Here is a 218,526-nt window from a genome sequence, read left to right as displayed (position 1 = left end):
GGATGACCGGTGATCTGCAGGAGGCCTCCGCGCAGCTGCGCGAGCTGATCGGCACCTATCCGCGGAACCGGCCGGTGATCCCGGTGGTCGAGCTGATCGCGACGACGGTGAACCCGACGCCGGGCCCGGACGGCATGTACCGCAGCCGGGCGAACGACAGCACCATCCAGCGCTACCTCGACGCCGCGCGGGCGCTCGACGGGCAGCTGCTGCTCAACATCCAGCCGGGGCGCGCGGACTTCCTGCCCGAGGTGAAGGCGTTCGAGCACTGGCTGACCGAGCCGGACGTCGGTGTCGCGCTGGACCCGGAGTGGGCGGTGGAACCGGGCGTCGTGCCGGGCGAGGAGTTCGGCGTGACGACCGGCGAGGAGCTCGACGGTGTGGCCGCTTACCTCGCTTCGCTGGTGGCGCGGCACCGGCTGCCGGCGAAGATCATGGTCTACCACCAGGTGGCGGTCACGGTCGTGCGGGACATCGCCGGGCTGAAGCGGCACAACGGGGTCGCGGTGATCAACGTGGTGGACGGCATCGGCAGCGCCGAGGCGAAGAAAGCCACCTGGGACCAGGTGATGAAGCGCAAGCCGCCGCACGTCAAGGCCGGGTTCAAGCTCTTCTACCAGGAGGACACCCGCGACGGGGAACCGCTGATGACGCCCGAGCAGGTGGTCGGGCTGCAGCCGCAACCGGTCTACGTGGTGTACGAATAGGGCCCCCGAGCGCGGGGCAGTTGGGAGTCCGCACTCGGGGGCCACTCGCCTGCCACAACGCTCCGAGGGGGAGTTCGAGCGCGGGCAAGACGGCGGTGCCGGAGGTGTCGCGCCCACCCTCCGCGCGGGCCTTAACAGTGAATCGAGGCGAAAGCAGGGCGTGTTACTGGCAGGTCTTCAACAATTTCAGGGAATCCAGGAGATGTCGTCGGGGTCGCCGCCGATGAGGGTCTGCCGCGTGTCCTGTGAGCTGGGTCGCATGCTCTGCAACGCTAGCGATTGTTGAACGATCCGTCAACCCGGTTGCTCGATTGTTCAACGATCCTCTATTCTGTGGCGCACCACACCGTTCTCGGAAAGGTGCCAGCGATGACCGCGTCCACCCTCAGCCACCGCGACGTCGAGTTCCTGAAAGCGGTTGCCGACGGCCGCGTGGAACTGACCGCGAGCAGCGAGCCGCACGTGTACGTCGACGGACTCTCCTGCTGCGACCAGTTCGGCGCGCGACTGCTGATCCACGCCGGCCTGGTCCGCCGCGTCCCCGGCACCGGTGCCCGCATCCCCGCCAAACTCACCGACGCCGGCCGCGACGCGATTCGTTAGGCTGCCACCCGCCGCGTCCATTGTGGACGGCTGCGGTACAGCACGGCCACGAACGCGGGCACGCCGATGATCGACGTGACCACGCCGACCGGCACCTCCTGCGGATCGAGCATCGTGCGCGCCAGCGTGTCCACCCACACCAGGAACACCGCGCCGGCCACGGCGGTGACCGGCAGCAGGCGTCCGTGGCCAGGGCCGACCAGCGCACGGGCCGCGTGCGGGAGCACCAGCCCGACGAACCCGACCGCCCCGCAGGCGCTCACCAGCGCGGCCGTCAGCAGCGCGGTGACGCACATCAGCACGATCCGGGTTCGCGTCAGCGCGACCCCGAGCGCCGCGGCGAGGTCCTGGCCGTAGGCGAGCACGTCGAGCGTGCGGGCGTGGCCGAAGCACACCAGCAGCGCGACGACCAGCACCGCCGCACACACGCCGACCTCGGACCACGACGCGCTGCTGAACGAACCGAGCAGCCAGAACAACACGCCCCGCGTCGTTTCCGCGTCCCCGGCCGTCAGCACGACGAACGACGTCAGCGCGGAGAACAGCTGCATCGCCGCGACCCCGGACAGCACCACGCGCTCGGTGGTGCCGCCCAGCGTCTGGCTGAGCAACAGCACGAGCCCGAACGACAGCACCGCCCCGGCGAACGCCCCCGCCGACAACGACACCACTCCCCCGCCGACCCCGAGCACCACGACCAGCACGGCGCCGGTCGACGCGCCCGAGGACACCCCGAGCACGAACGGGTCGGCGAGCGGGTTGCGCAGCAGCGACTGCATGACCGCCCCGCACACCGCCAAACCCGCGCCGCACACGGCGGCCAGCAGGGCGCGCGGGATCCGCAGGTGCCACACGATCCCGTCGCGGACCGGCGAGAGCACCGGCTCGCCGAAGCCGAGGTGGGCCAGGACGGTGGCATACACGTCGCCCACACCGATCCCGGCCGGGCCGATCGTCACCGCGACGGCCACCGACACCACGAGCAGCGCGAGACCCCCGGCGCACAGCGGCAGGACGCGCGCGGTGCGCATCACCTGGCAAACCCGAACCCGCGCAGCGCCGCGGCGACCTGCTCGGCGCCGTCCACGGTGCGCAGCGTCGGGTTCATCGCCTGCCCGGACAACAGCACGTACCGCTTGTTCCGCACCGCGGCCAGGTCGCGGGTCACCGGGTGCGACTCCAGGAACGCGATCTTGGCAGCGGCGTTCTCCGCGGTCTGCGAACGGCGGGTGAGGTCGCCGAGGACGATCACGTCCGGGTCGCGTTCGGCGACCGTCTCCCAGTTGATCTGCGGCCACTCCTCGCGCGTGTCGTCGAAGACGTTGCGGGCGCCCACGGTCGTCGTGATGATGCCGGGCGCGCCGCAGCAACCCGCCAGGTAGGGGGCTTCGGAGTTGGCGAACCAGAACATCAGCCGGGCGTTCGCACCGGCGCCCGCGACCGCCCGCATCCGTTCCTGCAGGCTGGTGACCAGCTGTTCGCCGCGGTCCTCGACGCCGAAGATCCGCGCGAGGTCCCGGATCTCGGTGTAGACGGCGTCCATGGTCAGCGTTTCGGTGCGCGTGCCGTCGCCGCCGCCGCTGGTGTCCTTGGCGCATTCGGTCGGCGACAGGTAGGCGGGCACCCCGAGTTGCTCGAACTGCTCGCGGGTCGCGACGCCGCCCTTGCCGAGGATGGCGCCGAACGAGGCGGCGACGAAGTCCGGCTCGGCGGCGAGCACGGTCTCGAACGACGGGTAGTTCTCGGCGAGCCGGGGCACCTTGGCGTTGTCCGCGGCCAGGTGCGGCAGCACGGGATCGGTCCAGGTGGCGGTGCCTGCCATGCGGTCCGCGAGGCCGAGGGACAGCATGATCTCCGCCGCGCCCTGGTTGAGCGCGACCGCCCGCCGCGGCGGTTCCGGCACGCGGACCTGGTGGCCGCAGTTGTCCACGACCACCGCCGCGGTGGCCCCGGAGGGGGTGGCGCTCGCGCACCCGGTCAGCGCCAGCACGGCGGCGAGCAGTGGGAAGGTCATCGATCGGCGCACAGCGGCCCCTAGCGTCGAGGGCTCATGCGCGGAGCCCGGTCCGGCGGTCTCCCCCGTGGCGGGGGTGCCAGCAGGTCTTCGGACTCGGGGTCGTCCGGGCGGAACGCCTTCCCGGACCGCGTGGTCCAGTGGCCGTTGTCCCGCCCGTCGCCGCTCACCGCTGCGCGTCAGTTCCGGATTCGCACCGGATTCCCTGGCCCCTCGCGGGGCACGACTGGCGCGCTCACGCTAGCACGACGACCTCGTCCCCGGCCCCGACCGTGCCCGGTTCCACAGTGGACCCGTAGACGCCGAGGCACATGTCGTGCTCGCGGGCGATGCGGCGCAGGACGGCCGGGTCGCGCCGGCCGGTGCGCGGATCGACGTTGACGACCACGCAGCGCCGGTCGCGGCGGTCGACCCGGATGCGGGTGGTGCCGATGCGGAGCGTGCGGCCGATCCAGTCCTCCTCGGGCACGTCGGTGTCGATCAGGAGGTTGGGGCGGAAGCGCAGCGGCTCGGCACCGGCGCTGCGGGTGGTGATCAGGGACAACGGCGCGCTGTCGAACGTGCCGCGGTCGAGTTTCTGGACGCGCGCGGCGCCCAGTTCCGCGGCGAGCGCGGGATCGGTGACGTCGTGCAGCCTGCCGTCCGGGGTGCGAACCTGGGACTCGCCGACGACCTGGTGGCGGACGAGGTCGTTGCGCCTGCGGATGGTGAGCCAGGGGAAGCCGTTCGACTCCTGGCCCGGCCGGACGAACGCCCAGCGCCGGTCACCGTCGAGGCCGTGCCAGGAGACGGCGGCCTCGTCCAGTGCTTGCGCGGCCATGGACTTGACGGGGTAGCGGAAGATCGCGGCGAGGTGTCCGACGAGCATCTGCGCCTCCTCGGGTGAGAAGGCGCCCTTGCTGCGGGAGACGGTGCCGAGCGTGGCGGGCCGGGCCCGTCGCAGCGCCTCTCGGCACCGCCCGCGAAGGTAGCACTTCTAGCTCCAGGCCTGCCAGGCCAGCGTGACGGCCAGGCCCATGCCCGCCAGCGCGATCGCGACCCGGAGCGGGGCCGCGGGCAGGCGGCGGACCACCGCGGGTCCCACGAAGGAGCCGGCGACCAGACCGAGGCACAGGGCCGCCGCCGCGGGCCAGAGCACCGAGCCGGTGAACGCGAACACCACGGCGGCCACCAGGTTGGCCGCGCCGGTCACGATGTTCTTCGCCGCGTTCGTCCTGGCCAGCGGCTGCGCCCAGGCGGCGGACAGCAGCGCGAGCATGATCACCCCGGCCGCCGCGCCGAAGTAGCCGCCGTAGATCGCGACCAGGAACGCGCCCGTCGCGGTGCCCGCGGTCAGCCCGCCGTCGCCGCGGCCGGCGCGTTCGGCCAGCCGCGGGGAGAACAGCAGCAGGATCGACGCGCCGCCGATCAGGAACGGGACGATGTAGGCGAACGTGCCTTCCGGGGTGAGCAGCAGCAACGCGCTGCCGGCCGCGCCGCCGACCGCCGTGATCGCGCACAGCCGCAGCAACCGGGCGCGCTGCCCGCGCAACTCGGGTCGCGAACCGGCCGCCGAGCCGACCGTGTTGCCCATCAACGCGACGGTGTTGGTCACGTTCGCGGTGACCGGCGGCACCCCGATCGCCAGCAGCGCCGGGTAGGACACCAGCGAGGCGAGCCCGGCGATCGAACCGGTCAGACCCGCCCCGACACCGGCCACCACGAGGAACAGCAGTTGCCACGGGCCGAGGGTGAGCAGCGGATCAGCGGGCACGTTGCCCCAATTTACCGCAGGAGCAATCGTTTTCCGGGCCCGCGAGACGAACCCCACTCCTCCACTGTGGAGTCAGCGTGCGGTGTCCAGAAGGGATTCCTCCGCCGTCACGGCCGGCGCGCGGTGACCAGCCAGGTGGCCGCGCCGAGCAGCACACCGTCGGGCGTCTCGTGCGGGACGAGCGCCTCGGTCAGCGCGGCGACCGCCCGCTCGACCGTCTCCGCCGGGTAGCGCCCGAAGATCGTCCGCAGCATCGCGCCGCGGCGCAGGAAATCGGCCGCCGCCGCGGCATCGGCGCCGAGCCGGACCGGCGCCCGGACGTCGTCCACGGCGATGCCGGTCAGCCCCGCGCCGGTGAGCAGCTCGCGCAGGTAGCCCGGCTGGGCGAACGAGAACGGGCCGGGGCCGGGCGGGACGGCATCGGCGGTGTCGACGTGCGGGGCGATCGCGTCCAGCGCCAGCACGCGGTGCTCGTTCTCGCGCAGGTCCTGCCAGCACAGGAACGCCAGCCGCCCGCCCGGCCGCAGCGCCCGCGTGACGTTGGTGAAGGCGGCGAGCGGGTCGTCGAAGAACATCACCCCGAACCGGCTGAGCGCGAGGTCGAACGAGCCGGCGCCGAAGTCGTGGACCTGCACGTCAGCCTGCTCGAACCGCACCCCGTCGACCCCGGCGGCGCGCTCCCGCGCCACGGCGAGCATCGGGCCGGACAGGTCCGCGCCGAGGACGGCCGCGCCCCGCCCGGCCGCGAGCAGCGTGGTGGTGCCGCACCCGCAGCCGATGTCGAGGACCCGCTCGCCCGGCTCGATCCGGGCGGCGTCGAGGAGGTGCGGGGTCAGGTGCGCGAGCATCGCGTCGTAGTGCTCGGCGTGGTCGGCCCAGTAGCGGCCGGTGTCGCCGTTCCAGTCGCGTGCCTCGTCCTCGTTGGCCATGCCGTCACGTTAGCCCGGGCGGCCTCGTCCGGTGGGTGAGATGAAAGGAGGCGTGTCAGGTGAACGTCGTGTTGTGGATCTGCCAGGGGCTGCTCGCGGCGCTGTTCCTGGTGTCCGGATCGCTCAAGTCCACCCAGTCGAAGCAGCGGATGCTCGACACCGGCCAGACCGGGGTGGTGTTCTTCCCGCTGCCCGTCATCCGGGCGGTCGCCGCCGCGGAGCTGGCCGCGGTGCTCGGGCTGGTCCTGCCCGGGGCGACCGGCATCGCGCCCGTGCTCACGCCGGCAGCCGCGATCGGGCTCGCCGTCGTGATGACCGGGGCGGCGATCAGCCACGCGAAGCTGGGCGAGTACCGCACGAGCGCGGTCAACCTGCTGGTGCTGGCGGTCTGCGTGTTCGTGGCGGTGGGGCGGCTGGCGGGCTAGGTAACCTGCCCGTATGGCCTACTCGCGCCCCGCCGCGCCGGACGATCTGCGTCCGCTCGAGGTGTTCGGCAACTCGGCGCGCTTCCTCCACGGCGAGGACCACTTCGGCACGCCCGGGTCGGCCCGCGGCTGGCTGGCCGAGCACCAACTGGGCGAGCTGACCCTGGACGAGCGGGATCTGGCGCGGCTGGTCCGGTTCCGCGAGACGCTGCGCGACCACCTGGACGGCGCGGACGTCGCCGCCGAGCTGAACGACTTCGCAGCCTCGACCGTCGCCGGGCCGCGCTGGCCGGGTCCCGCGCTGGCCCCGGCGGGCGAGGGCGTCGACGGCCTCATCGCGCGGCTGCTCGACGTGCTGTTCCGCGCCGAGGTGACCGGCCGCGCGCGGCGGCTGAAGCCGTGCCGCGCGCCGGAGTGCCGGTGGCTGTTCTACGACCGCTCCCCGGCCGGCAACAGCGTCTGGTGCAGCATGGACATCTGCGGGGCGCGGCACAAGATGCGGGCCTACCGGTCCCGCGCCTGATCAGCCCAGCCGCAGCCGCTCCCCCAGCTTCGCGATGTAGGCCGCGACCTGGTCGGCGTCCCGGTCCGGCAGCCCGAACAGCACCTCGGTGACCCCGAGCGACCGCCAGTGCGCGAGCACCTCCGCGTCGGGCCGCCCGGCGAGCGCGACCACCCGCGGCTCGCCCACCCGGCCCGCGTCCTGCCAGATCTTGCGCAGCAGCCGCACCTTGTCGTCCAGCTCGTGGTCCCGGGGCGTGGTCAGCCAGCCGTCGGCGGAGCGCGCGATCCAGGCGAACGTCCGCTCGGTACCGCCCGCGCCGATCACCACCGGCACCTCCCCGGCCGGTTTCGGCCACGCCCAGGACGGGCCGAACCGGACGTGCGCGCCCTCGTAGGCGGCCTCCTCGTCGGTCCACAGCGCCCGCATCGCCTCCAGGTACTCGCGCACCACCGCGCGCCGCTGCCCGGCCGGGACGCCGTGGTCGGTCAGCTCGTCGACGTTCCACCCGAACCCGGCGCCGAGCACGACCCGGCCGCCGGACAGGTGGTCGAGCGAGGCGATCGTCTTGGCCAGGGTGATCGGGTCGTGCTCGGCGGGCAGCGCGACCGCGGTCGACAGAGTGATCCGCGTCGTCACCGAGGCCGCCGTGGCGAGGGCGACCCACGGGTCCAGGGTGCGCAGGTACCGGTCGTCGGGCAGCTCGGCGGTGCCGGTGCCCGGGTGCGCCGCCTCCCGCCGGACCGGGATGTGCGTGTGCTCCGGCACCGCGAACGAGTCGAACCCGGCGTCCTCGGCCGCCTTCGCCGCCGCGGCGGGCGTGATCCCGCGGTCACTGGTGAACAACACGACCCCGAACCGCACGACAGCCTCCCGTCCCCGACGACTAGAACACGTTCTAGTAAAGCACGGCATAGACTCGCGGGACGAGGAAGGGGAAGCGGATGGGGATTGTGACACCCGGGTTCCAGGGCCGGGCGCGGTCGGCGGACGAGAAGCTGCCGCCGGGGCAGTACCTGGTGGAGGACTTCCCCGTCCTCTCCGCCGGGCCGACGCCCCGGGTGCGGCTGGAGAACTGGCGCTTCACGGTCACCACCGAGACCGGGCAGAAGCACGAGTGGACGTGGGCGGACCTCAAGGCGCTGCCGTCGGAGACGCCGACGGTGGACATCCACTGCGTGACGCGGTGGTCGAAGTTCGGCACCAGCTGGCGCGGCGTCTCGCTGGACACCCTGCTGGCGGACGTGGACACGGCCGCCGACTACGTGATGGCCGAATCCCACGGCGGGTACACGACGAACCTGCCGCTGGAGGACCTGCTCGACGGCCAGGCGTGGATCGCCTACGAGTTCGAGGGCGAGGACCTGCCGGCCGAGCACGGCGGCCCGGCCCGGCTGCTGGTGCCGCACCTGTACTTCTGGAAGTCGGCGAAGTGGGTCAAGGGCCTGCGGCTGATGCTGGACGACGACCTGGGGTTCTGGGAGGCCGCGGGCTACCACAGCTACGGCGACCCGTGGCGCGAGCAGCGCTACCAGGGGGACTGACGTGGTCCAGGGCAAGCTGGCGTGGCGGGTGGGACGGCTCGCCGAGGTGCGCGACGAGACGCCCACCGCGCGCACCCTCGTGCTGGACGTGCCCGGCTGGCCGGGGCACCTGGCCGGGCAGCACGTCGACGTCCGGCTCACCGCCGAGGACGGCTACAGCACCACACGCACGTACTCGATCGCCGCGCCGGCCGACGGCGAGCGCGTCGAGATCACCGTGCAGCGGGTGCCCGGTGGCGAGGTGTCGCCGTTCCTGACCGAGGTGTTCGCGCCCGGCGACCGCGTCGAGCTGCGCGGCCCGGTGGGCGGGTGGTTCGTGTGGCGGCCGGCGTCACCCGATCCGGTGCTACTGGTCGCGGGCGGCGCCGGGATCGTGCCGCTGATGGCGATGGTCCGGGCTCGGCGCCAGGCAGGCAGCAGGGCGCCGTTCAAGCTGCTGTACTCGGTGCGCACCCCGGAGGACGTGTACTACGCCGGCGAGCTGCGCCGCCCCGAGGCGGGGCTGGACGTCACGTTCGTCTACTCGCGCAAGGGCCCGGCGGACTGGCCGGGCGAGCCGCACCGGATCGGGGTGGCCGACGTCAACACCGCCGGCTGGCCCGCGGAGTTCGCGCCGCAGTGCTTCGTCTGCGGGCCCACCGGGTTCGTCGAGGCGGTGGCCAACGTGCTCGTCGCGCTCGGCCACGATCCGCGGCGCGTCAAGACCGAACGCTTCGGGCCCAGCGGGAGCTGACATGAGCGAGCCCTTCGAAGACGGCAACGTCCTGGCCGGCCCGGCCGGCGAGATCTTCGCCGTGGACATCACCGCCGCCACGACCCGCTGCGTGGCCTGCGGCCGCGTCGACGCGGTCGCGTCGCTGCGCGTCTACCGGCACGCGCCGGGCCTGGTGGCCCGTTGCGCCGGCTGCGACGCGGTGGTGCTGAAGCTGGTGCGCGGCCCGGACGCGGCGTGGCTGGACCTCACCGGGACGTCCAGCCTGCGGGTGCCGCTGCCCGGAGCCTGATGGGCGCGTGTGCCGGGAGTCGCGGCCGGCTCCCGGCGCACGCTCGCGACCACCGTCAGGACAGCAGCGGCCTGCCCAGCGGCGGGAAGGGTTTGCGGGCTCCCATCGCGGTGAGCCCGACGTTGACGAAGGCGTAGAACCCCAGCGCGGCGAACGCCAGGACCACGTACCCGGAGAACTTGAACAGGGACGCGTCGCCCACGTGCAGCGCCGTCGCGCCCAGTGCCAGCGCGGCCACCACGAGCCCGACGATCAGCGGGTAGACCGCAGGCAACCGCAGGCACGGCACGAGGAGGAACACGAACAGGCAGGCCCAGCAGATGAAGAACATCTCCTGCGTCTGGACCGCCACCTCGGGCCGCAGCCCGAACCAGTTGTGCGTCAGGCCGAGCAGCAACCCGCCCAGGCTCAGCCAGAACCCGCCGAACGTGCCGGTGATGCCCGCGACCATCGTCTGCCCCAGCAGCACCGCCCACACCGTTGAGATGATCAGCCCGACGCCGGTCGCGAAGAGCACGATGGGCACCACCGCGCCGAGCGCGGCCAGCGGGAGCATCACCCCGGTCAGCGCGATGCCCAGTGCCAGGGACCCGACCGCGAAGATCGGCAGGGCCAGGATCAGCGGATCTCCGCCCGCGCCGACCACGACGCTCGCCGGGTGACCGGGAGCTTCGACGATCGCCCGCAGGTCCTGGACGTGGGGAACGGATTCCGGATGGACGTTGGTGCTGTGCGTTGTCTCTGACATGACGTTCCACCTCACGGGCACGGGATCAACCCACCGACGGGCCCATCCCGAGCGACTGCGGCGTAGAGGAATCGGGCGAGGGCTGGTGCAGCCCCTCGTCCAGCGGACCGAACTCGGTCATCAGCGCGGGGCTGCCGCCCCACGGGGTCTGCTCCTCGGCGACCAGCGAGTTGGTCGTGAGCAGCAGCCCGGCCACCGAGGCGCCGTTCTGCAGCGCCGAGCGGCACACCCGCAGGGGATCGATGATCCCCATCTCGATCATGTTGCCGTAGCGGTCGAGCAACGCGTCGAAACCCTCGTCCTGGCCGAGGTCGCGCGTGCGCGCCACCACCTCGTCGGCCGGGTAGCCGGCGTTGGCCGCGATCAGCCGCGCCGGTTCGGCCAGCGCCCGCCGCACGATCTCCGCCCCGGTGGCGTAGTCACCGGCCAGGCCGGTGTCGGCCAGCACCTTCTCGGCGTGCAGCAACGCCGCCCCGCCACCGGCGACGATGCCCTCCGCCATCGCCGCCCTGGTCGCGGACAACGCGTCCTCGACCCGGTGCTGCAACTCCTTCAGCTCGGCCGGAGTGGCCGCGCCGACGTGGATCATCGCGACCTTCCCGGTCAGCGCGCCGATGCGTTCGGTCAGGACGTCCTCGTCCACCCCGAACTGGGCGCGCTCCAGCTCCGCCCGCAGCTGGGTGACGCGGAACTCGACGTCGTCGGCGGACCCCGCCCCGCCGACGATGGTGGTCTTGTTCTCGGTCACCCGCACCTGCCGGGCCCGCCCGAGGTGCTCCAGCGTCATCGTCTCCAGCGTGAACCCGGACTGCCTGGACAGCACCGCGCCCCCGACGACCGCGGCGAGGTCCTCCAGCTTGTGCAGCCGCCGGTCGCCGAAGCCGGGCGCCCGGATCGCGCACGCCTGGAAGGTGCCGTTGACGTGGTTGTGCACGAGCATGCTCAGCGCGGTGCCCTCGACCGTCTCGGCGATCACCACCAGGGGCCGCGGCGCGCGCATCACCTTGTCCAGCAACGGCATCAGCTGCTGCACCTTGGTGATCTTCTCGCTGCACATGAGGATGTAGGGCTCGTCGAGCACCGCCTCCAGCCGCCCGGGGTCGGTGACCAGGTACGGCGAGAGGTAGCCGTTGTCGAACTCGAACCCCTCCACGAAGTCGACGGTCATCCCGATCCGCGGGGCCTCCTCGACGGTGACCACGCCGGTGTCGCCGACGGTGTGCAGCGCCTTCGCGATGACCGCGCCGACCGCGTCGTCGTCGTTGGCCGAGATGGCCGCGACCCGGGCGTAGTCGTGCTCGGTGACCACCGGGTGCGCGACCTTCTCCAGGTGCTCGACGAGACGGCCGACGGCGTGGTCGATGCCGCGCTTGACCAGCACCGGGTTGCCGCCGCGCGCGATCGCCGCCATGCCCTCCCGCACGATGGCCTGGGCGAGCACCGTCGCCGTGGTGGTCCCGTCGCCGACCACGTCGTTGGTCTTGATCGCGGCTTCCTTGACCAGCTGCGCGCCCATGTTCTCGAACTGGTTCTTCAGGTGGATCTCCCGGGCGATGGTGACGCCGTCGTTGGTGACCACCGGCGAACCGGTGATCTTCTCGATGATCACGTTGCGCCCCTTGGGGCCCAGCGTCGACTTCACCGCCTCGGCCAGCTTGTCCACACCGGACAGCAGCAGGTCCCGGGCGTCCGCGCCGAACCGCAGTTCCTTCGCCATCGTTTCGTCACTCCTCCGCTGCGAGTGGTCAGGGGGTGAGGATCGCCCGGCCCCGCACGCGGCCGGCGTCCAGATCGGCCAGCGCGTCGAGTGCCGCGTCCAGCGGGTACTTCTTCGTGTGCAGCGTGACCTTCCCGGCCTGCGCCAGCACCATCAGCTCCACCAGGTCGTTGTAGGTGCCGACCAGGTTGCCGATCACGTTGCGCTCGGTGGAGATGATGTCGATCGTCGGGATGTCGATGTTGCTGCCGTAGCCGATGACGAAGTGCGAGCCGTTGCGCCGGGTCATCGCGAAGGCGTCCTGCTGGGCGCCCTGCTCGGCGACGAAGTCGAGCACGACCTCGGCGCCGTTGCCGCCGGTCAGGTCCAGCACCGCGTCGACCTGCTTGCCGTCGGCCTGCACCGTGTGGTCCGCGCCGAGCTCGGCCGCGAGCTCGAGCGCTTCGGCGTTGCGGTCGACGACCACCACGGTGGCCGCGGTCAGCGCGCGCAGCGACTGGATGCCGATGTGCCCCAGCCCGCCGGCGCCGTTGACGACGCACACCGTGCCCGGGTACAGCTGCGGCACCGCCTTGCGCACCGCGTGGTAGGCGGTTATGCCGGCGTCCGCGAGCGCCGCGACGTCCGCGGGCTGCGTGCTGGGGTCGAGCTTGATGCACGCACGGGCGGAGGTGAGCAGGTACTCGGCCATCCCGCCGTCGGAGTCGATGCCGGGGAAGACCGAGTTCTCGCAGTGCATGTCGTTGCCCGCGCGGCAGGCGTGGCACAGCCCGCAGGTCGGCGTCGGGTGCAGGATCACCGTGTCGCCGACCGCCACGTTGGTCACGCCCGGCCCGATCTCGTGCACCCAGCCCGCGTTCTCGTGCCCGATCGTGTAGGGCAGCGTGACACCGGACTTCTCCGCCCACTGCTCCTCGATGATGTGCAGATCGGTCCGGCACACGCCCGCGCCACCGATCTTCACCACGACGTCGAAGGGCTCCTTGGCCTGCGGCTCCGGAACGTCCTCGATCACCGGCTGCTGGTGGTAGGCGTGCAGCCGCACCGCTTTCATCGTGCGCCCTCCTGTTCTCCGATGTGCGGGTACCGCACGCGCAGCATGTCCCGGCAGACCCCGGAGTTGGCCTCCTGGCCGGCCCGCGTCAGCCGCGCGAATCCCAGGTGCCGCGCCGCGTCCGACGGTGGCACCGCCTCGCCGGTCTCCGGGTCGACAAGCAGCGGGTCACCGTCCCCGCACGGCAGCCCGAGTTCCCGGCGCCTGGCCCGGAGCCGTTCCCGGTCCTGGCTCGCGGGCACCTCGCCCAGCGTCATCCGTGCCAGCCGGTCACCGTCCACTCCGGACTTCATCAGCGCCCGGCAGACCCGGTCGGTGCCGGCCAGCACCGCCTTGCGGACGAACGTGGCCCGCAGCTCGTCCAGCTCGTTCACCGCCTCGCCCGCGAAGGAGGCGACGAACCCCGCCCGCGCCGCGACGCCCCGGTTGATCGCCTCGGCCGCGAAGTGGTCGACCAGGCGCACCTCGACGCTCCGGACGCCGGGCACCGCGGACACGGCGTCGTAGGCGTCGGCGACCATCAGGAACGCGAAGTTCGGCGCGCAGAAGTAGGTCGGCAACCGCAGCTCCACCGCCGCCCGGCCGCCGTCCACCTCGCACCGCGCGACGAACCCGAGATCGGTGAGCGGCTCGTCCAGCTCGGGATCGCGGACCGTGCCGAGCGCGTGCCACACCGCGGCGTGGCACGCGCGGACCTCCTCGATGGCGGTCACGGGTTCGGCACGCCGACGGGCTCGACCACCTTCGGCGCCTCGAGCCGGAGCTCCGCTGGCACGTCGATGTCGTAGAGCCGGGCGGCGTTCAGTCCGAGGATCTTCTTCTTCTGCTCCACCGTCAGCGGCGCGAAGTCGGACAGCTCCTCGTCGGCGGGCATCTGCCAGTCGACGAAGCCTTCGACCTGCCACTTCGGCTCCCAGATCGCGTAGTCGGCGCCGAAGATCAGCTTGTCCTCGCCGAGCCAGAACATCAGCTCGCCCATCACCTTCGCGAAGAACTTCGGCCGGGCGTGCATGAGCCCGCCGACGACGACCGCGAGGCCGGCGTAGACGTTGCGCTCCTGCGTCGCCATGAAGCAGAAGTCCTCGATGCGCGGGAGACCGACGTGCTCGACGATGAAGTTGAGCCCCTGGAAGCTGGTCGATGCGCGGTCCACATCGGACATGTCGAACGCGTCCTTGTCCAGCGGCCAGATCGTCGGGCCCTTGTGCACGTGGATGTTCTTGACGCCCAGCTCCTCGCACTTCTCCAGGTAGCGGAACGCCTCCGGGTCCTTCAGGCTCCAGCCGCGGGAGTCGCCCAGCCACTCGGCGGTGTAGAGCTTGACGCCCTTGCAGCCGTAGCGCTTGACGCGTTCCTCGAAAGCCTTCATGCCCGCGTCGCCCTCCCGCGGGTCGAAGTAGGTGTTGACGAGGAACTTGCCAGGGTGCTTCTCGGCCAGCGCCGCGTCGACTTCGGTCGTGTTGAAGCCGTTCTTGTACCACTGGCGCAGGTTCGTCGGCTGGAAGATCGCGACGTCGACGTGCCCGGCCTCGAACAGGTCGTGCATCATCAGTTCCTCGGAGTACTTCTGGAACCGGTCGATCGGCCAGTGCGTGTCCGCCGGGCCGAGGCCCTGGTAGGCGTGGAAGCATTCGATCCAGCCCTTGGCGTACTCCTCCTGCCCCTCGACCCAGTTCTCCGGGCTGGCGTCCCAGAAGTGGGTGTGCCCGTCGACCACGAAGTACTTCTCGCCGTCCTTTTCGTACATTCTCCTGCCCTCACTCCGTTGTGGTGGTCGGCGTCAGCGGATCGGTTTGAGGTCGAAGTCGAGGTACTCGGCCGCGTCCTCGGGGTTGGCGAACATGATCGTGCGGTCGTCCAGGTGCACCATCCGGCCATAGTGGGTGGACATGCTCTCCTCGAACTCGGCGGAGTTGAACCAGCCCTCCTCCTCGCCGGCGGCCTCGTCGATCTCGCTGTAGACCACGTCCATCCGGTTGCGGGCGTCCACGCGGATCATCGACGGCAGGTGGGTGATCTGCACGTTGTCCTTGGCGCCCATCACCTCGGCCACGATCACGCCGACCTGGTTGTTCATCAAGGTGAAGCCGCACATGTTGGACGCGGTGTTGTCGGACTTGAACGGGCTCTCGGCGCGCACTTGGGTAGTCACTGGGCCAGCTCCTTCGGTGCTTGCAGACGCAGGTCGGACAGGATGCCGCTGAAGCGGCTCTTCACGCGGTCGAGTCCGTCCTCGAAGCGGGACGGTTTGGCGTCGGGCTGCGACCAGAGCGGCTGCAGCGTCCTGGCGGCGCTGATGCAGCGGGGCACCCAGGTGCTCAGCCAGTCCTGCATGATCTTCGTGTTGTGCTCGGCGAACTCGCGATCGTTCACGAGCAGCTCGAACATGGCGCGCGTGTAGCGCAGGTCGCGTTCGGCGTAGTCGTACTCCTCGGCCCCGATGAGGGTCGGGGTCACGAAGTCGCCGTTGGCCGGCGCCGCCTGCTGCACGAGGTTGCTGCGGAACAGCTCCCCGACCAGCGGCTCGAACACGACGTTGGCCGCGAAGACGGCCTCGCACCAGTCGTCGATCGCGGTCAGCTGCTCGGCGACCTCGCGGACACCCTGCCAGGCCGGGTCGTCGTTCCACGTCGCCAGGTGCGCGGTGCCGTCGAAGCCCTCGATCTCCTCGGTGAGGGTGAGGTTGTACAGCGCCAGGTCCTGGGCGGCCCGGATCTTGTGCATGCTGTTGACCGAGATCGCGTTGTTGTGCATGTTCGTCGGGGCGCGCCGGTTGGCGTTGGCGAACAGGTACAGGCCCAGCCCGTGGTCGACGTGCATCCACGCCCCGACGTGCTGCGCCACGAACTGGGTCCAGTTGCGGTTCCACTGGTCGAAGGCGTTCGACTGGCGGGCCGCCTCGACGTTCTGGTTGAGCTGGCGCACCACGTTGGCGTTGTAGCGGTAGAGCGTGAGCTCCCACTCCTCGTTCGGGTCGCGGAACTCGTGCCAGCCCAGCGCGGGCCAGTCGTAGCCCTTGCCGCCCGAGCCCGGCCCGCGTTCCGGCACCGGCCGGTCCGAGCCCCACGCCTTGAGCGCGGTCCATTCGAGCGGGTAGCCGCCGCGCCCGTCGGCGAAGGCGTACAACCAGCCCTGGGACAGGTAGTGCCGCGGGTCGGGCTGCACCTCGACGGTGACGTCCTCGTAGTGGCTCTGCTTGCGCTTGGCCGGGTTGAAGTAGTTGAACCGGCGCGCCCCGGAGTCCGGGAAGACCTTGGCGCCCGCTTCGGCGTCGGTGAAGACGGGCTTGGGCACGCTGCGTTCCTGCGTCGCTGTCATGGGCTTGTTCCTTCACTCGTCGCCGGTGGTGGTGAACTTGTCGTAGAAGATCCGCCGGTCCGCGACCCCGAGCGCGGGCAGCAGTTCCAGGGCCGCCTCGACCATCGGCGGCGGCCCGCACACGTAGGCGTCGGCGCCGGCGAGGTCCGTCTCGTGGCGGCGCACGACGTCGGTGATCAGCCCGGTCTCGCCGTCCCAGTCGTCGTCGCCGGGCTCGGACAGCGCGGGCACGTAGGTGAACGCGGGCAGGGCCTGCTCCAGCCCGTGGAGCTCCGCCTCGAAGCAGAGGTCCTGCTTGCGGCGGGCGCCGTAGTAGAACGTGGTCCGGCGCGCGGCCACCTCGCCGCCGCGGGCGGCCATCGACCGCAGCAACGACAGGATCGGCGCCATGCCCGCCCCGCCGCCGACGAACACCAGTGGCGCGCCGGGCGCGTCCCGCAGGGTGAACACCCCGAACGGCCCGGTCACCTCCAGCCGGTCACCGACCGCGACACCGGAGTCCAGGAACTGCGAGAACAGGCCGCCGGGGTAGATCTTGACCACGAACTCGAGGTGCCCGTCGGTCGGCAGGCCGGCCATGGAGAACGAGCGCGTCTCGTCCGTGCCGGGCACCGCGAAGTCCAGGTACTGGCCGGGGAAGTACTTCAGCGCGGCCGGTTCGACCAGCTTCAGCACGAGGTGGCGCATGTCGTGCGTGACCGGCTCGTTGGCCACGACCTCGGCCACCGCGGTCTGGATCGGCAGTCCGGAGTGGATCATCTCCTCGTCGTAGTTGAGCAGTTCGATGGTCAGGTCCTCGTACGCGTGCGCCCGGCACAGCAGCGTGAACCCTTCCTCCTTCTCGAAATCCGGCAGCGCGAACGTGGAGTACCTTTCGAGCTCCACGTCGTCGCCCTCGAGGATGAACGACTTGCACGAGGCGCACTGCCCCTCCTTGCAGCCGTGCATGAGCATCACGCCCTGCTCGGCGGCGGCCCGGAGGACGGTCTGGTCCTCGTCGACCTCGATCTCGATCCCCACCGGCTCGAAGCGCACCACGTGCTTGTCGCCCATCGACACCCCTTCGTGTCCCGGCGCGCGGGCCCCGGTTCGCCCGGGGCCCGCGGTGCGATCAGTTCGCCGGAGCCGGCCGCCCGGCCGGTCCCTGGCGGTTGTAGTCGGCGATGAAGGCCGACCGCTCGTCGTCGGTCATCTGGTTGAGCAGCACGTTGGGGCTCTGCACCTCCGGCATGCGCCGCAGGTGGTCCAGCGTCCACATCTTCTTCGGGTCGAGGTTCAGGTGCGGCTGCGCGACCATCGTCTTGCCGTCGTCGCGCACGAAACCCATGTCGGAAACGACGTCGGCCCAGTTCCAGCCGTGGTAGAGGGTCTCCCACTCGCGGGAGCCGACCAGCTGGCCCATGTTCGGCGTCTGCCTGCCCTGGTAGACCGGGCGGAACGCTTCCGCGTCGGTCCAGCGGCACGGCTCCGAGCAGTAGGTGCGCCACTGCCCGTCGACCTTGTCGATCACGGTGTCCTCGCGGATGAGGCACGGCACCATGCAGGTCCAGCACCGGTGCGGGTACACGTAGTCGACGTCCTCGGCGACGATCGGGTGGTGCCCGTTCGGCACGGACAGCCGGTTGTAGTTCTCCCACCACTTCCCGTACTTGTCGTACCAGCCGGGGTACTTGTGCTCGAACCACTCGAAGTCCTCGTCGGTCATCGGGTCGATGCGCCAGTAGTTGGCGAGCCACCCGGTGGCGAAGAACTGCGCGACCTCGTGCACGTAGCCCTTGTTCCAGATGCGGTTCCAGGCCTCCTCGATCAGGTCGTGCGGGATGACCAGGCCGTACTTCTCCAGCGGCACGAGGTAGCTGCGGTAGTAGTCGTCGTAGATCCAGCGGCGCCACATCTCGGCGTAGGACTCGCGGTCCTTGCGGCGGTCCTTGGTGCCGTACTCGATGAACGTGCCGATCGCGGCGTCGACCACGGCGTGGTTGTTCCACCACGCGTAGCGCAGGTCGCGTTCGAGCAGCTGGTGGTTGCTTTCGTCGGACAGCGCCATCAGCAGCGTGGCGTAACCGTTGCTGATGTGCCGGGACTCGTCGGACTGCACCGAGTGGAAGACCGTCGGCAGCAGGTAGTCGCCGTTCGCCGCGGCCTCCGCCGGCATGGCCACGAACAGCGTGTTGGTGAACGCGGTCTCGGCGACGATCGTCAGGTAGATGCTCGCCGCGGTGATGGCGTCACCGGTGATGAAGCCTTCCGCGAACTGGCGGCCGATGGTGCCGCAGTAGTCGTTCTGGAAGTTGCGCAGGCTCGAGTTGAAGCCGGCCGGGTCGATGTAGTTGTTCATGTAGAGGCGCTTGAGGTTCTGCTGGATCGTCGAGTGCCGGACCTCGTCGATCATCTGGATCGCCTGGCCGTTGTGCAGCTCGGGGTTCGGCACGGTGCGGAACAGCAGCGGCATCGCGCGCGCCGCCGAGATCTCCGGCAGCGGGATGATGCTCAGGAACAACTTCTGCCACTCCAGCCAGCGCTCCTGGACCTGGCGGAACATGTTGCCGCGGATCGCGCCGTCCTCGGCGCCGTACACGCGGTGGTCCTTCTCCTCCTGCATCGGGAAATAGGACCGCAGGACCTGCTTGAGCGGATCCTTCTTCTTCGCCTTGCGGAACGTGTAGTCCGTCCCGTACTGCGATACCGGCTCGTGGTAGGCCGGTTCCCAGGACAGTTCCTGGATCTTCTGATGGGCTCTCGCCACACTTTGGCGGCTCATGATCACTCCTAGGTGGGCACAAGTCCTACACCGTCTATTGGAGGCCGCGCACCGGCGCGTGCGGGTCTCAATATGAGACAGGCGGTTCAGGTTCGCCGAACACGGATCGGCGCAGCTCGGCGAGGTGGTCGTGCACCGCGGTCTTCTGCCGGGCGTCGCCCTCCGCTTCCGGCGTGATACCGAGGGCGCGCAACAGTTCCGCCGCCGGATCGCCGGGGTGCCCGTCCCCGAAGGTGGGGTGCAGGCCCTGGTCGACGAGGTGGTGGAACACGACGTTCACGACCGTCCACGGGTTGTACGTTTCCTCGGGCATGGACCCATCCCACGCCTGCCCCGGACGGGGGCGTGTCTCAATTTGAGACGCGGTGCGACCGCCGTGGAGGGTTACCTTGTGACCCGGGACACAACGGCGGTGTTCGACTACCCTGTTCGGGGCAGCGGCAGGAGGTCAGGGTGGACCACGACCGGGGCAGCGCGGTGCTCGACGACGTCACGCTGGCGCGCACCCGTTTGCGTTTCCTCACCGCCGAGGCGGTCGAGCCCGGGCAGGTCCGCGAAGCGATCCTCGCGTCCTGGTGGCGCTCCCGCGAGTTCCAGGTGCCCGCCGACCGCATCGACCTGCCCTACACCGGCGACCAGGACCTGGACACCCCGCTGATCCGCGGCGCGCAACCGGTGCTCGAACGGCTCGGCGACCAGCTCGAGGGGCAGCCGATCAGCATGATCCTCACCGACCAGTCCGGGGTCGTGCTCACGCAGCGCACCGGCGACCACGACCTGCACCGGCACCTGCAGCGCGTGGAGCTGGCGCCCGGGTTCAGCTACGGCGAGAGGTTCGTCGGCACCAACGGGATCGGCACCGCGCTCGCCGACGGGCGGCCGACGCAGGTGTTCGGGCACGAGCACTACGCGGAGAACCTGGAGAACCTGGCGTGCGCCGGCGTGCCGATCCAGCACCCGATCTCCGGCAAGACGATCGGCGCCGTCGACCTGACCTGCTGGCGCAAGGACGCAGGCGGGCTGCTCGTCGCGCTCGCCAGGTCGACCGCCGAGCAGATCCGGCAGGCGCTGCTCACCCACAGCACCATGCGCGAACTGGTGCTGTTCCAGACCTACCTGCAGGCCTGCCGTCGCACCACCGGGATCGTGATCGCGTTCAACGACGACGTGGTGATGATGAACGACGCCGCCCGCCAGCTCCTCGACCCGGCCGACCAGTCGCTCGTGCTCGGGCACGCCAAGCAGGCGCTGTCCGCGGCCCGGCGCGCCACCGAGACGATCGTGTTGTCCAGCGGCGGCAAGGTGCGCATGTACTGCCGTCGCGTGGCGGGCGAGCGGACCGGCGAGATCGCCGGCGGCGTGCTGTCGGTGCAGCTCGTCGACACCGACGACGGGGGCGCGGGCGTCACGCTGCCCGCCGTGCCGATGTTCCTGCCCGGCGTGGCCGGGTCGGCGCCGACGTGGTCGCGCAGCTGCCACGCCGTCGACAGCAGCTTCACCAGCGGCGAGTGGCTGGTGCTGGCCGGCGAGCCGGGGGTCGGGAAGCACACGCTGGCGCAGGGCGTGCACCGGCGGCGCAACCCGGCCGGGCGGCTGCACACGCTCGACGCGGCAGAGGCGGGACCGGACTGGGCCGCGGACGTGCGGCACGAGCTGCTCGACGACCCGGTGGACACGCTGGTGATCCGGCACGCCGACCGGCTGGGCGACGAGGACCTGCGTGCGCTGGTCGCCGCGCTGCGGCAGGTGCCGCGGCCGGACGGGCCGTGGGTGGCGCTGACGCTGACGCCGGAGGCCGAGAGCAGCCCGCGGCTGGCGGAGCTGCTCGCGTTCTTCCCGCGGACGGTCGGGGTGCCGTCGCTGCGGCGGCACGTGGAGGACCTGGCCGAGCTGGTGCCGCTGTTCCTCAGCAAGCTGTCACACGGCGGTCAGGTCACGTGCTCACCGGAGGCGATGCACCTGCTGATGCGGGCGTCCTGGCCGGGCAACACGGCGCAGCTGCACCAGGTGCTGCGGGAGATCACCCAGCGGCGCCGCACGGGCACCATCCGCCCGACCGACCTGCCGGCCGAGTACCACACCATCGCGCGCCGCCCACTGAACCGTTTCGAGGCGGTGGAGCGCGACGCGATCGTGCGCAGCCTGGAGGACGCGGGCGGCAACAAGGCCCGCGCGGCACAACTGCTGGGCATCTCCCGCGCGACGATCTACCGCAAGATCCACGAGTACGGAATCGTCACGCCGGTCCACTGACGCGAGTCCCACGCTCACCGCCGCGAGTCCCACGTTCAGCACGCCGAGTTCCACGTTCAGCGTCGTGAGTTCTGCATTCAGCGGGGAGCGTTCGCGGTAAGGAACGTGGACTTTCGCGCGGGAAGGCGGGACTCGCGAGCGGCACCTCGCGCGCGCGAGCGCGCGACTTGCGCCGGGGGAACGCGGACTCGCGGGCGCGAGCGGACACCTGCGGACTCAGCTGGTGGTGCGCAGGGAGCGGGCCCACTCGGCGAGGTCGGTGACCGTCCAATCCGGATTCGGGTGGGCGGGCAGCGGACGGCGGCCGTCGCGGGTGACGAAGGCCGTGCGCATTCCCGCGGCTTGCGCGCCGGCGATGTCCCAGTCGTGCGCGGCGATCATCACCGGCGGCTCGCCGGCGTGTTCGACCAGCGCGTAGGCCGCCGGGGACGGCTTGAGCGCGCCCGCCGACTCGGCCGAGTAGATCGCGTCGAAACCGAGGTCCCCGAGTTGCGCCTCGATCACCGCCTGCGGCGAGTTCCCCAGCGCCACCAGCCGGTGCCCCTGGTCGCGCAGCTCGGCCAGCGCGGGCTCCACATCCGGGTGCGGCGGCAGGGATCGCAGCGTCGCCGCGAGCCGTGGCACGTCCGCCTCGGGGGCGACGGTCCGGGCGCACGCGCCGGCGAGCTGCGCGAAGTCCTGGTACCGGCCACTCGCGGTGACCACCAGCGCGGTGTGGATGAGCAGGTCGAACCACCGCGTGCGGACCTCCGCGCCGCCGAGGACGTCGTCCAGCGGCGCGAGGTCGAGCAGGGTTTCGTTGATGTCGAAGACCATGAGCATGCCGGGCAAGGTACTATCATCTTCGTACCTACGACAAGGGGACGCGATGGACCTCGATCTCGGCACCGTGCTGTCGGCGCTCGCCGACCCGCACCGGCGCGGGGTGGTCGTCGACCTGCTGGACCGGCCGGACGGCGAGCACGCGTGCGCCTCGTTCGACCTGCCGGTCGCCAAGTCGACCCGCACCCACCACTGGCGCGTGCTGCGGCAGGCCGGGCTCATCCACCAGCGGGACGCCGGCAACGGCAGTTTCGTGCGGCTGCGCCGGGACGAGGTCAGCGCGCGGTTCCCCGGCCTCCTGGACTCCATCCGGCAGGCCCACCACGACGAAAGGCGATCCGAGTGACCTCCTCCACCGCCGACCTGGTCGACGAGCACGGCGACAAGCTCCGGGTGTGCGACACGCAGTTCCGCCAGTTCGGCGGGCAGCGGGTGTTCTCCGGCCGGGTCCGGACCGTCTCGTGCTACCAGGACAACGGCCTGGTCAAGCAGGTGCTCGCGACACCGGGCGAGGGCGCGGTGCTGGTGGTCGACGGGCGCGGCTCGCTGCACACCGCGCTCACCGGCGACCTCATCGCAGGCTCGGCGGTGGAGAACGGCTGGGCCGGCCTGGTGATCAACGGGGCGGTGCGGGACAGCGCGGTGCTCGCCGGCCTGCCCATCGGCATCAAGGCGCTGGGCACCAACCCGCGCAAGAGCAGCAAGGCGGGCAACGGCGCGGTCGACGTGCCGGTCGGCTTCGGCGGGATCACCTTCCACCCCGGCGACATGCTCTACGCCGACGACGACGGCATCGTGCTGCTGGAGAGCTGAGCGAGGGGCGGGCCCAACCGGCCCGCCCCGGACTCAACGACCTGCGGAAACCAGCGCCCGCTCGGTGAGCACCCGCGCCAGGTGCTGCCGGTACTCGGCCGTCGCGTGGGCCTCGTCGGCCGGGGAGGTGCCCTCCGCGGCCAGCGCGGCGGCCTCGGCGGCCGAAGCGCCGTCGGCCAGTGCCGCCTCGGTCGCCGAAGCACGCAGCGGGGTGCCGCCCATGTTGATCAAGGACACGGCGCTCCCGGCGACGACGACCCCGACGATCGCCCAGTCGATCGACCGCCGCGTGAACTTCTCGAACCCCCACCCGGCGCCGCCCTGCGCCGGGATCCGCACCTCGGTCAGCAGCTCCTCCGGCGCGAGCGGCGTCTCGAACGGCCCCTGGAAGAACTCGGCCGCCGGAATCCGCCGCTCGCCGTCCGGGCCGCGCGCGACCAGGACCCCGTCCACGGCGAGGACCGCCGCGGGCAGGTCGGCGGCCGGGTCGGCGTGGACCAGCGAGCCGCCGATCGTGCCGCGGTGGCGCACCTGCTGGTCCCCCACCTCGCCCGCGACGTGCGCGAGCAGCGGCGCGTGCTCGGCCAGCACCGGGTCGCGGTGCAGGTCGTGGTAGCGCGACATGGCGCCGATCGCGATCTCGCCGCCCTCGGCCCGCACGTACCGCAGCTCGTCGAGCGGGCCGATGTCGATGACCACCTCGGGCGCGGCGAAGCGCAGTTTCATCAGCGGCAGCAGGGACTGCCCGCCCGCCAGCAGCTTGGCGTCGTCACCGTGCTCGGCGACCGCGGCCAGCGCCTCGTCCACAGAGGACACCCGCCGGTAGGTGAACTGGGCCGGGATCACCGCTGGACCTCCTGCCCGGACGCGTTCATCACCGCGTTGACGATGTTGTGGTAACCCGTGCAGCGGCACAGGTTCCCCTCCAGCCCCGCGCGCACCTCCTGGCGCGTCGGCTTCGGGTTGTGGTCCAGCAGCGATACCGACGCCATGATCATCCCGGGCGTGCAGAACCCGCACTGCAGGCCGTGCTCCTCGCGGAACGCGCGCTGCACCGGGTGCAGGTCGCCGTCCTCGCCGTGCAGGCCTTCCAGCGTGGTGACCGAGTGCCCGTCGGCCTGCGCGGCCAGGACAGTGCACGACTTCACGGACTCACCGTCGAGCAGCACCGTGCACGCGCCGCAGGACGTGGTGTCGCAGCCGATGTTCGTCGCCGTCAGCCCGGCCTGCTCCCGCACGAAGTGGACCAGCAGGGTGCGGTCCTCGACCTCCTCGGAGACCGTCGTGCCGTTGATCTCGATCGAGACCTTCACTTCAGTTCGCCTTCCTCGCGTCGGTGAGAGCCTGCCAGACCCGCAGCGGGGTGGTGGGCATGTCGAGATGACGCACGCCCAGGTGGGACAGCGCGTCGACGACCGCGTTGTGCACCGCGGGGGTCGAGCCGATGGTCGCCGCCTCGCCGATCCCCTTGACGCCAAGCAGGTTCCGCGTCGTCGGGGTCTCGGAGTCGACCAGCTCGAAGTCGGGCAGCTCGGTCGCCGTGATGAACGAGTAGTCCGCCAGGGTTGCTGTGGTCGGGTTGCCGTCGGCGTCGTAGTTCATGACCTCCAGCAGCGCCTGTGCCGCGCCCTGGCCGAGCCCGCCGTGCCGCTGGCCCTGGAAGGCGAGCGGGTTGACGATCGGGCCCGCGTCGTCGCACGCGATGATCCGCTTCAGCTCGACCTTCCCGGTGAGCGTGTCGACCTCGACGACGGCGAGGTGCGCGCCGAACGGGAACGTCGGGGTGCCGTCGCCGAACCACACGTCCGCGGTCAGCTCGGCCTGTTCGGCCAGCTGCGCCCAGGTCACCGAGCCGCTGGCGGGCGCGCCCCGCACCTGGAACGCCCCCTCGGACAGTTCGACGTCGTCCGGGGACGCCTCCAGCCGGTCCGCGGCCAGCGCGCGGGCCTGCTCGATGACCTGGTCGGCGGCCTGGCGCAGGGCGGAACCGCCCAGCTGCAGCGATCGCGACCCGAACGTGCCGATCGCCTTGGGCACCTCGTCGGTGTCGCCGTGCCGGATGGTGATCTTGTCCATCGGGACGCCGAGCTGGTCGGACAGCAGCATGGTCAGCGTGGTGTCCAGGCCCTGGCCGTGCGGCGAGGACCCGGTGTAGGCGGTGACGGAGCCGTCCAGGTTGATCAGCAGTCGCCCGCTCTCGCCGCCCGAGTCGCCGCCGGTGATCTCGACGTAGGCGGCGATGCCGAGCCCGAGCGCCACCGGGTCGCCAGCCTCGCGGCGGCGCGCCTGCTCGGCGCGCAGGTCGGCGTACCCGCCGGCCTCCAGGACCTTGTCCAGCGCCTTGGCGTACTCGCCGGTGTCGTAGGTGGCGCCGGTCGGCGAGGAGTACGGGAACTCCTCCGGCCGGATGAAGTTGACCCGCCGGACCTCGGCCGGGTCCATGCCGATCTCGGTGGCGAACAGGTCCATCGCGCGCTCGATCGCGGCGGTCGCCTCGGGACGGCCCGCGCCCCGGTAGGCCGCGATCGGCGTCGTGTTGGTGACCACGGCCCGGCTGCTCGTCTCCACCTTCGGGAAGTGGTAGACGCCGGTGCCCATCAGCTCGGTGAGCGTCGGCAGGAACATCGTGCGCGGGTAGGCGCCCGCGTCCTGCACGACCTCCAGCCGGAACGCGAGCACCGTGCCGTCGCGGCGGCCGCCGATGGTGACGGTGTTCTGCTGCGCGCGGCCGTGCGTCATCGACACCAGGTTCTCGCTGCGGGTCTCCACCCAGCGGACCGGCCGCCCGGACCGTTTCGACGCCCAGCCGAGCACGACCGCCTCCGGGTCGGAGCCGATCTTCGCGCCGAACCCGCCGCCGACGTCCGGCGTGATGACGCGGACGTCCTTCGACTCGACGCCGAGCCCCTTCGCCACGGTGGACCGCGAGATCTGCGCGTTCTGCGTGGACAGCCACAGCGTCAGGCGGCCGTCCTCGCCCCACGCGCAGGCCGCGCCGCGCACCTCCAGCGGCGCCGGGGCGACGCGCTGGTTCAGGATCGTCTGCGTGACCACGACCTCGCAGTCGTCGAAAGCCTTGTCGTCGAACTCGCCGCCGGTGGTCTGCAGCACGTTCGTGCCCTGGTCCTCGAACAGCACAGTCTCGTCGCTGAGCGCGCTGTCGATGCTCGCGACCACGTCCAGCGGGTCGTAGTCGATGTCCACGAGTTCGGCGGCGTCCGCGAGCTGGTAGCGCTCCTCGGTGAGCACGAGCGCGACGGGCTCACCGACGTAGCGGACCACGCCGTCGGCGAGCCACGGTTCGACGACCGGGCCCGCCTTGTGCGGGGCGAGATCGATGTCGGCGGCCGTGTAGACCGCGACGACGCCGGGCGCCTCCAGCGCGGCCGACGTGTCGATCGAGGCGATGCGGGCGTGCGCGATCGGGCTGCGCACGAACATCGCGTGCACCGCGCCGGTCAGCGCCTCCACCCGTAGATCCTCGACGTAGGTCCCGCCCTGCGTGATCAGCTGCTGGTCCTCGATGCGGACCACCCTGGTGCCGACGATGCTCAAAACTGGCCTCCCACTACGGATACTTCGCGATCATGCCTCCTGGAGCGACGGAAGTCACCCTCGGGTTCGCCCCACGGAAGAAGGCTTTGGCAGGATCTTGGCGAACACGTACGGTTCTGCCACTCGTGCCGCCGGGCCGGCTGGAGCACGCTCCAGGTGTGGGAAAGCTCAGCCGAATCCTCGCCGGGCTACGGGAGTTCGCTGCCACGCAGATCGAGCTCGCCGAGCGCCGCGACCTGGAAAACCGGCCGTGGGAAGAGGAGTTCCTGCACTGGTCCGCGGAGGGCGGACTGCACGGGAACGTGGTGCCACCGCGCGGCCGCCACAGCACCACGCGGAACGGCTGGTGCCCAGGACATTACCGCGCTACCGCAGGTCCGCCAGCGACTCCGCGCGGAACTCCGCGGGGGTGCGGCCCGTCTCGCGCTTGAAGACCTGGCCGAAGTGGGACGCGCCCTTGAACCCCCAGCGCGCGGCGATCGCGGCGACCGGCGTCGCGGCCAGTCGCGGGTCCGCCAGGTCGCGGCGGCAGCCCTCGACGCGGCGGGCGCGGATCCACGACGAAACCGTGAACCCGGTGCCCGCGAACAGGTTGTGCAGGTGCCGGGGCGAGATGTAGTGCGCGGCGGCGACCGCGTTCGGGTCCAGGTCCGGATCGCCCAGGTGCGCGTCGATCCACTCGCGCACCTGCTCCAGCAGCACCTCGCGCCGTCCGGGCAGCAAGCGCGTGCCGTGCAGCATCACGGTCACCAGGTCCATCACCGTGCGCACCGCGCGCGGGCCGTGCGGGCCCAGTGACTCCACGTTCCGGTTGAGGCTGAGCAGCATGCCCCACACCGTCGACGGCAGCCCTGGCTCGCACTCGAAGGCGGTCGCGGTGATCCCGGGCGGCGGCGCGGGCAGGTACCGCTTGGGGAACCGGACGCAGGTGCTGCGGTAGTCGTCGCTGGAGACGATCGTGGCCGGTTTCGCGGAGTCGTAGATGGCGAAGTGCCCCGGCTTCAGGACCGCGATCCGCCCGTCCTGCGCCAGGCGCAGCTGCCCGGACAGCTGCAGGGTCATCACGTAGAAGTCCTGCTCGTCCGGCGAGATCGTGGCCGCGTCGCGGTAGGCGGCGTGGCGCCCGCTCTCCATGTCGACGAAGTTGACGTCGGCGAGCGGGCGGTTGCTGACGACGCCGGCGAACGCGCGCGGGCGCTCGCAGTCGAAGTGGAACCGCAGCACGCTGCGCTCCACCTGGTGCGTCCACGAACCGAACTCGACCTTCGGCCCGGAGGCCGGGGGCGCCACGGCCACCACGTCCGCGAGTGACGTCATCGTCATCCCCACCGGTTGTGCGCGCATTCGACAGCGGTGTGCGCTCGTCGTTCATGACGGGCGCCGTCCGCCGAATCTACCGTTGCGACACCACCGCGGAAAACCTCAGTGTGGAGGCGTTTCATGGCGTTCGTCGAAGGTTCCCACCACGTCACGTTGTCCGTCGCGGGCGCACAGGAGGACGTGGACTTCCACGTCAAGGTGCTGGGCATGCGCCTGATCAAGCGCACCGTGCTGTTCGACGGCTCGCTGCCGATCTACCACCTCTACTACTCCAACGCCGCAGGCGACCCCAGCAGCGTGGTCACCACGTTCCCGTGGGCGCAGGCCGGGTTCTTCGGCAAACGCGGCACGAACCAGGCGCGCGAGGTGCTGCTGTCGGTGCCGCACGATTCGCTGGACTTCTGGCACCGGCGCCTGACCGAGCACGAGGTCGAGGTCGGCAACATCGAGGTGTTCGGGCAGCGGCGGCTGGCATTCCGGCACCCGTCCGGCATCGAGTACGTCTTCGTCGGCAACACCGGTGACGACCGCGTCGGGCACGCCGGCTACGGCGTCCCGCCGGAGTGCGCGATCCACGGCATCCACGGCGTGGGCGTCCACGTCGCGACGCCGGACCGGATGGTCGAGTTCGCCGAGGAATCGTTCTTCTCCCAGGGCCGCCTGGCCGAGGAGGGCGACCGCGCCGCGCTGCAGATCGGCAACGCCAAGTACGGCAACCACCTCGAGCTGACGGTCAACCGCACCGACGACCAGGGCACCTGGGGCTACGGCGCCGGCACCTACCACCACTTCGCGTGGAACGTCGGCAACCTGCGCAACCAGGACGAGGTCAAGTTCGACATCGAAGGCCGCGGCTACACCGACATCTCCGAACTGAAGGACCGCAAGTACTTCAAGAGCGTGTACGTCCGCACGCCCGGCGGCGCGTTGTTCGAGCTGGCCGTGACGCACCCCGAAGGCGGCTGGACGTGCGACGAGTCGCCGAAGGAGCTCGGCACGCGGTTCCAGCTGCCCGAGCAGTTCGAGCACCGCCGCGAGGAGATCCTCGCCCGGCTCGAGCCGATCGAGATCTGAGATGGCCGCACCACATGTGACCGGCGGCCACGAGATCACCGTGCGGCGCGGGCAGTTCTGGATCCCGGGCGAGCGGGTGGCAGCCGGCGGCGTGACCGTGCAGCGGGCGCCGATGTTCGTGCAGTGGGAGGCGCCGCCGCAGGTGACCCGGCCCTACCCGCTGGTGCTGGTGCACGGCGGCGGCGGGCAGGGCACCGACTGGACCGGCACCCCGGACGGGCGGCCGGGCTGGGCGACGCGCTTCGTGGAGGCCGGGTTCGCCGTGTACGTGGTGGACCGCTGCGGCCACGGGCGTTCGCCGTACCACCCGGACGTCGTGGCGCCGATGGGCCCGCCGTTCCCCTACGAGGCGGCGCGGGCGTTGTTCCTGCCCGAGGAGCGGCGCGGCGAGCAGGTCCAGTGGACCTACGGCGAGGCGGAGGTCGACCAGCTGCTGTGCCCGATGGGCCCGCTGCCCGCCGATCTCGCCGAGTCGCAGCGCATGGACGCCGACCGGCTGGGCCGGTTGCTGGACCGCACCGGCCCCGCGGTGCTGGTGACCCACTCCGCGGGCGGTCCGGTCGGATGGCTCGCGGCGGACGCGCGCCCCGATGCGGTGGTCGCGATCGTGGCGGTCGAACCGGTCGGCCCGGCCTTCGCCGAGATCCCCGGGATGGGCTCGCTGGACTGGGGGCTGACCTCGGCGCCGATCACCTACGAACCGCCGGTTTCCGACCCGGCCGAGGTGCGCGAGGGGATGCGGATCCCCGCGCTGGCGGGCAAACCCGTCGTGGTCGTGACCGGTGGCGCGTCGGCGTTCGCGGACTTCGCGCCGCAGGTCGTGGACTTCCTGCGCGACGCGGGCGCCGACGCGGCGCGGCTGCACCTGCCCGACCACGGCGTCAAGGGCAACGGGCACGGACTGATCTTCGAAGCCAATTCCGACGAGACGGTGCGGCCGGTCATCGACTGAATCCGCGGACTGGAGGGGACGGACGCATGAGCCTGCACGTCAGCGACGAGTTCGACGGGTTGATGGCGCGCCTGGACGAGGCCGCGCCGGTGCTCGCCGCGAACGCCGAGAAGGGCGAGGAACTGGGGCGGCTCACCGACGAGGTCGCGCAGGTGCTGCACGAGACGGGCGCGCTGAAGATCGGCATCCCGCGCGACCTTGGCGGGTACGAGTTCTCGCCGCGCCAGGTCATCGAGACGATCGCGAAGATCTCCTACTCGGACGCCTCCGCCGGGTGGTCGTTCATGGCGTTGCAGATGGTCACCGGCACCACGGCCGCCTACCTCGGCGACGAGGCGGCGGCGGAGTTGTTCCCGGACGTGGCCGGCAACCGGTACGCGCTGATGGCGGGGCAGGGCACGCGGCTGGGCGCCGCGCGGCGGGTCGACGGCGGGTACGTGATCAACGGGCAGTGGAGCTTCGCGTCCGGGATCTCGATGGCCACCCACATCCACACCGCGGCGTTGTGCGAGGAGACCGGGCAGGCGCTGATCTTCACGTTCCCCAAGGAGCAGGCGACGCTCGTCGACAACTGGGACGTGATGGGCCTGAAGGCGACCAGCAGCATCGACTACGTGTGCGAGGACGTGTTCGTGCCATCGACGCACGTGTACGAGATCACCACGATGGCGGCGCGCCACGGCGGTGCGATCTACCGGATGGGCCTGGCGAACATGGCCGGCGTGTGTCACACCGGCTGGGCGCTCGGGGTGGGGCGCCGGATGCTCGACGAGATGCGGGCGCTGGCCGCGCGGAAGTCCGGGGCGCCGGGCGCGTCGGTCGACACCGGGCAGTTCCACGCGGAGTACGCGCAGGCAGAGGCCGCGGTGCGCTCGGCGCGGGCGTGGGCGATGGAGGTGTGGGAGGCCAACGAGGCGACCCTGGACGGTGGGTCGCTGCTGACCACGGAGCAGGAGACGCTGACCCGGCTGATGCTGAACAACACGACGTGGTCGGTGCACGCGGCGGGCCAGGCGGTGTACAAGTGGGCGGCCACGGCGGCGCTGCGAAGGGGCGACCTGCAGCGCTTCTTCAGAGACCTCCACGCGGGGACGCAGCACATCACGTCGGGGCCGGTCGTGCTGCAGAACTGCGGCCGCTGGATGGCCGGCCTGGCGCCGGAGGCGCACTGGGAGTTCCTGGAGCTGAAGGGCTGACGCCAGAGGGTGCGCCACGTCGCGGCGCGCTGTCCGGCCGCGACGTGGGCCGGCACGGCGCCCACTCCGGCGAAAAACTCCGGCGGCATGCCCCACCGGGCGGCACCCACGCCTTCCTCGGCACCCGCGGAATGCCCGCTGCACCAGGGACCGCATCACCTTCGGGCGCCTGTGGCCGCTACGGGCAGAACCGGAAGTGCGTGGTCAGGCGACGGTCGTCCACCACGTGGAAGGCCAGCCCGGGCGGCCGCTCGTAGTCGAGCGGTCCGCCCTCCGCCCAGCCGGCGTCCCCGCCCGGTTCCCACGGCAGGGCCAGCGCCGAGACCACCCCGGGCGCCACCACCAGCGGCCGCCCGGCGAAAGTCGTCACCGCGGGCGTGTGCGCGTGCCCGCAGAACAACCCCACCACGTCCGGGTGCCGCGCCACCACCTCCGCCAGCCGGGCCGCTTCGTGCTGCCGGATCTCGTCCAGCAGCGGGTGGTGCAGCACCGACGGCGGGTGGTGGAACGCCACGAACGCCGGCCGCCCCGCCGCCTCCGCCAGCACCTCGTCCAGCCAGGCGATCGTCGAGTCGTCCATCCGCCCCGAGCCGCTTCCCGGGATGCTCGTGTCGCACAGCGCGAACACCGCCCCGGCCGCCTCGCCGACCTGGTTGACCGGCCCGTCCGACGGCTCCTCGCCGAGCAGGACCGAACGGTAGGCGGCCCGCGAATCGTGGTTGCCGGGGCAGTGGAACACCGGGTACGGCAACGTGTCCAGCAGCTTCGCGACCTCGGCGTACTCGGCCGGCTCGCCGTGATCGGCCAGGTCCCCGGTCACCAGCACCGCGTCCACCGGCCGCGGCAGCTCGCGCAGGTGGCCCACCACCCGCGCGGCCCGGTCCGCGTTCCGCGAACCGCCGTCGAGGTGCAGATCGGACAGGTGCGCGAGGACCGTCATGGCCCGACCCTACCGGCTGCGAAAATTCCTCCCGGCCGGATTCAACAACCTGGGGGCCCCGGCGCGTTGAAGGCCCGTCAACCGAAAACCGAAAGGAACACCGGTGCGGGACCGCTTCGACGATTTCGTGGCGCAGCGCCTCGACCGCCTCCTCCGCTACGCCACGGCCCTGACCTGCGACCCCCACCTCGCGCAGGACATCGTGCAGGAGACCCTGCTGCGCGCCCAGCACCGCTGGGCCCGCATCGCCGGGCTGCAGGCGCCCGAGAGCTACGTGCGCAAGATGATCACCAACGAGTTCCTGTCGTGGCGGCGCCGGAAGGCCTCGCGCAACGTCACCGCCGCCCACAGCACGCTCGACGCCATCGGGACGCCCACCGCGGACCCCGCAGAGCACTACGCCGAACGGGACGCCATGCGCGCCCGCATCGCCGCGCTGCCCCGCAAACAGCGCGCCGCGATCGTGCTCCGGTTCTACGAGGACTGCACCGACGCCGAGATCGCCGAGGCGCTCGGCTGCTCGGCGGGCACCGTCCGCAGCCACATCTCCCGCGCCCTGAGCACGCTGCGCGCCGCCGAGGGCGGCCGCCGCCGGGGCCTGCCCGTCACGGAGGCGCTGTCATGACCACCGACCCCACCGAACAGCTCATCCGCTCGGCGCTGCACGCCGAGGCCGACCGCCGCCCCGACCCGCGGGTGGTGCTCGCCGGGCTGCGGCAGGCGCAGCCGCGCCGCAGCCGGACGCCACTCCTGGTCGTCGCGGCCGCGGCGGTCGTCGCGGTGGCCGTCGCGGCAGTCCTGGTGCCGCGGATGCTCCAGCGCAGCGCCCCCGTCGTGGGCACGGCGCCGGCCACCGACCAGACCGTTCTGCTGGCCGGTCTGGACGACCACGACACCACCGACTCGGTCGTGCTCGGCCGCTTCGGACGGGACGGCACCGCCGCGCTCGCCTCGATCCCCCGCGACTCGCTGGTCGACATCCCCGGCTTCGGCCAGGGCAAGCTGAACAGCGCGTACAGCCGCGGCAAGGAAGCCGCCCAGCAGCAGGGCCGCGACGAGAACGCCGCGGCCGAGGCGGGCGCCCGCACGCTCGTCGACACCGTGCAGCAGCTCACCGGGACGCACGTGGACCACTACGCCGTGGTCGGCATGGCGGCGTTCGGCCAGCTCGCCCACGTCCTGCAGGGCGTCCCCGTCTGCCTGCGCGCGGCCACGCACGACTCGCGGGCCGGTGCCTCGTTCCCCGCCGGTGAGCAGGTCCTGGACGAGACGAAGGCGCTGGCCTTCCTCCGGCAGCGCACCGGGCTGCCCAACGGCGATCTCGACCGGATCGCCCGGCTCCAGGCGTACCTGCGCTCGGCCGCGAACGAGGTGATCGGCGGGGGCAGGCTCGCCGACCCGGCCTTCGTGTCCGCGCTGATCAGCACCGTGCAGCGCAACGTGCGCACCGACCCCGGCTGGGACCTGCTGTCCTTCGCCGCGCTGGTGCGGGACACCCGCCCGGCCGACCTGCGGATCGGGACCGTGCCGATCACGGGCTCGGACCTCGACACGCCGTACGGCGCGGTGATCGGTCTCGCCCCCGGGGAAGTCCGCACGTTCGTGGCGGACCTGCCGCACTCGGGCACGTCAGCACCGGATTCCTGCGTGAACTGAACACCGGAATCGCGCGCAAACCGGGTCACGGTCGCTCCCGCGGGGTTAGGCTGGCAACCGCCGACGGGAAGGGGACGCGTCCGATGACCGGACCGCGAGCCGAGAACGCGGCCGCGGGGCCCACCAGCCCCGCGGCCTTCGGCCTGTCGGACACCGTCCGGGTCGCCGCGGTGCTGCGCGCCGAAGCCGAGAACGCCCCCGATTTCACCGCCGCAGCGCGGGCCCTCGTCCGGCGGCTGCGGGACGGGTTCGCCGTCGCGGGACGGCCGATGTCGGCCGAGTTGTACACAGTGGACGAAGGCGGTTCCACGGTGCTCGTCGCGGCGGCCGGGGAGCCGCGAACCGGTGGCGCGCCGGCCGCGGCGCCGGCGGGCGAACGCTTTCCGGTGATCCCGTTGCCCGGCGCGCTGGCGTTCGGCGGGCCGCTCGCCGGGGGCCGCGCGTTCTGGATCGTGCTGCCCTCGTCGGCCGCGCTGCCGGCCGCGACGGCCCGCTCGATCGCGGTGAGTGTCCGCGCCGGGCTGCTGGCGCACGGTCCGGCCGAGGACCGCGCGGAGGCGCTCCGGGACTACGCCGAGCTGCTGGAGCGCACCTCACGGGTGGAGGGCGCGGCGCTGGAGGACGCGGCGGGCCGGGCAGGCGCCAAGGTCGAGCTCGGCGACTCGCTGCAGGCGATCGGGCAGCGGCTGACCGCGCAGCTCGACATCGACACCCTCGTCCAGGACGCCACGGACGCGGCCACGCGCGGCACCGGCGCGGGGTTCGGGGCGTTCTTCTACAACCTGATCGACGAGTTCGGCGAGTCCTACACGCTCTACACGCTGTCCGGGGTTCCCAAGGAGGCTTTCGACGGGTTCCCGATGCCGCGCAACACGGCGGTTTTCGCGCCCACGTTCAACGGCAGCGGGATCGTCCGCAGCGACGACATCACCAAGGACCCGCGCTACGGGCACAACGAGCCGCACCACGGCATGCCGGAGGGGCACCTGCCGGTGCGCAGCTACCTGGCCGTCCCGGTGATCACGCCGATCACGCGAGAGGTGCTGGGCGGGTTCTTCTTCGCCCACCCCGAGCCGGGGCGGTTCACCGCGCGGCACGAGCAGGTGGCGGCCGGGATCGCGAGCTACACCGCGATCGCGCTGGACAACGCGCGGATGTTCGCGCGGCACCGGTCGATGGCGACCGAGCTGGCGCGCAGCATGCTGCCCGTGGTGCCGGAGATCCCCGGCCTGCGGATCGTGTCGCGGTACCTGCCCGCGTCGGCCGGGGCCGAGGTCGGCGGGGACTGGTTCGACGTGATCGAGCTGCCCGGCGGGCGGACGGCGTTCGTGATCGGCGACGTGGTGGGGCGCGGCGTGCCCGCGGCGGCGGTGATGGGTCAGATGCGCACCGCGATCCGGTCGTACGCGCTGCTGGACCTGCCACCGTCCGACGTGCTGCACAACGTGTCCCAGCTGGCGCGGACCACGCCCGGCGCCAAGTTCATCACGTGCCTGTACGCGGTGCACGACCCGATCGACGACTCCCTCACCTACGCCAACGCCGGTCACCTGCCCGCGGTGCTGATCGCGGCCGACGGGTCGACCCGGCAGATCGCGGAGGCCCTGGGCATGCCGCTGGGCGTCGGGGAGCAGTACCCGCAGGAGCAGACGCCGTTCCCGCCCGGGATGCGGCTCGTGCTGTACACCGACGGGCTGGTGGAGAGCCGGGAGCGGGAGCTCGGTGTGGGCATCGACGCGCTGCTGGCGGAGCTCACGTCGCTGCCTCGTGACGGTGACCTTGGCGCGGCGTGCGACGAGCTGATCGGGCGGCTGACCGGCGGCAGGCACGACGACGACGTCGCCCTGCTGTACGTCGAGCACCGGGGCGCGGACCGGCGGGTCGCGTCGATGGCGCTGGTCCCGGAGGTGCCGCTGGACGCCGTGCACAAGTTCGTGGCCGGGCGGATGGCGCGGTGGGGGCTGGCGGAGGTGGCCGACCGCGCGGTGAAGGTCGCCACCGAGCTGGTGACGAACGCGATGCGGCACGCTTCGGCGCCGCTGACGCTGCGCCTGTTCCACGACGGCACGCGGCTGACGGTGGACGTCGCCGACCGCACGGGGGCGCTGCCGCACATCCTCGCGACCGGCGGAATCGAACACGACGGGCTGCGGATGATCGACGCGGCCGCGGCGAGGTGGGGCACGCGCACCACGCCCAACGGCAAGGTCGTGTGGGCGGAGCTCACGACGAGGTGACCCCGGATCCGGGGAACAACAGGTGTGTAAACCGTGCACGGGGGGTAACCCCCGGCCGACGAGGAACACGCCGAGGGGACTTCGATGCACGCCGGAGACCAACGCCTCCACCGACTGGTGACGGCGCGCTCGCGCAACGCGACGACTTTGAGGCACGTCCTCACCCAGTGGGCGAACGCCGTGGAGCTGCCCGACGCCACCACCGACGCAATGGCGCTCGCGGCGTACGAGGCCATGATCAACGTGGTGACCCACGCGTACCCCGCCCAGGCCGAGGGCCCGCTGGAGCTGTCCGCGGAGCTGCGCGGCAACGCGGTGGACGTCACGGTGAGCGACCAGGGGCGGTGGCAGCCGCCCGCCGCGGATCCCGGCCCCCTGCACGGCCGGGGGCTGCCGCTGATCCAGGCGCTGTCCGACCGGGCGGAGATCGCGCCGGGCCCGGAGGGCACGACGGTGCGGATGCGCTGGCCGGTGCCGGCCACGCCGACACGGCTGCGGATGGACGTCGCGCAGGCCCAGTAGCCGCGACTGCCGGTGGAAGCGGCACCGGACACACGAGCCGATCGGGCCCCAGAGCCACGACGTCGAAGCGGCACCGCACACACGAGCCGATCGGGCCCCAGAGCCACGACGTGGAAGCGGCACCGCACACACGAGCCGATCGGGCCCCAGAGCCACGACGTGGAAGCGGCACCGGACACATGGGCCGATTGGGCCCGAGAGCCACGACGGGGCACTTGCGCTGACCCACCCGGTTCGCTTGCGCGATCGAAGTAGGGCGGGCGCGTCAGTGGTGCCGCCCGCGCGGCGCCCTCTCGTTTAGATGTGACGGCCCATGGGCCGACCTGTCCCCCCGGACGGGGTGCCGCTCCGCCGGCGGGGCGGAGCGGCTCGCCGTCACTCGGAGGCTTGTTCCGTCGTCGGGAGGTAGACGCGGAAACGGGTGTCGCCCGGTTCGGACTCGACTCGCAGGTCGCCTCGGTGGCGGTCCACCACGATGCGCCACGAGATGTCCAGCCCGAGGCCCGTGCCCTCCCCCACCGGCTTCGTCGTGAAGAACGGTTCGAAGATCCGCTGCTTGGTCTCCGCCGAGATGCCAGGGCCGGTGTCGCCGATCTCGACCACCACCCGGTCGCCGTCGCGGCTGGTGCGCAGCGTCAGCGTGCCCGTGCCGTCCATGGCGCTGACCGCGTTGTCGATGATGTTCGTCCACACCTGGTTCAGCTCGCCCGCGTAAGCCGGCACCGTCGGCAGCGACCGGTCGTACTCCTTGACGACCTTGACCCCGGTGCCGATCTTGCCCGCCAGCATCACCAGCGTCGAATCCAGCCCGTCGTGCACGTCGATCCACTGGTGCGGCGCGCGGTCCATCTGCGAGTACTGCTTCGCCGCGCCGACCAGCGCCGAAATGCGAGTCGTCGAGTCCTCGATCTCCCCCATCAGCATCTCGGTCTCCAGCGCGTACGCCAGCCACCGCAGGGCGCCGTCCAGCAGGCCGTCGCCGACGGACTCCAGGACGTGGTCGAGACTCTCGGCGGACAGCCCGGCCGCGACGAAGATCGGGGCCAGGTCCCAGCCCTGCTCGATGTCGCGCTCTTCGAGCCAGTCGCCGATCTCGTCCTCGCGGTCGGCCTGCTGCATCGCGGTCAGCGGTGGCGCGTCGGCCACCTGCTTGACCAGCCGTTCCTGCACGTCGAGCAGCAGCTCCAGCAGATCGGGCTCGATGTCCCGCTTCGCCAGTATCGCCAGCTTGTGCCGCATCCCGGCGACCCGTTCACGCAGCGCCGCGGTGGCGCGGACCGCCGCGGCCGCCGGGTTGTTCAGCTCGTGGGTCAGCCCCGCCGACATCTCGCCGAGTGCGAGCAGCCGCCGCCGCTGCCCGATCAGCGCGTCGGTGTTGCGCCAGCCCAGGTACGAACCCTCCAGCAGGTGCGTGGCCATCGGGAACCAGCTGCGGAACTGGTCGGCGAACTCCTTCGCGGGCAACGTCAGGAACATCAGGTCGGTGACCGCGTACACCGAGGCGCCGTAGCGCTGCTGCTGTTGCCCGTAGAAGAACTGCGTCGCCCCGCAGTAGGCGCCGCGCTGGTCGGAGCGGACGGTCTCCACCTCGCTGCCGCCGACCAGCCGCGTCATCCGGAGCGCGCCGGACAGCAGCACGTAGAAGCACGTCGCCGGGTCGCCCTCGCTGATGATCGCGGTGTCCGCGGCGTACTGCTCGAGCTTGGCGTGGTCGAGGATCCAGTCGAGCTGGGCGTCCGACAGATCGGTGAACAGGAACAACTCCCGCAGGAACTCGCGGGTCAGCTGCGTCTCGCTCATCGTGCCTCCAGGTAGCGGTGCACGAGCGAGACGGCCATCGCGCCCTCGCCGACGGCAGAGGCGACGCGCTTGACCGACTGCGAGCGGACGTCGCCGGCCACGAACACACCCGGGATGGACGACTCCAGGTGGTGCGGGTCCCGGTCGAGCGTCCACCCCGGCGGTCGCTTGCCGTCGACCATCAGGTCCGGGCCCGTGCACACGAAACCGTGGTCGTCGCGCAGCACGTCGTCACCCAGCCACTCGGTGCGCGGCGCCGCGCCGATGAACACGAACAGGTGCCCGGTCGGCACCGTCTCGGTGATGCCCTGCTCCTCGTCGCACAGGGTCAGCTCTTCGAGGTGGTCGGTGCCGTGCGCGCGCACCACGGTGGTGCGGGTGCGGACGTGGATGTTGCCGATCGCCTCGATCTGCTCGATGAGGTAGTGCGACATGGACGCCTGCAGCGACGGCCCCCGCACCAGGATCGAGACCTCCTTGGCGTAGCGGGAGAAGAACACGGCGGCCTGCCCGGCGGAGTTGGCGCCGCCGACGATGTAGACGTGCTCGCCCTCGCACTCGGGTGCCTCGGTGGCGGCCGAGCCGTAGAACACGCCGCGGCCGGTCAGCTCGGCCACGCCCTCGGCCTCCAGCGCCCGGTAGGACACGCCGGTGGCGAGCACGACGGCGTGTGCCGCGATCTCGCTGCCGTCCCCGAACCGCACCACCCGCGCCGAACCGCGGGCCTCCAGGCCGGTCACGTCCCGCGCGGTCAGCACCTCCGCGCCGAACTTCTGCGCCTGCCTGCGGGCCCGGTCGGTCAGCTGCGCCCCGGAAACCCCGTCCGGGAAGCCGAGGTAGTTCTCGATCCGGGAGCTCTGCCCGGCCTGCCCGCCGGTCGCCCGGCGCTCGACCAGGACCGTGCGCAGCCCTTCGGAGGCGCCGTAGACGGCCGCGCCGAGCCCGGCCGGGCCGCCGCCGATCACCACCAGGTCGTAGAACTCCGAGGCGGGCCGCGTCGACAACCCGACGGCGTCGGCGATCTGCTCGCCGTCCGGTTTGCGCAGCACGGTCCCGTCCGGGGTGATCAGCACCGGGATGTCGTCGGCGGCGCAGTCCGCCGCTTCGAGCAGGCGGCAGGCCTCCGGCTCCTCGACGGAGTACCAGCGGTAGGGCACGGAGTTGCGGGCCAGGAAGTCGCGCACCTTGTAGGACGGCGAGGACCAGCGGTGCCCGATCACCTTCGTCTCCTCGACCGGCCGGTCGCCGGCCGCGCGCCACGCGTCCACCAGCGCGTCGACCACCGGGTACAGCTTCTCCTCCGGCGGGTCCCACGGCTTGAGGAGGTAGTGGTCGACGTCGACGACGTTGATCGCCTGGATCGCCGCGTCGGTGTCGGCGTAGGCGGTCAGCAGGGCGCGCCGCGCGTACGGGAACAGGTCCATCGCCTGCTCCAGGAAGGTGATGCCGTCCATCTGCGGCATGCGGTAGTCGGCGAGGATGGCCGCGACGGCGTCCCCGCGCAGCTTGATCTCGCGCAGGGCTTCGAGCGCGTCCGCCCCGGAGGCGGCGCGCACGACGCGGTAGTCCTGGCCGTAACGACGGCGGAGGTCACGGGCGACCGACCGGGACACGGCCGGGTCGTCGTCGACGGTCATGAGGATGGGCAGGCTCACGCCGCAAACACTACGGCCTGGCAGCGTTCCAGGATCAGAACTTTCCCGCACGAGGAGACCACATACTGGACCCACCTTGCCGCTCGCGGCCCTCCGCGGTGATCATCGGAGCCCGTCCACGATCGCTGCGGGAGGTCCGCGAAAATGTCCGTCGAGCTGCCCGAACGCGTCCGCGCCCTGCGCTCCGCCGAGGTCCCCGCGGACGGCATCCTGGAGGGTCCGCGGCACCTCTCGCGACTTCACGAAGATGCACAGTCGCGCGAGTACGAGATGTTCACCTCGCGCCCGCTGGGACGCCTGATCGGCGCCGAGATCACCGGCGTGGACCTCAGCAGGCCCCTCACCCCGCGGCTGCGCGACGAGCTGAACCGCGCGCTGCTGGAGTGGAAGGTGCTGTTCTTCCGCGACCAGCGCATCACCCCGGAGCAGCAGCGGGCGTTCGCGCGCAACTGGGGCCCGCTGGAGACCAACCCGTTCCTGCCCGCCGGCGACTCCGGCGAGGTCACCCGTTTCGCGCGCGGCGCGGGGATGCCGGGTTTCGAGAACATCTGGCACGCCGACACCACCTGGCGCCCGGAGCCGGCGCTCGGGTCGGTCCTGCGCCTGGTCGAGGTGCCGCCGCTGGGCGGGGACACGCTGTGGGCCGACATGGCCGCGGCCTACGACAACCTGCCCGCCGGCGTCCGCGAACGGATCGACGGCCTGCGCGCGGTGCACGACTTCGTGCCCGGCTTCGCCCGCTTCGCCGACCACGACCTGCTGGCGCGCTGGCAGGACCGCTTCCCGCCGGTCGAGCATCCGGTCGTACGCGTGCACCCGGAGACCGGGCGGAAGACGCTGTTCGTCAACCAGGCCTTCACCACGCACATCGTCGGCATGGACCGCGCGGAGAGCGATCGCCTGCTGCGGTTGCTGTTCGCGCAGGCGCACGTGCCCGAGTACCAGGTGCGGTTCTCCTGGCGCCCGGACACGGTCGCGTTCTGGGACAACCGCGCGACGCAGCACTACGCCGTCAACGACTACCACCCGCACGCGCGGATCGCGGAGCGCGTCGCGATCGCCGGTGATCGTCCGTTCTGACCGTTAGCCTGGGGCCATGGCGGACCCGAAGAGCACGGTCACCTCGTTCCTGACGGCCCTCGAACGCGACGACGTGGAAGGCGCGCTGAGCTTCGCCGCCCCGGAGGTGGTGTACCAGAACGTCCCGCTGCCCCCGGCGCGCGGCATCGCGGCCGTGGAGAAGCAGCTGCGCCTGCTCAGCCGCTACCACATCGGCTTCGAGGCGCGCGTGCACCACATCGCCGCGGACGGCCCGATCGTGCTGACCGAGCGGACCGACGTGCTGCGCGTCGGGTCCTGGGACACGCGGTTCTGGGTGTGCGGCACGTTCGAGGTGCGCGACGGCCGGATCGTGTTGTGGCGGGACTACTTCGACTGGGCGACCGTGCTCGCCTCGAGCGTGCGCGGCGCCGGGAGGGCCGCCGTGACCGGGGTGTCGACGCTGGTCGCCCGCGCGCGCCTGCGGGACTGACGCCGGTACCACTGCAGGCAGACCACCAGCGCGAGCGCGATTTCGACGGCGTCGCCGCCGTAGTACAGGACCTGTGCCCCGGCGCGGAAGCCGTCCGCGTACAGGGCCTTGGCGAGGATGCCGTGCGCCGCGCCGGCCAGCACGAGCGTCGCCCCGCGCAACGCCGGGCCGTGCCGGCGCGCGGCGGCCACGCCAGGCCCGCAACGCGAGCGTGACCGGCCTGCCGAGCACCAGCAGCAGCGGACCGGCCATGCCGACCACGAGGTGTTGCGCCAGGTGGGCGCTGAACGTGTGCGCCGGGAACGGCAGCGCCACGACGACCGCGAGCGCGCCCACCGTGAACGAGGCGGCGCGCCGCGCACAGGTAACCCACCAGCGCGACGGCCACCGCCAGTGCGATCGGCCAGGTGCCGGTGGTGTGGTCAGGCGCGCGCTCCCGCACCAACAGCGCCACGCCCGCGGCCGGCAACGCCACCGCGATCACGTTCCACGCCCAGTCGCAGGGCACGAGGTCGACGTGGTAGCGGATCTGGTGCAGGGTCAGCAGCTTGTGCTGGATCGTCCCGTCGTAGAGCTGGAACGCGCCTGCCCCGGCGAGGATGCCGCCCATCAGCGCGCGGCCGGACAGCGCCGCACGCCGCCGCAGGCCGGCCACCAGCACCAGGCCGAGCACGGTGGCGAACCAGCCGAACGCGTGGAACAGCCCGTCGGACACCAGCCCGGCGTCCGAAGTGGACTTGTCGTGGAAGTGGTGCCAGTTCAGCCACTGGTGGAACACCGTCTCGTCGGCGAACGCCGCGATCCCGACGCCGATCGCGGCGCCCGGCGCACCTCCGGGCCGCGGCTACCCTGGGGCGCGCGGGTTATGCGTTCAGTGCCGCGTCGAGTTCGGCGAGCAACCGGGCCTTCGGCCGCGCGCCCACCCACTGCGCCACCCGCTCGCCGTCGCGGAACAGCACCAGCGTCGGCAGCGACATCACCTGCAGGTCACGCGCGGTGCGGGGGTTCTCGTCGGAGTTGATCTTGCGGATGGTCAGGTCGCCGGCACGCTCGGCGGCGATCTCGGCGAGCACCGGCGCGATCATGTGGCACGGCGGGCACCACTGCGCCCAGAAATCGACCAGCACGGGCCCGTCGTGGCGCAGCACCTCCGCCTCGAAGGTCTCGTCGGTCACGGCGAGCACGGCGCCGGTGGTGGTGGTCATCGGGACTCCTCGAAGGACGTGGTGACCCGGCACGGGCCCGGGCTCTCGGTCGAGCGCTTCGGTGAGCTTGGCGCGCAGGTCGTCGCGCACGGCCTGCAACCGGTCCAGGCAGGCCTCGACCTCGGCGAGCTTGCGCTCGTACACCTCGATCGAGTCGGCGCACGAGTCCCCGGTCTCGTGGCCCGCCCGCAGGCACTCCACGAACGGCCGGGTGTCGTCGAGGCTGAACCCGACCGCCTGGAGCGTCTGGATCTCGCGGACGAGCCGGAAGTCGTCCTCGCCGTACTCGCGGTAGCCGTTGGCCGCGCGCCGCGCGGACAGCAGCCCCTGTGACTCGTAGAACCGCAGCGCGCGCGTGGTGGTCCCGGCCCGCTGCGCCAGCTCCCCGATTCGCATGTGATCGAGCGTAAAGGTTGCCGCTGACGTCAAGGCAAGGATTCGCGCGCGACCCGCTCCAGGCGCTCCCGGTAGTCCGCCCACCACTGCGCGTCGGCGTCCGGCAGGTTGCCGGTGTCGCGGCGCATCCCGGCGGCGCCGTCGACGAGTTCGCGGATGATGTCCGCGTGCCCGGCGTGGCGGGAGGTCTCGGCGATCATGTGCACGAGGACCCGGTGCAGCGTGACGGGTTCCCGGCCCGGGATGTGCCCGACGGCGTCCAGCGCGAGCGCGCCGATGGTGGCGTCGGCGTGCGCCCAGGCCTGGCGGTAGAGCGCGACGATCTCCGCGGTGGACTCGTCCGCGCGCGCCCACATGTCGGCGTTGGGCTCGTCGTCGGCGAGCCAGGGCAGTTCGCGGCCGAACGGGCGTCCGAAGGTGGCGCCGAAGTACCCGAGCTCGCAGCCGATCAGGTGCTTGACCAGCCCGAGCAGGTTGGTGCCGGTCGGCGTCATGGGGCGGCGCAGGTCGTACTCGGAGAGGCCGTCGAGCTTCCAGAGCATCACCTCGCGCGCCTGCTGGAGGTACCGGTGCAGATCGTCCTTCGGGTCGGTCTCGGTCATGCGGACAGCCTTCCACCGCGGACCGGAAAATGTCGGTGGCGGGTGCGAACATGTGTTCGTGACGAACGAGGGCCCGATCCTGCACGCCGACCTGGACGCGTTCTACGCGTCGGTCGAGCAGCGTGACGACCCGTCGCTGCGCGGGCGGCCGGTGATCGTCGGCGGCGGGGTGGTGCTCGCGGCGAGCTACGAGGCCAAGGCGCGCGGGGTGCGCACGGCGATGGGGTGCGCGCAGGCGCTGCGGCTGTGCCCGGCGGCGGTGGTGGTGCCGCCGCGGATGGCGGCCTACAGCGCGGCGAGCAAGGCGGTGTTCGCGGTGTTCGAGGACACCACGCCGCTGGTGGAAGGGCTCTCGATCGACGAGGCGTTCCTCGACGTCGGCGGGCTGGCCCGGATTTCCGGCACGCCCAGCCGGATCGCGGCCGATCTGCGCCGGGCGGTGGCGGAGCGGGTCGGGCTGCCGATCACGGTCGGGGTGGCGCGCACGAAGTTCCTCGCGAAGGTGGCCAGCGGGGTGGCGAAGCCGGACGGGCTGCTGGTGGTGCCGCACGACCGCGAGCTGGAGTTCCTGCACCCGCTGCCGGTCGAGCGGCTGTGGGGCGTGGGGAAGGTGACGGCGGAGAAGCTGCACGCGCGCGGCATCCGGACGGTGGGGCAGGTCGCCGAGCGGGGCGAGGCGGAACTGGTGGCGCTGCTGGGGCGGGCCGGCGGGCGGCACCTGTTCGCGCTGGCGCACAACCGGGATCCGCGCCCGGTGGTCGTCGGACGGCGGCGGCGGTCGATCGGGGCGCAGCGGGCGTTGGGGCGGCGGGCACGGTCGCCGGACGAGCTGGACGAGATCCTGGCCGCGCTGACCGACCGGCTGGCGCGGCGGCTGCGGGCCGCGCACCGGGTGTGCCGGACGGTGGTGCTGCGGATGCGGTTCGCCGACTACACCCGCGCGACGCGGTCGCAGACGGTGCCGCACCCGACGGCGCACACCGAGGACGTCCTGGCCACCGCGCGGGGCCTGCTGGCCGCCGCGATGCCGATGATCCGCGAGCGGGGGATCACGCTGATCGGCCTCGCACTGTCCAACCTGGACAACGACACGCCGCTGCAACTGGAGCTGCCCTTCGGCGAACACCAGCCCGACGCGCTCGACGCCGCGCTCGACCAGGTCCGCGACCGCTATGGGTCGAAAGCGGTCACCCGGGCGATGCTCCTCGGCCGCGACGACGGCCCGACGGTGCCCCTGCTGCCCGACTAGTGACCGTCCGATCACGACACGTACCCGGGTGTCGGTGGTGGAGCGGAGGCGCATGGCTAGGAGTTGCGGCAGGTGCGACCGTTTGGAGCCTTGCGCGGCCCCGGATGGGGGGCCACGGTGGGGCTTGCGGGCAGGTGCCCGCCGGGGGGCGGGAGTGCGGCATGACCGAGGCAGCGAGCAGGTTGGGCAGAGAAGTGGGAGCGCTCCCGGCTCGTCCGCTCAGCGGAGGGTTGGACCTTCCGGACGGCTTGCCTGTGGTGGGCCGAGTTCTGGAGCGGCCACTTCCGATCGTCCCGCCCGGGGTGGATCGGGTTCCGGGGCCGGGGCAGCGACCGTCGATCGCCCTGCCCGGCGGCTACCCGCCGCGCACGCCCCCTGACGGGGGCGGCACCGCCGCGCGCCCGCCCCACGCACCTACGCGGGCCGCGCGATGACCGGGACCGCGGCGCGGGCCGCCGCGCCGGCCATCCATCCGCTACCCCAGTTCGCCGCCGGGCCGGTGGGCGTCGTGCTCGTGGTGCAGGCCCTCGTGCTCAGCCTGTTGTCCGGGCGGTACGGGTTCCACCGCGACGAGCTGTACTTCCTCGCCGCGGGGAAGCGGCTCGACTGGGGATATGTCGACCAGCCGCCGGTCACACCGTTGCTCGCCAGGGCCGGAGCCGCCGTGTTCGGCGACAGCCCGGCCGGTGTCCGCGCGCTGGCCACGGTCGCGGCGCTCGCCACCGTCCTCCTCGTCGCGCTCGTCGCCCGCGAACTGGGCGGCGGGCGCAGCGCGCAGACCCTCGCGGCAGGCGCGGCGGCGCTGTCCGCCTTCGTCCTCGTCGTCGGCCACATGCTCGGCACCGCGACCTTCGACCTGCTGGTGTGGGTGGCGATCGGACTGCTGGCGCTACGACTACTGCGCACGGGCGACGGCCGGTGGTGGCTCGCGATCGGCGCGGTCGCCGGCGTGGGCCTGGCCAACAAGTGGCTGGTCCTGCTGCTCCTGTCCGCGCTCGGCATCGCCGTGCTGATCACCGGGCCGCGGCACGTGTTCCGCAGCGCGTGGCTGCCCGCGGGCATCCTCGTCGCCGCGGTGCTCGCCGCGCCGGTCGTGTGGTGGCAGGCCACCCACGGCTGGCCGCTGCTCACCGTCGCAGGCGGCATCAGCGAGGACGACGGCGCGGAGAACCGCATCCTGTTCGTCCCGCTCCAGCTGGTCTACCTGTCGCCGGTGCTGGTGCCGGTGTGGATCGCCGGGATGGTGCGGCTGTGGCGCGACCCGCGGCTGCGCTGGGCCCGCGCGCTCGTCGTGGCCTACTTCGTGGTGTGCGTGGAACTGCTGGTCCTCGGCGGCAAGCCGTACTACTCGATCCCGCTGCTGGTGCTGCTGATGGCCGCGGGCGCCGAACCCACGGTGCGCTGGCTCGCCCGCGGACGGCGCGCGGCCCGGCGGGCCCTGGCCGGCGCCCTCGTGGTGCTCGGGGCCGCGATGTCGCTCGTCGTGGCGCTGCCGGTGCTGCCGCCGGACGGGCTGAACCCGGTGCTGGCGATGAACAAGGAACAGGGCGAGCAGGTCGGCTGGCCGGAGTTCACCGCGACGGTCGCCGCGGCCTGGCGGCAGATTCCGGAGCCGCGGCGGGCCACGGCGGTGATCCTGACGCGCAACTACGGCCAGGCCGGGGCCATCGAGCGCTACGGCACGGACCTCGGGCTGCCGCGGCCCTATTCCGGCCGCATGTCCTACGCCGACTGGGGCCCGCCGCCGGACAGCCACACCGGCCCGGTCGTCCTGGTCGGCGCGACCACCATGGCCGGCGTCGAAGACTGCCGCGTCGCCGCGGAACACGACAACGGGCTCGGCCTCGACAACGACGAGCAGGGCACCGTCGTCACCGTGTGCGGCGTGCTCACCCGGCCGTGGTCGGAACTCTGGCCGCAACTACGGCACTTCTACTGATCCGCCTTTTCGGACACGCCCGGAATTCCCCCGATCGAGGCACTTTTCACTCTATGGTGCGCGGGCGACGCCGCGATTCGTGGAGGTGCCCATGCGTTATCAGGTGCTGCGCCCGCCGTACTGCTACCGCTGGGCCGTCCTGATCTCCGTGGTGCTCGTGACGATCTCGCTGATCATTTCGCTGTCCTGGTCCGGCGCCGAAGGCAGTCCCGTCGCATCTCACCCCGAACCCGGACAACCGATCCGCGCCACCTCCACCCCGCCGCCCGCGCCCGGCGCGCCCGTGCGGACGACCGCCAGACAGGGCCGGTTCGTGGCGCTGACCTTCGACGACGGCCCCGATCCCGCCTACACACCGCAGATCCTCGACCTGCTCGCCCAGCACGGCGCGGTGGCCACCTTCTGCATGGTCGGCACCCAGGTGCGCCGCCACCCCGAATTGGTGGAGCTGGTCGTGCGGCGCGGAATGCGCCTGTGCGACCACACGGTCAGCCACGACGAAGAACTGGCGAAACGCAACGAGGCGCGCATTTCCGCGGACATCACCGGAGCGCTGTCGGATCTGCGGCTCGCGGCCGACGGTGACGTTCCGGTTCCCTATTTCCGCGCGCCCGGCGGCAACTGGTCGGAAACGATCATCGCGATCGCTTCCCGCGAAGGGATGGCGCCGTTGGGCTGGTCGGTCGATTCGCGTGACTGGACGCTTCCGGGGTCGCCCGCGATCGTGGCGACGGTGCGGCAGGCCGTGCACCCCGGCGCGGTGATCCTGCTCCACGACGGCGGCGGCCAGCGGCGGCAGACCGTCGCCGCCCTCGCCGAGCTGCTGCCCTGGCTCGTGGCGCAGGGGTACCAGTTCGACTTCCCGGCCACCTGACCCACGGATTTCAACTCACAGTTGACGTCTTCAACACGCAGTTGTAGCGTCCCTGCTCATCGTTCGATCGGGTGAGGAGATGCGATGTCTGCGAGGTCACGGGTGACGCGCTGGGGCGCGGTGGTCGTCGGCTGCCTGCTGCTCACGGCAGCCTGCGGTGGCGGGTCCGACGGCGCCGGGAGCGCCACCACCACCGGATCGGGCGTGCCGGACACTGCGGCGATCCTGCAGGGCGTCACGAAGGACCCGCAGCTCGCCGCGGGCCTACCTGCTCCGGTCGCCCAGGCAGGCAAGCTCAACATCGGCTCGAACATGCAGTCCGCGCCGAACAACTTCTACTCCGCCGACGGCAAGACGCCGGTCGGGTTCGAGGTGGACATCGCCAAGGCCGTCGCGGCCAAGCTGGGCCTGACGGTCCAGCACACCGACATGGCCTTCGGCTCGCTGATCACCAGCCTGCAGTCCGGTCGCCTCGACCTGACCATGGCCGGGATGAACGACACCCAGGCCCGCCAGCAGCAGATCGACTTCGTGGACTACTTCACCTCCGGCATCACGATCATGGTCCGCAAGGGCAACCCGGACGGCATCACCGGCCCGGACTCGCTGTGCGGCAAGACCGTCGCGGTCGTGCAGGGCACCAGCCACCAGACCTTCGCCGCCGAGCAGAGCGCCAAGTGCGTCCAGGCAGGCAAGCCGGAGGTCACCACGACGGCCACGGACAGCGACTCGCAGAACCAGAACCAGCTGCGCACCGGCCGCGTCGCCGCCATCCTCAACGACCTGCCGACCGCGGCCTACGTCAGCAAGAACGCGGGCGGCGGCGAGTTCTTCGAGGTCGTGCCGGGCGAGCCGATCAACGGCGGGCCGTACGGCATCGGCGTCAACAAGGCCAACCCGCAGCTGCGGGACGCCGTCGCCGCCGCACTGACCGCGCTCGTCGACGACGGCACGTACGGCCGGATCCTCGACGCGTGGGGGGTCAAGCAGGGCGCGATCACGAAGGTGACCGTCAATGCCGGAAGCTGACCTGACCACCCGGGCGCCGCAGGCCGAACTGCCCATCGTGCGCCTGCGGCATTGGGGTCGCTGGGTGTCGGCGGTGGTCATCGTCGCCCTGCTCGCCGGGCTCGGCGTGGTGCTCGCGCAGGCGCAGATCCAGTACGACACGGTGCCGGAGTTCCTGTGGTACCACGTGATGCTGGTCGGCCTGCTCAACACCGTCCTGCTCGCGGTGATCGCGCAGGCCGTGGCGATCGTCATCGGCGTGGTGATCGCGCTGATGCGCCGGTCGGCCAACCCGGTCGCGCGCGTCGTCGCCGCGGTCTACATCTGGCTGTTCCGCGGGCTGCCGGTGCTGCTGCAGATCCTGATCTGGTTCAACCTGGCGCTGGTGTTCGAGTTCGTCTCGATCCCGCTGCCGTTCGGCGGCGGCTACCTGGTGCACGAGCCGACCAACGTCGTCGTCAGCGCGTTCGTCGCCGCGCTGCTCGGCCTCGCGCTCAACGAAAGCGCCTACATGGCCGAGATCGTGCGCGCCGGCCTGAACAGCGTCGACCGCGGGCAGACCGAGGCGGCGAAGTCGATCGGTATGACCCCGGCGATGACGCTGCGGCGGATCGTGCTGCCGCAGGCGATGCGGGTGATCATCCCGCCGACCGGCAACGACTTCATCAACATGCTCAAGGGCACCTCGATGGCGTCGGTGATCGGCGTGACCGAGCTGATCCACGCGGCCAACAACATCTCGTCCAACAACCTGCTGGTCATGGAGACGCTGCTGGCGGCGGCGATCTGGTACATGGTCGTGGTCACCGTCGCCAGCGTCGGCCAGCACTACCTGGAACGCGCGTTCGCGGGCGACCAGCGGTCCGCGCGGCCGTGGTCGCGCGTCGGCCGCGCCCTGACCACGCTGCGGAGGGCCTGACATGACCGAACCCCTGCTGCGCGCGGTCGGCGTGCGCAAGCACTTCGCCGGCACGGAGGTGCTGCGCGGGGTCGACCTTTCCGTCCACAAGGGACAGGTGGTCTGCCTGCTCGGCCCGTCCGGCGCGGGCAAGAGCACGTTCCTGCGCTGCGTCAACCACCTGGAGACCATCGACGGCGGCCAGGTGTGGGTGGACGGCGAGCCGGTCGGTTTCCGCCTGCGCGGCGGGAAGCTGCACGAGCTGCGCGAGCGCGAGGTCGCCCGGCAGCGGCGGGACATCGGCATGGTGTTCCAGCGGTTCAACCTGTTCGCGCACCGCACCGTGCTGCAGAACGTCACCGAGGGCCCGGTCCGGGTGCGCGGACTGTCCCCCGCCCAGGCCCGCCGCACCGCGCTGGACCTGCTGGACCGGGTCGGCCTCGCGCACCGCGCCGACGCCCACCCCGACCAGCTCTCCGGCGGCCAGCAGCAGCGCGTCGCGATCGCGCGGGCGCTGGCCATGAAACCGAAGCTGATGCTGTTCGACGAGCCGACCTCGGCGCTGGACCCGGAACTGGTCGGCGAGGTTTTGGAGGTGATGACCTCGCTCGCGGCCGAAGGGATGACAATGGTCGTCGTGACACACGAAATGGGGTTCGCGCGGGAGGTGGCCGACGAGGTCGTCTTCATGGCCGACGGTGCGGTCGTGGAGACCGGGCCGCCCGCGCAGGTCCTGGGCGCGCCGGAGCACGAGCGCACCCGTCAGTTCCTGGCGCGCATCCTCTGATGGCCAGGATCTCGCCCAGCTACCTGCTTCAGTTCGACGAGCCTGCCGGCTACCTGGACTTCGCCCGCTACGGCCCGCCCTCGCACGCCGTCGTGGACACCACCGCACGCCTGCTGCACGCCTCGGCCAAGGCCGGCCCGTCCACAGTGGACGACCTGATGCGGCAGGAGATCCGCGCGAAGGCGGCCGTGGCGCGGTTGTGCGGCACCGACACCGACCACGTCGTCCTGCTGCCCAACACCAGCCAGGGCCTGTTCCAGGCCGCGTTCAACGCCCCGGCGGGCGAGGTGTTGGTGTCGGCCGCGGAGTTCCCGGCCAACACCTACCCGTGGGCGCGGGCCGAGGAGGCCGGGCGGATCACGCTGCGGCGGATGCGCTGCCGCCACGTGACCCCGGAGGTCGTGGCGACGGAGCTGAGCCCGGACACGGCGGTGGTGTCGGTCAGCGCGGTCGACTTCCGCACCGGCTACCGCGCAGACCTCGCCGCGCTGCGGGAAACCGTGGGCGACCGGCTGCTCGTGGTCGACGGCATCCAGGGCTTCGGGGTGGTCGACGCGCCGTGGGACGCGGCGGACGTGCTGGTCGTCGGCGGCCAGAAGTGGCTGCGCGCGGGCTGGGGCACCGGGTTCGCGGTGCTGTCGGACCGGGCGCTGGAGCGGATGCGGCCCGTGCTGTCGGGCTGGACCGGCGCACACGACGCCGGGCTGTTCGACGACGAGATCCACCCGCCCGCGGAGTTCGCGGCGTCGTGGTCGGTGAGCAACCTGAGCCCGGTGACGTCGGGCGCGTTCGCCGCGGCGCTGGAACTGGTCGAGGAGGCCGGGGTGGCGGCCATCGAGTCGCGCATCGCCGAGCGCGTTGGCGAGCTCGAGGAGATGCTGCGCTCGCTCGGCGCGGAGATCGTGTCGGCGACCGACCGGCGCGCCGGGATCCTCGCGTTCAGCCTGCCCGGGCACCCGGCGGAGCGGGTCGGGGCGGTGCTGGCCACGGAGGGCATCGCGGCGACCGTGCGCACCGAGCACGTGCGGCTCTCCCCGCACGCCTCCACGCCGGTGTCGGCCGTCGAGGCCGTCCGCACCGCGCTGGAGCACCTGTCCCGCCCGCTGCCCGCCAGCCGGGTGCCGTCCGCGGCCGCCACCGATTCGGTGCTGTCCGCGCTGGTCCCGGCGGTGAGCGGACTGGCCGCGATGCTCGGCCCCGGCAACGAGGTCGTGCTGCACGACCTGTCCAAGCTGCCCGACTCGATCGTCGCCATCGCGGGCGGCATCACCGGCCGCGAACCCGGCGGACCGATGACGGACCTGCTGCTCGGGCTGGTCCGCCGCGGCACGACGCATGACCTGACCAACTACGAGACCCACGGCCCGGACGGCAGGCCGATCCGCTCGTCGACGATCTTCCTGCGCGATCCGGACGGCGTGGCGATCGGCTGCCTGTGCGTGAACAGCGAGGTGACGCAGGGGCCGGCGAGCGAGGTGCGGGCCGAGAGCTTCCCGCCGGACGTGGACAGCCTCCAGCGGTTCCTGGTCGACCGGGCGGTCGCGCAGGCCGGGATCCCGGTGGGGCTGATGAAGAAGAAGCACAAGGCCGCGGTGGTGCGGGAGCTCGACGAGGCCGGGTTCTTCCTCATCAAGGACGCGGTGGACTTCCTCGCCGGTGAGCTGGAGGTCACCCGCTACACGATCTACAACTACCTGAACGAAATCCGCGCCGAGGCATGAGCGGGCGTTCTCCGGGGTAAGCCGGTTTCGAACACACCGGCGAACGGAGGCAGGGGTGACCGGACCGCAGAACCCGGAGAAGGACCCGCAGGACTGGACGACGGGCGAGGAGCAGATGACCGGCCCGCAGCGCTCGTACCTGCAGACACTGGCCCGCGAGGCCGGTGAGGAGCTGCCGGCGGACCTGACCAAGGCCGAGGCGTCGCAGCTCATCGACCGGCTGCAGGAGAAGACCGGCCGCGGCGCGGATTCCTGAGCGCGGGACTCGCGCGAGAACGGGGGCTCGCAGGCCGGAGCGCGGGACTCGCGGGTAGGTGACGCGGGACTTGCGGGCAAGCGGCGGCGCCGGCGCGCCAAGGTTCACTCCGCGGGCGGGGATCGTTCCACGAGGGGACATCGGGACGTCAGACATGATCACCAGGCTGGGCGCGACTTTTCAGCCCAGGAGGCGGTATGTCCGACAGATCCCCATCCCCCGGTCTCGCTCGCCGGACCCTGCTGCAGGCCGCGGTGGGCACCCCCGTCGCGGCGGCGGCCGTGCTCGGCGCGCAGCCCGTTCAGGCCGCCGAGGCCGCGGGCGGCCCGGCCGACGCCGAGAGCCCGCGGTTCACCCTCGCGGTCGTGCCCGACACCCAGTACCTGTTCGACGAGGGCGGCTCCGACCCGGAGCCGGTCCGGGCGACCTTCCGCCACGTCATCGACCGGCGCCGGGAGGACGGCATCGTCTTCCTCGCGCACCTCGGCGACGTCACCGAGCACGGCACGACGACCGAGATGCGCCTCGCCGACGACGTCTTCCGCACGATCGACGGCCGCATGCCCTACAGCGTGCTCGGCGGCAACCACGACGTCTCCGGCGACGACCAGCGCGGCGACACGCCCTACCTGCGGACGTTCGGCCCGCGGCGCTTCGCCCGCTCCGCCACCTACCAGGGCTCCTCGCCCGACGGGTACAACAGCTTCCGCATCTTCCACGCTGCCGGGCGGCAGTGGCTGCTGCTCGCGCTGGACTGGCGCGTCTCGGACGCCGGGATCGCCTGGACGAAGGGCGTCCTGGACGCGCACCGGGGGCTGCCGACGATCCTCACCACCCACGACCTCGTCTACCCCGAAGACGGCGGCGGCGCGCACCTGTCCGACCACGGGCAGCGGCTGTGGGACCAGGTCATCCGCCGCCACGACCAGATCTTCCTCGCGATGGGCGGGCACTACTGGCCCACCGGCCGCACGACGCTGACCAACGACCACGGCAACCCCGTGGACCTGCACATCACCAACTACCAGGACCGCTACTACGGCGGCGCGGGCATGCTGCGGTACTACGCCTTCGACCTGGTGCGCGGTGTGATCGACGTCAGCACCTTCTCCCCCTGGCTGCAGGCGCGGCGCGACCCGACGGCGCTGGAAGCCGAGACCCACGAGCTGACCGGCGACACCGACCGGTTCACCGTCGAGGTCGACTTCGACCGCCGGTTCCCGCCCGCGCCGCTGCCCGCCCGGCCCGCCGCGAAGGTCGTCATCCCCGGCACGGTCGCGTACTGGCGCTTCGACGGCGAGGGGCTCACCGGCGCGGACGGCAGCCCGGTCGCGGCCGGCGCCGTGGCGCGGGACCTGTCCGGCAACGGCAACGACCTCACGGTCACCCGCCTGCACGACGGACCCGCCGACGTGCTCACCTTCTCCGCCGACCACCACCGCGCCGCCCCCGGGCACGGGAGCCTGCGTTTCGACGGCGGGCAGAACCCGGACCGCGGCGCGGTGCTGCGGACCAGCGCGAGCGCGCCGCTCGCCCGCGCGCGGTTCGAGAACGGCTACACCATCGAGACGTTCATCAAGCTGCCCGACCCGTTCGTCGGCGACCACGCGTTCATGGGCATCCTGAGCTGGGAGGGCCGCAGCGGCGACGCGGGCAAGACCAGCGGGTGGTCGCAGGACGAGCCGACGTGCAGCCTCAACCTGTCCGGAGAGCGTTTTCTGCAGTTCGTGGTGTACCCGGTCGACCGGGACGCCGACCCGACGTCGTGGAGCCACGCGCTGCCGGTGGGCCGCTGGACGCACGTCGCGGTGGTCAACGACGGGCGCCGCACGGTGACCTACGTCGACGGCTCCCGCATCGCGCGCAACGCCGCCGAGGACTCGAAGGGCATCACCACGCTGGGCAAGCCGTTCGCGATCGGCGGGACCCAGTTCGCCGAGAAGTACGGCCAGGGCTACTACGGCTGGCTGGGCGACACGCGCATCGTGTCGCGGGCCCTGCGGCCGGACCAGTTCCTGACGCGGTGAGCGCGGGCCGGGGACCCGCGCCGGGTCCCCGGCCACTCAGGACAGCTTCGCGACCCAGCCCAGCGGCAGGTGCCGCATGGCGAAGCGCAGCGGGGCCCACGGCCAGGCCGGCGTGTACGCCTCGGCCCGTTCCCGCTCGATCGCCTTCACCATCGACGCCACGCCGGGCTTGGTGTCGACCAGCAGCGGCGTCTTGCGCACCCGCGCGTTCATCTCGGACCGGATGTAGCCGGGGAAGATCGTCGTCACCCGGATGTCCGTGCCGAGCGTGTCGGCGCGGATGCCCTCGGCCAGCGCGGCCACCCCGGCCTTGCTCGCCGCGTAGGTGGTGAGGTTGCGCGGCAACCCGCGCATCGCGCTCATCGACGAGATCACCACCAGGTGCCCGGCCCCCTGCTCGCGGAAGATCTCCATCGCGGCCTCGCACTGGGCGAGCGCGGCGACGAAGTTCACCTCCGCCGTCTGCCGGTTCGCGGCGAAGTACCCGGTGCCCAGCGGCTGCCCCTTGCCCAGCCCGGCGTTGACGATGATCCGGTCCAGTCCGCCCAGTTCGTCGCGCAGTTCGCGGAACACCCGGAACACCGCGTCGTGGTCGGTGACGTCCAGACCGCGAACCGCTACTGTGACACCGGAATGCGCCGACGTCACTTCCCCGCGCAGGGCTTCGAGCCGCTCGACCCGCCGCGCGCACAGGGCGAGATCCCGGCCGAGCGCCCCGAACTGCCGCGCCATCTCCTCGCCGAGCCCGGCGCTGGCGCCGGTGATCAGAATCCGCTTTCGCACGGGGGAAAACCTATCCGGCGCCGGACTTCGTCGCAGCGTGACAAATATCGTGCCTCGCGGACCGAATGACGTTCGGCTCCTTCCGCTTGCCGTGATCGGCCGTAACATGAACGACTGCCCGAGGTCACGAAGGGGGTCGTTCGTCCTGGTAGAGAACCGGAACGCGGAGCTGCTCGCCTCCGGGCCGCGCTGGGTCGCCGTCGAACTGCGCCCGCACGCCGGGCGGATCGCGGCCGCGATCATGCAGGAGGTCCGGCGGTCGGTGCCGGCCTACGCGCGTCCGCTCACCGGGACGTTCGGCCGCGCGTTCACCGAGGGCGTCGAGCAGGCGGTCCGGCACGTCATCGAGAGCATCGGCAACCCGGCGATCAAGCACCACGACTGGATCGAGCTGTTCCGCGAGCAGGGCAGGCGGGAGTTCGCAGACGGCCGCAGCCTCGACGCCTTGCAGGCGGCGGCCCGCATCGGCGCGCGGGTGGCGTGGCAGTACGTCGCGCCGGTGCTGCGCAAGGCGGGCGCGTCGCCGCAGGTGCTGGCGCACGCGGCGGAAATCATCTTCGCCTACGTGGAGGACCTGTCCGCCATCGCGCTGGACGGGTTCCACGAGGCGCAGTCCAGTTCCGGCGGCACCATCGAGCGGCGGCGGCGGCAGTTGCTGGAGCTGATCCTGTCCGGCCGCCCGGCCGGGCCGGAAACGCTGGCGAACATGTCGAAGGGCGCGGGCTGGGCCCTGCCGGACAAGGCCGCGATCGTCGCGCTGGAACGCGCCGAGGGCACCGCCGACTTCCCCGTCGAGCTGCTGGACGACGAGGTGCTGGTGGACCTGGAGAGCGCGCAGCCGTGCCTGCTGACGACCCGGCCGAAACGGCAGCTGTTCCCGCTCACCGGGCGCTGGAACGGCTGGCGCGCGGCGGTTTCGCCGACGGTCCCGCTCGCCGACGCGCCCGCCGCGCACCGCACCGCCCGGCGCGCTCTCGCGCTGCTGCCCGCGTGCTCGGCCGACGAGCCGATCACCTGGTGCGTCGACCGGCTGTCCGCGTTGTGGTTGCTCGGCGAGGACTTCCTCGCCGCCGAGGTGGCGCGGCAGGCGTTGCGGCCGCTGGACGAACTGGGCGGCAAGCAACGCGACCGTCTCGGCGAGACACTGCTCGCGTGGCTGGAAACCCGTGGCGGCGCACCGGAAATCGCCAAGCGGCTGCAGGTGCACCCGCAGACCGTGCGGGCGCGGCTGCACCAGTTGCGCGAGCTGTTCGGCGACCGGCTGGACGACAGCGAGGACCGGTTCAGCATGCACCTGGCGTTGCGCGCGCAACGGCTCGCCGCGCGGGGTGAGCCGTCGTGAGCACGCGGATTTGTCACTTTGGTGAGGGAAACCGGAAGGCGGGCACTCACCGGGGTGGGGTGCGCTGGTCCGATCGCGCTGCCCGGTTGCTCCGCTCACGCAAGAGATCCTTGCCAAGCACGGGGCGTGGTGCGATGTTGTTCCTCCCGACAAGTGAAATCGAGGTTACCCGGACGACCGAATCGATCGGCTGCGAGGGCAGCGCCGCCAATTTTCGTTGCGATCAGAGGTAATCATGACGACCGATGCCGGTTACCGGCACGGGAACACCGTGCGGAAGAACGCCTCCCGAAGACCGCCCCGCGCGCCGGGACTCCCCCCGCGCCAGCGCCAGAACGCGCCGGACGTCACCGCCGGCATCGGACGCGCCAGCAGGCTGTGGGCCTCGCTGCCCCGTGAGCTGGCGAAGGCGTTCCGGCCGCACGCCGACGCCATGACGGCCGAGATCCTGCGGGAGATCCAGCTCGCGGTGCCCGAATACGCGCGGCCGCTGGAAGGCCCGTTCGGGCGCACCATCGTGCGCAGCATCCAGCAGGCGGTCCGGCACTGCATGGACAACCTGGGCAACCCGGCCGCGCCACAGGAGGCGTGGATCGGCGTGTTCCGGCACCTGGGCAAGGTCGAGTTCAGCGAGGGCCGGACGCTGGACCAGCTGCAGACCGCCTACCGCGTCGGCGGGCGGGTGGCGTGGCGGTACGTCGCGTCGGTGAGCCAGTCGCTGGGACTGTCGACGGATTTCCTGTGCGTCGGGGCGGAGGCGATCTTCGCCTACGTCGACGAGATCTCGGCGCTGTCGCTGCAGGGGTACGCGGCCGCGCAGAAACGGGCGGCGGGCACCCGGGCGCGGCAGCGGCGGCAGTTGCTGGAGCTGATCCTGGCCGACCCGCCCGCGTCGCCGAAGGCGATCGCCCGCCTGGCCGCGACGGCCGGGTGGCGGCTGCCGGAGCGGGTCGTGGCGGTGGCCCTGGAACCGCGCGCCGACCAGCACCACCGCGAGCCGCCGTCGCTGGACAGCGAGGTGCTCATGGACCTGGAGGGGCCGCAGCCGTGCCTGCTGGCCGATCCGCAGCTGGTCACGGCCGGGTCGCTGGAGCCGGCGCTGGCCGGGTGGCGCGCGGTGATCGGGCCCGAGGTAAAGCTGGGTGACGCGGCGATGTCGCTGCGCTGGGCACGCCGCACCGTGGACCTGGCGCGCCGCGGGGTGATCGACGCGCCGCCGCTGGCGCGGGCGACCGACCACCTGGCGACGCTGTGGCTGCTGTCGGACGAGTTCCTGGTGAAGGAGCTGATCCGGCGGTGCCTCGCGCCGCTGAGCGGGCTGACCGACAAGCAGCGGACCCGGCTGGGCCAGACCCTGCTCGCCTGGCTGCAGTCCAGCGGGACCGCGCCGGACATGGCGGACCGGCTGGGGGTGCACCCGCAGACCGTGCGGTACCGGATGCGGCAGCTGGAGGAGTTGTTCGGGGAGCGGCTCAACGATCCGGAGAGCCGGTCGGACCTGGAGATCGCCCTGCGGGCCGCCCAGTTGCTGGAGAAGTAGCCCGGGTGCCCGCCGCGGCGGGCGCCCGGGACGCCGGGCTACGCGCCTTCGAGGGCCTGGCAGGTCGGTGCCTTCTGGAACGCCTTGGCCAGTTCCGGGTTGTCGGTGAGGTCCTTGGTCGGGCCTTCGGTGGTGTTGCCGAGTTTGGCGAAGGCGTCGCTGGCGCCGCGGACCGCCTGCTCGAATGTGGCCTGGTCGCTGACCGGCGCGGACGCCAGCGCCGTGCGGGCCTCGTCGACGGAGGCCTTCGTCGTGTTCAGGGTCTCCATCGCGCGCTGCACCGTGGCCTGGCCGTCGGTCACCGGGGGCGGGCCCTCGCGGGTGATGCCGTCGCCCAGGTCGGTCAGCGCCTGCGACAGCGACGCCAGGTAGGTGACCAGGCCCTCCCGCGCCTTGGCCACGTCGGAGGCGTCCACGCCGGGCAGCTGCGACAGCTTCGTGCCGCCGTCGCGGACGACCGCGCACACGTGGTCGGACCAGGTGATCGCGGCGGTGTTCTCCTCCGGCGCGGCCTTGTCCGGCCCGCAGCCGGCCAGCACCGCCAGACCGGCCAGCGCGCCGGCGACCAACACAGCTCTCACCAGAACCATCTCCTCAGCGTCGGCACCCGGCCGCCGTGTTCAGCGGCGCGGGTGTGGTGTCGAGGCCGTTGCGGTACCGGGTGCCCTCGTACCCGGCGGTGCACGGCAGCGGATCGAAGAACGTCGTGGCCAGGCCGAAACCGGCGGAGTCGCCCGCGATGACCGTGCTGCCCGCCTCGATCGCCGTCGGCGCGGCCACCAGCAGCTGCTCGACCCCGTTCCGGTGGGTCAGCAGCACCTCGGACGTCGTGAGCAGGTTCGTCAGCAGGGTGGTCAGGTTCGGGCCGGTCTCCCGCAGCAGCCCGCTGATCTGCCCGGCGGCGGGCGGCGCGGCGGACAGGATCGTCGACAGGTCCGCGTCCGAGTCGCGCAGCATCGCGGCGATGCGCTTGGCGTCCGCGCCGAACGCCGTGATCGCGCCGGAGTTCTCGATCTGCGTGGTCAGCACGGTGTCCGCGTCGGTGATCAGCTGGATCGTCTGCGGCAGATGCGCCGAGGCCGACTGGGTGAACCCGGAGGTCGCGTCGAGCAGCGCCTGCAGGCTCGGTCCGGTGTCCAGCGTCGCGTCGTACAACTCGTCCACCACCGACCGCAGCGCGTCCCGCGGCACCGACGCGACCAACCGGTCCAGGTTCAGCACCAGCTGCTCGTTCGGCAGCGGCAGCCGCGTGCGGGACAACGCGATCACCGAGCCGTCGGCCAGCACCGGGCCGCCGGAGCTGCGTGGCCGCAGGTCGACGTACTGCTCCCCCACCGCCGACCGGTTGGTCACCACCGCCTCGACGTCCGCGGGCACCGGCGGGGCGCCGTCGTCGATCCGCAGGTCGGCCTCCAGCCCGGAGCCGGTGAGCCGCAGCTCGCCGACGCGGCCGATCGGCACGCCGTTGTAGGTGACTTCGGCGCCTGCGAAGATGCCGCCGGAGTCGGCCAGCTCGACGCGCACCACGTACCCGCCGCCGCCGAAGAGCCGGTCCAGCCCGGCGTAGCGGGCGCCGACGTAGGTGATCCCGGCCAGCGCGATCAACGCGAACACGATGACCTGCACACGCACCTTGCGGGTCAGCATCTAGGAACCACCACCCAGCGGGAGCGGCGCGGACTGCGGGCTCGTCCCTGAGGTTCGGGAGTCGAAGTCCAGGAACAGGTTGAGATAGTCGCCCTTGATCGCGTCGAGGGCGGCGTCCGGGAACGGGAACGTCAGCAGCATCTCCATCGCCTCCGGCAGCTGCTGTCCGGCCACGGTCAGCTGCCGCAGCGTCGGCTCCAGCGCCCGCAGGTCCGCGATCAGGTCGTCCTTGCCGCGGTTCACGGTGTCGACCGCGACGCCGGAGAGGTGGTCCAGCGAGGTGAGCATGGTGACCAGCTGCTCGTGCTGCCTGGCCAGCACGTCGATGCCGGGCGTGAGGTCGTCCAGCACCCCGGTGATCTGGTCCTTGCGCGCGGACAGCGACGCGGACAGCCGGTCGATCCCGTTGAGCGCCCTGGTGATCTCGCCGCGGTGCTGGTCCAGCCCGGCGACGAAGGTGTTCACCTCGGTCAGCAGGTCGCGGATCTCCGCCTCGTTGCCGCCCAGCGCGGCGTTGAGCTCGCGGCTGATCTGCTGCACCTGGCCCACGCCGCCGCCGTTGAGCAGCATCGACAGCGCGCCGAGCACCTCCTCGACCTGCGGGTTGCGGTTGGTCCGCTCGACCGGGATCCGGGCGCCGTCGGCGAGGGCGCCCTGCGGTTCGCCTGCCGCGGGCGGCCCCAGCTCGACGAACTTCTCGCCGAGCAGGCTGCTCTGCCGCAGCCACGCCTCCGCGTTCGCCGGCAGCCGCACCGAGCCGTTGACCAGCAGCGTGACCTGCGCGGTGCGGCCGTCGGCGGACAGGTCGATCCGCTCGACCCGCCCGACCGGCACGTCGTCGACCTGGACCGCGGACTGCGGCACCAGGTCGAGCACGTCCCGGAACCCGACGACGACCCGGTACGGGTGGTCGCCGAGGTCCGCGCCGCCGGGCAGCGGGGTGTCGTAGAGCCCGCCGAACGAGCAGCCGGTCAGCAGCGCCAGCGCGGCCAGCAGGGCCGCGGCCAGTGGGGTGCGCTTCATCGGCCGCCTCCCAGCGGCAGGACCGGGCCCATGCTGAACTCGTTGAGGTCGGCGCGGCTGTAGATCGTCGAGTTGGCCGGGTCGTAGGCGGCGAGCAGCCGGTTCAGCGCGTCCGGCGCGGTGGTCAGCGCCTCGGACAGCGACGCGCGCTGGTTCGCGAGCACCTGGGTGGTGCCCATCAGCTTGTCCACATTGGATTTGACCCGGCCGCGGTTGTCCCGCACGAACTGCTGGATCTGCCCGAGCGCGCCGGCCAGCTCGTCCAGCGACGCGCCAAAGACGTCCCGTTCCGAGGCGAGGAACGCCGACACCCGCGCGAGCAGGTCGGCCAGCCTGCCCACCTGGTCGTCGTTGTCGGCGAGCATCGTGGTGAACCGCTGCAGGTTGTCGACGGTGGCGAACAGGTCGTCGCGCGAGCCGCTCAGGGTGGTGGCGGCCTGGCCGAGCTGCCGGATCATCTCGCCGAGCTGCGCGCCGTTGCCGGTGAGGTCCTCCGCCGCGCTGCTGAGCAGGGCCGACAGCGCGCCGTCGCCGTTGGCGCCCTGCGGGCCGAGCGCGGTGGTCAGCCGGTCCAGGCTCGCGAACAGCTGGTCCAGCTCCACCGGCACCGCGGTGCGGGCCACCGGGATCACCGTGCCGTCGGCGATCTCCGGGCCGCCCCGGTAGACCGGCGCGAGCTGCACGTACCGGTCGCTGACCAGGCTCGGCGTCACGACCAGCGCGGCCGCGTCGGCGGGCACCCGGATGCCGCGGTCCACCGTGAACCCGACCTCCACCTGCTGCCCCTGCGGCTCGACCGTGTCCACCGTGCCGACCGGCACCCCGAGGATCCGCACCTCCGATCCGGGGTAGATGCCGACGGCGGCGGTGAAGTACGCGGTGAGGTGCTTGCCGCGCCCGCTGTCGCGCACGACGATCACGATCGCGGTGGCCAGCGTCGCGATGATCACGACGAGCGCGCCCCAGCGCAGCCACCTGCCAAGGCGGGATACCGCCATCAGCCGCCCCCTCCCGGTTTCGGTGGCATGCACGGGCCGCCGTCGGCGGGGACGATCAGCCCGCACAGGTAGGTGTCGATCCAGTTGCCGTTGCCGATCGCGTCGCCGAGGAGCCGGTAGAACGGGCCGGACAGGCTCAGGCTGCGGTCGAGCGTGTTCTGGTTGCGCTGCAGCACGTCGGTGACGCGGTCGAGCTGTTCCAGCGCGGGCTGCAGCTGCGCGTTGTTCTCCTCGATCAGCCCGCGCACCTGCTGCGAGAGGTCGCGGGTGCCGCGCAGCAGCTGGTCGAGCGCGGACCGGCGCTGGTCGAACTCGGTCAGCAGCACGTTCCCGTCGGTGATCAGGCGGGCGAGCTGGTCGGTGCGCTCGGCGACCGTGCCGCTCAGCTCGGCGGTGCCGCTCAGCAACTGCTTCAACTCCGTGTCGCGTGAGGAAATGGTCTGCGACAACGCGGCCAGACCGTCCAAAGCGGACTGCACGTCCTGCGGGGTGGCGGCGTCGAAGGTCTGCGCGAGCGTGCGGAAGCTCGCCGCCAGCTGGTCGGTGTCCAGTTCGCCGGTGGTGCGGGCGAGGTCGGCGAAGGCGTCGTTGACGTCGTACGGCGTGACCGTGCGGTCGCGCGGGATCGGCTGGTCCGGGTCCTGCTCACGTTCGCCACGCGGGTCGAGCGCGAGGTTCTTGGCCCCCAGCAACGTCTTGATCCGCACCGAGACGGTGCTCTCGTCGCCGACCCACGTGTCGGTGACACGGAAGGTGACCTTGACGTGGTCGCCGTCCAGCGAGACGCCGGTGACCTCGCCGACCTTCGCGCCCGCGACGCGCACCTCGTCCCCGCTCTTGAGGCCGGCGGCTTCGGTGAACTCCGCGGTGTAGGTGGTGCCGCCCAGCGCGGGCAGGCGGTCCCAGAACAGGGTGAGCCCGCCGAGCACGAGCATCAGGGCCAGCCCGGCGAGGCCGAGGCGGAAGGAGTTGCGTGACCGGAACGACTTCACCGGCGGCACCTCGCCTCGGTCACGGGCACGCCGACCGGGCCGCCACCGGGCGCCGGGGCGGCGTCGGAGCGCACCGAGCACAGGTAGAAGTTCAGCCACGAGCCGTAGGACGCGATCCGGCCGATCGACTCGTACTTGACGGGCAGGTTGTTCAGGAACCTCTCGAACTCCGGTGTGTTGTCGCCCAAGGTCCTCGCCAGCTCCTCAAGCGCGTTGATGTCGGCCCGCAGCGGTTCCCGCGCGTCCTGCACGAGCCCGGCGGTGGCGGTGGTGAGGTCGGCGATACCGTCGATCGCCTCGCCGATCGGCCCGGAGTTCGCGGCGAGCCCGGACACCAGCTGCTGCGTGGCGTCGAGCAGCTGCGCGAGCTGCCCGTCGCGGGCGTTGACGCGGTCGAGGACCTCGTTGAGGTTCGTGATCACCTGGCCGATCACCTGGTCCTGGCCGGCCAGCGACGACGTCAGCGATGCGGTGTGCCGCAACAGGTCCGCGACCGTGCCGCCCTCGCCCTGCAGCACCTGCACGATCTCGCCGGCGAGCTGGTTGACGTCCTGCGGGGACAGCGCCTGGAACAGTGGCTTGAACCCGTTGAACACCGCGGTCAGGTCCAGCGCGGGCCGGGTGCGTTCGAGCGGGATCAGCCCGCCCGGGTCCAGCCGTCCGGTGCCGACGCCCTGGTCGAGCGTGATGTAGCGCTGGCCGATGAGGTTGCGGTACTTCACGGCCGCGGTGACCGTCGCGCTGAGCGCGCGGTCCTTGTCGACTTCGAAGGACACCTCGGCGATGCGGCGGTCGACGATCTCGATGCCGGTGACCTGCCCGATGCGGACGCCGGACATGCGGACGTCGTCACCGGAGTTGAGCGAGGTGACGTCGCTGAACCAGGCGCGGTAGGTGACCGTGCCGCCGTCGCCGCGGTTGGCGATCGTGACGGCCAGCAGCCCGGTCGCCAGCACCGTGACGACCGCGAAGATCAGGCCCTTGACCAGCGGTCGGATCATTTCAGCGTCACCTCCGCGCCACGCAGCAGCGGGTTCATCAGCAGTCCGCTCCAGCCGGGGATCTCGGACGGCCGCTCCCCCAGCACGGGGGCGAGCAGCTCGGCCAGGAACCGCTGCGCCGCCGGGGTGTCCGCCCCCGGCGCGGCCGACCCGGCCGTGGGACACCGCGGTCCGTCCGCCGCGGGCGGCGGGGCGCCGCCCGGTTTCGGCGGCCGCACCGTGAGGTCCACGTGCAGGCCGGGTTCGGCCGTGCCCACCCCCAGGGCCCGCTCGACGACCGGCTTCAACCGGGCGGCCGCGTCGGCGACGCACGGGATCTCCGGGCTGTATTCGGCGAGCAGGTCGAGCACCGGCCTGCTGTCCGCGGACAGGTCGACCAGTGTGTCGTCGTTGGCGTCGAGGAAGCCGTGCGCGTCGTCGCCGGCGGCGGTGACCGTGGTGAACAACGCGGCGAGGTCCTGCTGCTGCCGGGTCAGGGTGGTCGCGGTGGTGCGCAGGTCGGCCATCGCGTCCACCAGGTCCGGCGCGGCGGTGGAGTAGGTGTGCACGGTGTCGGCGAGCTTGGTGATCGCGGTGCGCAGCTCCGGCACCTCCGGGTTGAGCCTGCCCAGGTAGTCGCCGAGCGACACCAGGGTCGTGCCCAGCTCGGGGCCGCGGCCCTCCAGCGCCTGCGACACCGCGCCGAGGGTGCTCGCGAGCTTCTGCGGCTGCACGGTCTGCAGCACCGGCAGCAGATCGCGCAGCGCCTGCTCGACCTCGACCGCCTGCGTGCTGCGGTCCTCCTGGATCACCGCGCCGGCCGACAACGCGCGCGGCGCGGGCGCGGGCGGGATCACCAGACTGACGTAACGCTGGCCGAACAACGTCTTCGGCAGCAGCCGGGCGGACACGTTCGCCGGGATGTCGTGGATCCGGTCCGGGTCCATCGCCAGCTCCACGTCGACCCAGCCGGGTTTGACGTCGATCGAGCGCACCGACCCGACGAGCACCCCGCGGACCTTGACGTCGGCGTTCTCCTTCAGCTGCGTGCCCGCCCGCTCGGCGCGCAGCACCACCGGGACCGCGGAGCTGAACGTCTTGCCGTAGATCGCGACCGCGAACCACCCCATCGCGCCGAGCAGCGCGATGAACACCAGGCCGAGCGCGCCGAACACCAGGCGCCTGCGCTGCTCGCTCATCCCGCCACCCGCACGGTCGTGGTGGCGCCCCAGATCGCCAGGCTGAGGAAGAAGTCGAGCACGCTGACCACGACGATCGAGGTGCGCACCGAGCGTCCCACCGCGACGCCGACCCCGGCAGGCCCGCCGCCGGCGCGGTAGCCGTAGAAGCAGTGGGTGAGGATGATCGCGACGCTGAACACCATCACCTTCGCGAACGACCAGAGCACGTCCTCGGGCGGCAGGAACAGGCTGAAGTAGTGGTCGTAGGTGCCGCCGGACTGGCCGTAGACGGTGACGGTGATCGTGCGGGCCGCGAGGTAGGAGGTGAGCAGGCCGATCACGTACAGCGGGATGATCGCGACGAACCCGGCGATGATCCGGGTGGTCACCAGGTAGGGCATGCTGCGCACGGCCATCACCTCGAGCGCGTCGATCTCCTCGGAGATGCGCATCGCGCCGAGCTGGGCGGTGAACCCGGAGCCGACGGTGGAGGACAACGCGAGCGCGGCGACCAGCGGGGCGATCTCGCGGGTGTTGAAGTAGGCCGAGAGGAACCCGGCGAACGCCGACGTGCCCAGCTGGTCGAGCGCGGAGAAACCCTGCAGGCCGACGACGGTGCCGGTGAACACGCACATGCCGACCATCACGCCGATGGTGCCGCCGATGACGGCGAGCGCGCCGCTGCCGAACGCGACCTCGGCGAGCAGCCGGACCACCTCGCGGCCGTAGCGGGTGAGGGTGCGCGGCGCCCAGGCGAGGGCGCGCAGGTAGAACGCGAGCTGGTCGCCGAGTCGCACCAGGCCGTTCATCGGGCGCTCGGGGTTCAGCAACCGGTGGGTCACTGGCTCAGGCTCCCTTCGCAGGCACGACGCGCAGGTAGATCACGCTGATCACGAAGTTCACGAAGAACAGCAGCAGGAACGTGATGACGACGGACTGGTTGACGACGTCGCCGACGCCCTTGGCGCCGCCCTTCGGGTGGAGACCGCGGTAGGAGGCGACGAGCCCGGCGAGGAACCCGAAGATCACCGCCTTGACCTCGCCCACCCACAGGTCGGGCAGCTGCGCCAGCGCGGAGAAGCTGGCGAGGAACGCGCCCGGGGTGCCGCCCTGCAGCAGCACGTTGAACACGTAGCCGCCGGTGACGCCGACGAAGCTGACCATGCCGTTCAGCAGGACGGCGACGGCCATCGCGGCGAGCACCCGCGGCACCACGAGTCGCTGGATCGGGGAGACGCCGAGGACCTCCATGGCGTCGATCTCCTCGCGGATGGTGCGTGACCCTAGTTCCGCGCAGATCGCGGAGCCGCCCGCCCCGGCGACGACGAGGGTGGTGACGATCGGGCTGGCCTGCTGGATGACGGCAAGGACGCTGGCTGCGCCGTTGAACGACTCGGCGCCCAGCTGGCTGGTGAGGCCGCCGAGCTGGAGCGTGATCACGGCGCCGAACGGGATGCTGACGAGGGCGGCGGGCAGGATCGACACGCTCGCGACGAACCAGAACTGTTGCACGAACTCGCGGAATTGGAAGGGCCGCTTGAACATCGCGACGACGATGTCCAGCGCGAGGCCGAAGAGCTTGCCGAACTCGCCGACGGCGTTGCGGGCGGCGGTGACGGGGGCGGTCATCTCAGCCCACCCCCTGCGCGGTCAGCGTCGTGGTCATCCTGTTGCCCGGGCCGGAGATCAGGCCCGTCAGGAGCGGGTCCAGGTCCTCGCTCACGCCGCAGCCGGAGAACGCCGGGATGTCGAAAGTGGACTCCATCGTCGACTTGCTGCCGGGCACCAGCGACGTCTGCCCCTTCATCGGGATCACCAGCGGCGACACCGTGCGGCAATCCGGCCCGACCGCGATCGGCACGCCGTCCTGCTTCACGTTGCTCACCACCAGGTTCACCCGGACCGTCATGTCGATCGTGGGCGTGAACAGGCCGCCGCTGATGTCCGCGGTGCCCGTCGCCTTGCCGTCCTGTGGCAGTTCGACGTCGCTGGCCACCGGCATGAACCGGAACGCCACGAAGTAGCTGCTCGACTTCGGCAGGTTCAGGTCGCCCTCGATGCGAATCGTGTTCGGCACGTCGCCGGTGAACAGGCCCGCGTCGAACGTGCCCTGCTCCAGCACCAGGTCCGAGCCCATCTTCGCGATGTGCGAGGTGCCGTCGACGAGGAACTTCGCCGTCAGCAACGGCGCTTCCGCCACCGCCGCCGCGACGTCGGGCACCACGACGTCGGGTATCGGGGGCGCCGCGGGAGCGGTCACCGCCACCCGCGCCAGCTCCCCGTTCGCCGCCGGATCGGTGGTGCAGGCGAGGTCGGCGTGCAACGTCTCCCCTCGCACGACCAGCTTGGGGGCCAGCGAGGTGAGGGAGACCGTCACCGGACCGGCGCCGGCCGCGATCGGCGGAACCCGGCCCGGCAGCGTGATCCGCAGCTCACCGTCGGCAGGGAGCGGGATCTCCGATGTGGACAGTCCGGTGACGGTCAGTTCCTGGGTGCCCGCCTGCTGGGCGACGCTCAGCTCCACCGCGGCGGACGCGTCTACCGAAGTGCCGCCCGAATCCCGCAGCGCGTCCACCGCGGCAGCCGGCACGACGATGGTCACGGCGGCGTCGGAAACCGGCACGTTCGCGCCCTGCGCAACGGTTTCGGCGAACGTGGCGCTGAAGGACACCGGCACCTCGACCGGCCCGCCGGCCTGGCACGTGCTCGTGCCGCCGCGGGTTGCCGCGGTGGCGACGGCCGTCGTGGCGGGCGCCGGCGCGGCGGCCACGAGAGCCAGTCCCAGCGCGGCGACAGCGGCGCGACGTGACCGGGTTTGCGTCATCGAACCCTCCGGTAGCGGACCGCGAGGACGTTACCGGCGGGTCAACCAGCGCCACAACGCTTCCCGTTCGATCTTCCGCGCCGGCCGCGTTTCTTGTCACCGGGCTACGAAATACCGCTCCGCCGCCTGTCACCACCCGCCGACAGAATCCGGTTCGGGGTGGGCGGAAACCGGTTGGTGGACTAGCGTTTCGCCATCCCGCGACGAGGAGGTGGCGATGCGACGGCGGCAGCTGTTCCGGTTCGCCACCGTCGGCGCCGCCACCTTCGTCCTGACCACCGCGCTCAACTACGCGCTGAAACTGACGGTGCTGACGGACAAACCGGTGACCGCGCTCGCGATCGCGACGGTCGTGGCCACCGCCGTTTCCTATGTCCTGTCCCGGGAATGGTCGTTCGACACGCGCGGCGGCCGCACGAAGCCCGCCGAGGCCGCGTTGTTCTTCCTCGTCAACGCGCTCGCGGTCGGGCTGAACCTGGTGCCACCGCTGGTTTCCCGGTACGCGCTGGACCTGCGGGTGCCGGAGGTGCCGCTCGTGACGCAGGAGGCCGCGGACTTCGTCAGCGGCATGGTCGTCGGCACCCTGCTGGGCGCGGTGTTCCGCTGGTGGGCCTACCGGAAGTGGGTGTTCCCGGCGGCAGGCGCCCACTCCTCCTCCAGCAGCAGCCGTTTGAGCACCTTCCCGGTCGGGGTACGCGGCAGCTCGTCGACGAACACGACCTCCCGCGGGATCGCGAACCGCGCCACCCGGCGGCGCAGGTACGCGCGCACGATGTCCTCGTCGAGCCGGGCGCCCGGCCGCACGGTCACGAACGCGACCAGCCGCTGCCCGAACTCGTCGTCGGGCACGCCGACCACGGCCGCGTCGGCGACGCCGGGCAGCTCGGCGAGCGCCTCCTCCACCGGCCGCGGGAACACGTTCTCCCCGCCGGAGACGATCATGTCGTCGTCCCGGCCCGCGACGAACAACCGGCCCTCGGCGTCGAGGTAGCCGCGGTCACCGGTGTCCATCAGCTCGCGGCGGGTGGCCCGGCTGGTGCCGTCGGTGTAGCCGTCGAAGAGCAGGTCGTTGCCCACGAAGATGGCCCCGACCGTGCCGGGCGGCACCGGTTCGCCCGCCGGACCCAGCACCGCCAGTCGCGTGCCGAGCGGCGGGTGCCCGGCGGTGGCGGGGGCGGCGCGCAGGTCGGCCGGTGTCGCGACGGAGGCGGCGGACACCTCGGTCGAGCCGTAGAAGTTGTAGAGCACGTCGCCGAAGGCGTCCTGGAACGCGGTGACGAGCGAGGCGGGCAGGGCCGACCCGCTGCTGGCCACGATCCGGAGGCTGCTGGTGTCGTACCGCGCCCGCACCTCCTCGGGCAGCGCCATGATGCGTTGCAGCATCACCGGAACGGCGAACACCGCGGTGCACCGGTGTTCCTGGATCGCCCGCAGGCACGCCTCCGGGTCGAACCGGCGCTGCATCACCAGCGTCGCGCGCAGCGGCATGCCGACCTGCAGCGCGGACAGGCCCCAGCTGTGGAACAGCGGCGCGGCCATCAGGATCCGCTCCCCCGCCCGCAACGGGATCCGCGACAGCAGCGCCACCGCGGCGCCGAGGCCCTTCGGAGTGGGGCGCCGCGCGCCCTTCGGCGTGCCGGTGGTACCCGAGGTGAGGACGACGATCGGCGCGGGCCGCTCCGGCGGGGCGAACTCGGCGTCCGGGGTGTCGGCGATGACCTCGGTCAGCGTCGGCTGGCCCGGCGGGCCGTCGTCGGCTCCGGTGAGCAGGACCGCGGTGAGCGGCAGCCCGGCGACCAGCGGCGCGAACTCGCCGTCGGCCACCAGCACGCGCACGTCGTGCCGGTCCACCGCGTGGGCGACCTGCGGCCGGGCGAGGCCGGTGTTGAGCAGCACGGTGCTCGCGCCGAGCCGCCCGCACGCCAGCAGCGTCTTCACCATCGCGCTGTGGTTGCGCGCCATGATCGCCACGGTGCCGTGCGGGCCGACGCCGACCGCCCGCAGTGCGGCCGCGAGCCGGTTGGCGTCGGTGCTGAGCGCGGCGAACGTGGTGCGGGCGCCGTCCTCGTCGATCACCGCGACACCGCGGGGTGAGCGGGCGGCGGCCGCGGTGTAGCCGCCGGCGAGGGTGGCGCCCCACCGGGCCAGCGCACGCAGCTGCCGGACCACGCGGTCGGGCCGGGCCGGCGTCAGGATTCCCGCCGCGATCAGCGTGTTGGCGACCTGCCGGGTCGACGGTGGGCGGTCCGGCGGCCACGCTTCCGCGGTGCCCCGCAGGTGGCGGTGGATCCGTTCGAGACCGTCCTGCGCCCAGGACCGCACGTCGGCCGGTCCGGGCGCGCGGCCGGGGCTGGGCACGCCGGGGCGGAAGTAGATGACCTTGAGCCGGGTGCCGTGGGGATCGTCGAACAGGCGTACCGACAGGCAACCGCCGGTGTCCGGCACCGTTTCCAGCACCAGCTGTTCCTCGCGGCGGCTCAGCAGCACCCGCATGTCGTGCTCGACCGGCCGCCCGCTCAGCGTCAGCCGGATCCGGTAGCGCGGGTGGCGTCCGGTCGTGCCCGTCCGCTCGACCGACCCGACGCCCCGGAAGAACCGGGGGTACAGTTCCGGCGAGCCGAGCAGCGGCCACAGCGCGACCCGCGGCTGGTCGGAGAACAGGTCGAACGTGACGCAGTCGGGCATCCGCGGAAAGTAAGCCTGGCCCCCTCCCGGTCAAGGCCGGCCACACGTTCTTGACACCCCCGCGCGAGCCGGTGAGCCGATTCTTGTCACCCCGGTGAGTGCTTCCGCCGACGGCCGCCGAACATTGTCCGTGCCGTGCGGGTCGGACCGGCGCCGTCCCATCGGCCGGTGACAACTTCCTTGGCCCGCAACGACTTTATCGGCGCACATATTGCCAATGCCGACGCCGCGAAACTAGCTTACCCATCGGTAGCAACCAATTCCGATGACCTCGCCGGCAGTTTCCCTTGCTGTCGCGTGGTTTTCGTATCACTGCCGATACACCGGAGGATAGGTGTGCGAACTAGAACCAGAATGAGAAGGATGGTCGCGGCGGCCGCGTCGGCGACCGTCGCGACCGGTGCGGCGCTCACGGCCGTGCTGGCCGGCGCCGGGACCAGTGCGGCCGATCCGGTCTCGCTGACCCTGAACTACAGCTGCCCGTTCCCGCTGATCGGTACCCAGACCCTGCAGATCGTGATCAGCGCGGACATCCCGACGACCGTGAACGTGGGCGAGCCGACCCCGGCCTTCACGGTCACCGCCGTGGCGACCGTCCCGCCGACCGCGACGCAGGGCCTGACCCTCGTCGGGGCGGCCACGGTCGAGGGCTCCGCCCAGGCGAGCTCGACCGTGACGGCGCCGGAGGCCACCATCCCGGTGACCGTGCCGGCGACGATCCCGGTCACCCCGGTGCCCGCGTCGGGCTCGTTCGACACGGTGGCCACCGGTGACGCGCCGTCCCTGACCTTCACCCAGGCCGGGCAGGCGACGATCACCGTCGGCGACATCCTGCTGACCCTGCACCCGAAGCGCGCCGACGGCACCGACACCGGGCTGGGCGTCTTCGACTCGCAGTGCACCCAGGTGGCCGGTCAGAACAACACGCTCGCCAACATCACGATCAACGGCGGCACGACGACCGAACCGACCACCACCGAGCCCACGACCACCGAGCCGACGACGACGGAACCGACCACCACGGAACCGACGACGACGGACCCCACCACGACCGAGCCCACGACCACCGAACCGACCACGACCGAGCCCACGACCAGCGAGCCCAGCACGACCGAGCCGACGACCACCACCAGCAACCCGCCGACCGGGATCGACTACAGCTACGCCCTCGAAGGCGATTCGGTGGTCAAGAAGCTCAACGCCACGGTGCCGCTGTCCGGCGGGATCGACGCGAACCTCGACCTGGCGTCCGGGAACTTCACGGCCGACCTGTCGCTGGAGCCGTCGAAGCTGAAGGCCACGCTGTTCCACTTCATCCCGATCACCGCGAAGGTGGCCTTCGAGCAGGCGGGCAAGACGACCGGGACGCTGGCGGGCGGTGTGCTGAACTCCACCAGCCACACCACCATCAAGCTGCCCAGCGTGAAGGTCTTCGGCTTCCCGATCAGCAAGTCGCCGAAGTGCCAGAGCTCGGAGCCGTCGGAGATCAACCTCACCTCCGGCCCCGGGTTCGACCCACTGGCGGGCGGTGACCTCAGCGGCACCTACGAGATCGCCCCGCTGGAGAACTGCGGTCCGCTGACCGGGCTGATCAGCCCACTGGCGACCGGCCCCGGCAACACGATCGACGTCACCCTGTCCCCCAAGGAGTCCTGATCCGCTGACGGAAACGGGCGCGTCCTCTCCCCCGAGGGGACGCGCCCGCCGTGCGTTCACCCGTTGGTGAAGCTGAACAGGTACTGGTCGTTGAAGTTGGTGTAGCTCAGCTTCACACCGCCGTAGACCTGCTTGTCGGCGGCCTCCGACCAGTCGAAGTCGCACTTGGCCCAGGTACCCGCGCCGTGCGGGTTGCGGCAGAACCGGTAGGCGGTGCCGGAGGTGGACGAGACCTTGCCGAACGACGAGGACCCGTCGGCCGATCCATCCTTGACGTATACCACGTCGCCGTCGTACTCGACGCACACCTGCGTGTAGGACGCGGCCGCGGTCGTCGTGCCGCAACGGTCGTACGAACCGGGACCCGAGACCTTCGCGCCGTTCTGACAGGACACCTTCGCGCTCTGGCAGATCTCCATGTAGTCGGCGCCGGCCGCACCGGCGGCCGGCGCCGCGGCCACCACACCCGCGATCGCGGCCGTCGCGACGAGTCCGGCGCGGACCCACCGCTTGCTCGATGTCGTCATGGCTTTCCTGACCCTTCTCGTGCTTGGATCCGACCAAGGTTGGCCGATCCCGGTGGCCGGACGCCGACACGACGTCGTCGGGCGCGCGCGGCCGGGATCAGGGCCGGTACGGGGCTTCTGCGGCCGCGGTACGGTTGCCGGCGGGCTCAGCGGAGCAGCGGCAGCACCTCCGCGCCGAGCCGCGTCACGTTCGCCAGCACCCGCTCCCGCGCGCCGGCGCCCTCGACGAACAGGATCGTGTGCGCGATGCCCGTCCGCTCCGCCGCCGCGGCCAGCCGGTCGGCGCACGCGCGGGGGCCGCCGACCGGGTGCAGCCGGCACAGCAGGTCGGTGTATTCCACCGCGTCGCGCGGGCGGTACGGGCGGCCGTCCACCGGCACGTACCCGGCCAGCCCCTCGCGCAGCCAGCCCGGCATCGACGCGCGCAGCTCGGCCTCCGCGGCCGCGCGCGAGTCGCCCACCTGCGCCAGCACCGCGGACACGTGCGGAGCCGACGGGTCCTGTCCGGCCGCGGCCGCCGCCTTCCCGTAGTGCGCCACCATCGCGGCCTTCTCGTCGTCGCCGATGTGCATCCCCAGCAGCATCGGCAGCCCGCGCGCGGCCGCCAGCTCCACCGTCTCCCGCGACGTGCACGCCACGGTCACCGGCGGCAGCGACACCGGCCGCGGCACCACCGGCACCTCGCGGAACGCGAAGAACTCGCCCGCGGCGCCCACCGCGGCCGAGGAAAGCGCTTGCACCAGCAGGTCCAGCCCCTCGGCGAACCCCCGCTCGTACCGGTCCGGCCCGGTGCCGAAGACTTCGAGGTCCACCCACGGCCCGCCGCGACCGACACCGAGCCGGAACCGCCCGCCGGACACCCGGTCCAGCATCGCGGCCTGCTCGGCCAGCGCGACGGGGTGTGCGCTGGACAGCACGCTCACCGCCGTCCCGACCGTGATCCGCCGCGTCCGGCCCAGGGCGTGCGCGGCGAACGTCACCGCCGACGGGCACACCCCGTAGGACATGAAGTGGTGCTCGGCGATCCACGCGTCGTCGAACCCAGCCGCCTCCGCGCGCTCGACCACGTCCAGCGACCGCGCGAGCGCCTCCCCGTCGTCCTGCCCCGGAAACCGTCCGGCGAGGACAAAAACCCCGAACCGCATGACGGCGAACCTAGCGGTCCCGCCAGAACCCGCAGTGGTGCGCAGCGGCGAAGTCACCGATCGTGCGAGGGCCGTCGGGGGCGAGCGCGCGCACCTGCTCGTGCGCTGGGTCGTAGCGCGGCCAGTCCGCACCGGGCGCGCCGGTGCGCACGAACGACGCCCAGTCGGCGACCATCCGCGCCGACAACCGCCGCTGACCGTCGTCGAACGACGCGCCGCCGCCGAACAGGTAGGACAGCTCCAGGCTGTGCGCGGCGCCGAGCGGGAACGGCGTGCGCGACAGGGTGTCCGGGACCGGGGCGCGCGAGTCGCCGAACTCGTAGGCGTAGACCGGGCCGGTGCGGGACAACGCGCCCGCCATGTCCCGCGCCGGGCACGCGAACGCGGCGTCGGTGAGCGCCGCCGCCAGCGCGCGCGGGGCCGAGCCGCCGTGGGCCGCGAGCGGGTACTCGGCGGCCACGGCCGCGGCGTCCGCCCCGAACGCGCGCGCCAGCGCCGCCGGATAGCCGTCGGCGGTGACCGTCTTCCCGGTCGCCGCGTACTGCTGGGCCAGGAACAGGGTGAACTCGTCCCGCGTCACGCCGACGAGCACCGGCACCCTGGCCGCGTCGCCGTCGCGCATCGCGTCGACCGGGTTGACGGGCAGCGCGCCGCCGCCGGTCACCGGGCCCGCGACCGGGACACCGGCGAGGTCGTAGTAGCGCGGCGGGGTGAGCAGCCGGGACGGCGGCAGGGCACGCAGGCACGCGGCGGCGGTCGCCGGATCAGCGCAGCCGAGTCCCGCCGCGTACGCCGTGCTCGCCGTTTCCGCCACCGTGGCCGTGGCGTGCGCCTGGCACGGTCCGCTTTGGACGATCGCGGCGTGGAACAGTCCGGCCGAGCCCGGCGAGACCAGGTGGTCGCACACCGACATCGCCCCGGCGGACTCGCCGGCGAGGGTGACCCGCGCCGGGTCGCCGCCGAACGCGGCGATGTTGTCCCGCACCCACCGCAGCGCCGCCTGCTGGTCGAGCAGGCCGAAGTTGCCGGTGCCGCCGTCGTGCCCGAGCGCCGGGTGCGCGAGCCAGCCGAGCGCGCCGAGCCGGTAGTTGACGGTGACGACCACCAGTCCGCGCGCGGCCAGGTCCCGCGCGTCGTAGGAGTCGCCGTTGCCCCCGACGAACGCGCCGCCGTGGATCCAGACCAGCACCGGGAGCGGCCCGGCGACGGCCTCCGGCGTGGTGACGTTCAGGAACAGGCAGTCCTCGCTGCCCGCCTCACCCGGCTGGGGGCACCGCGGGCCCGGCGCGGTGGCGTCCCGCACGCCGGTCCACACGGGAGCGGGCGCGGGTGGCTGCCAGCGCGCCGCGGTGGCGTACGGGATGCCTTGGAACAGCCGGTGGCCGCCGTCCACCGTGCCGCGGACCTGCCCGGCGGCGAGGGACACGACCTCCGGCGGGGCGGGCGCGGGCGCCGAGCAGGCGGCCAGGACGACGGTGAGGAGCAGGAGCAGGCGCGTCACGGTCGGGCGGCCACCGGTCTCGTCGTCACCGGTGCAGCCTAGACGGTGCGGAAACGGCGGTCGCATGTGGATTCGACGTCACCGGAAAATGTTTCACCGACCAATACCGGAATTAGGTTTTCACCCGGCATCGCGGGTCGTTTTACCCACGGCGGCGCCCATTCACCCGCCATTAACCGGAGGACTCTCGGTGACCGCCCGGAAACAGCTCGCCGATCACGACAGAGGGCCATTGCGACATTTGGCCGAACGTCGTTCACCAGGTGCGACGCGCAGGGTTGACAACGTCGCCCGGCTGCGGTTTTCTCCTGACACCGATCACCTGGGGAAGCTAATCACCGCGTTCCGCTTTCGCCGCGATCCCGCGCGGAACGGGGCATGGACACGAATCGGGCGGGCAAGGAAGAAATGGATACAGCGGGCTCCGGCCCTGGGGCATGGCATCCGCGCGGCTGGAGCCTGCGCACGAAAATCTCGGTCGTGCTGTTGCTGCCGGTGGTGGTCGCGCTGGCGCTGGCCGGGGCGCGGGTGCGGGCCGAGCTCGCCGAGGCGAGCAAGCTCAGCGCGGTGCGCGACCAGCTGCCCGCGCTGCAGGCGACCCTGGACCTCACCGCGCTCGTCGAGGACGAGATGGTGCTCGCGGTCGCCTCGCCCGCCAGCAGCGAACTGGGCAGGCAGATCTCCACCGTCGACGCGAAGACCGCCGCCGTGCAGAAGCAGGCCGAGTTCGCGCAGCTGCCCACGGACACCGCGCGCACGCTGGACACCGCGCTCGGGCGGCTGGCCGGGCTGCGGATGGCCGGCGCCGCGACGGGTTCGGCGACGGTGGCGATGACCGTCGGCTACCACGACATCGCCGTGGACCTGAGCCGGATCCTGCCGGAGTCCATCGCCGCGGCGGGCAGCTCCGCGATGGACACCACGGCGGCGACCGCGGGCGCGCTGATGCAGCTGCGCACCACCCGCGCGGTGGAGGAGGCGCTGATCCGCGCGTCGGGCACCGGCCCGGTCAACGACACGCTGCTGGCCGCTGCCGCCCGCGCGGCCGCTGAGGAAGGCGTGCTGGCGAGCCAGGTCGAGCGCGGCCTGCCGCAGGAGGTGCTCGGGCGGTTCCGGTCCATCACGGGCAGCAACAGCAACCGCCAGGCCGTCCTGCTGGACGCGCTCACGACCGGCAACGGGAGCAGGCTGCCCGGCCTGCTCACCGCGCTGTCGACCGAATCGGCGGCACTGTCCGACCTGCTGGCGGGGCAGGTGCGCGATCTGGCGACCACCGTCGGCGAGCGCACCAACGAGGCCCGCTCCAGCGCCCTGCGCGACACCGCGCTCGTGCTGGGCGCCCTGCTGGGGGCGCTGGCCATCGCGTTGCTCGTCGCGCGCTCGCTGGTGACGCCGGTGCGCCGCCTGCACGCGGCCGCGCTGACCGCGGCGCGCCGCGAGCTGCCGGAGACGATCGAGAAGGTCCGGGCGGGCGAATCGGTGTCCTGGGAGTCGATCGAGCCGGTCCCGGTGGACGGCGACGAGGAGATCGGGCAGCTGGCGCAGGCCTTCGGCGACATGCACCGGCAGGCCGTGCGACTGGCCGCCGACCAGGCCGAGCTGCGCCGCCAGGTCAGCGAGATGTTCATGACGCTGGCCCGCCGCAACCAGTCGCTGGTCGAGCAACAGCTCACCCTGATCGAGGACCTCGAAGCCGACGAGCGCAACCCACAGCGCCTGGAGGAGCTGTTCCGCCTGGACCACATGGCGACCCGGCTGCGCCGCAACGGCGAGAACCTCCAGGTCCTCGCGGGCGGCAGCCCGGCCCGGCGGGACCACGGCCCGGTCTCCACCGCCGAGCTGCTGCGCGCCGCGACCTCCGAGGTGAAGGACTACCGGCGGGTCACCATCGTCAATGCCCCCAACGGCGCGCTGCGCTCGCACGCCGCCAGCGATGTCGTGCACATCCTCGCCGAGCTGCTGGAGAACGCGATCCGGTTCTCCCCGCCGGAGCACAAGGTGCTGCTCACCGCCGACCGCGGCGCCGACGGCGGACTGCTCGTCGAGGTGGTCGACAGCGGGCTGGGCATGCAGCCGGACGACCTGGCCGCGGCCAACCAGCGGCTGGCCTCGGGCGACACGGTCAGCCCGGAGACCACCCGGCGGATGGGCCTGTTCGTGGTGGGGAGGCTGGCCGCGCCGCTCGGGGTCACGGTGCGCCTGCGGCCGACGCACCCGGGCGCGAAGCACGGCGGCATCACGGCCAGCGTGCACGTGCCGGGCGCACTGGTCCTCGCCGACGGCCTCGCCGCGCCCGACCCGGCGCCCGTGCGCCGCGAGCCGGTGCCCGCGCAGGCCCGCCCGGCCGCCACGCCCGTGCGCACCCCGATCTTCGACGGGGTGGTGTCCGGGTGGTTCACCGCGCAGCCGGGGCCGGACTTCAGCAGCCCGGCCGACGAAAGCTGGCGCGCCGCGGAGATCGCGACCGAGCAGCCGGTCGCCGTGCAGGTCACCAGCGCCGGGCTGCCGACGCGCCGTCCCGGCGCGCAGCTCGCGCCGGGCGCGGCCATGCCGCGGCAGGCCGCGGCACCCGATCCGGCCGGTTTCCGCGACCCGAACGCGGTCCGGAACAACCTGGCCAGGCACTACAACGGAATGCGCGCCGCCCGGGCCCGCACGGGGAACGGGAACGGGCAGGCGCCACAGGGGAAGGCGGAACCACGATGACCGAAGAGCACGGCCCGGGCTGGCTGGTGTCGGCGTTCACCCAGGAGGTGGCCGGGGTCGCGCACGCCGCGCTGGTGTCCGCGGACGGCCTGCTGGTGGCGGCGAACGAGAGCCTGCCCAAGGACCGGGCCGACCAGCTCTCGGCGATCGCGTCCGGTCTCGCGAGCCTCGCCGTGGGCACGGCGGAGTTGTTCACCGCCGGCCGCGTCGTGCAGTCGGTGATCGAGATGGAGGACGGGTTCCTGCTGCTGATGAGCGTCGGGGACGGGTCGAACCTCGTCGTGCTCGCGAGCCCGGGTTGCGACATCGGGCTGGTCGGGTACGAGATGACGCTCCTGGTCGACCGCGTCGGCCGCATGGTCGAGACGCCGGCGCGCAAGGTCGCGTACCGGGCAAGGCCGTGAGTGAGCCCGACAGCTTCGGGGACCGCAGGCCGAACTCCCGCTCGCCGTCCCTGGCTCGCCCGTACGCCTGGACCGAGGGCCGCACACAGCCCGCGGTCGAGCTGGCCATCGAAGCGCTGGTGCAGACCACGACCGAAGGCCAGACCCTGCCCTACAACCGCGCGAGCGCGCCGTCGGTGGTGACACAGCTGTGCCTGCGGCCCCGTTCGGTCGCCGAGATCGCGGCGCACCTGAACATCCCGCTCGGTGTGGCGAAGGTGATCGTCAGCGACCTGCTCGGCGCCGGGCTGGTGACCGTGCGGGACACCCTCGGCGACAACGCCACCTGGGACGAACGCCACGACCTCCTGGAAAGGGTCCTGAGTGGACTACGCACGCTCTGAGACGCGGAACCGCATCACCTCGGCCAAGATCGTGGTGGCGGGCGGGTTCGGCGTCGGCAAGACGACGTTCGTCGGGTCGATCTCGGAGATCATCCCGCTGCGGACGGAAGCCGCGATGACCGAAGCGTCGGTCGGCGTCGACGAGGTCGGCGCGATCCCCGGCAAGGCGGCGACGACGGTGGCCATGGACTTCGGCCGCATCACGCTCGCGCAGGACCTGGTGCTGTACCTGTTCGGCACGCCGGGCCAGCACCGGTTCTGGTTCATGTGGGACGACCTGGTGCGCGGCGCGATCGGCGCGGTGGTGCTGGTGGACACGCGGCGCCTGGCGGAATGCTTCCCCGCGATCGACTTCTTCGAGACCCGCCGCCTGCCGTTCGTGGTGGCGCTCAACCAGTTCCCCGGCGCGCGGCGGCACTCGGCCGACGACGTGCGGGAAGCGCTTTCCGTCGCGCCCGAGGTCCCGATCGTCAGCTGCGACGCCCGATCGATGGAGTCGACGAAGCAGACGCTGATCACGACGAGCGAGCACGCCATCGGCCGGATGCGGACGCGCCTGCGCCGTTGAACGAGGAGTCTGCGATGGATCACGTCCACCACTTCGAAATGGGCACCTGGGTGATGGTGCTCGCCTACCTCACTTCGGTGGCGGGCTGCGCGCTCGGCCTGGCCTGCACGCTGCAAGCCCGCACCGCGATCAGCCAGCGGGCGCGTCTCGCGTGGCTGGCGCTGGCTGCCGTGTCGATCGGCGGCGTCGGCATCTGGGTCATGCACTTCATCGCGATGCTCGGGTTCGCCACGCCCGGGTTGCCGGTGCGCTACGACATCCCACGCACGATCCTGTCCGCGGTGCTGGCCGTCCTGTCGGTGTTCGCCGGGCTGCTGGTGTTCGGCGTGCGCGAGCGGTTCCGGTGGTGGCGGCTGCTGGCGGCGGGGCTGATCACCGGGCTCGCGGTGAACCTCATGCACTACACCGGCATGTGGGCGGTGCAGATCAAGGGCACGATCGGCTACCAGGGCGGCCTGGTCGCGCTGTCGATCGTCATCGCGGTGGTCGCGGCGACGGCGGCGCTGTGGTTCACCGCCGCGCTGGACAAGCTGCAGTGGCGGCTGCTCGCCGGTCTCGTCATGGGCGCGGCGGTCACCGGCATGCACTACACCGGCATGGCGGCGGTGCGGGTGCAGGTCGACGTCAGCGCGCCCGACCCGTCCGGCGCCGAGGTGTTCTCGTTCCTGTTCCCCGTGTTCGTGCTGGCCGCGATCGCGCTCGCGGTGCCGGTCTGCGCCGTGCTGATGGCGCAGGCGCCGCCGGAGCCCGCCGGGGAGGACCTCACCCCGGACGAGCAGCCGCTCCCCGCCGGTGCCGCTGCGGGCTCACCCCGTGAGCTCGTTTGAAGGCGGCGCTGAGCGCGAACGGGCTCGAGTAGCCGACGCGGCGGGCGACGGCCGCGAGCGTGGTGTCCGGGTCGCGCAGCAGGTCCGCGGCGAGCGCGAGCCGCCAGCCGGTGAGGTAGGCCATCGGCGGTTCGCCGACCAATTCGGTGAACCGGCGGGCCAGCGCGGCGCGGGACACACCGGTGGCGGCGGCGAGCGTGGCGACGGTCCACGGGTGTTCCGGGCGGTGTTGCAGCAGACGCAGCGCCCGGCCGACGACCGGGTCGGCGTAGGCGCGGTACCACGGGCCCGATTCGGGGCCGGCGAACCATTTCCGCAACACGTCGATGAGCAGCAGGTCGAGCAGCCGGTCGAGGACGGCCTCCTGGCCCGGCTCGTCGCGGGAGATCTCGGCGCCGAGCAGGGTCATCACCGGTGAGTCCGGCACGGCCACGACGACCAGGACGGGCAGCGCGCCGAGCAGGCGGCGGCTGACCTCGCCGCTGAGCTGGTAGGTGCCGACGAGCAGCGTGGTCGGGCCGTGCGGGTCGTTGCCCCAGGTGCGCAGGCCGAGGCCGGTCATCACGACCTCCTGCCCGCCCGGCGTGGTGCAGACCTGCTCGGGCCCGACGACGACCTGCGGCGTGGTGTCCGGGTGGTCGCAGAAGGTGTAGGGGTCGGGGCCGCGCAGCACCGCCACGTCACCGGCGGTGAGCTTGCGGGTGGTGCCGTCGTCGAAGCACACCCACGCGCTGCCGCGCAGGACGGCGACGAGCGTCAGCGGCGCCTCGTCCTGGATCCGCATCGACCACGGCGGCGCCAGCTGGGCGCGGAGGAGGAAGGCGCCGCGGGCGCGGGGCCCGTCCAGGAGGCCTGCCAGCTCGTCCACTGGCCCAGCGTAGACGAACGCGCATGCGGGCGAGCGCGCTCAGCATGGTCCGCCCGTCTACCGGCCGGTTTCCTTGGTGGCATGACGAATTTCCTGGTGATCGGCGGAACGGGCAAGACGGGACGACGGGTCGCGGACCGGTTGCGGGCGCGCGGCGAGCAGGTGCGGATCGCGGCGCGGTCCACCGGGTTCGACTGGGACGAGCCGGGCACGTGGGAACCGGCGCTGAAGGACGTTACGACGGCGTACGTGACGTATGCGCCGGACGCCGGTTTCCCCGACGCGGCGCCGAAGATCGGCGCACTGGCCCGCCAAGCCGGCGAGCAGGGCGTGCGGCGGCTGGTGCTGCTGACCGGCCGCGGCGAGGAAGGCGCGCGGCGCAGCGAGGAGGCGATCCAGGACGCCGGTCCGGAGTGGACGGTGGTGCGGGCGAGCTTCTTCGCGCAGAACTTCAACGAGGACTTCCTCGCCGAGTCGGTGGTGGCCGGCGAGTTCGCATTCCCGGCGGGCGAGGTGTCGGAGCCGTTCATCGACGCCGACGACATCGCGGACGTGGCGACGAAGGCGCTGACCGAGGACGGGCACGCGGGGCTGGTGCACGAGATCACCGGGCCGCGGCTGCTCACGTTCGCCGAGGCCGCGGCGGAGATCTCGGCCGCGCTCGGCGGCCGGGTGCGGTACGTGCCGGTGAGCGCCGCCGAGTTCGCGGCCGGCCTCGTCGCGGCCGGTGTGGAGCCGGAGTTCGCGGGGCCGTTGAGCGAACTGCTGGCCGAGGTGCTGGACGGCCGCAACGAGTCCGTGACCGACGGGGTGCGGCGCGTGCTGGGCCGTCCGCCGCGTGACTTCGCGGACTTCGCCCGCACGGCGCACTGGGGCTGACCCCAGGGACGATTCGGGGGTTTCCACCGATGCGCGCGGCCGCTGGCGCGGGCATCGTGGTGACATGACGACGACAACGACGACACTGACGAGGTCCCGGCACAACCGCGTGATCGCCGGGGTGTGCGCGGGCCTGGCCTACCGCCTCGGGTGGAAGCCCCGCACGATGCGCCTGCTGTTCGTGCTGTCCTGCCTGCTCCCGGGCCCGCAGTTCCTGGTCTACCTGGTGCTGTGGATCATCATCCCGAACGAGAAACGCTGACCCGTATCACCCGATCGGGTTTGAAATTCACGAAGGGGGTTACTCCTTCGCATGGCCAGAACGGGAATCTACCGTGGACGCGGCACCGCCGTGCGAGTGGTCACCGGGATCGGGGCGCTGTTCGCGCTCGTCGAGGCGATCTACATCGTCCTGGTCCTGGCCGGCGCCAACACGGCGAACGCCTTCTACCGTTTCATCGATTCGATCGCCCAGCCGCTGGCGCTGTTCTTCCCGGGGCTCTTCCCCATCGCGAACGGGCAGCTCAACGTGCTGGTCAACTACGGTCTGGCGGCGGTCTTCTGGCTCGTCGTCACCGGCCTCATCGCCCGCCTGCTCCGCTGACGGCGCGTCGTCCTCGTCAGGCTCCTCGGGTGGAGGGGCCTGGCGGCGGGCGACCACGATGAGCACCACGATGATCGCGATCGGCCCGACGATGATCAGCGTCTCGTCCCACCCGCCCTGGTGGGCCAGGATCATCCGCTCACGCATTCACGCTCCCGAGACCAGTGCGATGCCCACAGCCGTGTAGCAGACCATCACGGCGAGCATCGGGTACTGCCCCACCTTCGCATAACCGTCCCGCAGCACGCCGAGCGCGCGGTCGTGCGCCGAGGTCACCGCCAGCACGTGCCCGGCCACGATCCCGGCGATCTGCGTGAACGCGATCGCCGCCGGGGAGACCACTGTGTAGTCCACGCCGCCGCCGAACCCGCGCTGCCCCTCGAACACGGCGAACGAGAAGTAGTGCGCGACGGTGTACCCGACCATGATCGGCACCAGCGACGGCGCGAAGGCGTCGTAGGGGCCGGTGACCGAGCGCCGCAGGTACGGCCGGGTCAGGCGGATCGCGCCGGCGTAGGCCAGCGCGGTGAGCCCGATCGCCGCCGCCAGTCCCGCGGTGCCGAGGAGGACGCGGTTGCCGTCGCGGGTCAGGTCGCCCCAGACCGGCAGCCGGGTGAGCCCGTCGAACGCGGTGGAGCCCAGCACGACGAGCACGAACGGGGTCAGGCCGCGCTCGCGTTCGAGCGTGCGCAGGCCGTCCAGGGGATTACGCAGCACCAGGCGACCATCCGTGCGGCGGCCCCACGGCGACAGCGCGGCGATCAGCGCCGAGTAGACCTCGAACCCGTCGGCGCGGTCGAACCAGCGCGGCCCGAACACCGCACCCGCCACGACGTGCACGACCGCGTAGGCGGTGACGAACACCGCGATCGCGCGCGGCGAGTCGGAGTGCGGGTACACCAGTTCCAGCCACAGGAACGCGACCAGGCCCGCGACGGCCGGGCAGAACCCCCAGCGCGGCAGCGGCAGGCGGCCGGGGAAGATCGCGGCGAGTGTCCGCAGTGGATTGACCAGCCGCCAGGCCGGGCCGCACAGCACGGAAAGCGGCACGAGCCCGACCCAGAACCACACGTAGAACCAGGCGCCCGCCGGGTTCTTCGCCGAGTCGTCCGCGCCGGTCCAGGCGAACACCAGGAACACCGCGAACAGCGCCAGCCCGAGCAGGCGCAGCGCGATCCGCGTGACGCGGGCGTCGGCGATCCGCTCCAGCGCCCGTGGCCACGCGCGCCCGGCTTCCGCGCCACGCAGCTTCGGCCGCTTCCACAGCGCGGTGAGCGCGAAGAACGACACCAGAACCGCGGCCGCGCCGGCGTAGAGCGCGAGCCACAGCGGGACCGGCAGGTCGGAGCGCCCGCCGAGACCGTGGGCGAGGATCACGCCGTCACCCGGAGCTCGGTCAGCGCTGCCCCACTGTGGTGCAACTCGACCTCGAACACCCCGGGGATGTCCGCGGTGAAGGTGACCGAGGCGGGCTGCCCGGCCACCACGTCGGCCGTGCGGTCGTAGCCGTGCACGTGCAGCTCGTCCGGGGCGTCGGTGGTGACCTGAATGGTCACGGTCCGGCCCGCCGCGACCTCGACCCGGTCCGGCCCGGACGTCCGCTTGCCGCCGGTCACGGTGAACACCGCCACCTCCGGCGCGGCGCCCGGCTGCTGCTGCGGCGCCGTGCTCCCGCACCCCGTGGTCACCAGCAGCGTCGCCAGCACCGCCACGACGAACCTGCGCATTCCCCGTCCTTCCTCCGCCCGGCTTGCCCGTCGCGTCCGGGAACCCGTAAAGTATGTGACCAACGGTAACAGTTACTTCGGGTAGCACGCATGCCCGGCTTCATCGAGGAAGGTCCACCGTGCTCGTCGCCCAGGAGTCCAGCCCGCCCGCGGGCGGGGCCGCGCTCGGCCAGATCGTCATCGCGGGCCTGATGTTCTTCGTGATCTTCCTGCCGCTCGCCGTGTTCGTCATCCGGGAGCGCGCCGGCCGCACCACGGTCGTCGGCAGGTTGGCGGACTGGTCGGCCGGGCTGAGCGGGCTGCCGCGGTGGGCGGCGCTGCCGTTGTTCGTGGCGTTCCTGTCCGGGATGGCGGCGTTGATCGGCGTGTACTGGGACGTGCCGATCCACATGGAACTCGGCCGCGACGAGGGGCCGCTGGCCAACCCGTCGCACTACCCGATCTACTTCGGACTGATGGGCATCTTCGCCAGCGGGGTGCTCAGCGCCGCGCTGGCGAAGGGGAAGCTGCCGGTGCGCACGTTCCCGATCGGACCGCACTGGCGCGCGCCGATGGGCAGCATCCAGATGATGGCGACCGGTCTGGTCGGCATCGCCGGGTTCCCGCTGGACGACGTGTGGCACCGCTTGTTCGGCCAGGACGTCACCGAGTGGGGGCCGACGCACGTGCTGATGATCGGCGGCGGCGTCGGCGTGGTGATCGGCCTGCAGCTGCTGCTCGGCGAGGCGCGGCAGGTCGGCGCGAGCGGGCCGGTGGTGCGACTGCTCGGGCCGTTGCTCGCGGGCGCCTGGCTGATGGGGGCGTCGGCGTTCCTGATGGAGTTCGACCTCGGGGTGCCGCAGTTCCCGATGCTCGCCCAGGTGGTGCTGGTCGGGCTGATCGGCAGCTGGACACTGGTCTACGGGCGCCTGGCCGGCGGGCCGGGCGGGGCGCTGCTCGTGGTGGCCGTGGTGCTGGTGACCAGGGCGGTGTTCGCGGTGTTGCCGCTGGTCAACGACCTGCACGTGGCCCTGCTGCTGCCCTACGCCGCCGAGGCCGTGGTGATCGAGGTGGTGGCGGTCCTGCTGCGCGGGCGGCAGGGGTACGCGTTCGGCGTGGTGGCCGGGCTGGCCAGCGGGGTGTTCGGCATGTTCGGCGAGTGGGCGTTCTCGCAGTGGCTGATGCCGGACCCGTGGCCACTGTCCCACATGGACACCTTCGTGCTGTGGGGCGCGGCGGCGTCGGTGGCGGGCGCGCTGATCGGGGTGTGGCAGTACCAGCGGGTCGAGGCGGTGGCCGCGCGGCGCCCGTCGGACCCGGCGCCGTCGGGCGATCCCGCGGTGCGGTTCCGGACGCGGCACCTGGGCGGGCTCGTCGGCGCGCTGCTGGCCGTCGGCTTGTCGGCGGCGGTGATCCCGCCCGCCGACCCGCCCGCGGGTCTGGTGGCGAACATTCAGCTCACCGACACGGGTGAGAGCCTGCCGATCTCGAACCCACACGGCGGCGGGCAGCCGCGGTGGGTGACCGCGACGGTGACGATCAACCGGGCGGACCTGGTGTCCGATCCGGTGTGGCTCAACGGTTTCTCGTGGCAGGGCGGGGACTTCTACAGCGCGCCGCTGGAGCGCACGGCGGAGGGCACGTACCGCACGACGCAGCCGCTGCCGGTGTTCGGGCAGTGGAAGACCGGCATCCGTGTGCACTACGGCTCGCGGGTGATGGCGATCGCGCCGGTCTACGCGCCCGCCGACCCGGCCGCGAACGCCGGGGAGATCTCCGCGACGTCCGGGCCGCGCCCCTTCATGTCGGAGATCGAGTTCCTGCAGCGCGAACGCAAGACGGACACGCCGCTGGTGCTGTGGACCGTGGCGTACGTGGTGGTGGGCCTGGTGTTCGGCGGCATGTGGGTCCTGTTCGCGTGGCTGTACACCTCCGCGGCCGGCGGCGCACCGTCCCCCGCGCGACGGGTGCGGGTCAGCAGCTGACCCGAGGCGGCCGGTGCCTTCCGGGGGCGCACCGGCCGCCTCGCACTCCCCGCACCGCTCCCTGGGAGGCCACGGCGCGCAGCCACGCCGCACCTCCGCCCACCACCGGGCACAGCCCCCGCCGCCACGCCACCACTGCCCAATCGCACGGCAGCATCCAGCACCGCACCTCCACCCAGCACCGCACCGGCCGCCTCCCCGAGCAGCACGAGCCGCCACCTGCGCAAGGCCGTCGCCACCCCAACCGAGCCGCCGCACCTCCACCCGTCAGGGGTGCCAGCAGCCACCAGCCACCCCTCCTACTACCCCACCTCCGCCAGGCGCCGCGTCAGGAAGCGGCGCTCGGCATCCGTCGTGACGAGCCGCAGCGCCTCCCGGTACTCCGCCGCCGCCTCGGCGCGCCGGCCCAGTCGGCGGAGGAACTCCGCGCGCGTGGCGGGCAGCAGGTGGTACCCCGGCAGGTCCACATCGGACAGCACGCGCAACCCCTCGGCCGGCCCCTCCGCCATCCCCACCGCCACCGCGCGGTTCAGCTCCACCACCGGCGACCGGGTCATCGCCGCCAGCCTGCCGTACAGCGCGGCGATCTGCGGCCAGTCCGTGTCCGCCGCCCGCGCCGCCTTCCCGTGGCACGCCGCGATCGCCGCCTGCACCTGGTACGGGCCGGGCGCCCCGCGCCGCAGGGCGCCCTCCAGCAGAGCCACGCCTTCGGCGATCTGGGCGTGGTCCCACCGGTCGCGGTCCTGGTCCGCCAGCAGCACCAGGTCCCCGCGCTCGTCCACCCGCGCATCCCGCCGCGAGTCCTGCAGCAGCAGGAGCGCGAGCAGCCCGGTGGCCTCCGGCTCGTCCGGCATCAGCTCGTGCAGCACGCGCGCCAGCCGGATCGCCTCCGCGGACAGTTCACGGCGCAGCAGGTCCGCGCCCGCCGTCGCCGAGTAACCCTCGTTGAACAGCAGGTACAGCACCGCCAGCACGGCAGGCGTCCGCTCGGGCAGCAGGTGCGCGGGCGGCACCCGGTACGGGATGCCGGCGTGCCGGATCTTCTGCTTCGCCCGCACCAGCCGTTTCCGCAACGCGGGCTCGGCGACCAGCAGCGCCCGCGCGATCTCGGCGGGCGTCAGCCCCGCGAGGGTCCGCAGGGTCAGCGCCACCTGCGCGTCCAGCGACAGCGCGGGGTGGCAGCAGGTGAACATCAGGCGCAGCCGGTCGTCGGGCACGCCGCTGTCGTCTTCGAACGGTTCGGGTTCGGGCATCGCCGCGACCTCCCGCAGCTTGGCCGCCCCCACCGCGTCCCGGCGCAGCCGGTCCAGAGCGCGGTTGCGGGCGGTGGTGGTGAGCCAGGCCCCGGGGCGGCGCGGCACGCCGTCCCGGGCCCACGCCCCGACTGCCTGGGTGAACGCGTCCTGCGCGCACTCCTCGGCGAGGTCCCAGTCGCCGGTGAGCCGGATCAGGGTCGCGACCACCTGCCCCCACTCGTCGCGGAACGCGCGGACGAGGGCGGTGTGGACGTCGGTCATGGCTGCCAGATCGGGCGGACCTCGATCGACCCGTAGGTGGCCGCCGGGTGCTTCGACGCGATCTCGACCGCCTCGTCCAGGTCGGCGCACTCGATGAGGCAGAACCCGCCGACCTGCTCACGCGTCTCGGCGAACGGGCCGTCGGACAGCAGCACCTCGTCCGACCGCACCCGCACGGTGGTCGCCTCGTGCGGCGGCCGCAGCCCGGCCCCGCCGCGCAGGACGCCCCGCTCGGCCATCTCCTCGCTCCAGCCGCCGCAGCCGTCCTCGGCGTGCTCGGCGGCCTCCGGGCCCCCGCAGATCAACAGCATGTACTGCATCGCAGTCCTCCTCGCCGGTCGTGTTCTCACCACACCGACGAACGGGACCCGCGATCAGGGACGCACGGCGGCGAGGAATTCCCGGATCAGCCCATGATCCTTGGTGCCGCGGGTGGACTCCACCCCGCTGGAGACGTCGACGCCCCACGGCCGCACGGTCCCGATCGCCTCCGCCACGTTTCCCGGCCGCAGCCCGCCCGCCAGCAGCCACCGGCCGGTCTGGCCGCGCAGTGCCGACCAGCCCCACTGCTCCCCCGAGCCGGCCCGAGGCGAGTCGAGGATGAGCATCTCCTCGCCGAACGCGCCGACCTCGACCCGCTCACCAGCGGTGGAGGTGGCCCGCACCAGCCGCACCCCCAGGCCGGCGAGTTCGGCGAAGTCACCGGCCGTGTAGCCGTCGCCGTGCAGCTGGACGGCGCCCAGGCCGGTCTTGACGGCGATGTCCCGGACGTCGGCGACGGGCATCCCCAGGAACACCCCCACGCTGAGGACTTCCGGGGGCACGGCGGCCACCAGGCGGGTGGCCTCCTCCACGGACACCTGCCGGGGGCTCGGCGTCAGGACGAACCCGACGGCGTCGGCCCCGGCGGTCACCGCGCAGTCGACGTCGGCCTCGGTGCGCAGGCCGCAGATCTTCACGAACACCCCACCAGGGTAGGCGCCGCGGAAGTCTAAACTGCGGCGATGTCCTTGATCGGTACGCGGTTGCGCAGCCTGGCCAGGCGATACGCGGTCTCGCGGCGGACACACGAGGACCTCCTCGCCCGGTGCGCCGCGGCCGAGGCCGAACGGGACCAGCTCGCCGCCACCTACCGCACGTGGGTGCCGCCGGGGCACTTCTACTCGCCGCAGCCGGACCCCGCGCAGGTCCTCGCCCGCGCCGGCGCGCTGTTCGACACCGCCGCCGACCCCGCCGGCCTCGACCTGCGCGAGGACGAGCAGCTCGCGTTGCTGCCCGTCCTCACCGAACTGCTGAAGGACCACCCGTTCCCGGAGGACCGGTCGCCGCAGTACCGCTACTTCTTCGGCAACCCGGAGTACTCCTGGTCCGATGCGCTGGTCCTGCACGGGATGCTGCGCCACCTGCGCCCACGGCGGCTGATCGAGATCGGCTCCGGCTATTCGTCGGCGATGACGCTGGACACCGTCGAGCACTGGCTGGACGGCGCGGTGGAGCTGACGTTCGTCGAACCCCACCCGGAGCTGCTGCGGTCGCTGCTGCGCCCCGGCGACGAACAGCGGGTGACCGTGCGTGAGCAGCCGGTGCAGGACGTGCCGCTGGAGGCGTTCCTCGCCCTGGAGGCCGGTGACGTGCTGTTCATCGACTCCACCCACGTGGTCAAGGCGGGCTCCGACGTCAACCACCTCTTCTTCGAGGTGCTGCCCCGCCTCGCCGACGGGGTGTGGGTCCACGTGCACGACGTGTTCTTCCCGTTCGAGTACCCGCTGGAGTGGGTGTCGGAGGGCCGCGCCTGGCAGGAGGTCTATCTGCTGCGCGCGTTCCTGACCTACAACCCGCGCTTCGAGGTCCGCTGGTTCCAGCAGTACCTGTGGGCGCGGCACCGCGAGCTGCTGACGGCGGCCGTCCCGGACATGGCGCGCAATCCGGGCGGGAACATCTGGCTGCGGAAGGCGCCCGATTACGCCTCCACGGCCCCGGGTACTCGCGACGCATGACCGAGAGCCGCGCCGATCCGCTCGTCCGCCTCGATCACGTCGCGGCCGCGCTGGAAGACCTGCGGGGTCAGGCGGCCACCCAGCCGCTGGAGGAGGTCGCGCGGGGCATCGCCGAGAGCGCCGTGGCGACCCTGCCGGACGCCGACTCCGCGACGATCACCGCGATCGCCGAGGACGGTCACCTGTACACCCTCGCGGCCACCGACGAGGGCATCGTCGGGATCGACGAGTGCCAGTACAAGACGCGCCGCGGCCCGTGCGTCGAGGCGGCGACCCAGCGGCGCCCGGTGCGCGCGATCGTCGGTGAGCACGAGGAGGAGTGGCCGGAGTTCACCGCCTCGGCGAAGGCGGCCGGGATCAGCACGTACCTGTCGGTGCCGGTGCTGCTGCCCGGCGAGGTGGACGGCGAGGACGAGGTCGTTGGTGGGCTGGACCTGTACAGCTTCACCGCGCAGGCCTTCGACGACTACGACGAGCAGGTGATGCGCCTGTTCACCTCGGCGGCGTGCGAGGCGTTCACCAACGCCCGCCGCTGGGCGGCGACGCAGCGCAAGATCGCCCAGCTGGAGACGGCGCTGACCTCGAGGGCCGAGATCGACCAGGCGAAGGGCGTGCTGATGGCGATCCACGGGTGCAGCGCGGACGAGGCGTTCGGCCGGCTGGTCGAGGAGTCACAGCGGACGAACACGAAGCTCGCCCTGGTGGCGAGAAACCTGCTCGAATCGCTGCGACGCTAAGGCAGCGGAGCCGACGCCCGATGGCGGTGAGGTAGCGCGCGGAGGCGAACGGCCGACGGCGCAGAGGCGGCGCAGAGGGCCTCAGCGCCGCCACCAGCGCCGTGGGCTCGCTGCCTTTGCGCCCGCGGGCTCGCCGCCTCAGCGCTGCCGGGCCGCCGCCTCAGCGCTGCCGGGCCGCCGCCTCAGCGCTGCCGGGCCGCCGCCTCAGCGCTGCCGGGCCGCCGCTTCTGCGCTGCGGGCCCGCTGCCCATGGGCTGCCGGCCGTCCGTCTCAGCGCCGCCGGCCGTTCCGGCGGCGGCGCAGGAGCGGCGGCCCTGAGGGTCCCGGCCGGCGGCGGCGCTGGAGGCGGCCGGGCGCGCCACGGCGTTTCCCGCGACGTGCCCGGCCTGCCGGTCAGCCGATCGGCAGCTTTCCGGTCAGCTGCCGCAGCGGGTTGCCGCCCGTGAGCGGGGACAGGGCGCTCTGCTTGCCCGTGACGGGCTCGAGCACGCCGGGGGTGCCGGCCTTGCCCGCGAGGCCGTTGAGCGTCATGCCGACGGCCTTGAGCTGCGGGGCGGAGACCCCGCGCGCGGAGGCGGCGCCCGCCCCGGACAGAACCGCGGAGGCGGCCGCGAGACCGATGACACCAGCACGAAGTGTGCGCGACACTGAGTTTCCCCTTCATCGGAAAATGATTCTTCGAACGAGACGAGAAACCTAGCCATTCGCCGCCCACGACGCACTGTCCCTGCCACTCGTCCGAGTGGTCCTGACGCGAATTACCTTCGACCGTGGCTGCACGGTTTGCGGAATCACGCTGAGTCGCACCAGCCGCAGAAGACCGCGCAGGCCCTACTCAAGCAACGCACCTCACTGCACGAAAGAAGCAAGCCGCGCCCCGCGGCCATATTCGCGCCGCTTCGCGATCTCGACATCCTTGCGGCTCACCGCGTGAGTGACCCCGCGCCCGCGCGCCAATTTCGCAACCCTCGCCCGCGGGCCGGCACTACCCGAGCAACGCACCATTCCGCCACGCAAGAGCAAGCCGCGCGTCAACGGCCATACTCATGCCGCTCCGCGATTTCGCCGTCCTTGCGGCGCACCACGTGCGCGACGCCGCGCTTGCGAGCCAGTTCGCGGCCCTCCGCCTGGACCTCAGCCTTCGTGTCGCCCGTGCTGGACGCCCGGCTGTTGCCGACCACCTGGTTCTTCCACCGCCCGTCCGCGTAGAAGGTCTCCACGTCACCCTCGGCGAGCTCCGCCGGTTCCGCTGCCGTCGAGCCGTCGCCGGACCCGTTCGCGGCGTAGGTGGCGTAGAGCTCGGGGGCGGGCTTGGGTGCGCTGCCCGGGCCGCCGAGGGGTTTGGGGTCCATCAGGTATTCGATGCGGTCCTCGCCTTGCCGTTCCACGGGGTGCCGTTCGAATCGGCCGGCACCGCGCCACCACCGGACACGATCGCCTGCTGCGGGTCCATTCCGCCCAGCACGGCGGCCATCACCGGGTCCTGGGCGGCTTCGGCGGTGGCGGTGGCGGGCGCGCCCTCCAGCAGCCGGGCGACCATGGTGGCCAGCATTTCCACGTGACCGATCTCCTCGGTCGCGGTGTCCATGATCAGGTCCTTGTACTTGCCCTCGATGCGGCAGTTCCAGCCCTGGAACAGGTACTGAATCGTCACCGTCATCTCACCGTAGGCACCACCGATGAGCTCCTGCAGCTTGCGCGCGTAGTACGGGTCCGGACGCTCCGGCTTCGCCTCGAACTGCAGGAACTTGGTGTGTCGAACACGGGTCCTCCCTCGCCGGTGACGATGACGAGGGAGGACTTTCCCGCTCCCGCGGCGGCTAACCGTCAGCCCAGCAGGTCCGGCCGCTCCCAGTCCTTGCCCAGCACGTGCTGCGCGAGGAACGCGAACACCGTGGCGTACCAGAGCTTCGCGTGGTGCGGGGTCAGGATCCAGTGGTTCTCGTCCGGGAAGTAGAGGAACTTGTGCGGTGTCGAGCCGTCCTCGGCGGCCGAGCGGGACACCAGGTCCCACCACAGCCGCAGCCCCTCGCCGATCGGGACGCGGTAGTCCTTGTCGCCGTGGATGACGAGCATCGGCGTGGTGATCTCGTCGGCGAAGCGGTGCGGCGAGTTCGCCTCCGCCATCTCCGGGGTGAGCTCGCGCTGCCAGTAGTAGGTCGCGTCGGTCGTCGGCCCGAACTGGTCCAGCGCCCATAGCGAGGCGTGGGTGACGATCGCCTTGAACCGGTCGGTGTGCCCGGCTACCCAGTTGGCCATGTAGCCGCCGAACGATCCGCCCATCGCCGCCGTACGGGTCTCGTCGACCCCCGCGTGCTGCTCCGCGGCGTCGGTGAGCGCCATCAGGTCGGTGAACGGCGCCGCGCCCCACGCGCCCCAGCCGCGCTTGATGAAGTCGTACCCGTAGCCGGTGGAGATCGCCGGGTCGGGCAGCAGGACGGCGTAGCCCTGTGCCACGGCGAGCCACGGGTTCCACCGCCACTGCCAGGCGTTCCACGATCCGAGCGGGCCGCCGTGGATCCACAGCAGCAGCGGCGCCGGCGAGCCGGGGCCGGCGTCCCGCGGGAGCGCGAGCCACGCCCGCAGCGGCGTGCCGTCCTCGGCGGTGGCGGTGACCTCGTCGAGCCGTCCGGGGATCTCGGCGTCCAGGCCGAGGGCCTCGGCCGGCCCGGGCAGCGGCTCGATCGCGCCGCCGTCGAGGGCGATCCGCACCGGGGCAGGCGGGTGGTCGACCGCGGAGCGCAGCGCGTAGACCCACTGTCCGTCCGGCGAGATCCGCGGCTCGCTGTAGGCGCCGTCGTCGGCGGTCAGCCGGGTGACCTCGCCGGTGGCGGCGTCGACCTTCCACAGCGGCGCCCTGCCCTGGTCGTCGGCGCCGACGACGAGCGCCGAGCCGTCCGGCAGCCACCGCGCCGAGTGCGGCCACCGGTCCCAGCTCCGGGTCAGCGGCCGGAGTTCGCCGCCGTCGAGCGGGACCAGCGCGAGCCAGTAATCGCCCGGCTCGTGCGGCGTCGAGCGGCGGTAGACGGCGACCGCGACCTGCGTGCCGTCCGGCGAGATCCGCGGCGACTCGTATTCGTGGTCCGCGTCGTCGGCCAGCACGCGGCGCTCGCCGGTGGCGACGTCGATCGCGACGACAGTGGGCCGCTGCGAACCGCCCGCTTCGGGAACCGTCCAGGTGGTGACGACGGTGCGCCCGTCCGGCGAGACGTCCCACGCGGCCTCGTCGGTGAGCGCGCGCCCCGCGTGCCCGGTGAGGTCACGCAGCTCGAGCCGCTCCTCCTCCGCCGGCACCCCGTCCGCGACGACCAGCCGGGTGCGGTCGGGGCCGAGGTCGTGGTCCCAGAAGCGGATGGGGTACTCCTCGTGCAGGATCGCCGACACCCCGGCGTCCTTGCGGGCCTTGCGGAGCTCGGCGTCGTGCTCGGCGCTCGTGGCCGAGGGCATCATCGGCGCCCCGGCGAGCACCGTGCCTGCCTCGGCGGCCACGGCGACCCCGCGGACACCGCCTGCCGGCGCCGCGATCACGCGGGCGTCCCCGCCGGACGCGGGCTGCAGCCACAGGGCGCTCTTGGGACCGTCCTCGCCCTCGGCCGCGGAGTCCGGCCGGGCCGAGACGAACAGCAGGTCGCCGGACGGGGTGAAGGCGGCGCCGGACTCGCCTTCGGCGCTGCGGGTCAGCCGCCGCGCCGGGCGCTCGCCGGCGGGGTCCACTTCCCACAGCGCCGTGGTGTAGCGGTTCTTCTTCAGGTCGGGCGTCGCCACGCCGACGACGAGTCGGCGGCCGTCCGGGGAGAGCACCAGCCCCGACAGCCGCGGAAGGCGGACGTAGGTGTCGAGGTCGGCGAAGGCATCGTCGGTCACTTCGCCTTCATACCACCGATGACCGACGGTTTCGCGGCTTTTCGATCAGCCGCTTCCCGGCCGGACCGCCGGATCCGCCCACCGGGCTTGTAGATCGACAACAGCACCGCCGCCAGCAGACACGCCGGCGACACGATCGGCGGGAACACCAGGTCCGGCGCCGTCCCGGGCAGTCCGGCCAGCAGCGACTCGCCGTAGGCCGCGGCTTCGCCGACGCCCGGGCGCAGCGACACCACCGCCAGCGTCACCATGGCGAGGTTGAGCACCAGCTTGATCGCCACCCACCAGTACCGCACCAGCCCGTACCGGCTGCCCAGCCCGAGCATCACGCCGCTGCCCAGGCACACCAGTCCGGCAACCAGCAGCGGCCACACCGCGAACAGCCGCAGCGCCTGGTAGCACACCGCGGCGAGCGCCGGATCGTCCGTCATCATCGCGGTGAACACCAGCACCGCCAGCACCACGTCGATCCCGATCCACGCGCCGGCCGAGATGATGTGCGTCGCCAGCCACGCCTTCCGTCCTCCAGCTGTGAGTCTCATGCCCTCGACTGTCGCGAAAGCGGACGTCCCGGGCATCCGCCGCAGAGCGCGACCTGCGCCTACGTCGCCACCCGTACGCGCCGCGGCTTCGTGCGCGTCAGGCCGACCCCGGCCAGCACGACCAGCATCCCGGCCACGACCCGCGGCGTCACCGGCTCGCCGAGGACAACGGCCCCGAGCGCCACCGACACGACCGGCAGGAGGTACCCGACGACGGCCGCGCCGGTCGGGCCCTCGTCCTCGATGAGGCGGTAGTTGAGGTAGAAGGTGAACCCGGTGCCGAACACGCCGAGCAGGACGACGGCAAGCACCGCCAGGCCGTCGAACCCCGGCCGGGCGCCCTCCACGGGAAGCGCGAGCGAGGCCAGGCCGGACGCGACCGCCAGCTGCGCCGCCGAGATCGCGACCGGGCCGCCCGTCCCGGCCAGTTTCCTTGCCATGTAAGCGAAGGCGATCGCATAGCTCGCCGCCGCGGCCACCAGTGCCAGCGCTCCCCATCCGAACAGCCCGGCCCGCTGCCACGGTGCGAAGATCAACAGCACCCCGGCGAACCCGAGCAGCAGCCCGCCGAGCCGCGCCGGGTGGATCCCGCGTTCGGCGCCCAGCACCAGTCCGATGAGCAGTGACCACAGTGGAGTGGTCGCGTTGAGCACCCCGGCGATGCCGGAGTCGACCGTCTGCTCACCGATGCTGAACAACGCGAACGGCACCGCGTTGCAGAAGAACGCGGCGACGGCCAGCCGGCCCCACATCACCCGCCCGCGGGGCATGCGCTGCCCCGCGATCCGGGCGAGGACGAACAGCACGGCGGCGCCGAGCACGCTCCGCAACACCGCGATCTCGATCGGCGTGAACCCGCGCAGCGCGAGTTTGATCCACAGGAACGCCGAACCCCACAGCAGGGCGAGCACGCCCATTCGCACCCACGTCTTGATCACGCAACCAGCGTGCGACCGGGAAAGCGCAAGGACAAGTGAAAGATTTTGAAGTTTCGTTTAGCTCAGCTTACGGCCGAACAGCAGCTTCCACGGCATCAGCGCCGACTCCAGCTGCACCGCGAGGCTCATCTTCGACACCCCGTCGGCGCGCTCCTCGAACCGGATCGGGATCTCGGCGATCCGCATCCCCTGCTTCACGGTGCGGTAGTTCATCTCGACCTGGAACGCGTACCCGTTGCTGCGGATCGTGGCGATGTCGATGCGGCGCAACGTCTCCGCGCGCCACGCCTTGAACCCGGCGGTCGCGTCCTTGACGTGCAGCCGCAGGATGGCGTTGACGTAGAAGTTCGCCCACGCCGACAGCGCCTTGCGGTGCCAGCCCCACTCGCCCGCGAGCGAACCGCCTGCCACGTAACGGGATCCGAGCACCACGGCGGCGTCCGAAGTGGCGAGCTCGTCGATCATCCGCGGCACGGCCTCGACCGGGTGCGACAGGTCGGCGTCCATCTGGATCACGATGTCCGCGCCCTCGTCGAGCGCGCGGGTGATGCCGGCGACGTAAGCGCGGCCGAGACCGTCCTTTTCGGTCCGGTGCAGCACGCCGATGTGGTCCGGGTGCTCGGTCGCCAGCTTGTCGGCCACGTCGCCGGTGCCGTCCGGCGAGTTGTCGTCCACCACGAGCACGTGCAGGCCGGGCAGCCCGAGGCCGGTCAGCTGGCCGACGAGCTTGGGCAGGTTGTCCCGCTCGTTGTAGGTCGGGACGACGACCGTGACCTTCGGGGAGCTCTCTCCCATGATCAAATCCTTCGTGCGCGGGTGGAGGTTCGGCACCGAACGGTATCGCACCCGGTTTCGCACCTCTTCCGGGTAACGCGGACGCCGTTTTCCGGGGTTGCGAGCGGGTACGACGAACCAGCGGCGGTCTCGTGCGTCTGAACTGGCGGGAGGTCCGGGGAGGAGGGGAGCATGCGGAGCAGTCGCGGGGCGCTCCTGGCCCTCGTCCTCGCCGTGGTGGTGGCCGGCGGGGTCGTCGCGTGGATCGCGCTCACCGGGCGGCCCGCGCCCAAGCCGGGCTGCACGGTGGTCATGGCCGACGGCTCGTCCTTCGACCTGACGGTCGAGCAGGCCCGCAACGCGGCCACGATCGCCGCCGTCGGTCGTCGCCTCGGCATGCCGGACCACGCGGTCACGGTCGCGCTGGCCACCGCGATCCAGGAGTCGCGGCTGCGGAACCTGCCCGGCGGCGACCGCGATTCGGCCGGCTTGTTCCAGCAGCGGCCCAGCCAGGGGTGGGGTGACTACGAGGAGGTCACCGACCCGGTGTACGCGGCGACGGCGTTCTACGAGCGGCTGCGGGACCAGCCCGGGTGGGCGGACCTGACGGTGACGCAGGCGGCGCAGCTGGTGCAGCGGTCGGCGTTCCCGGAGGCCTACGCGCAGTGGGAGACGGAGGCCGCGGCGGCGGCGGGGGCGCTGACCGGGGCCAAGCCGGGCGCGCTGACCTGCGCGAACCTCTCCCCCGGCGCGCCGGAGGCGAACATCGCGGCGGTCGCCGGGGCCGAGCTGGGCACCGCGACCCTGAGCGGACCGCACCCGGCGGCCGAGGGCTGGGCGTTCGCGACCTGGCTGGTCGCCAACGCCACGCGCTTCGGCCTGGACGGCGTCACGTTCGACGGCGTGACCTGGACGGCGGACTCGGGCGCCTGGACGACCACCGGTCCCCGCGACGGCGTGCTCAGCCTGCACCGCGCCGGCGCCGGGTGAAACTACGATCGTCGCGTGACCGACGACCTCCTCCCCCGCGCCGCGGCGATGGGCCGGGACTTCCGCGCCGGGCTGGACGAGCGCCCGGTGTTCCCCCGCGACCTGGATCCGGACGCGGTCCGCGCCGCGCTCGGCGAGCTGCCGGACGGGCCCGCCGACCCCGCGGCCGTGCTCGACCAGCTGCGTGATGCCGTCGAGCCCGCGCTGGTCGCGAGCGCCGGGCCGCGGTACTTCGGGTTCGTCATCGGCGGGTCGCTGGAGGCCGCGGCGGCGGCCGACGTGCTCACCACGGCGTGGGACCAGAACGGCTTCAACGCGCTCACCTCACCGGCCGCCGCGCTCGTCGAGGAGGTCGCGGGCGGGTGGCTGAAGGAGCTGCTCGGGCTGCCGCCCACCGCGTCGTTCGGGTTCGTCACCGGCGCTCAGGGCGGCAACACGGTGGGACTGGCCGCTGCCCGGCACGCCGTGCTGGAGCGCCACGGCTGGGACGTCGAGCGGCAGGGCTTGCACGGCGCGCCGCGGGTGCGGATCGTCGCGGGCAGCGGACGGCACGCGACGATCGACCGGGCCCTGCGCCTGCTCGGCTTCGGCACGGACGCGCTCGCCGAGGTGCCGACCGCCGCGTCCGGTTCGATCGACGTCGCGGCGCTGGCCGACGCACTGTCCACATCGGATGCGCCGACGATCGTGTGCCTGCAGGCAGGCGAGGTCAACACCGGCGCGTTCGACGACTTCCGCACCGCGATCGCCGCCGCCCACGCGCGCGGGGCGTGGGTGCACGTCGACGGCGCCTTCGGGTTGTGGGCGGCGGCGAGCCCGCGGTTGCGGCACCTCACCGACGGCGTGGCGGAAGCCGATTCCTGGGCGACCGACGGTCACAAGTGGCTCAACGTGCCCTACGACAGCGGCTACGCGTTCTGCGCGCACCCCGCCGCGCACGCGGCCGCGACCTCCTACACCGCCGCCTACCTCGTCGGCGACCGGCCGGAGGCGCTGCGTTCCCCCGGTGACTTCGTGCCGGACTCCTCGCGCCGTGCCCGCGGCTTCACCACGTGGGCGGCGCTGCGGCAACTGGGCCGCGCGGGCGTCGCGGAACTCGTCGAGCGGTCCTGCGCCCTCGCGCGCCGGTTCGCCGCGCGGCTGTCCGAGGCCGGGGCCGAGGTGGTCAACGACGTCGTCCTCAACCAGGTCCTCGTCGGCTTCGGGGACCACACGCCGCAGGTACTGGAGGCCGTGCAGCGGTCCGGCGAGTGCTGGATGGGCGGCACGGTCTGGCGGGGCAGGCGGCTGATGCGCGTCTCGGTGTCGAACTGGCGCACCACGGAGGCCGACGTCGACCGCAGCGTGGCCGCGATCCTCGCCGCCTGGCGGGAGGTTCAGGGACGCTGAGCGAGCACGCCGAACATCGTCACGGACAGGTGGAAATCCCCGCGCGCGGCGCCGTCGGCGAGCTCGGCGAGCAGCCGTTCGCCCTGCTCGCCGGTGACGACGCCGTTGCCGACAGCGTGCTCGACCATCATCGGCAGCAGCGTGTCGCGGACCGACTCGTGGTCGGAGATCAGGGCCTGTGAGCCGCGGTCGGCGATCGTCAACCCGGCCGCGCTGAGCCAGCCCGCGAGCTTGCGCCCGGCGGCCGGTTCGGCGGTCTGCGTGAGCATGCCGGCCAGCACGGCCCGCGCCGTGTCCGGGTCGCCGGGGTGGATGATGCCGGTGGCCCAGTCGGTGTCGATCAGCGCCACACGCCCGCCGGGGCGCAGGACCCGCACGATCTCGGCGACCGCGGCGGCCGGGTCGGTCAGGTGCTGGAAGACGCGCTCGCACAGCACGGCGTCGAAGGTCGCATCCGCGAAGGGCAACGCGGAGACGTCGCCGGGCACGAAGCGCGCGGACGATCCGGCGGCCCGCTCCCTGGCGAGCGCGAGCATGGCTTCGTTGGGGTCGAGCCCGACGGCCTCGCCGTCCGGTCCCGCCGCGGCCGCGAGCACCTGCACCTCGGAGCCGGTGCCGCAGCCGATTTCCAGCGCGCGCTCGCCCGGCCGGACGGCCAGGGCCTCGTGCGCCCACGCACGCAACCGCCGCACGCCCGGCGTCGCGGCCTGCAGGTCGAGGATCTCGGCCTGCCGCGCGACCACGGCCGGGTCGATCCGGTCGGCTCGGAAGGAGATGTCGGTGTCCGCCACGAGCGCGGATGCTAGTCCGATGTGACGACCGCCACGACCAGATTCCGTAATTCGTAGCTGTCGATCTCGGCTTTCACGGTGACCCGGGGCGGGCTCACCATGCGCAGGCCGGGCAGGGCGAACAGGCGGCTGAGGAAGACGTCGGTCTCCAGGATCGCGACGTGTGCTCCGGGGCACTTGTGCGCGCCGTCGCCGAAGGACAACCCCGGCGCCTCGCACGGCTCGAGGTTGGCCGCGTCTATCCGCACCTCGACGAGCTCGCCGGGCGGGATGGTGTCCTCGTCGAGCCGGAGCGGCGCGGTGGTGCGCCGTTTCAGCCCGCCGATGACCGGTTCGGTGCGCAGGATCTCGTGCAGCAGGCCGATCCGCTCGTCCTCGTCCGCTTCGCGGTAGCGGGCGCGCAGGGCGTCGTCGGTGAACAGGTGCCAGGCCGCGACGGACACGAATTCGCGGGTGGTGACCATGCCCGCGGCGGCGAAGGTGAGGCACTCGCCGAGGATTTCGCCCGCCGAGCAGCCCTCGTCGAGCAGGTGGGAGATGAGGTCGTCGCGGCGGTTGCGGCGCCGGGCGCGCACGGCCGGGCGGACGTCGGCGACGTAGATGGCGAGCCAGTTGCGCATCTGGCGGAAGAACCAGCGGATCCCGGTCAGGCTGGTGAACCCGGGCCGCCCGAACTCCTCGGGGAAGAACCGGTCCAGGCGGTGCTGGATGCCCGGCCTGCTCTCGGTGAGGCCGACGACCTCGGAGGCGACGCCGATCGCGAGACCGAAGGCCAGGTCCGGCAGTTCGGCGCGGCCGCTCCGGGTCAGCCGCGCCAGTTGCTCGTCGGCGATGCGGGCCATCAGGTCGCGGTAGTGCTCGCTGACGCGGCGGGGCGTGAAGAAGCGGGCCGTCTGGCGGCGATGTTCGCGGTGTTCCGGGCCGTCGCGGTAGAGCACGGGACGGCGGAACCGCGCCGGCAGCTTGTCGACCGTCTCGATGCCGAGGCCGGCCTGCACGGTTCCGCCGCTGCGCAGCACCGCGCGGGCCTGCTCGTAGCCCGTCACCCGCCAGGTCCCGTCCGGACCGCGGCGCACCGGGCAGCCGTCCCCGGCCGGGCCGCGGTCGATCTTCCGCCCGCCCACGGGATCAAGACAACACGACCGGCCGGGCGGCCGACAGGGCCGCCCGGCGCAGTCAGTGGTGGTACTGGTGGACGACCGCGTGCCCCTTGCCGCGCCCGATCATCCACTTGTTCACCGGTGTGGTCAGCACGAACGCCACGACCAGCGAGAACGCCAGCGCGCCCCAGAACAGGCCGTTGCCGAGGCCGGCGTCCATGGCTCCCGGCACCGTGACCATGACCAGGTTGTCCAGGATCTCCATCACGGCGATCGAGACGGTGTCGGCGGCGAGTGCGACCTTCAGCGCGGCCCGGAAGGGCACGCCTGCCTTGAGCACGCCGCGCATGGTGAGCGCGTACCCGAAAACGAACGCGAGCGCCACGGCGAGCGCGACGGTGGCGACGCCGTGCAGCCCGAGCGCGGTGCCGATGACCATGCCGAGCACCTCGCCGATGGCGCAGCCGGTGAGGCAGTGCAGGGTGGCCTGCGCCGCGGCGGCCCAGGTGGCCGGCGGGCGGTGCCCGGCGTGCTCCGCGTGCCCCGTGTGCTGGTGCGTCGAGTGGTCCATGTCGTTCCCTCCGTTCAATACCCCTAGGGGGTATCACTGGAGTGAAGATAACCCTCTTGTCCGGATCGCGCAACAATGTACGGGTGGAACCGATGAAGATCGCGGAGCTGGACGGCCGCCGGATCACCGACCTGGCCTCGTTCCACCAGCAGGCGTCCGAGTTGCTCGACTTCGGCCCGTACTACGGACGCAACTTCAACGCCCTCTGGGATCGCCTCAGCCGGGACGTCGAGCGACCGGTGCGGATCCGGTGGCTGCACGCGTCCACGAGCCGCGCTGCGCTCGGCAAGGCCACCTTCGCGAAGATCGTCGACATCTTCGAGCGCGCCGCACGGGAAGACCGCGAATACAACGCGCTGCACAGGCTGGAGTTCGAGCTGATCGACCCCTGACCACGCGCGATCACCTCCGCGCGGCGCGCACCGACTGGACGATCACCGCGAGCACCGCCAGCCCGCCCACGGCGAACCCGTAGACGATCGCGGTCGGCCGCAACCCGGCCGACGTCGCCGCGAAGCCGGCGATCACCGCCGGGATGCTGAACGCGAGGTAGGCCACGACGTAGACCACCGCGAACAGCTCGCCCCGTTCGGCCGGCGCGGCGAGCCGCGCGAGCGTGCCGAAGCTGGCCAGCGCCGACGCCCCGAACCCGACCCCGGACACGACCGTCCCGGCGGCGGCGAGCGCGAGGACGTCCGCCAGCACGCCCGCGAGGGTGATGCCCATGCCGACCGCCAGCAACGCGGCGCCGGCCTGCAGCACCGCGCCGACCTGGGCCCTTCGCAGCAGCAGCGAGGTCAGCGCGCCCGTTCCGCACAGCAGGGTCACGACGAGCCCGCCGACGAGGTGGTTGGACATTCCGAACAACCCGGCCGCCACCGACGGCCCGAGCGACAGGTAGAGACCGCCGAGAGCCCAGCTGGAGATCAGGATCGGCACCAGCGCGAACAGGTCCGGCCGCAGCCGCGCCGGGACGCCGAGCCGTGGGGTGAGCGAGGCCAGCGCGCCGGGGCGGCGGGCCGAGGTCTCGGGCAGGCCGGCGGTCAGCAGTAGCGCGACAACCATGCCGGCGAGCAGGAGCGCGTAGACGAGGTGCGTCGGGGCGGGCGCGAACTGGACGAGCGCGCCGCAGCCCAGGGCGCCGAGGGCGAGCCCGCTCGTCGGGGCGACGCTGCTGATCACGCCCGCGCGGCCAGGCGCGTGCGGCGGGTTCAGGTCGACCAGCGTCGCGCCGAGCACCGACATGGCCGCACCGGTGGCGACGCCCTGCACGACGCGCGCCGCGAACAGCGCGGAGACGTCCCCGGCGACCAGGAACAGCACGAGCGAGACGGCTTCCCCGACGATCGCCGCAGCCAGCACCGGCCGCCGCCCGACGTGGTCCGACAGTGCGCCGACGACCAGCAGCGACGCGATCAACCCCAGGACGTACACCGCGAACACCACGGTGAGCGTCATCGACGAGAAGCCCCATTCCTGCTGGTAGACGACGTAGAGCGGGGACGGGACACTGGAGGCGGCCATGAACAGCACGAAGATCACCGCGACCGCCGTGAACGCCACCGGGTGCGGCAACCGGGCTCTGGGACGTGCCGCGACGGCGACGGCGGGGGAACTCGACATCAGCACTCCTCGGAAAAGCAAAGATCGATGCGTTAGGACGACCATAGCGCAAACGCAGCGATCGATGCGATAATTTCTCCATGTCCGCCACCACCAGCACAACCCGTCCCGGCGGCCGGTCCGCGCGAGTGCGTGCCGCCGTGCACCGCGCCGTCGTGGAGTTCCTGGCCGAGAACCCCGCCGAGGCACTGACGCTGCCGTTGATCGCGACTCGCGCGGGCGTTCACCCGACCACGCTGTACCGGCGATGGGGGTCGGTCGCGGACTTGATGGCGGACGTGGCGAGCAGCCGGTTCAGCGGCGACATCGTCGTGCCGGACACCGGCTCGCTGCGCGAGGACCTGCAGCGGTGGGCGTCGGACGTGGCGACCGACCTCGCCGACCCGGACGTGTTGGCGATCATGCGGGCCGCGATCGGCTCAGGCCCGGATGGCGGCTGCGCGTGCACCGCGGACCGACACGCCCAGCTGACCGCGATCCTCGATCGCGAACGTTCCCGCGGCGGGACCGCGCCGGAGACCGCGCACGCCGCGGACGTCCTGCTCGGGCCGCTGTACTACCGGGCGATCTTCGCAGGTCAGCCCGCGGATCCCGGCTGGACGACCGAACTGGTCGACACGCTGCTGAAGTAATCCGCTTGCCGCTGATTACTCAGCCGAGTAACTTTTTACTCATGCAGGTAATCAATGAGGTGCAGCCGGACCTGGGCCTGAGCCCGGCCGAGGAGGCGCGCCGTTCGCAGATCATCGCGGCGACCCTGGCGACGATCTCGGAGCTGGGGTACCGCCGGACGTCGTTCGCCCGCATCAAGGAGCGTGCGGGGCTGAGCAGCACGCGGTTGATCGGCTACCACTTCGGCACGAAGGCGGGGCTGATGCAGGCGGTGGTGACGACGGCCATGAGCATCCGGGACAGGTACCTGGAGGAGCGGGCCGGCGACACGACCGACCGGGCCGCGATGCTGCGCGCGTTGATCGAAACGGAGGTCACGTTCGTCCGCGACCACCCCGAGTGTGTGCGGGTGCTGCGCGAGGTGGCCGCGAACGCGGACGACCCGGACGGCTGGCCGGTGGCGGGCCCGTTGCTGAGCGGTTTCCGGACGGGCCGCATCGAGCGGCTACTGACCCAGGGTCAGCGGGAGGGCGCCTTCGGCGAGTTCTCGGCCGAGGTCGCGGCCCGCACGATCGCGCAGAGCATCGACGGCGCGATCCAGGCCTACACCGAAAACCCGAACCTGGACCTGGAGTCCTACGGGCGGCAACTGGCCGACTTCTTCGAACAGGCCGTGGCGGCGAAGAGCTGAGGGGCTCCCGTTTCGCGGGCCACCCCGGGACCCGCGAACGGACCTCGCCGCGCCGGCCCGCCCAGTCCCGCAATTTCACCCCGGCAAGCCCCCAGTGCCGGTGTCACAACCGGGACGACCTTGCCCCTACCCGCTCACGAAATTCCGCCACGGACCGCCACCCCCGCGCCGAGACTGGCCACCGCCGCGAGCACTGTCCCCAACCCCAGCCGCGTCAGGGCAACTGGCACAACGCCGACTCCCCCATCCGATCCGGCACCTAAGCCCAACTCCCGTCGCACCCAGCCCTCAAAACGACCGCCAGCACCGCAAGGCGTTCGCCAAACGCCCGCCGCGTCAGGGTCGCAACCCGGACAACGCCGTCTCCACCACCTGGTCCGCGAACTCCACCGTGAGCGGCCCGCGCTGCATCCACCGCACCGTCACCGGCCCCCAGATCACGTCCACCGCCACATCCAGGTCCACATCGGACAGCTGCCCGGCTTCCACCGCCTTGCGCAGCCGCTCCTTCTTCAGCTCCCGCACCGGCTCGTCGAGCCGCTCCGCGTACATCCGCGCCAGCTCCGGATCGTGCATGATCTCCGAGCTGAGCGCGCGCATCGTGAGGTCGAAGCGCTCGTCGGCCAGCTCCTTGACCGTCGCGCGCAGCACCGTCTTCAGATCCGCCTCCAGGTCACCGGTGTCGGGCAGCCCGCCACCGTCCCCTTCGGACAGCATCAGGAACGCGTCCAGCAGCACCGCCCCCTTCGAGGGCCACCAGCGGTAGATCGTCTGCTTCCCGACGCCCGCTCGCGCGGCGATCCCTTCGATGCTCAGCTTCGCGTACCCGACTTCACCCACCAATTCGAACGCGGCAGCCAGGATCGCCTGCCGCGAGCTCTCGTTGCGACGACTCGCATCTGGCACGTCCCCACACTACCACAGACCAAGACGAGACGGTCCGTCTTGACACCTGGCGACTCGAGACGCTACGGTTCGTCTCACAGCGAAAGGAGCCCAGATGACCACCACCTCCCCTTCCCGCGTCTGGTTCATCACCGGTGCGAGCCGCGGCCTCGGCCGCGCCTTCACCGAAGCCGCCCTCGATCGCGGTGACCGGGTGGTCGCGGCCTCCCGCACCATCACCGCCGAGGCGACCGACCGGCTGCTGCCCGTCCAGCTCGACGTCACCCGGCGGGAGGACGTGTTCCGGGTCGTCGAGCAGGCCGTCGACCACTTCGGTCGCCTCGACGTCGTGGTCAACAACGCGGGCACCCTGTCCATGGGCATGGTCGAGGAGTTCACCGAGGACGAGGCCAGAGCGGCGATGGAGACGAACTTCTTCGGCGCGCTCTGGGTGAGCCAGGCTGTGCTACCGGTGATGCGGCGCCGGCGGTCCGGTCGCATCCTGCAGATTTCGAGCATCGCCGCGCTGGGCGGGTTCCCGATGACGGGTCTCTACAGCGCGAGCAAGTTCGCCCTGGAGGGCATGAGCGAGGCGCTGGCCAAGGAGGCGGCCTCGTTCGGCGTCAAGGTCAGCATCGTGCAGCCCGGCGGCTACTGGACCGACCTCTACACCGCACCCGCGATGGCCTCGCCGGTCGACGCCTACGCACCGCTGCGGCAGGAGATGGAGCAGCAGTGGACCGAGGGTTCGGTGGACAGCGATCCCGCGCTCGCCGCGGAGGCGCTGCTGAAACTCGCGGACAGCGAGGATCCGCCGTTGCGCCTGCTGCTCGGCAGCATGGTCTACGACCTGGCGCACGACCTCACGCGGCAGCGCCTGGACGGCTGGGCGGACTGGGAGGAGGTGAGCCGCGCGGCCGAGAAGGCGATTCCGATGCCGGTCACACCAGGAACGTGAACAGGGGGCTGTCCGGCGGGACGCGCTCGATGCGGTGCGGACCGGCCGCCATCCGCTTCATCATCGGTTCGAGGTTGTCCGGCGAGCCCAGCTCGATGCCGACCAGAGCCGGGCCGGTCTCGCGGTTGTTGCGCTTGACGTACTCGAACAGCGTGATGTCGTCGTCGGGGCCGAGCACGTCGTCGAGGAAGCGGCGGAGCGCGCCAGGCTCCTGCGGGAACTCGACGAGGAAGTAGTGCTTGCGCCCCTCGAAGATCAGGGCCCGCTCGACGATCTCGGCGTAGCGGCTGACGTCGTTGTTGCCGCCGGAGACGATGCACAGCACGGTCGAGCCCGGCTCCAGGTCGAGGTCCAGCCCGAGCGCTGCCGGTGACAACGCGCCGGCGGGCTCGGCGATGATGCCGTCGGACTGGTAGAGGTCGAGCATCTCGACGCAGATCTTGCCCTCGGGCACGGCGATCATGCTCGGTCGGCGTTCGGCGGCGAGGGCGTAGGTGTGCTGCCCGACGAGCCGGACGGCGGCGCCGTCGACGAACGGGTCGATGGTCTCCATGGCGACGGGGCCGCCGTGCTCGAGTGCGAGAGCCATGCTGGCCGCGCCCTGCGGCTCGGCGCCGATCACCCGCACCTCGGGGTGGGTCTCGCGGAGCCAGGCGAGGGTTCCGGCGAGCAGGCCGCCGCCACCGACCGGCACGATCACGACGTCGGGGGCGCGGCCCAGCTGCTCGATGGCCTCCTTGACGACGGTGCCCTGCCCGGCGATCGTGCGCGGATCGTCGAACGCGGGGATCATCGTCGTGCCCGTGCTCGCCGCGTACTCCTGCGCGGCGGCGGCAGCGTCGTCGTAGGTGTCGCCGTGCATCACGATCTGCACGTGCTCACCACCCAGCCGGGCAACGCGGTCCCGCTTCTGCCGGGGGGTGGTGCGCGGCAAGTAGACGCGGGCGAGGACCCCGAGGGCGGCTGAGGCGAACGCCACACCCTGGCCGTGGTTGCCTGCGCTCGCGCACACGACGCCGCGGGCGCGCTCCTCCGGTGAGAGCTGGCTCACCAGGTTGTAGGCGCCACGGCCTTTGTAGGAGCGGACGGCGGACAGGTCCTCGCGCTTGAGCCAGACGTCCACGCCGTGCTGCAGCGAAAGCCGTTCGTTGCGGTGCAGTGGCGTCGGCTGGATGACCCCGGCGAACCGGGCGGCCGCCATCGCCACGTCGGCCGCCCGCACGGGGTCGGGCCCGTTACCCACGACTTGGTTCCTCCTGTCGGCGTAGACGTCATTCGTACCAAAGCCGTGCCGGGTGCCCGCACCCGGAGCGGCCGGTGCCAGATAATGCGTGCCGTGGGTGCCGAGCGGGGACAACTGGTGGAGGAGTACGGCCCGGCGTGGTCGCCGGGACCGTTCGAGCGCGGCACCGACGGGCCGCACGTCGTCCTCGCCGGCGTCGACGGCTCCCCCAGCGCGTCCCGGGCGGGCGCCTACGCGGCCGGGCTGGCGCGGCGGCAGCGGTCGCGGCTGGTGCTGGTGTACGTGCTGGCGCCGACGGCGTGGACCGGCATGGCGAGCGGCTACCTCGCGGCAGCCCAGGAGCAGGCCTACGAAGCGACGATCGACGAGATGCGCGGACCGATCCGCAATCTGGCCGACGAGGCCCGCCTGCCCATCACGTTCATCGTCCGCCGCGGCGACGCCTTCACGGAACTCCGCCGCGCGGCGGTCGAGCTGCACGCCGACCTCGTCGTGGTGGGCGCGTCGGAGAGCCGGGGCCACCGGATCGTCGGCTCGGTGGCGAACCGCCTCGTGCGATCCGGCCTGTGGCCGGTGACAGTGGTGCCCTGACCACTGCTTGTGGCGCCCGATGCGCTGTCGCCGGCCAGGCACCCTCACCACAGCCCACGAGGCCGGCCATTTTCCGGCCGCGATCCGCGACGCCCCCTCTGCGCAGCCCCGGCACCGACCACTTTCCGACAGCGATCGCGACGCCCACCACCCACACGATTCAGCACGCGGTCAAAGCCATTTCGGTACGGCCCCCACCCTCATGTGAAGCCACCCCAACCGATCACGGCCCGCCTGCGGTCGGCAACACCTAGCCAACCCGCGCGAGCAGCCAACCCGCGCGAGCAACCACCCACGCGAGCAGCCATCCCCCGCGAACAGCCAACCCGCCCGAGCAACCATCCCCCGCGAGCAACCATCCCGCCCGAGCAGCCGTCTCGCGCGAGCAGTGACCCGGCGCGAACAGCCCTCTACCGCGGCCCCGGCCGCGCGGGCAGCTCGACCACTCACGAACGCGCGATGCGGTCCAGCGCCTGCTCGAACAACCCGACCGCCGCCGCGTGGAGGCGGTCTCCGATGGCGCGTGGCGCCTTGCCGGCGCAGGCACGCGCGTGCGTGCCTTCCAGCACGATGCCCAGCTTGAAGCACGCCAGCACCGCGTACCAGGCGAGTCCCGAGGTGTCCCGTCCGGAGCTGGCGGCGTAGCGGGCCACGATCTCCTCCTCGGTGGCGAGGTCGCCGGCTGTGGCGAGGCCGCTCCATCCGAGCATCGGGCGGGTGCCGGGCCACGTGGCCAGCAGCCAGCCGAGGTCGAGGAGCGGGTCGCCGATCGTGCTCATCTCCCAGTCCACGATGGCCGCGACCGTGGCGCCCCGGCGGTCGAACAGGACGTTCGCGAGGTGGTAGTCGCCGTGGAGGATGCCTGGCGACCACCGCTGGGGCACACATTGCGCGAGCCAGTCGGCGACCGCCTCCACGCCCGGCAGGCTCGGCCCGGGGTAACCGTCGTGGCCCGCGTAGGAATCGAGCTCCGCGAGCCACCGCGGCACCTGGCGTTCGAGGAACCCCTGTGGGCGACCGAAATCCGCCAGGCCGGCCCGCTCGTGGTCGACTTCGCTCAGCGCCGCCAGCGCGTCGGCCATCGCCAGCCCCATCTCGTGCCGCAGCTCGGGGCGGGCGGCGTGCGGCTCGGGCAGTTCGACGGTCGCGTTGAACCCGTCCACCGGCTCCATCAGGTAGAAGACCGCGCCGGGCAGGACGGTCTCCTCCGGGCAGGCCGCGATCAGCTCCGGGTGCGGCACCGCGGTGCCCGACAGCGCGGCGAGCACCCGCATCTCCCGGCGCAGCACGTCGTTGCTGCGCGCCCGCCGGTGCCGGGGACCGCTGCGCAGGACGTAGGCCCGGCCGCCACGGCGGAACGAAACCATCAGGTTCTGAGTGCCACCGGCGATCGGCGCGAGGTCATCGACGGGCCCGCCCGGCAGCCCTTGGCGGTCCATCCACGCGCCGAGCGCGCGCAACTCCCCCGGCGACAGGATCTCGGCCTCCGGCATCGGGCCCCCTCTCCGCTCCTGATGCAACATGGCAGAAGCACCCGGGCCAGGGAAGCCCAGAAGATTCCGGCGGAGCGACGGCCCTCTGCCTCGCCGGAGGCACCCCCGGCCTCCGCCGCCAGGCCCCCGCGTGGTCCTTGGCTGGTGCTCAGCTCGGGCAAGCAGCCTCGCAGGACGCCCGACCCGCACCTCCTGCCGCTGCGCGCGAGGACCGCCAGTGGCCACGGCTGAGACCCAGGGCTGCCGGTTGGCATTGCGGGAAGGCGCGGATGGTCGCAAGACCGGCGGGCCAGCGGCATACGAGCCCACCACGGCCGAACCGGGCGCCGCCAACGGCCCCAGCTGCGGCCAAGCACCACCGAGCCGCAGTAGCCGCGCGAGTGATCGCAGACCGGCGGGCCAGCGGCACGCGAGCCCACCACGGCGGCCGAACCGGGGGCGCCAATGACCGCGACTGCGGCCAAGGGCCACCAGGCGGCAGTAGCGGCGCGAGTGATCACGTCGCAGACCGGCAGGCCAACGGCACGCCAGCCCGCCACGGCCGAACCGCGCGCCGCCAACGGCCACGGCCACGCACCACCGAGCGGCAGCAGCCGCGCGAGTGATCGCAGACCGGCAGGCCAGCAGCACACGAACCCACCACAGCCGAACCAGGCGCCGCCGACGGCCACGGCCGCGGCCAAGCACCACCGAGCCGCAGCAGCCGCGCGAGTGACCACCGCAGACCGGCGGCCCGGGGCTGCCGGCCGGCAATAGCGGGAGTTCGCGGCACAGGCGTGACCGGCGGCCTCGCGCCTCAAGCCAGCGTGCTGAAGAACTTGCGCACGTCCTCGACGAACAGGTCGGGCACCTCCATCGCCGCGAAGTGGCCGCCTCTGTCGAACTCGCTCCAGTGGCGGATGTCGAACCGCTGTTCGGCGACTGCGCGCACCGACAGGGTGATGTCGTGCGCGAAGACCGCCACCCCGACCGGCGCCGGGCACGGGCGGCCTGCCTGGGCGACGTACGTACTCTCCTTCGCCAGGCGGGCGGCCGAACCCGCGGTGCCGGTCAGCCAGTACAGCATCACGTCCGTCAGCAGGCGGTCGTCCGGGATGCGCGACTCCGGGTCGGTCCACTTCGCGAACCGCTCGGCTATCCACGCCAGCTGCCCGACCGGGGAATCGGTCAGGGCGTACGCGATCGTCTGCGGCGTGGTCATGTGCAGGACCTGGTAGCCGGGCCGGTTCGCGGCGTACGCCTTCGTGTGGGCGAGCCTGCGTTGATCCTCTTCGGACAGTCCGGCGATCCCGTCGGACGGCGGCAGTGTCGGCAGGTAGTTCAGGTGCACACCCACCACCTGGTCCGGCGCGGCGGCGGCGAGCTGCTGCGAGATCGCCGAGCCGAAATCGCCGCCCTGGGCGCCGTACCGCTCGTACCCCAGCCGGCGCATCAGCTCGGCCCAGGCGCGCGCCACCCGCGCCACGTCCCAGCCCCGCTCGGCCGTCCGCCCCGAGAAGCCGAAACCCGGGATCGACGGGATCACCAGATGGAAGTCGCGTGACAGCGGCCCGATCACGTCCAGGAACTCGACGACCGAACCGGGCCAGCCGTGCGTCACGACCAGCGGCAGAGCGTCCGCCCGCGGCGAGCGCACGTGCAGGTAGTGCACGGTCTGCCCGTCGATCTCGTCGGTGAACTGCGGGAACGAATTCAACAGTGCCTCCTGGGCGCGCCAGTCGTAACCGTCGCGCCAGCGGCCGGCCAGCTCGCGGACCCGGGCGAGCGGGATGCCGTAGTCCCAGCCCGCGCCGGGCAGCTCGTCGAGCCAGCGCACGCGGTCCAGGCGGGCGGCGAGGTCGTCGAGGGCGGACTGCGGGATGTCGATGCGGAAGGGTTTCTCGGTCATGCCCAGAACGTTAGACGCCCAAACGTTAGTCAGTCAAATGATTCGCCGGGCGAACGTTTCGGTTAGACTCCCGATCATGGAGACCACCGCCCCCGAGCGCCTGCGTGCCCTCCCCAGCTGGCTGCTCACGCAGACCGCGCACCACGCGCACCGGCTCGTCACCGAGGGCCTGTCCGAGGCCGGCGCCCGCGGCTACCACTACCGCCTGCTGGCCGCGCTGGAGGAGTCCGGGCCGACGAGCCAGGCCACACTGGGCCGCCGCAGCGCGATCCACCTCTCCGACCTGGTGGCGACCATCAACGAACTGGCCGACCGCGACCTGGTCAGCCGGGAGCCGGACCCGGCCGACCGCAGGCGCAACGTCATCACGATCACCCCCGCCGGCCGCAGGCAGCTCAAGCGCCTCGACAAGCAGATCGCGCGCATCCAGGACGACCTGCTCGCCCCGCTGAGCGGCGCGGAACGGGAGCAGCTGACCGCCCTGTTGTCCCGGCTGCTGCGCCACCACACCGAGGGCGCGTAACCTGACTGGCAGATTGAGACTGCGGTCACAACTTGCGCGGTTTCAGCAACACTCGCCCGGGTAGTCTCACTCGACCGTTGAGCAGACAGCGGAGGGAGCCCGCGTGACCGACTTCTGGATCGACCATGCCCTGCAACGGGTGCTGAACCACCCCACCGACATACGCACCCTGCGGGAGTCGGCCGCGACCTTCCTCGACGGCTGCACGGTGGAGACGGTCACCGACGCGCTGCTCGTCATCGACGCCCTGGCCAGCACGGCCTACGAACAGGGCTGCCTGCCCGCCACGATCCGGCTCGTGCGCGAGGGCACCGAAGCCGGCTGGCTGCGGATCTCGCTGTCCGCGCCCGGCGTCGAGCTGCCGTCCCCGGACAGCGGCTTCGGCACCGGCCTGCACGTCCTGACCACCTGCGCGGCCATGTGGGGCCGCAGCGGCGACGGGGACCGTACCGCTCTCTGGGCGCATCTGCCGCTCGTGGCTGCCGTACCGGCCGCACTTCACGTAGCGTTTACACATGGAGTCGCCCCTGATCACCGACCGGCTGGTCATCCGTGACTGGACGGCCGACGACGCCGAGGCCGCCTTCGCGATCTACGGCTCGGAAGAGGTCACACACTGGCTGACCCCGGTGATGGACCGGGTCGGCGATGTCGCCGCGATGCGCGCGGTGCTGCAGGCCTGGCACGAGGCCCAGCCGAACCTGCCGCCGCCGCGCGGCCGCTGGGCCATGGAACGCCGGGAGAACGGCCAGGTCATCGGCGGCCTGGCCATCCGCCTGCTGCCGCCCTACGAGGAGGACCTCGAGCTCAGCTGGCAGCTGCACCCCGACGCGTGGGGGCATGGCTACGCCACCGAAGGCAGCCAGGCACTGATCCGGTGGGCGTTCACCCAGGACACCGACGAGCTGTTCGCCGTCGCGCGACCGAACAACGTTCGGGCGATCGCGACGGCGAAACGGCTCGGCATGCAGTGGGTCGGCGAGACCACCAAGTACTACGACCTGCGCCTGCAGGTCTACCGCATCCGCCCCGGCGACCTCGACGACGCGCCGGGGACTTGACCACCGGACCGGCCGCGCGGTTCACTGGCTGACGGGTCGACGTCGCCGCAAAACCGAACGGGATTCTGCCGGGTCTGACAACCGACCCGCAGGCAATCCGGAATGACCGGCGGAATCCGGGCAGGCCGGACAGAACGACGTTCGGAAGGTGGGCAGCCGATGAGCTTCAACCTGGCGATCATGCTGCGGGAGTCCGCGACGGCCACGCCGGGCAAGGACTTCCTGCGCTTCCCGTCGGGTGCGATGACCTACGCCGAGGTCGACGAGCGCTCCGGCCGGGTCGCCGTCGCCCTGCGCGAAGCCCGCCTGCGGCCCGGGGACAAGGTCGCCGTGCAGCTCGCCAACGTGCCCGAGTTCGTGATCGCCTACTTCGGCATCCTCAAGGCGGGCCTGACGATGGTCCCGCTCAACCCGCTGCTCAAGGCCGCCGAGATCGCCTACCACCTGGACGACTCCGACGCGCGCATGATCATCGCCCACGCCGCGGGCGCGCCCGAAGTCACCACGGCGCTCAAGGAGGTCCCGGACGTCCGCGCGGTGGTCGTCGGCGACCTGGACGCTGGCACCTGGCCGGAGGGGACGCTGTCCTTCCCGGTGCTGCTGGAGCCCGCGGACGACGGCGACATCTTCCCCGGCGCGGCGGACGACACGGCCGTGCTGCTCTACACCAGCGGCACCACCGGCCGCCCCAAGGGCGCCGAACTGTCCCACTTCCAGCTCTACATGACCTGCACCCTGGGCAGCGAGCGATTCGGCGCGGAACCCGAGGACGTCGCGCTGGCCGTGCTGCCGTTCTTCCACGTCTACGGCCTGTCGAGCATTCTCAACGCCTCGGCCCGGCACGGGCGCACGATCTCGGTGGTGCCGCGGTTCGAGGTGCCCGCGGTGCTGGAGGCGATCCAGCGGGACCGGGTCACGATCATGGCCGGCGTGCCCACGATGTACCACGCGCTGGCCTACGCCGACACCACCGGCTACGACACCAGCAGCCTGCGGATCGGCAGCTCCGGCGGCGCGGCGATCCCGGAGGAGGTGCTGCGCCGCTTCGAGGAGAAGTACGGGATCCCGGTGCTGGAGGGGTACGGGCTGTCCGAGTCGGCGTCGACCACGACGGTCAACCCGGGCGCGGACAACCGCAAGATCCTCTCGATCGGCAAGCCGATCTGGGGCGTGGAACTGCGGATCGTCGACGACCAGGACCGCCCGCTGCCGTCCGGGCAGGTGGGCGAGATCGTGCTGCGCGGGCACAACATCACGAAGGGTTACTACAAGCGGCCGCAGGAGACCGCGGAGGCGTTCCGCGGCGGCTGGTTCCACACCGGCGACCTCGGCTACGTCGACTCCGACGGGTTCGTGTTCATCGTGGACCGCAAGAAGGACCTGATCATCCGCGGCGGGTTCAACGTCTACCCGCGCGAGGTGGAGGAGCTGCTGTACCGGCACCCGGCGGTCGGCGAGGCGGCGGTGATCGGCGAGCCGGACGAGCGGCTCGGCGAGGAGGTCGTCGCGGTGGTCTCGCTCAAGCCGGGCGCGAGCGCCGAGCCGGACGAGATCGTGGCGTGGGCGAAGGAGCGCATCGCCGCGTACAAGTACCCGCGGCGGGTGCGGATCGTCGATGAGCTGCCGAAGGGCGCGACGGGCAAGATCGCGAAGCTGGAGTTGCGGGCGCGTCTGCGAGGATGACGTCATGCGGTACGACGTCAACACCTCGATCCTGTTCACCGAGCTGGCGCCGGAGCGCCGTCCGGCCGCGGCGGCGGCGGCCGGGTTCGCGGGTGTGGAGTCGTGGTGGCCGTTCGACGGCGTGCCCGGGGACAGCGAGGTCGACCGGTTCGTCGCGTCCATCGCCGACGCCGGGGTCGAGCTGGTGTCGCTGAACGTGCCGCACGGCGATCTCGCCGCGGGCGAGCGGGGGCTGGCCGGGTTCGCCTCACGGACGGCCGAGTTCCGCGAAGGCGTGGACGTCGCGGCTGGGATCGCGGAGCGGCTCGGGTGCTCGCGGTTCAACGTCCTGCCCGGCAACCGGACCGGCGCCTCGCGGGACGTGCTGCTGGACAACCTCGCCTTCGCCGCAGACCGGCTGCCGGGCACGGTGTTGCTGGAACCGCTCAGCGGCGCGCCGGACTACCCGCTACTGCGCGCCGCCGACGCGCTCGCGCTCGCGGACGAGGTCGGGGCGGACAACATCGCGCTGCTGACGGACGTCTACCACCTGGGCAGCAACGGCGACGACCTGGACGCGCTCCTCACGCCGCCACTGCTGGAGCGCACCGGGCACGTCCAGGTGGCCGACGCGCCGGGACGGCACGAGCCGGGCACCGGCACGCTCGGGGTGACCGCCTGGCTGGACCGGCTGGCCGCCACCGGGTACGACGGCTGGGTGGGCCTGGAGTACGTGCCAACAGGGTCCACTGTGGATAGTCTCGGGTGGCTGTCCCGGCGCTGAGGGCCGCCTTGCCGGGCCACGCCAGTGGGCCCGACGAGTCCACAGCGGACAGCTTCGGCTGGCCGTCCCGCCGCTAGTGGCCTGAGTCGTTAATTCAGTGCCAGGCCAGGTTGTGGCGATGCCGGGTCTGAAGCTGGTGCCACTGGCCCTGTCCGACGATGAACGTCGCACGCTGGAGGGGTGGACCCGGCGCAGGACGACCGCGCAGGCGCTGGCGTTGCGGGCCCGGATCGTACTGGCCTGCGCCGAGGGCGGAACGCGACGCACTGGTCGACCCGGTCGCCGGCGGCGCAGACCGGGATGACACAGTCGGCGGTCTCACGGATCTGGCGGGCGTTCGGCCTCAAACCGCACCAGGTGGACACGTTCAAGATCAGCAAGGATCCGGTGTTCGTGGACAAGGTCCGCGACGTGGTCGGGCTGTATCTGGATCCGCCCGCGAAGGCGGTGGTGCTGTGCGTTGACGAATCGATGGTGCGCAGGAACCCGAGGAATTCCAGCTGGCTCAACCTCGTCGAACGATTCTTCGCCGAGATCACCGTCAAACTGCTCCGCCGCGGCGTCCACCGCCGACCAGATCCCCGACTCCCTCGCCGCCTACTGCCGACGAACTAACGACTCAGGACACTAGGCGGTCACTTCCTTCGAGGCCGCGTCGTCGGCCACGACCACCCGGCGCATCAGCTCCACCAGTGTCCGGCGCTCCTCTGTGGACAGCACGCCCAGCGACTCCTCCTGCGAGCGGTGCGCCACCTCCTGCAGGCGGCGCACCAGCGCCATGCCGGACTCGGTCAGGGCGGCGCGCTGACGCCGCCGGTCGGCGGGATCGCGTTCGCGGCGGACGTAACCGCGTTGCTCCAGCAGGTCCAGGTAGCCGACGAGGTGGCTGCGGTTGAGCCTGAGCCGGTCGGCGAGCGCGTGCTGTGCCAGCGGCCCGAAGTCCGACAACCCGGTCAGCACGGCGAAGTGCGGCAGCCGCAGGTCGTGCTCGGCCAGTGCGGCGACCAGCCCGCGGTGCCCGATCCGCGCGACGTGGCCCGCCAGGTACGAGGGCAGGGCCAGCAGGGTCGGCGGGCGCGTCTCGCGGTCGTCCATGCGGTCGATCCTACCTTCTGGACGTAATCATGTCGTCGTGTAATCATTACGTCATGACACGAAGTTCCGCACCCTTCGCCGCGCTGCTGATCGCGGTGCTGTCGTTCTCGTTGCTGCAGACCATGCCGGTGCCCGCCCTGCCGACGCTGCAGGCCGAGTTCGGCACCTCCACCACCACCGTCTCCTGGGTGCTGAGCGCCTTCCTGCTCACCGCGTCGGTCGCCACCGGGCTGCTCGGCCGCCTCGGCGACATGTTCGGCAAGCGCCGCGTGCTGCTCGCCTGCCTCGCGGTGTCCGCGGCCGGCACCCTGCTCGCGGCGCTCGCCCCGTCGATCGGCGTGCTGATCGCGGCCCGCGCGATCCAGGGCGTCGGCGCGGCGACCTTCCCGCTGGCCTTCGGCATCGTGCGCGACGAGTTCCCCCGCGAACGGGTGCCGGTCGCGATCGGCTGGATCAGCTCGACCTTCGGCATCGGGTTCGGCGTCGGGCTGGTGATCCCCGGTCTGATCGTGGACGCGCTGAGCTGGGAGTGGATCTTCTGGCTGATGTTCGCGGTGATCGTCGCCGGCATCGCCGCCGTCGCCGCGTTCGTGCGCGAGTCGCCGGTGCGCTCGCCGGGCCGCGTCGACTGGGCGGGCGCGCTGCTGCTCACCGGCGGCCTGGTCGCGCTGCTGCTGGCGATCAGCGAGGGCCGGGTGTGGGGCTGGGGCTCCGCGGCGATCATCGGGCTGTTCGCGGCCGCCGTGGTCCTGCTGGTCGTGTTCGCGCTGGTGGAAAAGCGCCTGGCCCAGCCGTTGATCGACATCGGGTTGCTCGGCCGTCCCGCGGTGCTGACGTCCAACATCACCGCGCTGATCATCGGCTTCGGCATGTACGGCGCGTTCACGCTGGTGCCGCTGCTCGTCGAGACGCCGCCGCAGGCCGGGTACGGGTTCGGCGCGTCGGTCACCGAGGCCGGGTTGTTCATCATCCCGATGGCCGTGACCATGCTGTTCGCCAGCCCGCTCGCCGGGCGCATCGGCGCGAAGGCAGGGTTCAAGCTCCCGCTGGTGCTGGCGTGCGTGATCGGCGCGGCCGGGTTCGTGCTGTTCGCCGTCGCGCACGGCGAGCCGTGGCCGATCTACCTCGGCAACGGGATCCTCGGCATCGGCGTCGGGTTCGCCTTCGCCTCGCTGGCCAACCTCGTCGTCGGCGCGGTCGACCCGCGCCAGACCGGGGAGGCGACCGGCATCAACACGATCATGCGCACCATCGGCGGCACCTTCGGCGCGCAGATCGCGTCGACCATCGTCACCGCCGAGGTCGTCGCGGGCACCCGGTTCCCGGTGGAATCCGGCTACACCACGGCGTTCGTGCTGTCCGCGATCGCGATGGGCGTGGCGGCGCTGGTCGCGCTCGCCGGCCCGGGACGGCTGGTGCCCGCCCCCGCGCCACGCGAGATGGCCGCTCGATGACCGACTACGGGCACGACCTGCTCTTCGGCGCGGTCCTCACCCCGGCCACCGGACGACCGGAACTGGCGCTGGACCTCGCGCGGGTCGCTGACCGCGCCGGGTTGGACCTGGTGAGCGTGCCGGATCACCCGTACCGGCCCGAGTTCACCGAGGCGTGGACGACGCTGTCGGTGATCGCCGCGCGGACCGAGCGGGTCCGGGTGTTCCCCAACGTCGCCAACGTGCCGCTGCGCCCGCCCGCGATGCTGGCCCGCGCCGTCGCGAGCCTGGGCGCGCTCAGCGGCGGCCGGGTGGACCTGGCGCTGGGCGCCGGGGCGTACTGGGACGCGATCGCCGCTGAGGGCGGGCCGTGGCGCGCGCCCGCGGAAGCGGTCGCCGCGCTCGGCGAGGCGATCGCCGTGATCCGTGCACTGTGGACACCCGGCGGCCCGGTCCACCTGCCGGGCAAGCACTACGGCCTGGACGGCGCCGAACCCGCTCCCGCGCCGGGCCGTCCGGGGATCTGGGTCGGCGCGCTCGGGCCGCGGATGCTGCGCCTGACCGGCACCCTCGCCGACGGCTGGCTGCCGAGCATGACCCGCATCCCGCCCGCTGATCTCCCCGCCGCCAACGCCGCCGTCGACGCGGCCGCGGCGGACGCGGGACGCGACCCGGCCGCGATCCGCCGTCTCTACAACCTGTCCCCGCCCGCGCTCGGCTCGCCGCGCGGCTGGCCCGAGCGGCTCGCCGACCTGGCCCTCACCCACGGCGTGAGCGGGTTCCTGCTGCCGGCCGACTCCCCGGGCCTGCTGCAGCTCTTCGCGACCGAAATCGCCCCGGCGGTGCGCGAACTGGTCGCCGCCGCGCGGGACGGGCGCGGACCGTCGCCCGCGCCGCTGGCCGCCCGGCCCACCCCGGACGACGGTTTCCGGCTGAGCGCCGAACGGGTCTGGGACGAGGACGACCGCCCGTCGGCTCCCCGACCGGACCCGCGGCGCCGCTACGACGACCGGGAACAGGCCGCCGGGCAACGGCTGATCGAGGTGCACGACCACCTGCGCGCCGAGCTCGGGCAGCTGCGCGACCTGCTCACCGAGGTGGCCGCCGGGACCCTCGACCCCGGCGCCGCGCGCTCCCGCCTGCACACCCTCACCCTGCGGCAGAACAACTGGACGCTCGGCGCCTACTGCGAGTCCTATTGCCGCGTGGTCAGCATTCACCACCAGCGCGAGGACTCCGACGTGTTCCCCGCGCTGCGCCGGTTCGAGCCCGGGCTCGCCCCGGTGCTGGACCGGCTGGCGGACGAGCACCACGCCATCCAGGCCCTCGTCGAACGGGTCGACGCGGCACTGGTCGCGTTCGTCGGCACCGACGGCGACATCACCGCGCTGCACGCCGCGCTCGACCTGCTCACCGACGCGCTGCTGTCCCACCTGTCCTACGAGGAGCGCGAGCTGACCGAGCCGCTCGCCCGGCTGTGGGGCCGCGATCCGGGTGGCGGAGATGGCCTGGTCTGAGCCGCCGGCGTCACACTCGCAGCCTGGATTCGATGTCGAGCGTGTACTCCTGGGGGCCGACCGCCTCCAGCACGGTCGCCGGCGTGCGGTTGACCGAGGAGCCGGAGAAGATCGTGCGCGTTTACGGGGGCGCCGGCAGCGTTTTCAGGACGATCTTCCCGAACCGGCTCAAAGCCCACCTCCCAGCAGTAAGGGCAGGCTTTCCTTCTCACGCTCGGGCAGTCAAGTGTTCGCCGTCCGGTCGCCGCCGCGACGCTTGCCGTACCCGCGGCGGGATCAGGCTGACCGCCATGACAGCCCTGAACCGTCGCGGGTTCCTGCAGCTGGCGGGCGGTTCCGCCGCCCTGTCCGCGCTCGCCCCGAGCATCGCCCGCGCCGCCGCCATCCCCGCCGGACACCGCACCGGCACCCTGCGCGACATCGAGCACGTCGTCGTCCTGATGCAGGAGAACCGTTCGTTCGACCACTACTTCGGCTCGCTGCGCGGGGTGCGCGGCTTCGGCGACCCGCGCCCGGTGACCCTGCCCAGCGGCAAGTCCGTGTGGCACCAGTCCGACGGGACGCGCGAGGTGCTCCCGTTCCGGCCCGAGGCGCGGAATCTCGGGCTGCAGTTCCTGGAGGACCTCGACCACAGCTGGGAAGGCGGCCACGCCGCGTGGAACCAGGGCCGCTACGACCGCTGGATCCCGGCGAAGACGGCGACCACGATGGCGTACCTGACGCGCGAGGACATCCCGTTCCACTACGCCCTCGCCGACGCGTTCACGATCTGCGACGCCTACCACTGCTCGCTGATCGGGCCCACCGATCCGAACCGGTACTACATGTGGAGCGGCTACACCGGCAACGACGGCGCCGGCGGTGGCCCGGTCATCGACAACGACGAACTCGGCTACAGCTGGACGACCTACCCGGAACGACTCGAAGAAGCCGGCGTGTCGTGGAAGATCTACCAGGACGTCGGCGACGGCCTCGACGCCGAGCACAGCTGGGGCTGGATCAGCGACGCCTACCGCGGCAACTACGGCGACAACTCGTTGCTGTACTTCGACAACTACCGCAACGCTAAGCCGGGCGACCCGCTGTACGAGAAGGCGCGCACGGGCACGAACGCCGCGAAGGGCGAGGGGTTCTTCGACATCCTCACCGCCGACGTGCAGGCGGGCCGACTGCTCGCGGTGTCGTGGATCGTCGCGCCGGAGGCGTTCACCGAGCACCCGAACTGGCCGGCGAACTACGGCGCCTGGTACATCGCGCGGGTCCTCGACGCGCTCACCGCGCACCCGGAGGTGTGGAGCCGGACGGCGCTGTTCATCACCTACGACGAGAACGACGGGTTCTTCGACCACGTGGTGCCGCCGTACCCGGACCGGTCCACTGTGGACCTCTCCGGCGAGCTGCTGGACGGTCAGCCGTACGGGCTGGGCCAGCGGGTGCCGATGCTGGTGGTGTCGCCGTGGAGCAAGGGCGGCCGGGTGTGCTCGCAGGTGTTCGACCACACCTCGATCGTGCGGTTCCTGGAGCGGCGGTTCGGGGTGCACGAGCCGAACATCTCGCCGTGGCGCCGGGCGATCTGCGGTGACCTGACCGCGGCGTTCGACTTCTCCCGCACGGACGCCGCGGTGCCGGGCCTGCCCGGGACGGACGGCTACTACCCGCCCGACCGCGAGCGGCACCCGGACTACGTGCCCGCTCCGCCGGCCGATCCGGCGCTGCCGCGGCAGGAACGCGGTCAGCGCCCGGCTCTGCCGCTGCCCTACGACCTCACGGTGGACGGCCAGGTGCGCGACGGCGTGCTGCGGCTGACGTTCGCCAGCCGCGGCCCGGTGGGCGCGCACTTCCACGTGACGTCGGCGGCGGGCCCGCGCGGCTACACGGTCGGCGCGGGGCAGCGGCTGAGCGACGAGTGGCCGGCGTCGTCGGAGGTCGTCGTGCACGGCCCGAACGGTTTCTACCGGCGGTTCGCGGGCGGCGGGGCCGAGGTGACCGCGCGGCCGGTCGGCGGGGACCTGCAGCTGGTGCTGACGAACCCGGGCCGCGCGACGCTGGGGGTGACGGTGACGAGCGGCTACGGCCACCGGCGGGTGGACTACCGCCTCCGCCCCGGCACGGCGGTCACCCACCTGGTCCGGACGACCGACGGGTGGTACGACGTGACCGTGAGCGCCCCCGGCGTGACCCGGCAGCTGGCGGGGCACGTGCAGACCGGACGGCTGAGCCGAACGGACCCGGCCCTCGGCGCCTGACCCACCCCCGCGGCCACCGTGTTGCGGCCGCGTCGCCAGCCGCCGGCAGGCGGGCGGCCCGTGGCGGCGGCCAGAGGCAGCGGCCACGCGGCGGCCGCCGCCGGGCGGCAGGTGGGCGGAGGCAACCGGCGTGGTGGCCAAGGGGCAGAAGGCGGCGGGCTGGCGAGGGGGCGGCGAGCTGCCGCGGGGAGCGGCAGGCTGGCCCCGGGGAGCGGCAGGCTAGCCGCGGGGAGCGGCGGGCTGACCGCGGGGGCCGACGGGTTGGCCGCGGGGAGCGGCAGGCTGCGGCTGGCCCCGGGGGCCGACGGGATGGCCCCGGGGGCCGACGGGATGGCCGCGGGGAGCGGCAGGCTGGCCGCGGGGAGCGGCAGGCTGGCCGCGGGGAGCGGCAGGCTGGCCGCGGGGAGCGGCGGGCTGACCGCGGGGGCCGACGGGCTGACCGCGAGGGCCGACGGGACAGAAGGCGGCGGGCTGACGGGGGCCGGTCCAGCCCGCCCAGGCCGCCCCCGGGCGGTCTGGACCGCCCGCCCCACGCCCGAGTGAGTGACCGAAGACCGGGCGGCTGGGGCAGAGCGGCGGGCCAGCCCGCCCAAGAGGATCGTCGACTGCCGCGCCTGGCCGAGGCATCCGGCCCGCCGTCGGCCGCCGGCGGGCGGCAGCCCGTGGGCCGGATGCCCCGGCTCGACGGGGACTGCGCCGTGGCCGCTCCGGGAGCCTGCCGCCCAGCCGGATTGCCTACTGCCGCGTCTGGCGAGACCGCCTGGCCGGCCTCCCGCGGCCCCGCCGAGCCCCGGCGGTTCGGCGGGCATGGGCATCCCACCGCGCAGCGGCGAGGCCAGCCGGGGCCGGCAGCCGGCGGACGGGCCGGGGCCGGCCGGAAGAAAGGCGAAGCGTCAGTCCCCGGCGTCGCCGAAGGCCGTTGTCAGCCGGGCCTCCAGGAAGGCCAGCAGCTCCCGGTGCCCCCGCTCGTACCCGAGGAGCTGCTCCACGAACAGCCCCTCGACCGCGGTGCCCCACAGGGTCGCCACCGCGCACACCTCGTCCTCACTCAGCGGCACGTCCCGGCGGGCGGCCTCGCCGCGGACGGCGTCCGCGAAGGTCGACCTCAGCGCGTCCAGCCGGGGCGCCAGCCGCTCCCGCAGCGCGGGCTGGTTCAGCGCCAGCGTGCACAACTCGAGCCAGATCTTGGGCCACCCCCGCGCCCGCGCGTCCCCGATCAGCAGGTCCCGATGCCGCCGCCAGCGCGCCACCAGCGGCTCCTCCCCCGCGAACGCGGCCGCGACCCCCGCCGCGTACTGGTCGCCGACCCGGTCCAGCACCGCCACGAGCACGTCGGCCATCGAGCCGAAGTGGTAGTGCACCAACGCCTGGTTCAGGCCGGCCTCGGCGGCCAGCCTGCGCGTCGTCACCGCCGCCGCCCCTTCGGTGATCAGCAGCCGCTCGGCGGCGTCGACGAGCTGCTTCTTGCGATCAGGACGCACACCCACGCCTTTCTCCGCGAACGGGTGAGGATACCGCCGGGCACCTCCCCCGCACGGAGGAAAGCGCTTTCGGCAGCCCGCGCGTCGCCGCAACCGGCCGGAACGGGGTTTGCGCACAGTAACCGGGGGGTCGCGGCTCGGGAGTGATCGCGGTACGACATGATTTCACCTCGACCAGAGCATCTATCGAGTGATCGGCGACTGTGACTCAGAGTGAGAAGAACTCCCGAGCCGCCGGGAGGGCACTTGTCGACAACCCCTGCTTGACAGGGGTGGTTGCATACGACTCTGTCGTGACGTCGCCGTCTTCGTCCCGGTCCCCAGGATTTCGTGGAGCGTCGTGAAAAACACAGATGACAAGTCAGGCGAAGGCCACCACAAGTCGATCCGAAAGCGCCTGACCGGCACCGTCCTGATCCCGAGTATCGCGCTCCTCGTCATGTGGATCGCGGGTTCCGGGTACTTCCTGGTGGACGCGATCTACGTGCGCACGGTGGCCTCCTCCGTGCAGGACGTGTCGATCCCCGCCGTCACCGCGCTCGGCGCCGTCCAGCAGGAACGCCAGCTGTCGCTGGTCTACCTGGAACGCCCCCAGGTCGGCCTGCGTGACCTGCAGGCGCAGCAGCAGTCCATCGACAGGTCGCTGACCAGCCTCCGGTCCGCCCTCGGCGAGGTGAAGAGCCTCGTGCCGGACGAGATCGGGCAGCGGATGAACCAGATGGAGGCGAGCCTCGACCAGCTCCCGGTGATCCGCGCGGAGATCAACCTGCGCACGATCTCCAAGGAGCAGGTCAACGACTTCTACAACCGCCTGCTGGACGTCTCGACCGACCTGTTCGACTCGCAGGCCCGCCTGGTGCCCGACGCCGAGTCGACCCAGGGCGGTATGACGTCGGTGGACATCTTCCGCGCCTCGGACCAGATGTCGCGCGCCGCGTCGCTGGCCTCCAGCGCGTTCGCCTCCGGCCAGTTCGCCCCGGCCGACCACCTGCAGTTCGCCCAGCTCGTCGGCAGCTACCGCAACCAGCTGGCGAAGATCGCGAGCTACATGGCCCCCGAGGCGGGGCAGCGCTACCGCGACCTCACCTCGAGCGAGCAGTGGCAGCGCCTCACCGCCGCGGAGAACTCGATCATCACGCACGGGCCGGGCGTGTTCCGCGAGAACGTCGGCGGGCTGACCGTGCGGGAGAACGACTGGCGCGACCTCACCACCGAGGTGTCCGGCCGGCTGATCAGCCTGACCGTCGAGCAGTCGGAGCTGGCCTCCGGCGCCGCGCTGGACAAGGGCAACGTCAACCTGTGGACCGTGATCATCGGCAGTGTCGTCGCCCTGCTCGCGGCGATCGCCTCGATCTGGGTCGCCGTCCGGGTGTCCCGCACGCTGGTCGACCGGACCCTGATGACGCGCCTGGAGCGCCTGCGCAACGACTCGCTGGAACTGGCCCGCACCCGCCTGCCGAGCATCGTGAACCGGCTCAAGGAGGGCGAGTCGGTCGACGTCACCGCCGAGCTGCCCCGCCTGGACCACGGCAAGGACGAGATCGGCCAGGTGGCGGAGGCGTTCAACATCGCGCAGCTGACCGCCGTCCAGGCCGCGGCCAGTGAGGCCAAGGCCCGCAGCGGTGTCAACAACGTGTTCCTCGGCATCGCCCACCGCAACCAGGGCCTGGTGCACCGCCAGCTGCAGATCCTGGACCGGATGGAGAGCCGCGAGGAGAACCCGGAGCAGCTCAAGGGCCTGTTCCAGCTCGACCACCTGGCCACCCGCGCCCGCCGCACCACCGAGAACCTCATCATCCTCGGGGGCAAGCAGCCGGGCCGCCGCTGGCGCAAGCCGGTGTGGCTGATGGACGTGCTGCGCGCCGCGGTGTCCGAGACCGAGCACTACTCGCGGGTCGAGGTGGAGAACGTCCCGCAGGTCGCGATCATCGGGTCCGCGGTCGCCGACACCATCCACCTGGTCGCGGAGCTGGTCGACAACGCCACCACCTTCTCCCCGCCCGGGTCGCAGGTCCACATGACCTCCACCCTCGTCGCGCGCGGCGTCGTGGTGGACGTGGCCGACCAGGGTCTCGGCATGAAGGACGACGTCCGGGAATGGGCCAACCGGATGATGTCGGAACCGCCCGAGTTCGACGCGATGGCCCTGAAAGCCGACTCCAGCCTGGGCCTTTTCGTGGTCGCGCGGCTGGCGGCCCGGCTCGGCCTGAAGGTCATGTTCGACTCCTCGCGCTACGGTGGCACTCGCGCCACGATCCTGATCCCGTCGGCACTGCTCGCCAACGGGGACCAGGTCGCCGAGAACGCCGATCCGGAGTTCCGCGGCGCCCCGGCCACCACCGGGACCGACTCGCACGAGCAGGAGGAGACCGGCCGTCCGGCCGGGACGAACGGTATGGGACGACACGAGAACAACGGCGCCGCCGAGCCCGCTCGGCGGGTCCCGGCGGAGCTCCCCTCGGGACGGCACGCGGAACCGGAACCGGAGACGGCGAGCGAGACCACCGGTGTGCAGACGATCTCGGTGTTCGAGCCGGAGCCCGCGCCGGCGCCGACGCCCTCGCCGCGCCCCAAGCGGCGCCGGGCGCCGCTGCCGCAGCGGGAGCCGCAGCAGAACCTCGTCGCCCAGCTCCGTGACGACCCGGAGTCGGACGCCACCGATTACCACGAGTTCTCCGGTCGGACCCGCAACACGCTCTCGGCGTTCCACAAGGGAACCCGCCGCGGGCGCGACGCAGACGCACCGGAAGACCCCCGGGCCACCATTGACTGAGAGGGAAGTCGAACCTCATCGATGAACGAGAACGAGAACTCCAAGGTCGACCTGAACTGGCTGCTCGACGACATGGTCGACCGCGTCGTCGGGGCGCAGCACGCCGTGGTCCTCTCGGCCGACGGGCTGCTCATGGGCAAGTCCGCGAACCTGTCGAAGGACGACTCCGACCAGCTGTCGGCGATCGCGTCCAGCCTGCAGAGCCTCGCCAAGGGCGCCAGCAAGCACTTCCAGCGCGGGCCGGTGCTGCAGACCCTCATCGAAATGGCCGAGGGTTACCTCTTCGTCTGCGCGGCGGGTCAGGGCGCGTGCCTGGCGATCCTCGCCGAGGAGACGGTCGACGTCGAGATGATCGCCTACGAGATGAGCCGCCTCGTCAAGCGCGTCGGTGACTACATGACGTCGGCTCCCCGGGATGCCGCGAGGTTCGTTCCGGAGCACAACTGATGGCGGACGACCAGTGGTACGACGAAGCGGCCGGGCCGCTGATCCGGCCGTACGCCATCACACGGGGCAGGATCCCGTCCGTCGACATCAAACTCGACGTGGCGACGCAGGTGATGGCCATCCGGGGCAACCACGACCCGATCGGGTTGACCCCGGAGCACCTGACGATCCTCGAGTTGTGCCAGCGGCCGTTGTCCGTCGCTGAAATTGCCGTGTACGTCAAGGTCCCTCTCGCCGTGGTCAAGGTGTTGTGCAGCGATCTGATCGAACGGGGCGCCGTGATCGTCCGTTCGCCGTCGCAGCCGGCCAAGGCCCCCGATCGCGAACTACTCCAGGCGGTGCTCGATGGCCTCAACAAGCTCTGAAGAAGGGGGCGTCATCCCGACGCCCGTCAAGATCGTCATCGCGGGCGGCTTCGGCGCCGGCAAGACCACCATGGTCGCGTCGGTGAGCGAGATCGTCCCGCTGTCCACCGAGGAGGTGATGACGGAGGCCAGCACGGGCGTCGACGACCTCACCGGGGTGGAACGCAAGACCACCACCACGGTCGCGCTGGACTTCGGCCGCATCACCATCTCCCCGCAGACGGTGCTGTACCTGTTCGGCACGCCAGGGCAGGACCGGTTCTGGTTCATGTGGGACGAGCTCGCGCTCGGCGCCATCGGCACCGTGGTGCTGGTCGACACGCGACGCCTGGACTCCAGCTTCGCGGCGATCGACTTCTTCGAGCGGCGCAAGATCCCGTTCATCGTGGCGGTCAACTGCTTCGAGGACTCGGACGACTACGAAGAGGACGAGATCCGCAAGGCGCTCGCCATCGCCCCCGGAGTGCCGGTGATGTTCTTCGACGCCCGTTCGCGGGAATCGAGCAAGCTGGCGCTGATCCGGTTGGTGCGGTACGCGATGAGCCGGCTGCCCGCCGAGTCGGAGCTGGCTCGCGCCTGACCTTTTGCCCGGGATAAGAAGGGCCACCCCGTTCTTCGGTGACGGGGTGGCTCTTTTTTTGGCGCCGCTACACGGGTATCTACTGCATCGGCTTCGCTTCGCTACGCCCGGATGAAAAGAAGCCCCTTCCGAACCCGATCTCTCAGTGTTCGGTTGCCGAGACACCGCGTCAAGGCGGGAAAGAGTACCTTGACCCGGTGGCTCGGCAACCGATTTGGCTGGGGATCGGGTCGCGGGAGGGGGATGGTCCGTGGGGTGGTTCCGTTTCGTTGCCGGCCTGCCAGACGCAAGCCGGCAACGCACAGCGCCTACGAAACCGCCCGGGGCACCTGCCGCAGCTTCAGATTGAAGTGCCGCAACAACTGCGGCGCATGCGTGACCCGGTACTCCGGCACCGATTCCGGATTCTTCGCGATCGAGGCCAGCACGTCAGCCACGTACTCCAGGTGCGCCAACGTGTACGTCCGCCGCGGGATGGCCAGTCGCACCAGCTCGAACGGCGCTGGGGAGATCAGGTTGTGCTCGTCGTCGAAGGTGCCCAGGTACAGCGAACCCAGTTCGGCGCACCGGATGCCGCCCGCCAGGTACAGTTCGCACGCCAGCGCGTGCCCGGGGAAGCCGTGCGGCGGCATGTGCTGCAGCAACCGCCCGGCGTTCAGGTACAGGCCGTGCACCCCGGCGGGCTGCACGATGTCCACACCGGCCTCGTTGATCAGCCGGGCGAAATGGGCAGTCTCCTCGGCGCGGTTGCGCAGGTAGTCCGGGTCCACGACCTCCCGCAGGCCCTGCGCGACGCGCTCCAGGTCGTGCCCGCCCAGGCCGCCGTAGGTGCGGAAACCCTCGGTGGCGATGAGGATCGCCTCGCACTGCTTGGCCAGCTGCTCGTCCCGCACGCCGATCGCCGCGCCCATCGGCGAGATCGCGTCCTTCTTCAGGCTGGCGACGAAACCGTCGGCGAGCGCGAACGTCTCCTGCGCGACCTCCTTCGGCGTCTTGCCCGCGTAACCGTCCTCGCGCTGGATGATCAGCCACGAGTTCTCCGCGAACCGCGCCGCGTCGAGGAAGAACGGGACCCCGAACCGGTCGCACAACGCGCGCACGGCCTTCAGGTTCGCCATCGACACCGGCTGCCCGCCGCCGCCGTTGTTGGTGATCGTGATCAGCACCTGCCCGACCCGCGGACCGTCCGGGCCGGACAGCGTCTCCTCGAGCGCGCCGAGGTCGATGTTGCCCTTGAACGGATCCCGGCTGTCCAGGTCGGCCGCTTCCGGGCAGGGCAGGTCCCGCGCCTCGGCGCCGGCCAGCTCCACGTTCGCCCGTGTGGTGTCGAAGTGCGTGTTGGACAGCGAGATATGCCCCGGCTTCAGCGCGGTGGAGAACAGGATCCGCTCCGCCGCCCGGCCCTGGTGCACCGGGAACAGGTGCGGGAACGAGGTCAGGTCCTCCAGCGCCGACTTGAACCGGAACCACGAGTCGGAACCCGCGTAGGAACGGTCGGCCGCCGCCGCGCCGGCCTCCTGCGCGGCGGACACCGCGCCCGTGCCGGAGTCGGTCAGCAGATCGATCGTCACCATGTTCGCAGGCAGGTCGAACATGTTGTAGCCGGCGCGGGCGAGCGCTTCCTCCCGCTCCTCCCGGGTCGTGATCGGTATCGCCTTGACAACCTGCACCCGGTACGGCGGGAACGACTTCATGCTGGCTTCTTCCTCCCAGTTCAGAACGTGGCCGAGGCGCTGACCCGCCCGCGGGGCGCCTGCACGGCGTAGGCCTCGGACGAAAGATATACCGTCGTTCCCGACCCGAACCGGCCGAGACGCAGGGAGACGTGCGCGATGAGCCCCACACCGGCCGCCGCCGGGCGGCCGGTCACCGCGGCGATCGCCCGGTCCAGCTCCGCGGACGGCAACCCGGACCGCGCGAAGTGGGCGAGCACGTGCTCACGCGCCACGGCGTCGTCCGGGACGTAGTCGCGGATCGGCAGGTAGAGGCTGTAGTTGCCGGGACGGCCCGCGTCGGCCTCCACGAAGGAGTAACTGGAGATCAGCGGCCGTCCGGCGTACGGGCCGGAGCCGCCGCCCGCGGTGGTCAGGAAATCGCGCACCAGCAACGGGTCCACGCCCTCGACGGCTCCGGCCGCTCGCTCCACCGTGCCCGAGTCCGCCGAGTCGTGCGAGATGTACAGCTTGACCCGGGACAGCGGCCCGTCGTCGAGGTCGAGCGCGAAGAACGAGAACTGGTCGGCGGCGCCGCGCCGGAGCGCGTACTCGGTCACGGTGTCGTACGCGTCGCTCAACCCGAGGCGCCGCAGCCCTTCCGCGACGAGCCCGCGCGCCGCGCCCTGGCCGCGCACCTGCGGGTTGAAGTAGACCTTCAGCGCCGGCGCCCGGCCGGGCCGCAGGATCACCGAGAACCACAGCGCGAACTTTCCCTGCGGCCGGTCGACGAGGAACAGGTCCTCGACCGCGGCGAACCGGTCCAGCCGAAGGTCCAACCGTTGCGCCATGTGGGTGAGAAAGCGCTTCGCCGCCTCGATGTTCGATGCGGGGCCAGGGTTTTCGGCTATGGTCTCGCCGAGGATCCGCACCGCGCGGTCGCCGCTCTCGTCGAACGCGACGGAGAACTCCACGGGGGTCGCGTCGTCCGCGACGTCCGAGGGCCACAGCGGCGGCTCGGTCAGCGGGCGGCGGCCCGCCGCGCCGAGGAGTTCCCGCAGCACGTCGACGGCATCGCGGCCGCCGTCGGGAAAGCCTGCCACCCTGCAGAGTTCTCCGAGCTGTCTCCGGGCATGGTCGAATAGGGTCACAGGGGCGACGTTCACACTCACTCCGACGGTCTGGCGAGCAACTGCTCGACTAGGCGGGGGACAGACCGTCGTCCAACATAACGTCATCTTTCCGGCAAGACGTACCGCTGGAGGAGTGATCTTGGCCGCACGGTCAGTCACCACACGCCGCTGTCCTCCTGGTTCGCTGCCACGGCACAGTTTTCGCGATCGGCCCGAGCGCAACCGCCGCCACGGCAACCAATCCCACCCGGCGCAACCTGGGAAAACGCTTACCGGGTGCGATTCACGTCACTGTGTACCATACCGTCCACAGTAGACAAACAGGAGTAGCGCGGTAACGACCGTTCGGCCGGAGGCCGGTAGCGACCACCCGTCTAGAACAATGTTCACCTGATCAGCGGAGTGTCACGAATGGCCTCGTTGGCCCGGAACACGGCCTCAGCGGGGCACGGTGAGCACCAGCGCGGCCGTGTCATCGGTGACCCCCTCGTCGAGGTCCGACAGCAGCCGTCCGAGGCGGTCGACGATCGCGTCCGCGTCCAGGCCCGCGAAGCCCGACGCCACGCTCGCCAGCCGCCCCTCGCCGACGAGCGCGCCCCGCGCGTCCCTGGCCTCGATCAGCCCGTCGGTGTAGAGGAACAGCGCCTCGCCCGGCGCGAGGCGGGCGACCGCGGTCGTCACGCACGCGTCCGGGAACACCCCGAGCAGCCGGCCGCCCGGCGTGTCCATGGGGTGCACCGTGCCGTCCGCCGCGATCCGCAGCGCGGGCGGGTGGCCACCCGCGGCCAGTTCCACCCGGAACCCGTCGCCGTCCGGCTCGAGCAGTCCGAACAGGACGGTGCAGAAGCGGCCCTCGGGAGCACGGTAGTCCTGCAGCAGCACCGCGTTCAGGGTGCGCAGCACCGAGCCGGGGTCGGGCTCCTGCACCGCCGCCGCCCGCAGCGTGTAGCGCGCGAGCGAGGTGAGCACGGCCGCCTCGGCGCCCTTGCCGCACACGTCGCCGATGAAGAACGCCCACCGGCCGGGACTCAGCGGGAACAGGTCGTAGAAGTCGCCGCCGATCATCTCGGTCGGCGCGGCCCGGTAGTACCCGGCGGCACGCAACCCGGGCACGTCGGGCAAACCCGGTGGCAGCAGGGTCTCCTGGAGCGTCCGGGACAACCGGGTCAGCCGCTCGCGCTCCCGGTCGGCCTCCTCCCGCGTCCGCAGCAGCTCACGCTCGTAGGCGCGCCGGTCCCGGGCGTCGAACACCGTGGTGCGGATGCCGGTGACCCCGTCCGGCCCCGCGCGCAGCGTCGAGTTGACCAGCACCGGCAGCCGCGTGCCGTCGGCGGCGACCAGGTCCAGTGCGATCTCCCGCACCTCGGACTGCATGCGCAGCAGCGGCGCGTAGTGCGTCTCGTGGTAGAGCCGCCCGCCCGCGGTGAGCAGGTCGCTGAACCGGCGGCCGGCCAGCTCCTCCGCCCGGTAGCCGAGCCAGTTCAGGAGGGTGGCGTTGACCCGCACGATCGTCCCGTCGAGCCGGGCCGAGAGGTACCCGCAGGGCGCGTTGTCCCACAGGTCCTCGGCGGCGGCCCCGGGCAGCACGGCCGGCTCCGTCACCGCGTCCCGCGGCGGGCCAGGAACGCCCCGATCGCCGCCGTGGTCAGGTCCGGGTCGCTCAGGTGCGGGCAGTGCCCGTTGACCTCCAGCACGACCAGTTCGCTGTCCGGCAGCTGCTCGTGCACGTACTCGCCGACCGGCACCGGCGCGATCGCGTCGTGGCGGCTCTGCAGGACGAGGCTGGGCACGGGCACCTTCGCGAGGTCGTCCCGGTTGTCGGACAGGAACGTGACGCGCGCGAACTCGCGGGCGATGCGCGGGTCGGTGCGGCAGAAGCTGTTGGTCAGCTCGGCGCCGAGGTGGGGCCGGTCCGGGTTGCCCATGATGACCGGGGCCATCGCCGCCGACCAGCCCAGGTAGTTGCTGTCCAGCGACTCGAGCAGCTCGTCGATGTCGGGCCGGGTGAAGCCGCCGGTGTAGCCGTCGTCGTCGAGGTAGCACGGCGACGGGCAGACCATGACCAGCCCGGCGAACCGCGACGGCTCCCGCGCCGCGGCCAGCACGCCGACCATCGAGCTGACCGAATGGCCGACGAACACCACCTCTTCGAGGTCGAGCTCGGCGCAGATCTCCAGCACGTCGTCGGCGTAGCCGTCCAGCGTGGCGTAGCGCTCGGGCCGCCAGGCGCCCAGGTCGGAGCCGCCGGCGCCGACGTAGTCGAACAGCACCAGCTGGTAGTCCGGTTCGAAGGCGGGCGTGACCAGGCGCCACATCGCCTGGTCGCAGCCGAACCCGTGGGCGAACACCATCGGCTGCCCGCCCGGCCTCCCCGCCACGGTCACCGCGTTCCTCGTCCGGATGTCCACCGCCGCCAGCGTAGCCGCCGCGGGCCGGGACGGCCGCCTGATCAGCCGAAGCGGCGGCGGACCTCGCCCTTGAGGATCTTGCCGGAGCCGGTCGTGGGCAGCCGGTCGGTGAACTCGACCGACTTGGGCACCTTGTACCCGGCCAGCCGGGTGCGCAGCCAGGCCAGCAGCTCGGCGCCGTCGATGCGGCTGCCCGCGGCGGGCACGACGACCGCCTTGCCCACCTCGCCCCAGCGCGGGTCCGGCACGCCGATCACGGCGCACGCCTCCACCCCCGGGTAGCCGTACAGCTCGTTCTCCACCTCGGCCGGGTAGATGTTCTCCCCGCCGGAGATGATCATGTCCTTGAGCCGGTCGACGACGTGGAAGTACCCGTCACCGTCCACAGTGGCCACATCTCCGGAGCGGAACCACCCGTCGCGCAGCACCTCGGCCGTCGCCTCCGGCCTGCCCCAGTAGCCCTTCATCACGTTCGGCCCGCTGACCACGATCTCGCCCTTCTCCCCCGGCGGCACCGGCTCGCCGGACGGGCCGGCCACCCGCACGTCGGTGAAGAACGACGGCACCCCGGCCGAGCCGATCTTCTCCGCGACGTGCGCGCGGTCGAGGACCAGCACGCCCGGCGCCGCCTCGGTCATCCCGTAGCCCTGCACGAACGCGAGCCCGCGGTCGAGGTAGCGGCCGGCGAGGTCGGCGGGCACCGGCGCGCCGCCGCACAGCAGGGTCCGCAGGCTGGACAGGTCGGTGCTGCGCCACCGCGGGTGCGCGGCGATCGCCTGGTACATCGTGGGCACCCCGAACACGAGCGTGACCCGCTCCTGTTCCACCGCGGACAGCACGGCGCCGGGGTCGAACGCGGAGTGCAGGATCACCGTGCCGCCCTTGAGCAGGGTGGGCAGGCACACCATGCCGAGCGCGGCGGCGTGGAACAGCGGCGCGGCGACCAGGGCCCGCTCGTCGCTCGCCAGGTCGGTCTCCACCAGGACGTTGACGCAGTTCCAGGTGAGGTTGCCGTGGGTGAGCATCGCGCCCTTGGGGCGCCCGGTGCTGCCCGAGGTGTACATCAGCAGGCACACGTCGTCGAGGCCGACGGGCAGGTCGAGCGGCTCGTCGTCCGCGGCCTCCAGCTCGCCCGCGGGCACCCGCAGCAGCCGGTCGCCGGCGAGCGCCGCGACCGTCTCCGCATGCTCCGGCGTGTGGATCAGGACCGACGCGCCGGAATCGGCCAGCGCGTGGTCCAGTTCCGGGACGCCCAGCCGGAAGTTCAGCGGCACGAACACCGCGCCGGCCTGCCCGCACGCGAACAGGGTCTCCAGGTAGGCCGGGTGGTTCGGCCCGAGGTAGGCCACCCGGTCGCCGGGGCGGACCCCGGCCTCCCGGAGCCCGTGGGCGAGCCGCGCGACGCGGCGGGACAGCTCGGCGTAGGTCAGCGCCGTCCCGCCGTGCCGGACGGCTGTCGCGTGCGGGCTCATCCTGGCGCGGCGCACCGGCCACGAGCCCAGGCCCTGGTTGCGCACTACTTCTCCGGGTCGAAGGCGCTCAGGCCGGGCCGGTAGGACTTCTGGTCGAGGAACTGGGTCAGCCCCTTGGCACGGGCGCCTGCCTTGTCGGCGAACTGCGACTGGTCGAGCTTCGCGTAGAGGTAGTCCTCGGCCTGCTCCCAGGGCATCTCCTGGGCGATCTTGTACCCGGTCTTGGCCGCGTGCAGGACCACCTGGTTCATCGACGCGAGCTTCAGCGCCACCTCGCGGGTGCGCTCCCGCAGCCGGTCGGCGGGCAGCGCCTCGTTGACCAGCCGCATCTCCGCCGCGCGGCGGCCGTCGAAGGGCTCACCGGTCATGATGTAGTACAGCGCGTCGCGCTGCGGCACGGTCGCCGCCAGCGCCCGGCTGACCACGCCGCCCGGCGGGATGCCCCAGTTGACCTCGGACAGCCCGAACTGCGCGTCCTCGTCGGCGAAGGCCAGGTCGCAGGCCACCAGCGGGGTGAACGCGCCGCCGAAGCACCAGCCGTTGACCATCGCGATCGTCGGCTTGCTCCAGTTCGCCAGCCGCTTCCACTGCCACTCCGCGCTGGCCCGCCGCACCTTGATCTGCACCGCCGTGCTGCCGGTGGCGTCGACCTCGCGGAAGTACTCCTTGAGGTCCATGCCCGCGGAGAACGACTCGCCCGCGCCGGTGAGCACCAGCACCCGGCAGCGGTCGTCGCCCTCCAGGTGGTCCAGCACCCGCACCATCTCGTCGTTCAGGGTGGGGTTCATGGCGTTGCGCTTGTCCGGCCGGTTGAGCGTGACCCAGGCGATGCCTTCGTCGAACTCCACCAGAACCGTCTCGCCCCACGGCTCCGTCCGGACCCGCCCGTTGCCGACCGCTGTGCTCATCCATCGCTCCCTATATCAGTAGTTCTGATATAGGGATAGCAAGGAACGGGCGGCTCAGTCAAGCCGGACCCGACCGGGACAATCGGGGGCATGAGGTGTCCCTGCGGGTCGGGTGAGACGTACGACAACTGCTGCGCGCCGCTGCACCGCGGCGAGTCCGCGGCGCCGACCGCCGAACGGCTGATGCGCTCGCGGTTCAGCGCGTTCGCCGTCGGGGACGTCGGGTACCTGCTCGCCAGCTGGCACCCGGACACCCGCCCGGCCACGATCCGGCTCGACCCGGACCAGCGCTGGACGCGGCTGGAGGTGCTGGCCACCACCGGCGGCAGCCCCTTCCACACGGACGGCACCGTGGAGTTCCGCGCCCACTACCGCACCCCGGACGGGCCCGGCTCGCTGCACGAGGACAGCGAGTTCACCCGGGTGGACGGCCGCTGGGTGTACACGCGGCCGCGGCGGGTAGCCCGCCGGGCATGACCGAGTTCGAACGCGAACGCGCCATGCCGGCCCCGGCGGAGCGGGTGTTCACCGTGGCCGCCGACGTGAACCGGCTCGACGAGTGGCTTCCCGGCGTGATCACCGTCCACCCGGCCGAACCCGAGGGCGTGGACGTCGATGTGCACGACCCGGCAGGCGAGTACGAGGCGCCCGGCGTGCTGGGCGCGCGCCGCGAGCAACTGCGGCTGGAGTGGGGCCGCCGCGGCAGCGCCGACTACAGCGGCTGGTTGCAGGTGTCCTCGGCCGAGGGCGGCTCCAGTTACGCCACGCTGCACCTGTCCTTCCACGGTGACCAGCCGGCCGCCCACGGCGGCAGCGCCGCCGACGACGTCGAGCGGCGGCTGGACGAGTCGCTGGACCGGCTGGCGGACCTGGTGTCGGCGGGCTGAACCCCGTCCGGGTGATACGTTTCCTGCCGATCACCCGGAAGAGGTTCGATGTCCCCCAGATCCTGGCCGCGCCCGGCGCTCGCCGTCCTCACGCTCGCGACCGGCGCCGCCGGGATCGTGACGGTTTCGCTCGCGTCACCGGCTCCCGCGCCACCCGCACCCGTCGAGGCGCGCCCGGCCGCGACGAGCGCCGCCCCACCGCCGCCGGCCACCGTCGTCGCGCCCGTCGTGGAGGTCACCCCGGCGCCGTCCGAGGTGAGCACCGTGAGCACCACGCGCACCCGCACCACGACGAGCCGCACGCGCTCGACGTCAGCCACCCGCGAAACCGACAGCGACGAGGTGGCGCGGCAGCGGGCGATGGAACCGCACCCCCGCCCGCCGCTGAGCACCTACACAGCGTCCACGGAGTGGACCGGGCCGGTGATCACGGTCGGCCCGACCTCCACGGTCCGGACGACCCGCTCCTGAGCGGCCGGATATAAGTCGTTATACGTCTTCCGGGCGCACGATCATCACCGGGCACTGCGCGTGGTGGATGAGCGCCTGGCTCGTCGAGCCCAGCAGCAGGCCGCGGAACCCGCCCCGGCCGCGGCTGCCGACCACGACCAGCTGCGCCCGGGTGCTCCAGCTCAGCAGCTGGTGCCGCGGCCGGTCCCGCGCGACGACGCGCTCCACGACGACGTCCGGGTACTTCTCCTGCCACCCCGCCAGCTGCTCGGCCAGCAGCCGCTGCGCGTCCTGCTCGATCTCGGACCAGTCGACCAGGAACGGCACCGTGCCCGGAGGGCCCGAGACGTCCGCGTCGGCCCAGACGTGCACCGCGACCAGCGGCACGCCCCGCCAGGACGCCTCCTCGAACGCTGTCCCGAGCGCGCGCTCGCTGGTGGCGCTGCCGTCGACGCCGGCCACCACGGGGCCCGTCGCCTCGTCCCGGCCGCGGACCACGACCACCGGGCAGCGGGCGTGCGCGGCGACCTCGACGGTCGTCGAGCCGACCATCATCCCGGTGAAGCCGCCGGTGCCGGAACAGCCCAGCACCACCGTGCGGGCCGTGCGCGAGGCCTCGATCAACGCGACCGGACCGGCTTCGTGCAGCTTCCCGGCGGTGATCGTCAGCTCGGGCCCGCCGGCCTCCCGCGCGGTGCGCTCCGCGGCGGCGAGCAGGTCGTCGGCCGCCTTCACGAACGCTTCATAGGCCTCGCGCAGCACCGGCAGCCCGGCACCGTAGAAGCCGGCCATCGGGGCGAACCCGTGCACGATGTGCAGTGGCTCGTGCCGCCGCGCGGCCGTGCCCGCCGCCCAGCGCAGCGCCCGGTCCGCCTCGTCGGAACCGTCCACGCCGACGACGATCGCGTTGCTGTCCATCAGTTCCTCCACCCGGTCGGTCCGGAACCGACGCTAGGCGAGCGCACCCGCCGACGCAGCGGGCCATGGTCACCCGCGGCGGGGACTTCCGGCCCTCACCCGGCCGCGGCGATGGCCTCCCGCACCATCTCCGGCGCGACGTCCGCGGCCCGCTCGCGGAACCCGCTCGCGTACAGCCCGTCGATGATCAGCCACACCCGGTCCGCCAGGCCCTCCGGATCGGCCGCGCCGGTCTCCCGCGCCAGACGGCCGACGAGCTCGCGCGTCTGCTCCAGGTACTCCCGCGCCATCCGCTCCGGCTGTTCGTCACCGCCAGGGAACTCGGTGAGCAGGTTGCGGAACGGGCAGCCGCGGAAGTCCGGGCGCCGCAGCCGCCCGGCGATCTCCTTGACCAGCGCCACCAGCCGGTCGGCCGGGTCGTCGCCCGCCTCGCGCAGCGCCGCGGTTTCGGCGCGGTCGCGCCACTCGCGGAACCGGTCGAGGTAGGCCGCCACCAGGTCGGTCTTGCTGGGGAAGTGCGCGTAGAGCAGGTTCTTCCCGCAGCCGACCTCGCCGATGATCCGGCTCATCCCGACCGCGCGGACCCCCTCGGCGTAGAAGAGCGCGGTCGCCACGTCGAGGATCCGCTCGCGAGTTCCCGGTGCTGCCGTGCGTGCCATGTGTCGAGGATAACGGACCGATCGGTCCGCGCGCCGTTGACAGGTCTGTGATCAGCGGCGCATGCTCGGACCGACCGGTCCGGGACCGATCGGTCCGCAGAAGGGAGCACACCATGAGGGACGCCGTCATCGTCGAGGCCGTCCGCACCCCCGTCGCCAAGGGCAAGCCGACCGGCGCCTACGCCGCGGTGCACCCCGTCGAGCTGCACGCCCACGTGCTGCGGAGCGCGGTGGAACGCGTGCCCGGTCTCGACCCGTCCGAGATCGACGACGTGATCGGCGGCGCCGTCGGGCAGGTCGGCGAGCAGAGCGGGAACACCACCCGGTTCGCGGCGCTGGCCGCGGGCTTCCCCGATTCGGTCGCCGGCGTCACCGTCGACCGCCAGTGCGGCAGCAGCCAGCAGGCGCTCAGCTTCGCCGCCCAGGGGATCGTCGCGGGCGCCTACGACATCGTCGTCGCCTCCGGTGTCGAGTCGATGAGCCACGTGCCGATCGGCAGCTCGGCCAACGTCGACGGCGTGCGCGCCGACGTGTGGGGACCCTCGGTCGAGAAGCGCTACCCCGGCGGGCTCATCCCGCAGGGCGTGGCCGCCGAACTGATCGCCCGCAAGTGGGGCCTGTCCCGCACGCAGCTGGACGAGTTCGCGGTGACCAGCCACCAGCGGGCGGCCGCGGCGTGGCGTGACGGCCACTTCGCCGGTCAGGTCGCGCCGTTGAAGGTCACCGCCGCCGACGGCACGGTCACGCAGCTGGACGTCGACGAGACGATCCGGCCCGGAACCAGCCTGGAGGTGCTGGCCGGGTTGCGCCCGGCGTTCGCGCACGAGCACTGGACCGCGCGGTTCGGCGAGATCGACTGGAAGGTGACCGCGGGCAACTCCAGCCCGGTCAACGACGGCGCGGCCGCGCTCGTGCTCACCACCAGCGAGATCGCGCGTCAGCGCGGGTGGCGGCCGCGGGCGCGGATCCACACCGCGACGGTCACCGGCGACGACCCGGTCTACATGCTGACCGGGATCATCCCGGCCACCGCCAAGGTACTCGCCCGCGCCGGACTGTCTATTTCGGACATCGACGCGTTCGAGGTCAACGAGGCGTTCTCCTCGGTCGTGCTCGCCTGGCTCGCCGAGACCGGCGCGGATCCGGCGAAGGTCAACGTCGACGGCGGCGCGATCGCGATCGGGCACCCGCTGGGCGCGAGCGGCGCGCGGCTGGCCACCACCCTGCTCGGGGTGCTGGAGCGCACCGGCGGCCGGTTCGGCCTGCAGACCATGTGCGAGGCCGGCGGCACGGCCAACGCGACCATCATCGAAAGGATTTGAGGACAGTGGAAATCGCCGGTTCGATCGCGCTCGTGACGGGCGCCAACCGCGGTCTCGGCCGCGTGCTCGCCACCGCTCTCCTCGACCGCGGCGCGAAGACCGTCTACGCGGCGGCCCGCAACCCGGAGAGCATCACCGATCCGCGGCTGACGCCGGTCCGGCTCGACGTCACCGACCCCGCGTCGGTCGCGGCGGCGGCGGAGCTGGCGGCCGACGCCACGCTGGTGGTCAACAACGCGGGGGTGGGCAGCAACGGCTCGCTGCTGACCGCGCCGGACCTGGACGCGGCCCGGAAGGTGCTGGAGACCAACTTCTTCGGCCCGGTCAACGTCTCGCGTGCGTTCGCACCGATCCTCGGCCGCAACGGCGGGGGCGCGCTGGTCAACGTGCTGTCGGTGCTGTCGTGGCTGGCGCCGCCGGTGACGGCCGACTACAGCGCGGCGAAGGCGGCGGCGTGGTCGTTCACCAACTCCGCCCGCTGGGAACTGCGCGGGCAGGGCACGCTCGTGGTCGGGGTGCACGTCGGGTACATGGACACCGACATGGCCGCGCACGTCGAGGGCCCGAAGGTGGCGCCGGAGGACCTCGCGCGGCAGGTGCTGGACGCCGTGGAGAACGGCCAGGAGGAGGTGCTGGGCGACGAGCTGAGCCGCGGCGTCAAGGCGGGTCTCGCCGGACCGGTCGCCGCGTTCGAGCGGTAACCTGCCCCGCATGGGGGGATTCCGGTTCGTGTTGCCCGTTCTGCTGTTCTCGGTGGCGGCGTGCTCGTCGCCGGCGCCGCCGCCACCGCCCGCGCCGCCTGCGGACTGCGCCCGCTACGAGAGCGGCCCGGTGGAGCCGGCGCTGGGGCACCGGGCCTTCGTGCTGACACTGACGAACTGCGGCACGGCGACGCGTGCCGTGTCCGGCTACCCGGACGTCCAGGTCCTCGGTCCGGAGGGCGAGGTGCTGGACGTCCGGGTCGAGCGGGGCTCGTCCTACATGGCGATCGACCCCGGGCCGGGAACGTTCGCGCTGGCGCCCGGGAAGTCGCTGGTGACGGTGGTGTCCTGGGCGAACACGGTGACCGACGGCGAGATCGTGACCGGCTCGGCGCTCACCGTCGCGTCGAAGCCCGGCGAAGCGCCGCGACAGCTGCCGGTGGAAACGGACCTGGGCACGACGGGCGAAATCACGGTGACCGCCTGGGCGACGGAGCTGGCGCGCTAGATCCTCACCTCGTCGTGGGCCACCGTCCACGCGCGGGCCTGCTCGCTGATCGTCACACCCAGTCCGGGCCGGCCGGAGAGGTGCATGCGCCCGCCCGAGATCTCCAGGTGCTCGTCGAACAGCGGGTCCAGCCATTCGAAGTGCTCGACCCACGGCTCGCGCGGGTAGGCGGCCGCCAGGTGGATGTGGACCTCCATCGCGAAGTGCGGCGCGAGCCCGAGGTGCGCGTGGTCGGCCAGCGCCATGACCTTGAGGAACTGGGTGATGCCGCCGACGCGCGGCGCATCGGGCTGCACGATGTCCGCGCCGCGGGCCCGGATCAGCTCGGCGTGCTCCCCCGCGCTCGCGAGCATCTCGCCGGTCGCGATCGGCGTGTCGAACGCCGCCGACAGCTGCGCGTGCCCCTCGAAGTCGTAGGCGTCCAGCGGCTCCTCGATCCACACCAGGTCCAGCGGCTCCAGCGCGCGGCACATGCGCCGCGCCGCCGCGCGGTCCCACTGCTGGTTGGCGTCGACCATCAGCGGGACGTCGCCGATCTTTTCCCGGACCGCCGTCACCCTGGCCAGGTCGACCTCGTGCGACGGGTGGCCCACCTTGATCTTGATGCCGCCGATGCCCCGCTCGACCGACTCGGCGGCGCGCTCGACGACCTCCTCGATCGGCGCGTGCAGGAACCCGCCGGAGGTGTTGTAACACCGCACCGAATCCCGGTGCGCGCCGAGCAGTTTCGCCAGCGGCAGCCCGGCCCGCTTGGCCTTGAGGTCCCACAGCGCGACGTCGAACGCCGCGATCGCCTGCACGGACAGGCCGCTGCGGCCGACCGACGCGCCCGCCCACACCAGCTTGTCCCAGATCTTGGCGATGTCACTGGGATCCTCGCCGAGCAACACCGGCGCGATCTCACGGGCGTGCGCGAACTGGCCGGGGCCGCCCGCCCGCTTCGAGTAGCCGAACCCGACGCCCTCCAGACCGTTCTCGGTGGTGATCTCGGCGAACAGCATCGCCACCTCGGTCATCGGCTTCTGCCGCCCGGTGAGGACCTTCGCGTCGCTGATCGGGGTCGCCAGCGGCAACGTCACGGACGAGATCCGAACCCGGCTGATGCGGTCGAGGGTGGCGCTCATGCGGTCTTCTCCCTGGTGTCGAACTCGATGCGCTTGATCTTGCCCATCACGGCGAACCCGATGAGGGCGAGGACACCGTGCGCGGCGACGAACCACAGTGCGGTGTCGAAGGAACCGGTCGCCTGCACGGTGTAGCCGATGACGATGGGCGTGACGATGCCCGCCGCGTTGCCGAAGGCGTTCATCGTGGATCCGACGAAGCTGGTTGCCTGCGGCGGCGCGATGTCGGTGGTGATCGCCCACCCGAGGGCGCCGAGGCCCTTGCCGAAGAACGCCAGCGTCATGATCGCGACGATCAGCGCGCTGCTGTCGGTCAGGCTGCACAGCGCGATGCTGGTGGCCAGCGCCATCCCGGTCACGGACGGGATCTTGCGCGCCGCGGTGAGCGAGGCCCCGCGGCGCAGCAGGGCATCCGAGACGAATCCGCCCGCCAGGCCGCCGGCGAACCCGCACAGCGCGGGCAGCGCGGCCACGAACCCCACCTCCAGCAACGACAACCCGCGCCCCTCGACCAGGTAGACCGGGAACCACGTGATGAAGAAGTAGGTGAGCGCGTTGACCGCGTACTGCGAGATGTAGACGCCCCACAGCGGCCGCGTCGAGAAGATCTTCGCGATCGTGCGCCGGTCCAGCGGGGCGCGTTGTTCGGCCCGGGTGCGGGCTTCGTCGAGGTCGACCAGCGCGCCGCCGGTGGTCATGGTGTCCAGCTCGGCCGGGGTCACGCGGCGGTGGTGGCGCGGCGAGTCCATCCAGCGCGACCACACCACGGCGAGCGTCAGCCCGAGCACGCCGAGCATGATGAACACCCAGCGCCAGCCGAACTCGTGCGTGATCCACCCCATGACCGGGGCGAACAACGCGGTCGCGAAGTACTGCGCCGAGTTGAACACCGCGGTGGCCCGTCCGCGTTCGGCGGTCGGGAACCAGGTGGTCGCCACGCGCGCGTTCGCCGGGAACGCCGGCGATTCGAACACGCCCAGCAGCAGCCGGAGCGCGAACACGATGGTGACCGCGACCAGCACCGGCGTGGTGATCAGGCCGACCAGGCTGATCGCGGCGGTCACGACCGTCCACAGCGCGAGGCTGAGCGCGTAGATGCGGCGGGCGCCGAAGCGGTCCAGCAGCACGCCGCCGGGCAGCTGGCCGAGCACGTAAGCCCAGCTGAACGCGGAGAAGATGTAGCCGAGCTGGACCGTGCTGAAGCCGAGCTCGGCCGAAATGCTGCTGCCGGTGATCGACAGGCTGCTGCGGTCGGCGTAGTTGATCGCGGTGATGATGAAGATCAGGCTGAGAACCAGGTACCTGGTGGGAATGCGGCGGCGTCCGGTCGCGGTGCTCGCCACCGCCGGCGCCGTCTCGGTTTCCGACATCGTCGTCCTCCTGCGTTGGAGCGTGTCAGGAGGTTAGGACGACTCGCCGATGCCCGTCCAAGACTGTTTGGACATGGCGCGATACCCGGAGGGCATCGGGTCAGGCGAGCTCCGCCGTGAGCGGTTCGAGCGCGGTGAGCACAGTGGACAGTGCCGGGTTCGCCGACTCGCGTGCCCACAGCAGGTGCAGCTCGACCGGCCGGTCCGGCAGCCCGTCGATCTCGGCCCAGGCCACGCCGTCGATCCGCATCCGGGTCGCCGACTCGGGCACGAACGCGATGCCCCGCCCCGCGGCGACCAGCCAGATCATCGTCTGGATCTGGCTGACCGCGTGGACCACGTTGCGGTGCGCGATCGGCACGAGACCGACGACGAGGTCGTAGAAGTAGCGCGCCTTGACCGGCGAGTGCATGATCAGCGGCTCGCTGGCGAGCTCGGCCGCGGGGACCGGCCCCGCGCCCGCCAGCCGGTGCCCGGACGGCACGCACAGCACGAGCCGTTCGCGGTGCACCGGTCGCGAGGCGAAAGTGGCGGTGTCGAACGGCGGGCGCGCCAGCCCGAGGTCGATCTCGCCGTTGGCCAGCGCGGCGACCTGTTCCCCGGTGACCATTTCGGACAGTTCCACCCGCAGGTCCGGCAGCTGCCCGCCGATCGTGTTGAGCACCCGGCCGAGCACGCCGAAGGCCGACGCCCCCGTGAAGCCGATGCGGATCGAGCCCGCCTGCCCCGCGGCGATGCGCCGCGCCAAGTCCGGGGCGCGCCCGGCGAGCGCGAGCAGCCGCCGCGCGTCGACCAGGAACGCCTCCCCCGCCGCAGTGAGCCGCACGCCGCGGCTGTCCCGGTCCAGCAGCTGCGCGCCGACTGACCGCTCCAGCTTCTGGATCTGGCGGCTCAGCGGGGGCTGGGTCATCGAGAGGCGCTCGGCGGCGCGGCCGAAATGACGCTCCTCGGCGACGGCGACGAAGCCCTCGAGCTGGCCGAACGAGAACTCCATGTCGAAAAGGTATCACCGGATGCAAGAATGGTGTTGGACTGGTATCGCTCCGGGCACCTACCGTCGGGGAGCCGAACACCCCGTTCCCTGAGAGGTCACCGATGTCCTCCCTCCCCGCCGGCGGTCCGCTGGACACCGCGGTCGGCAAGGTCTTCCGCCGCGTGGTCCCGCTGTTCGTCGTGATGCTGATCTGCAACCAGCTCAACCGTTCGAACATCGGCTACGCCCAGGAGCACCTCGAAGCCGACGTCGGCATCGGTGCGGCCGCCTACGGCCTCGGCGCCGGCCTGTTCTTCATCGCCTACGCGATCTTCGAACTGCCCAGCAACATGCTGATGGAACGCTACGGGCCGAAGATCTGGCTGACCCGGATCATGGTCAGCTGGGGCCTGGTGTCCGCCGCGATGGCGTTCGTCCAGGGGCCGACGTCGTTCTACGTGCTGCGTTTCCTGCTCGGCGCCGCCGAAGCCGGGTTCTTCCCCGCGATCATCTACTTCTTCTCACGCTGGCTGCCCTCGTCGCACCGCGGCCGGGCGACCGCGTTGTTCGTGGCGGGCTCGTCGATCGCCGCCGCGTTGTCCGGTCCGCTGTCCGGGCCGCTGCTGTCGCTGCACGGCTTCCTCGGCGCGGCCGGGTGGCAGTGGCTGTTCGGGCTGGAGGGCCTGCTGTCGGTCGTGGTCGGCCTGATCGCCTACACGCGGCTGGACAGCCGGATCACCGACGCGAAGTGGCTGACCGGGCCGGAGCAGCACGCGCTGACCGCGGCCATCGAGCGGGAGGACGAGGCGCGCCGGTCCACCGCCACCGGCCGGGTGTCGCGCTGGCGCCTGCTGGTGCAGCCGCAGATCCTGGTCTTCTGCGTGATCTACTTCGCGATCCAGCTGTCCATCTACGCGAACACGTTCTGGCTGCCGAACATCGTCCGCCGCATCGAGGGCACGAACGACATCACCGTCGGACTGCTGTCGTCGCTGCCGTGGATCTGCGCGGTGGTCGCGATGTACGTGACCGGGCGCGCCTCGGACCGGCTGGGCCGCAGCAAGCCGCTGCTGGTCGGCGCGCTCGTCGTCGCCGCGGCGGGCACCTACCTCGCGGCGGTCGTCTCGCCGGTGCTCGCGCTGGTGTTCCTGTGCGTCGCGGCGATGGGCTTCAAGAGCGCCAGCCCGCTGTTCTGGACAATCCCGCAGGGCAGCGTGCACCCGCTGGCACTGGCGTCCGCGGTGGCGATCATCAACTCGCTCGGCAACCTCGGCGGGTTCGTCGCGCCCTACGGCTTCGGCCTGATCAAGGAGGCGACCGGCGAGGTGACCTGGGGCCTGTACGCCCTGGCCGCCGCGTGCCTGGCCGCCGCCGTCCTCGTGCTGTTCCTGCGCCGCGACCGGGTCGTGGCGCCCCCGGTAACCCTCCGAGACACCGTTGGAGACAAGTCATGACGTTCACCCCGACCGAGCTGGCTCGGCGGCTGGGCTCCGGCCTGCTGTCGTTCCCGGTCACGCACTTCGACCGCGAGCTGAACTTCGACGAGCCCGCCTACCGCGACAACATCGCCCGGCTGGGCAAGTACGAGGTGGCCGGACTGTTCGCGGCGGGCGGGACCGGGGAGTTCTTCTCGCTCACCCCGTCCGAAGTGGACCGTGTGGTGCGGGCCGCGGTGGCGAGCGCCCCGGAGGGCACGCCGATCGTCGCCCCGGCCGGGCAGAGCACCGCGGCGGCTGTCGAGTTCGCCCGTGCCGCCGAGCGGGCCGGCGCGGACGGCGTCCTGCTGTTCCCGCCCTACCTCACCGAGGCGCCCCAGGACGGCCTCGCCGCGCACGTGCGCGCGGTCTGCGCGGCCACCTCGCTCGGCGTGATCGTCTACAGCCGGGCCAACGCGAAGTACACCGCGGAGACCGTGGCCGGCCTGGCGGAGAGCTGCCCGAACCTGGTCGGCTACAAGGACGGCGTCGGCGACGTCGAGGCCATCACGAAGATCCACGCGCGGCTCGGCGACCGGCTCACCTACATCGGCGGGCTGCCCACCGCCGAGACGTTCGCGCTGCCCTACCTGGAGCTGGGGGTCACGACCTACTCGTCGGCGATCTTCAACTTCGTGCCCGAGTTCGCGCTCGCCTTCTACGCCGCGGTGCGCGCCGAGCGGCGCGACGAGGTGCGGCGCATGCTGAAGGAGTTCGTGCTCCCCTATGTGGAGATCCGCAACCGGAAGGCCGGGTACGCGGTGAGCATCGTCAAGGCCGGCATGACCGCCACCGGCCACCCGGCCGGGCCGGTCCGCCCGCCGCTGACCGACCTCACGCCGGACGAGCTGGCCGCGCTGACCACGCTGATCGCGCTGGTCGAGCCAATGGGGGCGGTGGCCTGATGCTGACCGGCGAGATGTTCATCGGCGCGGCACGGGTGACCGGCTCCGGCAAGGAGGTGTTCTCCCGCGACCCGCGCACCGGCGAGGAGCTGACGCCCGGTTACCGCTACGGCGGCACGGCGGAGGTCTCGCGGGCAGCGGCACTGGCCGAGGAGGCGTTCGACGTCTACCGCGCCACGGACTCGGCGACGCGGGCGGCGTTCCTGGAACGGATCGCGGACGAGATCACCGCGCTGGCCGAGCCGATCGTGGAGCGGGCGGTGCTGGAGACGGGTCTGCCGCAGGCGCGGCTGACCGGCGAGGTCGCCCGCACCACCGGCCAGCTGCGGCTGTTCGCCGCGACGCTGCGCGAGGGCAGCTGGCACGGCGCGCGCATCGACCCGGCCCAGCCGGACCGCGCTCCCCTGCCGCGCGCGGACATCCGGCAGCGGCGGGTGCCGCTCGGGCCGGTCGCGGTGTTCGGCGCGAGCAACTTCCCGCTGGCGTTCTCCGTCGCCGGTGGCGACACGGCCTCCGCGCTCGCCGCGGGCTGCCCGGTGGTGGTCAAGGCGCACGACGCGCACCTGGGCACGTCCGAGCTGGTCGCGTCCGCGGTGCGGGCGGCGGTGGTGGCGTGCGGGCTGCCGGAGGGCGTGTTCTCGCTGCTCGTCGGCGACGGGCCGGAGTTGGGCACGATGCTGGTGGCCGATCCGCGGATCCAGGCGGTCGGGTTCACCGGCTCGCGGGGCGCGGGGCTGGCGCTGGTTTCCGCGGCGGCTTCCCGGCCGCAGCCGATCCCGGTGTACGCCGAGATGAGCAGCGTGAACCCGGTGGTGCTGCTGCCGGGTGCGCTGGCCGCGCGGGGCGCGGAGCTGGGCACGGCGTTCGTCGGGTCGCTGACGCTGGGCGCGGGCCAGTTCTGCACCAATCCCGGTCTGGTGCTGGCGGTCGAGGGGCCCGGGCTGGACGAGTTCGTGTCCGCGGCGGCCGAGGCCGTGCGCGGCGACGCGGGCGGGACGATGCTGACGCTCGGCATCGCCGGTGCCTACGCCGGCGCCCGGGACCGGCTGGCCGGGCGGCCGGGTGTCGTCGAGCTGGCGCGCGGCGAGGCGGGTTCGTCGGCCGCCTGTGGTGGCGCGGCGCTGCTGACCGTCGACGGGTCGCGGTTCACCACCGAGCTGCAGGAGGAGGTGTTCGGCGCGACCTCGCTGGTGGTGCGGTGCGCCGACCAGGCCGAGCTGCTCGGCGTGGTGCGGGCACTGGCGGGGCAGCTGACCGCGACCGTGCACGCGGTGGAGTCCGACGAGCCGCTGGCCGCCGCTCTGCTGCCGGTGCTGGAGCGCAAGGCCGGACGGATCCTGTTCAACGGCTGGCCCACCGGTGTCGAGGTCGGGCACGCGATGGTGCACGGCGGGCCGTTCCCGGCGACCTCCGACTCCCGCACCACCTCGGTCGGTTCGCTCGCGATCGAGCGGTTCCTGCGCCCGGTGGCCTACCAGGACGTGCCGGCCGCGCTGCTGCCCCCGGTGCTGTGGGACGGCAACCCGGAAGGCGTGTGGCGCAGGATCGACGGCGAGCTCTCGCGCGACTAGGAAGGCTTCGAGATGACCGTTCCCGTGGTGACCGCGATGCGGGTGGTGCCCGTCGCGGGCCAGGACAGCATGCTGCTCAACCTCAGCGGCGCGCACGCGCCGTTCTTCACCCGGAACCTGGTGGTGCTCACCGATTCCGCGGGCCGCACCGGGATCGGCGAGGTGCCCGGCGGCGAGCGCATCCGGTCCACTTTGGAGGATTGCGTGCCGCTGGTCGTCGGCAGGCCGGTGAGCGGGCACCACGCGGTGCTGGGCGAGGTCCGGCGCCGGTTCGCCGACCGGGACGCCGGCGGCCGCGGCGCGCAGACGTTCGACCTGCGCGTGACGATCCACGCGGTGACGGCGCTGGAGGCCGCGCTGCTGGACCTGCTCGGGCAGCACCTGGAGGTGCCGGTGGCGGACCTGCTGGGCGAGGGGCGGCAGCGGGACCGGGTGCCGGTGCTGGGTTACCTGTTCTACGTGGGCGACCGGACGCGCACCGACCTGCCGTACCGCGGTGGTTCGGGTGACGGGTGGTTCCGGGTGCGGGACGAGGAGGCGCTGACGCCGGAGGCCGTGGTGCGGCTGGCGGAGGCGGCGCAGGCGCGGTACGGGTTCCGGGACTTCAAGCTCAAGGGCGGGGTGCTGCCCGCCGAGGAGGAGGCCGAGGCGGTGCGGGCGCTGGCGGCGCGGTTCCCGGAGGCGCGGATCACGCTGGACCCGAACGGCGGGTGGCTGCTGGCGGACGCGATCCGGGTCGGCCGGTCGCTGCAGGACGTGCTGTCCTACGCCGAGGACCCGTGCGGCGCGGAGGGCGGCTACTCGGGCCGGGAGACGATGGCGGAGTTCCGGCGCGCGACCGGCCTGCGCACCGCGACGAACATGATCGCCACGGACTGGCGGCAGCTGGGGCACGCGGTGCGGACGGACGCGGTGGACATCCCGCTGGCGGACCCGCACTTCTGGACGATGGCGGGCTCGGTGCGGGTGGCCCAGCTGTGCGACGCGTGGGGCCTGACGTGGGGCTCGCACTCGAACAACCACTTCGACGTGTCCCTGGCGATGTTCACCCACGTGGCGGCGGCCGCGCCGGGCGACATCACGGCGATCGACACGCACTGGATCTGGCAGGACGGGCAGCGCCTGACGAGGGACCCGCTGCGCATCAAGGACGGCGAGATCGAGGTGCCGCAGCGGCCGGGGCTCGGGGTGGAGCTGGACTGGGACCAGGTGGAGCAGGCGCACGAGCTGTACCGCCGCCACGGCCTGGGCACCCGCGACGACGCCGTGGCGATGCAGTACCTGGTGGAGGGCTGGACCTTCGACCCGAAGCGGCCCTGTCTGGACCGCTGATTCTGCGCCGCTTCCTCCCGGCGACCCGGCTCGACCACAGGTTGGACGCCACGGGCTGCCTCGGCCGGACCGGGACGCCCGGCCCCACCACGGGCGGCACCCCACCGGCCGCCCCGAGGCGACCCAGCCCGACCACCGCCCAGCTCCACCACGCGTGTCACGTCGTGGGGCTGCTCCGGGTCGGTCCGCGCCGCCGGCCCGGAGCAGCTCGTGCGGGGGCGACGGCCCCGTCTCGACCGTCGTCTCCGCGTCGGCGCCTCCGTCAGAAACCCTCCACGAACCGGCGCGGCGGGATGCCGCGCACACCCACCTCCGCGCGGTACAGCAGACCGCCGTCCCCGTCCTGGCGGGCGCTCGTCACGTACAGCACGTCCAGGTCCGGCCCGCCGAACACGGAGCTCGTCGGGCACGCCGCGGGCACGTCGACCGTCATCAGGCGCTCCCCGGACACCGGGTCCAGCCGCCACACCTGGCCGGCGCCCCAGATCGCCACCCACACCGCGCCTTCCGCGTCGACCGTCAGCCCGTCCGGCAGCCCCACCCGCGACGACACGTGCCGCAGCACCCGGCGGCCCGACACCTCGCCGGTGGCCGGGCGATAACGCCACGCCGAGATGTTCCCGGCCGCCGTGTCGACGTGGTACAGCACCTGCCCGTCCGGCGACCAGTCGAGGCCGTTGGACATCCCCAGCCCCCGCACCGCGACCGCCACACTGCGCCCCGCGACGCAGAACAGCGAGCCGATCCGCCGGTGGTCGTGCGTGGCCGAACCCGCCCAGCACCGGCCGCGCGGGTCGATAGCGGCGTCGTTCATGCGCGCGCCCGGCTCCAGCGGCAGCTCGACGACCGGCGACGTCCGGCCCGAGCGCGGGTCGAGCCACGCCAGGCCGCGTTCGGTGACCGCCAGCAGGTCGTCACCGGGGCCGAGCTCGACCGCGCTGACCCGGACGTCCAGCCCGACCGACACCCCCGACCCGGACGGCGTGACGTTGTGCAGCCGCAGACCGGGGATGTCGACCCAGTACAAGACACCCGCCGGATCCCACAGCGGCGACTCGCCGAGTTCGCTCGCCGCGGTGGTCACGCTCTCCGCCGGACACAGGACCGGGCTGCGCTCGGAACCGATCATGAGACCTCGACTCCAGTAGGTTTCACTAGTCGAACAGCATATCTCAATCTGCGGATTGCGCTAGCCCCTGAGGCGGGCCGCCGACTCTCCCCTGATCCGCACGCCGGCCTTGGCGAAGACGACCTTGAGGTGGTCCTGCACCGTGTGCGCCGAGATCCCGAGCGCCTCCGCGGTGTCCACAGTGGACGCTCCAGTGAGCACCTCGCGGCAGATCTCGCGTTCGCGCGGGGTGAGCCCGTAAGCCGCGAACAGCAGGTCCACCAGCGCGTCGCCGCTCGCGCGCTCCAGGGTCACCGCGGTTTCGTCGTCGTCGGAGACGAGCCGGGCGGCGCGCAGCAGGATCCACCCGCCGCGCGAACCGCGGACGCGGGCGCCGAACGTGCCGGACGGCGCGGCGCGGGCGCCGCTGACCACCGCCCGCACCATGACCGTGAACCGGCCGGGGGCGATGTCGTCGAGTTCGTCGCGCCATTCCCGCGCGGCGGCGGTGGCCGCGCGGACCTCGCCGTCCGCGGTGACCACGACGATCGCGGGCCGCTCCGGCCCGCCGCCCGCACGGGCGGCGACGCGGGTCGCGCAGGCCAGCGCGGGCGCGACGGCCGTGAGGAACTCGACCTCGCGATCGGTGAAGTCGGCCGTGCGGACCATTCCGGCGGCGCCCCAGCACACGCCGTCGACGCGGAAGACCAGGCGCAGCTCGTGGTGCAGTCCGAGCGGGCGCCACACGTCGTTGACGCGGCTGCTGCGCTCACGGTCGCGCCGGGGCAGCTCGGACAGCCGCGCCACCGGCGTCGGGCGCCGGGCGAGTTCGGCGAAGGTTCGCCCGCGGTGCTGGTGTGTGTTTTCATGCGGCCAGCCAACGACATCCCACCCACTCGGGCCATCCCGGGATTGTGGGATACCCGCGACCACCGCCGCGGGCGCATAGTGCCGGGCATGTGGGAGGGCCGGGCACACGGCGCCCGGCGTGACATTATCGCGCTCGCCGAGGCGGGCCTCGGCGTCGCGGACCTGCACGCGGCCGCCATCGAGGTGGTCGAGGGCCAGGAACTGCACTCGCCCGACGCGATCATCACCGTGAAGGCCGGGGCTGAGCACACCGGCGCCTACGAGCTGTTCGAGGTCGACGCGCCGCGCGGGCCCGCGGTGCCCCCGCACGGGACGCCGTGGCCGAAGGCGTACTACGTGCTGCACGGCCGGATGGCGGTCCTCGTCGACGGCGAGATCCACGACCTCGGCCGGGCGCGTCCATCACGGTGCCCGCCGGGGCGATGCACACGTTCACCGTGCACACGCCGTCGGTGAAGTTTCTGGCGTTCAGCCCGGGCGCGCAGATGGGTCGCTTCTTCCGGGACGTCGACCAGGCGGTGCCGGCGGGCACGCCGATGGCCGAGGCCGCGCCGCTGCTGACCGAGGTGCTGCACCGGCACGGCATCACGCTGCAGGACTGGCCATGACCCGCGACCCGGCGGCGTCCGACGGCCCGTGCTCCACCACGGCAGGGGCCGCGACCCGCCATCCCGGCACTGTCCGGCCACGCACGCACCACCAAAGAACGCACCATGTCCCGCCATCCGGCACTGTCCGACGGCCCGCGCCCCACCGCAGCACGCACCACGACCCGCCATCCGGCACTGTCCGACGGCCCGCGCCCCACCGCAGCACGCACCACGACCCGCCATCCGGCACTGTCCGACGGCCCGCGCTCCACCGCAGCACGCACCACGACCCGCCATCCGGCGCTCTCCGGCCGCGCTCCACCGCAGGACCGGCGAGGGGCCGCGGGGTGGCGCCCTCCGGCCGCGCGCGTCCCACCGCAGCACGGGCCATCGCACGGTTCCCGGCTGTGCGGCCGGGAAACGTTCAGCGGCAACCGCCGCACCGCGGCGGCACAGCACACACAGCGCGCGCGTCAACACCACCACCAGGACAACCACCACTACCGGCGCGGCGCCGAGAACGTCGTGGCTCAGGTGTTCGCGGAGGTGGCCGCCGCGCTGCTCGCCGTCGCGGGGTGATCGTCAGCCGTGGTGCACCGCCTCCACGTTGTGCCCGTCGGGGTCGCGTAGGAACACCGCGTAGTAACCCGGGTGGTACTCGGGCCACTCGCGGGGCGCGTGCAGCACCTCGACACCCGCCTCGACGGCCGCGGCGTGCACGGCGTCCACCGCGTCCCGGCCGGGCGCGCGGAAGGCCACGTGCAGCTCGCGGGTTTCCGCGCCGCCCGCGGAACTCAGCCAGAAGTCGGGGTTGCCGTCCGGCCCGGCCATCCCCACCACCACGCTGTCGCCCGCGGGAAAACGCATCGCCTCCCGCAACCCGATCGGCCCGAACACGCGCTGATACAGGGCGGCGGACGCCTCGACGTCGGCCACCTGAACTCCGAGATGATCCAGCATGCGCGAAGGCTAACCGGCACCACCGACAATTTCCGGCGCCACGTTCCGGACACCCTCGCTGGTCCACAGTAGACAGAGCGCGGAACCCGGAATAACCGTGGTAACGTTCCTCCATGGGGGAAAATTCACAAACATTGCAGTCCGTCTCGAACGCTTTGCGCCTGGTGCTGCTGCTCCGCGCCCAGGCGGACGTCGGGGTGACGGACGCGGCGCGGCACCTCGGCGTCGGCCCGTCCACGGCGCACCGCCTGCTGACCACCTTGCAGCAACACGGCTTCGCCGAACAGACCCACGGCGGCCGCCGCTACCGCATCGGCCCGTCGATGACCATGTCCAGCGAGACGCAGGCGGTCGAGCACTGCCTGGAGGTCGCGTACCCGCTCATGCAGCAGCTGCGCGACGAATCGCGGGAGACCGTGCACATCTCGGTGCTGGCCGGCGCGCGGGTCAAGTTCGTCGCCGCCGTCGAATCGCCGCTGCTGATGCGCGTCGCGAGCCGGGTCGGCCTGAGCATGCCGGCGCACGTGTCCGCCGCGGGCAAGGTGCTGCTCGCCGAACTCACCGACGACGAGCTGGCCGAGCTGTACCCGGACGAGGAACTGACCGGCGCCACCGACGCCGGCCTGCACACCCGCACCGCACTCCGGCGGGAGCTGGCGCGCGTGCGGGCCGAGGGCTTCGGGCGCAACACCGGCGAGTCCGAGGAGGGCCTGGCCGCGCTCGCGGTGCCGATCCCGCGCGCCGCCGGCCGCGTGCTGTGCAGCCTCGCGCTCACCGGTCCCCTGTTCCGGTTCAACCCCGATCCGGCCGCCGGCGTTTCGCCGCGTGAGCTGGAGCTGACGACGATGCTGCGGCACTCCGCGGCGCAGATCGCGAAGCAGCTCGTCTACTGAGGGCACAATGGGCGGGGACGAGAGAGGGGGCGCCATGCCCGACGAAACCACGCCCGAGGGCGACTACACCGAATCCGGCGTGCCGAGCTTCGACTTCGTGCGCGACCGCATCGAGAACCGCTACGCGACGGCCCTCGGCTCGACCGAACTGGCCGGGGAGACCCCGGAGGCGGCCTCGTTCGACGAGAAACTGGCCGACCGGGACCGCGCCGCACGCGACAAGCTGGAGGAGATCCGCCGCTCGATGCGCGGCGAGTGAGTTCAGGGCTTCTGCCAGACCGAGACGTGCTTGCGGCTCTCCCCGGTGAACGGCTCGCGCGCCCAGTCCGCCCACCGCTCCCGCAGGCGCATCCCCGCCAGCTCGGCCATCAGGTCGAGCTCCGACGGCCAGACGTAGCGGAACGGGATCGACCGGAACACGCCGCGGCCGCCGGTGACGTCGACGTAGTTGGAGCTCATCGCCTGCGTGGCCGGGTCTACCTCGATCATCGAAACCCCCGCCTGGCTGGAGGTGGCTGCGGAAGCACCGTTTGTTCCACCTGAGTAGTCAGGCCGGTGAGGGCGCGGCCCTCGAACTAGGCAACGGCACCGGCCGGATCGCGCTACCGCTCGCCGCGTGCCGGTGCACGGCATCTACGGCGCCGTGGTCACTCGCCTGCATGCGAGGCTGGGTGACGCGGCGAGCCCGGCCAGGAAACCGACCGTCGCGTCCACCGCGGCGGGCTCGAACTCCGGGCCCTCCGACTGGTCGTACTTCGCGGCGACGTCCTCGCCGAAGTAGCCGTCGTCCATGGGCGGACCGTAGCGCGGGACGCCGCGGCGGTGCCCGCTATTTTCCGCCGAGGAACTCGTCGAGCACCTTCGCCGTCGCCTCGGCGGGGATTCCGTGCCCGGCGCCGCCGGGGACCTCGGCGTACTTCGCCCGGGCGAGGTGCGCCGGCAGTGCCCGGGCGGCTTCGCGCAGGCCGGGCCAAGTCTCGCTGCCGCTGAGGACGAGGACGTCCAGGTCGAGAGCACGCATGGCCGCGGTGGGCAGGTTCGGCGCGGCGGTGAGCGTGGCGTCGTAGACCAGGCTCTGCGCGACGGCCTCCAGCTGCGGCCACATCGGGGAGCGCCGGATCTGCTCGACCGTCTCCGGCGGCAGCCCGATGCCCTCGATCTGCATCGTCGCGACCGCGTCACCGCGCCTGCCATCGCCGATCAGCGCGGCGAGCTTCCCCGAGAGATCCCGGGCCGAGCCGGCCAGACCGCCGAGCGCGAACGGCGGCTCGTAGAGCACGACGCGGGTGATCGCCGCCCCGGCGGCCGCGGCGTGCAGCGCGAGGATGCCACCCGAGGAGAAGCCGAACACCGCGGCCGGCCCGCCCTCGGCCGCGAGCACGGCATTCAGGTCCTCGACCTCGCGCTCGACCCGGTAGGTCGCGGCCTGGTGCGGCGGAATGGCGTCGCCGCTGTCCCCGCGCCCGCGCCGGTCGACGCACACGACGGTGTACCGGTCGCGCAGCACCTCCGCGACGGGCGCGCACGCCGTCCGGTCGTTGAAGGCGCCGCCGAGGAACACGACGAGCGGCCCGCTGCCGTCCCGCTCGTAGGCGATGGGCGTCCCGTCCGCCGAGGTCACCGTGTGCATGCCGTCCTCCTTCACCGGGTTTCAGTGTGCCGACGAACGGGCCCGCGGCGGGAGGACATCCGGGAAGCCGAACCGCCGCACCAGGGTCGGCTCGCCGAAGACGGTGATCTTCGCGATGCCCGTGGAGGTCACCGTGAGGACCGCGAGGCCGTACGCGCGGTGGGCGCCGTCGGTGAGGCGGTACGTCACCGCGGCCGGCTGGTCGTTCGCCGTCGTCGGCAGCATGCGCCACTCACCGGGCTCACCGATCACCGCGGGGCTCTCGAGGAACGGCAGGCAGGTGCGGCGGCCGGCGAACCACGTCGGCGAGCCGACCACCTCCAGCGCGGCGTCCTGGCGCAGCGCGCGTTCCAGCAGCGCGACATCCGACTTCTCGAACGCCGCCATGTACTGGTCCAGCAACGCGCGCGCCTCGGGCGCGGACGGCTCTGCCAGCTCTTCCGGCGCGGCCACCTCCGCCAGGCTCGCCCGCGCCCGTTGCAGCGCGCTCTTCACCGCCGCGACCGTCAGGCCGAGCATGCCGGCGACCTCGGCGGCCGGGAAGGCCAGGACGTCCCGCAGGATCAGCACCGCTCGCTGCCGTGGTGGCAGCACCTGCAGGCTCGCGATCAGCGCCAGCCGCACCCCCTCCCGCGATTCGGCCGCCGCCGCGGGGTCCACCGGGATCGGCTGGAGCCACGCCACTCCCGGCGCCTCGCCCGGCGGCGCGGCCGGGTCGTCCGACGGCGGCGCCAGCCCGGACGGCAGCACCCGCCGCCCGCGGCCCCGCAACGCTGTCAGGCACACGTTCGTCGCGATCCGGTACAGCCAGGTGCGCACCGACGCCCGCCCCTCGAACGCGCCGAACGACCGCCACGCGCGCAGGTACGTCTCCTGCACCAGGTCCTCGGCGTCGTCGAGCGAGCCGAGCATCCGGTAGCAGTGCGCCAGCAATTCGGCGCGGAACGGCTCCGCGAGCTGGGCGAAGCCGTCCTCGGTGGTTCCCACGTCAAGCACTCTGCCTCACCTCGGCCGGTGGGAAGAGGTTCACGTGCTCCGGGAAGATCCGCACGACCACGCGCTCGGCGCCCGGCTCCGGCGGCGGCTCCTGCCCGCCCATGTACAGCCGGTACATGACCACCGGCAGCTCCTTCCCCGGATCGGCGGTGATCTCCACGCGGCCGCGCACCTCCGCGTAGTGTCCGGTCACCCTGGACACCACGAGCAGGCTGAGCCGCGGATCGCGCTCCAGGTTGCGGGTCTTGCGGCGGCCGCGAAGCGTGCTGAACACGATCGTGCCGTCGTCCTCGCACTTGACGAAGACGACCGACGACTGGGGACGGCCGTCGGGGTTGCTGGTCGAGACGATCGCGAAGTGCGGTTCGCCGACGAGGCGGCGGACGGTTTCGGGCAGTGTCATACCGGTACCGACTCGCGGGCGGCCGGAAAGGAATCGGTCTCAGCGCACCGTCATGCGCACACCCTCGGCCAGCCGGTACGGGCGCGTGTCCACCAGCGCGCCCAGCAGCCGCCGCAGGCGCGAAACCTCCGCACGCACCGTGACGATGTGCTCGGCGTCGCCGTACAACGCGCGGCTGAGCGCCTCCGCCGACAGCCCGGCGGGTCCGGCGCGGTGCAGCAGCACGAGGATCTCCGCGTGGCGGCGGGTCACCTTGCGCCGCCAGCCGGTGTCGCCGCCCTGCAACGTCAGCAGCGGGGTGTGCGTGAGGTCGAGGTCGAGCGTCACCCGCCGGTCGGGTCCGGCCGGGCGGATCAGCCAGCCCTCGGCCAGCCGCTCGGGCAGGCACGCGCCGAGCCCGGGCACCGCGATCGGCTCGCCCGCGGACGGCGCCGCGATGCGGTCGCCCACCGACACCCCGGCGCCTGCCGCGACCCAGCCGTGGTCGTCGACCAACAGCGCGGGCCCGGTGGCCAGCAGCGGCTCGCCCACCTGGCGCAACCGGTCGAGCCGCCGCTGGTGCCAGCGCCAGATCTGCGCCTCGGCGAGCCTGCGGCCGGTTTCCACCAGCGCCCCGATGGCCGGGTGCAGCGTCAGCGCCGGGCCGCTCACGTCGATCACCCCGAGCAGGTCGCCGGTGCGCGGATCGTGCACCGGCGACGCCGTGCAGTACCACGGGTGCTGGTTCTGCTCGAAGTGCTCGCCCGCGAGCAGCTCGACCGGGGCGGCCTCGGCCAGCGCGGTGCCGATCGCGTTGGTGCCGACGCGCTCCTCGGTCCACTCCGCGCCCTCGAAGAACCCGAGGTCGTCGGCGTGGCGGCGGACGCGGGAAGTGCCCTCGCGCCACAGGATGACGCCGTCGGCGTCGGTGACGACCAGCAGCACGTGCGGCATCCCGCCGAGCACCTGCTTGAGGTCGCCGACCGCGTCCCGCAGCGGCGAGTTCTCCCGCCGCCTGGCCAGCTCGTCCTCGTTCAGCCAGTCACGGGTGTTGAGCCCGTCGGCCTTCAGCCCGAGCCCGATGACCCGTTCCCAGGACCGGGACACCACGTCACGCGGCCGCAGCGGCGGACGGCCGCCCGCGATCACGGCGTCGTGCATGCGGACCAGGTCGCGGGCGTAGGCGGGCAGGCTGCAGCCAGGCGGGACTGCGCCGGGCACGCTCACGGTCCACCTCCGCACCACTGCGTCGACGATCGAGCATAGGTGCCGCTCACGCGCTCGCCAAGGCGTGCAATTCGCTGCAACCGTTGCCGGTCACCCGTCCGGCGCGCTGTGATCGGTGTTACATCCCCAACGGCGAGGAGGAGTGGCGATGACACAGACGATCGACCGGGAGGCGCCGGCGCGGTCGCCGCAGGCGCGCGTCGACGCCTGGCTGGAGCGGTTCGAGGCCGCGCTGGCCGCCCGCGACGTCGAGGCGGCGGCGGGCATGTTCGCGGTCGACAGCTTCTGGCGCGACCTGGTGGCGTTCACCTGGAACATCAAGACCGTCGAAGGCCGCGAAGGCGTCGCCGACATGCTGTCCGCCTGCCTGGACGGCACGGATCCGTCCGGTTTCCGCACCACCGAGACCCCGACCGAGGCCGACGGGGTCGTCGAGGCGTGGCTGGAGTTCGAGACCGCCACCGGCCGCGGCAAGGGCCACCTCCGGCTGACCGACGAGGGCGCCTGGACGTTCCTGACCAGCCTGCGCGAGCTGAAGGGCTTCGAGGAACCGCAACGCGAACGCCGCCCGAAGGGTGTGCGGCACGGCGTCATCCGGGGACGCCGGGTGTGGGCCGAGGAACGCGAGCTGGAGAAGAAGGAGCTCGGGTACGAGCGCCAGCCCTACGTGGTGGTGATCGGCGGCGGGCAGGGCGGCATCGCGCTCGGCGCGCGGCTGCGGCAGCTCGGGGTGCCCGCGCTGGTCGTGGACCGCCACGAACGTCCCGGCGACCAGTGGCGCAAGCGCTACAAGAGCCTGTGCCTGCACGACCCGGTCTGGTACGACCACCTGCCCTACCTGCCGTTCCCGGAGAACTGGCCGGTGTTCGCGCCGAAGGACAAGATCGCGGACTGGCTGGAGATGTACACCCGCGTGATGGACGTGCCGTACTGGACGCGGTCGGAGGTGAAGTCGGCGTCCTACGACGAGGACACGGCACAGTGGACGGTCACCGTCGACCGTGCGGGTGAAACCGTGGTGCTGACGCCGAAACAGCTCGTGTTCGCGACCGGCATGTCGGGCAAGCCGAACATCCCGTCGTTCCCCGGGATGGATGTCTTCGAGGGCGACCAGCACCACTCTTCGCAGCACCCGGGCCCGGACGCCTACGCGGGCAAGAAGGCCGTGGTGATCGGCTCGAACAACTCCGCGCACGACATCTGCGCGGCGCTGTGGGAGCACGGCGCGGACGTCACGATGGTGCAGCGGTCCTCCACCCACGTGGTGAAGTCGGACTCGCTGATGGAGATCGGCCTCGGCGACCTGTACTCCGAGCGCGCGGTGGCGAACGGCATGACCACCGACAAGGCCGACATGGTGTTCGCGTCGCTGCCCTACCGGATCATGCACCAGTTCCAGATCCCGGTGTACCAGCAGATCAAGCAGCGCGACGCGGACTTCTACGACCGCCTGGAGAAGGCCGGATTCCTGCACGACTGGGGCGACGACGGGTCCGGCCTGTTCATGAAGTACCTGCGGCGCGGCTCCGGCTACTACATCGACGTCGGCGCCTCCGAGCTCGTCGCGAACGGCGACATCAAACTGGTACGCGGCCAGGTCGACCACCTGACGCGCAACGCCGTGGTGCTCGCCGACGGCACCGAGCTGGAGGCCGACCTGGTGGTGTACGCGACCGGGTACGGGTCGATGAACGGGTGGGTCGCCGACATCGCCGGGCAGGAGATGGCCGACCGGGTCGGCAAGTGCTGGGGCCTCGGCTCGGGGACGACGAAGGACCCCGGACCGTGGGAAGGCGAGCAGCGGAACATGTGGAAGCCGACCCAGCAGCCGGGGTTGTGGTTCCACGGCGGGAACCTGCACCAGTCCCGGCACTACTCGCTGTACCTGGCGCTGCAGCTGAAGGCCCGGTACGAGGGCATCCCGACGCCGGTGTACGGGCTGCAGGAGGTGCACCACCTGTCGTGAAGCTTCCGGGGCCCGGCCGTCGACGGGGCGGCCGGGCCCCGGGTTCCACCTACGCGAACGCGTTGACCCCGGTCAGCTCCGCGGACAGCGCCCACAGCCGCGCGGCCTGCTCCCGGTCGGTGGCGTAGTCGCGGACGCCGAGGAACATCGCCGGGCGGCCCGGGCCGGACGGGAGCGGCTCCCCCGAGGCCGGCTCGGCGATGTCGCAGTCCTCGCAGTACACGCCGCCCATCCCGGCCAGTGCCGGGGAAGTCGCGGCCCACACCTGCGTCGCGGCGCCCTGCTCGGGGGTCTTGAACCAGTCGGCGACCGGGGTGCCGTTCTCGTCGACCCAGCCGTTCGCGATCTGCTCCGCCAGCGGGATGTGCCGTTGCAGCGGGGTCAGGATGCTGCCCGGGTGCACCGAGAACGCCCGCACGCCCGACGGCTCCCCCAGCTCGTCCAGGTGCACCGCGAACAACGCGTTCGCGGTCTTGGCCTGACCGTAGGCCTGCCACTTGTCGTAACCGCGCTCGAACCACATGTCGTCCCAGCGGATGCCGGAGAAGTGGTGGCCGCGCGAGGACACCGACACGATCCGCGCGCCCGGCGCGATCGCCGGCCACAGGCGGTTCACCAGCGCGAAGTGGCCGAGGTGGTTGGTCGCGAACTGGGCCTCCCAGCCGGGGCCGACACGTGTTTCCGGGCAGGCCATGATCGCGGCGCTGTTGATCACGATGTCGACGCGCCGCCCGGACGAGGTGAACCGCCCGGCGAAGTCCCGCACGCTGTCCAGGTCGCCCAGGTCCAGCTCGTCGACCTCGGCCAGGTCGCCCAGCGCGGCCTTGGCCGTGTCCGGCCGCCGGGCCGGGACGACGACGTGCGCGCCCGCGCCGGCCAGCGCGCGGGTGGTCTCCAGGCCGAGGCCGGAGTAGCCGCCGGTGACGATCGCGAGCCTGCTGGAGAGGTCGATCCCGCGCAGGACCTCCGCGGCGGTGGTCGACGCGCCGAAGCCGGATCCGATGGGGTGCTGTGCCGTGGTCATGGCGCCGACGCTAGGTGCTGGAGCGCGCTCCAGGTCAAACCTGCTCCGGGGACTTGACTGAATCTACAGTGCGAGCTACACATATGACTGTCAGCGGTGTGGACGCAGGACCTCCCCCGGGAGTGATTCGCGATGCCGGACGTGCTGGAGCAGCTCGGGTTCGCCGACCTGGTGTGCGACGACCCGGACTGGCTGCGGGACGAGTTCACCGCGATCATCGAAGCCAACTTCGGCGAAACCTCGCCCCCGCGGTCCGAACCGCCCCGGATGCCGCTCCCGGAGCCTGCCGGGCGCCCGGCCCGCGCCGCACGGACCTCCCAGCTCTGGCGACGCCAGCGCTCGCCTCCGCGCTCGGGAAAACCGTTGGTCCGCGACGAAAGGAGGGACGACACCCGGAACATCCGCGATCTCTTCCTGAGCCCCGCCGCCCCTGCGGCGGGGCGTTCCACATCTCAGCCGAGCACGATGGGCACCAGCAGCACGGCGACGTAGTAGGCCATGAACTGCACGCCGGAGGTCATGCCGAGCAGCCGGTTCGCCAGTCCGCCGACCGCGCCGACCGTCAGGCTCACCGCGAGCGCGAGCGGCCCGCCCTCGTACCAGGCCACCACGGCAATCAGCGCGACGAACGCGCCGATCAGCGCCTCGTGGCTGATCCGTCGCGCGACCCAGCCGCTGGCGGCCCGCGCGTAGCGCATCGCGAACGGGTACACGACCAGCCCGGCGATGACGACGCCGAGCAGGCTGAACACCAGGAACTGCCACGAGCTGAGCAGGGTGTGCAGGTTGTGCACGCCCCCGTCCGCGCCCTTGACCGTGTAGACCGGCGGCGCGTTGAACAACGCGGCAGCGGGACCCGCGGCGACCGGGCTCAGCGGCAGGCCGAACGCGACGAGCGGGATGAGCGTCTCGGCCAGGTAGGTCGACTCCGTGGTGCCGTTCTTGACCGCCATCAGGGTGGTCAGCCTGCGGTACGGGTGCTTGATCCTGGACCCGGTGATCTCGCCGGCGAGCACGGTCGCGGCGACCGGGCTGAGCATGAATGTGGTCGAGGTGACCCCGGCCGCGGCGGCCGTCGCCGCCGTCTGCCTGCCGTCCAGGATCCGCAGCGGGTTGGGGATCCACCGCCGCCCGGTGCCGCCGTCCGGCGCGAGCCAGAACGGGCGCGGCCCGGTGCGTTCCAGGGTGCGCCGCCCGCTGCGGGACGACGTGATCAGCAGGTCCACCACGAGCGGCCCGATCGCGATGCCGAGGAAGAAGCTGATCGACAGGCTCTTGTCGAGCTGGTCGGTGGCGACCGTGTTGAGCCCGGTGACCAGCAGCGCGAACGGCACGATCGCGGCGACGCTGGCCCACCGGCCCGGCGAGAAGTAGCCGACGAAGATCGCGGCGGCGCCGAACACGAACGGCGCCACCGTCTTGATCGGACCGGCCAGCGGGGCGAGCAGGGACGCGACGCCGACCGCGACCGGAACCGCGATCAGGGCGGCGACGAGCCCGCCCGCCAGTGCCTTGCGCAGCGCGATGTGCGGGGCGCCGAGGCGGCGCAGCGCGGTGGCGTCGTCGAGCAGCGGCACCGCGGTCGTGTCGCCCGGGATGCCCAGCAGCGTGGTGGGGATCGCGTGGGTCATGTGCTTGCTGACGGCTCCGGCGATGAAGAACGTCAGCACCCCGGCCGGCGGGACGCCGAGCAGCACGACGAGCAGCGTGACCGGCGCGAGGGTGGACGTCTCGTCGGTGCCGGAGACCAGTCCGATCGCCGCGAAGACGACCGCGCCGAGCAGGCCCATGCCCAGGGCCCACAGCAGGTCCGGGGTCATGCCCGCACCTCCTGGGCGGTCTCCCGGACCAGGCCGAGCTCGGCCATTTCGGCCCGCACGCGCGGCGGCAGCTCGGCGAAGGCCTCGGCGGTGCCGCCCATGCGCTCCAGTTCGGCGATGGCGGCCTCCCGGTCCGCGGCCTGCTCGGCGCCGAACGTCCGCTTCGGACGGAACAGCCGGGCGCACACGGCGGCGGCGAGCACGCACGCGGCGAGCCCGGCCAGCAGTGCGTAGCCGCCGGCCAGTGACGGCGTGTCGACCAGTGCCCCGAACAGCGCCTTCGCGCCGAGGAAGACCGGCAGGCCGGCGGCCACGCAGATCACGATGGACGCGGCCAGGTGCCGCAGGTCGACGGCGTCGTTCCAGACGACGACGTAGGGCTTCTCGTCGTTGAGTGCCAAGGCTTTCTCCGTTGGGTCAGGCGCCGGTGAGCGCGCGCAGGGTGCGGGATGGGCTGGGCCGTCCCAGGTGCCCGGCGAGCCAGGCGCTGGTTTCGGCGAGTTTGGTCAGGTCGACACCGGTGTGGATGCCGAGCCCGTCGAGCTGCCACAGCAGGTCCTCGGTGGCGAGGTTGCCGGTGGCGCTCTTGGCGAACGGACAGCCGCCGAGGCCGCCCGCCGACGCGTCGACGGTGGTGACGCCGCGCTGCAGGGCGGCGAGGGTGTTCGCCAGCGCCTGCCCGTAGGTGTCATGGAAGTGCACCGCGATCCGCCCGAGCGGGACACCCGCGGCGACGAGCCCGTCGAGCAGTGCGAAGACCCGGCCGGGCGTGGCGACGCCGATCGTGTCGCCGAGGCTCAGTTCGGTGCAGCCCAGGTTGAACAGCCGGGTGGCGACCGCGATCACCTGGGACAGCGGGACTTCGCCCTGCCACGGGTCGCCCCAGCACATCGACAGGTAGCCGCGCACGTTCAGCCCGGCCTCGCGGGCCCGGGCCACAACCGGCGCGAACACCTCCAGCGACTCGCCGACGGACCGGTTGAGGTTGGCCCTGGCGAAGCCTTCGGTGGCCGAGGCGAACACCGCGATGTCGGTGACGCCGAGGTCCAGTGCCCGCGCCAGCCCGCGCTGGTTGGGCACCAGCACCGGGTAGCGCACGCCGGGACGGCGGTCGAGGCGGCGCAGGACCTCCTCGGCGTCCGCCAGCTGCGGCACCCGGTCCGGGCGGACCAGGCTGGTCGTCTCGATGACGGTGTGCCCGGCGTCGGCGAGCCGTTCCACCAGCTCGACCTTCACCGCGGCGGGCACGAGCGCGGACTCGTTCTGCAGCCCGTCGCGCGGGCCCACTTCCCAGATCGTCACCGCGGACGGCAGCCCGGGCAGCCGGTCGACGGTCATGACCTGCTCTTCGCCCGCAGCTCGGCGAGGATCTTCTCGGCGTGGTCGGCGCGGACCTTGCGGTCGGCGACCAGCCGCGCGACGACCGCGGGCACCTCCGCGGGGGTGGCGCCGACGGTGGTGGCGATGTTGCGGGCGTGCAGCGACATGTGCCCGCGCTGGATGCCCTCGGTGGCCAGCGCCCGCACCGCGGCGAAGTTCTGCGCGAGCCCGACCGCGGTGATGATCTCCGCCAGCTCGGCGGCGGTCCGCACGCCGAGCAGGGCGACCGCGGCCTGCGCCACCGGGTGCACCCGGGTGGCGCCGCCGACGAGCCCGACCGGCATCGGCAGTTCCAGCGTGCCGACCACGTTGCCGTCGGCGTCCTTTTCGAAGCGGGACAACGAGGTGTACCGCCCGGAATCGGCTACCGCGTGCGAGTGGGCGCCCGCCTCCACCGCGCGGGTGTCGTTGCCGGTGGCGAGCACGACCGCGCTGATGCCGTTCATGATGCCCTTGTTGTGGGTCGCGGCGCGGTAGGGATCGGCCTCCGCGAGCGCGGCGGCGTGCACGATGTCGTCCACCACCGCGGGCCCACCGAGGGTTTCGGCGTCGAACACCGCGCGGGCCCGGGACAGCCGCAGATCGGCCTTGTTGGTCAGGATCCGCAGCAGCGGACGGCCGCCGGCGATCTCCCCGGCGCGTGCGGCGACCGCCTCGGCCATGGTGTTCACGGCGTTGGCGCCCATCGCGTCGCGGACGTCGACCTGCAGGTGCGCCACCACGTAGGTGCCGGCGCGGGAGTGCACCAGCCGCACCGCGACGTCCCGGACGCCGCCGCCGAACTCGACGAGCTTCTCGTCCTGGGCGTTGGCCAGTTCGATCAGCTCGTCGCGGGCCTCCAGCAGGCGGACGCGGCCGGCCTCGGGGTCGCTGACGCCGACGATCTGCACCTGCGCCTGCATGATCGGCGCGGTCGAGGAGGTGCGGAACCCGCCGTGCACGCGCGCGATCTTGGCGGCGTTGCTCGCGGCGGCGACCACCGAGGCCTCCTCGGTGGCCATCGGCACCAGCACGTCGGCGCCGTTGACCACGAAGTTCGTCGCCACCCCGAGCGGCACGCCGAGGATGCCGACGACGTTCTCGATCATGTGGTCGGCCGCGCCCGCGTCGAGCCCCCGCGCGGGGTCGAACGCCGCGATCCGGGCCGGGTCGAGCCCGGCCGCCTCGGCGATCGACTTGCGCCGGGCCTCGACGGGGAGGTCCCGAAGTCCCTGGATACGACTGGTGCGCGCCATAGCGCCCCTTCCACTTCCGTGTGGCTGCGTGACGACCCAGGACGCTAGCTCCGCGTCCGGACAGCGGGAATGGACCGAGCGTCCATTCCGTGCGGTCTGGCTATGGGCGTTCAGCAAGGCGGGCGAGCCGGACGGCGACGGTGAGCCGGAAGAGCCGGTCGGGCTCCTGCCAGCCCTCCCCCAGCAGCTCGCCGGCGCGTTCCAGCCGCTGCAGCACGGTGTTCTTGTGGACGTGCAGGGCGCGGCCGGTGGCGACCGGGCTCATCCGGTTGTCCAGGTAGGCGGCGAGGGTGGGCAGCAGGGTGCCGGCGTGCTCGGCGTCCCAGTCCAGGACCGGTCCGAGGACCCGGCGCACGAACGCGGCGACGCGCTCCTCGCCGGGCCCGAACAGCGCCGTGTAGGGCAGGTACTCGTCGGTGGTCACGGCCGCGTCGGACAGGCCGAGCGCGGGCAGGACACGCACGCACGCGGCGGCCTGTTCCACGGGTTCGCGCAGGTCGTCCCCGCCGACGGTGCCCACGGCCAGCACCGGGGCGGCCAGTGACCGCGAGACGGCGGCATGCGCGGTCCGCGCCGCGGCGGCGGGGTCCTCGCCCGCGGTCAGGACGACGACGTGCTCCGCGTGCTCGCCGATCAGGTCACCCGTGCCACGCAGGGCGCGGGCGGCCTGGCGGCGCAGGTCGGCCGGGACCGCGACGACCACGAGCGAGCGCAGGGCCGCCAGCCGGATTCCGCGGGCGCGGGCCCGCGCGGCGGCGCCCGCGCGGCGGTCCGCGTCGGCCGAGAGCAGGTCGGCGAGCAGGTCCCCGCGCACGCGCTGCTCCGCCTCGGCCATGGCGTCCTGCTTGAGGCTGAGCAGGGCGGTGATCTGCGCGGCGCGCTCGGCGGTGCGGAACTCGACGGGCCCGAACTCGACGGCACCCTGCTCCAGCAGCAGCGCGCCGAGCAGCGTCGGCCCCGCCACGACAGCGACCGCGAACGTCCCCTCGCCCGCCGGGACGCACCGCCCACTGCGCCGGCTCTGCTCGACGGCCGCCCGCACGCCGCCGTCCAGGTGGCCGGTGTCGAGCAGCGTGACGCGGCAGCGCAGCGCGCGGCCGAGCGCCCCGGCCACCTCGGTCGCGTCGCCGCCCTGGAGGACGAGCGCGGTGAGGTCGCCGTGCACCTCGCTCGCGCGTTCCATCGCCTCCACGTGCCGGGCCAGCTCGCCGTAGGCGCGGCGGGTTTCCTCGGCGGCGGCGTTGGCGCGCGCCAGCAGCCGGGCGGTCTGCAGCACGACGGCCGCGTGGTCGGCGAACGCGGACAGCAGCGAGATCTCCTCCGGGGAGAACGCGTGCTCGACGCGGTTGGCGGCGAACAGCACCCCGATGACCTCGTCCCCGGCCAGCAGCGGGACCCCGAGCAGCGAGACCAGGCCCTCCGCGGCGACGGTCTCGTCGATGCGGTCGTCGTGCGGCGCCTGGGTCATCGCGTCGTACCGCGCGGTCCAGCACGGGCGGCGGCTTTCGACCACCTGGCTGGCCAGGCCCATCCCCGGCGGCACGCGGAGCCCGGGGAACGACGGCGCGACCGTGCCGAGCGTGGTGCGCACCCGCAGCTCCCGGCTGCCGACGTCGAACTCCGACAGGTAGGTGACGTCGGTGCCGACGAGGTCGTGGGCCCGTTCCACCAGCCGGGCCAGCAGCTCGTCAACGTCGCGCAGCTCGGCCAGCTCCCTGGCGGAGGAGAACAGGGCGGCGAGCTCCTGCCCGCGGCGGCGAAGGCGATCCGAGGTCGCGCGCAGGCGCCGGATGCCGGACGTGATCCGCTCGGCGTCGGCGGCGTCGAGGCCGTCCAGCAGCGGCGTGACGTCGGTGTCCTGCTCGGCGGCTTCGAGAAGGCCGACGACGGCGGCGACGGGCAGGCTCATGCATTCACCTCGTGGACCGGACGACCACCCTGGGGCGGTGGCGGGTGGGCCTACGGTACATGCGCCTCATGGTGCGCCGGCGGTGCTCCGGCACGGCGGGCACGCCGAGGTTGCCGAAGAACCACTCGAACGTCGCCGCCCGGGCCAGTCCCCCGCGAACGGCGGCACCGGGTGCGCCGCGTCCGCGCGGCCGGAGTCCGCTTTGGACTCGGCACCGGGGTCGCTCGACCATTACGACCAGGGTGCGGTGATTTCCTTCCTGCACACGCATGTCGCCGGGCAAGTGCGCCCGGATTCGCTTGCCTGGCAAGGAAATCGGCGTCGTCGGCCGCGGCTCGCACGAATGGCGGGTGGAGTTACCCCGTTGATCGCGCGGCAAACGCGGTCGCGCGCCGATCGCACGGCGGTGTAAATGGCTGCTGCCGGATCGCGGATTCTTATGCATGATGGGCGAATGGCACCACCCAGCGACCGCCCGCGGACGGAACCCGCGCCTGCGCACGCCATGACGGTTTCGGCCGAGCACCGGGGACGGGACGTCGTGCTCACCGCGACGGGCGAACTGGACATCGCGACGCTGCCCAAGCTGCGCGGGCTGATCCGGCTCGCGCTCGTGGATCGGCCGCGCCTGCTGGTGCTGGACCTGTCGGAACTGCGGTTCATCAGCTCCAGCGGGCTGGGCCTGCTGGCGGGCACGCACCGCGAGGCAGCGCCCGCGGAGTTGCGGGTGGTGGCGGGAACGGCGGTGCGGCGGGTCATGGCGTTCACGGACCTGCTGGAGTTCCTGAACGTCTACAGCACGATGGAGGAGGCGCTCACGGACGCGGGTTGACGCGCACCCAGCGGCGGGCGCCGGACCGCCCGCCCGCGGCGGCCACGCAGCGCCGGCAGGGCACGATCCGGTGCGCCGACGTGTCCGCGAGCCAGAGCGTGTCGATCCAGAGCACGTGGGGGAAGCGGCCGAGGCGGGTGCGGTGCAGCGAGAGGCCGCAGAGGGTCTGGTTCGTGCCAGGCAGCCAGGCGTGGGCGTCCGCGCCCGGCTGGCGCACGCCGTCCTCGTCGGTCCACGTGCTGGAAGCCGCCGTGGCGGGCGGCGCTTTCGTCGCCATCGGCTGGAGCTACCCGCGCTGGAAGCGGATCAACCCGGTCGGGCGGACGCCGACGGCGGCGGCACCTGCGACTGCGCACCTGATCGGCGCACGTCCTCCGCGCCAGCGCAGGTGCTGAACGCCGCCGCGGCGGGCTGCACATCAGCTGGCCCCACCCCCGGCGGGCACGGATCAACCCCAACGTCGCGGTAGCTCCACGCCGACCACCTCCGGCACCGCAACCGGCGCGGCTCGGTGCAGGTGCTGGAAGCCGTCGCGGCGCGCCTTCCTGAACATTCACAGGCCCCCCGGGCCCACGCGGATCAACCGCCCAGCCCCGCGGCGGCCAACTCCGGCTCCGCGCCAGCGCATGCCCTCTGTTGCCGGCGCACGCCCTCTGCGCCGGTGCCGGTGCTGAAGGTCGCCGTGAGGGGCGGCGTTTCCCGCGCCGGTCCAGGTGCCGAAAGCAGCGGCGGGCGGCCTTCCTCGCCCACCGGCGGCGGATCAACCACCCGGTCGGGCTGACGCCGACGGCGGCGGCACCTGCGACTGCGCACGTGATCGGCGCACGTCCTCCGCACCGCCGCCTTGGCTTGCCGCGCTTTCCTCGCCCGCCGCTGGACCTACCCCAGCGGAAGCAGAGCCACCCACGGCGGCCGGCTCAGACGCCGACCACCTCGGGCACCTCCGCCTGCGCCTGCGGTTCCGCGGCAGCCGGGATATCCGCGTCGAACCGGCTGAACTCGAACCGCACGTCGCTGCGGTCGGGGCCGCACGGGACGGCCGTGATAATCCCCGCGGTGTCCACCGCCGCCAGCTGGGCCAGCAGCCGCGCCAGGCGGTCCGGCGCGCCGGCCACCTCCTGGTCCGTCTGCACCAGCGTGCGGTGCAGGTTCGTCAGCCCCCAGCCGTCGGCGCTCCCGCTGCCCGTCGGCACCGGCAGCGCCACCGTCAGCAGCCAGCGCCCCGGCTTGCCGGACAGGGACGGCGTGCGGTGGTTGGAGATCCCGATGACCTGATCGGCCCGGACCAGCCCGTCGCCAGGGGTGCGGATCCAGACGTTCTCCAGCGCCATCCTCAATCCTCCCGTTCGGTCTCCGTGGACTCGGTCTGCTCGCCCAGCCTGCGCCGCAGATCCGCGTTCTCGGCGCGCGACGCGGCCAGCTCGTCCTCCAGCCGGACGATCCGCTCCGCGGCCGCCAGGGTCATCCCGTCGTCGAACAGCTCGCGGACCCGAGCGGCCAGCCGCAGCTGGCGGCGCGAGTAGCGGCGGTGGCCGCCGGACGAGCGGTGCGCCTGGACGACTTCGGCGGCGTCGAGGCTGCGCAGGAACGCAGGCTGCACGTCCAGCGCGTCTGCCGCCTGCCCCATCGTCCAGGCGGGGTAGTCCTCGTCATCCAGCTTGTCTACAGCCACTTGGAGAGTCTATCTGCTTCGCTCGATTGACTCAATCTCCAGTCTTGACTATAGATATTTTCGGGAGGTGAGAGCAGGTGTTCCCGAACCCGGGTCTCGACCCGCAGAGCAAACCGGCGCGGGGCCTGCGCCGGTACATCGGACTGGTCGAGGAGGAACTCGGCCTGAGCGGGCACGGCTCATTCGTGCAACTGGACGCGCCGCTGAGCGCCTACCTCGCGATCGACGGGCACGTGCCCGCGTTCCCGGACCGCGACGTGGCCCTGCTGTGGGACGAGCGCTACGGCTGGTCACTGGCGGTGGAGGCCCGCTGCGGCGAGGACCTGCTGGTGCTGGCCTACCTGGGCGGCCAGGTGGCGCCCGCGCCGCGGGTGGTGGCCGCCTTCGTGCGCCGCGCGCTGGCCGGTGAGGCGGCGGGCACGCCGGAGCCGGAGGTGCTCCCGGCGCCCGATCTGCACGACGAGCTGGGCGCGTACGCGCCGGTGGCCGAGGAGCTGCTCGCCGCGGGGTAGCTCCGGCATGTGGGACGACCGCCGTCCGCCCGGGGTCCGGTGCCAGAATCGTGATCACGGACCCCGGGAGGACGCGTGTCACGACTGCTGCGGAAGCTGGGCTTCCTCACCATCGGCCTGTTCGAGGAGGCCGACCCGCGCGCCGGCCACGAGAGCACGCTGGAGATCATCGAGCTGGGCGAGCAGCTCGGCTTCGACAGCGCCTGGGTGCGGCACCGGCACCTGCAGTTCGGCATCTCCTCGCCGGTCGCGGTCCTCGCGGCCGCCTCGCAGCGCACGCGGCGCATCGAGCTGGGCACCGCGGTCATCCCGATGGGCTGGGAGAACCCGCTCCGCCTCGCCGAGGACCTCGCCACCGTCGACATCCTCTCCGGGGGCCGCCTCAACCCGGGCCTGTCGGTCGGCCCGCCGATGCACTGGGACCAGGTCAAGGACGCGCTCTACCCGGACACCGCGGACGCCGAGGACTTCAGCCACCAGCGCGTCCGCCGTCTCCTGGACGCGGTCCGCGGCGAGCCCGTCACCGATTTCCGCGGCACCGAGGGCTTCGAGGTCTTCTCCGACCGCGTCCAGCCGCACTCCCCCGGCCTCGGCCGCCGCCTCTGGTACGGCGCGGGCAGCCTCGGCTCGGCGCGCTGGGCGGGCGAGAACGGGATGAACCTGCTGACCAGCAGCGTCGTCAAGGCCGAGGAGTCGGAGGACTTCGCCGAGACCCAGCTCTCCCACATCCGGGCTTTCCGCGCCCACCACCCGGACGGCGACCGCGCCCGCGTGTCGCAGGGCCTGGTGGTCATCCCCACCGACTCGGCCACCGCCGCGCAGCGCGCGAAGTACGCCGAGTACGCCGCCAAGCGCACGCCGCGGACCACCGCTCCGCAGGGCCCGGCGCGGATGATGTTCGCCCCCGACCTGGTCGGCACGTCCGCCGAGATCGCCGGACGGCTGCACGCGCACGCCGCGTTCCGGGAGGTCGACGAGGTCGCCTTCGCGCTGCCGTTCACCTTCGAGCACGCCGACTACGTGCAGATCCTGACCGACATCGCGACCAAGCTCGGGCCGGAACTCGGCTGGTCCGCGTGATGCGTGTTCACGCGCCGGTGAGCTGAGCCTGCGCGATCCTGCGGAACGCGGCGACGAGACGGCTCCGGTCGTCCGCACGAGTGGCGAGCACGACGTGGCTCGGTTCGACGTCCTCCAGCGGGACCGTGGTGAGGTCCGGGCGCAGGCCCGTCAGCCCGGCGCTTGCCGGCACGATGGCGATCGCCTGCCCGCCGGCGACCAGCTCGACCTTGTCCTCGACCGCGCCGATCACCGGCCCGTCCGGCGCCGGCCTGCCGCCGGGCCGCGGGTCGACCCGCCAGAAGGCGTTCCACTCCGCGTCACCCGGCACGCGCGGCAGCGGTTCGTCGGCGATGTCGTCGAGCCGCACCGACTCCTTGCCCGCCAGCCGGTGGTCGCGCGACAGCAACAACACCCGCGGCTCGTCGTGGAGAACGGTGACGTGCAGCCCGCCGGTGGGGAACGGCAGCCGCGCCACGGCCGCGTCCACCCGGTGGTCGAGCAGCGCCGCGGGCACCTCGTGCCAGCCCACGTGCCGGGTGCGCACCTCTGCCTCCGGATGACGGCGCCGCATCTCGCGCACGGCCGGCGTGACGAGGATGTTCACGGCGTGACCGATGGTGATCCGGGCGGGCCGGGCGGCGGCGCGGGTGCGGCCGGCTGCGCGGGCGGCCGAGCGCAGCAGGTCCTTCGCCAGCGGCAGGAAGACCTCGCCGGCCTCGGTGAGCCGGGTGCCGCGCGGGCTGCGGTCCAGCAGGCGGGCGCCCAGCTGCCGTTCGAGGCCGCGGATCTGGCGGCTCAGCGAGGGCTGGGTGATGTGCAGGTCCGCCGCGGCGCGACCGAAGTGGCCGTGCTCGGCCACGGCCACGAAGTACCGCACCAGTCGCAGGTCCAGGTCGGCGTGCTCGGCCATCGTCCCAAGCTACCTGCGGTGATGCCCGGATCGCATCGCCGGATGCGGAACAGGCGTTGGACCGGCCGCCGGCGACGGCAGCACGGTGGGAGCAACGGTCACCTGTTCGCAAGGAGTGGTTTTCGTGCAGATCCCATCGCTGGGCCGGGTCGGGGTGTACCTGCCGGTCCCGTTCACCGATCCGCCCGCGCCGCGGGAGCTGCCCGCGGCCGCCGTCCGGCTGGCCGACGCCGGCTACGGCACGATCTGGACCAACGAGTTCCCCGGCAAGGACGCGCTGGTGCAACTGGCCGTGCTGCTGGAGGCCACCGAGCGGGTTGTGTTCGGGACCGGTGTCGCCAACATCTGGACCCGGGACGCGCGGACGGCCGCGGCCGCCGCGGAGTTCCTGCACCGGGCCCACCCTGGGCGGCTCGTGCTCGGGCTGGGCGTCGGCTACCCGCAGCAGGCGGCTGACACCGGTCGCGAGTACGGCGACCCGCTGGCCACGATGCGCGACTACGTGGACCGGATGGGCCCTGCGGAGTACCCGCGCATCCTGGCGGCCAACGGCCCGAAGATGCTGGCGCTGGCGGGGGAGCTGGCCGACGGCGCGATGCCCGCCATGCTGCCGCCCGAAGCGACCGCGCTGGCCCGGCGCGTGCTCGGCCCGGGCAAGCTGCTGGTCGCCGGGCTGGCCGTGATGCCCGGCGCGAGCCGAGCGGAGGCCGTCGCGCGGGTGACGGGCACGCTCGGGCAGCCGTGGTTCGCCCGCGCCGTCGCGCGGGCCGGATATCCCGCGGACGCGGACCACCTGGTGGACGCGTTCGTGGCGTACGGCGAACCGGACGCGATCGCGGTGAAGGTGCGGGAGCACTTGGCCGCAGGCGCGGACCACGTCGCGCTGCTGCCCCAGTCCGGGAGCGACTTCGCCACCGACGTGGAGGTGCTGGCGCGGCTCGCGCCCGCGGCCGGTCAGCCCGTCTGATCGCGGGCACACGCGGCGTCCGCGGGGGAGCCGTCGTCGGCGTGGACGGCTTCCCGCACCCGCAGGGTCATCCGGGACGTCGACTCGACGACGGTCTTCACCGCGACCACGTCCCGGCACCGCCGGCACGGCTCCTCCCGCCGCTCGAAGACCACCGCCACGCCGTCGATCGAAACCCGGGCGCGCGGTCACGGCTATCCGTTTCCGGCACGAATTCCATCCGCTTGCGGCGCGGGGCACACTGGTGGGTGGTGCCGGCAAGGAGGTCCGCCGTGGGCAACGGACACGTCACCTTCACCACCAGCGATCCGGACGAGGCGCGGGACATGCTCACCCGGCTGTACCTGCCCCTCGAACTGCTGCCGGAGCGGGGCGAACTGGCGATGCGGCTGGACGCGACGGCGCACACCGCGCTGACGATCGGGTTGATCAGCTTCGGGCCGCGGATCCGGGTGCGGTGCCCGCCGAACGCGCACTACCACGTCGTGCTCCCGCTGGCGGGTCGGGCGCGGTACCACTCCGGCGACGGGCCGGCGGTGGTCAGCGAGCCCGGGACGGCGACGGTGTTCGCGCCGGAGGCGCCCGCGGAGCTGGACTGGGCGCCCGGGACCGAGCAGCTGTGCGTGATGCTCGACGGGCGGGAGGTCGAGCGCGAACTGCGGCAGCTCCTCGGCCGCGACGTGGGCCCGCGGCTGGCCTTCGCCGCGCGGATGGACCTGAGCCGCGGCCCGGCGCGCACCTGGGTCGAGGCGCTCATGCTGCTGACCCGGGCCGCGCGGCAGGAGAGCGAACTGCTGAGCCATCCGCTCGCGGCGCGCCGGCTGGAGCAGATCGTGTTCGACGCGCTGCTGACCGGGCAGCCGCACAACTACAGCGACCAGCTGACCACCGGGGCCGCCTCGCCCGGCCGGTCGGCCGTGCGCTGCGCGGTGGACCTGGTGCAGGCCTACCCGGACCGGGAGTGGACCACCGGGCGGCTCGCCGCCGCGGTGTCGGTGTCGGCGCGCGCGCTGACCAACGGGTTCCGCGCGGAGACCGGGATGACGCCGATGGCGTACCTGCAGAACGTGCGGCTGGACCGGGCGCACCAGGACCTGCTGGACACGGACCCGTCCCGGACGACCGTCACGCACGTCGCGGGCCGCTGGGGATTCACCCACCTCGGCCGGTTCGCGGCCGCTTACCGGGCCCGGTACGAGGAGCCGCCGTCCCGCACCCTCCGGCGCCGCACGTGGTGAGTGACCTTGCGACGACCGGGATCGCCCTGCGGTGACGGCTGCGCGGTTCGCGGCACCGGGGGCGGTGGCCTCCCCCGCTGGCGGCTGCGCGATTCGCGGCACCGGGCGGCGATGGCCTCCAGCGGCGGCGGCCGTGCGCGGGCGCGCCGCCGCAGCGGTCCGGCCGCCCCACCCACCTGGCCGTCGCGATCATCGGCGCCGCTGATGGCGCCCCTCAGCACAAGTGATTTCCCCTCCGGCCGGGCAGCGCCGAGACTTCCACGACAGTGATGCCGGTCAGCGGAGACCGGCACGCGAGTCCCCCGGAGAAGCCCGTGCCGGACCGTGTCCTGCCCTCCTCGCCCGGCCCCGCCGCCGGCAAAACCCCAAGCCCCACCGCCGACAACGCCCCACGCCTCGCCGTCAGCAAAACCCCAAGCCCCACCGCCGACAACGCCCCACGCCTCGCCGTCAGCAAAACCCCAAGCCCCACCGCCGGCAACGCCCCAAGCCCCACCGCCGACAACACCCCACGCCTCACCGTCAGCAAAACCCCAGACCCCACCGCCGACAACACCCCAGACCCCGCCGCCGGGATCGCCCTCGACCCCGCCACCGGGCGGCCCGCCGGGCGCGCTCAGGCTCTCGTCCTGCTGTTCGCCAGCTGTCTGTCCGTCCTGGGCTCGGTCCTGCTCGCCCCCGTGCTGCCCAGCATCCAGCAGGCGTTCGCAGGCACGCCCGGCGTCGCGGCGCTCACCCCGGTCCTGCTGACCGTGCCCGCGCTCGTCATCGGTCTCACCGCGACCGTCGCCGGGCGGATCGTGGATCGCTTGGGCCGCAAGCGTCTCCTGGTCGGCGCGCTCGTCGTCTACGCGGTCGTCGGCACCGCGCCGCTGTGGCTGGGCTCCCTGCACCTCATCCTGGTCAGCCGGGTCCTCGTCGGCCTGACCGAGGCCGCCGTCATGACCTGCTGCACCACGCTGCTCGCCGACTACTTCGCAGGCCCGCGACGCAACCACTACTTCGGACTGCAGACCGTGTTCACCGCCGTGGCCGCGACCATTTTCCTCGCCGTCGGCGGCCTGCTCGGCGCGCACAGCTGGCGGACCCCGTTCTGGCTGTACGCGGTGAGCCTGCCGCTGGCGTTCCTCGCCGCGCGCCACATCTGGCAGCCCCGGCGGACCACCGCCGCCGCGCTGCCGCCGCTGCCGTGGCGCCGCCTCCTCACGCCGGTCGGGGTCACGCTCATCGGCGGCCTGGTGTTCTACGTGCTGATCGTCGAACTGTCCTATGTACTCGACGGGATCGGCGTGAAGTCCAGCAGCACCATCGGTTTCGTGAGCGCGACCGCCTCGCTGGCCACGGCCGTCGCGGCGTGGTCGTTCGCGAAGGTGGCGCGGTTCGGGCCGCGGGTGACCATCCCGGCCGCGTTCGTCCTTTCCGGACTCGGCCTCCTCGGGCTGGGCCTCGCCGAGTCGCTGCCGGTCGCGGTCGCCGGCGCCGTGGTGGCCGGCCTGGGCAACGGGTTGCTGCTGCCTGCCCTGCTGACCTGGGCGCTGGGGTCGCTGACGTTCGAGCAGCGCGGCCGCGGCACCGGTGTGTGGACCTCGGCGTTGTTCATCGGCCAGTTCGTGTGCCCGCTGGTGGTTCTGGGGCTGTCGGGTGTCCTCACCGGACTGTCCTCGGCGCTGCTGGTGGTCGGCGCGGTCGCGGTGCTCGTCGCGGTCGGGACGCGCTTCATCCGCGCGTGACTGCCCCGGCGCCGAGCCGGATCTCCCGGTCCGCGCGGGAGACCACGGCCGGGTCGTGGCTGGCGATCAGCACCGCCGCACCCCGGTCGGCCGCCGCCCGCAGCAGGCCGAGCACGAGCTGGGCCCGGCGGTGGTCCTGGTGCGAGGTGGGCTCGTCGGCGATCACCAGCGCCGGGGAGGCGACCAGCGCCCTGGCCACCGCCGCCCGCTGCTGCTCGCCGCGGGACACCTCGCCGGGGCGCCGCTCGGCGAGGTGTCCCAGCTCCAGCGCCTCGAGCAGCTCCCAGCCACCGGCACTGCCGCGGGCCAGCGCGAGGTTGTCGGCGAGCGTGAGCTCCTCGAACAGGCTGATCGACTGCGGCACGAACCCCAGGTCCTGCCACGACATCCGCTCCACCGGCAGGTCCGGCAGCGGCGGGTGCGGCACCACCTCGCCGCCGTCCGGGGTCTCCCACCCGCCGGCGATCATCAGCAGCGTGCTCTTGCCCGACCCGGACGGCCCGGTCAGCACGACCAGCTCCCCCGCCGCGAGTTCGACGTCCACGGGCCGCAGCGCCGGCGTGCCGCCGTAGCTCTTGCGCACCCCGCGCAGGCTCAGCACGAGACCTCCCCCAGCCTGCCGTCCACCAGCTCCACCACCCGGTCCGCCACCCGGCTCACCTCCGGATCGTGCGTGGCGAGCAGGATCGCCTGCCCGCGGTCGGCCAGCAGCCGCAACGCCTCCACGACCCGCCCGGCGGAGTCGCGGTCCAGCTGCGCCGTCGGCTCGTCGGCGATCACCACCGCCGGTTCGCCCGCCGCGGCGAAGGCCAGCGCCACCCGCTGCTGCTCCCCGCCGGACAGCCGCCAGGGCACTTGACCGGTGCGGTGCCCCAGGCCCAGCACCCCGACCAGCTCGGCGCTCGTGTCCCGGCCACGCAGGCGGGCCGCGAGCGCCAGGTGCTCGGCGACGGTGAGGTAGTCGAGCAGGTTGTCCGCCGGGTCCTGGAACACGTAGCCGACCCGGGTGCGGCGCACCGCCCGCCGGGCCCTCGCGGACAACGCGGTGACCTCGGTGCCGTCTATCCACACGCGACCGTTCTCCGGCCGTTCCAGGCAGGCCAGGATCTTCAGCAGCGTCGACTTGCCGGAGCCGGACGGCCCGACCACCGCCGTGATCGCCCCGCGCGGCACGGTCAACGCCACCCCGGACAAGGCGTGCACGGTCTCGCCCCGTGTCGGGTAGTCGTACGTGACGTCTTCACACCACAGCGCCGGTTCATCGCGCGTCACGCAGCACCTCCGCCGGCCGGGCGCGGGACACCGCGCGTTGTGCCGCGCCCGCCGCCAGCGCGGTGGTGACCGCCGCCGCGGCCGCCAGCCCGGCGACCAAGCCCCACGGCGGGGTCAGCAGCGTGCCGGGCAGGGTCGAGGGGTTGACGTCGTAGGCCTCGGCGGTGAGGCCGACCGCCACCACGGCGAGCACGAGTCCCGCGGCGAACCCGGCCAGCAACAGCCCGCCCACCTCGAAACACAGCGCCCGCCAGTGGTCGGCAGGCGTCACCGACATCCGTCGCAAGAGGACATACGCGCTCCGCCGCGCGCGGGCCTTCGCCGTCAGGTAGAGCAGCAACCCGACCACGATGATCGCCCCGCACAGCAGCGACACCGCGGCGAGGAAGCCGAACGTGTAGGTGATCGGCGAGTACACCCCGGCCGCGGTCACGTTCGCCGCCTCGGCGTAGGTGCGCACCGGCAGCCCGGATGCCGCGGCCAGGATCTCGTCCGGGTCCCCGCGCACCCACAGCTGCGGCCGGGTCACCAGACCGAGCCCGTCCAGGACGTCCTGGCGCACCACGAGCAGCGGGTTGCCCGACTTCTTGCCCGGCAGCTGGGGCACCGCCACCACGGTCAGCGGCACGCTGCGCCCTCCGATGTCCACTGTGGATGTCCCGTGCGCGCGGTTCAGGCCGGCCAGCAACGCGATCGGCTCCCCGCGCGCGAGCCGTCCGAGCAGCTCGTCCAGCGACGGGCCGGGCAGCGCGGGATCCCAGAACGCGGCCCTGCCGAACGTCGCCGGGTCGACACCGAGCACCTCGACCGTGCTGCCGGCGACCCGGGCGTTGCCGTAGACGGACACCAGGCTCGCCCGGTCCGCGAGCGCGGGCGGCACCGGCGCGCGGGTCTCCAGCGAGAACACCACGTCCGTGCCGACGATCAGCTGGCCCTCCGCGTGCAGGGTGCGGTCCACCGAGCCGGTCACCGACGCGCCGTACACGGCGAGCGCGACCGGAACCGCGGTCGCGCCGGTCAGCATGGCCGCCGCCACCGGCCCGGCCAGGACCCGGCGGCCGGCCAGGAACCAGCCGGGGCGCTGTGGACCACCGCGGGCCCGTGCCCGAGACAGCACCCAGCGCACGGCCCGCGCCGCCGCGATCGCGAGGGCGATCACCAGCAGGATCGGTGCCACCACCAGCCGGGGCGGCACGCGCGCCACGGTGCCGACCGCTCCGCCCGCCCCCGCCTGGACCTCGTCGCCGAGCAGGAACCAGCTCGCCACGGCCGCCGCCAGCGGCACGAGCTCCCACGGCACCCACCGCGCGCGGCGCGCCCGCACCGGCGGCACGTCGAACAGGTGCGCCGCCCGTCGCGCGGCGACCAGCGCGACCGCGCCGAGCGTCACCAGGAACGCGCCTCCGACAGCCCAGATCGAGCCGTGCACCGCGGCCGGTGTGAACAGGCCGCTCGGACCCGCCGAGGCGACCAGGGCCCGCGCCGCGAACCACCCGCCGACCCCTCCGGCGGCGACGACGAGCGCGACTTCGAGCACGGCCTTGCCGGCGAGCGCGGCCGGGCCGACGCCGCGCGCGGACAACACGGTCAGCTCGGCCCGGCGCCGGTCCACCCAGAACCCGCCCGCCGCTCCGGCCACGACGAGCCCGGCGAGCGTGGCGGCCGCGGCGAGGGGCACGACCGTGCCGGTGAGCGCGCGGACGACAAGGTTCGCGCGGTCGGTCATCGCGGGCAGGTTCGAGACGAACTGGACCTGGTCGGGATACCGGTCAACGGCGTGGTTGGTGTCGTCGCGCAGCCGTTGCAGGCCGTCCAGGACGGGCACGGCGTTCGCGGTGGTGAGGCCGTCCGCGTCGAGCGGCAGTTCGATCGTGGCGCCGATCCGGACGCCGCTGCCTCCCGCCGCGCCGAGAAAGTCCTCCCGCGACAGGAGCGCGAGCGGGTAGATCGGGGTCTCGCCGAGCGGTTTGCCGCGGTACAGCTCGGTGAGGCTGCACCAGTACGGCTGGTCGGGGTCGGACCGCAGGTCCCGGTACACCGCCGCGACGGGCATGGTCACGGTGCGGCCGGCCGTGGTGACCGGGACGCGGTCACCGGCGCGGATCCCCTTCTCCGCGGCGAACCCGTCGGGCAGCCAGACGCCGGGGCCGCGGCCGCCGTCGAGGATCCGCACGTGGTCGGCGAACCCGGTGCGGGCGACCAGGTTCACCTTGTTGCGGCCCAGCTCGCCCTGCTGGAAGAGCGTAGTCACCGGTGCGGACAGCCGTGGCACGTGGCCGCCCTCGGTCGTGAGGGCCCGCTCGCGCGCGTCGAGCAGCGTCGCCCCGGCCGGATTGTCCAGGCGCAGCGCCGAACTCACGTACGCGCCGGTGTAAGCCGGGCAGGCGTCGGCGACCTGGCTCTGCAGGGCGGCGTTGCCCGCGGCGGACAGGAACAACGCGGCCGCGGCCGCGGGCAGCGCGACGAGGAACGCCGCAGCCGCCACGGCCACCGCGACAGCGGGCCGGCGCAGCAACATCCACGGCGCGCGCGACCACGGCGACGGCAACCCCCAGTGGTTCACCCGCGCAGTCTCGCACGGCCGGTGCGCGCGGTCGATCAACTATTCTGGCTCGAGTGCGTGTCGAGATCGTCGCGCTCGTCGTGTCGCCGGTACACGCCTACGCGGGCCGCCCGGCCGACGGGCCCCGCCCCGAGCCGGGTCCGGTGGAGCGCGAGTCGGTGACGGTGCGCGCGGGACTGGGGCTGGTCGGGGACCGGTACTTCAACCGTCCGGCGCATCGGGAAGCGGCGGTCACCGTGTTCGCGGCCGAGGCGCTCGACGCCCTCGGTTTGACCTCGCCCGATCCGGTGCGAGCCCGGCGGAACATCGTGTTGCGTGGCTTCGACGTCGACACGCTCGCCCGCACGCGGACGGCTCCTGGGGCGGTGTTCAGCCTCGACAGCGGCGCGGGTGCCGTGCGGTTCCAGGCGCACCGGCCGGCGCACCCGTGCGCGTGGATGGACGTCGCGTTCGCGCCCGGCGCGTTCCGCGGGCTGCGTGGCCACGGCGGGGTCCGGTGCGTCCCCCTCGACGACGGCGTCCTCCGGGTCGGCGCGGCCGAACTGCGGATCCTCACGGAGCGAACGGAATGAAGCCGGCCTCCAGCGGGTGACCCCCGAGAGATCGCACACCGGTTGTATACAACGTGAATGACGGCCAGCGCGAACTCCGTCCGCCGGTCATCCCCCTTCCGAACAGCACTTCCGCCACCCGTCGTGGACCGGGCATTCCTGACACGCCGCGCGGTCACACAGGCGGCACAGCTCGGCCAATGTCTGCTCGCTGCGGGCCTCCGGGCCGAGCAGCGCCTCCGCCACCCCGGCGAGCTGCGCGCGCTGCGCGCCCGACAAGCGCTCCACCAGGCGGTCGAGCACGACCTGCCGCGCGGCCAGCGCATCCGCGGCCCGGCGCTCGCCCTCGGGGGTGAGCCTCAGCGGGTGCCTGCGGCCTTCGCTTTCGCGGGTGATCCAGCCCTGCTCGGTCAGCCGCCGGACCAGGTGCGCCGTGCCGGGCTGGGAGATGTGCAGGACCCCGGCGAGCCAGTCCGCGGTCCGGCCCGACTGGTCCTTGATCGCGATCAGCGCCTCCCCCAGCGCTCCACCGGCGCCGACGGCCTCGGTGACCGCGTCCCGCACCGCGCCGGCCACCAGCAGCGACATCGCGCCAAGCAGGTTTGCGCTCCGCCGTTCCTGCTCATTCATAAGTTGTGAATGTACGCGCCCTCGTCCTGATCGGCTGCCTGAACCTCGCCCAGCTGCCCATCGCGATGCGGCCGCTGCTGGTCACGCTGGCCGGCGTCGAGGCCGCCGGCAGTTTCACCACGGCGGGCCTGGCAGGTGCGGCCGCGGCAGTCGGCACCGCGGTCGCCGCACCGCTGTGGGCTCGTGCGCTGCCGGTCTCGGGCGACCGGCGGATCCTCGTGGTGTCCGGCGCGTTGTTCACCGCGGCCCAGCTCGCGCTCGCCGCGACGCACGGGCCGGCCCTGTTCATCGGGCTCGCCGCGGTGTCGGGGCTGGCCACCCCGCCGGTGTCGGCGAGCCTGCGGGCCATGCTCCCCCGCCTTGCGAGACCCCAGTTGACCAGGGCGTACGCGGTCAACTCGATCGCGCTGGAAACGATTTACATCGGCGGGCCGCTGTGGGTGAGCGGCTGGGCGACGCTGGCCGGGCCGGCCGCGGCGCTGGCCGCCACGACACTGACCGGCGCCGCGGGGCTGGTCGTCGGGGTCGTGCTGGTGCCCGTGTTCGAGCGTGGCCGCCCGCGACGCGGTGGCCTGCTGAGCGATCCCGCGGTGCACACCCTCGGGGCGGCCTACCTCGCCTACTGGGTGTGCATGGGGGCGATGTGGGTGCTGGTGCCGGCGTTCGCCGAGCACACGGGCGCCGCCGGGCAGTCGGGGTTGCTGGTCGCGGTGTGGTCGGCGGGCAGCCTCGCGGGCGGGGTGGCGCTGGCGGCCCGCCCGCCGCGTGGCGCTCAGCGGAACACCTACATCGCGCTGCTGGGCGCGCTCGCGCTGACGTCGCTCGCGCTGGCGCTACCGGGCAGCGTCGCGGTGATGGCCGTGGTCATCGCCGTGTTCGGGCTGGCGCTCGCGCCGTGGCTCGCCGTGCACGACCAGCTCGTGGCCGCCGTCGGTGAGGACCGCAGCGGCGAGCTGTACGGGTGGCTGACGACGCTGGGCCAGATCGGCAGTGCGGCGGGCGCCGCGCTGGCCGGGCCGGTCGGCGACCGCTACGGCGGGGGCCCGGCGTTCCTCCTGGTCAGCGGCGCGCTGGCGATCGCGCTCGCAGTGGCCGCGACGCGGCGGGGCACTCTGCCGGACGGAGCTTCGCCGGTGACCACTAACGGAAGCTGAAGACGACGACGCGCGAGCCGGCCGTCAACCGGCCGACTCGTGCGGCGCACCTGATCCTGGGCGGTGCGAGGCCCGGCCGAAGTTGGAAACCCCTGGCCCCAGGGTGCGCACCCGACGGCAACCGGGCGCGGTGGGGAGTGTCAGACCTTCCGGCCGACCCCGGCCCACACCACCGAGTCGTTGGGCTCGTCGAACTCGATCTGCGGCGCGTTTTCGCCGTTCTCCTCCGGGTGCCACAGTGGCGTCCAGGTCGCGCCGGGCTCCACCATCTCCAGGTCGCCGAACAACGCTTCGATCTCGCGGCGCGGCCGCCAGATCACCGGGGTCGCCGTGGCGTCGTACATCTTGCCGAACTCGGCCATCTCCCTGGCGCGGCTCTCCGGCACCCCGTCGGCCGTGCCGTGCGAGAGCACCAGGTACGAGCCGGGCGCGAGCAGCTCCCGGTAGCGCGCCACCGCGGCCGGGCCGATGTCCGTGCCGTCCGGGCCGGGCTGGGTGACGTGCAGGACCGCGATCAGCATCAGCGCGACCGGCTTCGAGAAGTCGATGACGCCCTTGTCGGCGATCTTGTTCCACAGCAGGTCCGGGTCGCGCAGGTCGGCCTGGATCACCGCGTGCCGCCCGAGGTCGCCCTCCTTCTCCAGCAACATCTGCGAGTGCGCGACGGCCACCGGCTCGTTGTCGATGTAGACCACGCGGGTGGTGGTGTCCAGCTCGTCGGCGACCTGGTGCGTGCTGCCCATCGTGGGCACGCCCGAGCCGATGTCGATGAACTGCCGGACACCCTGTTTGACCAGGTAGCGCACGGCCCGGTGCAGGAACAGCCGGTTCGACTTCGCGGCGGGGCGCACGAACGGGAACCGCTCCAGCGCCTTTTCCGCGAACACGCGGTCGACCGCGTAGTTGGCCTTGCCGCCGAGGTAGTAGTCGTACACCCGGGCCACGTTCGGGTGGTCCAGGTCGACGCCTTCCATCGGGAACTGCTCGAACCGGGACTTCGCCATTCCTGCCTGCTTTCCGCCTGCGGAGATCAACGGGGATAGCGCGAATACTAGCGGTCCCCGGGAAGCCGCGGCCGGGAACCGGCCATCCCACCCGATTCGCGCCGATTCCGCAGGTAGCGCCCGCCGCGGGGCTCCCCCGATCAGGTGGTCCCGCTGCACCGTCTCCGCGCACCGGGCGCACTCGGCCGCGAGCAGGGCCGACTCCGGAGGCGGCGGGGCCGGGTCAGCGGGCCACCGATTGCCGCGGAAAGCGCTTTCCCCAACGACCTGCGGGAGCTCCCAGCAATTGGTCCGGTTTGGACAGAGGTGGTCCATCGGCCGTGGTGGTCACCGCGTGGCGCCGCACGTGCCCGGCGAACGTGGGCCAGTTGGCCGACAGATCGCCGCTGTCCGGCACCGCGTTGTCAGCTGCCGAGGAAGGCGTCCAGTTCGTCGAGGAATTCCGGCCACGCGGGCTCGTGCTCGGTGAGGATGTGGTTGCGGCTGTCCAGGAAGCACAGCCTGCTGTCCGGGATCAGCGCGGCCAGCTCCTGGGCCTGCGCCTTCGGCACGCGCAGGTCGCCGCGGGAGTGCAGGATCAGCGTCGGGCAGCGCACCGACGGCGCGATCGCGGACACGTCGATGTGGGCGAAGACGTCCAGGAAGCGCACCACGTTGTCGTTGGAGGTGGTGGCGCGCTGCAGGTCGTTGAACGCGTCCCACAGCTCGCGGCTCGCGTCCGGGAGGAACTGGCTGGCGAACACCTGGCGGAACGTCGGATCGTCGTGGCGCCAGCCGATCCGGCCCAGGACGAGGTCGAGTTCGGCCTCCTCCTTCGACTCGGGGGTGGCGGCGCGGGCGAACCGGCCGCGGCTGTAGGCGCCGGCGAGGACGAGCCGGGACACGCGCTCCGGGTGCCGCACGGCGTAGGCGATCGCCACCGCGCCGCCCTGCGAGATGCCGAGCAGCGGGAACCGGTCCAGCCCCACCCCGTCGACGACCAGCTCCAGGTCGTCGACCCAGTCGTCGAACCGGAACCCGCCGATGTCCCAGTCGGACAGTCCGCAGCCGCGCTCGTCGTAGCGCACCAGGGTGTGCCGCCGGGCGAGGCCGTCGAGCCAGTGCGCCCAGATCGGGCTCGTCCACTCCAGGTCGAGGTGGGTCAGCCAGTTGGCCGCCTTGACCAGCGGCGGCCCGCACCCGGACAACGCGTAGGCGACGCGGACGCCGTCCGGCGAGCGGCAGTAGCGGATCTGTTGCTGCGCACGGGTGCGCGGCGGAACACCGCCGTTCTCCCGGACCTCGGCGACGAAGCGGTACCCGACGCCGTGCACGGTCGCGACGATGCGCTGCCGCTCACCGCTGTCGCCGATCGCGCGGCGCAGCGCCTTGACGCGGCTGGTGAGTGCCGATTCGCTGACGTGCCGGTAGCCCCACACCGAGTCGAGCAGCTCGGTCTTGCCCACGACGCGGTCGCGGTGCCGGATCAGGTGCGTCAGCAGGGCGAACACCTGCGGCTCGACGTGGACCGGCTCCCCTCGGCGGCGCAGCTCGAACCGCTGGGGGTCGACCTCGCAGTCCTCGAACTCGTACACCACGGCCCCCTCGCCACGGAATCTCCACATCATCCCCACGATTCCGCCAAGCCACCAGCCCCTCCCGGGGGTCACCCTGGGCGGAACAACTGGCAGGGAGGACGCCATGACCACCACCGAGACCCCGTACCTGCTCGGCAACGAGCCCGACGAGCTGCGCCGCCTGGAGGAGCAGGCCACCGCGCTGGCGCCCGCGACACGAGCGATCCTGGGCCTGGCCGGGATCGAGCCCGGCATGCGGGTGCTGGACCTGGGAACCGGCGCGGGGGACGTGGCCTTCGAGCTGTCCCGGCTGGTCGGGCCGTCCGGGTCCGTCGTCGGGATCGACCAGTCGTCGAAGGCGCTGCGCTGGGCGGCGAGCCGGTGCGAGGCACAGGGGCTTCGCAACGTCTCGTTCGTGCACGACGACCTGCACGAGATGCGGCTGACCGGCCAGGTGGACGCGGTGGTCGGGCGGCTGGTGCTGCTGTACACGCCGGATCCGGCCGCGGTGCTGCGGAAGTTCGCCGGGTACGTGCGGCCAGGCGGGGTCGTGGTGTCGATGGAGTACGAGATGAGCGTCGCCGGGCTGCTGCCCGCCACGCCGCTGAGCGAGCGGGTGACGCACTGGATCATGGCGGCGTTCGCCCGGTCCGGCCTCGACCCGAGCCTGGGCGCGCGGCTGGGCACGGTGTTCGCGGACGCGGGCCTGACCGGTGCGACGGTGCTGGGGCTGCAGGGGTACCGCCCGCCGGGCGACCCGACCGGCAGCCGGATGGCGGAGGGCATCATCCGGACCCTGCTGCCCGTGCTGGCGCGGACCGGGCTGGCCACGCCGGAGGAGGTCGGCATCGACACGCTCGGGCAGCGCTTCTTCGAGGACCACGTGCACAGCGGGGCGACCTTCCGGCCGCCGACGCTGGTCGGGGGCTGGGCGCGGGTCGCGGGAGGCTGACCGCCCCGGGGCGACGGCCGCCGGGGGTGCCGGGTGCTGGGGGCAGCACCCGGCGCCCCTGGCGGCCGTTTCGGTGTCGAGAAGCGGGCGAGGTGCCTCGACGTTCCGGGTGACAATGGCACCGCACCCGAGGAGGACGTCATGGCGGCACTGGACAAGGAGTTCGAGGCGACCCTGCTGAAGAGCGAGGCGAAGGGCGGCTGGACCTACGTCGTGATGCCCGGGTCCGCCGAGTACTTCGGCACGCGCGGGCTGGTGAAGATCCGCGGCACCATCGACGGCCACCCGTTCCGCAGCTCGTTCATGGCGCTGGGCGACGGCACCCACAAGCTGCCGGTGAAGGCCGACGTGCGCCGGGCGATCGGCAAGGACGCCGGCGACACCGTGCGCATCCGCCTCACGGAACGTCTCGGCTGACTCGCGGGTCACCGGAAACGCTGCCGCTGCGCACAGGCCTGGCGAGAATCCGTCGGAACGTGGCACTCCAGCCACTACTGCGCGGGGGCGGGGCGGCCTAGTTTCGGGTGCCGTGATCATCATCGCGCTGCTCATCGGCGCCGCCTACGTCGTGGTCAACTCCTTCGTCCCGGAGGCGCACCGCCGACGCTTCAACGCCGTGTTCGTCGCCGGTGCCGGCGCCGCCTACCTGAGCGGGGGCGGGCTCGGGATCTGGGAGTTCGCCTTCACCGCGGCCGCCACGTACGTCGCCTACCGCGGCCTGGAGTCGTGGACGTTCATCGGCATCGGCTGGCTGATGCACACCGCGTGGGACGTGGTGCACCACCTGCGCGGCGAGCCGATCGTGCCGTTCGCGGAGCACTCGTCGCTCGGCTGCGCGATCTGCGACCCGGTAATCGCGATCTGGTGCTTCACCGGCGGCCGCCCGGTGCTGGGCGTGCTGCGGAACCGGCTGGCGCGCTCCTGACGAGCGCGCCCGGGCGACGGCAGCGTGGCGCGGCGGCAGGAACCGGACGCCCCGCCGCCCCGAACCGTCGGGCACCGGGGGCGAGCCGCTCAGGCGCGACGTGCCAAGCGCGCCACCAGCCCCGGCTTGCGGCGCGTCGTCCGGAGCCGTCCGGCGACCGCGTCCTCCAGCAGGCGGCCGACCGTCTCCTCCGCGCACGCCTTGTTGGCGCCGATCCCGCCGGACGGCCCACGTTTGATCCAGCCCACCACGTAGGTCCCAGGCGTCACGCGGCCGCCGTCGTTGGGGATCGTGCCGCTGTCCTCGTCGAACGGCAGCCCGGGCAGCGGCGTGCCGCGGTAGCCGACGGCGCGCACGACGCCGCCCGCGGGGATCTCGACGTCCCCGGCCACGCGAATTCCGCGCACCCGCGAGGCGCCGAGGATCTCCTCCGGCGCGGAGTGGAAGCGCAGCACGATCCGTCGCTTGCCGGGTTGTGGCGGCGCCGTCCAGTCGACCGTCTCCTGCTTGCAGTCGCGCAGCAGTGCGGCCCGCGGCGACGTGTCGATCGCCTCGGTGATCCGCGGGTCGTGCGCGTCGACGACCAGGTCGATGTCCTCGTGCTGGGTCAGCGCCAGCAGCTCGGGCGTGGTGTACGCCGCCGCCTCCGGACCGCGGCGGCCGAGCAGCACGACCTCCCGCACGCGGCTCGACTTCAGCCGTGCCAAGGCGGCCGGGGCGATCGAAGTGCCTTCCAGGGAACGCGGGTCCGTCGTCAGGATCCGCGCCACGTCCAGCGCGACGTTGCCCGTCCCGACCACGACGAGGCGTTCCGCCGACAGGTCGACCGCGTCCGCGGGCACGTCCGGGTGGCCGTTGTACCAGGCCACCACCGTCGTCGCCGCGACGCTGCCCGTCAGGTCCTCGCCCGGGATCCCCAGCCGCCGCGCCGAGGACGCGCCGACCGCGTAGATCACCGCGTCGTGGCGGCGCGCCAGCTCGTCCACCGTGACGTCCCGGCCCACCTCGACGCCCAGCCGAATCCGCAGCCGCGGGTGCTGGTGGTACCGCGCGAACGTCTCCCCGATCTTCTTGGTGGACGGGTGGTCGGGCGCGACCCCGTACCGCACCAGCCCGCCCGCGACCGGCAGCCGGTCGATCAGCGTGACCCGGGAACTGGTGTGCAGCAACAGGTCCTCGACCGCGTACATGCCGGCCGGGCCGGTGCCGACGACGGCGACGTCCAGCGCGGGGAAGTCGGCCGGGATGGTGCGGCTGAACACCGGCGGGCCCCACGCGTGGAAGTTCGGCGCGGGGTCGGCCGCGGCCGGCTCGCGGTCGGCGTAGAACTCCGCGTTGATCCCGGCGTAGGGCCGCATCGACGCGGCGAGTGCGTCCACCGGGAAGATCGCGTCGACCGGGCAGGCATCGGCGCACGCGCCGCAGTCGATGCAGCTGCGCGGGTCGATGTAGAGCATCTCGGTGGTGCCGAAGTCCGGCTCGTCCGGCGTCGGGTGGATGCAGTTGACCGGGCACACCGCCACGCACGACGCGTCGTTGCAGCAGGTCTGGGTGATCGCGAAGGCCATGGCTAGAGGAGGTTCGCGCGCTTGTAGAAGACCGTCGCGGCCTTGGTCAGCAGGCCCGCGGAGTCCAGGAACTCCATCAGCCCGGCGCAGCTCGACCGCAGCATCGACTTGTGGTGCTCGTTGGCCTTCGCCTCGCGCAGCGCCCGCTTGGTGTCGAGGCCGGCGTTCGCATACACCTTGGGGTTCCACATGCTGCTGACGATGAAGTACGCGGCGATGGACACGACGAGCGCGTTGTACTGGCGGCCCAGCGGCCCGGTCTTCTTCAGCCGCTCACGGGTCTCCTCGCGGGCGAACTTCATGTGCCGCGACTCCTCGACCACGTGGATGTTGTTGATGGTGCGCACGAACGGCACCACGCGCTCGTCGCGCATCCAGTCGCGCTGCATGACGTCGAGGACCTCTTCGGCGACCAGGATCGCCGCGTACGCCGCCTCGCCGCGGGCGGTGGTCTTGAAGAACCGGCCCAGCTCGACGGCGAGGCGGCGCGGGCGGTAGGCCGGTGCCCGCAGCTTCGCCGCGCCGCGCGCGAACATGATCGAGTGGCGGCACTCGTCGGCGATCTCGGTGAGCGCCCACTGGAACGCCGGGTCGGTCGGGTCCTTGGCGTAGAAGTCGCGCAGCACCATCTGCTGCAGGATCATCTCGAACCAGATGCCGGTGCTGGCGACCGACGCCGCCTCCTGGCGGGTCAGCTCGCGCTGCTGCTCGGGGGTCATCTCGTTCCAGTACGCGGTCCCGTACAGGGTGCTCCACTCCGGGCTCGCGCCGTGGTAGCTCGTGTCCAGCGGGGTGTCCCAGTCGACCTCCTTGACGGGGTCGTAGGACAACGTCTCGGACGAGTCGAGCAACCGCTGCGCCACCGACCGGTGGTCAGGCTGCGCGGTGTCGGAGTGCTCGTGTGCGCCGACGCTGGTCATGGCACCCTCCCGATTGCCTGTTACCTCGGTTTACAGTTACCCAAGGTAACACACATCGGCGGCGGCGCAAGCGACCGTTCGTGACCGAGCACCGCGATTTCCTGAAACGGGTATTTCGACCCCATCGCGCCCGTGCCTGGCGGGCCTACCGTTACCGGCACCACCTCAGGAAGGGCGGATGCCATGGAGATCAACAGGATCGGGCGCGACGTGAGCGTCCTGAGCGACCAGCTCGAGGTGCCCGGCATCGGCTTCCTCCCCGTCAACGCGTTCGTCGTGCACGGCGCCGAACCGGTCGTCGTCGACACCGGGCTGAGCCTGCCCGGCCGCGGCTTCCTGGACGCGCTCGGGGCGGTGATCGACCCCGCCGACGTGCGGTGGATCTGGCTCACCCACCCGGACCGCGATCACACGGGCGCCCTGTTCGACCTGCTCGAACTGGCCCCGCGCGCCCGCCTGGTCACCACCTACCTCGCGATGGGCATCATGTCGACCGAGCGGCCGCTGCCCATCGACCGCGTGCACCTGCTCAACCCCGGCCAGTCCCTGGACGCGGGCGACCGGCGGCTGACCGGCTTCCGGCCGCCGCTGTTCGACAACCCGGCGACGGTCGGCTTCTTCGACCACAGCAACGGGGTGTGCTTCAGCTCGGACTGCTTCGGCGCCCCGATGCCGACCGCGGAACTCGCCACGTGCGGGGACGTGGCGAACGCCCCGGCCGACGCGCTGCACGCCGGCCAGCTGTTGTGGGCCGCGGTGGACAGCCCGTGGGTTCACAACGTCGACCGGGACCGCTACCTCGCATCGATGGCGCCGCTGCGGACCTTCGACCCGGCGGTCGTCCTGAGCACCCACCTGCCCCCGGCGCCGGGGCGCGCGGCGGAGTTCCTGGACCGGGTGTCCCTGGCTCCCGGCGCGGACCCGTTCGTCGGCCCGGACCAGGCGGCGCTGGAGCAGATGCTGGCGACCTTCGAGCCGCCGGAGCCGCACCCGGTGTCCTAACCGAACAGCAGCGAGCTGCCGTGGGCGCGCTTGAAGTACAGGTGCGCGTCGTGCTCCCAGGTGATCGCGATCCCCCCGTGCAGCTGGATCATCTCCGCCGCGGCGTGGCGCAGCGCCGCCGAGCACACGGTTTTCGCGGTCGCCGCGTCCAGCTCGAAGTCGTCCCCGGTCAAGGCGCCGTACAACGCCGAGCGGGCCGCTTCGACCTGGACGTACACGTCGGCCATCCGGTGCTTGAGCGCCTGGAAACCGCCGATGGGCCTGCCGAACTGGCGCCGCTGCTTGGTGTACTCGACGGTCAGCTCCAGCGCCCTGGCCGCGGCGCCGGTCTGCTCGGCGGCCAGCGCCACGGCCGCGGTCCAGCGCAGCCGCTCGGTCTCGAACCCGCCGGTGTCCAGCCGCCGCGCGGGGGCGTTCGACACCGTCACCACCGCGAGACGGCGCGTCGGGTCGAGGGTCGTCACGGCCTCCCGCCGGGCGTCGGCCGGTGCGACTTCGAACAGGCCGGGGCCGTCCGGGGTCCGGGCCACCACCAGCAGGACGTCGGCGTGGTCGCCGTCGAGCACGTAGTGCGCCCGGCCGTCGACGCGCCCGTCCCGGAACTCGCAGGCAGGCGACCAGTGTCCGTCCTCATCGGACCACGCCAGCGCGGCGAGGCTGCTGCCCGCCGCGATGCCGGGCAGCAGCCGACGGCACGCCCTGTCGTTCCCGGTCAGCAGCAGGGCCTGCCCGCACAGCACCGCCGAGCCGAGCATCGGGGCCGGGGTGAGGGTGCGGCCCAGCTCCTCCAGCACCACGCACACCTCGGCCAGCCCGGCGCCCGCGCCCCCGTACTCCTCCGGGATCGCCAGCGCCGCGACGCCGATCTGCTCGCACAACGTGGACCACAGCTTGTCGTCGTAGCCGAGGGGTGCGGCCATCGCGGCACGCACCGCTTCCGGCCCGGACCGCCGCGACAGCAACGCCCGCACGGACTCGCGCAGAGCCCGCGCCTCCTCCGTCCACATCGGATCGACCTGGCTCATCGCGCCAGCACCCGCTCGCGGTGGAACCGGCCGTCGCCCCAGGCTCCGGTCAGTGCCCGGACTTTGGTCAGTCGGAGGCCGAGGTCGTGTTCGGCGGTGTAGCCGATGGCGCCGTGGACCTGGAGGGCGGTGCGGGCGGCGAGGTAGGCGGCGTCGCCGGCTTTGACCTTGGCGGCGGAGATGTCCTGTGGGCTGGCGGTGACGGCGGCGCCGTGCACGAGGGGCCGGGTGAGTTCGAGGTGGGTGGCGACGTCGGCGAGCAGGTGCTTGATCGCCTGGTATTCGCCGATGAGCCGGCCGTATTGGCTGCGTTGCTTGGCGTAGGCGACCGAGGCGTCGAGCAGCCATTGCCCGGCGCCGAGCAGCTGCGCGGCCACGGCGAGAACGCCGAGGTCGAAGGCCCTGCCGCCGGTCAGCGGGGTGGCGCTGGGCACCCGGAACAGGCGGCGGGTGGGATCGAGGGAGCCGACGACTTCGGTCCCGGTGGTCTCGCCGAGGGTGCCGGCGCCCAGGTCGACGACCACCTGGGCGATGTCGGCGTCCAGCGCGAGGGGCACGTGCGGCGGCGCCACCACCGTGGCCAAGGCCTCTCCCGAGGCCAGTGCCGGCCACCACGCCTGGGCGGCCGGGACGGCGGGCGCGACCGCGGCGGTTTCCACCAGCGGTCCGGGGACGGCGTGGTAGCCCAGGGCTTCGAAGGCCACGACCAGGTCGACCGGGTCGGCGCCGAGTCCGCCGTGGGCTTCGTCGATGAGCAGGGCGGGCACGCCCAGTTCGGCGAGGCCGCGCAGGAGTTTGCGGCCGGGTTCGTGCCGTCCCTGCGCCCAGGAGCGGGTGGCGCCGGGGGTGTCGGCGCCGGTGAGGTAGTCGTGCAGGCTGGTGGCGAAGTCCCGCTGTTCAGGGGAGAGCGCGAATCTCATCGGCGGGCCTCCTTCGGCAGTCCCAGGAGTCGTTCGGCGATGGTGTTGCGCTGGATCTGGTCGGTGCCGCCGTAGATCGGTCCGGCGAGGGAGAACAGGTAGCCCTCCACCCACGCCCGGTCGGTTTCAGCCGCTGGGCCGAGGATGTCCAGCGCGGTGTCGTGCAGGCCGAGGTCGAGGTGGGACCAGAACAGCTTGTTGACGCTGGATTCCGGCCCGAGCTGGCCGCCCTCGGCCAGCCGGGAGACGGTGCCGAAGGTGTAGAGCTGGTAGGCCCGCGCCCCGATCCACGCATCCGCCACCCGGTCCCGGGAGGCGGCCGGTTCCCCCGTCGAGCGCCACAGGTCCACGAGCCGGTTGGCGGCGGCGAGGAAGCGGCCGGGGCTGCGCAGGGACAGGCCGCGCTCGTTGTTGGCGGTGGTCATCGCCACCCGCCACCCCTGGCCCGGTTCGCCGATCACGTCCGCATCGGGCACGAACACCTGGTCCAGGAAGATCTCGGCGAATCCCGGCTCCCCGTCCAGCTGCGGGATCGGCCGCACGGTCACGCCCTCGGCGCGCAGGTCGAACATGAAATACGTCAAACCCCGGTGCCGCCGCTCGCCGGGGTCGGTGCGGAACAATCCGAACGCGCGGTCGGCGAACGCCGCGCGGGAGGACCAGGTTTTCTGCCCGGACAGCAACCACCCGCCCTCGGTGCGCACGGCGCTGCTGCGCAACGCGGCGATGTCGCTGCCGGCTTCGGGTTCGGACCAGGCCTGCGCCCACACCTGCTCACCGCGGGCCATGGCCGGCAGGATCCGGTCCCGCTGCTCGGCGGTGCCGTGGGCGAACAAGGTCGGCCCCAGCATGAAGATCCCGTTCTGGCTGACCCGCCCGGGTGCGCCCGCGGCGTAGTACTCCTCCTCGAACAGCACCCACTGCAACAGCGACGCATCCCGCCCGCCGTACTCGCGCGGCCACGACACCACCGACAACCGGGCGTCCGCCAGCTGCGCCTCCCACTCCCGGTGCGCGGCAAAGCCCTCCGCGGTGTCCATCGACGGCAGCGTCGGCACATGCGCCGCCAGCCACTCCCGCACCTCGTCCCGGAACGCCACCGACTCGGCATCGATGTCGAGGTCCATCAGCGCTGCGCCCCGTCCCGCATCGAGCGTGCGTCCTGCCCACCCAGCGAATCGGTGGAGGTTTCGGCGTTGTGCGCGTGCGCGAAGTGGTGCAGCCCGAACACCGAGTCCATTCCCGACCGCAAACCCATCAGATCCTCGGCCTGGTTGACCGCCTTCTTCGCCAGCGCCAGCCCGAACTGCGGCATCCGCGCGATCGTCTCCGCCAGCGCAAAAGTCCGCGCTTCGAGTTCGGCGCGCGGCACGACGCGGTTGACCATGCCCCATTCCTGGGCCTGCTGCACCGTGAACCGTTCGCCGGTGAACAGGACTTCCTTCGCCGCCCGCGGACCCAGCACCCAGGGGTGCGCGAAGTACTCCACGCCCGGAATGCCCATCCGCACCACGGGATCGGCGAAGAACGCGTCGTCGGAGGCCACGATGAGGTCGCAGACCCAGGCCAGCATCAGCCCGCCCGCGATGCACGCCCCCTGCACCGACGCGATCATCGGTTTCGGGATCTCCCGCCACCGGCGGCACATCCCCAGATACACCTCCGACTCCCGGGCGAACCGCTGATCCCCGCCCTCACGTGTCGTGTGGTCCCACCACACCACGGCCCGCCGGTCGAAGCTCTGGTCGACATCACGACCGGGCGTGCCGATGTCATGGCCGGCCGAGAAGTGCTTGCCCTCCCCCGCCAGCACGATCACCTTCACCTCGGCATCGTCCACCGCGCGGGTGAACGCATCATCCAGCGCATAAGTCATCGCCGAGTTCTGCGCGTTGCGGTACTCCGGGCGGTTCATCGTCACCACCGCCACCGCACCCCGGCGCTCATAGCGGACGACGTCCTCGGTCATGCGTTCTCCTCACCTCAGCTGCCGCTTCAGCACCTTGCCGGAAGCGTTGCGGGGCAGCTCGTCCACGAATTCGACGAGCCGCGGGACCTTGTAGTTGGCCAGCCGCTCCCGGCAGAACCCGATCACTTGCTCGGCCGTCAGCCCGGTGCCGACGACGAACGCCTTGCCCACCTCGCCCATGCGCTCGTCCGGCACCCCGACGACGGCGACGTCGCGCACGCCGTCGAGTTCGGTCAGAGCGTGCTCGACCTCCGCCGGGTAGACGTTGAACCCGCCGCAGATGTACATGTCCTTGAGCCGTCCGGTGAGGGTCAGGTAGCCCGCGTCGTCCAGTTCGCCGACGTCGCCGGTGTGCAGCCAGCCCTGCTCGTCGATCGCGTGCGCGGTCGCCTCCGGGTCGTCGAGGTAGCCGAGCATCACGTTGGGCCCGCGGACGACGACCTCGGAACCGCGGATCGCGACCTCGAACCCGGCGGTGGCCCGGCCGGACGTGCGCGCGACCAGCTCCGCGTCGTCGCCGGGGCGGCACATTGTCACCACGACCGCCTCGGTGAGCCCGTAGGCGGTCAACACGGTGTCGAACCCCAGCTCGGCCCGCATCCGCCGGACGAGGGAGGCGGGCACGGTCGCCGCGCCGGTGACGGCGAGCCGCAGCGACGAGGTGTCCCCGCGGTCCGGTTCCTGGAGCAGCGATTGGAAGATCGTCGGCGCACCGGGCAGCACCGAGATCCGCTCGCGGCGGATCGTCGCCAGCGTCGCCCGCACGTCGAACACCGCCTGCGGCACGATCGTGGCCCCGGTCAGCAGGGCGACCACGATCCCGGCCTTGTAGCCGAAGCTGTGGAAGAACGGGTTGATCACCAGGTACCGGTCGTCGGCGGTGACCCGGCCGCATTCCGCCCACGCCGCCGCCACGTCGACCACCTGGCGGTGGGCCGACAGGACGCCCTTCGAGCGGCCGGTGGTGCCGGAGGTGAACAGGATGTCGCTGACGTCGTCGGGCCGGACGGCATCCGCCCGTGCCTCGACGTCCGCCGCGGGCGCGCGCTCGCCGAGGAACTCGTCCCAGCCGAGGGTGCCCTGGACGGGGCGGTGCGGTTGTTCGAGCGGGACGCGGACGACGATGCCCAGGTCGGGCAGCGCGGCGCCGGTCGCCTTGATCGCGGCGTACCGGTCGGCGCCGAGGAAGTCCGCGGCGACGACGAGCGCCTTGGCGCGGCTGCGGACCAGCAGGTCCACGGTCTCGGTGGCGGTGAACCGGGTGTTGACCGGCACCAGGACCGCGCCCGCGTACAGCGCGCCGAGCGCCGACAGCACCCAGTGGTGCGTGTTCGGCAGGTTGATCGCGACCCGGTCGCCGGGCTGGACCCCGCGTGCCGCGAACGCCCCGGCTACGGCTTGAACACGTTCCAGGAGTTGCCGGAAATCGAGCCGGACGCCGCCGTCGACCAATGCCTCGGACGAGCCGAACTTCGCGGCGGCGTCACGGACGACGGCCGGGATCGTGGTCTGCCCCACCGCACCCTCCCCTGGACCGGTAAACTAGAACGTGTTCTCATTACCCTAGGTGCCCGGTGGGCCGGGCAGCAAGGAGGCGTGCGTTGGAGCTGACGCGGTTCCGTCGTGAGGTCGCGGAGTGGCTGGTGGACAACCTGACCGGTGAGTTCGCGGCGTTGCGTGGGCTGGGCGGGCCGGGGCGCGAGCACGAGGCGTTCGATCTGCGGCTGGCGTGGGAGCGGCATCTGGCGGCGGCGGGCTGGACGTGTGTGGGCTGGCCGGTGGAGTTCGGTGGGCGGGGGTTGTCGCTGGAGGAGCAGGTGGCCTTCCACGAGGAGTACGCGGCGTCGGGGGCGCCGGCGCGGGTGAACCACATCGGGGAGCAGTTGCTGGGGCCGACGTTGATCGCGTTCGGCACTCCGGGGCAGCGGGCGCGGTTCCTGCCGAAGATCGTGGCGGTGGAGGAGCTGTGGTGCCAGGGCTACTCCGAGCCCGGGGCCGGGTCGGATCTGGCGGCGGTGTCCACCTCGGCGGAGTTGCGGGACGGCGAGTGGGTGGTCAACGGGCAGAAGATCTGGACGTCGCTGGCGCATGTGGCGGACTGGTGTTTCGTGCTGGCCCGCACCGAGCGGGGGTCGCAGCGCCACCGCGGGTTGTCGTATCTGTTGGTGCCGTTGCGGCAGGACGGGGTGACGGTGCGGCCGATCCAGCAGCTGACCGGCACCAGCGAGTTCAACGAGGTGTTCTTCGACGATGCCCGGACTCCCGCCTCGATGGTGGTCGGTGAACCGGGTGAGGGGTGGCGGATCGCGATGGCCACCCTCGGCTTCGAACGCGGCGTGTCCACGCTCGGGCAGCAGATCGGTTTCCGCCGCGAGCTGGACGGTATCGAGGCGGAGGCCAAGCGGCTGGGCACCTGGGAGGATCCGCTGCTGCGCGCCGATCTGGAGCGCGCGCGGATGGGCCTGCGGGTGCTGCGGGCGCACGCGTTGCGGACGCTGGGTCAGGCGGCGGGGCCGGAGGTCGCGGTCGGCAAGCTGATGTGGGCGCAGTGGCACCGCGGGCTCGGTGAGCTGGCGGTGCGGGCGCGGGGGGCGCGGTCGCTGGTCGCCGACGGCGAGCTGGACGAGTGGCAGCGGCTGTTCCTGTTCACCCGCGCCGACACCATCTACGGCGGCTCGGACGAGATCGAACGCAACATCATCGCCGAGCGGGTGCTCGGCCTGCCCAAGGAGGCCCGGTGATCCCCCACTACCCACCCGGACACCACCTGCTGGAGGACAAGGTCGTGGTGGTGACCGCCGCCGCGGGCACCGGCATCGGCTCCGCCGTGGCGAAACGCTGCCTCGAAGAAGGCGCCAGCGTCGTCGTGAGCGACTGGCACGAACGCCGCCTCGCGGAGAAGGCCGCCGAGCTGGCCGAACTGGGCAAGGTGCACGCGATCGCCTGCGACGTCACCGACGAATCCCAGGTGCAGGGGCTGGTCGCCGGGGCGGTGGAGCAGTTCGGCCGGATCGACGTGATGATCAACAACGCCGGGCTGGGCGGGACCCGCTCGGTGCTGGAGATGACCGACGACGAGTGGTCCCGGGTTCTCGACATCACGTTGACCGGAACGTTCCGCTGCACGCGGGCGGTGTTGCGGCAGTTCGTCGACCAGGGCGGCGGCGGGGCGATCGTCAACAACGCGTCGGTGATCGGGTGGCGGGCACAGGCCGGGCAGGCGCACTACGCCGCGGCGAAGGCCGGGGTGATGGCTCTGACGCGGTGCAGTGCGCTGGATGCCGCCGAGCACGGCGTGCGGATCAACGCCGTGGCACCGAGTCTGGCGATGCACCCGTTCCTCGCCAAAGTGACCAGCGACGAGCTACTGCAGGAGTTGCAGGGCCGGGAAGCGTTCGGCCGGGCGGCCGAACCCTGGGAGGTGGCCAACGTGATGGTGTTCCTCGCCAGCGACTACGCGAGCTACATGACCGGTGAAGTGGTGTCCGTGTCCAGCCAGCACCCCTAGGGAGCCCAAGTGCCTGAAGCCTTTCTTCTCGACGCCGTGCGCACCCCCGTCGGCAGGCGTGGCGGTGCGTTGTCCGGGTGGCACCCCGCCGACCTGGCCGCCCACATCATCCAGGCGGTGGTGTCGCGGGCCGGGGTGGACCCGGACCTGGTCGACGACGTCATCCTCGGCTGCACCGACACCCTCGGCCCCCAATCCGGCAACATCGCCCGCACCGCCTGGCTCGCCGCCGGCTACCCCGACCACGTGCCCGGGGTGACCGTGGACCGGCAATGCGGATCCAGCCAGCAGGCCGTGCACTTCGCCGCCCAGGCCGTGCTCTCCGGAACCCAAGACCTCGTACTCGCCGGCGGGGTGCAGAACATGAGCCGCATCCCGATCAGCGCCGCCATGCTCGCCGGCCGCGAATACGGCTTCGACGACCCGTTCTCCGGCTCCAAAGGCTGGCAGGAACGCTACGGCAGCGTCGAAGTGTCCCAGTTCCGCTCCGCCGACATGATCGCCGAGCACTGGGACATCACCCGCGAAGCCATGGAAACCTACGCGCTGCGCAGCCACCAGCGCGCGCTGGAGGCGATCGATACCGGCCGATTCACCGCAGAAATCGCCCCGCTCGACGACTTCTCGATCGACGAAGGCCCGCGCCGCGACACCAGCCTCGAACGCATGCAAGGACTCAAGCCACTCTCCGAGGGTTCCCGCCTCACCGCGGCCGTGGCGAGCCAGATCTCCGACGGCGCCAGCGCCGCGCTGATCGCCTCGGAGTCCTTCGTGCGGGACCACGGACTCACTCCACGCGCCCGCATCCACCACATCTCGGTGCGCGCGGCGGATCCGGTGTGGATGCTCACCGGACCCATCCCCGCCACCGCCCACGCCCTGAAGAAGACCGGCCTCACCGTCGACGACATCGACCTGTTCGAGGTCAACGAAGCCTTCGCCAGCGTCGTCCTGGCCTGGCTCGACGAAACCGGCGCCAACCCCCACCGAGTCAACGTCAACGGCGGCGGCATCGCCCTCGGCCACCCCATCGGCGCCACCGGCACCAAACTGCTGGCCACCCTCCTGCACGAACTGGAACGCCGCAACGGCCGCTACGGCCTGCAAACCATGTGCGAAGGCGGCGGCACCGCCAACGTGACGATCATCGAACGGTTGTGACCGAGCGGGAGGCGCACCGCGCCTCCCCTCAACCCCCCAGCCGCTGAAGTATCTCCTCGGCCTGTGTGACGGTGGTGTCGATGATGTCGGCCACGGTCGGGAGGTCGTCGATCATGCCGACGACTTGGCCGGAGGCGAGGACGCCCGCGTCGGTGCGGCCTTCGACGAGGCCGGCGCGCAGCAGCATCGGGGTGTTGGCGGCCATGATGATCTGGCTCCAGGTCATCTCGTTGCCGTGTTTCATGGCCAGGCCTTCGCGGATCATGGCGGGCAGGGAGAGGCCGGTGAGTTTGCGGAATCGCAGGGCGTTGCGGACGGCGTGGATGGTGCCGCGGACCCGGCCGGTGTCTTCCAGTTTCTCGACCAGCTCGGTGCGCAACACGCGGTGCGGCAGGCCGTCGACGCGCCGTGTCACGACGGTGCCGGTGAGGTTCTGCGCGAGGTAGAGCCGCTTGACCTCCTCCGGTACGGTGCTTTCCTTGCTCAGCAGGAACCGCGTCCCCATCGCGACCCCGGCCGCCCCGTAGGCCAGCGCCGCCGCGAGTCCACGGCCGTCGAAGAACCCGCCCGCCGCGACGACGGGGATGTCAACAGCGTCGAGCACCGAGGGCAGCAGCAGCGTCGTGGCCACTCCGCCGGTGTGGCCGCCGCCCTCACCGCCCTGCACGATCACCGCATCGGCGCCCCACGCGGCGACCTTTTCGGCGTGTCGCGCGGCTCCGATGGAGGGGATCACCACGATGCCATGGTCGCGCAGTTTGGCGATCATCTCCTTGCGCGGCGCCAGCGCGAACGACGCGACTTTGACCCCCTCCCTGATCAGCAGGTCGACCCGCTCGCCTGCGTCCAGCGCGTCGGCGCGGAGGTTGACGCCGAAGGGCTGGTCGGTGCGCTGCTTGACCTCCGCGATGGCGGCTTCGAGTTCAAGGTAGGTCATCGTGGCCGAGGCCAGGATGCCGAGCCCGCCGGCTTCGGCGGTGGCGGAGACGAGGCGGGGGCCGGCGACCCAGCCCATTCCGGTCTGCACCACCGGGTGCCGGACGCCGACCAGCCGCGTGAGCGCGGTATCCAGGGTCATGAGGGGACTTCCTTGTCCCGCAGGCCCTTCGGGTCCAGCACCTCGCGGATCAGCCGCAGCTCCTCGTCAGTGGGCTCGCGGCTCACTCCTGCCGAGGACAGGTCGATGTCGAAACCGCTTGCGGCCGTGACCTCGTCGGGGCTGACGCCGGGGTGCAGTGAGACGGCGCGCATGGCGTGGTCGGGGGTGGCGAAGTCGAACACGCCGAGGTTGGTCACCACCCGGTGCACGTCGTGGTACTTCAGTCCGGCCTTGGCGGCGTTGTCGTAGCCCACGCCGGACACGATGTCCACGGATTCGACGAACACGCGCCGGCTGTGGCGGGGCACCCAGTAGCTGGTGCGGTGGTTGGCGGTGTTGCCCGGCGCGCCCCGCACTCCGAGCAGCTGCTTGGCCGGGCGGGCGTGGTCGCCGATGGCGGAGATGTTCTGGTTGCCGAACCGATCGATCTGGTTGGCGCCCATCACCACGTGCCGCCGCCCGTGCGGGACGATGGTGTCGAGCATCTTGCGGAACGGCTGCCACCCCTCCACATTGCCCTCGACATCGATCAGATACGCCTCGCCGTCAGAAAGCAGCAGGTCGGGTTCGAAGGTCAGGCGGGCGAGTTTCGCGCCCAGCGACGGGATGTAACCCATCGGGCTGACCACGATCTCTCCGTCGCCGCGGAACAGTTCGGCCACCGCCACCACCGCGATCTCGGCCCTGGTCGCGCTCATGCCGCCGCCTCGAATCGATCCACCTCGGACAAATACCGTGCCTCGTCGCCGGACAGGAACCGGTCCACGAACCCCGGCCAGGCGTCCAGGTCTTTCGCGCACGCCACGTAGTGCTTCTGGAAGCGTTCGTCCCGGCCGTAGTCGGGCACCGCGGTGGTGAAGTGCGCACCGCGCGGCGCCTCCACCACCCCGTCCACCGCCGAGCGGTTGAGCAGCAGCGACTGCACCGGTCCGGTCAGCTCCGCCGTCTCCACCACCTGTTCGACGGAAACAAATCGTTTTTTCGCCGCCAGGCAGAACAGGTCGTCGAAGTAGGGATCCGGGCCGAGGTACTGGGCGTTACCCCGAGCATCGGCGCGGTTCAGATGCACGAGGGTAATGTCGAGTTCCTGCGCCGGGACTGCCACCAGTTCTTCTCCGTCGGGGTAGGGCGAACGGACCGTGCGCAGGCCGGGATTGACCCGCATGACCTCCGAGCCCAAACCGGCGCGCAGGGGCAGGAACGGCAACCGTTGCGCCGCCGCCGAGAGCGCGGCCGCGAACATGCCCTCGTCGTATTCGGTCACCTCGATCGCCCCGGTTTCGCGGGCGCGGCCGAACCACGGGTCGAAGGGGATCGAGTCCAGGGTGACGAACCCGAACACCACCCGCTTGACTTTCCCCGCCGCGCACAACAATCCCACATCGGGGCCGCCGTAGGAGACCACGGTCAGGTCCTTCACCGGGGTGCGCAGGAGGGCACGGATGAGGGCCATCGGTTTGCGGCGGGAGCCCCAGCCGCCGATGCCGATGGTCATGCCGTCCCGGACCTCCGCCGCGACCTCGTCGGCGGTCATGCGCTTATCGGCCATTGAGGAACTCCTCCCGAGCCTCGTCGGACGCGCCGAGCAGGTTCAGCTCGAAGGTGAACCCCTGCTCGAACCGGTAGCTGCGGTGCACCTGCTGGGTGTCGATGCCGTTGAGCGCCTCCTTCGCCGCCCGGATCACCCGCGGATCCTTCGCCGCGATATCCCGTGCCACCGCCAAAGCGCTCTCATCCAGCTCCTCGCGCGGCACCACCCGATACACCGAGCCGTGCTGGTGCAACTCGGCCGCCGTGATCGTGCGGGCCGTGAAGTACAACGTGCGCATCAAATGCTGCGGCACCAACCGCGCCAGGTGCGTGGCCGCGCCCAGCGCACCCCGCTCGACCTCCGGCACCCCGAACGTCGCATCCTCCGACGCGATCACCACATCGGCGTTGCCGACCAGGCCGATCCCGCCGCCCAGACAGAACCCGTGCACCGCCGCCACCACCGGCACCGCACAGTCATACACCGCACCAAAAGCCGCATAACAGCCCTTGTTCGCGCCCACGAGCGCCTCATACCCGGCGGTGCGCTGGATCTCCTTGATATCCACCCCGGCGTTGAACCCGCGGCCCTCCGCCCGCAGCACCACCACGTGCACATCCGGATCCTCCCCCGCGGCCCGCACAGCGGCAGCAAGGTCGAACCAGCCCTGCACCGGCAACGCATTCACCGGCGGAAAGTCCACCGTGATCGTCTCGATGTGACTGTCGCGTTTGGTCAACACCGGCATCAGGACGCTCCATACACGGGTTCGGGCGCGGGCACCTCGGCGATCAGCTTCTCCACCACCGGCCCCAGCTCGGACGGCTCCCACCGGCTTCCCTTGTCCACCATCGGGCCGTGCCGCCACGCCTGCGCCAGCGACACCTTCCCGCCCTCCACCTCGAACACCCGGCCCGTCACACCGGCAGACTCCCTGCTGCCGAGCCACACCACCAGCGGCGAGACGTTCTCCGGCGCCATCGCGTCAAACCCCGCATCCGGCCGGGCCATCGTCGCCGCGAACACCTCCTCGGTCATGCGGGTCCGCGCCGACGGGGCGATCGCGTTCACCGTCACGCCATACCGGGCCAGCTCCGCCGCCGCCACGACGGTGAGCCCGGCGATGCCTGCTTTCGCCGCCGAATAGTTCGACTGCCCGACACTGCCCAGCAGGCCCGCGCCGGAACTGGTGTTGATCACCCGCGCACTCGGCATCCGCCCCGCCTTCGCCTCGGCGCGCCAGTACTCCGCCGCATGCCGCAACGGCGCGAAATGACCCTTGAGGTGGACCCGGATCACCGCGTCCCACTCCTCCTCACCCAGGTTGACCAGCATCCGATCCCGCACGAAACCCGCGTTGTTGACCAGCACATCCAGCCGGCCGAACCGCTCCACCGCGGTGCCGATCAGGTTCCGCGCACCGGTCCAGTCGGCCACGTCATCGGTGTTCGCCACGGCCTCGCCACCGAGAGCCTCGATCTCGGCCACCACCTGGGCGGCCGGACCATCGCCGGTGGTGGAACCATCCAGGGCCACACCGACGTCGTTGACCACCACCCGCGCGCCCTCGGCGGCGAACGCCAGCGCGTGCGCCCGCCCGATCCCGCGGCCCGCGCCGGTCACGATGACGACCCGGTCCTGGCACAACCTGCTCACTGGCCCTCCCTGTTGACGTCCGCGGCCGCCTGGAACGCGGGCACCTCACCACCGCCATGCACCTTCAACGTCGCCCCCGACACATACGAAGCCAGCGGCGAAGCCAAAAACGCCGCACACCGCCCGACCTCCTCCGGCTCGGCCAGCCGCCCCAACGGCACCGTCTTCCCCACCGCCGCCACGTCGCTGCCGTAATGCAGATGCGCCTGCTCGGTGCGCACCAAACCCACATCCAGCGCGTTCACCCGCACCTTCGGCGCCCACTCCACCGCCAAACTCGCGGTCAAGTTGTCCAACCCGGCCTTGGCCGCCCCATACGCGGCCGTCCCCGGCGACGGGCGGGTCCCGGACACGCTGGAAATCATCACGATCGACCCGCCACCGTCCTGACGCTGCATCACCGCGTTCGCCTGCTGCGCCACCAGCAACGGCGCCAACAAGTTCAACCGCACGATCTTGTCGTGAAACCGCGGCGACGCCTCCGCAGCGGAAGCGAACGGACTACCACCCGCGTTGTTCACCACCACATCCAGCCGACCGTGCTCCTCCACAACCCGACCGATCAACGCCGACACCTGCTCCGGATCACGCACATCGCACGCGATGAACTCGCCCGCCGGTTCCTCCGGCTCGCGCCGGGCGCAGGTCACCACATGCGCGCCGCAGACCTGGAACACCCGCGTGATGCCCCGGCCCACGCCACGCACACCACCGGTCACCAGGACCACGGCTCCGGCCAGGCCCAGATCGCTCTCCACACCCCAAAACTAGAACATGTTCTCGTCAGGGACAAGCTCGCTGGTCTGCGTGCTGTTCAGGAAACACGAGAACCGGTTTCCACCCGGGTGCGGACGGCCCAGCGAGCCGCCGGAACCGTGCCCAGCCCGGCGGCGAGGAACACCGCGGCGAGCACGAACCAGCCGGGGCGGCCCCAGGTCCCGACGAGCAGCGTCATCAGCGCCGGGCTGAGCATCTGTGCGCCGGCCTGGGCCGTGGCGGCCAGGCCCTGGTAGCGACCGGTCGCGCCGGGCGGGGTCAGGTCGAGGGTGAGCGCCCACTTCGCGGCGATGAACCACAGCTCGCCCGCCAGGTGGGCGGCCGCGGCGAGCAGCACCAGGCCGACGGCGATCGCGCCGCTGCCGCCGGCCGTCGCAGCGAACAGCAGGCAGGCGAGCGCGAGGGCTGCGCCCGACCCGACCGCCCGCGCGGCGCCGCGTCGCGAGCCGGTGCAGCCGCGGCTCGCGACGACCTGCAGGAGCGCGACGCCGAGCGAGTTGACGATGACGACCACGCCCGCCAGCCCGGCAGGCAGGTGCGTGTCGCGGACCAGCCACAGCGGGAGCGCGGTCGACACCAGGCCCCAGCACAGCGAAAGCAGGCCGGTCGTCGAGACGACGGCGAGGAACGCGGGGTCGGCGAGCACGGTGCGCGGCTTGCGCGCCCGCGCGACCGGCCGCACCCTCGGAACGCGGGTGAGCAACGCGGCGTAGGCCAGTGAGGTGAGCGCGTTGACCGCGATCAGGACGTGGAACGCGGCCGGGCTGCCCAACGTCAGGCAGGCCGCGCCGGCCGCCGCACCGACGGTGTAGCCGAGGTGGCTGGCGACCCGCTGCCGGGCCAGGTGCGCCACGCGGGTCTCCTCGTCGGCCAGCTGCGCCACGTAGGCGGTGCGGACCCCGGCGGTGGCGCGGTCCGCGGCCGTGTTGACGACCGCGACGGCCAGGAACACCGCGACGTGGTGCGCGAACACGAACGCGGCCATCGACACGCCCTCGACCGCGATCAGGGCGATCAGCAGCTCCCGAGGCCCGAGCCGGTCCGCCAGCGCGCCGACCGGTGTCGCCGCGAGCAGGCCCGCGCCGCCCGCGAGCATCAGCCCGAGGCCGACGACCGGGGCAGGCAGCCCGGCGACGGACGTGAAGTAGACCGCCCAGGTCGTGTACCACGCGCCGCCGCCGGCGGTGGTGACCAGCACGCCGAGCGCCATCACCCGGAACGGGCCAGGCGGCGGGATCTGCTCGTGCCAGTAGCGACGCATCACATAGACCTATCACGTCTCCGTGAAACGTGAAAGTCGATGGTAGGGTCTGGGCGTGACCTCCCTCGGATGGACCAGCGCCGAGCAGCCGGTGGTGGCGACAGTGACCGGGCTGGCGCGCGAGCTGGCCGACCCGATCCGGCTGACGGTGCTGCAGCTGCTCGCGCACGAGGGGCCGCACGGGATGACCCAGCTGGCGGACGTCCTCGGCGTGACACCGGCGCGCTTGGGCAACCACCTGGCGAAGCTGCGGCAGGCCGGGCTGGTGGTGACGTCGCAGAGCGGGCGGCATGTCACGTACCGGCTGAAGGACCCCGCGATCACCGCGGTGCTGGACGCGCTGGCCGACTACGCGGGCGGTGCGCTCCCGCTGCCCGGCCCGGCCGCGCCACCGGAGCGGCTGTGTTACGACCACGCGGCCGGGCGGCTCGGGGTGGCCGTGCTGGACCACTTGCTGGCCGAAGACGCGCTCCGCCGCCGGGCCGACACCGACGAGCTGGAGCTCGGCCCGCGGGCGGCGGAGGTGCTGGCGCGGCTGGGCATCGACGCGGACACGCTGACGACAGGCCGCCGCAAGACGGCGACGAGCTGCCTGGACCGCACGTTGCGCCGCCCGCACCTGGGAGGCGCCCTCGGGCACGCGATCCTGACCCGGCTGCGCACGGAGGGCCTGGTGGAGGTCGACGCGGACGGCCGAACGCTGACCCTCCACCCCGACGCGGGCGACCGCCTGGGGGCCCTGCTGCCGGGCCTGGTGCTCGACCGCTGACCACGCTCGCACCGGCGACCCCGGCCGCGGGCCCCTCGCCGCATCAAAGGGCGCGGCCGAGCGAATCTGCTGCCGGCCCACGGCCACCGACCGCAATCTCACCGGTGATCCCCGGCCGCGGCCCGAGACCGCCTCGCCACACCGAGCGGCGCGGCCGAGCGCCCGGGCGATCGGCCGCCGCGCCGGCGCTCGGCCGCTGACCGCGATGGCACCGGCGATTGCCGGGCCCGGGACCGCCTGGCCGCATCGAGCGGCACGCGGCCGAGCGATCTGCGGCCGGCCCTCGGCCGCTGACCGCGATCGAGCCGGTGATTCCCGGCAGCCGCAGCGCCACCCAGGGGCGCCAGGCTCCCTCGACCGGCGCGGCCGATTCCCCGACCAGGCAGCGATGACCGCGGCCCACCCCGGAATCGCCGGGCACCGCCGACCGGCGCGGCCGAGCGCCCGGGCGATCAGCGGCTGGGCCGGCCCCCAGCGTTGAATGCCGCCGCAGAGCGGCGCCGCAGGCCCAGCGCAGCCGCGCCGCGGCAGGCCCGGCGGCCAGCGCAGCCGCGGGCGCGGCAGGCCCAGGGCCCGGCCGCGCAGACCGGGCGCCGGGCCTGCGATCCCCGCGCCACCTCGAAGCTCAGGGGGCGATGGTCAGCGCGGCGATCCGCTCCCCGCGCAGCCGGAACCGGTAGTGCAGCTCCACCTCCCCACCAGGAAAGTTCCCGGTCAGGTGCTGTGTCACCGTCCACTCGCCCGCCGCACGGGAAACTCCCGTCAGCGTGGCCGTGTACTGGTACTCCGTGGCCGCGCGATGCAGCCACCCGTCGATCTCTTCCGTCCCGCGGTACGTCCGGCCGTCGTCGGTGACCACGGCATCAGGGGTGAAGCCCACGGCGCTCGGACCATCCAGGTAGTCGCGGATCGCCTGTGGCAGTTCGGTCATCGTTCCTCCTCAGACGGTCGGCATCGTGCCGCCGTCGATCGTGTGTTCCGCGCCCGTGATGGCGGCCGCCCGGTCGGACACCAGGAACGCCACCAGCTCCGCCACCTCCTCGGGCAGCGTGGGCCGTCCCAGCGGGATGCCGCCGAGCGCGGCCGTCAGCCGGTCCCAGGCGGCCCGCTCGTCGACGCCGTCCGCCTCGGCCAGGCGCGCGACCAGGGCATCCGCCGCGGAGGTGCGGATCGCGCCCGGGGAGACCACGTTCACCCGCACCCCGCGCGGCGCCAGCTCCTTCGCCAGCCCCTTGCTGTACGTAGTGAGCGCGGCCTTCGCGGCCGCGTACCCGAGCGTCGCCTCGAACAGCGGCAGCCGCCGCTGGATGGACGACACGTGCACGACCGCCCCGCCCGCGGCCACGTCCGGCAGCAGCGCCCGGTCCAGGCGCACCGCGGCGAGCAGGTTGAGGTCGAGCTCGTCCTGCCAGTGCCGGTCGGTCAGCGCCGCGAACCCGCCACCCGGCGCTGACGACCCGCCCACGGTGTGCACCAGGATGTCCAGCGCCCCGAACCGGTCGCGCACCTCCCGCACCACCGTCTCGACCCCGCCGGGCGCCGTGACGTCGGCGGCGACGAACGGGCCGTCGGCGTGTTCCGGGCGAGTGCGGGCGGTGGCCAGGACATCAGCACCGGCGGCACGCAGCCGGGCGACGACGGCCGCGCCGGTGCCCCGCCCGCCGCCGGTCACCAGGGCGCGCCGCCCCTCCAGGGATTCGTTCATGCCCCGCACACTCCGCCGTGCCCGCGCGCGAGGGTCAAGCGCTCGACCCTCCCCCGGGGAGAGGGTGCAGAATCCGCTGGTGCTGACCATCGGCGAGTTCGCGAAGCTGACCCACCTGAGCATCCGCACGCTGCGCCGCTACCACGACGCCGGGCTGCTCGAACCCGCCCGCGTCGACCCGGCCACCGGCTACCGCTACTACGACGCGGCGCAGATCCCGGCCGCGCAGGTGATCCACCGGCTGCGCGAGCTCGACGTGCCGCTGCCCGAGGTGCGCCGCATCCTGGGCAGCCCCGACCCGGAAGCCCGCGCGCTGCTGGTCGGCGAGCACCTGCGGCGGCTGGAGGACCAGCTGGAACGCACCCGCGCGGCGGTCACGTCGCTGCGCAGGCTGCTCACCCCCGAACCCGGCGAACTGGCGGTCGAGCTGCGCCGGACCCCGGCCACGACGGTCGCCGCGGTCGAGGGGACCGTCGCGGAGGCCGACGTGCTCGCCTGGTACGCGGGCGCGATGGCCGAGCTGGACGCGGTGGTGCCGGCCCCGGCCGGCCCGCCCGGCGGTCTGTACGACAACGAGCTGTTCACCCACGGCCGCGGCCGGATGCTGGTCTACCTGCCGGTCACCGAACCACCCGCGCCCGCCGGGCGCGTGCGGCCGGTGACGCTGCCCGCCGCGGAACTCGCGGTCGCCACCCACCCGGGCGACCACGACACGATCGACGTCACCTACGGCGAGCTCGGCCGATGGGTGGTGGAGCACGCGCTCGCCGTGGCCGGCCCGGTGCGCGAGGTCTACCTCAGCGGCCCACGGGACACCGCCGACCCGGCGGCGTGGCGGACCGAGATCGGCTGGCCGGTCTTCCGCGTCGCACCGGCCTGAGGAGTCCACAAGGGACGTGGCGCGGAATACTGGACCGGCACGCGGGGTTGACCCGGTGCAAGCCGGACTACTCGGTGAGAGGTGATGCGAGATGCGGACGTTCGTGCTGGCCGGCGGGTGCTTCTGGTGCCTGGACGCGGTCTACCGGACGCTGCGCGGGGTGCAGGACGTGGTGTCCGGCTACACCGGCGGCGACACGGCCCAGCCGTCCTACGAGCAGGTGTGCACCGGGCGGACCGGGCACGCGGAGGCGGTCGCGGTGACGTTCGACGAGACGGTCATCCCGGCCGAGGTCATCCTCGACGTCTTCTTCACCCTGCACGACCCGCGGCAGCTCAACCGTCAGGGCGCCGACGTCGGCACGCAGTACCGCTCGGCGATGTTCTACGCCGACGACACGCAGCGCGCCGAGTTCGAAGCGGCCATCAAGCGCGCCGGCGACTGGTGGGACGGCGAGATCGTGACCACCCTGGAGCCGCTGGGCGAGTTCTACCGCGCCGAGGAGTACCACCAGGACTTCTTCGCCAAGAACCCCGGCCAGGGCTACTGCCTCGCGGTCGCGCTGCCGAAGGTGAACAAGGTGCGCAAGTCCTTCGCGCAGTACGTCGTCTGACCTAGCGTTCGACGAACGCGGCCAGCTTCGCCAGCGCCATCCGGGTTCCGGTCTCGTTGTCCTCCGGGGCGACCGAGGCCGGCACCCCGTCGTGCCGGATGACCACCTTCGTGCCGCCTTCGGCGTCGGCGAGGGTGGTCGTCATGGTCATCGTGCCCTGGGAAGCCGGGTCGGGGCTGTCGAACTCGATCACCTCGACGACGCGCCGCCCCGGCTCGAGCACCGCGAAGTGGCCGGTGTAGGTGTCGGTGGCGCCGCCGGACTTGCCCTCGCGGCCGGGGTCGTCGTAGACCAGCGACACCCGGAATCGCCCGCCCTCGCGGGCGTCGAACTCGTGCACCCTGGCCGTCATCCCGTCCGGCACCCGCCACGTCGCGATCGCCTCACCGTCGACCAGGGCGCGGTAGACCTCCCGGCGCGGTGCGCGCACGAACCCGGAAACGCTCGTCGAAGTCATGACGACACCATGGCGTGGCGGCCGCCGGGTGTCCATCCTCCCGGCATCTCGTCCCAGGTGCGGCGGTCGAGGAGCCGCCCGCCTGCGTTGCGGGTCCGGCCGCCCCACTGCTTGAACAGGAACGGGATCCCCGCCGCGACGCACCGGTCCCGCACCGGCCGGACCCACTCGGCCGCCATCGGGCGCGCGTGCGGCCCCGACTCGCCGCCGGCGTAGACCCAGTCGAGCCCCGTCAGGTCCAGGTCCGGCAGCGGGCCGAGCAGCGGTTGCAGGGACAGGAACCGCACCGCGGCCGGGGTTTCGCGGAGCCGGTCGGCGCGCCCGGCCTGGGCGTTGCTCTCGATCGTCACGCCCCACCACACGTGCGGCAGCGGCTCCGGCGCGAGCCGCGCCAGCACGGCCGCCATCCGCGCCGGCCGTTTGGTGAGCGCGAAGTACGTGTGCTGCGGGGCGCGCGCCATCGCGTCGAGCACGTCGGCGAGGAAGTCCTCGGGCACGCCGGGGTGGAACAGGTCGGTCATCGAGCCGGTGAACACCAGCCGGGGCGCTCGCCAGCGCGAGGGGACCGCCAGCCGCCCGGGGTGCAGGGTGAGGGCGAAACCCGGTCCGCTGGTGCGGGGGTCGCCGTCGCGGGTGTAGGCGGGGCTGCCCATGGCCTGCAGCCGCCGCGCGAAGGCCATCGCGTAGCAGTTGTCGCATCCGGGGCTGACCCGATCGCAGCCGGTGGCCGGGTTCCACGTCGCGGTCTCGATGGTGCCGTCCCGCATCCTTCCATTGAACCCCCGACGCGAGGACGCTGGGAATTCCACGGCCGCGACGGCAAAGGAGCCCGCCATGTTCGCCAACGCAGACGAAGTCCTGCGCTACATCGCCGACGAGAACGTGGAGTTCGTCGACGTCCGGTTCTGCGACCTGCCCGGCATCATGCAGCACTTCACGGTGCCCGCCGCGGCGTTCGACGCCGACGCCTTCGAGGACGGGATCGCCTTCGACGGCTCGTCCGTGCGCGGGTTCCAGTCGATCCACGAGTCCGACATGCTGCTGCTGCCCGACCCCTACACGGCGCGCGTCGATCCGTTCCGCGCGGAGAAGACGCTGTTGATGAACTTCTTCGTGCACGACCCGTTCACCCGCGAGTCCTACAGCCGCGACCCGCGCAACATCGCCCGCAAGGCCGAGGAGTACATCAGCGAGTCGACCATCGCCGACCGCGCGTTCTTCGGGCCGGAGGCGGAGTTCTACATCTTCGACTCGGTGCGGTTCGGCAACGTGGAGAACACCGCGTTCTACGAGGTCGACTCGGTGGAGGGCTGGTGGAACACCGGCCGCGACGAGGAACACGGCAACCTCGGCTACAAGACCCCGTTCAAGGCGGGCTACTTCCCGGTGTCGCCCCGCGACCACTTCGCGGACCTGCGCGACCAGATGGTGCGCAACCTGGCCGGCGTCGGGATCGAGGTGGAGAAGGCGCACCACGAGGTCGGCAGCGGCGGCCAGGCCGAGATCAACTACCGGTTCAACACGCTGCTGCACGCGGCCGACGACCTGCAGCTGTTCAAGTACGTCGTGAAGAACACGGCGTGGGAGCAGGGCAAGACGGTTACTTTCATGCCGAAGCCGCTGTACAACGACAACGGCTCGGGCATGCACTGCCACCAGTCGCTGTGGGACGAGAACGGCCCGCTGTTCTACGACGAGGCGGGCTACGGCGGGTTGTCCGACCTGGCGCGGCACTACGTCGGCGGGATCCTGCACCACGCGCCGAGCCTGCTCGCGTTCACCAACCCGACGGCGAACTCCTACCACCGGCTGGTGCCGGGCTTCGAGGCGCCGATCAACCTGGTGTACTCGCAGCGGAACCGGTCGGCGTGCGTGCGGATCCCGGTGACCGGCTCGTCGCCGAAGGCCAAGCGGATCGAGTTCCGCTGCCCGGACTCGTCGGGCAACCCGTACCTGGCGTTCTCCGCGATGCTGATGGCCGGGCTGGACGGGGTGCGCAACAAGCTGGAACCGCCGTCGCCGATCGACAAGGACCTGTACGAGCTGCCGCCCGAGGAGGCGCGGGACGTGGCGCAGGTGCCCGCGTCGCTGGAGGCGGTGATCGACCGGCTCGAATCCGATCACGAGTTCCTCCTCGCGGGCGGCGTGTTCACCGAGGACGTGATCGAGACGTGGATCGACTTCAAGCGCGAAACGGAGATCGACCCGCTCCGGCTGCGGCCGCACCCGTACGAATTCGCGCTCACCTACGACGTGTAGGTGTTGACCGCCGCGCGGCGCAGGCGGACCATGACCTCTCCCGGGTCTGAAAAGGAGCGGGAAATGACTTTCGTACAGGTTATCGAGTACAAGACCGAGCACCCGGAACAGATGAACGACATGATGGACCGCTGGCTGGCGGAGACGCAGGGCAAGCGGACCGCCACGCACGCGGTGCTGATGAGCGACCGGGAACGCCCCGGCACCTTCATGGAGTTCGTCGAGTTCCCGTCCTATGAGGACGCCATGCGCAACTCGTCCCTGCCGGAGACGGACCGGTTCGCGAAGGAGATGATGGCCCTCTGCCAGGGCGACCCGGTGTTCCACAACCTGGAAGTGATGCGCGACGAGCGCCTCTGAGCGCCGCGCTCACGACTCCGCGCGAACCGGCTCCCCGCCGGTCACGAACGCCTCCCGCGGGTGCTGCACCGATGCCAGCGAAAGGATGTCCCGCCCGAACAGCGCCGCGGTCAGCCAGACCGCCAGCACCCGCATCTTTCGTTCCCAGCTGGGCACGGCCAGCACGTGGTAGCCGCGGTGCATGAGCCACGCCGGCAGCCCGGTGACGACGATCCGCCGGTACTGGAAGATGCCGCGGCCGAGGCCGAGCGTCGCGATCGCGCCGAGGCTGTGGTGCACGTACGGCTTCGTCGGGCGGCCGCGCAGCGTGGCGATGATGTTGCGCGCAAGCAGCTTGCCCTGCCGGTACGCGTGCTGCGCGTTGGGCACCGTGCGGGCGCCCGGCACGGGCGAGGCCAGGTCCGGCACCGCGGCGTCGTCACCGGCCGCCCACGCGTCCGGCACCGGCGCCGCCTGCGTGCCGACCCGCAGGTCCGGCCGCACGACGATCAGCCCGCGCTCGTCCACCGGCAGGTCGGTGTGCCTGCCGGTGACCGGGTTCGCGCCGTTGCCCGCGGTCCACACGATCAGCTCCGAGTCGAACTCCTCGCCGCTGGACAACACGACGTGCCCGCCGACCGCCGACGTGACTCGGGTGTTCAGGTGCACACGCGCGCCCCGGCGCTCGAGCGAGCGCACGACCCACCGGCCGGGGCGGTCGGTGACCTCCGGCAGTATCCGGCCGGACGCCTCCACGAGGTGGAACCGCAGCTCGTCCCGGCTCAGCTCCGGGTAGCGTGCGAGCAACGCGGTCGCCAGCGACAGCAGCTCGCCGAAGCCCTCGACCCCGGAGAACCCGCCGCCGACGAAGGTCACGGTGAGCAGCCGCTGCCGCCGCGGCCCCGGCGGCAAGGTGGCGGCGCGGTCGAACGCGGTGAGCAGCCGGTCCCGGATCGCCACCGCCTCCTCGACGTGCTTGAGGCCGATCGCCTGCTCGGCGATGCCCGGCACCGGGAACTTCCGGGTCACCGCGCCCGCGGTGACCACGACGACGTCGTAGCCGAGCTCGAAGCTCTCGCCCTCGGCGGGCCGGACGGTGACCACGCGGTGCCCGTGGTCGATCGCGGTGACCATGCCTGCGACGATCCGCGTCCGCCGCAGGTGCCGCCGCAGCGACACCGCGGCGTGACGCGCCTCCACCGAGCCGGCCACCACCTCGGGCAGGAACGGCTGGTACGTCAGGTACGGGCGCGGGTCGACGAGCGTCACCTCGGCCTCGCCCCGGCGCAGCTTCTTCTCCAGTTTCCAGGCGGTGTAGAAGCCGGCGTAACCGCCGCCGACGATGAGGATCCTGCGCATCACGACCCCTTTCCTCTCGGTCGCCCTGGGGACGACACGGCCCGGCCGGGTTGTGACGCCCGGAGCAGCCCTGGTGCCGCGGATCACGTCAGCGGAACTGGAGCCAGTCGCGGTAGCGGGTGGTGGCGCGACGGCCGCCGGTCAGCACGTCGCCCTTGACCGCGGCGAACAGCCCTGCGGTCTCGTCGGTGACGACCCGGCGGCCGTCGCCGGTCACGGCGAGCGTGATGCGGCCCAGCTCGTCGAGCGGGAAGACCTCGGGGCCGCCGACATCGCGGGTGCCGCCGAGCGGGGCTCCGGTCGCGGCCTCGGCGACCGCGGCGGCGACCTCGGCCGAGCTGATCGGCTGGATCGGGGTGGACGGCAGGCGCACGACGTCGCCGTCGGTGGTGAAGTCCAGCACCGCGGGGACGAACTCCATGAACTGGGTGGCGCGCACGATCGTGTACGGGATGGGACCGGCCTTGACGAGGTCCTCCTGCAGGGTCTTGGCGCGGTAGTAGGCCACGTCGGGCACCTGGTCGACGCCGACGATCGAGAGCGCGACGACGTGCCGGGCACCCGCCGCGTGGGCGGCGGCCAGCAGGTTGGTCACCGAGGTGCGGAAGAAGTCGATGGAGGCCTCGTCGAAGGTCGGCGAGTTCGTCACGTCGACCACCACCTCCGCGCCGCGGACGGCCTGGTCGAGCCCCTCCCCGGTGAGCAGGTCGACGCCGGTGGCCCGTGAGTGCCCGGCAGCGTCGTGACCAGCGGCGACGAGCCGGTCGACGACCTGGGAGCCGATGAGGCCGGTGCCGATGACCGCGATCTTCATGAGGAACTCCTGACTCGGACTGATCTTGTCCGAGATATTACTCGGACATCTGTTGTCCGAGTCAAGGGTGATCGTTAGTCTGGTCGCGTGAAGCTGTCCGGTGGGGTCGAGTGGGCGTTGCACTGTTGCGTGGTGCTGACGGCGGCGGCCGAGCCGGTGCCCGCCGCGCGCCTGGCCGAGCTGCACGGGGTGTCCGGGACGTACCTGGCGAAGCAGCTTCAGTCGTTGTCCCGCGCGGGGCTGGTCCACTCGGTGCAGGGGAAGGCAGGCGGGTACGTGCTGACCCGCTCGCCGGAAGAGATCACGGTGCTCGAGGTGGTCGAGGCCGTCGAAGGGCCGCAGTCGACGTTCGTGTGCACCGAGATCCGCCAGCGCGGCCCGATGGCGACACCGCCGTCGGCTTGCACGGCGCCCTGCGCGATCGCGCGCACCATGTTCGAGGCGGACAAGGCCTGGCGGGCCGCGCTGCGGCAGGTGACGGTGGCCGACCTCGGCCGCATGGTCGGCACCGACTACGAGGGCGACGTGCTGGGCCAGGTCGGGAAGTGGCTCAGCAGACCGTCCTAACCGGACTGCCAGTGCCAGCCCGAGCGGCGCAGCGCGTCGGCTCGCGCCAGCACGCTCTCCAGGCGCGCCGCGGATTCGGCCTTGTCCCAGTACCGGTCGGCGGCCGTGGTCTGGGCGTCGTGCTTGCGGTAGAGCACGCTCGGCTCGGCGATGAACTCCCCCGCCGCCACCGCTTCGGCGGCCAGCAGCAGCCCGACGGTCTCCGCGCCGGTCAGCGCCGGCCAGCCGCCCAGGGCGCGCACCAGGTCCGTGTGCGCCGCGAACGTGTTGGCCTGCACGGACAACCGGTCGTCGAGCTGCTCGGCGTAGAACCGGCCCGGCGGCACCGGGCCGGGCGGCGGATCATAGGGGCCGGGCCGCGTCGAGCCGTCCGGCAGCAGGTCGACGCACGCCGAGGTGCACCACGCCACCCGGCCCAGCGCCTCGATGTCCCTGGCCAGCGCGCCGGGCAGCAGCACGTCGTCGGCGTCGAGCGTGCGCACGATCGAGCCGGTCGCCCGCGCCAGCGCCATCGTGCGCGCGACCGCGGCCCGGCCGGGCAGCCCGGAACCGGGCAACACACGCTCATCGGGCGGCAGGCACTCCACCACGCCGCTGTCGCCGTCCTCCTGCAGGCACCACTCCCACTCCCAGCCGGACGGCAGTTCCTGGTCGCGCAGCGAGGTGTAGGCCTCCCGCAGGAAGTGGTGTCCCCCGTCATGGACAGCCGTGATCACACTGACCTTCGGCAACGGATCCCCCAGATCGAGACGATGTCCGTGACCATCAAACCAGCTCACGACCGGGAGCAGCCGCGAGGAGGTCGGCCGTGAGCAGCAGCAGCGCGGCGGGGCACGTTCGGTGACCGGTGAAATGCGGTTTCACCGGTTTTTCATCGCCCGCCTACCGTTCGCCGGGATTTCGTCCACACGAACCGGGAGGGTTCGATGAAGAAGATCGCGGCACTGCTGACCGGACTGGCGGTCGGGGCGGCGGCGTACCTGGTGGCCTCGCCCGTCGCGCAGGCCGCCCCGTGCGAGGGGACCTACACCATCGTCGTCGGCGGGACCGGCGACAACGACTCCGACGACCCGTACTGGCAGGGCAACATCAGCCAGCGCGTCGGCTACCCGGCGATCCCGGTCGGCATCAACGCGCGGCAAGGCGTCGACGAGCTGAACCGGCTGATCCGCGACCAGCGCAACGCCTGCCCCGGACAGCACGTGAAGGCCGTCGGGTTCTCGCTCGGCGCCGCCGTCGTGCACACCTGGGTGACCGAGAACTGGCCGACCATCGACAACGTGAACGCCGTGCTGATCGCCGACCCGAAGCGGGCGGCGGGCCCGGGCAACGCGGGCGCCGCGGCACATCCGCTGGTCGCCCCGGTGGTCGGCGCGCCACTCGCCGGAGCGGACGACTTCTTCGGCGACATCCCCACCCTGACGCTCTGCACGGACGACATCATCTGCGACGCCAACGCGGCGTCCGGCCTGCCGGGCTACCTGTGGGAAGGCAGGCACGGCAACTACAACTTCAACGTGGACGTCTACTCCGACGACGCGCGCGGGCAGTGGTTCAACGGGGTCTACATCCCCTGATCACCACGCGGCGGCCCCGGGCCTGGGTGGATCGGCCCGGGGCCGCCGCACGTCAACGGTCCTATCCGAGAGGGACGCCGAGCGTGGCGAAAGGGGCGCAGCCCGGCCGCGTCAGCGGAACTGGCGCACCACCATCTCCGCCAGCGCGGCCACATCGGCCTCCGCCATGGGGCCGCCCGTGATGCCCATCCGGTGCAGCAGCGTGCCGACCACGACGTCGATGAACAACAGCACCCGGTTCTCCGGCTCCCCCAGCGCGTCCTGCAACACCACGCGGTACGGGTCCTGCAACCGCGTCGTCAGCACCTCGCGCAGCGCCGGGTCGTTGACCGCGTCCACGAAGACCCCCGCGAACGCCGCGCCCACCCCGGGTTCGGCGATCTTCGCCGCGGCCCAGTGCACCGCGCGGGTCAGCACCTCCTGCCGTCCCTCGCCCTCCAGCGGCACCGGGCCGAACGCGTGCACCAGGCAGTCCGTGATCAACGCGCCCTTCGACTAGCGCGCCTCCCGCCTGGCGCGGCTGATCACCGGGCGCCCGGACCGCGGCGCGACGATCGAGTGGCAGGACGTGGCGCTGCCCGACCGCACGGTCCCGGTTCGCGTGTACCGGCCGCGGCTCGGCGAGAACCTGCCGGTCGTGATCCACGTGCACGGCGGCGGCTTCACCGGCACGGCCGTGCAATGCGACTGGGTCAACAGCCACCTTGCCGCCCGGCTGCCTGCCGTCGTCGTCTCGGTCGAGCACCGCCTCCTCGCCCCGGGCGCCCCGCTGACCGCCGCCGCCGAGGACGCGTGGGACGTGCTCCAGCAAGCGAAAGCCTGGGGCGATCCGACGCGGCTCGCGGTGTTCGGCGAGAGCACCGGCGGGCTGATCGCCGCACTCTCCGCGATCCGCGCCCGCGACACCGGCCTGCGGCTGCGGGCCCAGGTGCTGGTCAACCCGGCGCTCGACCTGACCGAGACCGCCTACGACCACCCGTCGATGACCGAGCACGCGCGAAGCCCGATGCTGACGATCGAGCAGATGCGGCTGTTCCACCGCCTGGCCGCGCCGGCAGGAACCGACCCGCGCCCGCTGTCGCCGCTGCTGGCGAACGACCTCGGCGGGCTGGCCCCGGCGCTCGTCGTGGTGCCCACGATCGACCCGGTCGCCGACCACGGCCGCCGGTACGCCGAGCGGCTACGCCACGCCGGCACCCACGCCGAACTCGCCGAACATCGCGGGGCGCCGCACGCGTTCCTCAGCATGCCCGGCCTTGTCCCGCAGGCGAAGCCCGCCCGCGCGGAGATCACCGCCTTTCTCGCCGGGCATCTCGTCGCGGCGCTGGAGGCACGATGACGGAAACCGCGGACGCCTGCTGCGGCCGCACGCCGGCAGCTTCACCGCGGTGGTGGTGCGGCAGGTGATCGGCGCGGCCGCCGGGCTGGCGCCGCTGCTCGCGGTCGTCGAACGGGGCCGCACGCTGCTGTCCCCGGAACCGGCCGACGAGGGTCGCGTGTGGACGGTCTGGGCGCGGCCGGCCTGCTCGTCCGGCTGCTGTGCACCGCAGCGTCGGCCGGGGTCGTCCTGGACGACCGGGTGCAGCTGTCCTGCCGCCGCCTGCTGGCCGAGCAGCTGGGCCGGGTGCCGATCGTTTGGTTCGCCCGCCGCCGCACCGGCGAGGTGGTCGGCGAGCGCGTCAGGGCGGTGCGCCCGTTCATTGCCCACACCCCCGGGCGAGCTGGTCTCCGCGTTCATCGTGCCGCTGGTGGCGATGGTCCCGCTGATGATGACCGCCGCCCGGTCAGCGGCTCGCGGTCGTCGGCCCGTCCGGTGCGGCGAAGAGCACGCTGCTGCAGCTGATCGCGCGGTTCTACGACGTGAACGCGGGCGCGGTGCGGATCGGCGGCGTGGACGTGCAGGTCCGCGCCGCGGCGACGGCGCCCGGCTGGACGAGGTGACGTCGGCGCTTGACGCGGTGAACGAATCCGCGGTGCACGAGGGAATCGAACGGCTGATGGCAGGCCGCACGATGGTGATGGTGGCGCACCGGCCGCGCACCGTCCGGAGCGCCGACCACATCGGCTTCCTGGACGACGGCCACATCGCCGAACAAGGCACCCACGAGGAACTCCGGTCCCGCGGCGGTCGGTACGCGCGGTTCTGGAACCTGACCCTGAAGCCGGCGAACGACTGAACCGGGCGCCCGCCGGGGCGGGCGCCCGCTCCTCAGTCCACCT

The 218,526-nt window shown here is 72.4% G+C and carries 229 protein-coding genes, 6 pseudogenes and 2 riboswitches (2 of these 237 only partly in view); of the genes and pseudogenes, 107 read left to right on the top strand and 128 right to left on the bottom strand.

The window, feature by feature from the left end:
* Both AMYTH_RS0143145 and AMYTH_RS0143140 read left to right on the top strand, forming a co-directional pair.
* Positions 1 to 707 carry the 3' portion of a hypothetical protein gene (locus tag AMYTH_RS0143145; RefSeq protein WP_228685230.1) on the top strand. The gene continues 247 nt to the left of window position 1, outside the view, so 707 of the gene's 954 nt are visible here — the last part of the coding sequence; the start codon falls outside the window, past its left edge; its stop codon occupies positions 705 to 707.
* Positions 708 to 1,076: 369 nt separating this feature from the next.
* Positions 1,077 to 1,310, top strand: a complete 234-nt coding sequence (locus AMYTH_RS0143140; RefSeq protein ID WP_027935461.1) for a hypothetical protein — start codon at positions 1,077 to 1,079, stop codon at positions 1,308 to 1,310.
* Here the strand turns inward: AMYTH_RS0143140 and AMYTH_RS0143135 are convergent.
* The 5 genes from AMYTH_RS0143135 to AMYTH_RS0143115 all read right to left on the bottom strand — a co-directional run bounded on the left by AMYTH_RS0143135 (position 1,307) and on the right by AMYTH_RS0143115 (position 6,006).
* On the bottom strand, positions 1,307 to 2,344 hold the full coding sequence (locus AMYTH_RS0143135) for an iron chelate uptake ABC transporter family permease subunit (RefSeq protein WP_027935460.1): 1,038 nt from the start codon (positions 2,342 to 2,344) through the stop codon (positions 1,307 to 1,309). The two genes, AMYTH_RS0143140 and AMYTH_RS0143135, sit on opposite strands and share 4 nt — an antisense overlap.
* A complete protein-coding gene (locus AMYTH_RS0143130; RefSeq protein ID WP_037323131.1) occupies positions 2,341 to 3,324 on the bottom strand; it encodes an ABC transporter substrate-binding protein in 984 nt (327 codons plus the stop codon). The genes AMYTH_RS0143135 and AMYTH_RS0143130 overlap by 4 nt, the downstream gene beginning before the upstream one ends.
* A gap of 64 nt (positions 3,325 to 3,388) precedes the next feature.
* Positions 3,389 to 3,570, bottom strand: a riboswitch (cobalamin riboswitch).
* Positions 3,560 to 4,192, bottom strand: a complete 633-nt coding sequence (locus AMYTH_RS0143125; RefSeq protein ID WP_027935458.1) for an MOSC domain-containing protein — start codon at positions 4,190 to 4,192, stop codon at positions 3,560 to 3,562. Its footprint overlaps the riboswitch before it by 11 nt.
* A 13-nt stretch (positions 4,193 to 4,205) precedes the next feature.
* A riboswitch (S-adenosyl-L-homocysteine riboswitch) is annotated at positions 4,206 to 4,281 on the bottom strand.
* 19 nt (positions 4,282 to 4,300) lie between these two features.
* Positions 4,301 to 5,077: a sulfite exporter TauE/SafE family protein gene (locus AMYTH_RS0143120; protein WP_027935457.1), complete on the bottom strand. Its 777-nt coding sequence runs from the start codon at positions 5,075 to 5,077 to the stop codon at positions 4,301 to 4,303.
* A 107-nt stretch (positions 5,078 to 5,184) separates the two neighbouring features.
* Positions 5,185 to 6,006 carry a class I SAM-dependent methyltransferase gene (locus AMYTH_RS0143115; RefSeq protein ID WP_027935456.1) on the bottom strand — a complete coding sequence of 274 codons (822 nt, stop codon included), beginning with the start codon at positions 6,004 to 6,006 and terminating at the stop codon, positions 5,185 to 5,187.
* A 59-nt stretch (positions 6,007 to 6,065) separates the two neighbouring features.
* On the opposite strand from AMYTH_RS0143115, the gene AMYTH_RS0143110 reads away from it, so the two are divergent.
* Together AMYTH_RS0143110 and AMYTH_RS0143105 are read left to right on the top strand one after the other, a co-directional pair.
* The gene (locus AMYTH_RS0143110; RefSeq protein ID WP_027935455.1) at positions 6,066 to 6,431 is read left to right on the top strand and encodes a DoxX family protein; all 366 of its coding nucleotides are present in this window, start codon (positions 6,066 to 6,068) and stop codon (positions 6,429 to 6,431) included.
* Between the two features lie 13 nt (positions 6,432 to 6,444).
* Complete coding sequence (locus AMYTH_RS0143105) at positions 6,445 to 6,954, top strand: CGNR zinc finger domain-containing protein (RefSeq protein WP_027935454.1); 510 nt, start codon at positions 6,445 to 6,447, stop codon at positions 6,952 to 6,954.
* On the opposite strand, the gene AMYTH_RS0143100 is transcribed toward AMYTH_RS0143105, so the two are convergent.
* The gene (locus AMYTH_RS0143100) at positions 6,955 to 7,797 is read right to left on the bottom strand and encodes an LLM class F420-dependent oxidoreductase (protein WP_027935453.1); all 843 of its coding nucleotides are present in this window, start codon (positions 7,795 to 7,797) and stop codon (positions 6,955 to 6,957) included.
* 80 nt (positions 7,798 to 7,877) lie between these two features.
* Here AMYTH_RS0143100 and AMYTH_RS0143095 point away from each other — a divergent pair, with 80 nt between their 5' ends.
* Genes AMYTH_RS0143095 through AMYTH_RS0143085 form a run of 3 tightly spaced genes read left to right on the top strand, consistent with a single transcriptional unit; the run spans position 7,878 to position 9,481 of the window.
* Positions 7,878 to 8,477, top strand: coding sequence for a sulfite oxidase-like oxidoreductase (locus AMYTH_RS0143095; protein WP_027935452.1), 600 nt, complete (start codon positions 7,878 to 7,880; stop codon positions 8,475 to 8,477).
* A 1-nt stretch (position 8,478) separates the two neighbouring features.
* Positions 8,479 to 9,210, top strand: a complete 732-nt coding sequence (locus AMYTH_RS0143090; protein WP_027935451.1) for a ferredoxin reductase — start codon at positions 8,479 to 8,481, stop codon at positions 9,208 to 9,210.
* 1 nt (position 9,211) lies between these two features.
* Positions 9,212 to 9,481 (top strand): DUF6510 family protein, encoded by a 270-nt coding sequence (locus AMYTH_RS0143085; RefSeq protein ID WP_017983242.1) that lies wholly within the window; start codon positions 9,212 to 9,214, stop codon positions 9,479 to 9,481.
* A 55-nt stretch (positions 9,482 to 9,536) separates the two neighbouring features.
* On the opposite strand, the gene AMYTH_RS0143080 is transcribed toward AMYTH_RS0143085, so the two are convergent.
* From AMYTH_RS0143080 to AMYTH_RS0143035, 10 genes are all read right to left on the bottom strand, one after another.
* The gene (locus tag AMYTH_RS0143080; protein ID WP_228685228.1) at positions 9,537 to 10,229 is read right to left on the bottom strand and encodes a GPR1/FUN34/YaaH family transporter; all 693 of its coding nucleotides are present in this window, start codon (positions 10,227 to 10,229) and stop codon (positions 9,537 to 9,539) included.
* Positions 10,230 to 10,254: 25 nt separating this feature from the next.
* Positions 10,255 to 11,946, bottom strand: coding sequence for a chaperonin GroEL (gene groL, locus AMYTH_RS0143075; protein WP_027935449.1), 1,692 nt, complete (start codon positions 11,944 to 11,946; stop codon positions 10,255 to 10,257).
* 28 nt (positions 11,947 to 11,974) lie between these two features.
* The gene (locus AMYTH_RS0143070) at positions 11,975 to 13,000 is read right to left on the bottom strand and encodes an NAD(P)-dependent alcohol dehydrogenase (protein WP_027935448.1); all 1,026 of its coding nucleotides are present in this window, start codon (positions 12,998 to 13,000) and stop codon (positions 11,975 to 11,977) included.
* Complete coding sequence (locus AMYTH_RS0143065; RefSeq protein ID WP_027935447.1) at positions 12,997 to 13,713, bottom strand: metal-sulfur cluster assembly factor; 717 nt, start codon at positions 13,711 to 13,713, stop codon at positions 12,997 to 12,999. The genes AMYTH_RS0143070 and AMYTH_RS0143065 overlap by 4 nt, the downstream gene beginning before the upstream one ends.
* Positions 13,710 to 14,747 (bottom strand): amidohydrolase family protein, encoded by a 1,038-nt coding sequence (locus AMYTH_RS0143060; RefSeq protein WP_027935446.1) that lies wholly within the window; start codon positions 14,745 to 14,747, stop codon positions 13,710 to 13,712. Before AMYTH_RS0143060 ends, AMYTH_RS0143065 begins: the two co-directional genes overlap by 4 nt.
* A 33-nt stretch (positions 14,748 to 14,780) precedes the next feature.
* On the bottom strand, positions 14,781 to 15,140 hold the full coding sequence (mimD, locus tag AMYTH_RS0143055) for a propane 2-monooxygenase effector subunit MimD (RefSeq protein ID WP_027935445.1): 360 nt from the start codon (positions 15,138 to 15,140) through the stop codon (positions 14,781 to 14,783).
* 8 nt (positions 15,141 to 15,148) lie between these two features.
* A complete protein-coding gene (locus AMYTH_RS0143050) occupies positions 15,149 to 16,318 on the bottom strand; it encodes a ferritin family protein (protein ID WP_027935444.1) in 1,170 nt (389 codons plus the stop codon).
* Between the two features lie 12 nt (positions 16,319 to 16,330).
* Positions 16,331 to 17,371 carry an NADH:ubiquinone reductase (Na(+)-transporting) subunit F gene (locus tag AMYTH_RS0143045; protein ID WP_027935443.1) on the bottom strand — a complete coding sequence of 347 codons (1,041 nt, stop codon included), beginning with the start codon at positions 17,369 to 17,371 and terminating at the stop codon, positions 16,331 to 16,333.
* Positions 17,372 to 17,429: 58 nt separating this feature from the next.
* Complete coding sequence (locus AMYTH_RS0143040; protein ID WP_123685807.1) at positions 17,430 to 19,079, bottom strand: ferritin family protein; 1,650 nt, start codon at positions 19,077 to 19,079, stop codon at positions 17,430 to 17,432.
* Positions 19,080 to 19,146: 67 nt separating this feature from the next.
* Positions 19,147 to 19,392: a hypothetical protein gene (locus AMYTH_RS0143035; RefSeq protein WP_027935441.1), complete on the bottom strand. Its 246-nt coding sequence runs from the start codon at positions 19,390 to 19,392 to the stop codon at positions 19,147 to 19,149.
* 140 nt (positions 19,393 to 19,532) lie between these two features.
* Here AMYTH_RS0143035 and AMYTH_RS0143030 point away from each other — a divergent pair, with 140 nt between their 5' ends.
* Positions 19,533 to 21,332 carry a sigma-54-dependent Fis family transcriptional regulator gene (locus tag AMYTH_RS0143030; RefSeq protein WP_027935440.1) on the top strand — a complete coding sequence of 600 codons (1,800 nt, stop codon included), beginning with the start codon at positions 19,533 to 19,535 and terminating at the stop codon, positions 21,330 to 21,332.
* Between the two features lie 216 nt (positions 21,333 to 21,548).
* Here the strand turns inward: AMYTH_RS0143030 and AMYTH_RS0143025 are convergent, their stop codons facing one another.
* On the bottom strand, positions 21,549 to 22,154 hold the full coding sequence (locus AMYTH_RS0143025) for an HAD family hydrolase (protein WP_027935439.1): 606 nt from the start codon (positions 22,152 to 22,154) through the stop codon (positions 21,549 to 21,551).
* A gap of 46 nt (positions 22,155 to 22,200) precedes the next feature.
* On the opposite strand from AMYTH_RS0143025, the gene AMYTH_RS0143020 reads away from it, so the two are divergent.
* A complete protein-coding gene (locus tag AMYTH_RS0143020; protein ID WP_027935438.1) occupies positions 22,201 to 22,500 on the top strand; it encodes an ArsR/SmtB family transcription factor in 300 nt (99 codons plus the stop codon).
* Complete coding sequence (rraA, locus tag AMYTH_RS0143015; protein WP_027935437.1) at positions 22,497 to 22,967, top strand: ribonuclease E activity regulator RraA; 471 nt, start codon at positions 22,497 to 22,499, stop codon at positions 22,965 to 22,967. The genes AMYTH_RS0143020 and rraA overlap by 4 nt, the downstream gene beginning before the upstream one ends.
* Positions 22,968 to 23,000: 33 nt before the next feature.
* Here the strand turns inward: rraA and AMYTH_RS0143010 are convergent, their stop codons facing one another.
* The 4 genes from AMYTH_RS0143010 to AMYTH_RS0142990 form a co-directional block, all read right to left on the bottom strand.
* Positions 23,001 to 23,813, bottom strand: coding sequence for an FAD binding domain-containing protein (locus AMYTH_RS0143010; RefSeq protein ID WP_027935436.1), 813 nt, complete (start codon positions 23,811 to 23,813; stop codon positions 23,001 to 23,003).
* Positions 23,810 to 24,280: a (2Fe-2S)-binding protein gene (locus AMYTH_RS0143005; RefSeq protein WP_017983258.1), complete on the bottom strand. Its 471-nt coding sequence runs from the start codon at positions 24,278 to 24,280 to the stop codon at positions 23,810 to 23,812. The genes AMYTH_RS0143010 and AMYTH_RS0143005 overlap by 4 nt, the downstream gene beginning before the upstream one ends.
* A 1-nt stretch (position 24,281) precedes the next feature.
* Positions 24,282 to 26,522, bottom strand: coding sequence for a xanthine dehydrogenase family protein molybdopterin-binding subunit (locus AMYTH_RS0143000; protein WP_027935435.1), 2,241 nt, complete (start codon positions 26,520 to 26,522; stop codon positions 24,282 to 24,284).
* 366 nt (positions 26,523 to 26,888) lie between these two features.
* Positions 26,889 to 27,845 (bottom strand): AraC-like ligand-binding domain-containing protein, encoded by a 957-nt coding sequence (locus tag AMYTH_RS0142990; RefSeq protein WP_027935434.1) that lies wholly within the window; start codon positions 27,843 to 27,845, stop codon positions 26,889 to 26,891.
* Positions 27,846 to 27,962: 117 nt separating this feature from the next.
* Here AMYTH_RS0142990 and AMYTH_RS0142985 point away from each other — a divergent pair, with 117 nt between their 5' ends.
* The 3 genes from AMYTH_RS0142985 to AMYTH_RS0142975 are packed head-to-tail and all read left to right on the top strand — an operon-like array spanning position 27,963 to position 31,064.
* Positions 27,963 to 28,916 carry a VOC family protein gene (locus tag AMYTH_RS0142985; protein ID WP_027935433.1) on the top strand — a complete coding sequence of 318 codons (954 nt, stop codon included), beginning with the start codon at positions 27,963 to 27,965 and terminating at the stop codon, positions 28,914 to 28,916.
* Between the two features lies 1 nt (position 28,917).
* Complete coding sequence (locus AMYTH_RS0142980) at positions 28,918 to 29,868, top strand: alpha/beta fold hydrolase (RefSeq protein ID WP_228685224.1); 951 nt, start codon at positions 28,918 to 28,920, stop codon at positions 29,866 to 29,868.
* 26 nt (positions 29,869 to 29,894) lie between these two features.
* Positions 29,895 to 31,064 carry an acyl-CoA dehydrogenase family protein gene (locus AMYTH_RS0142975; protein WP_027935431.1) on the top strand — a complete coding sequence of 390 codons (1,170 nt, stop codon included), beginning with the start codon at positions 29,895 to 29,897 and terminating at the stop codon, positions 31,062 to 31,064.
* Between the two features lie 178 nt (positions 31,065 to 31,242).
* Here AMYTH_RS0142975 and AMYTH_RS0142970 read toward each other — a convergent pair whose 3' ends face one another.
* Complete coding sequence (locus tag AMYTH_RS0142970) at positions 31,243 to 32,004, bottom strand: phosphodiesterase (RefSeq protein WP_027935430.1); 762 nt, start codon at positions 32,002 to 32,004, stop codon at positions 31,243 to 31,245.
* A 103-nt stretch (positions 32,005 to 32,107) separates the two neighbouring features.
* Here AMYTH_RS0142970 and AMYTH_RS0142965 point away from each other — a divergent pair, with 103 nt between their 5' ends.
* From AMYTH_RS0142965 to AMYTH_RS0142950, 4 genes are all read left to right on the top strand, one after another.
* Positions 32,108 to 32,629 carry a SigE family RNA polymerase sigma factor gene (locus AMYTH_RS0142965; RefSeq protein ID WP_027935429.1) on the top strand — a complete coding sequence of 174 codons (522 nt, stop codon included), beginning with the start codon at positions 32,108 to 32,110 and terminating at the stop codon, positions 32,627 to 32,629.
* Positions 32,626 to 33,660 (top strand): LCP family protein, encoded by a 1,035-nt coding sequence (locus tag AMYTH_RS46800; RefSeq protein WP_051362996.1) that lies wholly within the window; start codon positions 32,626 to 32,628, stop codon positions 33,658 to 33,660. Before AMYTH_RS0142965 ends, AMYTH_RS46800 begins: the two co-directional genes overlap by 4 nt.
* 83 nt (positions 33,661 to 33,743) lie before the next feature.
* Complete coding sequence (locus tag AMYTH_RS0142955; RefSeq protein WP_027935428.1) at positions 33,744 to 35,897, top strand: ATP-binding SpoIIE family protein phosphatase; 2,154 nt, start codon at positions 33,744 to 33,746, stop codon at positions 35,895 to 35,897.
* A gap of 84 nt (positions 35,898 to 35,981) precedes the next feature.
* Positions 35,982 to 36,419 carry an ATP-binding protein gene (locus AMYTH_RS0142950; protein WP_027935427.1) on the top strand — a complete coding sequence of 146 codons (438 nt, stop codon included), beginning with the start codon at positions 35,982 to 35,984 and terminating at the stop codon, positions 36,417 to 36,419.
* 375 nt (positions 36,420 to 36,794) lie between these two features.
* Here AMYTH_RS0142950 and AMYTH_RS0142940 read toward each other — a convergent pair whose 3' ends face one another.
* Positions 36,795 to 38,219 carry an ATP-binding protein gene (locus AMYTH_RS0142940; protein ID WP_027935426.1) on the bottom strand — a complete coding sequence of 475 codons (1,425 nt, stop codon included), beginning with the start codon at positions 38,217 to 38,219 and terminating at the stop codon, positions 36,795 to 36,797.
* Positions 38,216 to 39,874: an NAD(P)/FAD-dependent oxidoreductase gene (locus AMYTH_RS0142935; protein WP_027935425.1), complete on the bottom strand. Its 1,659-nt coding sequence runs from the start codon at positions 39,872 to 39,874 to the stop codon at positions 38,216 to 38,218. Before AMYTH_RS0142935 ends, AMYTH_RS0142940 begins: the two co-directional genes overlap by 4 nt.
* Before the next feature lie 144 nt (positions 39,875 to 40,018).
* On the opposite strand from AMYTH_RS0142935, the gene AMYTH_RS0142930 reads away from it, so the two are divergent.
* Both AMYTH_RS0142930 and AMYTH_RS0142925 read left to right on the top strand, forming a co-directional pair.
* Positions 40,019 to 40,954 carry a TauD/TfdA dioxygenase family protein gene (locus tag AMYTH_RS0142930; RefSeq protein ID WP_027935424.1) on the top strand — a complete coding sequence of 312 codons (936 nt, stop codon included), beginning with the start codon at positions 40,019 to 40,021 and terminating at the stop codon, positions 40,952 to 40,954.
* Positions 40,955 to 40,970: 16 nt separating this feature from the next.
* Positions 40,971 to 41,405, top strand: coding sequence for a limonene-1,2-epoxide hydrolase family protein (locus tag AMYTH_RS0142925; RefSeq protein WP_027935423.1), 435 nt, complete (start codon positions 40,971 to 40,973; stop codon positions 41,403 to 41,405).
* Here the strand turns inward: AMYTH_RS0142925 and AMYTH_RS50055 are convergent.
* From AMYTH_RS50055 to AMYTH_RS0142900, 6 genes and pseudogenes are all read right to left on the bottom strand, one after another.
* Positions 41,300 to 41,596: a cytochrome c oxidase assembly protein gene (locus AMYTH_RS50055; RefSeq protein ID WP_027935422.1), complete on the bottom strand. Its 297-nt coding sequence runs from the start codon at positions 41,594 to 41,596 to the stop codon at positions 41,300 to 41,302. The genes AMYTH_RS0142925 and AMYTH_RS50055 overlap by 106 nt on opposite strands.
* Positions 41,597 to 41,645: 49 nt before the next feature.
* Positions 41,646 to 41,741: pseudogene (locus tag AMYTH_RS51030) on the bottom strand (hypothetical protein); the annotation flags it as partial.
* 115 nt (positions 41,742 to 41,856) lie between these two features.
* Positions 41,857 to 42,219, bottom strand: a pseudogene (locus AMYTH_RS48515) (DUF2243 domain-containing protein); the annotation flags it as partial.
* A 49-nt stretch (positions 42,220 to 42,268) separates the two neighbouring features.
* Positions 42,269 to 42,610: a thioredoxin gene (gene trxA / locus AMYTH_RS0142910; RefSeq protein ID WP_027935481.1), complete on the bottom strand. Its 342-nt coding sequence runs from the start codon at positions 42,608 to 42,610 to the stop codon at positions 42,269 to 42,271.
* A gap of 129 nt (positions 42,611 to 42,739) precedes the next feature.
* Positions 42,740 to 43,006 (bottom strand): annotated as a pseudogene (locus tag AMYTH_RS46795) (MerR family transcriptional regulator); the annotation flags it as partial.
* Between the two features lie 29 nt (positions 43,007 to 43,035).
* On the bottom strand, positions 43,036 to 43,608 hold the full coding sequence (locus AMYTH_RS0142900; RefSeq protein ID WP_027935421.1) for a DinB family protein: 573 nt from the start codon (positions 43,606 to 43,608) through the stop codon (positions 43,036 to 43,038).
* Between the two features lie 58 nt (positions 43,609 to 43,666).
* Between AMYTH_RS0142900 and dinB the strand changes: the two genes are divergently transcribed.
* From dinB to AMYTH_RS0142855, 9 genes are all read left to right on the top strand, one after another.
* A complete protein-coding gene (dinB, locus tag AMYTH_RS0142895) occupies positions 43,667 to 44,857 on the top strand; it encodes a DNA polymerase IV (RefSeq protein WP_084022892.1) in 1,191 nt (396 codons plus the stop codon).
* Positions 44,858 to 45,287: 430 nt separating this feature from the next.
* A complete protein-coding gene (locus tag AMYTH_RS0142890; protein ID WP_051362995.1) occupies positions 45,288 to 46,796 on the top strand; it encodes a glycosyltransferase family 39 protein in 1,509 nt (502 codons plus the stop codon).
* A gap of 91 nt (positions 46,797 to 46,887) precedes the next feature.
* A complete protein-coding gene (locus tag AMYTH_RS0142885; RefSeq protein WP_027935418.1) occupies positions 46,888 to 47,670 on the top strand; it encodes a polysaccharide deacetylase family protein in 783 nt (260 codons plus the stop codon).
* A gap of 84 nt (positions 47,671 to 47,754) precedes the next feature.
* Positions 47,755 to 48,699 (top strand): ABC transporter substrate-binding protein, encoded by a 945-nt coding sequence (locus tag AMYTH_RS0142880; protein ID WP_037323128.1) that lies wholly within the window; start codon positions 47,755 to 47,757, stop codon positions 48,697 to 48,699.
* The gene (locus AMYTH_RS0142875) at positions 48,686 to 49,597 is read left to right on the top strand and encodes an amino acid ABC transporter permease (RefSeq protein ID WP_051362994.1); all 912 of its coding nucleotides are present in this window, start codon (positions 48,686 to 48,688) and stop codon (positions 49,595 to 49,597) included. The genes AMYTH_RS0142880 and AMYTH_RS0142875 overlap by 14 nt, the downstream gene beginning before the upstream one ends.
* A gap of 1 nt (position 49,598) precedes the next feature.
* Positions 49,599 to 50,363, top strand: coding sequence for an amino acid ABC transporter ATP-binding protein (locus AMYTH_RS0142870; protein ID WP_027935415.1), 765 nt, complete (start codon positions 49,599 to 49,601; stop codon positions 50,361 to 50,363).
* Positions 50,363 to 52,084, top strand: a complete 1,722-nt coding sequence (locus AMYTH_RS0142865; RefSeq protein ID WP_027935414.1) for an aminotransferase class V-fold PLP-dependent enzyme — start codon at positions 50,363 to 50,365, stop codon at positions 52,082 to 52,084. The genes AMYTH_RS0142870 and AMYTH_RS0142865 overlap by 1 nt, the downstream gene beginning before the upstream one ends.
* Positions 52,085 to 52,139: 55 nt before the next feature.
* Positions 52,140 to 52,340, top strand: coding sequence for a DUF3072 domain-containing protein (locus tag AMYTH_RS0142860; RefSeq protein WP_027935413.1), 201 nt, complete (start codon positions 52,140 to 52,142; stop codon positions 52,338 to 52,340).
* Positions 52,341 to 52,537: 197 nt separating this feature from the next.
* A complete protein-coding gene (locus AMYTH_RS0142855; protein ID WP_027935412.1) occupies positions 52,538 to 54,367 on the top strand; it encodes a LamG-like jellyroll fold domain-containing protein in 1,830 nt (609 codons plus the stop codon).
* Between the two features lie 36 nt (positions 54,368 to 54,403).
* On the opposite strand, the gene AMYTH_RS0142850 is transcribed toward AMYTH_RS0142855, so the two are convergent.
* Positions 54,404 to 55,150 carry an SDR family oxidoreductase gene (locus AMYTH_RS0142850; RefSeq protein ID WP_027935411.1) on the bottom strand — a complete coding sequence of 249 codons (747 nt, stop codon included), beginning with the start codon at positions 55,148 to 55,150 and terminating at the stop codon, positions 54,404 to 54,406.
* A gap of 106 nt (positions 55,151 to 55,256) precedes the next feature.
* Here AMYTH_RS0142850 and AMYTH_RS0142845 point away from each other — a divergent pair, with 106 nt between their 5' ends.
* Positions 55,257 to 56,492 carry a PucR family transcriptional regulator gene (locus AMYTH_RS0142845; RefSeq protein WP_051362993.1) on the top strand — a complete coding sequence of 412 codons (1,236 nt, stop codon included), beginning with the start codon at positions 55,257 to 55,259 and terminating at the stop codon, positions 56,490 to 56,492.
* Between the two features lie 235 nt (positions 56,493 to 56,727).
* Positions 56,728 to 58,032, top strand: a complete 1,305-nt coding sequence (locus AMYTH_RS0142840) for a PucR family transcriptional regulator (RefSeq protein WP_123685791.1) — start codon at positions 56,728 to 56,730, stop codon at positions 58,030 to 58,032.
* Between the two features lie 38 nt (positions 58,033 to 58,070).
* Here AMYTH_RS0142840 and AMYTH_RS0142835 read toward each other — a convergent pair whose 3' ends face one another.
* Genes AMYTH_RS0142835 through AMYTH_RS48510 form a run of 10 tightly spaced genes read right to left on the bottom strand, consistent with a single transcriptional unit; the run spans position 58,071 to position 67,677 of the window.
* Positions 58,071 to 58,613 carry a hypothetical protein gene (locus tag AMYTH_RS0142835; protein ID WP_157360756.1) on the bottom strand — a complete coding sequence of 181 codons (543 nt, stop codon included), beginning with the start codon at positions 58,611 to 58,613 and terminating at the stop codon, positions 58,071 to 58,073.
* A 13-nt stretch (positions 58,614 to 58,626) separates the two neighbouring features.
* Positions 58,627 to 59,679 (bottom strand): MCE family protein, encoded by a 1,053-nt coding sequence (locus tag AMYTH_RS46790; RefSeq protein ID WP_037323126.1) that lies wholly within the window; start codon positions 59,677 to 59,679, stop codon positions 58,627 to 58,629.
* Positions 59,680 to 60,702 (bottom strand): MCE family protein, encoded by a 1,023-nt coding sequence (locus AMYTH_RS46785; RefSeq protein WP_037323124.1) that lies wholly within the window; start codon positions 60,700 to 60,702, stop codon positions 59,680 to 59,682.
* The gene (locus tag AMYTH_RS0142820; protein WP_027935407.1) at positions 60,699 to 61,700 is read right to left on the bottom strand and encodes an MCE family protein; all 1,002 of its coding nucleotides are present in this window, start codon (positions 61,698 to 61,700) and stop codon (positions 60,699 to 60,701) included. Before AMYTH_RS0142820 ends, AMYTH_RS46785 begins: the two co-directional genes overlap by 4 nt.
* Positions 61,700 to 62,701, bottom strand: coding sequence for an MCE family protein (locus AMYTH_RS0142815; protein WP_084022800.1), 1,002 nt, complete (start codon positions 62,699 to 62,701; stop codon positions 61,700 to 61,702). Before AMYTH_RS0142815 ends, AMYTH_RS0142820 begins: the two co-directional genes overlap by 1 nt.
* On the bottom strand, positions 62,689 to 63,693 hold the full coding sequence (locus tag AMYTH_RS0142810) for an MCE family protein (protein ID WP_027935405.1): 1,005 nt from the start codon (positions 63,691 to 63,693) through the stop codon (positions 62,689 to 62,691). Before AMYTH_RS0142810 ends, AMYTH_RS0142815 begins: the two co-directional genes overlap by 13 nt.
* Positions 63,690 to 64,871, bottom strand: a complete 1,182-nt coding sequence (locus tag AMYTH_RS0142805; RefSeq protein ID WP_027935404.1) for an MCE family protein — start codon at positions 64,869 to 64,871, stop codon at positions 63,690 to 63,692. Before AMYTH_RS0142805 ends, AMYTH_RS0142810 begins: the two co-directional genes overlap by 4 nt.
* Entirely contained in the window at positions 64,868 to 65,662 is a 795-nt protein-coding gene (locus AMYTH_RS0142800; RefSeq protein ID WP_051363153.1) for an MlaE family ABC transporter permease, read from the bottom strand. Before AMYTH_RS0142800 ends, AMYTH_RS0142805 begins: the two co-directional genes overlap by 4 nt.
* Positions 65,663 to 65,699: 37 nt before the next feature.
* The gene (locus AMYTH_RS0142795) at positions 65,700 to 66,482 is read right to left on the bottom strand and encodes an MlaE family ABC transporter permease (RefSeq protein ID WP_027935402.1); all 783 of its coding nucleotides are present in this window, start codon (positions 66,480 to 66,482) and stop codon (positions 65,700 to 65,702) included.
* 1 nt (position 66,483) lies between these two features.
* Positions 66,484 to 67,677: a DUF6801 domain-containing protein gene (locus tag AMYTH_RS48510; protein WP_157360755.1), complete on the bottom strand. Its 1,194-nt coding sequence runs from the start codon at positions 67,675 to 67,677 to the stop codon at positions 66,484 to 66,486.
* 217 nt (positions 67,678 to 67,894) lie between these two features.
* Between AMYTH_RS48510 and AMYTH_RS48505 the strand changes: the two are divergent.
* Positions 67,895 to 68,248, top strand: a pseudogene (locus AMYTH_RS48505) (GtrA family protein); the annotation flags it as partial.
* A gap of 41 nt (positions 68,249 to 68,289) precedes the next feature.
* Here AMYTH_RS48505 and AMYTH_RS0142780 read toward each other — a convergent pair.
* Entirely contained in the window at positions 68,290 to 70,362 is a 2,073-nt protein-coding gene (locus tag AMYTH_RS0142780) for an AMP-binding protein (protein WP_027935399.1), read from the bottom strand.
* 363 nt (positions 70,363 to 70,725) lie between these two features.
* On the opposite strand from AMYTH_RS0142780, the gene AMYTH_RS49380 reads away from it, so the two are divergent.
* Complete coding sequence (locus tag AMYTH_RS49380; protein ID WP_228685222.1) at positions 70,726 to 72,018, top strand: DUF6801 domain-containing protein; 1,293 nt, start codon at positions 70,726 to 70,728, stop codon at positions 72,016 to 72,018.
* Between the two features lie 56 nt (positions 72,019 to 72,074).
* Here AMYTH_RS49380 and AMYTH_RS47405 read toward each other — a convergent pair whose 3' ends face one another.
* The 3 genes from AMYTH_RS47405 to AMYTH_RS0142760 all read right to left on the bottom strand — a co-directional run bounded on the left by AMYTH_RS47405 (position 72,075) and on the right by AMYTH_RS0142760 (position 75,191).
* Positions 72,075 to 72,545 carry a hypothetical protein gene (locus AMYTH_RS47405; RefSeq protein WP_027935397.1) on the bottom strand — a complete coding sequence of 157 codons (471 nt, stop codon included), beginning with the start codon at positions 72,543 to 72,545 and terminating at the stop codon, positions 72,075 to 72,077.
* A 146-nt stretch (positions 72,546 to 72,691) separates the two neighbouring features.
* Complete coding sequence (locus AMYTH_RS0142765; RefSeq protein WP_027935396.1) at positions 72,692 to 73,690, bottom strand: LLM class flavin-dependent oxidoreductase; 999 nt, start codon at positions 73,688 to 73,690, stop codon at positions 72,692 to 72,694.
* 10 nt (positions 73,691 to 73,700) lie between these two features.
* The gene (locus AMYTH_RS0142760) at positions 73,701 to 75,191 is read right to left on the bottom strand and encodes a carboxylesterase/lipase family protein (protein ID WP_027935395.1); all 1,491 of its coding nucleotides are present in this window, start codon (positions 75,189 to 75,191) and stop codon (positions 73,701 to 73,703) included.
* Positions 75,192 to 75,671: 480 nt separating this feature from the next.
* On the opposite strand from AMYTH_RS0142760, the gene AMYTH_RS0142755 reads away from it, so the two are divergent.
* The 5 genes from AMYTH_RS0142755 to AMYTH_RS0142735 are packed head-to-tail and all read left to right on the top strand — an operon-like array spanning position 75,672 to position 80,079.
* Complete coding sequence (locus AMYTH_RS0142755; RefSeq protein WP_037323121.1) at positions 75,672 to 77,897, top strand: sensor histidine kinase; 2,226 nt, start codon at positions 75,672 to 75,674, stop codon at positions 77,895 to 77,897.
* Positions 77,894 to 78,301, top strand: a complete 408-nt coding sequence (locus AMYTH_RS0142750; protein WP_027935393.1) for a roadblock/LC7 domain-containing protein — start codon at positions 77,894 to 77,896, stop codon at positions 78,299 to 78,301. Before AMYTH_RS0142755 ends, AMYTH_RS0142750 begins: the two co-directional genes overlap by 4 nt.
* Complete coding sequence (locus AMYTH_RS0142745) at positions 78,298 to 78,684, top strand: DUF742 domain-containing protein (RefSeq protein WP_017983290.1); 387 nt, start codon at positions 78,298 to 78,300, stop codon at positions 78,682 to 78,684. Before AMYTH_RS0142750 ends, AMYTH_RS0142745 begins: the two co-directional genes overlap by 4 nt.
* Positions 78,665 to 79,252 carry a GTP-binding protein gene (locus tag AMYTH_RS0142740; protein WP_209440825.1) on the top strand — a complete coding sequence of 196 codons (588 nt, stop codon included), beginning with the start codon at positions 78,665 to 78,667 and terminating at the stop codon, positions 79,250 to 79,252. Before AMYTH_RS0142745 ends, AMYTH_RS0142740 begins: the two co-directional genes overlap by 20 nt.
* Positions 79,253 to 79,266: 14 nt before the next feature.
* Positions 79,267 to 80,079 carry an MHYT domain-containing protein gene (locus AMYTH_RS0142735; RefSeq protein WP_027935391.1) on the top strand — a complete coding sequence of 271 codons (813 nt, stop codon included), beginning with the start codon at positions 79,267 to 79,269 and terminating at the stop codon, positions 80,077 to 80,079.
* Here the strand turns inward: AMYTH_RS0142735 and AMYTH_RS0142730 are convergent.
* Positions 80,015 to 80,947 (bottom strand): AraC family transcriptional regulator, encoded by a 933-nt coding sequence (locus AMYTH_RS0142730; protein WP_027935390.1) that lies wholly within the window; start codon positions 80,945 to 80,947, stop codon positions 80,015 to 80,017. The genes AMYTH_RS0142735 and AMYTH_RS0142730 overlap by 65 nt on opposite strands.
* An 81-nt stretch (positions 80,948 to 81,028) precedes the next feature.
* Between AMYTH_RS0142730 and AMYTH_RS0142725 the strand changes: the two genes are divergently transcribed.
* The 3 genes from AMYTH_RS0142725 to AMYTH_RS0142715 all read left to right on the top strand — a co-directional run bounded on the left by AMYTH_RS0142725 (position 81,029) and on the right by AMYTH_RS0142715 (position 82,430).
* Positions 81,029 to 81,826 (top strand): Rossmann-fold NAD(P)-binding domain-containing protein, encoded by a 798-nt coding sequence (locus AMYTH_RS0142725; protein WP_027935389.1) that lies wholly within the window; start codon positions 81,029 to 81,031, stop codon positions 81,824 to 81,826.
* Between the two features lie 64 nt (positions 81,827 to 81,890).
* Positions 81,891 to 82,088 carry a PspC domain-containing protein gene (locus AMYTH_RS0142720; protein ID WP_037323118.1) on the top strand — a complete coding sequence of 66 codons (198 nt, stop codon included), beginning with the start codon at positions 81,891 to 81,893 and terminating at the stop codon, positions 82,086 to 82,088.
* A gap of 51 nt (positions 82,089 to 82,139) precedes the next feature.
* A complete protein-coding gene (locus AMYTH_RS0142715) occupies positions 82,140 to 82,430 on the top strand; it encodes a hypothetical protein (protein ID WP_193354413.1) in 291 nt (96 codons plus the stop codon).
* Between the two features lie 147 nt (positions 82,431 to 82,577).
* On the opposite strand, the gene AMYTH_RS0142710 is transcribed toward AMYTH_RS0142715, so the two are convergent.
* Together AMYTH_RS0142710 and AMYTH_RS0142705 are read right to left on the bottom strand one after the other, a co-directional pair.
* Positions 82,578 to 83,807: a hypothetical protein gene (locus AMYTH_RS0142710; protein WP_027935386.1), complete on the bottom strand. Its 1,230-nt coding sequence runs from the start codon at positions 83,805 to 83,807 to the stop codon at positions 82,578 to 82,580.
* Positions 83,804 to 84,157 carry a cupredoxin domain-containing protein gene (locus AMYTH_RS0142705; RefSeq protein ID WP_027935385.1) on the bottom strand — a complete coding sequence of 118 codons (354 nt, stop codon included), beginning with the start codon at positions 84,155 to 84,157 and terminating at the stop codon, positions 83,804 to 83,806. The genes AMYTH_RS0142710 and AMYTH_RS0142705 overlap by 4 nt, the downstream gene beginning before the upstream one ends.
* Positions 84,158 to 84,276: 119 nt before the next feature.
* On the opposite strand from AMYTH_RS0142705, the gene AMYTH_RS0142700 reads away from it, so the two are divergent.
* Positions 84,277 to 86,121, top strand: coding sequence for a hypothetical protein (locus tag AMYTH_RS0142700; protein ID WP_027935384.1), 1,845 nt, complete (start codon positions 84,277 to 84,279; stop codon positions 86,119 to 86,121).
* A gap of 302 nt (positions 86,122 to 86,423) precedes the next feature.
* Here the strand turns inward: AMYTH_RS0142700 and AMYTH_RS0142695 are convergent, their stop codons facing one another.
* From AMYTH_RS0142695 to AMYTH_RS0142685, 3 genes are read right to left on the bottom strand one after another with little or no spacing between them, the layout of a single operon-like run.
* Complete coding sequence (locus AMYTH_RS0142695) at positions 86,424 to 87,638, bottom strand: RNA polymerase sigma factor (protein WP_027935383.1); 1,215 nt, start codon at positions 87,636 to 87,638, stop codon at positions 86,424 to 86,426.
* A complete protein-coding gene (locus AMYTH_RS0142690) occupies positions 87,635 to 87,958 on the bottom strand; it encodes a YciI family protein (protein WP_017983299.1) in 324 nt (107 codons plus the stop codon). Before AMYTH_RS0142690 ends, AMYTH_RS0142695 begins: the two co-directional genes overlap by 4 nt.
* Positions 87,959 to 88,012: 54 nt before the next feature.
* Complete coding sequence (locus tag AMYTH_RS0142685; RefSeq protein ID WP_027935382.1) at positions 88,013 to 88,603, bottom strand: phosphoribosylanthranilate isomerase; 591 nt, start codon at positions 88,601 to 88,603, stop codon at positions 88,013 to 88,015.
* 39 nt (positions 88,604 to 88,642) lie between these two features.
* Between AMYTH_RS0142685 and AMYTH_RS46775 the strand changes: the two genes are divergently transcribed.
* Together AMYTH_RS46775 and AMYTH_RS0142675 are read left to right on the top strand one after the other, a co-directional pair.
* A complete protein-coding gene (locus tag AMYTH_RS46775; RefSeq protein WP_084022799.1) occupies positions 88,643 to 89,635 on the top strand; it encodes a class I SAM-dependent methyltransferase in 993 nt (330 codons plus the stop codon).
* Positions 89,632 to 90,372, top strand: coding sequence for an ANTAR domain-containing response regulator (locus AMYTH_RS0142675; protein WP_027935381.1), 741 nt, complete (start codon positions 89,632 to 89,634; stop codon positions 90,370 to 90,372). The genes AMYTH_RS46775 and AMYTH_RS0142675 overlap by 4 nt, the downstream gene beginning before the upstream one ends.
* Before the next feature lie 393 nt (positions 90,373 to 90,765).
* Here AMYTH_RS0142675 and AMYTH_RS0142670 read toward each other — a convergent pair whose 3' ends face one another.
* The 7 genes and pseudogenes from AMYTH_RS0142670 to AMYTH_RS0142640 form a co-directional block, all read right to left on the bottom strand.
* A complete protein-coding gene (locus AMYTH_RS0142670) occupies positions 90,766 to 91,020 on the bottom strand; it encodes a hypothetical protein (RefSeq protein ID WP_027935380.1) in 255 nt (84 codons plus the stop codon).
* A gap of 383 nt (positions 91,021 to 91,403) precedes the next feature.
* Positions 91,404 to 91,724, bottom strand: coding sequence for a DUF2188 domain-containing protein (locus AMYTH_RS51300; protein ID WP_228685220.1), 321 nt, complete (start codon positions 91,722 to 91,724; stop codon positions 91,404 to 91,406).
* Positions 91,725 to 91,732: 8 nt separating this feature from the next.
* Positions 91,733 to 92,116: pseudogene (locus tag AMYTH_RS50775) on the bottom strand (manganese catalase family protein); the annotation flags it as partial.
* An 83-nt stretch (positions 92,117 to 92,199) separates the two neighbouring features.
* Positions 92,200 to 94,236, bottom strand: a complete 2,037-nt coding sequence (locus AMYTH_RS0142655; RefSeq protein ID WP_027935377.1) for a S9 family peptidase — start codon at positions 94,234 to 94,236, stop codon at positions 92,200 to 92,202.
* On the bottom strand, positions 94,233 to 94,778 hold the full coding sequence (locus tag AMYTH_RS46765) for a hypothetical protein (protein WP_051362991.1): 546 nt from the start codon (positions 94,776 to 94,778) through the stop codon (positions 94,233 to 94,235). Before AMYTH_RS46765 ends, AMYTH_RS0142655 begins: the two co-directional genes overlap by 4 nt.
* 59 nt (positions 94,779 to 94,837) lie before the next feature.
* Entirely contained in the window at positions 94,838 to 95,695 is an 858-nt protein-coding gene (locus AMYTH_RS0142645) for a DMT family transporter (RefSeq protein ID WP_037323114.1), read from the bottom strand.
* A gap of 78 nt (positions 95,696 to 95,773) precedes the next feature.
* Positions 95,774 to 96,511 carry a polyprenol monophosphomannose synthase gene (locus tag AMYTH_RS0142640; RefSeq protein WP_027935375.1) on the bottom strand — a complete coding sequence of 246 codons (738 nt, stop codon included), beginning with the start codon at positions 96,509 to 96,511 and terminating at the stop codon, positions 95,774 to 95,776.
* Positions 96,512 to 96,682: 171 nt separating this feature from the next.
* Here AMYTH_RS0142640 and AMYTH_RS0142635 point away from each other — a divergent pair, with 171 nt between their 5' ends.
* Positions 96,683 to 97,480 (top strand): hypothetical protein, encoded by a 798-nt coding sequence (locus AMYTH_RS0142635; protein ID WP_027935374.1) that lies wholly within the window; start codon positions 96,683 to 96,685, stop codon positions 97,478 to 97,480.
* 15 nt (positions 97,481 to 97,495) lie between these two features.
* Positions 97,496 to 98,869, top strand: a complete 1,374-nt coding sequence (locus AMYTH_RS0142630) for a pyridoxal phosphate-dependent decarboxylase family protein (protein ID WP_027935373.1) — start codon at positions 97,496 to 97,498, stop codon at positions 98,867 to 98,869.
* On the opposite strand, the gene AMYTH_RS0142625 is transcribed toward AMYTH_RS0142630, so the two are convergent.
* Genes AMYTH_RS0142625 through AMYTH_RS0142615 form a run of 3 tightly spaced genes read right to left on the bottom strand, consistent with a single transcriptional unit; the run spans position 98,857 to position 101,331 of the window.
* The gene (locus tag AMYTH_RS0142625) at positions 98,857 to 99,660 is read right to left on the bottom strand and encodes a methyltransferase domain-containing protein (RefSeq protein ID WP_027935372.1); all 804 of its coding nucleotides are present in this window, start codon (positions 99,658 to 99,660) and stop codon (positions 98,857 to 98,859) included. The genes AMYTH_RS0142630 and AMYTH_RS0142625 overlap by 13 nt on opposite strands.
* A gap of 11 nt (positions 99,661 to 99,671) precedes the next feature.
* Entirely contained in the window at positions 99,672 to 100,784 is a 1,113-nt protein-coding gene (locus AMYTH_RS0142620) for a cytochrome P450 (RefSeq protein ID WP_027935371.1), read from the bottom strand.
* A gap of 52 nt (positions 100,785 to 100,836) precedes the next feature.
* The gene (locus tag AMYTH_RS0142615; RefSeq protein WP_027935370.1) at positions 100,837 to 101,331 is read right to left on the bottom strand and encodes a DUF4396 domain-containing protein; all 495 of its coding nucleotides are present in this window, start codon (positions 101,329 to 101,331) and stop codon (positions 100,837 to 100,839) included.
* A gap of 92 nt (positions 101,332 to 101,423) precedes the next feature.
* On the opposite strand from AMYTH_RS0142615, the gene AMYTH_RS0142610 reads away from it, so the two are divergent.
* The gene (locus AMYTH_RS0142610; protein WP_037324379.1) at positions 101,424 to 101,723 is read left to right on the top strand and encodes a barstar family protein; all 300 of its coding nucleotides are present in this window, start codon (positions 101,424 to 101,426) and stop codon (positions 101,721 to 101,723) included.
* A 10-nt stretch (positions 101,724 to 101,733) separates the two neighbouring features.
* Here AMYTH_RS0142610 and AMYTH_RS0142605 read toward each other — a convergent pair whose 3' ends face one another.
* Positions 101,734 to 102,954 (bottom strand): MFS transporter, encoded by a 1,221-nt coding sequence (locus AMYTH_RS0142605; protein ID WP_027935368.1) that lies wholly within the window; start codon positions 102,952 to 102,954, stop codon positions 101,734 to 101,736.
* 80 nt (positions 102,955 to 103,034) lie between these two features.
* Between AMYTH_RS0142605 and AMYTH_RS0142600 the strand changes: the two genes are divergently transcribed.
* Both AMYTH_RS0142600 and AMYTH_RS0142595 read left to right on the top strand, forming a co-directional pair.
* A complete protein-coding gene (locus tag AMYTH_RS0142600; protein ID WP_027935367.1) occupies positions 103,035 to 103,586 on the top strand; it encodes a TetR/AcrR family transcriptional regulator in 552 nt (183 codons plus the stop codon).
* Between the two features lie 41 nt (positions 103,587 to 103,627).
* On the top strand, positions 103,628 to 104,257 hold the full coding sequence (locus AMYTH_RS0142595) for a TetR/AcrR family transcriptional regulator (protein WP_027935366.1): 630 nt from the start codon (positions 103,628 to 103,630) through the stop codon (positions 104,255 to 104,257).
* A gap of 336 nt (positions 104,258 to 104,593) precedes the next feature.
* On the opposite strand, the gene AMYTH_RS0142590 is transcribed toward AMYTH_RS0142595, so the two are convergent.
* A complete protein-coding gene (locus tag AMYTH_RS0142590) occupies positions 104,594 to 105,118 on the bottom strand; it encodes a TetR/AcrR family transcriptional regulator (RefSeq protein WP_084022890.1) in 525 nt (174 codons plus the stop codon).
* A gap of 139 nt (positions 105,119 to 105,257) precedes the next feature.
* Here AMYTH_RS0142590 and AMYTH_RS0142585 point away from each other — a divergent pair, with 139 nt between their 5' ends.
* Positions 105,258 to 106,100, top strand: coding sequence for an SDR family NAD(P)-dependent oxidoreductase (locus AMYTH_RS0142585; RefSeq protein ID WP_027935364.1), 843 nt, complete (start codon positions 105,258 to 105,260; stop codon positions 106,098 to 106,100).
* On the opposite strand, the gene ilvA is transcribed toward AMYTH_RS0142585, so the two are convergent.
* Complete coding sequence (gene ilvA / locus AMYTH_RS0142580) at positions 106,084 to 107,301, bottom strand: threonine ammonia-lyase IlvA (RefSeq protein WP_267283928.1); 1,218 nt, start codon at positions 107,299 to 107,301, stop codon at positions 106,084 to 106,086. The two genes, AMYTH_RS0142585 and ilvA, sit on opposite strands and share 17 nt — an antisense overlap.
* A 159-nt stretch (positions 107,302 to 107,460) precedes the next feature.
* On the opposite strand from ilvA, the gene AMYTH_RS0142575 reads away from it, so the two are divergent.
* Positions 107,461 to 107,934 carry a universal stress protein gene (locus tag AMYTH_RS0142575; protein ID WP_027935362.1) on the top strand — a complete coding sequence of 158 codons (474 nt, stop codon included), beginning with the start codon at positions 107,461 to 107,463 and terminating at the stop codon, positions 107,932 to 107,934.
* A 446-nt stretch (positions 107,935 to 108,380) separates the two neighbouring features.
* Here the strand turns inward: AMYTH_RS0142575 and AMYTH_RS0142570 are convergent, their stop codons facing one another.
* Positions 108,381 to 109,427, bottom strand: coding sequence for a phosphotransferase family protein (locus AMYTH_RS0142570; RefSeq protein WP_051362990.1), 1,047 nt, complete (start codon positions 109,425 to 109,427; stop codon positions 108,381 to 108,383).
* Positions 109,428 to 110,223: 796 nt separating this feature from the next.
* On the bottom strand, positions 110,224 to 111,315 hold the full coding sequence (locus AMYTH_RS0142565; RefSeq protein ID WP_027935360.1) for an epoxide hydrolase family protein: 1,092 nt from the start codon (positions 111,313 to 111,315) through the stop codon (positions 110,224 to 110,226).
* Between the two features lie 76 nt (positions 111,316 to 111,391).
* Between AMYTH_RS0142565 and AMYTH_RS0142560 the strand changes: the two genes are divergently transcribed.
* The 6 genes and pseudogenes from AMYTH_RS0142560 to AMYTH_RS51355 form a co-directional block, all read left to right on the top strand.
* A complete protein-coding gene (locus tag AMYTH_RS0142560; protein WP_027935359.1) occupies positions 111,392 to 111,838 on the top strand; it encodes a MarR family winged helix-turn-helix transcriptional regulator in 447 nt (148 codons plus the stop codon).
* A gap of 103 nt (positions 111,839 to 111,941) precedes the next feature.
* Entirely contained in the window at positions 111,942 to 112,394 is a 453-nt protein-coding gene (locus AMYTH_RS0142555) for a hypothetical protein (RefSeq protein WP_027935358.1), read from the top strand.
* Positions 112,354 to 112,899: a GNAT family N-acetyltransferase gene (locus tag AMYTH_RS0142550; protein ID WP_027935357.1), complete on the top strand. Its 546-nt coding sequence runs from the start codon at positions 112,354 to 112,356 to the stop codon at positions 112,897 to 112,899. Before AMYTH_RS0142555 ends, AMYTH_RS0142550 begins: the two co-directional genes overlap by 41 nt.
* Before the next feature lie 159 nt (positions 112,900 to 113,058).
* Positions 113,059 to 114,582, top strand: a complete 1,524-nt coding sequence (locus tag AMYTH_RS0142545) for a long-chain-fatty-acid--CoA ligase (protein ID WP_027935356.1) — start codon at positions 113,059 to 113,061, stop codon at positions 114,580 to 114,582.
* 4 nt (positions 114,583 to 114,586) lie between these two features.
* A complete protein-coding gene (locus tag AMYTH_RS0142540; protein WP_027935355.1) occupies positions 114,587 to 115,345 on the top strand; it encodes a hydroxypyruvate isomerase family protein in 759 nt (252 codons plus the stop codon).
* Positions 115,346 to 115,600: 255 nt separating this feature from the next.
* Positions 115,601 to 115,813 (top strand): annotated as a pseudogene (locus tag AMYTH_RS51355) (IS630 family transposase); the annotation flags it as partial.
* 159 nt (positions 115,814 to 115,972) lie between these two features.
* Here AMYTH_RS51355 and AMYTH_RS0142530 read toward each other — a convergent pair.
* On the bottom strand, positions 115,973 to 116,440 hold the full coding sequence (locus tag AMYTH_RS0142530; protein ID WP_027935353.1) for a MarR family winged helix-turn-helix transcriptional regulator: 468 nt from the start codon (positions 116,438 to 116,440) through the stop codon (positions 115,973 to 115,975).
* A 53-nt stretch (positions 116,441 to 116,493) separates the two neighbouring features.
* On the opposite strand from AMYTH_RS0142530, the gene AMYTH_RS0142525 reads away from it, so the two are divergent.
* The 4 genes from AMYTH_RS0142525 (at position 116,494) to AMYTH_RS51295 (ending at position 122,179) form a co-directional block, all read left to right on the top strand.
* A complete protein-coding gene (locus AMYTH_RS0142525; protein WP_027935352.1) occupies positions 116,494 to 117,894 on the top strand; it encodes an MFS transporter in 1,401 nt (466 codons plus the stop codon).
* Positions 117,891 to 119,390 (top strand): LLM class flavin-dependent oxidoreductase, encoded by a 1,500-nt coding sequence (locus tag AMYTH_RS0142520; protein WP_027935351.1) that lies wholly within the window; start codon positions 117,891 to 117,893, stop codon positions 119,388 to 119,390. The genes AMYTH_RS0142525 and AMYTH_RS0142520 overlap by 4 nt, the downstream gene beginning before the upstream one ends.
* A 290-nt stretch (positions 119,391 to 119,680) precedes the next feature.
* On the top strand, positions 119,681 to 121,636 hold the full coding sequence (locus AMYTH_RS0142515) for a phosphocholine-specific phospholipase C (protein WP_027935350.1): 1,956 nt from the start codon (positions 119,681 to 119,683) through the stop codon (positions 121,634 to 121,636).
* A 309-nt stretch (positions 121,637 to 121,945) separates the two neighbouring features.
* Positions 121,946 to 122,179, top strand: a complete 234-nt coding sequence (locus tag AMYTH_RS51295; RefSeq protein WP_410468344.1) for a hypothetical protein — start codon at positions 121,946 to 121,948, stop codon at positions 122,177 to 122,179.
* A 350-nt stretch (positions 122,180 to 122,529) separates the two neighbouring features.
* Here the strand turns inward: AMYTH_RS51295 and AMYTH_RS0142505 are convergent, their stop codons facing one another.
* A complete protein-coding gene (locus tag AMYTH_RS0142505) occupies positions 122,530 to 123,123 on the bottom strand; it encodes a TetR/AcrR family transcriptional regulator (RefSeq protein WP_027935348.1) in 594 nt (197 codons plus the stop codon).
* A 334-nt stretch (positions 123,124 to 123,457) separates the two neighbouring features.
* On the opposite strand from AMYTH_RS0142505, the gene AMYTH_RS0142500 reads away from it, so the two are divergent.
* Genes AMYTH_RS0142500 through AMYTH_RS0142485 form a run of 4 tightly spaced genes read left to right on the top strand, consistent with a single transcriptional unit; the run spans position 123,458 to position 127,282 of the window.
* Positions 123,458 to 125,890: a sensor histidine kinase gene (locus AMYTH_RS0142500; RefSeq protein ID WP_027935347.1), complete on the top strand. Its 2,433-nt coding sequence runs from the start codon at positions 123,458 to 123,460 to the stop codon at positions 125,888 to 125,890.
* A gap of 21 nt (positions 125,891 to 125,911) precedes the next feature.
* Positions 125,912 to 126,337 (top strand): roadblock/LC7 domain-containing protein, encoded by a 426-nt coding sequence (locus AMYTH_RS0142495; protein ID WP_017983331.1) that lies wholly within the window; start codon positions 125,912 to 125,914, stop codon positions 126,335 to 126,337.
* Complete coding sequence (locus AMYTH_RS0142490; protein WP_017983332.1) at positions 126,337 to 126,702, top strand: DUF742 domain-containing protein; 366 nt, start codon at positions 126,337 to 126,339, stop codon at positions 126,700 to 126,702. Before AMYTH_RS0142495 ends, AMYTH_RS0142490 begins: the two co-directional genes overlap by 1 nt.
* Entirely contained in the window at positions 126,683 to 127,282 is a 600-nt protein-coding gene (locus AMYTH_RS0142485; protein ID WP_017983333.1) for a GTP-binding protein, read from the top strand. The genes AMYTH_RS0142490 and AMYTH_RS0142485 overlap by 20 nt, the downstream gene beginning before the upstream one ends.
* 308 nt (positions 127,283 to 127,590) lie before the next feature.
* On the opposite strand, the gene AMYTH_RS0142480 is transcribed toward AMYTH_RS0142485, so the two are convergent.
* The 6 genes from AMYTH_RS0142480 to AMYTH_RS0142455 form a co-directional block, all read right to left on the bottom strand.
* Positions 127,591 to 128,976 carry a tryptophanase gene (locus tag AMYTH_RS0142480; protein ID WP_027935346.1) on the bottom strand — a complete coding sequence of 462 codons (1,386 nt, stop codon included), beginning with the start codon at positions 128,974 to 128,976 and terminating at the stop codon, positions 127,591 to 127,593.
* 20 nt (positions 128,977 to 128,996) lie between these two features.
* A complete protein-coding gene (locus AMYTH_RS0142475; protein WP_037323109.1) occupies positions 128,997 to 130,037 on the bottom strand; it encodes a tryptophan dimethylallyltransferase family protein in 1,041 nt (346 codons plus the stop codon).
* Positions 130,038 to 130,505: 468 nt separating this feature from the next.
* Entirely contained in the window at positions 130,506 to 131,669 is a 1,164-nt protein-coding gene (locus tag AMYTH_RS0142470; protein ID WP_027935344.1) for a PP2C family protein-serine/threonine phosphatase, read from the bottom strand.
* On the bottom strand, positions 131,666 to 132,475 hold the full coding sequence (locus tag AMYTH_RS0142465) for an alpha/beta fold hydrolase (protein ID WP_027935343.1): 810 nt from the start codon (positions 132,473 to 132,475) through the stop codon (positions 131,666 to 131,668). Before AMYTH_RS0142465 ends, AMYTH_RS0142470 begins: the two co-directional genes overlap by 4 nt.
* A gap of 41 nt (positions 132,476 to 132,516) precedes the next feature.
* Complete coding sequence (locus AMYTH_RS0142460; protein ID WP_027935342.1) at positions 132,517 to 133,992, bottom strand: acyl-CoA synthetase; 1,476 nt, start codon at positions 133,990 to 133,992, stop codon at positions 132,517 to 132,519.
* Positions 133,992 to 134,855, bottom strand: coding sequence for a p-hydroxycinnamoyl CoA hydratase/lyase (locus tag AMYTH_RS0142455; protein ID WP_027935341.1), 864 nt, complete (start codon positions 134,853 to 134,855; stop codon positions 133,992 to 133,994). The genes AMYTH_RS0142460 and AMYTH_RS0142455 overlap by 1 nt, the downstream gene beginning before the upstream one ends.
* 90 nt (positions 134,856 to 134,945) lie before the next feature.
* On the opposite strand from AMYTH_RS0142455, the gene AMYTH_RS0142450 reads away from it, so the two are divergent.
* Genes AMYTH_RS0142450 through AMYTH_RS0142440 form a run of 3 tightly spaced genes read left to right on the top strand, consistent with a single transcriptional unit; the run spans position 134,946 to position 136,213 of the window.
* Positions 134,946 to 135,332, top strand: coding sequence for a YchJ family protein (locus tag AMYTH_RS0142450; RefSeq protein WP_027935340.1), 387 nt, complete (start codon positions 134,946 to 134,948; stop codon positions 135,330 to 135,332).
* The gene (locus AMYTH_RS0142445; RefSeq protein ID WP_027935339.1) at positions 135,329 to 135,742 is read left to right on the top strand and encodes an SRPBCC family protein; all 414 of its coding nucleotides are present in this window, start codon (positions 135,329 to 135,331) and stop codon (positions 135,740 to 135,742) included. The genes AMYTH_RS0142450 and AMYTH_RS0142445 overlap by 4 nt, the downstream gene beginning before the upstream one ends.
* 48 nt (positions 135,743 to 135,790) lie before the next feature.
* Positions 135,791 to 136,213, top strand: coding sequence for a hypothetical protein (locus tag AMYTH_RS0142440; protein WP_027935338.1), 423 nt, complete (start codon positions 135,791 to 135,793; stop codon positions 136,211 to 136,213).
* 18 nt (positions 136,214 to 136,231) lie between these two features.
* Here the strand turns inward: AMYTH_RS0142440 and AMYTH_RS0142435 are convergent, their stop codons facing one another.
* Both AMYTH_RS0142435 and AMYTH_RS0142430 read right to left on the bottom strand, forming a co-directional pair.
* Positions 136,232 to 137,110: a universal stress protein gene (locus AMYTH_RS0142435; RefSeq protein WP_027935337.1), complete on the bottom strand. Its 879-nt coding sequence runs from the start codon at positions 137,108 to 137,110 to the stop codon at positions 136,232 to 136,234.
* A gap of 95 nt (positions 137,111 to 137,205) precedes the next feature.
* The gene (locus AMYTH_RS0142430; RefSeq protein ID WP_228685213.1) at positions 137,206 to 137,769 is read right to left on the bottom strand and encodes a TetR/AcrR family transcriptional regulator; all 564 of its coding nucleotides are present in this window, start codon (positions 137,767 to 137,769) and stop codon (positions 137,206 to 137,208) included.
* A gap of 113 nt (positions 137,770 to 137,882) precedes the next feature.
* Between AMYTH_RS0142430 and AMYTH_RS0142425 the strand changes: the two genes are divergently transcribed.
* From AMYTH_RS0142425 to AMYTH_RS0142415, 3 genes are read left to right on the top strand one after another with little or no spacing between them, the layout of a single operon-like run.
* The gene (locus AMYTH_RS0142425; protein ID WP_027935335.1) at positions 137,883 to 139,091 is read left to right on the top strand and encodes a thiolase family protein; all 1,209 of its coding nucleotides are present in this window, start codon (positions 137,883 to 137,885) and stop codon (positions 139,089 to 139,091) included.
* Between the two features lie 5 nt (positions 139,092 to 139,096).
* A complete protein-coding gene (locus tag AMYTH_RS0142420; RefSeq protein WP_027935334.1) occupies positions 139,097 to 139,792 on the top strand; it encodes an SDR family oxidoreductase in 696 nt (231 codons plus the stop codon).
* Positions 139,793 to 139,802: 10 nt separating this feature from the next.
* Complete coding sequence (locus tag AMYTH_RS0142415; protein ID WP_027935333.1) at positions 139,803 to 140,300, top strand: DUF4232 domain-containing protein; 498 nt, start codon at positions 139,803 to 139,805, stop codon at positions 140,298 to 140,300.
* Here AMYTH_RS0142415 and AMYTH_RS0142410 read toward each other — a convergent pair.
* From AMYTH_RS0142410 to AMYTH_RS0142400, 3 genes are all read right to left on the bottom strand, one after another.
* Positions 140,297 to 141,424 carry an L-talarate/galactarate dehydratase gene (locus AMYTH_RS0142410; protein WP_027935332.1) on the bottom strand — a complete coding sequence of 376 codons (1,128 nt, stop codon included), beginning with the start codon at positions 141,422 to 141,424 and terminating at the stop codon, positions 140,297 to 140,299. The two genes, AMYTH_RS0142415 and AMYTH_RS0142410, sit on opposite strands and share 4 nt — an antisense overlap.
* A complete protein-coding gene (locus AMYTH_RS0142405; RefSeq protein ID WP_027935331.1) occupies positions 141,421 to 142,794 on the bottom strand; it encodes an MFS transporter in 1,374 nt (457 codons plus the stop codon). Before AMYTH_RS0142405 ends, AMYTH_RS0142410 begins: the two co-directional genes overlap by 4 nt.
* Before the next feature lie 100 nt (positions 142,795 to 142,894).
* Positions 142,895 to 143,788, bottom strand: a complete 894-nt coding sequence (locus AMYTH_RS0142400) for a LysR family transcriptional regulator (RefSeq protein WP_027935330.1) — start codon at positions 143,786 to 143,788, stop codon at positions 142,895 to 142,897.
* A 101-nt stretch (positions 143,789 to 143,889) separates the two neighbouring features.
* Here AMYTH_RS0142400 and AMYTH_RS0142395 point away from each other — a divergent pair, with 101 nt between their 5' ends.
* The 4 genes from AMYTH_RS0142395 to gudD are packed head-to-tail and all read left to right on the top strand — an operon-like array spanning position 143,890 to position 149,050.
* The gene (locus AMYTH_RS0142395) at positions 143,890 to 145,221 is read left to right on the top strand and encodes an MFS transporter (RefSeq protein ID WP_027935329.1); all 1,332 of its coding nucleotides are present in this window, start codon (positions 143,890 to 143,892) and stop codon (positions 145,219 to 145,221) included.
* Positions 145,218 to 146,147 carry a 5-dehydro-4-deoxyglucarate dehydratase gene (gene kdgD / locus AMYTH_RS0142390; RefSeq protein ID WP_027935328.1) on the top strand — a complete coding sequence of 310 codons (930 nt, stop codon included), beginning with the start codon at positions 145,218 to 145,220 and terminating at the stop codon, positions 146,145 to 146,147. Before AMYTH_RS0142395 ends, kdgD begins: the two co-directional genes overlap by 4 nt.
* Positions 146,147 to 147,718, top strand: coding sequence for an aldehyde dehydrogenase (NADP(+)) (locus AMYTH_RS0142385; RefSeq protein ID WP_027935327.1), 1,572 nt, complete (start codon positions 146,147 to 146,149; stop codon positions 147,716 to 147,718). The genes kdgD and AMYTH_RS0142385 overlap by 1 nt, the downstream gene beginning before the upstream one ends.
* A gap of 12 nt (positions 147,719 to 147,730) precedes the next feature.
* Positions 147,731 to 149,050, top strand: a complete 1,320-nt coding sequence (gene gudD, locus AMYTH_RS0142380; RefSeq protein WP_027935326.1) for a glucarate dehydratase — start codon at positions 147,731 to 147,733, stop codon at positions 149,048 to 149,050.
* A 262-nt stretch (positions 149,051 to 149,312) separates the two neighbouring features.
* Here gudD and AMYTH_RS0142375 read toward each other — a convergent pair whose 3' ends face one another.
* Both AMYTH_RS0142375 and AMYTH_RS46760 read right to left on the bottom strand, forming a co-directional pair.
* Entirely contained in the window at positions 149,313 to 150,179 is an 867-nt protein-coding gene (locus AMYTH_RS0142375) for an SMP-30/gluconolactonase/LRE family protein (RefSeq protein ID WP_051362989.1), read from the bottom strand.
* 60 nt (positions 150,180 to 150,239) lie between these two features.
* On the bottom strand, positions 150,240 to 150,965 hold the full coding sequence (locus AMYTH_RS46760) for a helix-turn-helix transcriptional regulator (RefSeq protein ID WP_228685211.1): 726 nt from the start codon (positions 150,963 to 150,965) through the stop codon (positions 150,240 to 150,242).
* Positions 150,966 to 151,115: 150 nt separating this feature from the next.
* Between AMYTH_RS46760 and AMYTH_RS50770 the strand changes: the two genes are divergently transcribed.
* The 3 genes from AMYTH_RS50770 (at position 151,116) to AMYTH_RS0142360 (ending at position 152,197) form a co-directional block, all read left to right on the top strand.
* A complete protein-coding gene (locus tag AMYTH_RS50770) occupies positions 151,116 to 151,484 on the top strand; it encodes a cupin domain-containing protein (protein ID WP_228685209.1) in 369 nt (122 codons plus the stop codon).
* Positions 151,481 to 151,636 (top strand): hypothetical protein, encoded by a 156-nt coding sequence (locus AMYTH_RS50765; protein WP_228685207.1) that lies wholly within the window; start codon positions 151,481 to 151,483, stop codon positions 151,634 to 151,636. Before AMYTH_RS50770 ends, AMYTH_RS50765 begins: the two co-directional genes overlap by 4 nt.
* Positions 151,637 to 151,741: 105 nt before the next feature.
* On the top strand, positions 151,742 to 152,197 hold the full coding sequence (locus tag AMYTH_RS0142360) for a hypothetical protein (protein WP_027935323.1): 456 nt from the start codon (positions 151,742 to 151,744) through the stop codon (positions 152,195 to 152,197).
* A gap of 3 nt (positions 152,198 to 152,200) precedes the next feature.
* Here the strand turns inward: AMYTH_RS0142360 and AMYTH_RS0142355 are convergent, their stop codons facing one another.
* A complete protein-coding gene (locus tag AMYTH_RS0142355; RefSeq protein ID WP_026153251.1) occupies positions 152,201 to 152,578 on the bottom strand; it encodes a VOC family protein in 378 nt (125 codons plus the stop codon).
* Between the two features lie 113 nt (positions 152,579 to 152,691).
* Between AMYTH_RS0142355 and AMYTH_RS0142350 the strand changes: the two genes are divergently transcribed.
* Both AMYTH_RS0142350 and AMYTH_RS0142345 read left to right on the top strand, forming a co-directional pair.
* Positions 152,692 to 153,471, top strand: a complete 780-nt coding sequence (locus AMYTH_RS0142350; protein WP_228685205.1) for an IclR family transcriptional regulator — start codon at positions 152,692 to 152,694, stop codon at positions 153,469 to 153,471.
* A 34-nt stretch (positions 153,472 to 153,505) separates the two neighbouring features.
* Positions 153,506 to 153,730, top strand: a complete 225-nt coding sequence (locus tag AMYTH_RS0142345) for a hypothetical protein (protein ID WP_027935321.1) — start codon at positions 153,506 to 153,508, stop codon at positions 153,728 to 153,730.
* 2 nt (positions 153,731 to 153,732) lie between these two features.
* On the opposite strand, the gene AMYTH_RS0142340 is transcribed toward AMYTH_RS0142345, so the two are convergent.
* From AMYTH_RS0142340 to AMYTH_RS0142315, 6 genes are all read right to left on the bottom strand, one after another.
* Positions 153,733 to 153,960: a hypothetical protein gene (locus AMYTH_RS0142340; protein ID WP_027935320.1), complete on the bottom strand. Its 228-nt coding sequence runs from the start codon at positions 153,958 to 153,960 to the stop codon at positions 153,733 to 153,735.
* A gap of 144 nt (positions 153,961 to 154,104) precedes the next feature.
* Positions 154,105 to 154,263, bottom strand: a complete 159-nt coding sequence (locus AMYTH_RS49375; protein WP_208722430.1) for a hypothetical protein — start codon at positions 154,261 to 154,263, stop codon at positions 154,105 to 154,107.
* Between the two features lie 37 nt (positions 154,264 to 154,300).
* The gene (locus AMYTH_RS0142330) at positions 154,301 to 155,101 is read right to left on the bottom strand and encodes an alpha/beta fold hydrolase (RefSeq protein ID WP_027935319.1); all 801 of its coding nucleotides are present in this window, start codon (positions 155,099 to 155,101) and stop codon (positions 154,301 to 154,303) included.
* Positions 155,102 to 155,122: 21 nt separating this feature from the next.
* Positions 155,123 to 156,097, bottom strand: coding sequence for an RNA polymerase subunit sigma-70 (locus tag AMYTH_RS0142325; protein ID WP_027935318.1), 975 nt, complete (start codon positions 156,095 to 156,097; stop codon positions 155,123 to 155,125).
* Positions 156,090 to 156,500: a PPOX class F420-dependent oxidoreductase gene (locus AMYTH_RS0142320; protein WP_027935317.1), complete on the bottom strand. Its 411-nt coding sequence runs from the start codon at positions 156,498 to 156,500 to the stop codon at positions 156,090 to 156,092. The genes AMYTH_RS0142325 and AMYTH_RS0142320 overlap by 8 nt, the downstream gene beginning before the upstream one ends.
* 39 nt (positions 156,501 to 156,539) lie before the next feature.
* Complete coding sequence (locus tag AMYTH_RS0142315; RefSeq protein ID WP_027935316.1) at positions 156,540 to 157,706, bottom strand: helix-turn-helix domain-containing protein; 1,167 nt, start codon at positions 157,704 to 157,706, stop codon at positions 156,540 to 156,542.
* Between the two features lie 148 nt (positions 157,707 to 157,854).
* Here AMYTH_RS0142315 and AMYTH_RS0142310 point away from each other — a divergent pair, with 148 nt between their 5' ends.
* Positions 157,855 to 159,672 carry an NAD(P)/FAD-dependent oxidoreductase gene (locus tag AMYTH_RS0142310; protein ID WP_027935315.1) on the top strand — a complete coding sequence of 606 codons (1,818 nt, stop codon included), beginning with the start codon at positions 157,855 to 157,857 and terminating at the stop codon, positions 159,670 to 159,672.
* A 49-nt stretch (positions 159,673 to 159,721) separates the two neighbouring features.
* Here AMYTH_RS0142310 and AMYTH_RS0142305 read toward each other — a convergent pair whose 3' ends face one another.
* Positions 159,722 to 160,696 (bottom strand): SDR family NAD(P)-dependent oxidoreductase, encoded by a 975-nt coding sequence (locus AMYTH_RS0142305; RefSeq protein WP_027935314.1) that lies wholly within the window; start codon positions 160,694 to 160,696, stop codon positions 159,722 to 159,724.
* 132 nt (positions 160,697 to 160,828) lie between these two features.
* Here AMYTH_RS0142305 and AMYTH_RS50760 point away from each other — a divergent pair, with 132 nt between their 5' ends.
* Complete coding sequence (locus AMYTH_RS50760; RefSeq protein WP_228685203.1) at positions 160,829 to 161,188, top strand: hypothetical protein; 360 nt, start codon at positions 160,829 to 160,831, stop codon at positions 161,186 to 161,188.
* On the opposite strand, the gene AMYTH_RS0142295 is transcribed toward AMYTH_RS50760, so the two are convergent.
* The 5 genes from AMYTH_RS0142295 to AMYTH_RS0142275 are packed head-to-tail and all read right to left on the bottom strand — an operon-like array spanning position 161,149 to position 167,040.
* Complete coding sequence (locus AMYTH_RS0142295; RefSeq protein WP_027935313.1) at positions 161,149 to 162,516, bottom strand: tripartite tricarboxylate transporter permease; 1,368 nt, start codon at positions 162,514 to 162,516, stop codon at positions 161,149 to 161,151. The two genes, AMYTH_RS50760 and AMYTH_RS0142295, sit on opposite strands and share 40 nt — an antisense overlap.
* Positions 162,513 to 162,917 carry a hypothetical protein gene (locus tag AMYTH_RS0142290; protein WP_027935312.1) on the bottom strand — a complete coding sequence of 135 codons (405 nt, stop codon included), beginning with the start codon at positions 162,915 to 162,917 and terminating at the stop codon, positions 162,513 to 162,515. The genes AMYTH_RS0142295 and AMYTH_RS0142290 overlap by 4 nt, the downstream gene beginning before the upstream one ends.
* 16 nt (positions 162,918 to 162,933) lie before the next feature.
* On the bottom strand, positions 162,934 to 163,854 hold the full coding sequence (locus AMYTH_RS0142285; RefSeq protein ID WP_027935311.1) for a hydroxymethylglutaryl-CoA lyase: 921 nt from the start codon (positions 163,852 to 163,854) through the stop codon (positions 162,934 to 162,936).
* A complete protein-coding gene (locus AMYTH_RS0142280; protein ID WP_267283920.1) occupies positions 163,851 to 165,248 on the bottom strand; it encodes a hydroxymethylglutaryl-CoA reductase, degradative in 1,398 nt (465 codons plus the stop codon). The genes AMYTH_RS0142285 and AMYTH_RS0142280 overlap by 4 nt, the downstream gene beginning before the upstream one ends.
* Positions 165,232 to 167,040: a helix-turn-helix domain-containing protein gene (locus AMYTH_RS0142275; RefSeq protein ID WP_027935309.1), complete on the bottom strand. Its 1,809-nt coding sequence runs from the start codon at positions 167,038 to 167,040 to the stop codon at positions 165,232 to 165,234. The genes AMYTH_RS0142280 and AMYTH_RS0142275 overlap by 17 nt, the downstream gene beginning before the upstream one ends.
* A 454-nt stretch (positions 167,041 to 167,494) precedes the next feature.
* On the opposite strand from AMYTH_RS0142275, the gene AMYTH_RS0142270 reads away from it, so the two are divergent.
* The gene (locus AMYTH_RS0142270; RefSeq protein WP_051362988.1) at positions 167,495 to 167,872 is read left to right on the top strand and encodes an STAS domain-containing protein; all 378 of its coding nucleotides are present in this window, start codon (positions 167,495 to 167,497) and stop codon (positions 167,870 to 167,872) included.
* Here AMYTH_RS0142270 and AMYTH_RS0142265 read toward each other — a convergent pair.
* From AMYTH_RS0142265 to AMYTH_RS0142255, 3 genes are all read right to left on the bottom strand, one after another.
* Entirely contained in the window at positions 167,856 to 168,149 is a 294-nt protein-coding gene (locus AMYTH_RS0142265) for a hypothetical protein (RefSeq protein WP_027935307.1), read from the bottom strand. The genes AMYTH_RS0142270 and AMYTH_RS0142265 overlap by 17 nt on opposite strands.
* 640 nt (positions 168,150 to 168,789) lie before the next feature.
* A complete protein-coding gene (locus AMYTH_RS0142260) occupies positions 168,790 to 169,203 on the bottom strand; it encodes a hypothetical protein (protein ID WP_027935306.1) in 414 nt (137 codons plus the stop codon).
* A 2-nt stretch (positions 169,204 to 169,205) separates the two neighbouring features.
* Positions 169,206 to 169,499 (bottom strand): helix-turn-helix domain-containing protein, encoded by a 294-nt coding sequence (locus AMYTH_RS0142255; RefSeq protein WP_027935305.1) that lies wholly within the window; start codon positions 169,497 to 169,499, stop codon positions 169,206 to 169,208.
* A gap of 122 nt (positions 169,500 to 169,621) precedes the next feature.
* On the opposite strand from AMYTH_RS0142255, the gene AMYTH_RS0142250 reads away from it, so the two are divergent.
* Both AMYTH_RS0142250 and AMYTH_RS0142245 read left to right on the top strand, forming a co-directional pair.
* Positions 169,622 to 170,056 (top strand): DUF6292 family protein, encoded by a 435-nt coding sequence (locus AMYTH_RS0142250; RefSeq protein ID WP_027935304.1) that lies wholly within the window; start codon positions 169,622 to 169,624, stop codon positions 170,054 to 170,056.
* A 75-nt stretch (positions 170,057 to 170,131) separates the two neighbouring features.
* Positions 170,132 to 171,136 carry an LLM class flavin-dependent oxidoreductase gene (locus AMYTH_RS0142245; protein WP_027935303.1) on the top strand — a complete coding sequence of 335 codons (1,005 nt, stop codon included), beginning with the start codon at positions 170,132 to 170,134 and terminating at the stop codon, positions 171,134 to 171,136.
* Between the two features lie 7 nt (positions 171,137 to 171,143).
* Here AMYTH_RS0142245 and AMYTH_RS0142240 read toward each other — a convergent pair whose 3' ends face one another.
* On the bottom strand, positions 171,144 to 172,028 hold the full coding sequence (locus AMYTH_RS0142240) for a LysR family transcriptional regulator (RefSeq protein WP_027935302.1): 885 nt from the start codon (positions 172,026 to 172,028) through the stop codon (positions 171,144 to 171,146).
* Between the two features lie 124 nt (positions 172,029 to 172,152).
* Between AMYTH_RS0142240 and AMYTH_RS0142235 the strand changes: the two genes are divergently transcribed.
* Complete coding sequence (locus AMYTH_RS0142235) at positions 172,153 to 172,995, top strand: LLM class flavin-dependent oxidoreductase (protein ID WP_051362987.1); 843 nt, start codon at positions 172,153 to 172,155, stop codon at positions 172,993 to 172,995.
* Here AMYTH_RS0142235 and AMYTH_RS49370 read toward each other — a convergent pair.
* A complete protein-coding gene (locus AMYTH_RS49370; RefSeq protein ID WP_157360754.1) occupies positions 172,983 to 173,156 on the bottom strand; it encodes a hypothetical protein in 174 nt (57 codons plus the stop codon). The genes AMYTH_RS0142235 and AMYTH_RS49370 overlap by 13 nt on opposite strands.
* Before the next feature lie 111 nt (positions 173,157 to 173,267).
* On the opposite strand from AMYTH_RS49370, the gene AMYTH_RS0142225 reads away from it, so the two are divergent.
* Both AMYTH_RS0142225 and AMYTH_RS0142220 read left to right on the top strand, forming a co-directional pair.
* Positions 173,268 to 174,233: an AraC family transcriptional regulator gene (locus AMYTH_RS0142225; protein WP_037323100.1), complete on the top strand. Its 966-nt coding sequence runs from the start codon at positions 173,268 to 173,270 to the stop codon at positions 174,231 to 174,233.
* A gap of 314 nt (positions 174,234 to 174,547) precedes the next feature.
* Complete coding sequence (locus AMYTH_RS0142220) at positions 174,548 to 175,963, top strand: MFS transporter (protein WP_209440824.1); 1,416 nt, start codon at positions 174,548 to 174,550, stop codon at positions 175,961 to 175,963.
* On the opposite strand, the gene AMYTH_RS0142215 is transcribed toward AMYTH_RS0142220, so the two are convergent.
* The 3 genes from AMYTH_RS0142215 to AMYTH_RS0142205 are packed head-to-tail and all read right to left on the bottom strand — an operon-like array spanning position 175,950 to position 179,798.
* Entirely contained in the window at positions 175,950 to 176,564 is a 615-nt protein-coding gene (locus tag AMYTH_RS0142215) for an ABC transporter ATP-binding protein (protein WP_027935298.1), read from the bottom strand. The two genes, AMYTH_RS0142220 and AMYTH_RS0142215, sit on opposite strands and share 14 nt — an antisense overlap.
* Positions 176,558 to 177,235, bottom strand: a complete 678-nt coding sequence (locus AMYTH_RS46745) for an ABC transporter ATP-binding protein (protein WP_037323098.1) — start codon at positions 177,233 to 177,235, stop codon at positions 176,558 to 176,560. Before AMYTH_RS46745 ends, AMYTH_RS0142215 begins: the two co-directional genes overlap by 7 nt.
* Positions 177,222 to 179,798, bottom strand: coding sequence for an ABC transporter permease (locus AMYTH_RS0142205; protein ID WP_228685201.1), 2,577 nt, complete (start codon positions 179,796 to 179,798; stop codon positions 177,222 to 177,224). The genes AMYTH_RS46745 and AMYTH_RS0142205 overlap by 14 nt, the downstream gene beginning before the upstream one ends.
* 53 nt (positions 179,799 to 179,851) lie before the next feature.
* Between AMYTH_RS0142205 and AMYTH_RS0142200 the strand changes: the two genes are divergently transcribed.
* Positions 179,852 to 180,370, top strand: coding sequence for an MOSC domain-containing protein (locus tag AMYTH_RS0142200; RefSeq protein WP_084022797.1), 519 nt, complete (start codon positions 179,852 to 179,854; stop codon positions 180,368 to 180,370).
* Positions 180,371 to 180,457: 87 nt separating this feature from the next.
* Here AMYTH_RS0142200 and AMYTH_RS47400 read toward each other — a convergent pair whose 3' ends face one another.
* Positions 180,458 to 180,979, bottom strand: a complete 522-nt coding sequence (locus tag AMYTH_RS47400; RefSeq protein ID WP_157360752.1) for a MarR family winged helix-turn-helix transcriptional regulator — start codon at positions 180,977 to 180,979, stop codon at positions 180,458 to 180,460.
* Between the two features lie 5 nt (positions 180,980 to 180,984).
* Between AMYTH_RS47400 and AMYTH_RS0142190 the strand changes: the two genes are divergently transcribed.
* Complete coding sequence (locus AMYTH_RS0142190) at positions 180,985 to 182,133, top strand: MFS transporter (protein WP_027935294.1); 1,149 nt, start codon at positions 180,985 to 180,987, stop codon at positions 182,131 to 182,133.
* 140 nt (positions 182,134 to 182,273) lie between these two features.
* On the opposite strand, the gene AMYTH_RS0142185 is transcribed toward AMYTH_RS0142190, so the two are convergent.
* Positions 182,274 to 183,137: an SAM-dependent methyltransferase gene (locus AMYTH_RS0142185; RefSeq protein ID WP_027935293.1), complete on the bottom strand. Its 864-nt coding sequence runs from the start codon at positions 183,135 to 183,137 to the stop codon at positions 182,274 to 182,276.
* A gap of 404 nt (positions 183,138 to 183,541) precedes the next feature.
* Positions 183,542 to 184,711 carry an alpha/beta fold hydrolase gene (locus tag AMYTH_RS0142180; RefSeq protein ID WP_228685199.1) on the bottom strand — a complete coding sequence of 390 codons (1,170 nt, stop codon included), beginning with the start codon at positions 184,709 to 184,711 and terminating at the stop codon, positions 183,542 to 183,544.
* A gap of 106 nt (positions 184,712 to 184,817) precedes the next feature.
* On the opposite strand from AMYTH_RS0142180, the gene AMYTH_RS46735 reads away from it, so the two are divergent.
* From AMYTH_RS46735 to AMYTH_RS0142165, 3 genes are all read left to right on the top strand, one after another.
* A complete protein-coding gene (locus tag AMYTH_RS46735; RefSeq protein ID WP_037323093.1) occupies positions 184,818 to 185,645 on the top strand; it encodes a methyltransferase domain-containing protein in 828 nt (275 codons plus the stop codon).
* 141 nt (positions 185,646 to 185,786) lie between these two features.
* Entirely contained in the window at positions 185,787 to 186,062 is a 276-nt protein-coding gene (locus AMYTH_RS0142170; protein ID WP_037323091.1) for a DUF1905 domain-containing protein, read from the top strand.
* Positions 186,063 to 186,174: 112 nt separating this feature from the next.
* A complete protein-coding gene (locus tag AMYTH_RS0142165) occupies positions 186,175 to 186,570 on the top strand; it encodes a DUF6010 family protein (protein ID WP_027935291.1) in 396 nt (131 codons plus the stop codon).
* Positions 186,571 to 186,659: 89 nt separating this feature from the next.
* Here AMYTH_RS0142165 and AMYTH_RS0142160 read toward each other — a convergent pair whose 3' ends face one another.
* Entirely contained in the window at positions 186,660 to 188,138 is a 1,479-nt protein-coding gene (locus AMYTH_RS0142160) for an FAD-dependent oxidoreductase (RefSeq protein WP_027935290.1), read from the bottom strand.
* 2 nt (positions 188,139 to 188,140) lie between these two features.
* Positions 188,141 to 189,058: an AurF N-oxygenase family protein gene (locus AMYTH_RS0142155; RefSeq protein ID WP_020419902.1), complete on the bottom strand. Its 918-nt coding sequence runs from the start codon at positions 189,056 to 189,058 to the stop codon at positions 188,141 to 188,143.
* Between the two features lie 183 nt (positions 189,059 to 189,241).
* Here AMYTH_RS0142155 and AMYTH_RS0142150 point away from each other — a divergent pair, with 183 nt between their 5' ends.
* On the top strand, positions 189,242 to 190,060 hold the full coding sequence (locus tag AMYTH_RS0142150; protein WP_027935289.1) for an MBL fold metallo-hydrolase: 819 nt from the start codon (positions 189,242 to 189,244) through the stop codon (positions 190,058 to 190,060).
* Here the strand turns inward: AMYTH_RS0142150 and AMYTH_RS0142145 are convergent.
* The 5 genes from AMYTH_RS0142145 to AMYTH_RS0142125 are packed head-to-tail and all read right to left on the bottom strand — an operon-like array spanning position 190,057 to position 195,492.
* A complete protein-coding gene (locus AMYTH_RS0142145; protein ID WP_228685197.1) occupies positions 190,057 to 191,085 on the bottom strand; it encodes an acyl-CoA dehydrogenase family protein in 1,029 nt (342 codons plus the stop codon). The two genes, AMYTH_RS0142150 and AMYTH_RS0142145, sit on opposite strands and share 4 nt — an antisense overlap.
* Positions 191,082 to 192,005: an acyl-CoA dehydrogenase family protein gene (locus tag AMYTH_RS0142140; protein ID WP_027935287.1), complete on the bottom strand. Its 924-nt coding sequence runs from the start codon at positions 192,003 to 192,005 to the stop codon at positions 191,082 to 191,084. Before AMYTH_RS0142140 ends, AMYTH_RS0142145 begins: the two co-directional genes overlap by 4 nt.
* Positions 192,002 to 193,132, bottom strand: coding sequence for an acyl-CoA dehydrogenase family protein (locus tag AMYTH_RS0142135; RefSeq protein WP_027935286.1), 1,131 nt, complete (start codon positions 193,130 to 193,132; stop codon positions 192,002 to 192,004). Before AMYTH_RS0142135 ends, AMYTH_RS0142140 begins: the two co-directional genes overlap by 4 nt.
* Positions 193,132 to 193,974, bottom strand: a complete 843-nt coding sequence (locus AMYTH_RS0142130) for an enoyl-CoA hydratase (RefSeq protein WP_027935285.1) — start codon at positions 193,972 to 193,974, stop codon at positions 193,132 to 193,134. The genes AMYTH_RS0142135 and AMYTH_RS0142130 overlap by 1 nt, the downstream gene beginning before the upstream one ends.
* A 9-nt stretch (positions 193,975 to 193,983) precedes the next feature.
* Complete coding sequence (locus tag AMYTH_RS0142125; RefSeq protein WP_027935284.1) at positions 193,984 to 195,492, bottom strand: FadD3 family acyl-CoA ligase; 1,509 nt, start codon at positions 195,490 to 195,492, stop codon at positions 193,984 to 193,986.
* 83 nt (positions 195,493 to 195,575) lie between these two features.
* Between AMYTH_RS0142125 and AMYTH_RS0142120 the strand changes: the two genes are divergently transcribed.
* Genes AMYTH_RS0142120 through AMYTH_RS0142110 form a run of 3 tightly spaced genes read left to right on the top strand, consistent with a single transcriptional unit; the run spans position 195,576 to position 198,643 of the window.
* Positions 195,576 to 196,715, top strand: a complete 1,140-nt coding sequence (locus AMYTH_RS0142120) for an acyl-CoA dehydrogenase family protein (RefSeq protein ID WP_027935283.1) — start codon at positions 195,576 to 195,578, stop codon at positions 196,713 to 196,715.
* Entirely contained in the window at positions 196,712 to 197,482 is a 771-nt protein-coding gene (locus tag AMYTH_RS0142115) for an SDR family oxidoreductase (RefSeq protein WP_027935282.1), read from the top strand. The genes AMYTH_RS0142120 and AMYTH_RS0142115 overlap by 4 nt, the downstream gene beginning before the upstream one ends.
* 9 nt (positions 197,483 to 197,491) lie before the next feature.
* On the top strand, positions 197,492 to 198,643 hold the full coding sequence (locus AMYTH_RS0142110) for an acetyl-CoA C-acetyltransferase (protein WP_027935281.1): 1,152 nt from the start codon (positions 197,492 to 197,494) through the stop codon (positions 198,641 to 198,643).
* Positions 198,644 to 198,671: 28 nt separating this feature from the next.
* On the opposite strand, the gene AMYTH_RS0142105 is transcribed toward AMYTH_RS0142110, so the two are convergent.
* From AMYTH_RS0142105 to AMYTH_RS0142075, 7 genes are read right to left on the bottom strand one after another with little or no spacing between them, the layout of a single operon-like run.
* Complete coding sequence (locus tag AMYTH_RS0142105; protein WP_027935280.1) at positions 198,672 to 199,715, bottom strand: NAD(P)H-dependent flavin oxidoreductase; 1,044 nt, start codon at positions 199,713 to 199,715, stop codon at positions 198,672 to 198,674.
* A gap of 2 nt (positions 199,716 to 199,717) precedes the next feature.
* Complete coding sequence (locus AMYTH_RS0142100) at positions 199,718 to 200,440, bottom strand: CoA-transferase subunit beta (RefSeq protein ID WP_027935279.1); 723 nt, start codon at positions 200,438 to 200,440, stop codon at positions 199,718 to 199,720.
* A complete protein-coding gene (locus AMYTH_RS0142095; RefSeq protein WP_027935278.1) occupies positions 200,437 to 201,291 on the bottom strand; it encodes a CoA transferase subunit A in 855 nt (284 codons plus the stop codon). The genes AMYTH_RS0142100 and AMYTH_RS0142095 overlap by 4 nt, the downstream gene beginning before the upstream one ends.
* The gene (locus AMYTH_RS0142090) at positions 201,281 to 202,021 is read right to left on the bottom strand and encodes an enoyl-CoA hydratase family protein (protein ID WP_027935277.1); all 741 of its coding nucleotides are present in this window, start codon (positions 202,019 to 202,021) and stop codon (positions 201,281 to 201,283) included. The genes AMYTH_RS0142095 and AMYTH_RS0142090 overlap by 11 nt, the downstream gene beginning before the upstream one ends.
* The gene (locus tag AMYTH_RS0142085; RefSeq protein WP_027935276.1) at positions 202,021 to 202,929 is read right to left on the bottom strand and encodes an SDR family oxidoreductase; all 909 of its coding nucleotides are present in this window, start codon (positions 202,927 to 202,929) and stop codon (positions 202,021 to 202,023) included. Before AMYTH_RS0142085 ends, AMYTH_RS0142090 begins: the two co-directional genes overlap by 1 nt.
* Positions 202,926 to 203,687: an SDR family oxidoreductase gene (locus AMYTH_RS0142080; RefSeq protein ID WP_027935275.1), complete on the bottom strand. Its 762-nt coding sequence runs from the start codon at positions 203,685 to 203,687 to the stop codon at positions 202,926 to 202,928. The genes AMYTH_RS0142085 and AMYTH_RS0142080 overlap by 4 nt, the downstream gene beginning before the upstream one ends.
* A gap of 56 nt (positions 203,688 to 203,743) precedes the next feature.
* Positions 203,744 to 204,967, bottom strand: a complete 1,224-nt coding sequence (locus tag AMYTH_RS0142075; protein WP_051362986.1) for an MFS transporter — start codon at positions 204,965 to 204,967, stop codon at positions 203,744 to 203,746.
* A 55-nt stretch (positions 204,968 to 205,022) separates the two neighbouring features.
* Here AMYTH_RS0142075 and AMYTH_RS0142070 point away from each other — a divergent pair, with 55 nt between their 5' ends.
* Complete coding sequence (locus AMYTH_RS0142070) at positions 205,023 to 205,736, top strand: ArsR/SmtB family transcription factor (RefSeq protein ID WP_167344635.1); 714 nt, start codon at positions 205,023 to 205,025, stop codon at positions 205,734 to 205,736.
* 625 nt (positions 205,737 to 206,361) lie between these two features.
* On the opposite strand, the gene AMYTH_RS0142065 is transcribed toward AMYTH_RS0142070, so the two are convergent.
* On the bottom strand, positions 206,362 to 206,667 hold the full coding sequence (locus AMYTH_RS0142065) for a nuclear transport factor 2 family protein (protein ID WP_027935272.1): 306 nt from the start codon (positions 206,665 to 206,667) through the stop codon (positions 206,362 to 206,364).
* Positions 206,668 to 206,676: 9 nt separating this feature from the next.
* Positions 206,677 to 207,441 carry an SDR family oxidoreductase gene (locus tag AMYTH_RS0142060; protein ID WP_037323089.1) on the bottom strand — a complete coding sequence of 255 codons (765 nt, stop codon included), beginning with the start codon at positions 207,439 to 207,441 and terminating at the stop codon, positions 206,677 to 206,679.
* A gap of 64 nt (positions 207,442 to 207,505) precedes the next feature.
* Between AMYTH_RS0142060 and AMYTH_RS0142055 the strand changes: the two genes are divergently transcribed.
* Together AMYTH_RS0142055 and msrA are read left to right on the top strand one after the other, a co-directional pair.
* Positions 207,506 to 208,321, top strand: a complete 816-nt coding sequence (locus tag AMYTH_RS0142055; RefSeq protein WP_208722429.1) for a MerR family transcriptional regulator — start codon at positions 207,506 to 207,508, stop codon at positions 208,319 to 208,321.
* 91 nt (positions 208,322 to 208,412) lie between these two features.
* Positions 208,413 to 208,934: a peptide-methionine (S)-S-oxide reductase MsrA gene (gene msrA, locus AMYTH_RS0142050; protein ID WP_027935269.1), complete on the top strand. Its 522-nt coding sequence runs from the start codon at positions 208,413 to 208,415 to the stop codon at positions 208,932 to 208,934.
* A 1-nt stretch (position 208,935) separates the two neighbouring features.
* On the opposite strand, the gene AMYTH_RS0142045 is transcribed toward msrA, so the two are convergent.
* On the bottom strand, positions 208,936 to 209,391 hold the full coding sequence (locus tag AMYTH_RS0142045) for an SRPBCC domain-containing protein (protein WP_027935268.1): 456 nt from the start codon (positions 209,389 to 209,391) through the stop codon (positions 208,936 to 208,938).
* Positions 209,388 to 210,158, bottom strand: coding sequence for a DUF5131 family protein (locus AMYTH_RS46730; protein WP_051362985.1), 771 nt, complete (start codon positions 210,156 to 210,158; stop codon positions 209,388 to 209,390). The genes AMYTH_RS0142045 and AMYTH_RS46730 overlap by 4 nt, the downstream gene beginning before the upstream one ends.
* Positions 210,159 to 210,225: 67 nt before the next feature.
* Between AMYTH_RS46730 and glnA the strand changes: the two genes are divergently transcribed.
* Complete coding sequence (gene glnA / locus AMYTH_RS0142035) at positions 210,226 to 211,650, top strand: type I glutamate--ammonia ligase (protein ID WP_027935267.1); 1,425 nt, start codon at positions 210,226 to 210,228, stop codon at positions 211,648 to 211,650.
* A 63-nt stretch (positions 211,651 to 211,713) separates the two neighbouring features.
* The gene (locus AMYTH_RS0142030) at positions 211,714 to 212,010 is read left to right on the top strand and encodes a hypothetical protein (protein ID WP_027935266.1); all 297 of its coding nucleotides are present in this window, start codon (positions 211,714 to 211,716) and stop codon (positions 212,008 to 212,010) included.
* Between the two features lie 9 nt (positions 212,011 to 212,019).
* Here AMYTH_RS0142030 and AMYTH_RS0142025 read toward each other — a convergent pair whose 3' ends face one another.
* Together AMYTH_RS0142025 and AMYTH_RS0142020 are read right to left on the bottom strand one after the other, a co-directional pair.
* Entirely contained in the window at positions 212,020 to 213,348 is a 1,329-nt protein-coding gene (locus AMYTH_RS0142025; protein WP_027935265.1) for an NAD(P)/FAD-dependent oxidoreductase, read from the bottom strand.
* A gap of 88 nt (positions 213,349 to 213,436) precedes the next feature.
* Complete coding sequence (locus AMYTH_RS0142020; protein ID WP_027935264.1) at positions 213,437 to 214,162, bottom strand: SDR family oxidoreductase; 726 nt, start codon at positions 214,160 to 214,162, stop codon at positions 213,437 to 213,439.
* An 87-nt stretch (positions 214,163 to 214,249) separates the two neighbouring features.
* On the opposite strand from AMYTH_RS0142020, the gene AMYTH_RS0142015 reads away from it, so the two are divergent.
* Positions 214,250 to 214,729: an RrF2 family transcriptional regulator gene (locus AMYTH_RS0142015; RefSeq protein ID WP_037323088.1), complete on the top strand. Its 480-nt coding sequence runs from the start codon at positions 214,250 to 214,252 to the stop codon at positions 214,727 to 214,729.
* Here the strand turns inward: AMYTH_RS0142015 and AMYTH_RS0142010 are convergent.
* Positions 214,726 to 215,445 (bottom strand): glycosyltransferase family protein, encoded by a 720-nt coding sequence (locus tag AMYTH_RS0142010; protein WP_208722428.1) that lies wholly within the window; start codon positions 215,443 to 215,445, stop codon positions 214,726 to 214,728. The genes AMYTH_RS0142015 and AMYTH_RS0142010 overlap by 4 nt on opposite strands.
* A gap of 210 nt (positions 215,446 to 215,655) precedes the next feature.
* On the opposite strand from AMYTH_RS0142010, the gene AMYTH_RS0142005 reads away from it, so the two are divergent.
* Positions 215,656 to 216,306, top strand: a complete 651-nt coding sequence (locus AMYTH_RS0142005) for a cutinase family protein (protein WP_027935261.1) — start codon at positions 215,656 to 215,658, stop codon at positions 216,304 to 216,306.
* Positions 216,307 to 216,417: 111 nt separating this feature from the next.
* Here AMYTH_RS0142005 and AMYTH_RS46725 read toward each other — a convergent pair whose 3' ends face one another.
* Positions 216,418 to 216,789 carry a TetR/AcrR family transcriptional regulator C-terminal ligand-binding domain-containing protein gene (locus AMYTH_RS46725; RefSeq protein ID WP_228685195.1) on the bottom strand — a complete coding sequence of 124 codons (372 nt, stop codon included), beginning with the start codon at positions 216,787 to 216,789 and terminating at the stop codon, positions 216,418 to 216,420.
* An 85-nt stretch (positions 216,790 to 216,874) separates the two neighbouring features.
* Here AMYTH_RS46725 and AMYTH_RS46720 point away from each other — a divergent pair, with 85 nt between their 5' ends.
* From AMYTH_RS46720 to AMYTH_RS50740, 4 genes are all read left to right on the top strand, one after another.
* Positions 216,875 to 217,645: an alpha/beta hydrolase gene (locus AMYTH_RS46720; protein WP_228685193.1), complete on the top strand. Its 771-nt coding sequence runs from the start codon at positions 216,875 to 216,877 to the stop codon at positions 217,643 to 217,645.
* A 159-nt stretch (positions 217,646 to 217,804) separates the two neighbouring features.
* Complete coding sequence (locus tag AMYTH_RS50750) at positions 217,805 to 218,149, top strand: hypothetical protein (RefSeq protein WP_027935260.1); 345 nt, start codon at positions 217,805 to 217,807, stop codon at positions 218,147 to 218,149.
* Positions 218,137 to 218,247, top strand: a complete 111-nt coding sequence (locus AMYTH_RS51025) for a hypothetical protein (RefSeq protein WP_323807262.1) — start codon at positions 218,137 to 218,139, stop codon at positions 218,245 to 218,247. Before AMYTH_RS50750 ends, AMYTH_RS51025 begins: the two co-directional genes overlap by 13 nt.
* Positions 218,244 to 218,483, top strand: a complete 240-nt coding sequence (locus AMYTH_RS50740) for a hypothetical protein (protein WP_027935259.1) — start codon at positions 218,244 to 218,246, stop codon at positions 218,481 to 218,483. The genes AMYTH_RS51025 and AMYTH_RS50740 overlap by 4 nt, the downstream gene beginning before the upstream one ends.
* A gap of 32 nt (positions 218,484 to 218,515) precedes the next feature.
* On the opposite strand, the gene AMYTH_RS0141975 is transcribed toward AMYTH_RS50740, so the two are convergent.
* Positions 218,516 to 218,526 carry the final stretch of a BCCT family transporter gene (locus AMYTH_RS0141975; RefSeq protein ID WP_027935258.1) on the bottom strand. The gene runs 1,639 nt beyond the window's last position, so 11 of the gene's 1,650 nt are visible here — the last part of the coding sequence; the start codon falls outside the window, past its right edge — the gene reads right to left on this strand; the stop codon is at positions 218,516 to 218,518.

This window comes from Amycolatopsis thermoflava N1165, from assembly GCF_000473265.1.
In the GTDB taxonomy this organism is placed as follows: domain Bacteria; phylum Actinomycetota; class Actinomycetes; order Mycobacteriales; family Pseudonocardiaceae; genus Amycolatopsis_E; species Amycolatopsis_E thermoflava.
This window is presented reverse-complemented; position numbering and strand designations above follow the sequence as displayed.

Excerpts from the sequence above, each read along its gene's own strand:
- AMYTH_RS0142640 (WP_027935375.1), bottom strand. The coding sequence starts at position 96,511 with ATGGGAGAGAGCTCCCCGAAGGTCACGGTCGTCGTCCCGACCTACAAC.
- AMYTH_RS0143085 (WP_017983242.1), top strand. The coding sequence starts at position 9,212 with ATGAGCGAGCCCTTCGAAGACGGCAACGTCCTGGCCGGCCCGGCCGGC.
- AMYTH_RS0142515 (WP_027935350.1), top strand. The coding sequence starts at position 119,681 with ATGACAGCCCTGAACCGTCGCGGGTTCCTGCAGCTGGCGGGCGGTTCC.
- AMYTH_RS49375 (WP_208722430.1), bottom strand. The coding sequence starts at position 154,263 with ATGGACGACGGCTACTTCGGCGAGGACGTCGCCGCGAAGTACGACCAG.
- AMYTH_RS0142690 (WP_017983299.1), bottom strand. The coding sequence starts at position 87,958 with ATGCAGTACATGCTGTTGATCTGCGGGGGCCCGGAGGCCGCCGAGCAC.
- AMYTH_RS0142005 (WP_027935261.1), top strand. The coding sequence starts at position 215,656 with ATGAAGAAGATCGCGGCACTGCTGACCGGACTGGCGGTCGGGGCGGCG.
- AMYTH_RS0142270 (WP_051362988.1), top strand. The coding sequence starts at position 167,495 with ATGGCACCACCCAGCGACCGCCCGCGGACGGAACCCGCGCCTGCGCAC.
- AMYTH_RS0142060 (WP_037323089.1), bottom strand. The coding sequence starts at position 207,441 with ATGAACGAATCCCTGGAGGGGCGGCGCGCCCTGGTGACCGGCGGCGGG.
- AMYTH_RS0143095 (WP_027935452.1), top strand. The coding sequence starts at position 7,878 with ATGGGGATTGTGACACCCGGGTTCCAGGGCCGGGCGCGGTCGGCGGAC.
- AMYTH_RS0142075 (WP_051362986.1), bottom strand. The coding sequence starts at position 204,967 with ATGCGTCGCTACTGGCACGAGCAGATCCCGCCGCCTGGCCCGTTCCGG.
- AMYTH_RS0142840 (WP_123685791.1), top strand. The coding sequence starts at position 56,728 with ATGACGACCGATGCCGGTTACCGGCACGGGAACACCGTGCGGAAGAAC.
- AMYTH_RS46775 (WP_084022799.1), top strand. The coding sequence starts at position 88,643 with ATGTCCTTGATCGGTACGCGGTTGCGCAGCCTGGCCAGGCGATACGCG.
- AMYTH_RS0142930 (WP_027935424.1), top strand. The coding sequence starts at position 40,019 with ATGTCCGTCGAGCTGCCCGAACGCGTCCGCGCCCTGCGCTCCGCCGAG.
- AMYTH_RS0142065 (WP_027935272.1), bottom strand. The coding sequence starts at position 206,667 with ATGACCGAACTGCCACAGGCGATCCGCGACTACCTGGATGGTCCGAGC.
- AMYTH_RS0142130 (WP_027935285.1), bottom strand. The coding sequence starts at position 193,974 with ATGACCGAGGACGTCGTCCGCTATGAGCGCCGGGGTGCGGTGGCGGTG.
- AMYTH_RS0142600 (WP_027935367.1), top strand. The coding sequence starts at position 103,035 with ATGTCCGCCACCACCAGCACAACCCGTCCCGGCGGCCGGTCCGCGCGA.
- AMYTH_RS0142540 (WP_027935355.1), top strand. The coding sequence starts at position 114,587 with ATGCGGTACGACGTCAACACCTCGATCCTGTTCACCGAGCTGGCGCCG.
- AMYTH_RS0142240 (WP_027935302.1), bottom strand. The coding sequence starts at position 172,028 with ATGGCCGAGCACGCCGACCTGGACCTGCGACTGGTGCGGTACTTCGTG.
- AMYTH_RS0142430 (WP_228685213.1), bottom strand. The coding sequence starts at position 137,769 with ATGGCACGCACGGCAGCACCGGGAACTCGCGAGCGGATCCTCGACGTG.
- AMYTH_RS0142140 (WP_027935287.1), bottom strand. The coding sequence starts at position 192,005 with ATGAGATTCGCGCTCTCCCCTGAACAGCGGGACTTCGCCACCAGCCTG.
- AMYTH_RS0142490 (WP_017983332.1), top strand. The coding sequence starts at position 126,337 with ATGGCGGACGACCAGTGGTACGACGAAGCGGCCGGGCCGCTGATCCGG.
- AMYTH_RS0142155 (WP_020419902.1), bottom strand. The coding sequence starts at position 189,058 with ATGACCAGCGTCGGCGCACACGAGCACTCCGACACCGCGCAGCCTGAC.
- AMYTH_RS0142810 (WP_027935405.1), bottom strand. The coding sequence starts at position 63,693 with ATGATCCGACCGCTGGTCAAGGGCCTGATCTTCGCGGTCGTCACGGTG.
- AMYTH_RS0142395 (WP_027935329.1), top strand. The coding sequence starts at position 143,890 with ATGTCCTCCCTCCCCGCCGGCGGTCCGCTGGACACCGCGGTCGGCAAG.
- AMYTH_RS50760 (WP_228685203.1), top strand. The coding sequence starts at position 160,829 with ATGCCGGACGTGCTGGAGCAGCTCGGGTTCGCCGACCTGGTGTGCGAC.
- AMYTH_RS0142030 (WP_027935266.1), top strand. The coding sequence starts at position 211,714 with ATGACTTTCGTACAGGTTATCGAGTACAAGACCGAGCACCCGGAACAG.
- AMYTH_RS0143050 (WP_027935444.1), bottom strand. The coding sequence starts at position 16,318 with ATGACAGCGACGCAGGAACGCAGCGTGCCCAAGCCCGTCTTCACCGAC.
- AMYTH_RS0142550 (WP_027935357.1), top strand. The coding sequence starts at position 112,354 with ATGGAGTCGCCCCTGATCACCGACCGGCTGGTCATCCGTGACTGGACG.
- AMYTH_RS0143040 (WP_123685807.1), bottom strand. The coding sequence starts at position 19,079 with ATGAGCCGCCAAAGTGTGGCGAGAGCCCATCAGAAGATCCAGGAACTG.
- AMYTH_RS0142450 (WP_027935340.1), top strand. The coding sequence starts at position 134,946 with ATGAGGTGTCCCTGCGGGTCGGGTGAGACGTACGACAACTGCTGCGCG.
- AMYTH_RS0142095 (WP_027935278.1), bottom strand. The coding sequence starts at position 201,291 with ATGGCCGATAAGCGCATGACCGCCGACGAGGTCGCGGCGGAGGTCCGG.
- AMYTH_RS46730 (WP_051362985.1), bottom strand. The coding sequence starts at position 210,158 with ATGCGGGACGGCACCATCGAGACCGCGACGTGGAACCCGGCCACCGGC.
- AMYTH_RS0142720 (WP_037323118.1), top strand. The coding sequence starts at position 81,891 with ATGACGACGACAACGACGACACTGACGAGGTCCCGGCACAACCGCGTG.
- AMYTH_RS0142400 (WP_027935330.1), bottom strand. The coding sequence starts at position 143,788 with ATGGAGTTCTCGTTCGGCCAGCTCGAGGGCTTCGTCGCCGTCGCCGAG.
- AMYTH_RS0142405 (WP_027935331.1), bottom strand. The coding sequence starts at position 142,794 with ATGTCGGAAACCGAGACGGCGCCGGCGGTGGCGAGCACCGCGACCGGA.
- AMYTH_RS0143020 (WP_027935438.1), top strand. The coding sequence starts at position 22,201 with ATGGACCTCGATCTCGGCACCGTGCTGTCGGCGCTCGCCGACCCGCAC.
- AMYTH_RS0142415 (WP_027935333.1), top strand. The coding sequence starts at position 139,803 with ATGGGGGGATTCCGGTTCGTGTTGCCCGTTCTGCTGTTCTCGGTGGCG.
- AMYTH_RS0142345 (WP_027935321.1), top strand. The coding sequence starts at position 153,506 with ATGCCCGACGAAACCACGCCCGAGGGCGACTACACCGAATCCGGCGTG.
- AMYTH_RS0142595 (WP_027935366.1), top strand. The coding sequence starts at position 103,628 with ATGCAGGTAATCAATGAGGTGCAGCCGGACCTGGGCCTGAGCCCGGCC.
- AMYTH_RS0142170 (WP_037323091.1), top strand. The coding sequence starts at position 185,787 with ATGGCGGCACTGGACAAGGAGTTCGAGGCGACCCTGCTGAAGAGCGAG.
- AMYTH_RS0142705 (WP_027935385.1), bottom strand. The coding sequence starts at position 84,157 with ATGCGCAGGTTCGTCGTGGCGGTGCTGGCGACGCTGCTGGTGACCACG.
- AMYTH_RS51300 (WP_228685220.1), bottom strand. The coding sequence starts at position 91,724 with ATGGACCCCAAACCCCTCGGCGGCCCGGGCAGCGCACCCAAGCCCGCC.
- AMYTH_RS0142385 (WP_027935327.1), top strand. The coding sequence starts at position 146,147 with ATGCTGACCGGCGAGATGTTCATCGGCGCGGCACGGGTGACCGGCTCC.
- AMYTH_RS0142265 (WP_027935307.1), bottom strand. The coding sequence starts at position 168,149 with ATGGCGACGAAAGCGCCGCCCGCCACGGCGGCTTCCAGCACGTGGACC.
- AMYTH_RS0143070 (WP_027935448.1), bottom strand. The coding sequence starts at position 13,000 with ATGAAAGCGGTGCGGCTGCACGCCTACCACCAGCAGCCGGTGATCGAG.
- AMYTH_RS0142530 (WP_027935353.1), bottom strand. The coding sequence starts at position 116,440 with ATGGACGACCGCGAGACGCGCCCGCCGACCCTGCTGGCCCTGCCCTCG.
- AMYTH_RS51295 (WP_410468344.1), top strand. The coding sequence starts at position 121,946 with ATGGCCCCGGGGGCCGACGGGATGGCCGCGGGGAGCGGCAGGCTGGCC.
- AMYTH_RS0142875 (WP_051362994.1), top strand. The coding sequence starts at position 48,686 with ATGCCGGAAGCTGACCTGACCACCCGGGCGCCGCAGGCCGAACTGCCC.
- AMYTH_RS46785 (WP_037323124.1), bottom strand. The coding sequence starts at position 60,702 with ATGAAGCGCACCCCACTGGCCGCGGCCCTGCTGGCCGCGCTGGCGCTG.
- AMYTH_RS0143115 (WP_027935456.1), bottom strand. The coding sequence starts at position 6,006 with ATGGCCAACGAGGACGAGGCACGCGACTGGAACGGCGACACCGGCCGC.
- ilvA (WP_267283928.1), bottom strand. The coding sequence starts at position 107,301 with ATGGCGGCCGCCCGGTTCGCCGGGGTCATCCAGCCGACGCCACTGCAC.
- AMYTH_RS0142545 (WP_027935356.1), top strand. The coding sequence starts at position 113,059 with ATGAGCTTCAACCTGGCGATCATGCTGCGGGAGTCCGCGACGGCCACG.
- AMYTH_RS0142980 (WP_228685224.1), top strand. The coding sequence starts at position 28,918 with ATGGCCGCACCACATGTGACCGGCGGCCACGAGATCACCGTGCGGCGC.
- AMYTH_RS0142870 (WP_027935415.1), top strand. The coding sequence starts at position 49,599 with ATGACCGAACCCCTGCTGCGCGCGGTCGGCGTGCGCAAGCACTTCGCC.
- AMYTH_RS47400 (WP_157360752.1), bottom strand. The coding sequence starts at position 180,979 with ATGAATGAGCAGGAACGGCGGAGCGCAAACCTGCTTGGCGCGATGTCG.
- AMYTH_RS0142645 (WP_037323114.1), bottom strand. The coding sequence starts at position 95,695 with ATGGGCGTGCTCGCCCTGCTGTGGGGTTCGGCGTTCCTGTGGATCAAA.
- AMYTH_RS0142255 (WP_027935305.1), bottom strand. The coding sequence starts at position 169,499 with ATGGGGCAGGCGGCAGACGCGCTGGACGTGCAGCCTGCGTTCCTGCGC.
- AMYTH_RS0142855 (WP_027935412.1), top strand. The coding sequence starts at position 52,538 with ATGTCCGACAGATCCCCATCCCCCGGTCTCGCTCGCCGGACCCTGCTG.
- AMYTH_RS0142890 (WP_051362995.1), top strand. The coding sequence starts at position 45,288 with ATGACCGGGACCGCGGCGCGGGCCGCCGCGCCGGCCATCCATCCGCTA.
- AMYTH_RS0142045 (WP_027935268.1), bottom strand. The coding sequence starts at position 209,391 with ATGACTTCGACGAGCGTTTCCGGGTTCGTGCGCGCACCGCGCCGGGAG.
- AMYTH_RS0142795 (WP_027935402.1), bottom strand. The coding sequence starts at position 66,482 with ATGACCGCCCCCGTCACCGCCGCCCGCAACGCCGTCGGCGAGTTCGGC.
- AMYTH_RS0142765 (WP_027935396.1), bottom strand. The coding sequence starts at position 73,690 with ATGCGGTTCGGGGTTTTTGTCCTCGCCGGACGGTTTCCGGGGCAGGAC.
- AMYTH_RS0142615 (WP_027935370.1), bottom strand. The coding sequence starts at position 101,331 with ATGGACCACTCGACGCACCAGCACACGGGGCACGCGGAGCACGCCGGG.
- AMYTH_RS0142025 (WP_027935265.1), bottom strand. The coding sequence starts at position 213,348 with ATGCGCAGGATCCTCATCGTCGGCGGCGGTTACGCCGGCTTCTACACC.
- AMYTH_RS0142735 (WP_027935391.1), top strand. The coding sequence starts at position 79,267 with ATGGATCACGTCCACCACTTCGAAATGGGCACCTGGGTGATGGTGCTC.
- AMYTH_RS0142845 (WP_051362993.1), top strand. The coding sequence starts at position 55,257 with ATGAACGACTGCCCGAGGTCACGAAGGGGGTCGTTCGTCCTGGTAGAG.
- AMYTH_RS0142295 (WP_027935313.1), bottom strand. The coding sequence starts at position 162,516 with ATGACCCCGGACCTGCTGTGGGCCCTGGGCATGGGCCTGCTCGGCGCG.
- AMYTH_RS0142455 (WP_027935341.1), bottom strand. The coding sequence starts at position 134,855 with ATGAGCACAGCGGTCGGCAACGGGCGGGTCCGGACGGAGCCGTGGGGC.
- AMYTH_RS0142585 (WP_027935364.1), top strand. The coding sequence starts at position 105,258 with ATGACCACCACCTCCCCTTCCCGCGTCTGGTTCATCACCGGTGCGAGC.
- trxA (WP_027935481.1), bottom strand. The coding sequence starts at position 42,610 with ATGACCACCACCACCGGCGCCGTGCTCGCCGTGACCGACGAGACCTTC.
- AMYTH_RS0142750 (WP_027935393.1), top strand. The coding sequence starts at position 77,894 with ATGACCGAAGAGCACGGCCCGGGCTGGCTGGTGTCGGCGTTCACCCAG.
- AMYTH_RS0142940 (WP_027935426.1), bottom strand. The coding sequence starts at position 38,219 with ATGAGCGAGACGCAGCTGACCCGCGAGTTCCTGCGGGAGTTGTTCCTG.
- glnA (WP_027935267.1), top strand. The coding sequence starts at position 210,226 with ATGTTCGCCAACGCAGACGAAGTCCTGCGCTACATCGCCGACGAGAAC.
- AMYTH_RS0142985 (WP_027935433.1), top strand. The coding sequence starts at position 27,963 with ATGGCGTTCGTCGAAGGTTCCCACCACGTCACGTTGTCCGTCGCGGGC.
- AMYTH_RS0142360 (WP_027935323.1), top strand. The coding sequence starts at position 151,742 with ATGTCCCGCCATCCGGCACTGTCCGACGGCCCGCGCCCCACCGCAGCA.
- AMYTH_RS0143045 (WP_027935443.1), bottom strand. The coding sequence starts at position 17,371 with ATGGGCGACAAGCACGTGGTGCGCTTCGAGCCGGTGGGGATCGAGATC.
- AMYTH_RS0142145 (WP_228685197.1), bottom strand. The coding sequence starts at position 191,085 with ATGAGCCAGGTCGATCCGATGTGGACGGAGGAGGCGCGGGCTCTGCGC.
- AMYTH_RS0142525 (WP_027935352.1), top strand. The coding sequence starts at position 116,494 with ATGACACGAAGTTCCGCACCCTTCGCCGCGCTGCTGATCGCGGTGCTG.
- AMYTH_RS0142950 (WP_027935427.1), top strand. The coding sequence starts at position 35,982 with ATGCACGCCGGAGACCAACGCCTCCACCGACTGGTGACGGCGCGCTCG.
- AMYTH_RS0142160 (WP_027935290.1), bottom strand. The coding sequence starts at position 188,138 with ATGGCCTTCGCGATCACCCAGACCTGCTGCAACGACGCGTCGTGCGTG.
- AMYTH_RS0142410 (WP_027935332.1), bottom strand. The coding sequence starts at position 141,424 with ATGAGCGCCACCCTCGACCGCATCAGCCGGGTTCGGATCTCGTCCGTG.
- AMYTH_RS0142435 (WP_027935337.1), bottom strand. The coding sequence starts at position 137,110 with ATGGACAGCAACGCGATCGTCGTCGGCGTGGACGGTTCCGACGAGGCG.
- AMYTH_RS0142495 (WP_017983331.1), top strand. The coding sequence starts at position 125,912 with ATGAACGAGAACGAGAACTCCAAGGTCGACCTGAACTGGCTGCTCGAC.
- AMYTH_RS0142100 (WP_027935279.1), bottom strand. The coding sequence starts at position 200,440 with ATGAGCGCGACCAGGGCCGAGATCGCGGTGGTGGCGGTGGCCGAACTG.
- AMYTH_RS0142975 (WP_027935431.1), top strand. The coding sequence starts at position 29,895 with ATGAGCCTGCACGTCAGCGACGAGTTCGACGGGTTGATGGCGCGCCTG.
- AMYTH_RS0142900 (WP_027935421.1), bottom strand. The coding sequence starts at position 43,608 with ATGACCGAGACCGACCCGAAGGACGATCTGCACCGGTACCTCCAGCAG.
- AMYTH_RS0142310 (WP_027935315.1), top strand. The coding sequence starts at position 157,855 with ATGACACAGACGATCGACCGGGAGGCGCCGGCGCGGTCGCCGCAGGCG.
- AMYTH_RS0142675 (WP_027935381.1), top strand. The coding sequence starts at position 89,632 with ATGACCGAGAGCCGCGCCGATCCGCTCGTCCGCCTCGATCACGTCGCG.
- AMYTH_RS47405 (WP_027935397.1), bottom strand. The coding sequence starts at position 72,545 with ATGACGACATCGAGCAAGCGGTGGGTCCGCGCCGGACTCGTCGCGACG.
- AMYTH_RS0142925 (WP_027935423.1), top strand. The coding sequence starts at position 40,971 with ATGGCGGACCCGAAGAGCACGGTCACCTCGTTCCTGACGGCCCTCGAA.
- AMYTH_RS0142865 (WP_027935414.1), top strand. The coding sequence starts at position 50,363 with ATGGCCAGGATCTCGCCCAGCTACCTGCTTCAGTTCGACGAGCCTGCC.
- AMYTH_RS48510 (WP_157360755.1), bottom strand. The coding sequence starts at position 67,677 with ATGACGCAAACCCGGTCACGTCGCGCCGCTGTCGCCGCGCTGGGACTG.
- AMYTH_RS0142375 (WP_051362989.1), bottom strand. The coding sequence starts at position 150,179 with ATGATCGGTTCCGAGCGCAGCCCGGTCCTGTGTCCGGCGGAGAGCGTG.
- AMYTH_RS49380 (WP_228685222.1), top strand. The coding sequence starts at position 70,726 with ATGGTCGCGGCGGCCGCGTCGGCGACCGTCGCGACCGGTGCGGCGCTC.
- AMYTH_RS0142150 (WP_027935289.1), top strand. The coding sequence starts at position 189,242 with ATGGAGATCAACAGGATCGGGCGCGACGTGAGCGTCCTGAGCGACCAG.
- AMYTH_RS0142330 (WP_027935319.1), bottom strand. The coding sequence starts at position 155,101 with ATGCACACGGTGACCTCGGCGGACGGGACGCCCATCGCCTACGAGCGG.
- AMYTH_RS0142445 (WP_027935339.1), top strand. The coding sequence starts at position 135,329 with ATGACCGAGTTCGAACGCGAACGCGCCATGCCGGCCCCGGCGGAGCGG.
- AMYTH_RS0143025 (WP_027935439.1), bottom strand. The coding sequence starts at position 22,154 with ATGCTCATGGTCTTCGACATCAACGAAACCCTGCTCGACCTCGCGCCG.
- AMYTH_RS46800 (WP_051362996.1), top strand. The coding sequence starts at position 32,626 with ATGACCACCGACCCCACCGAACAGCTCATCCGCTCGGCGCTGCACGCC.
- AMYTH_RS0143060 (WP_027935446.1), bottom strand. The coding sequence starts at position 14,747 with ATGTACGAAAAGGACGGCGAGAAGTACTTCGTGGTCGACGGGCACACC.
- AMYTH_RS0142715 (WP_193354413.1), top strand. The coding sequence starts at position 82,140 with ATGGCCAGAACGGGAATCTACCGTGGACGCGGCACCGCCGTGCGAGTG.
- AMYTH_RS0142805 (WP_027935404.1), bottom strand. The coding sequence starts at position 64,871 with ATGAGCGAGCAGCGCAGGCGCCTGGTGTTCGGCGCGCTCGGCCTGGTG.
- AMYTH_RS0142275 (WP_027935309.1), bottom strand. The coding sequence starts at position 167,040 with ATGAGCCTGCCCGTCGCCGCCGTCGTCGGCCTTCTCGAAGCCGCCGAG.
- AMYTH_RS0142880 (WP_037323128.1), top strand. The coding sequence starts at position 47,755 with ATGTCTGCGAGGTCACGGGTGACGCGCTGGGGCGCGGTGGTCGTCGGC.
- AMYTH_RS0142090 (WP_027935277.1), bottom strand. The coding sequence starts at position 202,021 with ATGCCGGTGTTGACCAAACGCGACAGTCACATCGAGACGATCACGGTG.
- AMYTH_RS0142440 (WP_027935338.1), top strand. The coding sequence starts at position 135,791 with ATGTCCCCCAGATCCTGGCCGCGCCCGGCGCTCGCCGTCCTCACGCTC.
- AMYTH_RS0142695 (WP_027935383.1), bottom strand. The coding sequence starts at position 87,638 with ATGACCGACGTCCACACCGCCCTCGTCCGCGCGTTCCGCGACGAGTGG.
- AMYTH_RS0142135 (WP_027935286.1), bottom strand. The coding sequence starts at position 193,132 with ATGGACCTCGACATCGATGCCGAGTCGGTGGCGTTCCGGGACGAGGTG.
- AMYTH_RS0142800 (WP_051363153.1), bottom strand. The coding sequence starts at position 65,662 with ATGAACGGCCTGGTGCGACTCGGCGACCAGCTCGCGTTCTACCTGCGC.
- AMYTH_RS0143080 (WP_228685228.1), bottom strand. The coding sequence starts at position 10,229 with ATGTCAGAGACAACGCACAGCACCAACGTCCATCCGGAATCCGTTCCC.
- AMYTH_RS0142610 (WP_037324379.1), top strand. The coding sequence starts at position 101,424 with ATGAAGATCGCGGAGCTGGACGGCCGCCGGATCACCGACCTGGCCTCG.
- AMYTH_RS0143035 (WP_027935441.1), bottom strand. The coding sequence starts at position 19,392 with ATGCCCGAGGAAACGTACAACCCGTGGACGGTCGTGAACGTCGTGTTC.
- AMYTH_RS0142560 (WP_027935359.1), top strand. The coding sequence starts at position 111,392 with ATGGAGACCACCGCCCCCGAGCGCCTGCGTGCCCTCCCCAGCTGGCTG.
- msrA (WP_027935269.1), top strand. The coding sequence starts at position 208,413 with ATGCGGACGTTCGTGCTGGCCGGCGGGTGCTTCTGGTGCCTGGACGCG.
- AMYTH_RS0142570 (WP_051362990.1), bottom strand. The coding sequence starts at position 109,427 with ATGCCGGAGGCCGAGATCCTGTCGCCGGGGGAGTTGCGCGCGCTCGGC.
- AMYTH_RS0142425 (WP_027935335.1), top strand. The coding sequence starts at position 137,883 with ATGAGGGACGCCGTCATCGTCGAGGCCGTCCGCACCCCCGTCGCCAAG.
- AMYTH_RS0142260 (WP_027935306.1), bottom strand. The coding sequence starts at position 169,203 with ATGGCGCTGGAGAACGTCTGGATCCGCACCCCTGGCGACGGGCTGGTC.
- AMYTH_RS50770 (WP_228685209.1), top strand. The coding sequence starts at position 151,116 with ATGTGGGAGGGCCGGGCACACGGCGCCCGGCGTGACATTATCGCGCTC.
- AMYTH_RS0143130 (WP_037323131.1), bottom strand. The coding sequence starts at position 3,324 with ATGACCTTCCCACTGCTCGCCGCCGTGCTGGCGCTGACCGGGTGCGCG.
- AMYTH_RS0142990 (WP_027935434.1), bottom strand. The coding sequence starts at position 27,845 with ATGACGATGACGTCACTCGCGGACGTGGTGGCCGTGGCGCCCCCGGCC.
- AMYTH_RS46735 (WP_037323093.1), top strand. The coding sequence starts at position 184,818 with ATGACCACCACCGAGACCCCGTACCTGCTCGGCAACGAGCCCGACGAG.
- AMYTH_RS0142635 (WP_027935374.1), top strand. The coding sequence starts at position 96,683 with ATGCGGAGCAGTCGCGGGGCGCTCCTGGCCCTCGTCCTCGCCGTGGTG.
- AMYTH_RS0142340 (WP_027935320.1), bottom strand. The coding sequence starts at position 153,960 with ATGATCGAGGTAGACCCGGCCACGCAGGCGATGAGCTCCAACTACGTC.
- AMYTH_RS0142565 (WP_027935360.1), bottom strand. The coding sequence starts at position 111,315 with ATGACCGAGAAACCCTTCCGCATCGACATCCCGCAGTCCGCCCTCGAC.
- groL (WP_027935449.1), bottom strand. The coding sequence starts at position 11,946 with ATGGCGAAGGAACTGCGGTTCGGCGCGGACGCCCGGGACCTGCTGCTG.
- AMYTH_RS0142605 (WP_027935368.1), bottom strand. The coding sequence starts at position 102,954 with ATGTCGAGTTCCCCCGCCGTCGCCGTCGCGGCACGTCCCAGAGCCCGG.
- AMYTH_RS0142350 (WP_228685205.1), top strand. The coding sequence starts at position 152,692 with ATGGGGGAAAATTCACAAACATTGCAGTCCGTCTCGAACGCTTTGCGC.
- AMYTH_RS0142355 (WP_026153251.1), bottom strand. The coding sequence starts at position 152,578 with ATGCTGGATCATCTCGGAGTTCAGGTGGCCGACGTCGAGGCGTCCGCC.
- AMYTH_RS0143105 (WP_027935454.1), top strand. The coding sequence starts at position 6,445 with ATGGCCTACTCGCGCCCCGCCGCGCCGGACGATCTGCGTCCGCTCGAG.
- AMYTH_RS0143140 (WP_027935461.1), top strand. The coding sequence starts at position 1,077 with ATGACCGCGTCCACCCTCAGCCACCGCGACGTCGAGTTCCTGAAAGCG.
- AMYTH_RS0142970 (WP_027935430.1), bottom strand. The coding sequence starts at position 32,004 with ATGACGGTCCTCGCGCACCTGTCCGATCTGCACCTCGACGGCGGTTCG.
- AMYTH_RS0142485 (WP_017983333.1), top strand. The coding sequence starts at position 126,683 with ATGGCCTCAACAAGCTCTGAAGAAGGGGGCGTCATCCCGACGCCCGTC.
- AMYTH_RS0142885 (WP_027935418.1), top strand. The coding sequence starts at position 46,888 with ATGCGTTATCAGGTGCTGCGCCCGCCGTACTGCTACCGCTGGGCCGTC.
- AMYTH_RS46765 (WP_051362991.1), bottom strand. The coding sequence starts at position 94,778 with ATGAGACTCACAGCTGGAGGACGGAAGGCGTGGCTGGCGACGCACATC.
- AMYTH_RS0142320 (WP_027935317.1), bottom strand. The coding sequence starts at position 156,500 with ATGACACTGCCCGAAACCGTCCGCCGCCTCGTCGGCGAACCGCACTTC.
- kdgD (WP_027935328.1), top strand. The coding sequence starts at position 145,218 with ATGACGTTCACCCCGACCGAGCTGGCTCGGCGGCTGGGCTCCGGCCTG.
- AMYTH_RS0142955 (WP_027935428.1), top strand. The coding sequence starts at position 33,744 with ATGACCGGACCGCGAGCCGAGAACGCGGCCGCGGGGCCCACCAGCCCC.
- AMYTH_RS0142020 (WP_027935264.1), bottom strand. The coding sequence starts at position 214,162 with ATGAAGATCGCGGTCATCGGCACCGGCCTCATCGGCTCCCAGGTCGTC.
- AMYTH_RS0142820 (WP_027935407.1), bottom strand. The coding sequence starts at position 61,700 with ATGGCGGTATCCCGCCTTGGCAGGTGGCTGCGCTGGGGCGCGCTCGTC.
- AMYTH_RS46790 (WP_037323126.1), bottom strand. The coding sequence starts at position 59,679 with ATGCTGACCCGCAAGGTGCGTGTGCAGGTCATCGTGTTCGCGTTGATC.
- AMYTH_RS0143125 (WP_027935458.1), bottom strand. The coding sequence starts at position 4,192 with ATGCTCGTCGGACACCTCGCCGCGATCTTCCGCTACCCCGTCAAGTCC.
- AMYTH_RS0142520 (WP_027935351.1), top strand. The coding sequence starts at position 117,891 with ATGACCGACTACGGGCACGACCTGCTCTTCGGCGCGGTCCTCACCCCG.
- AMYTH_RS0142725 (WP_027935389.1), top strand. The coding sequence starts at position 81,029 with ATGACGAATTTCCTGGTGATCGGCGGAACGGGCAAGACGGGACGACGG.
- gudD (WP_027935326.1), top strand. The coding sequence starts at position 147,731 with ATGACCGTTCCCGTGGTGACCGCGATGCGGGTGGTGCCCGTCGCGGGC.
- AMYTH_RS0142305 (WP_027935314.1), bottom strand. The coding sequence starts at position 160,696 with ATGACCACGGCACAGCACCCCATCGGATCCGGCTTCGGCGCGTCGACC.
- AMYTH_RS0142185 (WP_027935293.1), bottom strand. The coding sequence starts at position 183,137 with ATGGCGAAGTCCCGGTTCGAGCAGTTCCCGATGGAAGGCGTCGACCTG.
- AMYTH_RS0142480 (WP_027935346.1), bottom strand. The coding sequence starts at position 128,976 with ATGAAGTCGTTCCCGCCGTACCGGGTGCAGGTTGTCAAGGCGATACCG.
- AMYTH_RS0142780 (WP_027935399.1), bottom strand. The coding sequence starts at position 70,362 with ATGCCCGACTGCGTCACGTTCGACCTGTTCTCCGACCAGCCGCGGGTC.
- AMYTH_RS0142285 (WP_027935311.1), bottom strand. The coding sequence starts at position 163,854 with ATGACCGTCGACCGGCTGCCCGGGCTGCCGTCCGCGGTGACGATCTGG.